The sequence below is a fragment of the Mesorhizobium sp. WSM4906 genome (genome assembly GCF_029674625.1).
Lineage (GTDB): Bacteria > Pseudomonadota > Alphaproteobacteria > Rhizobiales > Rhizobiaceae > Mesorhizobium.
Map to the genome: position 1 here is coordinate 6,494,557 of NZ_CP121355.1, position 186,577 is coordinate 6,681,133.

A 186,577-nucleotide genomic window follows, 5' to 3' on the forward strand; every position below is an offset into this window, starting at 1 on the left:
CAGCGGGTCGGTCATCGGACCAGGATCGTCGATCGTCAATGCCCCGATTCTCGGCGCAATGAGACCCTCGACGGTGAACTGTTCGACGACCTGCTGATATTTGACCTGGACATCCTGCCGATCCTGATCCCAGTCGATCAGTTCCTTCATCGGGCCGGGCAGATCCTTGTAGGCGCCGATCACGGCCACGAGCTGGCCGACGTCCAGCCGCCCCTGGATAACCAGATACCCGCCGACCATGTAGAACAGAAAGGGCGTGACCTGCGCGAGAAAATTGTTGAGGAACTTCACCATGAATTTCCATTGGTAAAGGTCGAAGCGTATCTTGAAGATGAGCCCGAGCCGGGCAGCAATGTCGGCGCGCTCGTAGTTTGATGTATCGTGGACGTGGACCGCGCCGATGCCGTCGACGATTTCGCCGACCCGGCCCGAAAGCGCGCGCGCCGTCAGCTGCCGTTTGCGCCCGAGTACGATCAGCCGGCGCCGCATTCGCGGGATGAGCACGATCTGGATCGCCACGATCACGGCCGCTATCATTCCGAGCCAGAAGTTCTGGACCAGGATGAACAGCATGGCCGTCAGCGCCTGGCCGCCGAGCAGTACCGGCTGCAGGAAGGCATCGCCGATGAAGCCGCCCAGCGGTTCGACCTCGTCCTTGACCATGGTCGCCACTTCGGCGGATTTCACGCGCTTGAAGTAACGGGGCGGGAACCGCAGCACACGATCGACCAGATCGAAGCGGATACGCCGCAGCATGCGTTCGCCGAGCCGGCCCTTGTAGGTGTTGATGTAGAGTTTGAACAGGCCGTTGATGATGACGAGCAGGAGGAACACGAGGCTCAGGGCGAACAGCGTCGCCGTCCGGTCGAGCTGAAAACCGGGGAAGAACTGGACCTCTCCGATGAACGGCAGGTTATAGTGCAGCTTCATGAAGGGCTGGGTCGCGCCCGGTTGTTCGAAGCCCCGGCCTTGGATCGGGCCGTTGACGATCAGCTTCGGCAGGTCGAAGGACATGAAATACGGGATCATCGAAAGCAAGACGATAATCAGTATCCAGAGCTGCTGCTTCTTGGTGTGCGTCCAGATATAGCGGGCTAGGCTGGGTTCCATATGCGACTGTGGACCTTCAGTTTAAGGAACAAAGTAAAAGCATCAGCTGGTGAGCGGCGCATCGGCTATCATCGCCGGCGATACCTTCGAAGCCTGCGAGGCGGCTTGGCGGGGCAAGATTGCGTTGTGTCGCCCGAAATCCCGAAATACAAGACGAATATGATGGATGTCACGCAACCACGCAATGCCGGCATGGACGGGCACGAGCAAGCCTTGGATCTCACGCGGGGAATTGCCGCCTATGTCAACCACCCTCTCGTGGCAGGGCTGGCGCGCGTTATCGCCAAGCATCCGACGGCCGACATCGCCAACGCCTTCAATCACAAGCAGGTCGCCTGCAAGATGTGGGCGCTCGACAGGCTGTTCGAAAGCTGTGGCGGCCGGTTCGGGCGCATATGGGTTTTGGGTGGATGGTACGGCGTATTGCCGGCGATGCTTTTCAACGATGCCCGCTTCGACATCGCGGCTGTCGATAGCATTGATATCGACCCCGAAGTCGCGCCGGTCGCCCGGACCCTCAATCGGGAAGCCGGCGACCGGTTCCGGGCGCTGACGGCAGATATGTACGCACTCGACTATGCAGCCGGGCGGTCCGACCTGATCGTCAATACGAGCTGCGAACACATAGCCGACCTGCGCGCCTGGCTTGCTCTCATTCCTCGGGGCACGAACGTATTGCTGCAATCCAACGATTATTTCAGCGAGCCGACGCACATCAACTGCGTTGCTTCACTTTCTGCCTTCGAAGCAATGGCGGCGCTACGGGAGGTGCGGTTCTCCGGCGAACTGCCGACAAAAAATTACACGCGCTTCATGCTGATTGGAACTGTTTGATGCATTTCGCCCAAAAACGCGCGGCGGTCTTGGGATAACGACATGCATAAAACAAGAACCTGAAGCGCTTCGCTCTAGGAACAATCGACAATCTGATCATGAACCTTACCGAAACCGGATCCCATTTTCAGGGACCATGTTCGGTGCCGCTCGCGCAGGATTTGCGCCGAATGATGCGCGCCTTCCAGATCGAGACGATGCGCGGATGGCCTCGGACCCACAAGCGCCTGCTCGATCGCTTGCGCCAAACCTTCAGGCGTTAGGTCCTTTTCCATCAGCACCGTTGCAAGACCGAGTTCCTCGAGCATCAGGGCGCGAACCGTTTGTTCGGTTTCCCCGCCGGCTGCAAATGGAACGAGCAGGGAGCGGCAACCCGCGCGCAGGACATCGCAGACCGTGTTGTAACCCGCTTGCGAGACTGACAGGCGGGCGGCGGTCAGCAGGCTGGCGAAATCCTCGCGGAACCGGAAGACGGACAGACCCGGGGTGGCATCGCGCGCGATCGCGTCAAACTCGTCTTTCGGCAGGTTCGGACCGGTGATCAAGCACCATTTCCAACCGTTGTTGGCATTCCGCGCCGCTGCGATGGTGGAGTTGACGAGACTCCGTCCGGCAGCCCCGCCACCGACCGACACCAGAACGTCGAAGCGCTCGGTGGTCGCGGGCGGTGGAGGCGCAGCAACGAGCCCAGTGTAGGTGACCTCGGCCCTGATCGCTCCGGCCAGTGGAAATGTCTTGTCGATGGTAGCGAAAGTCGGATCGCCGTGGACCATGACAAGGTCGAAATGCCTGTTGACGAGATCGACCGTTTCCTCGTTTCGGCCCGGTTTGACGCGCTCCTGAAGGATATCACGAACGGACGTCGCCAGCAGCGGCCTGGGCGACGTCGCGTCGATGGCATCGATCAGCGGCAAGAGTTCGAAGCGCATCTGCCGGCGTCCAAATGGAAACGCCTCGACAATGACGATATCAGGCCTGCAGTCCCGGAATGCCCGCAGCAGCATCTCGGAACGCTGTTTCTTGAAATCATCGTCGATGGGTTTGCCTTGCAGGTCGACAAGTCCGGAAAATCCTTCATCACCAGAGGTGACGGGTGGCAGGGTTACACATTTTACCCCCGGTCCCGGAAACCCGGCGATCGGCGCTCCGCCGGTCACGACGGTTACTTCGAAGCCGTCATCGACCAAGGCCGCCGCAATACGGCTGGAGCGCGCGAGATGGCCGATACCGAGCAGGTGTTGGACATAGAGGAAGGCGCGCAGCCGCTTCAACCGGCGGCCCCCCACTCGCGCTCGAACAGTTCCTTGAGCTGTCCAATGCTTGCCGTATGATCGAAATTGCCGCGCACGCGCTGCTCCGCGGCGTCGCCGAGGCGGGCGCGCAGCACGGGATCACGGATCAGGCGCTCCAGCGCCCGTGCCAGGGCCACCGGGTCTTCCGTCGGAACCAGCAGCCCGGTTTCATCCGCCAATAAAAGCTCCGGCACGCCGGAAACATCGGTCGACACGCAGGCAAGCCGCTGGCTAGCCGCCTCCACCAGAACATTCGGCAGGCCGTCCCGGTCGCCATTTGCGGTGATCCTGCAGGCCAGGGCGAAGATGTCGGCGCAGCGGTAGTGCTCAAGCACCTCCTTCTGCCCCAGCGCGCCTTTCCAAGTGACACGACCATCCAATCCGAGCTTTTGCGCCAGTGCCTTCAGCTTTTCCAGTTCCTCGCCGACGCCGATATGCTCGAAACGCCACGCCAAATCGCCCGGCAAGAGGGCAAGGGCCTTCAGCAAGATGTCGTAACCTTTCTTTTCGACGGCACGTCCGACACTTAGAATGATAACCGGTTGATCCGGCGCCGAGCCGTCGTGCTGCATTCGCGCCCCGCCGAAACTGCCGAAGCGATCAAGATCGAGCCCGTGATAGCTCAGATGCACGGACGAGTTGCCGTTGGCGAGTTCTTTCAGACGGTCGAAGCCTGTTTTCGTGCAAGTGACCGTCCAGCGCGCCGAGGAAAGCTTGCCCGCCAGATCCCAGTCCGCCGAAGTCCAGATGTCCTTGGCATGGGCCGAGCAACTCCAGGGCAGGCTACGAAGCTGGCTGGCATAGCGTGTCACCGATGCCGGCGTGTGCGCGAAATGCGCATGCAGCCATCCCGCGTCTTGCGGCCATTCGGCAGCCAGCACGAGCGCTTGCCCGAAGCGGCGCAAGCGATTGCGCGTAAAGTCGCGGGGGATATCGGCAGCCAGCGATCCGAGCGCCCGCCAGAAGCCCGGCCGCAGCAGATGAACAAACAGCGAGCGAACCACGCGCAGCGGCTCGTGATGCAGATATTCCGGCAGATAATGGACGGGCGCCTTGATCTCGTCATGCACGGGGTGGCGTTTTGCGTCGGTCGGCCGCCTGAGCGCGACGAGTACCAGGTCGAACCCGGCGCGCTCCAGACCGAGCAGTTCCTGCGCGATGAAGGTTTCCGACAGCCGCGGATAGCCCTTCAGAACCACGACGATCTTGCGACGCTGCAATTCAGTTCATTCCCTCGATGACCGAAAGGTGATGGCCGGCCCGCCGGTCGAGCAGTTCCGCGACGATTTCTGAAATATGAGGCAGCCCTTCCAGCGTCAGATGCGGATTGCTCTGTGATGGGCGGGGTCGCTCCGGCAGCGCCACCAGCGCATCGGCAAACCGCTGGGAATCCTTGGCTTCATCCGGCAACAGCATCTCGATGAGGCCGAGTTCGGCGGCGCGCCGAGCGCGGATCAGTTGTTCCTCGCGGGGCTCGACGCGCGGCACGATCAGCGCTGGTTTGTCGAAAGACAGTATCTCGCAATAGGTGTTGTAACCGCCCATCGCCACCACCGCCTTGGCGCCGGCAATCAGGTCTTCCATGCGATTGTCGAACTCGATGATCTTGATGTAGGGGATTTTGGCCCCCTTCCTGAGCAGCTTGTTGCGTTTGCGCGCCGGCATGTAAGGCCCAAGCACGATCAGCGCCCTGTGCTGCAATCGCGGATCCTGCTGATAGGCGTCGATGACGTCGTGGATCAGTTCGGCGCCGTCACCGCCGCCACCGGTGGTGACGAGGATGTACTCGCCCTCGGGGCGGTGGCCGGGCAACTCGTTCCGCGGCAGGCTCCGTTGCAGGAAACCGACGAACCTCATCTTTGCCCTGACAGCCGGCGGCACGTCCAGACCGGTCAACGGATCGTAGAAATCCGGCGGGCCATAGGCCCAGACCCTGTCATAGAACAGGCCTATCTTGCGCATCACATCCCTGCGTGCCCACTCTGCTTCGAGCAGATGCGGCGCATCCATCACCTCACGCAGGCCAAGCACGAGCGTGGTGCCCCGTGTCTTGAGATAGGACAGCGTGTCCTCGATCTCACCGCGCAGGCCAAGCGGTTCCTTGTCGACGATGAAAATATCCGGCCGGAAGGTCTCGGCTGTGTGGCGGATGATCGACTGGCGCATCCTTAGCGTCTCGTCCAGATCGATATCCTTTTCCAGCGAGTTGTATTCGCCGTTGCGCAACTTGATGACGCTGGGAATCTTCACGAAGTCGACGCGGGCGCGGTAGTCGAAGGCGCCGGCGATGGTCGCGCCTGAAATGATCAGCACCTGAAGTCCGCGGAAATCCTCGACCAGCGAATGCGCGATCGTCCGGCAGCGCTGCAAGTGGCCGAGCCCGAACGTGTCGTGGCTGTACATGAGAATTCGAGCGTCTGGTACGTGCTGGGTCATTTTTGAACGTCTTCTAGAATTCTCGTGTTGAGCACAGTGGGCGATCCCGCAGGCTTCGAAACCATCCCGGGTCTACCGGCCTGTCCGACTTGCTACAGGGGGTGTGGAGTCCCTCAGCCCTTTTATCGTCCCCTATAGAGCATCCAGAGCGGCATTGTTACGATAGCGAATACAATTAGAGCCAATTCGGCCCAACCAGGTCTATGGGTCATGGACCCGGTCTACGATGCGATTCGTAAAATTAATCCCGCCTGTCCAGCGGGAATTGGCAACGAGAACGATGCTGGCAAGCTCAAGCGCGATCAGAGCGCCCTTCATCGTTGGTCGGTCGGGTTTTCTCATCCGTCTTTCATATCAGCCCACCGAATTTCGGCAACGGTGTCGCCTCTATCGCATTTAACGATTCGAAATTTCAAACTGATGCAGCGGCCGCTCCGGTGCGCTACGCGCCGAGACTCTCGTACGCCAAAGGATTCAATCCATTCGCATCGTGCTGGTTTTTTAGTAGGCTGTCACGAGGCAAGGTTGAGGATCCGGCGTGACGGTAGTCGACGATCGCCTTCTCGAAAGCAAGATGACCAAGGTGGAGCAAGCGCGAGCCTGGAGCCCACGCGTCATCTCGAAATTCGAGACGCTGATCAGGAGCGCCGACGACCACTCGCTCTATCGCGTCAATCCGCTGGCCTTTGCTCGCGACCGCGCAATCGCCGAGCCTGAAGCAATCGACCTCTTCCTACATGCCGCTCGCTGCGGCTTGTTCGACATGAGCTGGGACGTGCTCTGTCCGCAGTCCGGGATGGTGCTCGACAGCTTCGGCGCCCTGCGCACGCTGAAGACCCACTACGTCTGTGGCCTGTGCGACGTATCCGGCGACACCGACCTCGACGATTTCATCGAGGTCACCTTCTCGGTATCGCCGAAGTTACGGCGCCTGCCGCACCATGATCCCGAAAACCTCTCTGTCGAGGACTTTCACTGGAAACTCCACTTCGGACCTGATGGGCGGCTACCGGGGCGAGACGTTCGCTTTCTTGACGTTCTGCGCGGCTTCGTTCGGGGCATGACGTTCCTGCCGCCCGGCACCACTACAGTGCTCCGCGCCGACCTCGGGCCGGGCGCCCTTTCGGGCGTCAACGTGCAGACACAGGCCGCATTCGCTCTCCCAATATCAGGTGATCCGGTGTTGGCGCCGACATTTCTGAAGATCGATTATGACGGCAAACGCTTCTTGCCGGCGTTGCCCGCTGTGCCGCCTGGTCCGGTTGTCGTCGAGGTGACGAATAGGGGGCCGGTGCGAGGTTCGTTGCTTGTCATCAACTGGCCGCCGGAACTTGTCGCGCTGACGACCAAGCCGGCGCTCGATTTCGACCCTTATGTTTCCGGTGGAGCGCTGCTTGCGCGGCAGACCTTCCGCCAGCTCTTCCGGTCCGAACGTGTCGACGAGAAGGAGGGGCTCGGCATCCGGCAGATCACCTTCCTGTTCACCGACCTCAAGGGTTCGACCGCCATGTATGAGCGCCTGGGTGACCTCAACGCCTATGCTTTGGTCCGCGAGCATTTCGCCCTGGTCAACGCGGCGGTTCGGCAACATTCCGGGGCGGTCGTCAAGACGATTGGGGATGCGGTGATGGCTGTATTCTCGCAGCCGTCGAATGCGATTTCGGCTGCACTCCACATTTTTGAAGAAATCGATCGCTTCAACGGCGATCATGACGGACCAGGGATCATCCTCAAGATCGGTGCACATTGTGGACCGTCGATCGCCGTGACGCTCAACGACAACCTCGACTATTTCGGCCAGACCGTGAATGTCGCCGCGCGCGTGCAGTCCTTGGCGGAAGCCGGACAGATCTGCATTTCCGAGGCACTCTATTCCGCGCCCGGGGTCAGCGACATGCTCGCCGGCCATCATGTCGTGGCCTTTGACGCGCCTCTTCGAGGCGTGGAGGGTGATGCAACCGTTTATCGCATTATGCGGGGATAGCCGCGATTGCGTGCCAACTCCCTTTCGCACGCCGCAATGCATGTCGCGCAAAAATGTGCAGCGGTTTTGCGAAAACGACACGCATAAGACAAATAATTAGGACAGGAGCTTGTGGCATCCGTCTGGTAAGCGCAGGTGGTTTGGGTTCCGCCCGCGAAGCACGGCAAATCAGCCGCGGAGCCGCCACATTCGCACACGACCTGTGCCACGCAATTCCGTTTCCCCGAGCGGGTCGCAAGCAAAATCCGGTCCGAGCAATTGGTAGGTTGCATCCGAAATACGGATTTCATCGGGCTCCGCGGCCTTTTGAATGCGCGCGGCGAGATTGACGGTGTCGCCCCACAGGTCATAGACAAACCGCCTTTTGCCTATGACGCCCGCCACGATCGGTCCAGAGTGAATTCCAATTCTCAGTCCTAGCGGTTCGCCCGCAAAGCGCTCGCGCCTGGCCGCCTCCCGCAGCTCGAGCGCATAGTTCGCAAGGGCCTGCGCATGATCGGATCGCGCGGTGGGCAGGCCAGCGACCGCCATGACGCAATCGCCGATGGTCTTGATCTTTTCGCAGCCATGTTGTTCCGAGAGCAGATCCGCCGCCTTGAAGAAGTAATTTAGAATAGCGAGCGTCGTCGTGGCTCCGACGCTTCGCGCTCTTTCGGTAAAGCCGACGATGTCGGCAAAAAGCACACTCACCTCCGCGTGGTTGTCTGCAATTTGCTCGTCCGCTTTCAACCGCTCCGCGATCGAGGCCGGAAGAATGTTGAGGAGCAGGGATTCGGCGCGCCGGTATTCGCGCGACAAGCCCTCCTGGCTCTCCCTCAGCGCCTCGTTCGTCGATTGCAGCTTCGCATTGAGTTGACGTTCCCTCTCCTGCAGGAGCGTCATTTCATAAGCCTTCTGTTGAAGCCGCTGCCGGTTGTCGCGTTCCGGAGTGGCATCGAGAAAGAGCAGCCACGTCGTGCCGCCGTCGCCAAAAAGATGAAGGTCCGCGACACGCCCACCGGGCAGTTCCATCATGGGCATATGATATGGAAGCTCCGGGCAAGGCAGCAACCCTTCCATGAATTCAAGCTGATCGGCGACGGGCTTGCCAACGCGAAGCGACGAGAGTCCGTAATGTTCAATGTTGCCGCCCATCGCGGCTATGCATTGCCGGGCGTCAATTTTCAGATATGCGGCAGAGCGCTCATTATAGAAGAAATCGTATATCCAGCTTCTGACTTCTTTCGGCACTTTGGGCATGGTCTATTTGGCGACCATCGAAGCAAGCTGACGAAACGCATCGTCAACGTGTTCGCCCGAAAGCGCGCTTGTCAGATAGATTTGCCATCCACGTTGCCTCAGCTCGTCAATCTCACCATCCGGTATTGCCCACTGATCGGCCAGATCGGATTTGTTGAACAGCAATACGAACGGCATGGCGCCGAATTCGGCCTCGGCCCGCTCGCGCAGCGTGAGCGCCACGGCAAGAGTGGCGGGCCGGGTTCCATCGACGACAAGCACGAGCCCGGTCGCACCTCGCACATAGCTGACGCGGAATGAACCGATATCGTCTTCGCCAGCCAAATCCCACAAAATCAGATCCACGGTTTTGTCCGGGAACGCGACACTCTTCTTGTCGATTTTCACGCCAACCGTGGTCAGGTAGGTTTCTGAAAAGATGCTTTGCACGAACCTGCGAACCAGACTCGTCTTCCCGACACCGAACCCGCCCAACATGCAGATCTTTTTTTGCAGCATTCTGGGCTCCCCGCTATTCCAGGTTCACCGTAATCGAAACCCGGCGATTGGTGGAGCTCCCGGTTTGACTATCAGGCACCACCGGCTCAAAGGTGCCCGCGCCCCGAACCAGCAGCAGCTCCGGAGCGACGCCGCGCTTGTTGAGAAGCGCACGAACTGTCTCGGCGCGGGCGGCGCTGATCGAAGCGTTGGCCGTCTCACGGCCCGTGGCGTCCGAATGTCCAGTCAACATGAACCTCGCTGTTACGCCTGACTTGCGGGCACTTTGGGCGAATTCCTTCAACTGATCCGCCAGTCTGTCTAGAACCGGCGTCTGCTCTGGTCCCGGGACAACTCTGCCGGAATAGAAGAAAATATCGGTCGCCTGGATGGCCTCTCGCAGACGACTAAGTTCTGGAAGGTTCAGCTCACGCAACTGTGAGACATCCATCACCACTCCGTCCGTGGAAAGTTGCTGCGCGGCGGCCCGCGCCCGGTTGATCCACGTGACGGTAGCCTCACCCGCGGCAACGATCCGGTCATCGATGATCGTAAGCTGTACCGTATCCGGCGGAGCCAGCGATGCCGTCAGCCGCTTCAACACGAACTCCGGCTCGAGGCTCTGATAGAATTGCCACTGTGAATGCACGCGAGCGGGATCGACCTCCGTTCCCGACAACAGCGACTGCGGGTCGGCGGCGAGCGGGTCTCTCAGACCAGAAATGTAGAAATGTCCGCCCCTCGCCGTTTGTTGGGCGACGATGATTCCCGGTTGGGCCTCAAGTCGCGACACATAATACTGCCAATGCTCCGCCGCGCGTGCATCGGGGCTCACATCACGAACCTTGGAGATGTCGAACTCCGGTCCTCCTACTGAGAGCTGTCTTGCCGCTGCGCGCGCCCGATCTATCCAGGTGTCGGGAGCCTCGCCCTCGGCAACGATGCGGCCATTGACGATCGAAAGGCGCACTGTATCCATCGGATACAGCGACGCCGTCAGCCGCTTCAGCACGAACTGCGGCTCAAGGCTCTGGTAGAATTGCCAGCTTGCATGAACGCGAGCGGGATCGACCTCCGTCCCGGACAGAAGCGACTGCGGGTCGACGGCAAGCGGGTCTCTCAGGCCGGTAATATAGAATTGGCCATCGCGCACATTCTGTTGGGCGACGATGATGCCGGGCTGCGTCTCCAGTCGCGACACATAGGCCTGCCAATGCTCCTCGGGGCTCGCATCACGGACCCCGGCGATGTCGAAGACCGGTCCGCCTGCTGAAAGCTGCTGGGCGGCCGCCCGCGCCCGGTTGATCCAAGCGGTGGTGGCCTCACCCTCGGCAACGATGCGATCATTGACCACCGAAAGCCGCACCGAACCCGGCGGCGCCAGCGACGCCGTCAACCGCTTCAGCACGAACTGTGGCTCAAGGCTCTGGTAGAATTGCCAACTTGCATGAACACGCGCGGGATCGACCTGCGTTCCGGCCAACAGCGACTGCGGATCGGCGGCAAGCGGGTCTCTCAGACCGGTAATATAGAATTGGCCGTCGCGTACATTCTGATCGGCGACGATGATGCCAGGCTGGGTTTCCAGTTGCGACACATAGGTCTGCCAGCGCTCCTCGGCGCTCACATCGCGGACCCCTGAGATGTCGAAGACCGGCCCGCCTGCCGAAAGCTGCTGGGCGGCGGCCCGCGCCCGGTTGATCCACGTGGTGGTCGCCTCACCCTCGGCGACGATGCGACCATCGACGACCGAGAGTCGTACCGAATCCGGCGGCGCCAGCGACGCCGTCAGCCGCTTCAGCACGAATTCCGGCTCGAGGCTTTGGTAGAACTGCCAGTTTGAATGAACGCGGGCGGGATCGACCTCCGTTCCCGACAACAGCGACTGCGGGTCGGCGGCGAGCGGGTCTCTCAGGCCGGCAATGTAGAACTGGCCGCCGCGAATTTTTTGTTCGGCAACAACGATCCCCGGCTGGGTCGCCAGCCGCGACAGATAGGTCTGCCAGCGCTGCCCGGCTTGCCAGGAAAGAAAGAACCAGGCGCCTGCCGCAGCCAGAATCAGCAGGGCTGCCGTCACCACCAGCCACGGGAATCCCTCTTTTGAATCCGTATGCTGCAGCTCGACGCAGGTTTGCAACTGGGTCTCTACGCCGGGCAACTGCGAGGTGTCCCCGTCGAAGCGCTCCAAAGCCTGCGAGGACTGATCATGGATGCGAAGCAATACGTCGCGGATTATTTCGTGCAGCTCCTCCGGCGGATTTCCCCTGATCACCGCAACCAACGTCGCAAACGGTCCGACTTCCGACCAGAGGCGAAGCTCTCCGAACCGGATGGTGTCCAGGCCGCTGTTTTCTTTCTCGTTGAACGAGTCCTTCACAAAATCCTGGATTGCGCTGAGCATCGAGGAAATCAGTTGTGGGTCTTCGCTGGTCGCGTTTTCGGCTGTTACATGCGCGATCAAAAGCCCGGAACTGCGGCTGATGAGAAAGACATGCTCCACGCGATAGACGAGAGAATGCTTGAGAACGACTTCGGAGAAGCTTGTTCCCGTCCTCCAGGCCTCAAATCTCCACTTGAGACCATGCCAGGTAAATATATGCCTTAAAGATTCATTCAGCGACTGGAAGGTCTGGTCAATCTTTTCGCCGATCGACTTGCGAATGGCCGGCAGAAACACCGGATACAATATATCGGTCAGCGCGCTGGGGTTCTTCTGGATGGACCTTTGCGCAGCCCTCTCGACAGCTGGCGCAAGGGCCTCGCCGAGCTGCACAAGAGACGCCCCTGCGGCTGCGGTAGGGAGAACGCTCCCCACCGCAGCCGCAAGCTGCTCAGGTTCGTCGAGCAGGTGCGTAACGCGTGAAAGCTCCGAGATTTCGTGGCCGACGAGCAGTTGGCGAAGCCTTTCCAGCCGATGATCGGCGGCTGGAACGCCTTCGTAAAGCGCATGGTTGTCCGGATCGACGTTTTTGGCAATTTCCACCAAAAGGCGGGCCAAAGCCTCGCGATCAATCCCGGTATCGTTCGAAGCTACTTTTTTAGGAAGGCTGATTGGTTCGACGCTCGACGTCAACTTCCGATCAACTCACTTTCCAACCACGCTCCGAATTGCCCTTGCTGCCGACGGGATCCTGATTGAGACATTTCGCGACCTCGACAAACAGGCCGGCCAAAAGATTTCGGTCGGTCTTGACGTTGCTGAGGTCGGAAAAGATCTTCTCCATCAGCATTTGAGCGCTTTCATTCTTTTGCTTGATTTCCTCGCGCAGCAAATGGTCGCTTCTGTTCATGCGATCCGCTATTTCGCGCTCGAGCTCGCTCAATTGATCAGACAAAGCGCGCACCTGCTTTTCAAGCGCCTGATTTTGATCGCGAAGATTGCGGTCGATCTCCTTGTCGGCCTCGGCTCGCGCATCTTTTTCGTTCCGCAACTGCGTCGCCAGCGAGTCAACCTGCTTCTTGGCATTCGACTCGTAGGTCTCAAGATTGCGCTTGGCCTCGGATTCGACATCCTTGAACCGCTGCAGGAACCGTTCCTCAAGTTTGGAGAAGCGGCGATCATAGTCCTGCATCTGATTGCCGAACAGCAGATCGCGTATCTTGTCGACACCTGGAGCGTCACCGCCGGGCCCGCCCTCGCGCGCTTGGGGGGCCATAAAGTTCAGCCCGTTTCCCTCTGCATTACCGATCAAATTTGCGTCCGCTTTATTTGCCGCAGAAGCGGCACTCGAAGATTCCTTCGCCATCACCGTGCCCCAATTACCCACTGCAACATTAGGAGACTGTAAATTATGTCAGACAAATACCAGGCCCGCAAGGCGAAATCCTCTTGGCTTGAAGCCGATTCGTCCGTCGCTTGTTCGTCTCTTGGACCAGCGACAAATGCACAAGTTCCGATTGGCGTCGCTCTGGTGCCGCTTGTGATGGCGGCGATAGCCGGCCGATCCATTTGATCATTCGCCAAGCCACGCATCACGAAGCGAAATTCGACCGCTCACCTTGCACCCTGCTATCAGTTCCACACGGTCGACAGTCGACCCCGCCCGTCAGTCGGCGCATAGCCCGATTGCAAGCCTCAATCACCACCCCAAAAAGCAAGCCGGGCTTACCTGTTCCCACCGTGGCGCAACAGTAGTGGCCTCACGAGGGGAACGAGCCTTATCTCGCGGTAACTGAACCTCCGAGAAATCCAGCTTCGAATTCGGCCCGCAGCTCATCTTCGCGTCCGAGATACCGAGGCGAAAGGTGTATCTGGTGGGCGGAGATCGCGCCGGCTTGCCTGGCGATCGCACCTGCCTGCGCGGCGGTCAGATGCTTCTTCGACGCCGCGAGATCTCGGTCTGCCTCCAGGAATCCGCCTTCGATGAAAAGCTCATCGGCGCCGCGCACCAAGTTGGATAGACGTGTGACATTGTCCGAGCAGAACGCCAAATCAGTCGCATAGGCGATGCGTTGACCCGGCGCACAGACCAGTGCCTTAGCCCGCAGCAGTTCCCCAAGCGTTACCTTCCTGCCAACATCCGGCGTGAACTCGGTAGCCGCGTCGGCGCCGCGTCGCGCCGCCCGCTTGGCGTTTGTGAGCCAAGGTCCGACGGTAAGATCGAGTTCATCCAGGCGCGACCTGTGCACGTCGACCCGTAGCTTTTCCTGGAAGGCGAAGGCTAAGCAAGGAATCCCGTGATCGAGCGTGACGGCTTCGATCGTGAACTCCGGATCGTCCAAAGGGAACTGAGTGTCTGCGTTCTGCCAATTCTCCCGCACGAAAGCCCTGCGCGCCCGGAAGACGGCTGCAGTGGCAAAGCCTTCTTCCGTCCAATCAGAGGCGAAGATCGTAAAGTCCTGCGACCGTTCGTTGAGGAGATTCCAAGTGTAGGCCCTCAGCTTCGCCTGGACGGCATCCGCCAGTCCGGGCGGGCCGATGATATGGACCTGCTTTTCACGATAGAGCGACACCCCGAGCAGACGATCGAACCCGCTGAAGTGGTCCATGTGCATGTGCGACACGAATATGTGCGAAACGCGCAGGATCTCACGCGGCGAAAGCGCCGACAGATCGCCAAGGTCAAAAAGGACTGCCTTACCGCCGAAGCGGAAATCGAGAAGCAGTACCGGGTCGGAAAACGGCTCATTTACCAAGCGCGGCTGGACGAGAAGCGTCATGATGGGGGAGGCAAGAGTTGCATCCTCCAAAACACGGGACGCGTGCCGTTCGTTCCGCCGGTCGGTCCGGATAGGCTACGGACACGGGCATTGCGTCCACGCGGTCGAACGTGTCGCCGGGACCTCGGCGCCAATGCAGGGATCGACCAAACGGTCCACGGCCTTCAAGGCGATCGGCGAGATTGGCGCGGCGTCTCTGCGGCTGGGCCCCACATGCCATTCTTCAAAAGTCGACGACGGCCGTGTCCGGCATCTGCTGCTCGAACAGGGTCCAAAAACCGGAGCCCCGGGCTTCGGAGTACCAGTGTTCGAAATCCGCGAGCGCGGCACGGATATTGGCGGATTGGTTCCCGTTCATGTCCCGGAACATGGCCAGCGCAACCGGCGCAAAATGCGAGATCACCTCCGAGCGCGCCTCACTGTCTGCATCCCAGCCGAGGCGCGTGCGCAAGGCGGCGAAGGCGTTCGCAACGGCGAAATCTTCACTTTCTGCCGCGGCCATCGCATCGGCGATCATCTGCATGAAATTGAGCCGCCGGAAAGCAAATGCGCGGTCCTGCTCCAGAACTGCGATCTGCCTTGCTGCCTCCTGCCGGAAGCTCGTCTCCACAGCTTTGGCGGATTCGGCGGCGGTCCTCAGTTCAAGCAGAAAAGGTGTTGGCATCGCGTCGTCTCCTCGAAAGATCCGCACATTTCCGGGGCCAACTCTAAGAGGATGGCGGAAGAGAGTGGGAGTCGAACCCACCAAGGACCGGCTCGCGGCCCCTCCCGGATTTGAAGTCCGGACGCCCCACCGGGGACGATGCTCCTCCAGAAGCTTTCGTGATTGGCGGCCCACTGTCGTCCTGACGGCGAAACAGGTCCAGGCGATGCTTGTTGGCACGCCGCAAATCACCGCGCCGCAAGGTGACGCCGTGCCGGTCGAGGAATTCGAGGATGTGGACGGCAATCTTGCGCCCGCTGCCCGCACTGTCGCGAAACTGTGCGACGCTGAACCGTCCGTCATGGTCGGCCGCCAGATCGCAGACGATCTCGACGATCTCACCCAGCACCGAATGAAGGAAGAAGTGATCGTGCGCAACCTCATGCACCATGCCGATGCGTCCGGCGAGCTTCAGGACCTTGCGAATTTCCGCTTCCGGCCGGGCAAGCTCGCTTGCGATATCGCGCACTCTTGGGGGATGGAATTTCACCCGGCCGGCTAATCGTGGCTCGATCTCGCGCCAGAGGGCCTCTTCCCTGGCCGCGAGACGGACCTGATGTCCCGGAAGCCGTATCCAGGCGCCGTCAAGCTCGATCTGACCGGCGCGGACCAGGCTTCGCGCCGCAGCAGCGAAGGCCGGCGCGGGAAGACAGGGATCGAGCTGAAGGCGCAGCTTTTCCATTCCGATGCCCGGCAAATCCGGGTTGCCGGCATGAAAGGCCTCCAGGATTGAGCCCAAGTCGTGCCTGAACCGAGCCCAACGCACCGACGAAACCACGAACTGCTTCTCCCCGACGGGAATCGTGACAAGGCCAAGACGATCGATCAGGCTTGTAATCTCGCCGGCGCCGAGCGCCCGATCACGTGCGAAGGCCGCGAGCTCCAGATAGTGGGGCGGCGTGTCGAGCAGGGCAGCGACGGCCTTTTCCGGAGCCGCGATGGCGAATGCTTCGAGCATGGCCAGCCGATCCGGTGAGCGGCGTTTCCGGCTTGGGCCCCTGAGGTCGATGAAGCGCCCGCCGCCTATGGTTCGCTGGGCGGAGGTGTCGCGCATCACATAGGCGTCGCCGGCGGCAGCGGCGATCGGACTCTCCAAAACGATCTGGACCTTGGCCGTGCCGCCCGGCGCTATAGGCTCGTCGCCGAGGAGCACAATCCTCGCCCCGACCTCGGCCGCGGCGTGATGGAGCCGCACCGGGAACCACTGCCCGATCGGCCTTGGCTCGCGTGGCAGCACGCGCAACTCCGCGTCGATCCTGTCCGCCGGCGCGTGAAGCGCGGGATCAAGGATCACGTCTCCCCGGCGGATCGCCTCCTTGCTGACGCCGTCGCCGGTCAGACAGAGCGCGCAGCGGTCTCCGGCTCGGCCGCGCTCTGCCATGCGGTTCTGAGCGTGGATCGAGCGAACGCGCGCAGCAAGCCCTGGCGGGCTTACCACCACGCTGTCGCCGACTCCGACGGAGCCTGAAAGGACGGTGCCGGTAACGACGGTGCCGATGCCGTGCAGGGTAAAGCAGCGGTCGACCGCCAGTCGAAAGCGGTCCGAGGCTGAGCGCCTGGCGAAGCGCGATGCCTCTTCGGAAAGCAGGCGTCGAAGGTCATTGATGCCTTCGCCGGTAACGATAGAGGCCGGGATGACCTCAGCCTCTTCCAAGCCGGTGCCGGCGAGGGCGGCGCTGACGTCCGCGCTGACGGCTGCGCGTCGTGCCGGGTCGGCCAGATCACACTTCGAGAGCACGACCAGCCCGCGCCTGACGCCAAGGAGATCGACGATCGCCAAGTGTTCACGCGTCTGCGGCATGACGCCGTCGTCGGCCGCCACGACCAACAGCACGAAATCGATGCCGCTGGCGCCGGCGACCATTGTGTGGACGAAGCGCTCGTGGCCGGGAACGTCTATGAACCCGACGACGTCCCCGCTCGGCGTCGGAAGATAGGCGAAGCCGAGATCGATCGTCATGCCGCGCGCCTTCTCTTCCTGGAGCCGGTCCGTGTCGACGCCGGTCAGTGCTTGCACCAGCGCCGTCTTGCCGTGATCGACATGCCCCGCAGTGCCGACGATCATGGCGCGAGCTCCTCGAACGGCAGCGCGGCGCGGCGCTCGGCCTCGGCGATATCGTCCGCGGTCAGCGCGGTGCGCGCCGCGTCCAGGTACCGGCCTGCCAGAGCACTCCCGCCTGCCCGTGCACGCAGCAGCCAGGCATAGGCTTCGACGGCGTCGGCGGGAACGCCGGCCCCGAGATGGCAAGCGGCGCCGAGCATGGCCTGACCATCCGCGTCGCCGCGCAATGCCGCCTTGCGCCACCAGCGGACCGCTTCCGCGGGATCGCGCGACACGCCGAGCGCATCGTGATAGAGCATGCCTACACGAGTCATTGCCGATGCGATCCCTCGCCCGGCGGCGGCCAGCGCCCAGCGCCGCGCCTCGGCAATGTCGGGCTCGATCACCTGACCCTCGAGCAGCATCCAGCTCAGCATGTCCTGTGCCGGTCCGTCGCCCTGCTCGGCCGCCGCCCGATAGAGCTGGGCCGCGCGGCGGTAGTTCTGTTCGACGCCTTCGCCACGGAAACAGAGCGAGGCGAGGTTCCGCTGCCCGACCGGATCGCCGGCTTCGGCGGCGAGCGCCAGCCAGCGGACGGCGAGACTGCGGTCACGCTCGACGCCGAGCCCCTCGGCGAAGCAGGCGCCGATATTGTTTTGGGCGCGAGCCGATCCGGACCGCGCCAGCGGCTCCCAAATCCCGAGAGCTGTGGCATAGTCGCCACGTTTGGCGGCGTCGAGGGCGGCCGCCAACTGGTCGGCCACAGGTGTCCGAGCGGGCTTGCGCGCGAGATGATCAAGCCACCGCATCACCATCTCCTTCCAGAACGAAGTTTGCGAGATTGGCTACAAAGCCGGCTTCGTCTTCAAGGCAACGCAGATCAAGCACGAGCGCCCGTTTTTCCACCCGACCGATCACCGGAACAGGCAGCGCCCGCAACGCGGCTGCAAGCGCTTCGAGGGCCTGACCGCTTCCTGAATGGGGGCTGAGGGCAAGCCCGGCGCTGGGCAAGGTATCGAGCGGCATTGCACCCGATCCGACCTGGCTGCGGCACTCCATCACTTGCACCGCAAATTGATCGCCCAGAGCGTTTGAAAGCACGGGAGCCAGGCGCTGGGCCTGGGCGGCAATATCGATGGCGAGGCGTGCGAGCAGCCTCAGAGTCGGCAAACGCTCGGCCAGGCGATCCGGGTTGCGATAGAGCTTCAGCGTCGCCTCCAGCGCGGCCAGCCGGAGCTTGTCGACGCGAAGCGCCCTCTTCATCGGATTTCGGTTGACCTCGGCAACAAGATCCTTCCTGCCGACGATGAAACCAGCCTGCGGCCCTCCGAGCAGCTTGTCGCCCGAGAATGTGACGAGATCGGCGCCGTCCGCGATCGCTTCGCCCACGGTCGGCTCGTGCCTGAGGCCATATTGGGTAAGATCGATGAGCGTGCCAGAGCCGAGGTCGTGGACGAGAGGCACGCCGCGCTCCCTGGCGATTGCCGAAAGCTCACGCGCCGAAACCTGCGCCGTGAACCCCTCGATCCGATAGTTGGACGTATGCACTTTGAACACCAGCCCAGTCGCCGGACTGATAGCCGACAGATAGTCCCGGGGATGCGTGCGGTTGGTGGTCCCGACCTCAACGAGCTTCGCGCCCGCACGAACCATGATGTCCGGCATGCGGAACGCGCCGCCTATCTCGATCAGCTCACCACGCGACACGATGGCTTCACGGCCGAGCGAGAGCGTGTTGAGGACGAGCAGGACCGCGGCCGCGTTGTTGTTGACGATTGTCGCATCCTCGGCCCCGGTGAGTTCGCATATGAGCATGCGCAGATGATCGTCACGTTCGCCGCGTCTGCCCGTCCCGATATCGAACTCGAGCGCCACTGGCTCGCGCATGGCGACGCGCATCGCCTCGGCGGCTTCGTCCGCGATCAACGCGCGGCCGAGATTGGTGTGCAGCACAGTGCCGGTGAGGTTGAAAACTGGACGCAACGATGGGTGCGAGGCGGTCTTGAGCCGGACAAGCGCGTCGACAGCGAGGTCGCACGGATCGGGCACTGCGGCCCCGGTGCGGCACGCCGCCCGCGCTTCTTCGAGCGCATCGCGGATGGCGCGCGTCGTGGACTGCTGCCCGAAGCGCTCGACCGCCGCAGCCGCGAGCGGCGTCTTCAGCACTCGATCGACCGAGGGAAGATCGCGCAGGCGAGTTGCGGGCAAACCGGACATCACACCCTCAATAGCCGATCAGGAACGGATTGAACGATCCGCGACGATAGCCGGCTTCACGCATGAGCATGTCGAGGCCAAGCGTCGCCACGTCGTCGGCGATTGGGTCGAGATGGGGGTCCTTGTGCTGATGCAGGATCTTCACATAGCAGCCGCAGGAATCGCAGGTTTCGGCCTTCACCGTGCCCGGCCCGCCCTCGACCTCCTGGTAGCCGATGCCCTTGGTCGAGCCGCACAACGTGCATTTGATGCGCACGTGGTTCCACAGCGTGCCGCATAGCGAGCATGCGCAGAAGCGCGACCCATGGGCCCCTTGCCAGCCGACAATGATCGAGGATGCCGGCGGGCCACCGCAGGCGGGGCATGCGCCTTCGCCTACCGGCACCAATGCAGGGGCGTCCAGTCGGGCGGCGAGACGGGCGAAGTGGACCTGCAGCGCGGCCGCGGCATAGACGTGCTCGGCGAGCGCCTCCATTGGAATCGCACCGGCGAGCACATTGCGCACCATGCCGAAGCGCTTCGCCGGAGTGGCCTGCCTCAAACGGTCCAGCGCATCGGCCGCGGCTCCTGGCTTCTCGATCTCCGATGCCGCGGCGACCAGGCGGTCGAGCGTCTCTGCGGCCATGTCGAGCGCGAGGCTGTTGCGGTCGAGCGGCGGCATTCCAAAACTGCGCGCGCGCTCGCGCGCTGCGCCATCAGGCATCTCCGGTTCCGCCAGGCCCTCCTGAATGCGGTGCTGCACATCGGCGAGAGCGGCAAGAAAGCGAAGATAGGGACGCAGCCCATGGCCTGCAGCCAGCGCGTTCCACCGCTGCGCGCGACGAGAAAACAGACTTGCGGGCTCTGGAAGGCGGGCAAAGGGAGGGGCGGAGACCTCGCCTATGGCGGTGGGGTCGGAACCGGCCGGAATGATCTGTCTTGGCATTCGAGCCTCACGAACCGCACGGGTCACGTGGTTGCCTGACCGGCACAAAAATCATGTGCAAACACAAAACTAGGGCGGAAAAGTCGTCCGACCAGCGCCCGCTCTATTCGGCGGGCTTCGATCCCGATGATCCTGTTTCCTTGCTCGATTTGGTGACGAGCTCCCGCAGCCATTTGCGGTGATGCCGCCAAGCCCAACCGCCGGTCACCCGCCCGCGCGTCATGGCCGGAATGGTACCGCGCACCCAGATGGCCGAGTAGAAATGGACGATCCAGACGCCGATGATCGCGACGGCCGCGATGGAGTGGACTAGTATGGCCAGCCGCTTCTGGTCGATTGTCGTATACTGGGAGAAATACTGATCCCATGCCACCAGTCCACTGGAGATGAGGATCACAATCAGCACCGACATCGACCAGAAGACGAGTTTTTGGCCGGCATTGTATTTGCCGACCTCGGGAACATTGTCCTCTTGATTGGCCAGCACGTCGCGGAAACGGCCGAGCCACGTCCCGTCCTCGCGTCTCCACAGATTGGCTTTCCAGAACCGAAGGAAAAGCCCAAGGAAGCTGAAGAAGAGCACGACGCCGATCCAAGGATGGATGAAGCGTGTGAACTGACCTCCGCCGAAAAGGCCGGACAGGAAGAACAGGCTCGGGTGGAACATCGCAAGGCCGGACAGAGCGAGCAGGACCAGGCTCGCCGCGGTGATCCAGTGGTTGATCCGCGCCCCTACCGTGTAGCGGTCCACGATCACCGGCTTGCCGGGATGGACCTGTTCGTTCGGCTTGAGGTCATCGGCGGCCATGGCTGTCGCCTCCCGTCAGCTCTTCGGCGTGCTCCTCATCCGCCTCGGTTACCCTGTTCGGTCCCATGATCAAATGGTGGAGCAAGCCGACGCCGGCCGCCACGCCCAACACCGTGAGGCCTGCATATTTGGTTACACCTTTCCACGCCTCGACCAACGGACTGATCTTCGGGTCCTTGGGCAGGCCGCCGTAGATCTCCGGCTTGTCGGCATGATGCAGCACATACATTACATGTGTGCCGCCAACGCCCGGTGGATCATAGAGGCCGGCATTGACGAAGCCGCGCGACTTCAAGTCCTCGACACGCTTGGCGGCCCAACCCGTCATCTCATCCTTGGTGCCGAAGACGATCGCCTGCGTTGGGCAAGCCTTGGCGCAGGCAGGGCCTTGGCCGACCGCGACGCGGTCTGAGCAGAGCGTGCATTTATAGGCCGTGTGGTCGACCTTGGAGATGCGCGGGATGTTGAACGGGCAGCCCTTGATACAATAGCCGCAGCCGATGCAGTTCTCGTGGACGAAATCGACGATGCCGTTCGAATATTGCACGATCGCGCCCGGCGCCGGACAGGCCTTGAGGCAGCCCGGATCGGCGCAGTGCATGCAGCCGTCCTTGCGGATCAGCCATTCGAGCTCATTGGTCTCGGGGTTGTCCCATTCGCTGTAGCGCATCAGCGTGAACATGTCCGGCGTCAGGTCGGGCGGATTCTCGAAGGCGCCGGCGAAGACACCGACTTCCGGATGCGTGTCGTTCCACTCGATGCAGGCCGTTTGGCAGGCCTTGCAGCCGATGCATTTCGAGACATCGATGAGCTTGGCGACTTCCGTCAGCTGCTTCTCAGGAGCAGGAACGGTCGACGCCGAGCGGCGGATGAGGTCCTTCTCGGAGAGACGCGGGGTCGTCTGCGTCGTCGATGGATTGGGAAGGGGAGGAAACATCGCTTGCCCCTCCTATGCCGCCGGGCCCGGTGCGGGCTCGATGTTGACCAGGAACGCCTTGTACTCCGGCGTCTCGATATTGGCGTCGCCGACAAAGGGCGTGAGCATATTCGGGCCGAAGCCTTTCTTTGCCGCTCCGGTGAAGCCCCAGTGCAGCGGAATGCCGACGATATGAATGGTCTTGCCGTCGCAGGTGAGCGGCCTGATCCGTTTGGTCACCATGGCTTTCGCCACCACCGAGCCGCGCTTCGACCAGACACGCACCCAGCCGCCCTTGGCGATGCCCTTCTCGGCCGCAAGCTGTTCGGAAATCTCCACGAAGAATTCCGGCTGGATCACCGCATTGACGATGACGTGCTTGGTCCAGAAGTGGAAATGCTCGGTCAGCCGGTAGGAGGTCGCCGCGTAGGGGAACTCCGGCGAGGCCGCTTCGGCGAACTGGGCCATGTCGCCTTGGAATACCCGCGCCGCGGGATTGCCGCGGACTTTGGGCGCCACCGGATTGACGATCGGCGACTCGAACGGCTCGTAGTGCGCCGGGAACGGTCCGTCGCGCATCATGGTTCGGGTAAAGAGACGCGAGACGCCTTCCGGGTTCATGATGAACGGGCCGACCTGATCAGGCTTCGCGGTCGGCGCGATATCAGGTACGTCGTAACCCGACCACTTCTGGCCGTCCCATGCGATCACTTTGCGGCTCGGATCCCAGGGCTTTCCGGTGAGATCAGCGGAGGCCCTGTTATAGAGAATGCGGCGGTTGGCGGGCCATGAGAACGCCCATTTCGAATAGAAGCCGGCATCGTCCGGATCGCTCGTATCCCGCCGGGCCATGTTGTTGCCGTTCTGGTTGAAGCAGCCGGAATAGATCCAGCAGCCGCAGGCGGTCGAGCCGTCGTCACGCAATGCGGCAAAGGCCGGCAGCAGCTTGCCGGCCTCGGCCAGCACCTTCGTCGGATCGGTCGTGTCGGTCACCTTGGCGAGCGCCCTGCCGTTGATCTCCTGCGCAAGTTCTTCGGCCTTCGGGTCGCCGGGATCGGCGTAAGGCCAGTTGAGCTTGACGATCGGATCGGGGAAGGCACCGCCTTCCTTGGTGTAGAGATCCTTCAGGCGCAGGTAGAGTTGCGCCATGATCCAGGTATCGCGCTTGGCCTCCCCGGGGGGCGTGCCGCCGGCCCAATGCCATTGCAGCCAGCGTCCCGAATTAACTAGAGAGCCATCATCCTCCGCGAAGCAGGTCGAGGGCAGCTGGTAGACTTCCGTCTGAATCTTCGACGGATCGACATCGTTGTACGGCCCGTGGTTCTCCCAAAACCGGCCCGTTTCCGTATCCAGCGGATCCATGATGACCAGGAATTTGAGCTTGGAGAGGGACTCGATCACCTTCTTCTTGTTCGGAGCCGCCTGCAGCGGGTTGAAGCCCTGGCAGAAATAGCCGTTCATCTTGCCCTGGTGCATCAGCTCGAAAGTTCGCAGCATGTCGTAGCCCGGCACGTCGAGCTTCGGCAGATAGTCATAGGCGAAGTCGTTCTGCGGCGTTGCCGCATCACCCCACATCGACTTCTGGAAGCTGACGAAGAACTTCTTGTAGTTCTGCCAATAGCTCATCTGGTTCGGCCGCAGCGGCTTGAAGCCGCGCGTCGACATGTAGGTCGCGAGGTCCGGCTCCTTCTGCGTCGGCACCGTGAGATAACCCGGAAGCAGGTTCGACATCAGCCCCAGGTCGGTCAGCCCCTGGATGTTCGAATGGCCGCGCAATGCATTCATGCCGCCGCCCCGAATGCCGATATTGCCGAGAACGAGCTGCAGCATGGCCATGGCGCGAATGTTTTGCGAGCCCTTAGAGTGCTGCGTCCAGCCGAGCGCATACATCGACGTCATTGCCTTGTTCGGCGCGGACGTTTCGGCAACCATCTTGGCTACCTGAAGGAATTTCTCCTTCGGCGTGCCGCAGATGCGTTCGACCATTTCCGGCGTATAGATCGCGACGTGGTTCTTGAGCAGGTTCCAGACGCAACGGGGATTGGCCAGGGTTTCGTCGACGACGGCGAAGCCATCGGGTCCGATATCGTAATCCCAACTGGACTTGTCATAGTCCCGCTTTGCCTCGTCATAGCCGGAGAACAAGCCGTCCTTGTAAGTGAAGCCCTGCTTGACGACATAGGGCGCGTTGGTGAACGCCTTCACATAGTCCCATTGCACCTTGTCATTCTGGATACAGTAGTTGATGAGGCCGAGCAGGAAGGCGATGTCGGTCCCCTGGCGGATCGGCGCATAGACGTCTGACACCGAGGCCGAGCGCGTGAAGCGCGGATCGATGACGATGAGCTTGGCGCCGCGGTTGGCCTTGGCTTCCGTAACCCATTTGAAGCCGCACGGATGGGCTTCGGCGGCATTGCCGCCCATGATCACAACAAGATCCGTGTTCCTGATGTCGGTCCAGGAATTGGTCATTGCGCCGCGGCCGAATGTTGGGGCGAGACTCGCCACCGTCGGGCCGTGTCAGACACGCGCCTGGTTGTCGAACGCCAGTATCCCTGTGCTGCGGACTACCTTGTAGGTCGCGAACGCGGTTTCATTGGTCGAAGCCGAGGCGGCGAGGAAGCCTGTGGTGAGCCACCGGTTGACCGTCACGCCGTCATTGTTCTTCGCGACGAAATTCTTGTCGCGATCGTCCTTCATCAGGCGCGCGATGCGATCCAGCGCGTCCTCCCAGCCTATCGGCTCGAACTTGTCGGACCCGGGCTTGCGGATCAATGGATGCTGCAGCCGGGTCGGAGATTTTACGAAGCCGAGCAGGGCCGATCCCTTGGGGCACAACGTGCCGCGATTGGTCGGATGGTCGGTATCGCCCTCGATATGGGTGATCTCGGCCTTTTCGCCCTTCCTGAGGTCGCCTTTCGAATACAGGATGATGCCACAGGCCACCGAGCAGTAGGGGCAGGTGTTGCGCGTCTCGACCGTGGTGGCGAGCTTGAAGGGCCGTATCGCCGCCGCATGCGCGGCCTCGATGTCGGCGAAGCCGAAAGCTCCCAACGTCGTGCCGGCGAGACCCGCGCCTGCGGTAAGCAGGAACGCGCGCCGTGAGAGTTCAACGTTCATCTGGATTTCCTCCCGAATTCCACGCCCATCGGGGCATCTAGAACCAAGGGATACGCACGCCATTTTGAGCCGAATTGGCGTAATGTCAAAAACTTAGAGCGCAAATCAGCGCCGGCAAATGTTTCACGCAGGAAAATGGAATTGACGCTCTTCGGAACGTGATCCTACAGTAGGGCGTGGTGTTGGAAACGGCTCCCGCGTTGCGGGGCGATATCACCGAAGCACATCCGCGCCTGACCAGCCTTGCCCATGGCGGCGGCTGCGGCTGCAAGCTGGCGCCCTCCGTCCTTCAGCAGCTTCTTGCCGAGCAGGCGGAACCGAGCCCCTTCAGGCAGCTCCTCGTCGGCACCGAAACCGGAGACGATGCTGCCGTCTGGCAGATCGACGACGCGACCTGCGTGATTACAACCACCGATTTTTTCATGCCGATGGTGGATGGTCCTTACGATTTCGGCCGGATCGCCGCGGCCAACGCACTCTCCGACGTCTACGCAATGGGCGGCCGCCCGATCATGGCCTTGGCCATCGTCGGAATGCCGATCGAGAAATTGCCGACGCATACGGTGCAGGAAATCCTCAAAGGCGGCTGCGACATCTGCGCCACAGCCGGGATACCTATCGCGGGCGGCCATTCGATCGACTCACCGGAGCCGATCTACGGGCTTGCCGTGACCGGCATCTGCCGACCGGAGGCAATCCGGCGCAATTCGGGAGCTAGGCCGGGAGATGCTCTGATCCTGACCAAGGGGCTCGGCGTCGGGATCTATTCAGCTGCCATCAAAAAGCAGGCGTTGTCGCCCAGCGGCTATAAAGAGATGATTGCTTCGACGACTCTTCTCAACCGGATCGGAGCGGAACTCGCCGAGGACGCAAGCGTGCATGCGATCACCGATGTGACCGGCTTTGGCCTGCTCGGACACGCCCTTGAGATGGCGCGAGGCTCAGCCTGTGAGCTCGTGATCCACAATCGCGAGCTTCCGGTCTTTGCGCAGGCCTCATCACTTGCACAACAAGGCTTCGTCACCGGCGCGTCACGGCGCAATTGGGCGAGTTACGGCGATGCGGTGCGACTGCCTAAGGGCATGCCGGAGTGGCGGCGCGATCTGCTTGCCGACCCGCAGACATCAGGTGGGCTGCTGATTGCCTGCGATCCCGGCAGGGCCACCGCCCTGGTCGAGAGAGTCGTCGCAAGCGGCTATCCGTCGACTAGAATGATCGGGTGTGTAAAAGCCGGCCGACCCGTAATTGCGATCAAGGACTGACCAGATTCTCACGTTTCCCAAGCACGCATTCTTGAAGGTCCTCCGTTGCCGGAACCATCGGGGGAGACGCGCGCGTTGCACAGTCCGATTATCTGAACGCCCTTTTAGCTTTCCTTGTTTGAGGTCGCCCGTACCGGGAGTAATAGTCGGCGCGAAGTTGCCAGGAGGAGACGATGACGCTGAACTTCGACCCGAGGGCGAAGGCCACGACGCTTTATCATGGCGAGTTCCGGCCGATGTTCATCGGCGGCAAGTGGGTCGCGGCGCAGTCCGGCCAGGAGATGCAGGCGTTGAACCCGGCGACGGGCGAAGTGCTGGCCACGGTGCCGCGCGGTTCGGCCGCCGATATCGACGCGGCGGTGGCTGCCGCGCGGGCGGCCTTCGAAGGCCCCTGGTCCAAATTCTCCCCTTATGAGCGTCAATGCGTGCTTCTGCGGATCGCGGACCTGTTCGAGAAGCATTGGGAGGAGCTCAGCGTCTCCGACACGCTCGACATGGGGCTGCCGATCACGCGCACGCTGGCCAACCGGCGCCGGGTCATCGGCATGCTGCGCTTCTACGGCGGCATGGCGACCGCGCTGCATGGCGAGGCGATCGACAATTCCATTCCGGGCGAGATCGTCACCTTCACCCGGCGCGAGCCCGTCGGCGTGGTCGGCGCGATCATTCCCTGGAACGCGCCGACCGCCGCTTCGATCTGGAAGATCGCGCCGGCTTTGGCCACCGGCTGCACCGTCGTCCTGAAGCCCTCGGAGGATGCGTCGCTGACGCCGCTATTGATCGCGCGGCTGATGCAGGAAGCGGGCGTGCCCGACGGTGTGGTCAACGTGGTCACCGGAACGGGCGCGGAGGCGGGTGCCCGACTGGCGGAGCATCCCGACGTCAACAAGATCGTTTTTACCGGCTCGACGCTGACCGGGCAGGCCATCGCGCGGGCGGGTGTCACCAACCTCAAGCGCGTCTCGCTCGAGCTCGGCGGCAAGTCGCCGATCATCGTCTGCCGCGACGCCGATATCGACAAGGCTGTTCCGGTCGCGGCGATGGCGGTGTTCGTGCATTCGGGCCAAATCTGCATCGCCGGTTCGCGGCTGTTCGTGGCGCGCGAGATCCACGACGAGTTCGTCCGCCGGATCGCCGAGTTTGCCGGCAAGCTGCGCATCGGCCACGGCATCGAGGCGGAAACCGAAATCGGCCCGCTCATCAATGCAAGGCAGGCGGGCAAGGTGGAGGGTTACATCAGGGCCGGCAGCGACGAGGGTGCTGAACTGGTCGCCGGTGGCTCACGGCTGACGGGCGCGCTCTATGATGGCGGCAACTTCATCGCGCCGACGGTCTTCGGCGCGGTGTCGGACGGGATGACAATCGCGCGGGAAGAAATCTTCGGACCGGTCATTTCGGCGATGCCTTTCGACACGCTAGATGAAGTCGTCGCGCGGGCCAACGCAACGCCTTACGGCCTCGCGGCCGGCATCTTCACCACCAATCTCGGCACCGCGCACAAGCTTGCCCGCCGCGTCAAGGCCGGTTCGGTCTGGGTCAACATGTACCACGCCATCGACCCGGCCGTGCCTTTCGGCGGCATGAAGACGTCCGGCTACGGTCGCGAAGGCGGCATCGAGCATCTGCACGAATATCTGGAGACAAAGGCGGTCTGGATCCAGACCGATTGATATTCAGGCGAGGCCGGCCTGACCTGGATCTCGACACGGCATGGCGCGTTCGGAAGGATTTGGGTGAGCGCTACCTGCGACGAGGTCTCGATGACCTCGACGATCGAGCGGATGGCGCAGCTTGAACGTCGCCAGTATGTCACCCCGCAGACCAGATTGAGGAGGCAGACATCCTCTAGACTGGCCAGCACGCCACCGTCAGCCCGATGATCGCCCCAATTGCGAGGTTCTTGATCACAAAGAGCAACCTGGACCTGATCGACATGGATGATCCGCAGCTGCAAGGCGGAGCGTCAACCGCACTACTTCTTAGCCGAGGGCGGCCAAGCCTATCATCGCTTGGCCGAGCGCCAGCCCCCCGTCATTGCCCGGGACATTCTTATGGGCAAGCACCTCGAACCCAGCGGCGGAGAGTTCCGAGGACACGCCCTCAAGCATGATCCGGTTCTGGAAGACGCCACCGGAAAGCGCGATCGTGTCGACCTCGTTCTCGCGGGCCAATCGGCGCGCGGTCCTGGACACGACCGCGATCAAGGTCCGATGAAAACGCGCGGCGATCAGGCCGGTCTCGACCGCCGCGGCCATGTCGCGCAGCAACGCCTCCCAGAGACTTCGCCAGCGAATGATCGATCCATTGTCGGAAGGCAGCGCCCAAGCCTCGGCCGCCTCGATAAACGGGTTTGCCAGCGCCTCCAACTCCATGCCTGCTTGCCCTTCATAGGACTGCAGCTCGAAACAGGTTCCCAGGATCGCCGCACAGGCGTCGAACAGCCGTCCCGCGGAGGACGCGAGCGGGGTGTTCACTCCCCGTTCAATCATTTTCGCGACAACATTCGGCTGCCTTTCGGCGAGCGCCCGCGCAAACGGCAAGCCACCCGCCGGACCGGCAAGAAAATCAGGGCCGAAGGCGGCGCGAAGATGCGCGTAGGCGTTGCGCCAGGGCTCCCGGCTCGCCCGGTCGCCGCCGGGCATCGCGACCGCGTCGAAATGGGCGAGGCGCTCGTAACGGCGGTAGTCTCCCAGCAGGAACTCGCCGCCCCAGATCGTATCGTCTTCACCGAAACCCGTACCGTCGAGGATCACGCCCAGAACCGAAGGCGCGTCGAGCGCGCGGCCGTGCTGAGCGATGCAAGAGGCGAGATGAGCGTGATGGTGCTGGATCTGGACCAGCCTCGCGCCGGTCTCGCGCGCGAATTCGAGGCCGATGCGCGTCGAGCGATAGCCCGGATGCAAGTCGGTAACGACGATGTCCGGCCTCGCGTCGAAGATACTCCGGTAGATGGCAGCGGCGTCTCGCCAGGCCTGCTCGCTCTTCCGTTCCTCGAGGTCGCCGAGATGCTGGGAAAGCAGCGCCTTGCCATTGCCGGCCAGGCAGAAGGCAGCCTTGAGATCGCCCCCGGCGGCAAACACCCGGCGCGAACCGTCGAAGCCGTCCGGCACGGCAACTTCCTCCGGCGCCAGCCCGCGGGCACGCCGCAGCACCGAAACGCCATGCCTGTCGCACCGCACGACGCTGTCATCCAGTCGGTTGACGATCGCGCGGTCGTGCATCAGCCAATGATCGGCAATGCCGCCGAGTTCGTTTTTCGCCTCGTCGTTGTCCGTGCATTGCGGCTCGCCCGAACGATTGGCCGAGGTCAGGACGATCGGCCTGTCGAACGCCCGCATCAGCAGGTGGTGGAGCGGGGTATAGGGCAGCATGAAGCCAAGCCGGTCATTACCGAGGGCAACCCCTGCCGCTACGCCGCGGTCCCCGCGGCTGCGCAGCAGCACGATCGGCGCGGCGCGCGAGGCGAGCGCTTCGCGCTCCGCGGCGGAAATGCCGGCGAATTCCCCGATCTGCCGCAGGTCGCGTGCCATCAACGCTAAAGGCTTCGCCTCGCGCCGCTTGCGGCCGCGCAGCCGTGCAACGGCATCGTCATCGGTGGCGTCACAGGCGAGGTGGAAGCCGCCGACACCTTTGACGGCCACGATGCGCCCCGACGCGATCAAGGCGGCCGCCCTCCGGATAACGGCCTGCGATGCTCCTTCGGCCGCAACGCCGGTCTGGTCTTCAAGCCATATGCGCGGGCCGCAGGCGGGGCAGGCGATCGGCTGGGCATGGAAGCGCCGATCCGCCGGGTTCTCGTACTCGGCCCGGCATTCCTCGCACATGATGAAGCTTTTCATCGAGGTCGAGGCGCGATCGTATGGAATCGCCTCGATGATCGAGAGACGCGGACCGCAATGCGTGCAGTTGGCGAACGGATAGAAGTAGCGGCGGTCGCCTGGATCGAGGATCTCGGCAAGGCATTGCGGACAGCATGCGGCATCCGGGACGGCGCTTGTCCTCACCTGCCCGCCCGCGCTCGCGGCGATGGCAAAGCCGTCTGCCGGAGGCACGCCTTCGAGATCGACTGCCTGGATCGCGTCGATGCGCGCCAATGGCGGGCATTCGGCGGTCAGCCTTTGCCTGAAGGCGGCCAGTTCCGCGTCGCTGCACCACAACGCAATCTCGACACCCGCCGCATCGTTGCGCACGTGACCGGTGAGTCCGAGGGCGGTGGCTATGCGCCAGACCGTCGGCCGGAAGCCGACCCCCTGCACGGCGCCGTTGACCCGGATCAGGCGACCCCGGACGGCTGGCGAAGCAGCGAGCGGCGTGCTCATCGCCCGACCTCAATGCACCGTGCAGACCATGCACGGATCGAACGAGCGCACGATGTGCTGGACTGCGACCGGTTCGGTCTCGCCTTGACGCACGGGCGCGCCTTCGAGCGCGAGCTCCAGCGGACCCGGCTTGCCGTCACGGTCGCGCGGCGAAAAATTCCAGGTCGTCGGAGCAATGATCTGGTAGTTGGCGATCCGGCCATTGCGCACCGCAAGCCAATGGCCGAGCGAGCCGCGAGCGGCCTCCGTCAGGCCCGTGCCCTGGCTGTCGGCCGCGGTGGCGCCGTGATCGCAAAAGCTTTCGCCGGGTCTGAGATCGTGTATCCAGCGCTCCATCGCGATCACCACGAGCGCGATCTCCAGCACGCGGGCGACGACGCGGGCATGCACATTGCCGCCGCCCGATCCGACCAGGTCGCTGATCAGCGGATGGCCGTTCACAAGCTGACGGGCGATTGCCCCCACTTCGACAGCCTCGCCGGCAAGGCGCGGCGCCTTGCACCAGCTATAGCCCTTGCCCGTGCCGTCGCCCGGCACGGTCTCTCCCAAGGCCGGCGGCAGCGGGCGCTCAGCCGGCGCGTACCAGGCATTCTCGGTATCCTCGGCAATGAGCGAGAGGTCGAGCGGCACCTGGCGGCCTGCCCTCCAGAGGCCGCGGCGAAACAAATGCCCGCCTGCGGCATGATAGGCGCCGTAGCTCATGAACAGGCTGCCGGCACGGCCGAGCCTGCCCAGGCCGAGAGCCTCCGAAATGGCCAGGAAATGGCGGAAGTCGCCGGTGGTCGCGGGTTTTTCCTCGCGCCAGGCCGCGAGCTCGTCGATGGTGGCCAGCGCCGCCACCCGCTCCAGCGCGTCGGAAAAAAGCGTCCGTTCGAGGAACCGGCGGAAGGCGCCGACGATGCCGGCCAGGCGCGCCTGTTCGTTGGCGGTGACGGCGCGGGTGGAGCCGCCGGGCCGAATGCCGAGCGTATGCGGCCAATGGCCGGCCAACAGGCCCATCACGTGCATCCACTGCGCGCGCGCCGGCAGGACCTCCTCGGCCGCGGTTCCCGAGAGCGCGCGGAAGCGCGTGGCGGCAGCCTGGTGCCATGGCTCGCCCGCATAGCTCTCGCGGGCGAAATCCGGCATGAAAAACAGATAGAAATGCGTCAGGTGATCGGCGACATTCTCGGCCGCGTGGATAAGATCGATGGCGATCCTCCCGTTCTCCGCGACGCTCAGGCCCTGCACTTCGGCGAGCGCGCGTGCGGCGGCGATGGACTGCGAGACCGAACAGATGCCGCAGATGCGTGGCGCATAGACGAGCGCGTCTTCGGGCGGCTTGCCGCGCAGGATCTGCTCGAAGCCGCGATAGAGCGGTGAAACAACCTCGGCCGAGCGGACGGCTCCGCCGCTCAGGTCGAGCTTGACCTCGAGATCGCCCTCGACGCGATTGAACGGTCCGACGACGAGCCGGCTCATGGTCGCCTCTTCTGCTTGTCGTGCGGCGGCACGGCGACGTGGTCGGCGGTGGCATTGGTTTTGAGACGGACGGGGGTCGCCGCCTTGGACAGCGCCGCCAGCGCGACGAACCATGCCTTGGGCATATCCGTCGGAAGCCCGACCGGGATGCCGGAAACCTTCGGCGTCGCGGTGAAGGAATGGCCGGGCTCCTCGAAGCCGGGCGAGGTGCAGTTGATGCAGGGATAGCCGCCGTCGATGCACGAGCCGGAGCCGTTCCACGGCCGTATGTTGCAATCGGCGCGCGCCTGCGTGCCCTTGCAGCCGAGATTCTCCATCATACAGCCAAGATCGCACAGGCGCTCGGCGCTCGCCTTGAACTCGTAGAATTCGTTGCGGGAGCAGCCGTGATGAACGAGATGGTTGGTGTAGCTGACAGGGCGCTCCCATTCGTCGACCTGGCCGCGATCGAACCGGCCCGCGGCGATCTGATGGAGCGTTTCCGTCAGCCAGTCGGGATGAATGGGACAGCCCGCGACATTGATGACCGGCAGGCCGGATTTCGACAGGAAACCGTGGCCGAGCAGCCCGCCGGGTTCCGTGCCCTCATAGGCGAGGCCGCAGGCATCGACGTGGTTGGCGCCGGCGGCCGTGATGCCGCCGAAGGCCGCGCACGAACCGACCGCGACCACGTGGCCGGCGACCGCCGCGAGCTCGCCGATCCAGTCCATCACCGGCCGGCCGGTCCCCGCCATCATGTGGAAGCGGCCGGTGCCGTTAGGCCCGCGCATGACGGCGCCTTCGAGGCAGAGGATGTCCAGTGGAACCTCGCCCGATGTCACGCGCTCCATGATCGCGATGACGCTGCGCCCGGTTTCGGCACTGAGCGAGGGATGCCACAGCACTTCGATGCCGGCCGTGGCGAGGCTCGTGATCAGGTCCGGCCCTTCCGCGCCGATCAAAGACAGCGTGCAGCCGCCGCAGCCGCCGGACTGCAGCCAGAGAAGATTGAGCGGCCGCGTCGTCATCGTTCCCTCAGCCCGGATTCGCCGGAAGGCGGACGGTGAACACGGCGCCGCCTTCGGGATGATTTGCCGCTGTCAGATCTCCGCCCTGCTCCTTCATGAGGCCGTAGCTCACATAGAGCCCCAGCCCCGTTCCCTGCCCGATCGGCTTGGTGGTGAAGAACGGTTCGAATATCTGGTCCATATGCGTTTGCGGAATGCCGGTCCCGTTGTCGCGAACCTTGATGACGACATCCTCCCCTTCCCGGCGGCAGGAGATTTCGATCCGGGGGTCCGGGCGGTTCTGAAGGACGTCCGCGGCGTTGTGGACGAGATTGACGATGACCTGATGCAGATGCCCCTTGCGCGCGCAGGCATCGAGCTCACCCGGCATGTCGAAGACGACGGCGGGTTTTACGCGCTCTGCCCTGACGACCCAGTCGACGGCAGTGCGGATGGTGCGGGTGACATCGAAGACCTCCAGCCCCTCGCGCTGGCTGCTGGAAAAGCGACGCAAATCCTGAACGATCGCGCGCACACGCTCCGCGCCTTCGAGCGTGCCGTCGATCAGCGGCTTCATGTCGGCTGCGATCGAATCGATCTTCAGCTTTCGGCGCAGCTCCTCGAGCGCCTGCGGGTCGGCGCGGCCATGCGCAGCATCGAGATAGGCGGAGATCGCCGCCCCGTAGCGCTTCAGGGCGTGCATGTTCCCGAAGACGAAGCTGATCGGGTTGTTGAGCTCATGGGCGACCCCGGCAACGACGCGGCCGAGCGCCGCCATCTTCTCGGAGACGACGAGCTGCTGCTGCGTCCTGGTCAGTCTCTGGTGCGCAAGATCGAGCTGGTGGTAAGCGCGACGAAGTTCACCGATCGGCCTTCCGACGATGACGATGCCGACGAGCCTGCCCCGATGGTCGAGCCGCGGCGAGCAGTTCAGCGCCAGCGGCGTCGCACCGCCGCCCTGCTGGCGCATGTGCACTTCGAGGTCAGAGATTGGGCGCGCCTGACGGAAACAACCGGCGAACCGGGCGGCAACCGCACCATCCTCATCCTCGAACAGATCGAGGATCGCCGATCCCATCAGGCTCTTCTCGGCGACACCCGACAACTGGACCATCGCCGGGTTGACCTGCTGGATGCGCCCCCTCGCATCGCAGGCCACAAGCACGTCGGTCATCGAGCCCAGTACCGAATCGATGAATTGCTGCGCTTCCTCGAGGGCGGCGTGCTGACGCTCCAGCAATGTCTGCGATTCGACCAGATCCTTGTAGACCGCGTCCATCTTGCGGATGACCTCGATCCAGGCTTCTTCGCCGGCCGGCGCCAGGCCAAGCGTGGGCACTTCTGCCTGCATCGGCAAGGACTCGTGGAATTTCCCTGACGCGGGCTTTGCCATCTGCGGTTTCGGTACCCTTATGAGCTCCATGGGCGCGCCTCACCGGACGGAGCCGGCCGCGCGCCGTGCCGGCAAGGGCTTCACATTCTCCAGCCCCAGTCGCTCGAGCTTGCCGCGCAATCCGACCCGAGACAATCCCAGCTCCTCCGCTGCCTTCGACTTGTTCCAGCGATGGCGGATGAGTGTCTCGCGGATGATGCGCAGCTCCATCTCGTTGATGCGGTCGCGCAACGTTCCGGTGAGCCCCGCAATGTCGTCTCTGTCTGCGTCCTCGACTTGCGGGACGGCCGTCAGGATGTGACGGGACACGAGTTCGGCGCCAAGCTCCTGGCCTTCCCGACCCATGACCAGCATGTGCTGGATCTCGTTCTGCAGCTCGCGCACGTTTCCAGGCCAGGAGTAATTCTCGAAACAGGCGATGGCTTCGGCCGAGATGCCCGGCACGTTCTTGCCGAGCTTGCGTCGCGCGCCCTCCAGGATCGCCGCCGACAGGATTTCGATATCCATCGGCCGATCGCGCAGGGCCGGCAACCTGATGACCGTGCCTGCCAGCCTGTAGAACAAGTCGGCACGGAAACGTCCGTGGCGCACCTCGTCCTCGAGGTCGCGGTTGGTCGCCGCCACGACCCGAACATCCACTTTGCGCGTCTTGCCGCTGCCGACCGGGCGGATTTCGCCTTCCTGCAGGACACGCAGCAATTTGACCTGAAAGGCCGGTGAAACCTCGCCGATCTCATCGAGAAAGACGGTGCCGCCGCTAGCGCGCTCGAACAGGCCGATATGGTCCTCGACAGCACCGGTGAAGGCACCGCGCTTGTGGCCGAAAAGCTCGCTTTCCAGGAGCTGGTCGGGCAGAGCGCCGCAGTTTTCGACGACGAAGGGCTTGTTCCAACGCAGCGAGCCATAGTGCAGCGCGCGGGCGGCGAGTTCCTTTCCGGTGCCGGAAGCGCCTATCAGAACGACCGGAATATCGAAGGGCGCGACCTGTTTCAGCGCGTCGCAGATCGTGTTTAGAGGGCTCGACGGGGAGCGGATGATGCCGTCGTCGAAATTGTAGTCCCGCCGGAGCACGCTGCGGCGGTCCGAAACGACCTTGGAGGCGGTTGACGGCGCCATTCGCATCTCGACGGCCAGAAGCTCGTTCTCGCGCTGCAGGACATAGAGTTTGACCGCGTTCTTCAGCGTCAGGACCAGGTTTTCAGGATGCCAGGGCTTGGTGATGTACTGATAGATGCCGGCCTCGTTGATGCCGTCGATGATGTCATGAGCGTCGGTATAGCCGGAGATGATCATACGCACCACGTCGGGCCAGCGGGTGCGCACCTGCTTGAGGAATTCGATGCCGGATGTGCCGGGCATGCGCTGATCACAAAGGATCAACTGGATCCACTCGCTCTCCAGGATCGACGTCGCCGTCTTGATGTCGCTTGCGATATGGACATCGAAATCCTCGCCCAGAATGCGGCGCAGCGACTCCAGCGAACGCACCTCGTCGTCGACGATCAGAATGGGGGGAAGCTCGGTCACGACGCCCTCCTCCTGCCCGGCGCGCTGGAAGCCCAGGCGAGGTCGCGGTGGCGGGCGATGGTGACCGGCGTGCGGGATTTCGGCACCTTGTGCACGAAATTGTGCCGGGCAACGTGATAGCTCGGATCGAACCCGTAGAAGTTTCGGCGCATCCTGGCCAATTCCTCCTCACGATATGCCGAGAGCGGCTTTGCCGCCTCGTCGGCGGCCCGGCGTGCCTGCTTTTCGGCAAGCAACCGCGGGAAGTCGGGCCTGTCCGCCAGCCCGGCGGCGAGTGCCTTGACCTCGGCCGTGAACCTGTCGCGCGAGCCGGGCAGAATGCGGTCGGCGAGCCCGAGACTCAGCGCTTCGCGCGCGCCCATTGGCAAGCGGGCAGCGGCGATCCTGCGGGCATTGTCGGCACCGCAATGGCGCGGCAGGAGATAGGTCCAGAATTCCGAGCCGTAGAGATTGCCCATGTCCTTGTAGTGCGGGTTGAGGATCACGCCCGAGCGCAACCAGACATGATCCGCGCCGCGTGCCAGGAAGACGCCCCCGGCACCGGCATTGCCGCCGAGCGCCGAAACGGTCAGGTGGCTCGTCGTCCTGATGATCGCCTCGGACAGGTCGTCGATGGCGCAGATGTTGGCGTAGGACTCGTCCGCCGGGCTCGCCGCCGCCTCGATGCGGTTGAGATCGAGACCGTTCGACCAGAACTCGGGCCCGCCGCAGAGCACGATCACCTTCGTCGGCCGTTCGGCCGCCTTGCGGTAGGCATCGAGCAGCCGCTCGCAAGCATCGGTGCCCATCGCGCCGTTGTGGAAGGGGAAATGCAGGAATCCGATCGCACCCTGCTCCTCATAGGCGATGTCCTGATAGCCGCCGCCGGAATTCAGGGGCCGTTCCGGCAATTGCGCGGCCTCGGGGGCGAACGCCAGGGTCGCTGGCAGCTTGAACGGATTGGCGGAACCTGGACGGCGCACATGGCCGATCCATACCGCGCCGTCCGTCGTGGCGCGGGCGATCGCGGGACCGCTTCTGGCGATCACGGCACCCGGTGCCGCGACAGGCAGCCCGAACGCCTGTCTGGCGTCGAAAAGGAAAGCCGGCTCCCCGAAGAGCTCGTCCCGGACGCCCGGTATCCCGTCGGCCGCCGCGATCTTGCCGATGACGGTTGCCGTCGTGTCGCGCATCCAGTCGATCTGCCGGTCAGCCTGCCTGATCGCGTCCTGCCAGCGCCCGCGATGCGGGACGCCAAGCTCCTCCGCAGGCACGGGCTTTCCACCCGTCCGTAAACGCTCCACGGCTTCCAGCACCGCCGTGACCGCCGCTTCCGTCGCCTCGTTGCGGTAAAGGCTCGATTTCGTTGCCCGTCGCATCGGAAAGGCCGCGCTCGCCCAGACCGGCCCGGCATCCATCTCCCGCACCGCCTCGAGAACCGTCACGCCCCATTCCGTCTCGCCATTCGTCATTGCCCAGTCGAGCGCCGACGGCCCACGGTCGCCGACGATACCGGGGTGCACGATCATGCAGGTGCGGTTCTCGTGGACCCGAGCGGGGATCGCACGCTTCAGGTAGGGCGCAACGACGAGGTCGGGTTCGAAAAGCGCGACCGCCTCGATCGTGCGAGCATCGTTGACGTCGATCTCGATCGACACCTCGTGGCCTTGCTCGCCAAGTTCGACGAAGAGCCTCTGGCTCAGCGCATTGAAGGCGGTGACGAGGAGCAAGATTCGCATCTCAGCATATCCTGGGAAGCTGTTCGCCGGCTATCCAATCGACGACGCGCATGCCGCCGAGCCGGGTGCGCATGGTGACCAGCGCGTGCTCGTCCGCGACGACCTCGCCAATGATCGCCGCGTCGAGCCCTTTCGGATGGCTGCGCATGGCGGCAAGCAGGGTTGCGGCGTCGTCCGACCCGCAAATCGCAATCAGCTTGCCTTCGTTGGCGACGTTGAGCGGATCGAGGCCTAGCAGTTCGCAGGCCGCCGCGACTTCCGGCTTCACCGGCACGGCCGTTTCCCCGATCACCATGCCGACCTTCGACTGATGCGCGATCTCGTTGAGCGTGGCCGACAGCCCGCCCCGGGTCGGATCGCGCAGCACGCGGATGCCGGGCACGGCCGCAAGCATCGCGGCAACCAGATCGTTGAGCGGCTGCGTGTCGGACAGAATCTCGGTCTCGAAATCGAGATGCTCGCGTTTGGAAAGTATCGCGATGCCGTGATCGCCCATCGTGCCCGAGACAATGATCGCGTCGCCCGGCCGCGCGTTGCTTCCACTGATATCGGTGGCTTCGGAAAGAACACCGACACCGGTCGTCGAGATGAACACGCCGTCGCCCTTGCCCTTTTCCACGACCTTGGTGTCGCCGGTGACCACCGGCACGCCCGCCTGGCGCGCGGCAAGCGCCATGGAGACGACGATCTTCTCCAGTTCCGCGAGGGGAAACCCTTCCTCCATGATGAAGGAAGCGGAGAGCCAGAGCGGCCTGGCGCCCATCATGGCGACATCGTTGACGGTACCATGCACGGAAAGCGCGCCGATGTCGCCGCCCGGGAAGAACAGCGGCGAAATGACATGGCTGTCGGCCGCCATCACCAGCCGGCCGGAGACGCTGCCCAGAAGCGCGCCGTCATTGCCTTGCGCCAGATAGTCGTTGGCGAGATGCTTGTGGAAGACGTCGCGGATGAGCTCGGCCATGGCGCGCCCGCCTGCGCCGTGAGTCATGTCGACCGAACCGCGGACGCGCGATAGGTCTGCGGCGAGCTTGGCATCGGCAGCAGTCATTCGGCTGCCTCCAGCTTGGCGGGCTGCTGGTCGCGGAAACGGCCGTAAGTCCAGTAAGCCGCGCAGGCGCCTTCCGATGAGACCATGCAGGAGCCGATCGGGCTCTGCGGCGTGCAGGTCGTGCCGAACAGCTTGCAGTCGGTCGGTTTCTTGACGCCGCGCAGGATCGACGGGCATTCGCAGGACTTCGCCTCGCGCGAAGCCTTGACCGACAGCTCGAACCGCTTCTCGGCGTCGAAATCGGCATAGGCGTCGCGGATGCGGAGCGCGCTGTATGGCACCGTGCCCAGTCCGCGCCAGGCGAAGCTCTTGCGCAGCTCGAAGACCTCGCTCACCAGCGCCTGCGCCTTGACGTTGCCTTCTTCGGTCACGACGCGGGTGTATTCGTTCTCGACCTCGTGCCGACCGTCGTTGACCTGGCGGATCAGCATCAGCACCGACTGCATCACGTCGAGCGGTTCGAAGCCGGCGATGACGACCGGCTTCTGGAACTCTTCCGCGAAGAATTGGTAGGGCTGCGAACCGATCACGGAAGAGACGTGCGAGGGTCCGAGAAAGCCGTCGATCTTGACGATGCCGAGGTCGCGCACCTCGGGCGATTCCAGGATGTGGCTGATCGCCGACGGGGTCAGCACATGGTTGCAGAAGACGCTGAAATTCCTGAGCCCTTCGGCCTCGGCCGCCTTGAGCGCGACCGCGGTCGGCGGCGTGGTGGTCTCGAAGCCGATGGCGAAGAAGACGACCTGCCGGCCCGGATTCTCGCGTGCGATCTTGAGCGCGTCGAGGGTCGAATAGACCATGCGCACGTCGGCCCCGTCGGCCTTCGCCCGGATAAGGCTCCGCTGCTTGGTGCCCGGCACGCGCATCATGTCGCCATAGGTGCAGAGGATCACGCCGTGCCGTTCGGCAAGCTCGACCGCATCATCGAGCCGGGAGACCGGCAGCACGCACACCGGACAGCCGGGGCCGTGCACGAAATGCACGTTTTCGGGCATCAGGTCCTGCACGCCGTAGCGGAAGATCGCGTGCGTGTGGCCGCCGCAGAACTCCATGAAATGATAGTTCCTATCCGGGTCGGCCTCGGCCGCGATCGCGGCCGCAACGGTGCGTGCGAGTTCCTGGTCGCGATATTCGTCGACAAATTTCATGCCGAAATCTCCTCCAGTTCCTCCTCCAGCACACCGGCTTCGGCCATCATCCTCAGCGTGCGCTCCGCCTCCTCGACGCTCACCTTGTGCAGCGCGTAGCCGACATGGACGAGCACGAAATCGCCGATCGCCACATCCTCGACAAGCGCGAGCGAGATGCGCTTCCTCACCGTGTCGAAGGCGACGACCGCCATGTCGTTGTCCAGGAGTTCCACCACGCGGGCGGGCATGGCGAGGCACATCAGGCAGCTCCCTTTAGTTCGGTCCGAAGTTCGCCAGCGAGCGGATGGCCGGCGAGCGCCATCGCGCGGGCGGCGACGATCCATGCCGTCCAGTCGGCCATTCCTTCACCGGTCCGCGCCGAAAGCTGCAAGACCTTGATCCTCGGATTGACCTTGCGCGCATTGGCGATGCAGGCTTCGAGATCGAAGTCGAGATGCGGCAGAAGATCCGTCTTGTTGAGAATCATCAGATCTGCCGCGTGGAACATGTCGGGATATTTGAGCGGCTTGTCCTCGCCTTCGGTGACCGAGAGGATCACCACCTTATGCGCCTCGCCGAGATCGAAGCCGGCCGGGCAGACGAGGTTGCCGACATTCTCGATGAAGAGCAGCGAGCCTTCGGCAAGATCGAGATGCTCGACGGCATGGCCGACCATGTGCGCGTCGAGATGGCAGCCCTTGCCGGTGTTGATCTGGATCGCCGGAGCGCCCGAGGCGCGGATGCGCTCGGCATCGTTCGAGGTCTGCTGATCGCCCTCGATGACGGCGGCCGGAAGCTTGCCCTTCAGCGCTTCGATGGTGCGGCACAGCAGCGTCGTCTTGCCCGAGCCGGGGCTCGACACGAGGTTGAGCGCGAGCACGCCGCGCGCAGCGAAAAGCTTGCGGTTCTCGGCGGCATATTGGCTGTTCTTGGACAGAATGTCCTTTTCGAGCCGGACCAGCCGCGCCTGGCTCATGCCGGGCGCATGGGCGCCGGCGGAGCCAGAACCATAATCGTGCAAATGATCGTCGTGATGATGACCGTGATCATGACCGGCATGATCGTGGTCATGCCCGTGGCCGTGACGGCCGCCTTCGTGGTGATGATGATGGCCGGCCTTGCCTTCGACCCGCACCTCGCCTTCGCCGCATCCGCATACGCTGCACATCAGCTCACCTCCAATTCCTTGATCCTCATCTCCTCACCCCCGGTCACCTGCAACTGATGGCTGCCGCAAACCGGGCACGGGTCGTAGCGCTGGGCGATTGCGACGCTGCGGCCGCAGGGCATGCACCATGCGCGCGCCTCCGTCTCCAGGATGTCGAGCCTCGCGCCCTCGGCAAGCGACCCGCGCATGACCACGTCGAAGCCGAATTTCAACGCCTCGACCTCGACGCCGGCGAGCCGTCCGATCTCCAGGCAGACGCGATCGACCCTGGCGAAGCTCTGCTTTGCGGCCTCTTCCTCGAGGATGCCGCGGATGCTTTCGCAGATCGCCATCTCGTGCATCAGTGGAACCTCACCTGATAGCCGACGCAGGGGTCGATGGCGCGCACGAGAAGGTCGGCCTGCAGCGCGAGTTCCGCGCGGCTCGGCGCAGCGAGCGCCGCGAGCGAGCGTTCCGCGATGCCGTTTTCGCCGAAATGGCTGCTTGTCGGAGCATCGATCGCGTAGCCGATCACACGTCCCTCGCTAAGCACGACACGGTGCTCGAGCCTGCCCCGCGCGGCCTCGGCATAGCCGATGCCGGAGAAAGCGTTCGGCTCACCGTGTGCAGGGAGGAGATGTCGGCGGGCGGGCGAGGAACTGTGCCAGGCTTCCGTATTTTCGCTCCCGCCCATCCGGTCCTTCGGGGCACCTTCTCTTCGCAAACCACGGGAATGGGTTCCGCTCCCCCGCAGCACCGCAAGGCCGGCGGAAATCTCGCCGGGAAGCTTTGCCACCTCGACGAACCGCGCCACCAGGCGCGCACCAAGTCCGCCCTCGCCCTCCACCGAGAGGAAGGCTCTCACTAGCGGCTCGCCAGCCTGCCGGGCGAGGCAAGTCGTGTCCGCGAGCGCCTGCAATTTTTCGCCTCCCCCTTTTGCTTTCGGGCAGCCTATCATGGCCCAGCCCCTTGCCAAGATCGGGTAGGCAAGCCGCGCGGCGGCGGTATCCCCTTCCAAGGCCCAGGCGGCGAAAGCGGCCGCGTTCATCTCGCAAAGGCGCCCCGCTTCCACATGGACCATGGCGCACGTCAATTCGGCGGCCTCCGCAGCGATGCGGTCGGCGTCGGAACCCGGCACTCCGGCCCGCGCACCGGGAGTGAAGGGGTCGCCATCAGGAAACAGTGCTTTTCTCAGCCGCACAGGCAACATCATGGCGCGGCGCAGAAGCGCAGCCTCCGGCACGGCATCCGCGAGGCGCTGAACGTCGAGGCCGATCCTGACCAGATGCTCGCGCAGCGTTTCGGCAAGCACGAGCAGCCGTCGCGCCGTTTCCGTCGGCGGATCCGTCTCGATGCCCAGCGCCGCTTCGACGGCTTCCACGCCGGCCGCCGCTTGCGCCATGCCGCAGACGCTGAACAGCGATGCGACCGCCGCGATGGCCTCTGCGGCTGATCTGTCCGTTACGAGCGGGCCGAGAGCGACGGCGCGCGCCGGCTGGACGCGCGCCAGAAAAACCGCGCCGCCGTCGCAAAAAGGTCGATCACGACCCGCCCGTCGAGGCTCATTGCCGTGCCTCCTCGTCCTGAAGTCCGAACAAGGCGCGGCGGGTCAGCGGCGGAGGCCTTGCCGCAGCCGGGGCGGCGCCCTCATCCGGCGTGGCATCGGGGTCCGGCAAGCGGCCCTCCCAGAGGCGGACCATGTCGCCGTCTTCATCGCCGTCCGTTTCGCCCTTGAAAAGCTCTGCGAGCACCTGCCGGGCCGTCTCTTCCGCACTCTCCTGATCGGCGAATTCGAGGACCGGCGAGAAGAGCGAGCACGTGAGGTAGGCACCAAGCTCTTCCTCATAGGCATGAATGAATTCGAACCTGCCTGCCGGAAATGCGACCTGCTCCTTCGTGCCTGGCCGCAGGCTGCAACGCGCCTCGACACCCGCGGCAGGCAACAGAACGAGATTCATGAACCAGGGCGTGATCAGGACCGCAAGCCACTCGCCCTGCCACATCCGCACGCCCAGCGCCCGGACGGACAGCGTGGGATTGAGGATCGGGATGCCCTCCATGGATGTCCGCTCTATCCTTTGAAAGACGGACTCTAGGCAGCGGGCGACGGCAAGCGATTGATCCACGTCAATCGTCCTTTATCACCATGAAATCTTTCCTGGAGCCGTCGCAATTGGGGCAGCTCCAATGTGGAGGCAATTCGGCGAAGGAGGTTCCGGGCGGTATCTGCCAGTAGTCGTCGCCCTCCGCCGGGTCGTAGACATGCCAACAGATCTTGCATTCGAGCCGCGTCGCCGAACCGATCTTGGCGTTGTCCCCGCCATAGGAGCCATCGAAGAAGGACGCCGTCATCGATAGACCTCCAGGATCTCGAGCAGCCGGCCATGGCTGTCGGCAATGTCTTCCGGCGCGGCGCTGACAACCTCCGGCAGGGCCGTCACTTCGATCGTGTTGAGGATCAGCGCTTCGGTGGAATTGTAAAAACGCACCCACCACACATCCCGCGTCGCGGTCGTCGTAACGCGGCAGTTGCCGTAGCCGCGCGAGAGGACCACGACGGGCCCCTGGCCAAGCAAGCTATCGAGGAGGGCAAAGTCCTCTTCCGTGTGCGGCAGGAGCGACAGGTTGATCACATGCGGTTCGACGCCCGGCGCCGTGCGGCGGATATGCTCGTTGATCTCGGCGATGAGCGGCGGCGCGTTGAAGATCCCCGCAGGGTAGGCCGCGGGGGCGGCGAGCACGTCACGGCTTTCGGCGAAGGCCCGTGCCATCACGGCGGACGGGAAAGTTCCTACCTCGATCGTATCGCTCGCGAGTTGGCCGTTGGCACCTGTGCGGCGCACGCGCCAGACGCCGGCAAGCACCGATTCCTGCGCCTGGACGTCGCCGCCGCAGATGACCGACACCTCGCCTTCGCCGAGCGCTTGGTCGATCAGCGCGAGGTTGGCGTGGTCGAGGCCGGCGAGATCATGGACCGCATTCGGGCGCCCCGGCGAGAAGGCGGCGAGGCTGTCGGCCACCGCCGAGAGGACGGCGAGTGCCGCTCGCAGCCCGGCGACGTTTTCCTTTTCCGGCAGGATCGGCCGGGCGAAGGTGAGCATGCCCTTCGGCATCTCCATATACTGCAACTCGCCGCCGTCCTCCTCGAGAGGCTGCGAGCCCGGCCCCAGGCCGCCAAAAGACGTGATCGCCATGTTCTAGCCCTCCCCGGCTCGGCTCAGTGGAAGTGGTCGTGATCGTGATGATTGCCGGTTGCGCAGCCCTCCGGCAGTTCGAAGGGCGGCGGCGCGGAAGGCTCGCGCGCCAGGATGGAGGAAATCTCGCCGAGATAGTCCTCCCAGTCGAGCACACGCTTGATGACGCCGAGATATTCGCCGTTTCTCAGGAAAACGAGCGCGGGAAACGCGTTGAACCGATAGCGGCTCTGCAGCTTGCGCTCGCTCTCCTTGGCGACGACCGCCGCCTTGAACACGCCCTGGAAGGCTGCGACCAGCTCCGGCAGGATCACCGCCACATCGTTGCTCTCGACGAGCCGCTGCCAGTCGCCGGGGAAGAAAAGCACCGTGAAATCGTGGTTTTCGGCGAACCCGTCCACCGTCATGTCGTCGACGACGGCCATGCCATGGCGTTCGATCATTGTGCTGAGAAGCGGCGAAAACATAGGCTCAGGCGTCCTTCGTGCTTTGTGTTGGAAGGGCCGCGCGCAGGTGCTCCGGCAATTGCGGTTCGCGGCCGGCGAGGTCGGCAAAGAGATGGTCGAGATCGGTCTCGCCGGCGAGCGCCCGCTCGGCGGCCTCGAGTGCGTCGGCGATCCGGCGCGCGGCCTCGGGCGCGATCACCTCGCGTGCCGCGTCGAGGAAGGTGATGATCCACGTGCCGGCCGGCTGGTCGCCGGTAAGCGTCATGTCGATCCGGCGCAGTCCGGACCGCCCCCGGCAGAGCGCAGAACCGTCACGCGATTCGAGCACTTCGAGGGGAACGCCGACGCACATCAGCCCTGTCCTCCCCGCGAATGGAGAAGCCGGTCGATCTCGCTCTCGTAATTCTCCGGCGCGCAAAAACCGCCGCCTTGCAGGATGCGCGCATCGCCGATGCGGCAGGCGTCCTCCGGCCGCGGCCTTCCGCTCTCGTAGAGGCCGATCCGCATCTCGCGCGACGCCAGCGTCTCGTCTTCCGCAAGCGGCTCGGCGCGCCGCTTCACCGCCACCCCCTGGCGGGCAAGCCAGTCGACGGCGATGCCGATTGCCGGAACGATGCGGTCCCTGACGGTGGGGCGCAGACTGCCGCCATAATCCTCCAACTCCTCGGGCTGCACGCCAATCAGGAGCAGACGCCGAGGGTAGTCGCCCATCATCGCCGCCATCGCCAGCACCTCCTGGAAGCCGGTCTGGTGCAGCGAAACCTTCTTCACGCCGAGGAAGGCTGGAACCTCGTCGCCCTCGACGACCTTGATGGTGGCGGCGGGCAGGCCGTAGTCGACCGCGTCGAAGACGACCAGAATGTCGGTCTCGCGGATGTGCTGGACGAGATAGATGCCCTGCGTGCCGCCGTCCATCACGCGCATGTTTTCGGGCGTCTCGTAGAGACGGTCGAATTCCTCCACGGCGCGGACACCGAAGCCCTCGTCGGCCCACAACAGATTGCCGATGCCGAGCACCAGCACCGAGGGTGCATCCTCCACAAGCGTTTCCTCCCGCCTCCTGTTTTCCTTCAGATCGCAGCAAGAAGCGGGCCAAGTTCACGGGTCACGGCCAACCCAGCAAAAACAAGGATCTGACGGCCGGCGGCGGGGTGAAGCTGAAAGGTCTTCAGCCGGTTCTGCGGCCAAAGTGGAAAGAAGCCTTCCACTGGACCGACAAGCCCGATGCCGCGGAAAGCAGACATTTCACGCCACTGGAAAGCCGCCTTTCAGCCAGCAGAAAAAAGCCGGCGCGGCTGCAGCCGCACCGGCCCAAATGCTCGCGGTCACGAGCGTCAGTGGGAGTCAGTCTTTGGGCACTCCATTGCCTCGGAAGGTCCGCCAGCCCGAGAACATGGAGGAGATGATCGACTGCCTCGACATGATGTCCTCACGCACCGCGGCGTAGATATGGACGATGATGAAGCAGATGATCACCCACATGCCGAGATGATGCCAGGTGTGGACGTCCTGGCTCTGGCCAAAGAACGGGATGACCCAGCTCGTGAACAGGCCGTATTGCCAGGAGCCCATACCCTCGCCTTCACCATAGAGTGCCAACCCGGTCACGATCATGAAGATCGTGAACCAGACGAACAGAATGTGCATGGCGAGCGTGGCGAGCGGATTATGCCCGGAATATTTCATCGGCTCCTTGACGAGCATCGCGTACCAGAGCACCTCGTGCCAGAGTTCGCGCCAGAACCGGCCGCTCAGGACCGGCGGCAGGAAGATCTGGCGGGCATGCTCGCTGCCGACGAACGCCCAGTAAACGCGGAAGGCGAAGCCGGCCACCAGGATGTATCCGGCGGAGAAGTGCAGATAGCGGATCCAGCCGAACAGGAAGCTGGCGCTCGCCTCTCCGCCGACCGCAGGCGGCGGCGACCCGATCAGATAGCCGGTTCCGGCCAGGGTGAAGATCGCGAAGGCGTTGACCCAGTGCCAGAGGCGCAGCGGCGCCTCATAGACATAGACGGCCTCCTCGCTGCGCGGTGTGTGGCTGACGCTCATGGCCGCCTCCTTAGCCGCCGAAGACCAGCGCCGCGCCGGAGCCGGCGACGAGGATGCCGAGCCCTGCACGCGCCAGGGGCGACCGGGCAAGCTTCAGTCCTATGCCGACGCCGAGCCCGTGCAGCGCCGCGGTCGAAAGCGTGAAGCCCGCAACATAGGCCAGAGCTGCACCGCTCGCTTCGCTCGCATGGGCGTGACCGTGGAAAACGGCGAAGATGCCGGCAAGGCCGACGCCGGCGACGGCGGGCAATCCTGCGCCGGCCACGATCATCAGTCCAACCGCGAGCACCGAGAGCGCGACCATGCCTTCCACCGCCGGCAGCCCTATGCCGGCGAAGGAGAGTGCCGCGCCGGCGATCATCATGCCGACGAAAGCCGCCGGCGCCGCCCATGGCCGGCACGGCGCGGCTGTCGCCGACCAGACGCCGACCGCGGCCATGGCGATCGGGTGGTCGAGCCCCAGAAAAGGATGCGCCAAGCCGGCGGCGAAGCCGTCGGCATGGCCGGCGCCGACATGGGCGAACGCCGGGCCGGCGAGAACCGCGAGCGAACTGGCGGCGGAAGCAAGTGTCAGAACCGTGCGTCTCATCTCAATTCCTCCCTAGCGCACCTTGACGTTGGCCAATTCCTGGCCGTGCGGACCCATGACATGGGTCGAGCAGGCCAGGCAGGGGTCGAAGCTGTGGATCGTTCTGAGGATCTCGACCGGCTCCTCCGGCCGCTCCACCTTCGTATCCATGAGCGAGGCCTCGAACGCGCCTATGTTGCCTTGATGATCGCGCGGCGAGCCGTTCCAGGTGGTCGGCACGACGCACTGGTAGTTCTCGATGCGGCCGTCCTTGATGCGCACCCAATGGCCGAGCGCCCCGCGGGGGGCCTCGGTGAAGCCGACACCCTTGACCTCGGAGGGCCAGGTCTTCGGATCCCATTTGTCGGTGCTCGCCGTCGCGCTGTCGCCCGCCTTGATGTTGGCGACCAGCTTGTCGAGGAAATAGGCCTGCTTGCGCGCGGCCCATTGCGCTTCGAGCGCGCGCGCCGCGGTGCGGCCGAGCGTCGAGAACAGCGCCTCGAGGGGGACGTTGAGCGCCCGCAGCGTCGAATCGACCTGCTCCTTGATGTCCTCGCGGCCCTGCGCATAGCCGACGACGTAGCGGGCGAGCGGCCCGACCTCCATGGCATTGCCTCGCCAGCGCGGCGCCTTGATCCAGGAATATTTCGCGCTCTCGTCGATCTCGACGATGTTGGTGCGCGTGCCCTTGGCGTTCGGCCCGAGTTCGTAATGCGCTTCGGTGACCCCGTCCCAGGGGTGAAGGCCCTTGGCCTCGTCCGGATATTTGTACCAGGAATGCGGCACGAATTCCTGGACCTGCTCGGGATCGCGCACGTCGACCGGCAGCACCTCCTTGAGATTGCCGTTGATGATCGCGCCCTGCGGCATCAGGAGATTGGCGGCCGAATAGTCGTTCGCCTTTTCGGGGATGTCGCCATAGGCAAGCACGCTCTTGCCCGACAGCCCTCCGCCGTAGAGCCAGCCCTTGTAGAAGCCGCCGATGGCGATGATGTCGGGGATGTAGACATTTTCGACGAACTCGATCGAGCGGTCGATGACGCTGCGAACATAGTTCAGCCGCTCCATGTTGATCGGCGCGCCGGCGGCGAGTTCCCCGTCGATGTTGATCGCGCATGGCACGCCGCCGACCAGCCAGTTCGGATGGATGTCCTTGCCGCCGAAGATCGTCCGCGTCGTCATGATCTCCTTCTGAAAGTCGAGCGCTTCGAGATAGTGCGTGACCGCCATCAGGTCGGCCTCGGGTGGCAGCAGGTAGGCGGGGTTGGTCCAGTAGCCGTTCTTGAACGGGCCGAGCTGGCCGCTTTCGACGAATTTCTTCAGCCGGTTCTGGACGTCGCGGAAATAGCCGGGCGACGACATCGGATGGCTCGGCGAAACCGTCTGCTGCAGCTCCGACGTCGCCTTGGGATCGGCCTTGAGCGCGTTGACGGGGTTCACCCAGTCGAGCGCGTGCAGGTGATAGAAATGCACGAGGTGATCATGCACCTGCAGCGAAAGCTGCATGATGTTGCGGATCGAGTTGGCGTTTTCGGGGATCGTGATGCCGAGCGCATCCTCGACCGCGCGCACCGAGGTGAGCGCATGCGTTCCGGTACATACGCCGCAGATGCGCTGGGTAAAGGCCCAGGCATCGCGCGGGTCCCGCCCCTTGAGGATGACTTCGAGCCCGCGCCACATGGTTCCGGTCGAAACCGCGTTGCGGATGACGTTGTTCTGGTCGACGTTGACCTCGCAGCGCATGTGGCCTTCGATGCGGGTCACCGGATCGACGACGACGCGCTGCCCCGAGGTGTCGAGATTGAACCCGTTCGGTGTCTGGATGCCCATCAGCTTTGTCCTCCCTTTTCGCGCATCCGCTTGACGACGCTCGCCGCCGCATGCGCGGCCGCCGCGGCGCCGACCACCGTCGCGGCAGTCGCCCCGATCCTGTCGGCGTTGGCCTCGACGCCGAAGCCGTTGATGTTGGTGAGGCGACTGTAGAAATCGCCCTTGTCCCAGAAGCCGTCTTCCGAGCAGCCGATGCAGGGGTGGCCGGCCTGGATCGGGAAGGAGAGGCCGCCGTTCCAGCGCACGGTGGAGCAGGCATTGTAGGTGGTCGGGCCCTTGCAGCCCATCTTGTAGAGGCAGTAGCCCTTGCGCGCGCCCTCGTCGTCGAAGGCCTCGACGAACTGGCCGGCGTCGAAATGCGGCCGCCGGTAGCATTTGTCGTGGATGCGCTGGCTGTAGAACATTTTCGGCCGGCCCTGCCGGTCGAGTTCGGGGAAGCGCTCGAAGGTGAGGATGTAGGTGATGACCGCGGTCATCACCTCGGCGATGGGCGGGCAGCCGGGCACCTTAATGATCGGTTTGTCGGGAAGGCCGGGAACCTTGTGGACGGGCGTCGCGCGCGTCGGGTTCGGCCGCGCGGCCTGCACGCAGCCCCATGACGCGCAGGACCCCCAGGATATGATGGCCTTGGCGTTCTGGGCGGCATATTTGAGCTGATCGACGAAGGGCTTGCCGCCGATGATGCAGAACATGCCGTCCTCGTTGAGGGGCGGATTGCCTTCGACGGCGAGAATATAGTTGCCCTTGTACTGTTCGACCGTCTCGGTGACGATCGCCTCGGCCTGGTGGCCGGCCGCCGCCATGATCGTATCGTCGTAGTCGAGCGACAGCATCGAGAGCACGACGTCCTTGGCGAGCGGATGAGCCGAGCGGATGAAGCTTTCCGAGCAGCAGGTGCATTCGAGCCCGTGCAGCCAGAGCACCGGAATGCGCGGCTTCGATTCCATCGCATAGGCGATCTTCGGCGCGAAGGCCGGGCCAAGGCCAAGCGACGCCGCCGTCAGGCTGCAGAATTTCAGGAAGCTTCGGCGGGTAATCCCCTGCCGCCGCATGACTTCATAGAAGGTCTCTTGCATCGGTGCTCCTCCACGGGCAGCGGCATTCTCCGGCGCCGCCGCCATGAAAGGAACGAAGCAAGTCCGATGCCAAAGCAGAAAAATTTAATGAATACAACTGTATGTGGCTGCACGACCGAATGTCATCGGCATGGGCCGCCACATGCCGCTGGCAGGCCGGCTTACAAATTGCAAGGAAAGCTGTCAGTGCCGGTCTTCTCGGCTGGTGATCATGATCCGCACTACGCGCGTATGCAGGACGATTGAACCACCCCGGGCGCTCCGCAACGTTTGCGATCTCGAACCTGGGCTGGCAGGGCCAACCCGCCTTTTGGTCGCTGCGGATGCTCAGAGAGGGTCAAGGCGCAGTTTGTTGCGGGCGATCCTCCAGGCGGATTCGACATGCCGGCGCGCCGCTGCCTCCGCTTCCTCCGGCTTGCGCGCCCTGATCGCATTCATGATCGCGTTCATTTCGGCGATCAGGAGCGGACGCATCGCGCAGATCGGCACCGGCGAGGACCTCTATCTGAGGCCCGCGAACGAGTTCGTCGCCGGCTTCATCGGCAACTCCAATTTCTTGGCCGTCGAGCATCTGGAAACCGAAAACGGCGCAGCCGTGGTGCGGCTCGCCGACGGCTCGATCGTCAAGGGCGTTAAGGCAACCCATAAGCTCGACCACGGCCAGAAGGCCAGGCTGATGGTGCGGCCGGAAGCCTTCCGCCTGACGCCTGTACCGGGAAACGCGTCACTCGCGGTGGAGATCGTGGACGCGGCCTTCTTTGGCGACCGCCAGCGCGTCGTGGCGCGCACGGCATCCGGCCAAGAGCTTGACGTGAGACCTGATGCGGTGGAGTCGCCTAGCGCCCTGTCGAGCACTCGGATTTCCTTCGATCCTGCGGCTGCTTTCCTGTTTCCGGACTAGAGCGGTTCACCGTTTCACGGAAACGCCGAACCGCTCTAACTCTTCGTTTTTACGCAATTCCGGGCGGAAAACCGCTCACACTTTTCCTGGAATTGCTCAAACGGCCGTCGCTTGCACCAGCAAGCTCCTGCGGCGGCGAGCAATGCCGAGCGCGGTCAGCGGAACATCGAACCACCGTCGGCATCGAGCGCCGATCCATAGACGAAGCTGGCCGCGTCGGAGCAGAGGAACAGGATTGCGGCCGCCATGTCTTGCGGACGGCCCATGCGGCGCAGCGGCAGGTTGGCGGCGATGCGGTCCTTGAGACCCTGGTCTATATGCGCATGCATGGGCGAATCGGTCGGTCCCGGATTGAGCGCATTGATCCGGACCCCCTTGCCCGCCAGCTCACGCGCGACCGATTTGACCAGCGAGAGCGTGCCGGCCTTCGAGGCAGCGTAAGCCGTATCGGCGATCAGGCCACCGCCGCCGTGAACGCCGGCATCCGAGGCGACGCAGACGATGTTTCCGCCGGACGGATTGCCGATCATGCGTTCCGCCGCGGCCTGTACGGTGAAGAAAGTGCCGAGCAAATTGACCGACAGGACCCGCTGCCAATGCGCCCAGTCCTGATCGAAGATGCGCTTGGCCGTGATGATGGCGGCACAGGTGACCACGTTGTCCAGGCGCGCAAGATTGCTGTCGCAATAATCGAACGCACGCCTGATGCTGCCGTGATCGCTGACGTCGACGGCGACCGTATGCACCTTCCCGCCGGCAGCCTTCAAGCCGGCGCTGTGGCGCGCAAGGCCCTGCTCGTCACGGTCGCACATGACGACCTCGGCGCCTTTGGACAGAAAGGCGCGTGCCGTTTCGAGGCCCATGCCGCTGGCCGCGCCGGTGACCAGAACCGTCCTGCCATCAAAGCTGTCGTTGGCGAATGCCGAATAGGGGTCGGTCATTGGGGGCTCCCGGATAATGAAAGAGGTGAGCGAAGTGGCCGGACGAGCGAGGGTGTGGGCAATCGGCTCAGGCCTTCAGGTGAAGAGTGACCAGGACGGTCGATTCGGCCCCATCCTCGAAGTGGGCCGCGAGGCGAAGCCAGTTGCCGAACATGGTGACTCGCGCCACGGCGATGCCGTCGGTTTCGGAGGGCATCGTGAATTCGGTTCCCTCACGCACCCAGCGCATACCGTCGGGCGAGATCTCCACCCGTGCCGTTGGCGACGGGCCGACCGGAGGCTTCAATGCGCGCACGAAGAACACGGCCTCACGCGCCCAGCCGGCCTCATAGGGCTCGCTGGCGGCATCGTCGCTCCAGCGCTCGTTGCGAGCGATCACCGCTGTCGTGTTCTCCGGCAGCATCAGAATTCCCCCGAAATGCAGACGGAATCGACGTAGAGAAAGGCGCGCTTGGCGACATCCGTCTCGGCGAAGAGGCCGAAATTCAGCATGCACCAAAGGTTCTTCATCGCCGGGATGCGGATCGAATCGAAACCCGACAGGTCGAAGGTTCGGTCGTTGCAGCGCAGCGCCAGCGCTTTCATCGAGGCGAGGTCGAAATCGAAACAGAGATAGGTCCAGTTCACCTTGGTCGGGATCTCGTTGTAGCAGAGGCGCTGCTCTCCATCCGGCAGGTCGAGCCAGCCTTCGGGCGCAAGGTGATCGTGGCTGACCGTCTTGTTGTCGGCGCCGATCGGCCTGAACCCGGTGGTCTCGCGCTTGTACTGCCATTTCTGCACATGCTTGCCGTCGAGCGCATTGAGGAAGCGCAGATGCGGCATGACCCGATCGTCGTCGGCATCGTGGTCGCCGCCCTGCAGGTCGAACAGGAAGCCGATCGAGCGCACGTCGGTTTCCGACAATTTCAGATCCGTCGCTTCCGGTTTGAAGGTGAAATAGAGCTCGAAGCGGATTGGCCCGCGATGACGGAAGGTATGGCGCTTGATGGCAACGTTGCGCGCCCCTGGCCTGGGGCGCGTGGCGATCTTCAGGGCGTAGGAGGAAGACATGCCGCCGTGCGAGCCCGCGTCCCAGTGCGCGAGCGTGGAGAGCATGGCGCTGGAATGCTGCGCATAGCCGGGCAGCATCGTGTCGAGATCGCCCTCGTAATTGCCCACCAGTTGCGACCAGCCGCAATGGCCGCGCGAAAAATCGTCGAAGGAAAGGATACGCGGCAGCGGATCGAAGCGGCTGAGCGCCGGGTCCGCGCGCAACAGGGCAAGACGCATGGCTTCGGTGGTCTCGGCGGACGGAAACGGGTTCGATGTCGTCATGTCTTTGGCGGACCTCATGCGGCGCGGAGCATCTCGACGGCATCCCAGTCGATCTCGATGCCGAGGCCGGGTCTGGTCGGAACGTCGAGTGTGCCGTTCTTCTGGCGGAGGCAGCCGGGCTCAATGTCCGCCAGGATCGTCTTGAACGGGCTTCGATCGCACTCGCATTCCATGACGCCGAAATTCGGCATGGCCGCCGCCAGATGAACGCTGGCGGTCTCGCAGACAATGCCGGACATGCCGATATGCGGCGCGTAGCGAATGTCATGCGCCGCCGCATAGTCGGCCATCCGCCGCGTCTCGGTTATGCCGCCGGCGCGCGCCACATCGGGCTGGAGCACGGAAAGCGTGCGGCCGGCGATCAGCCGCTGCGCCTGATCGAGCGTGAAGTTGCTTTCGCCGGCCGCGAGCGGGACATCGCAGCGCTTGCGCAGCTCCTCATAGCCTTGCTCGTTCTCCGGCGCGAGCGGCTCCTCGAACCAGAAATAGCCGTTGGCCGAGAGCGCGCGGCCGACCTCGACCGCCTCATCGAGATTGTAGGCCCAGTTGGCGTCGACGCAGAGCTCGACCCGGTCGCCCGCGCGCTTGCGCAGTTGCTCGATACGCCGGCAGGCATCGCGCACAGGCCGGGCGATCTTGACCTTGATGCGCGGAAATCCCTCGCCGACATAGCGCTCGAGCTCGGCATCCGCCTGCTCGTCGTCGACCCAATTCACCGCGGCCGCGTAAACATCGATCCTGTCGCGGCCGGCACCGCCGAGCAGTTTCGCCACGGGCTGGCCCGCGATCTTTCCCAGGATGTCCCAGAGCGCGATATCGACCCCTGAAATAGCTTCGATGAGCATGCCACCGGCGCGGCCCGACAGGGCGCGGCGCATGGACTGCCACAGGGCGCCGATGTCGCGCGCATCCCGGCCGATCAGGCGGGGCTTGAGAGACGTCTCGATCAGTTCGGCATAGGCCTTGGGCGAGAAGCGCGCCAGCGTTTCGCCGACGCCTGTGATGCCGGCATCGGTACGCACCTCGACGAGCACGATCGAGACCTCCTTGTAGGCGCCCCACGAGGTAACCGTCGGCTTCGGCAATGTCTGGCTAAGCGGATGGGCGATGACACCCGTTATGCGCACCACGGCACCGTGTTCCAATCCGTCGGCCATCTGTTCGTCTCTGCTCGCGTCCGGGCTCGATTGCCGAGCCGACGCTCTTGTACCGGTCACCTAAAAACTTAGCAACCCAAAAACTTAGTTGCTATGTTTGCGGAGGATATGCTAGTTGCGCCGAAAGGATCCGACATGAGCCCAGAACCCGATCGAAAGCCCTTCTTCGCCGGAAAGCGCCTCAGCCCGTCACGACTGGCCGACGGCGTCTCCGATGCCATCGCCGCTGCCCTGTTCGACGGGCGCATCGCGCCGGGGGAGCCGCTGCCAGCAGAAGGCGAGATCGCGCGGGAGTTCGGGGTGTCCAAGCCGATCGCGCGCGAAGCCCTGCGCCAGCTCACGGCGGCTGGACTGGTCTTCACGCAGCAGGGCAAGGTCGCGCGGGCAAAGGCCCTCAACGGCGAGCCGATGGACCGGATCTACGCCTATGCGGTCCGCTCCAGCCTCAAACGGCTCCGGGAAGCCAACGAGATGCGGCGGGTGATCGAGACCGGCATCGCCAGGCTGGCCGCGGAGCGCCGGGCGCCAGCCGGGCTGGAGGCCATGCGGCAGGCGCTTGCCGACATGCGGACTTCGTTGCGCGAGCCGGAAGGATTTACCGAGGCCGACATCCTCTTCCATCTCGGCATGGCAATGGCCACGGACAACTCCATGATCCGCATCCAGATGGAAGGATTGCGCTCGGTGCAGCGCGGGGTCTCGGAACTGTTTTCGCGCCGCGCCAACCGCACCGACGACGACTGGCGGGCAACCATCGCCCGGCACGAGGCGATCTACGAAGCGATAAAGGTCGGCGACGCGGCGCTGGCCGAGCGCTGCATGCTGGCCCATTTCGACGCCGCCGACATCGCCTCGCTCGAAGTCGCAGACAGGCTGGAGGAGCGGGAGCAGTGACCAGCGACCTGCTCTCGCTTCAAGGCAGACGCGCGCTGGTGACCGGCGCCAGTTCGGGTATAGGCCGTGCGGTGGCGCTCGCCCTGGCGCGCCATGGCGCAGGTGTCATCGTGCATCATTGCGGCGAGGCCGCGAGAGCTCGGGCGGTGGCGGAGGAAATCGGCGGCGCGATCTCGGTGATGGAAGCCGATTTCACCGACACGCGCGCCACATCGGCGTTTGCCGACGAGGTTGTTGCGCGCCATGGCCCCATCGACATCCTGATCTCGAACGCGGCAATCGAACGGCGCCTCGGCTGGGAAGACATAACGCCGGCGCATGTCGAAGCCCACGCGGCCGCGAACTTCACCGCCCTGCTGACGCTCGCCGGCAGGTTGGTGCCCTTGATGAGCGGACGCGGCTGGGGCCGTGTCGTGGCCACCGGCAGCGTCATGGCCTGCCGGCCACGGGCGGAGACAGCCGTATACGCCTCGCTCAAGGCGGCCCAGCTGACGGCCGTGCGCGCGATCGCGCGCGATGTCGCCCGCCACGGCGTGACGATGAACGTGGTGTCGCCGGGAGCGATCGAAACCGAAGCGACCGCGCAGCGATATAGCGACGCCGGCTTCCGGAAGGCTGTGGCGGCGAAGATTCCCGCCGGCCGGCACGGCCTGCCCGACGACCTGGTCGGTGCCTTCGTTTTCCTTTGCAGCGATGCCGCGGGCTACATCACCGGCGCCGACATTCCGGTCGACGGCGGCTGGACCATCGGCGATGCGCCGGGCGCCTTGCCGGAGGCATCGGCATGACCTTGGGCCGCGCTTTCCGTTTGATCGCGAATGCGTCTCCCGGCGGGCGCAACAGCTCTTAGGTTCGAACGCTGAATCACGGGAGGAAACAATGAGACTTTCAATCCAAATCGCGGCGTCGGCCTTCGCCCTGTGGGCAATGTCCGCACCGGCCCTCGCGCAGGAACTCCGCGTCACCGTCTGGACGGGAAACGCGGCGCAACTGAAGATGCTCGACGGTATCGCCGACGGCTTCAAGGCCAAGCATCCCGGCGTCAGCGTCAAGTTCGAGACCGTGCCCGTCGCCGACTACACGCAAAAACTGACGTTCCAGGTCGCCGGCGGCAACGCGCCCGACGTCGCCTGGATGATGGAGGATGCGGCCCCGGCCTTCGAGAGCGCCGGCCTGCTCATGGATATCGGACCGACGCTCAAGGCGACCGAAGGCTATGATTTCGGCGACTTCTCGCAGCCGGCAATGGCGCTTTGGCAAAAGGACGAGACCGTCTACGGCGTCCCCTTCTCGACGTCGCCATTCATGATCTATTTCAACAAGGACATGTTCGACAAAGCGGGTATCGAAGACCCGCTGCAGCTTGCCGCCAAAGGCGAATGGAACATGCAGAGATTCCAGGAAATCGCCAAGAAGCTGGCTGAAGCCAATCCGGGCAAGTGGGGCTTCGAGTTCAAGGACGGCGAAGGCTACGCTTCGCGCATGACGCATGCCCTGCTTCCGTCGATCCGCGCCTATGGCGGCGAATTCTGGAGCGACGGACAATGCGGCTTCGACAAGCCCAAGGCGGTCGCCGCGGTGCAGCAGTTGCACGACATGGTCTTCAAGGACAAGTCCATCGTCCCGCCCGGCGAGCAGGGCGACTACTTCTCCGGCAATTCGGCGATGACGGTGAACCAGATCTCGCGCGCATCGAAGATGCCGGAGGCGGGCTTCAAATGGGGGATCGCCCCGTTGCCGTCGGGTCCGGCCGGCGAGGCCCCGGTTATCGGCCAGGCGGCGCTCGTGGTGTTCGATGCCGGAAAGAACAAGGATCTGTCGGCGCAGCTCGTTGCCTATATGACCAGCAAGGAGAATGTCGCGACGATGGCGCAGTTCTTCCCGCCGGCGCGCAAAAGCGTGTTGGACAGCGACGCGTTCGTCAACTCCAACAAGCTCATTCCGGCCGAGCAGATGAAGAATGTCGCCGCCGCGATCCAGCATGGGCGCGTCCATCCCGCGCATGAGAAGATGCCGCAGATCCAGGCGGCGATGGCACCGCGCGTCGATGCGCTGTGGAAAGCCGATGCCGATGTCGGACAGGCGCTGAAAGGCGTTTGCGCCGCCATCCAGCCGTTCCTGTGACGGAGAACGCGGGTGGCTGGCATCGAATGGCGAACAGCCGCGCCGCACGCCCGGCGCGCGCCGTGGCTGACGCTGAAATACCGGGAGATGATGGAGGGCTGGCTGTTCGTCAGCCCGACCCTGATCGGCTTCCTGGTGTTCTTCCTGGGGCCGTTGCTCGCGGTGGTCTACTATTCGATGACCGAATGGAACCTGCTCACCCAGCAGGCGACGTACGTCGGACTGCGCAACTTCGAAAACGCGCTGCTGGAAAATCCCGATTTCTGGCTGGTGGTCCGCAATTCGGTGATTTTCGCCATCGGCCTGGTGCCTCTGAACATGGCCCTGGCGTTGCTGCTCGCGCTCGCCCTTTCCAGGCCGTTCCTTGGCGTCGTCTTCTTCCGCACGATCTTCTTCGCGCCAGTCGTCACGTCCGCGATCGCCTGGGCGATCGTGTGGAAATTCATGCTTCAGGGCGAAGGCGGAGCCGTCAACCAGATGCTCTCCTGGATCGGCATCGACGGTCCCAACTGGCTTCGGCAGCCCAGCTGGGCGATGGCCGCCGTGATCGTGACGCGCGTCATCAAGATGGTCGGGCTGAACATGATCATCTACATCGCCGCGCTGCAATCCATTCCCCGCGACTACGAGGAGGCGGCACTCCTGGAGGGCGCGTCGCGCTGGCAGATCTTTCGCATGATCACCTGGCCGATGCTGGCGCCGACGACCCTGATCATCATGGTGCTGACGACGATCGGGTCATTCAAGGTGTTCGACCACATCTACCAGATGACCGGCGGCGGTCCCGAGAACGGAACGCTCGTGCTCGCCTTCTACATCTACCAGCAGGCTTTCAAGTTCTTCAATGTCGGCTATGCGTCGGCACTGGCGCTGATCATGTTCGTCATCGTCATGATCCTCACCCTCGTGCAGGTCATGATTCGCCAGAGGGGAGCGGAATGAGCCGGCGGCAGATCCAGATCACCTACCGCCTCTGCTGGACGCTGGCGTTGCTGATCCTTGCCGTCCCCTTCGTCTTCCCGTTCCTGTGGATGATCTCGGGCGGGTTCAAGAGCACGACCGAAATCTTCGGTTCTCCGACGCTCATTCCGCGCGTGTGGCGCTTCGAGAATTTTGCGGAGGTCTTCACCTACCAGCCGTTCGCGAGGCAGTATTTCAACTCGCTCTACATCGCCGGCGCGGTCACGGTCCTGACCCTCTTCATCGCATCGCTCGCCGGATACGCCCTGGCGCGCATTCGTTTCGCCGGCGCCGGCCTGCTGATGCTGCTGCTCGTCACGGCGCTCATGGTGCCGGAGGAAGTCACGATCATCCCCAACTTCTTCATGGTCCGCTGGGCGGGACTGGTGGACACCCACTGGCCGCTGATCCTGCTTCCGACCTTCGGGCCTCAGGGCGTCATGGCGACCTTCCTGATGCGCCAGTTCTTCCTGACGCTGCCGAAGGAACTCGAGGATGCCGGCAAGATGGACGGCCTGTCGCGCTTCGGCGTTTGGTGGAAGATCGCCATCCCGATGTCGCGCCCCGCCTTGGCCGCGGTCGCCATCATCACGTTCCTCCACTCGTGGAACCTGTTCCTCGAGCCGCTGATCTTCCTCAGCTCGCTGGAGAAATTCACCCTGCCGCTGGCGCTGACCAACTTCAACGACAGCTACGGCCTGCCGCTCTGGAACCTGCAGCTTGCGGCGACGAGCCTTGCCGTCGTGCCCATTCTGGTCATCTACCTCATCGCACAGCGCCAGATCATGGAGAGTTTCGCGCTCTCGGGCGTCAAGGGATAGAAAGCAGCGCCATGACGAAGCTCCGGCTCAAAAACATCAAAAAGCGCTTCGGCGGCACGGAAGTGATCCGCGGCGTCGACCTCGAAGTCGACGACGGAGAATTCGTCGTCTTCGTCGGTCCGTCCGGGTGCGGAAAATCCACCCTGCTGCGCCTTATCTCCGGCCTGGAGCACATCAGCGACGGCGAGCTCCATATCGGTGACCGCCAGATGAACGAAGTGCAGGCCTCTCAGCGAGGCGTGGCAATGGTGTTCCAGTCCTACGCGCTCTATCCGCATCTCACTGTCCGCGAGAACATGGGCTTCGGGCTGAAGGTGCGAAAAGTGCCGGCGCCGGAGCGCCGCCGCCGCGTCGAGGAAGCGGCAGCCACGCTGAAGCTGGAAGCCTTGCTCGAGCGTTATCCACGCGAGCTTTCGGGCGGCCAGCGCCAGCGCGTGGCGATCGGCCGCGCGATCGTCGGCAACCCCGACGTCTTTCTTTTCGACGAACCGCTGTCCAACCTCGATGCCGAACTCCGCGTCCATATGCGATCCGAGATCGCGGCCCTGCACAACCGCCTGTCGACGACGATGATCTACGTCACCCACGACCAGGTCGAGGCGATGACGCTTGCCGACAAGATTGTCGTGCTGCGCGACGGGCTGATCGAGCAGGTCGGGTCGCCGCGCGCGCTTTACGACAGACCGGACAACATGTTCGTGGCCCAGTTCATCGGCAGCCCGAAGATGAACATCCTGCCGGTCGAAAACGTCCGCCGGCTATCGCGAACGGCAAAAGTTCCCGAGTCGGCCGAAAGCATCGGCATCCGTCCGGAACATCTCGATCTGGCGCCCCCGTCGGAGGGCGCGCTGAACGGCAAGGTGAGGCTGGCGGAATATACCGGCGCGGTGACCTTGCTTCATATCGAGTTGCCGGACGGGCAGACCTGTCTCGTCGTTCACGACGGGCGAAATGGGCCGGAAATCGGCACCGACGTCGGACTTCGGACCGGGACGGAGAGCCTTCACTTCTTCGATCGAAATGGTCGCGCCATCCGGGAGAAGGTTCATATGGCGCCGGCATGAACCTGGCCCGCGCTCACGAGGCGCATCGCACCGCCGATCAGTCGCCCTTGCTCAGTTGCGGCTTCGCGCCAACATCTTTTCGGCGAAGGCCTCCACCTCTCCCTCGCGGGGTTCCTTGCCGGTGTGCGTGAGCAGGTAGGCCGGTGTCAGGAAGAGACGGTTGCTAACCGGTTCGACGATCTCGAGCGAGTAATAGCCGATCTGCGTGAAGTAGAGCACGCGGGCCCGCACGAAGGCTTCCGTGTCCGCGTAGCCGTGCCGCGAAAACATCGCCCGGATGGCGTCGACGCGAGCATCGTCCTCCTCGGTCACGATCCGATGCACTTCGGCGGACTGGCGCGACCAGGCGCGCACGGCGAAATCCAACCGCGGATTGAACAGCGTTTCATCCAGCCAGCACTCGAAGACGTTGAGCACGGCCTGCGTTATCGACGCGGCGGGCCGGCCGGCCTGCTGGACGATGAAGCGGGTGTTGTTGTTGCGCCAATGGTCGAGAAGCTGATCCAGCAGATCCTGGCGGCTCTTGAAATACCAGTAGAAGCTGGAGCGGGAGACATTCAGCTTCTGGCCGAGCGCCAGCACGCGCACCGCCTCGACGCCTTCCGAGATCAGCGTCTCCAGCGCGAGTTTCATCCAGTCCTCGCGCGTCACCTTGGTGTTGCCGGTCAGACCGGATCGCCGCGCCACGTCTTCAGCACTGGAATCGGAGAGCATCGCGGCCCGACCAAAATTTAACCGCCGGCTAGAGCGTTTCACCGTTTCACGGAAACGGCGAACCGTTCTATCTCTTTGTTTTTACGCAATTCCGAACGGAAAGCCGCTTACACCTTTCCTGGAATTGCTTTAGATAGACCTGAAACCGCAGCCCTACAATCCTGATGATTGTTCGAGCCATTCCCACAGGTAAGGCGCGAAGCCGCGATCGACGTGGAGCCGGGCCCGGTCAGCGTGGCCGAACCGGTAGAACAAGACATTGACGCCGGCAAAAAGCACCGAAGCCGAACGGCTCGCCTGCTGCGGATCGAGTGTCGTGGCCCTGGCGACCAGACCAGCCAGACCCGGTCCCTCGACCTCAAGCACATGCAGTCCGGCCTCCATGATCGAAACCGCGAAACCGCCCTCGTGCCAGCCGGCCGCAATGGGCAATGGCTGTTCGCCGACGGCGAGAATGCGATCGCGCGCGATCCGCACCATGTACTTGCCGCCGCCGGCAACCGCGCCGGCTCCGACGCCCTCACCCGCGAGGCCCGAAGCCTTCGACCAGGCCGAAAGGTTGCCGCTGACCAAGAGTTGGGTCAGCCCGTTGAGCGTTCTCACGCCGAGGCCGTCCTTGTTCAGCACCGCGGTGACCCAGTCGGGCGCTGCCGGCCATTTTTCGGCGAGGTTACGCATGAAGCCGCCTCCCTTCCGGATCGAAGGCGCAGGGCGCGACAATGGTTGCCTGCCGCACGACGCCAAGATGTTGAACGTCGATCGTTTCGCCATGCCGCGCGGCACCGCGTTCGATGAGCGCCAGGGCGACCGGCCGCCCCAGGGTCGGACTTTGATAGCTGGAGGTGACGAAGCCTATGCTTCTCAAGCGGCCCCCGCTTTTCTCGACGCCATGCGCGCCGGTCGCCAGCGGCGCCTCGCCGTCGCGAACCGCGAGACCGACGAGCTGGTTGCGATCGGAGCGGTTCGCCGCTTCGGTGAAAAGCGAGCGCCGGCCGACGAATTCACCCGTACGTTTGGCGCGCGGCGCGGCCACACCCAGATCGTGCGGCATGATGTTGCCGTCGGTGTCCTTGCCAATGACGATATACCCCTTCTCGGCGCGCAGGATCATCAGGGATTCGAGCCCGAGCAGAACGGCCTCGAACGCGCGTCCCTCCTGACGCATGCGCTCCCACAGCGCCTCGGCCCGATCGGCGCGGATGGAGATTTCGTAGCTTCGGTCGCCGGTGAAGGAGACCCGGGTTATACGCACCTCGTCGCCGGCAAAACGGCCGACGGCGACTGCCATGTGCGGCAGGCTGGCATCGTCCAGCGCCGCACCCAGATCGAGCGCTTCCACCAACCCGCGCGCGTTCGGACCCGAAACGGTCAAGGTGGCGTATTGAGCGGTGGCGTTGTGGATATAGACAGCATCGCGGCCGAAACGATCCTGCCGCCACTCTTCCAGCCGGGCATGGACGGCGGCGACATGCGACGACGAGCAGGAGACGATGAAGCGGTGCTCGTCGAGACGAACAAGCACGCCGTCGTCGAAGACGACGCCGTTTTCCGACAGCATGAAACCATAGCGGCAATGGCCAGGCTTCAGGGTCGACATGGTGTTGTAATAGATGAAGTCGACGAATTCCGCCGCGCGCGGGCCGATGACTTCGATCTTGCCGAGCGTCGAGCCGTCAAAGAGTGCTGCGGATTGCCGGGCGCGGCGCGCTTCCTCCTGGATTGCGGCCCTGGCTTCGCCGCTTCCGTAATAGGCAGGCCTTAGCCAGCCGCCATATTCCTGGAAGACTCCGCCCGCGGCGCGATGGTTCGTCTCCAGCGGCAGGCGGCGGATTGGGGCATGCATGCTGCCCCGGCGCGCTCCCGCCAGGCTGGCAAACGGCACAGGCGTGAATGGCGGCCGGTAGGTCGTGGTGCCGACTTCCGGGATCGCGCGGCCGGTAACCTCGGCCAGCAGCGCCAGGCCGTTCAGGTTCGACGTCTTGCCCTGGTCGGTCGCCATGCCGAGCGTCGTGTAGCGCTTCAGATGCTCGACGGAGACGAAGTTCTCCCGCGCCGCGAGCTCGACATCCTTGGCGGTGACGTCGCTCTGATAGTCGATCCAGACGCGGCCCTTGGCCTTGGGTTTCGGCCACATGCTGACAACGCCCAGCGTTGCTTCCGCTCCCGTGCTGCGGGGCGCCGGCGACGATGCGCCGTACCCTTCGAGAGCCGCCACGCCGCTTGCCAGGGTTTCGGAAAGCGAGATCGTGCCGGCCACGGCCCCGGCCACGCCGATTCCGTCGACGGCCTCTCCGGGGACGAAAGCCGCGAGGTCGTCGCTCCAGGCGAGCTTGCCCTTTGCCTGCGAGAACAGGTGCACGGTGGGCGTCCAGCCGCCGGAGACGAGCACGCAGTCGGCAGCAAGCGTCGTGCCGTCGTCGAGCAGGACATCCTGGACAGCACCGCGCCCGCGCGCCGCCGCGATCGTACGCCCCGCCAGGATGCGAATCCCCGTCTTCGCCTGCACGCCGCCGTCGCGCCGGCAATCGACCACCGTCACCGAGGCGCCGGCCGCGGCAAACGCCGAGGCCGGCTCGTAGACGCTGTCGTTGTTGGTCGCGACGACGATTTGCCGACCCACAAGCACGCCATGCCGGCGCAGATAGGCAAGCGCGGCATCGGCGGAGAGTATGCCCGGAAGGTCATTGTTGGCGAACGGAACCGGCCGTTCGATCGCGCCCGTCGCCAGCACGATGCGGCGCGGCCGCACGCGCCACAGCGTGTCCGGCCGGCTGTCGCGGTGCCGCTGGTTGAGCGCGACCAGATTGTGATCGTAGAGGCCGAAGGCGGTCGTTTCCATGAGCACGATCTGACCGTCGCTCTTCAGCCTGGCCACCGTTGCCTCGGCCCACGCCGTCCCCTCGACGCCATCGACCTCGCCGGCGCGATGGCGCAGCGATCCACCGGGATGCGTCCTGTCGTCGACCAGGACGACCGAGTGCCCGGCCGCCGCCGCGCCGGCTGCCGCGGCGAGGCCGGCTGGTCCGGCGCCGACCACCAGAACGTCGCAATGATGGTTGATCTGGTCCGAGGCCTGACGCGGCTTCCAGTCGCGATCGACGACACCAAGTCCGGCCATGGCGCGGATGCGCGGCTCGAACAGGTGCCAGTCCGGCCAGATGAAGGTCTTGTAGTAGAAGGCTGCGGGCAGGAAACGGGCAAAGCGGTCCAGCACCGCGTTACGGTCGGCCAGGGCTGTCGGCGACGCGTTGACGCTCCTGACGACGATGCCGTCCGTCGCCGGCACGGTCGTCGCCCGCGCATTCGGCACGTGGCCGTAGGCGCTCTCCAAATCGACCAGTGCGTTGGGCTCCTCCACGCCGGAGCCCCAGATGCCGCGCGGCCGGTGATATTTGAAGCTGCGGCCGACAACAGCCTGGCCGCTGGCGAGCAAGGCAGAGGCGATGGTATCGCCGGCGAAGCCCTCCACGCGCCTGCCGTCGAAGGTGAAGGACAGCGGGCGGGTGCGATCGATGTCGCTGCCGCCCTTGGCGAGACGCGAAGCGCTCATGCACCGTGCTCCGTTTCGCCGAGCACGGAGGAACCCGACACCTTGTGATTGACGCTGTCACGGGTCATCGCGAAGAACTCGCCGCAGGTCAGGTGCATCCAGATCTCGCGGGTCGGTCCCTTCGGGTTGTCGCGCATATGGAGATAGCCGGCCCAGCGCTCGGCCGTCACGTCGCCGCCGTCGGGCCTGAGATTGCCGGCCTCGCCGCCATAGTGAAATTCGCTTTCTTCGCGCGGCCCGCAGAACGGGCAGGGAAAGAGCTGCATCTTTTCTACACCTTCAATGGGCAATGCCGGAGCCGGCGGCCTCGTCGATCAGTCGGCCGCGGGCGAAGCGGTCGAGATCGAAAGGCCGGCTGATGTCGTGATGCGTGCCGGTGGCAAGCAGATGGGCAAGCAGCGTGCCGCCGGCCGGGATCGCCTTGAAGCCGCCGGTGCCCCAGCCGCAATTGAGGAACAGGCCGGGCAACGGCGATTCACCGATGATGGGCGAGGAATCCGGGACCACGTCGACGATGCCTGCCCATTGCCGCATCATCTTCAGCTGGCCGAAGATCGGGAACATGTCGAGCATGCCGGCGATTACGCCCTCCAGCACCGGCAGGTTGCCGCGCTGACCATAGGACGGGATGCGGTCGAGCGCGCCGCCGATCACCAGTTCGCCCTTGTCGGACTGGCTGACATAGACGCCTGTGTCCGGCGAGATCACCACCGTGTCGAGGATCGGCTTCACCGGCTCGGACACGCAGGCCTGCAATGCGTAGGAGTTGACCGGCAGGCGAAACCCCGCCTTCGCCGCCAGCACCGACGAATGACCGGCCACCGCCATCCCCGTACGCTCGGCCCGGATCGCACCGCGCGACGTGACGACGCCGCGGCAACGCCCGTTCTCGATGATGAAGTCGGTGATCTCGCAGTTCTGGATGATGTCGACGCCGAGACGGCTTGCCGCACGCGCATAGCCCCAGGCGACGGCATCGTGGCGGGCAGTGCCGCCGCTCGGCTGCCAGGTGCCGCCATAGACCGGGTAGCGGGCATCCGGGCTGAAATTGTAGATCGGCACGACGCGCCGCACGTCGTCGAGCGAGAACAATTCGCAGTCGATGCCGTTGACCTGGATGGCGTTGACGGTGCGTGCAGCGGTTTCCATCCCCGCTTCGCTGTGCGCCAGCGTGAGGATGCCGCGCGCGGAAAACATCACATTATAGTTCAGATCCTTGGAGAGCGTCTTGTAGAGGCTGTGCGCCAGCCCATAGATCGCCGCGCTTTCGGGATAGAAATAGTTGGAGCGCACCACGGTGGTGTTGCGGCCGGTGTTGCCGCCGCCGATCCAGCCCTTCTCGAGCAGCGCCACGTTCGTGACGCCGTGGTTCTTTGCCAGATAGTACGCCGTGGCGAGGCCATGGCCGCCACCGCCGATGATGATGGCGTCATAGCGCGCTTTGGGCTCAGGCGAGCGCCAGGCCTTTTCCCAGCCGGTCTGGCCGGCGACGCCTTCCTTGAAGAGTGAAAGCGCTGAATAGTGTCTTGTCATGCACTCAAGCCCGCATCATCACGCGACTGGCATCGCATCGGCGCGAAGGGGTATCGAGCCGCCGCGTCGGTCGTGCAATGCCAAACCGGTGCAATCACCTCACCCCGCCCTCGAAGGTCCATGATCCATTCCGTCCCGCTCGGATCGACGAGGACCGTCGCCTTCGCGGGCGGGAACTTAGCTTGAATGTACACCTGTGTCCATTCGGTGATGCGAAATGCGTTTGCGCGTATCGGGCCGATGGCGGATTTCATTTGCTTGGTGATCCCCTATCGATAGGGCAAACTGCCTCCCGGGCTTTCAGGAGGAGAAATGAGAGCACGCGCAGCGACGGTCGGAGACCTCGAGGATGTTTTCCGCGACCTCTCCAAACGGATGTCGGACGAGTACCTGGCCGCCGGCAAGGACAGCAAGGCCGCCTACGACAATCTGATGATGAACCTGAAAGAGGGCCGGGCGCATGCGCTGGTCGAAGGCGACAAGGCCGTCGCCATCATCGCCTGGCACGAGCACGGCGACGCGGCCGACACGCTGTTTGCCGCACAGGAGGACTTCTTCAGAGCCGCAACCGTTCGCTTCTGCAAGCGTCACATCCGCCATATCCAGGCTCTTGCCGGCAACCTTCCCGTACACTCGCGCAGTTGGCTGCATGAGCCGGATGTCGCAAGATGGTTCCGGGTCATCGGCTATGTCGAGCAAGGACGGGAGAACGGCGCCACCCTGTTCGAGCTGCCACCCTCTCCTAACGGCTGAGACGTTCCGGCTATCTCCTGCAGCCGCAGCCGCTTGCACCGCGCACCAATTGGCGAGATGGTATGGAAGGCAGCCGGGGGCGCTGGCACGCCGGAAATGCATGGCTGCTGGAAATCGAGATGTTGCGCGCTTGCCTGGCCTTTGTCGCCCTTGTTGCCCTGGTGAGGCCGACGGACGCAGGCGGGCGACTGGCTCATCTCATCGACAACACCGGCCTGACGTCCGCCTATTTGGCCGAGTCCGACCTTGTGACTGCCTATGCGACGGGAATGGCCCGCTACCGTCTTCAGCTCATGGCGCGTACCGGCACGGCCAACCTCGCCACCCCTCTCGAACCATTGGCCTTGCGGCCGGAATTCCGCCAGCGGACGTGGCGCTCGGCCGACGGCAGCCTTCTGCAAGGCTTCGCCGGCAAGGGCGGTTTCCGGCTGACCTTGGGCAACTGCCTCGCGCGCATGTGCGCCGCAAGCGAATGCAGCGAGGCCGGCTGGCCGGTCTATGCATGCAGCGACGGGCGCAAGCGCAAGATGTCGGTCAGGAGCTTCGTGACGGCAACCTTCGACGGCATCCCTTACCGGCGATTGAGCGCACCGCCGGAACCATGACCCTTGCAACGCGCCGGCCGCCCCTGCCCGCTTCGACTTCACCGAAATGCCGCATGCATGGCGCGCACCTCCGCCGGCGAGAACGATCAGCGACGGCGCAACAGCCACATCAGCACCGGACCGCCGATGAGCGTGGCGACGAGGCCGGCCGGGATCTGGCGCGGGAAGATCGAGGTGCGGCCGATCCAATCGGCTGAGACCATGATCAGCGCCCCGGCAAACACGGCGCCGGCAGCCTGCGGCACGGCGCGGGCAAGCCCAAGACGCCGGGCCAGATGCGGCGCCATCAGGCCGATGAATGTCAGCGGGCCCACGATCAGGGTGGAGGTGGCGGTCAGCACGGCGACCATCAGCAACACCAGAAGCCGGGTGCTTGCCACATCGACGCCGAGCGAGCGCAGTGCCGCCGCGCCCAGCGGCAGCATGTCGAGCCAGCGGGCGAACAGCGGCGCCGTCAGCAACAGGCAAAGCGCGATCGACGCCGTCAGAACCGCGGAGTCTTGATCGACACCATAGGTCGAGCCGGTCAGCCAGTTGATGAGAAGCATGGCGCGCGGATCGCCGGTGGCGGTGAGCACCAGGATCAGCGCGTCGAAAAGGGCCGTCAGCGCAGCACCGGCAAGCAGCAGCCGCTCCGGCGCGTAGGCGGCGCGGCGGCCGATGGCAAGCACGGCGAGCAAAGTTGCGAAGGCGCCGATGGCGGCGGCCGCGGTCTGCAAAGGACGGCCCGGAACGGAGACGGAAAACATCGCCACCATCATGCCGAGCGCGGCACCGGCGCTGATGCCCAGCACTTCCGGGCTCGCCATCGGATTGCCGGTCAGCCGCTGCATCATCAGCCCGGCAAGCGCGAGCATGGCGCCGGCGGAAAGGGCGGCAAGCACGCGCGGCCAGCGCCAGGACAACAGAGGCTGCAGTTGATCCCCCGAGGCGAAGCTCCAGCCGTCCGGCCCGGGTCCGAAGAACAGCGCGAGACCCACAAGCACGAGCAAGGCCAGGCCGATCACCGCCAGAACGATGCCGGGGCGTCGTATTCTGGGCAGGCGCTCCGCGGCGAGCACCGGAAGTTCGGCGCCGAGGCTGAGGCGCGGCAGCAGCCAAAGCAGCAGCGGCGCGCCGAGCAGCGCTGTGACGGCGCCGGTCGGCAGCAGGTCGCCCTGCGGTCCGGTCGCCAGCTGCACCGCCTGGTCGGCGGCCCATAGCAACGCGGCGCCCAGCAGCGGCGCCATGACCAGCCGCTGGCCGAACCGGCGCGCTCCGCCGATACGGGCGAGTGCGGCGGCCGCGAGGCCGACGAAACCGATGACGCCGACGGCCGCGACGACGAAGGCAATGAGCATAACGGCGGCGGCCAGTCCCGCAAAACGATAGATACCAAGCGGCACGCCGAGGTTGCGGGCGCCTTCGCCGTCGAGGCCGAACAAAGTCAGCGGCCGCGTCATCAGGCCGATCGCCAGCGCGGCGGCGCCGAGACGCGGCAGCAGCCAGAGCGTCGTCACCCAATCCTGCTGGCCGAGCGAGCCGGCGCCCCAGATGAACAGGCCGGCCAGCCATTCGCGGTTGAGCACGACAAGTGCTGCGCCGATCGCGCCGGCATAAAGGCTGACGACGAGGCCGGCGAGCACGACGGAAAGCGGCGACAGGCCCTTGTGCCAGGAGAGCGCAAGCACGGCGGCCATGGCGGCGAAGGCGCCGGCAAGCGCCACCCATTCGCGCCCGAGGGCGAGCAGCGCGGGCGCGAAGAGCGTAGCCAGAATAAGCGCCAGATAGGCGCCGGCCGAAACGCCGACCGTTTCGGGGGAAGCCAGCGGATTGCGCAGCACCTGCTGCAGCACCGTGCCGGCCAAGCCAAGTGCCGCGCCGCAGAGCAGGCTGACGGCAAGCCTGGGCAGGAAGGCATAGTGGACCAGCACCTGCCGCATGTCGTCGATGTCGGGCGTGAACGCCGCGTCGAACCAGAGTGGCGATGGCAGTTGGACGGCCAGATTGAGAAGCGTTGCCACCACGGCCAGGGCAGCAAGCGTGACGCCCAGTAGCACGGCGACAAGCGGCCAACCGCTTGCGTTCGAGAGGGCCTTGCGGCCCCGCGCCACGCTGCCGAAGCCCTCAGCCATGGGCGGTCATCGCTTCGGCAAGCACGCGCGCGAAGCGGGAGGCGGCGGGAAGCGCGCCGAACATCAGCACGGGAGGCAGGCGCATGATCGAGCGATCGCGCACGAAGGGCATCGCGTTCCAGATCGGACTTTCGGTCAGCGTGCCGCCGGCGCCGGCCGGCAAGGGTTCGAGATAGGCGAGACGCGCGTCATCCGCCATCGCCAGGCCGTCGATGCCGACAGTCGAAAAGCCCCAATAGTTGGTCTCGGCTGTCCAGGCGTTGCGGATGCCGATGCGGTCGAGCACATCCTGGAACAGGCTCGCCCTGCCATAGACGCGCACATTGCGCTGATCCATGAAGGAGACGATATAGAGCGGCCTGGCGGCAAACGGCGCCAGCTTCTCTCTGACCTTCGCGAAGCTTGCTTCGGTCGCTTCGATCAACGCCTCGCCTTCGGCCTGCCTGCCGACCAGGCGAGCGAGCTTCCGCGTGGCTTCGACGGCGTTGCGATAGGGTTGGCCGTTCTCGACGTAGATGCCAATCGTCGTCACCGGCGCGACGCGCTGGAGCAGAGGCTTGATGCCGTCCAGATAGGGGGTGGCGAGGATGAGATCCGGCTCGAGCTGCTGAAGGAACTCGAGATTGGGCTCGAGCAGCGTGCCGATATCGGCGACCTGTGGCGGCAGCACTGGCTCGACCACCCACTCCTCCCAGACCTTGCGGTCGGCGATGGCGACCGGCCTGACGCCCAACGTCAGCAAGGTCTCGGCTAGGCCGTCATCGAGGCAGACGATCCCCGGCGGCCTCTTCATTGCAGCAGCCGGCTGAATGCCCGCGAAGGGCAGCGCGAAAAGTCCAAGCGCGGCGCGCCGGGTGATGAGAGAAGGCTGATGCCGAGGCACGCCCGTTCTTGTCCCCTGTGTTAACGGAAGGTCTGCCACAGCGCCGGCGAGCCATGACTGTCCGCCAGGTCTCCGCTCCTTCTCCCACATGCCGATCTTCCGGATTTCAGCTCCACGGCCGCTGATTATAAAACATGATTTCTATAGTCAACATTTAACCTGTCAGGTTGCGCGCGCATCGCGCTGCGTGGCATCTGTCGGCCGATGACACGCAAGCCAGCACGACAGCTTCCCGACCTCCCGCGACAACCGATCGCCGGCAAAGTCAGCCTCAACCGCGCGCTGTCGAAGCTCGGGTTCTGCTCGCGCAAGCAGGCCGAGCTGATGATCGCCGAGGGGCGCGTGCGCGTTGCCGGCAAGGTGGCGCGCGACCCGTCGCTGCGCGTCGATCCGGAGCATGACCGCATCACCGTCGACGGCACGCAGATCGCCGCGGAGCGAAAAGTCTATCTGATGCTCAACAAGCCACGCGGGCTGGTCACCACGCGCGACGATCCCGAAGGCCGCGGCACCGTCTATGACTGCCTTGCCGATCTCGACCTGCCCTTCGTGTCGCCGGTCGGTCGTCTCGACAAGGCAAGCGAAGGTCTGCTTTTGATGACCAACGACACGCGCTGGGCGAACGCACTGCTCGACCCGGCGTCGCATGTCGCCAAGACCTATCACGTGCAGATCGCTTCCGCCCCTGACGAGACGATGCTCGAGCGGTTCCGCCAAGGCGCTGTCGTCGATGGCGAGTTGCTGACGGCAAGCTCGATCGGGCTCTTGCGCAGCGGCGGGCGCACGGCTTGGCTGGAAATCGTGCTCGACGAAGGCCGCAACCGCCAGATCCGCCGCCTGCTCGGCGCCTTCGACATCGAGGTGCTCAGGCTGGTCAGGGTGGCGATCGGGCGACTGCAGCTCGGCGATCTCGCGAAAGGCAAGGCGCGGCATTTGACGGCCGAAGAGCTGGTGATGGTCAGAGTCTAGCCGAAACGTCTCAGCTTCGTCATCCACGGGCGGAGCGGGAGCGAAGCGGACGCGCAGACCCGAGAATCCATTCCGTAACCTCGCGCAAGGGGTAAGGACGGTGCAAGACAGGGGTCGTCCTGCATCGCTGCAACGCTCATAGGCAACGGAATGGATCCTCGGGTCTGCGCCGCGTCGCTTCGCTCCTTGCCCCGCCCGTGGATGACGAAAAGCGTTTCGGCCAACCGCCAACAAGGTCGATCTGCTACAAAGCCCGGACTATCTCTGGTTCCACCGCCGGATCACCGGCTCGGTCAGATCGTGCTCGTAGCCGAGAATGCTGAGGCTTGCGGTGTCGAGCACGAAATGGGCGCCGCCCTGAGGCAGCAGGCCGATCCAGCGCGCCGCAAGCACGCGCAGGAAATGCGAGCTCGAGAAGATGAGCACATTGCCGGCAACGGTGCGAGCCTCGGCGATGATCGCATCGGCCCTGGCGCCGACATCGGCGGCGGTCTCGCCGCCTGGGCAGCCGTCGCGAAACAGCTGCCAGCCGGAGCGTCCGGCAAGGATCTCCTTGGTCGTCACGCCTTCATAGGCGCCGTAGTCCCATTCCTGCAGGTCGGCCTTCTTCTCGGCACGCTCGCCGAAGCCGGCGAGCCGGCAGGTGTCGAGGGCGCGTTGCGACGGGCTCGACCAGACCACCGGGAAGGTCTGGTCCTTGAGACGATGGGCGACACCGCGTGCGGCCTCTTCGCCCTTCGCGGTCAGCGGAATGTCGGTGCGGCCGGTGTGCCTGCCAGACGCGCTCCATTCCGTCTCGCCATGGCGGATAAGGTAGATCTCGGGAAACGCGCTGCTCATCCGCCGCCCTCGCGGTTCAATCTCGTGCCGGCGGCACCGGCCCGCGCCACCCTATGCGGCACGCGGCAAAAAGAACAGGCCGCGGCGGAAGCCGCGGCCTGTTCTTGCGCAGGGAGGATGCCTCTTTGTTTGCGCAATTCCGGACGGAAAACCGTTGGACACTTTTCCTGGGATTGCTCCGGTTGGATCAGGCTGGCTGGAGACCGCCTGAGAGCGCAAGGTCTGCTTCTTCGGGCAGCTGGCCGGCCATGGCGGCAGCGAACTGCTTCTGGTCGAGCTCGCCTTCCCAGCGCGCCACGACGATGGTCGCAACCGCGTTGCCGACGAAGTTGGTCAGCGCGCGGCACTCCGACATGAAGCGGTCGACGCCGAGGATCAGCGCCATGCCGGCGACCGGCACCGAAGGCACGACCGACAGCGTGGCGGCCAAGGTGATGAAGCCGGCGCCGGTGATGCCGGCGGCGCCCTTGGAGCTCAGCATGGCGACCAGCAGCAGCAGGATCTGATCGCCGAAGGTGAGCGGCGTGTCGGTCGCCTGGGCGATGAAGAGCGCGGCCAGCGTCATGTAGATGTTGGTGCCGTCGAGGTTGAAGGAATAGCCGGTCGGGATGACAAGACCGACCACCGGGCGATTGCAGCCGGCCCGCTCCATCTTGGCCATCAGGCCGGGAAGCGCCGCCTCGGAAGACGAGGTGCCGAGCACCAGGAGAAGCTCTTCCTTGATGTAGCGGATCAGCGCCAGGATCGAGAAGCCGTTCCACCATGCGACGGCGCCGAGAACGACGAGCACGAAGAGCAGCGACGTCAGGTAGAAGGTGCCGATCAGGAAAGCGAGGTTGGCGATCGTGCCGATGCCGTATTTGCCGACGGTGAAGGCCATGGCGCCGAAGGCGCCGATGGGCGCGGCCTTCATCAGGATGGCGACGAGGCGGAAGATCGGCGCGGTGAGCGCCTGCAGGAAGTCGACGACCGGGCGGCCGCGCTCGCCGACGAGGGCCAGCGCCACGCCGAACAGCACCGAGAAGAACAGCACCTGCAGGATATCGCCCTGCGCGAAGGCGCCGGTGATGGTGTCGGGGATGATGTTCATCAGGAAGCCGACGATGGTGGTGTCATGCGCCTTCTCGGTGAAGGTCGCCACCTTCGAGGGGTCGAGCGTCGCCGGATTGATATGCATGCCGGCGCCGGGCTGGATGACGTTGGAGACGACCAGGCCGACGATGAGCGCCAGCGTCGAGAAGACGAGGAAATAGATCATCGCCTTGCCGGCGACGCGACCGACCTTGTGCAAGTCGGAGACGCCGGCGATGCCGGTCGCGACCGTGAGGAAGATCACCGGCGCGATCACCATCTTGACCAGCTTGATGAAGGCGTCGCCGAGCGGCTTCAGCGAGGCGCCGATGTCGGGATAGAAATGGCCGAGCAGGATGCCGGCGGCGATCGCCGCCAGGACCTGCACATAGAGATGCCGGTAAAAGGGAACCTTGCCGCGCGGCTCGGCGGCAGCGATAGCTGTCTGCATCGTATCCTCCGTTCAGCCCCGATCGAAACGCTCGACCTCCCTGGGGCAGTTGACCTCCACAGCCTCACGGCTGCTGCGGATGCAGCTGCAACAGGCGTGCCAAATTCCGTTTCGACGCGCCCGACATTGATTTTGTTCACCTTTTTCGACCGAACGACCCTCAATTCCGAGAGCCTGGTGCGACTATCCGCATAGGTTGAATTGTGCTTTGTGCGAAATCATGCACAAATGCGGCATGCTGCAACGCCCCGCCGCTGCCGTCGCCTCGACGCCCGAACTGCTCGCAAGGCGGGCGCGGCGCGCCTGGCTGCTGTTTGCAGCGGTGGCGCTTCTCATCGTGCTGGCGGCGCTCTACGGCGCCGGCCTCTACGGACGCTCGACCGAGATCGAGGCGCTGTCCACGCAAGGGCGTACCGACGCCAATCTCAAGGTCGCGCTGCTGCGCGCGGTCCTGGAAAATCCGCGCGCGCTGCCGCTGCTTTTGTCCGAAGACCAGCAGGTGCATGACGCGCTCACCGAGCGCAGCCCGGCCTCGATCGATGTGCTCAACCGCAAACTCGAAGGGCTGGTGTCCGGCACCAAGGCCTCGGTGCTCTATGTCACCGGCACGGACGGGCTGGCGATCGCCTCCAGCAACTGGCGCGAGCCGGTGAGCTTCGTCGGCAACGACTACGGTTTTCGTGCTTATTTCTCTGGTGCGATGCAATCCGGAACCGCCGAATATTTCGCGCTAGGCAATACCAGCAAGCGCCCGGGCCTCTATATTTCGCGCCGGGTCGGAAGCGCCGCCGCGCCGCTCGGCGTCGTCGTGGTCAAGATGGAGTTCGGCCAGCTCGAGGCCGACTGGCACGAGGCAAGCCGCCCCGCCTATGTCAGCGACGAGCACGGCGTGGTGCTGATCACCAGCGTGCCCTCCTGGCGCTTCATGACGACGGCGCCGCTCGGCCAGCCGGCGCTGGCCGATATCCGCGCCAGCCAGCAGTTCGGCGAGGCGCCGCTGGTGCCCTTGCCTATCACGAGGCCGCAACCGCTCAGCGCCGATGTCGCGCTGGTCCACGCCATCACGCCTGGCGGCAGCGACGCGGAGTATCTGCGGCTGTCCACGGCCGTGCCCTCGACGCCGTGGCGGCTCGACTATCTCGTTCCGGCGGAGGCGCCCGTCGCCTCGGCCCAGCGCGAAATGCGCTTGCTTGCGCTCGGCGTCCTCGTCCCGCTCCTCGCCTTGGGCGCCTATCTGCTGTGGCGCCGGCAATCCGCCCAGATGCGAATCGCCGCGGAACAGGCGGCACGCGCCGAGCTCGAGCGCCGCGTCGTCGAGCGCACGCAGGACCTCAGCCTTGCGCGCGACCGGCTGCAGGCCGAGATCGCCGATCATCGCAGCACCGAAGCCAAGCTGCAGGTGATGCAGCAGGAGCTGGTGCAGGCCAACCGGCTTGCGACCCTTGGCCAGGTTGCCGCGGGCGTCGCGCATGAGATCAACCAGCCGGTGGCGACGATCCGCGCCTATGCCGACAATGCGCGTGTCTTCCTGGAGCGCAGGCAGACGGCGCCGGCGGAAGAGAATCTCGGCGCCATCGCCGCGCTGACCGAGCGCATCGGAACCATCACCGAGGAGCTGAAAGCCTTCGCCCGCAAGGGCCGCACGGCGCCCGAGCCGGTCGAACTGCGCAGTGTCATCGAAGGCGCGGTCGTGCTGCTCAGGAGCCGTTTTGCCGGGCGGCTGGACGCGCTGGCGATCACGCTGCCGCCGCGGACGCTGAAAGTGATGGGCAATCGGCTGCGGCTGGAGCAAGTGTTGATCAACCTGTTCCAGAACGCTCTGGAAGCGCTCGAAGGCCGCGACGACGCGCGGGTTGAAGTGTCCGCTTCAGAAGCGTCCGGCGAGGTGGCGCTGGTGGTGTCGGACAACGGGCCGGGCATCCCGACGGCGATCCTGAAGTCGCTGTTCACGCCCTTCAACACCTCGAAGGAAAAGGGGATTGGCCTCGGCCTCGTCATCTCCAAGGATATCGTCGCCGACTATGGCGGACGCATCGAGGTGGCGAGCAGCGGCATCGGCACCCGCTTCACTATCCATCTCTCGAAGGCTGGCCCGACATGACAGACGGCAATCCGGTCATCCTGATCGATGACGACGGCGATCTCCTGAAGGCGACGAAGCAGACGCTGGAACTCGCCGGTTTTGCCGTCTCGGCCTTCTCCTCGGCAAGCGAGGCACTTGCCGGCCTCGATACCGGCTTTGCCGGCGTCGTGGTGTCAGATATCCGCATGCCCGAAATGGATGGCCTGCAGCTCTTCGACCGTGTGGTCGACCTCGATCCGGATATTCCCGTCATCCTCGTCACCGGCCATGGCGACATCGCCATGGCGGTCAAGGCGATCAAGGATGGCGCCTATGATTTCATCACCAAGCCCTTCGCCGCCGACCGGCTGGCGCAAAGTGTATGGCGCGCGGCGGAGAAGCGCCGCCTGGTGATGGAAAACCGCGCCTTGCGCGAGGCGGCCGAGCAGGCGCAGGAGGGATTGCCGCTGATCGGCCAGACGCCGGCGATGGAGCGGCTGCGCCGCACTCTGAGGCAGATCGCCGACACCGATGTCGACGTGCTGGTGACCGGCGAGACCGGCTCCGGCAAGGAGGTGGTGGCGAACCTGCTGCACCGCTGGAGCCGCCGCGCCAAAGGCAATTTCGTCGCGCTCAATTGCGGCACGCTGCCGGAGACCGTGATCGAAAGCGAATTGTTCGGCCACGAGGCGGGCGCCTTTACCGGCGCCCAGAAGAAGCGCGTCGGCCGCATCGAGCATTCGAGCGGCGGCACGCTGTTTCTCGACGAGATCGAGAGCATGCCGCCTTCGACGCAGGTGCAGATGCTGCGCGTGCTGGAAATGCGCGAGGTGACGCCGCTCGGCACCAACGAGGTCCGGCCGGTCGACCTGCGCGTCGTTGCCGCGGCCAAGGTCGATCTCGGCGATCCAGGCCAGCGCGGCGCCTTCCGCGAGGACCTCTACTATCGGCTCAATGTCGTGACGCTCTCGATCCCGCCACTGCGCGAGCGCCGGGACGACGTGCCGCTTCTGTTCGGCTATTTCGCGGAGCGCGCCGCGGCCCGCTTTCACCGCCCGGTGCCCGCGGCGCCGGCTGCCGTCCAGCATCATCTTAAGGAACATGATTGGCCGGGCAATGTCCGCGAGCTCGCCCATTTCGCCGAGCGCTTCGTGCTCGGATTGGAGGAGATCGACGGCAGCCCTTCCCCTCAGCCAAGCGATTCGGACGCCGCCATGCCCTTGCCGGAACGGCTCGAACGCTACGAGGCCGAGATCATCCGCGAGACACTTGGTCGCAACGACGGCGACGTCCGGCGCACGATCGAGGCGCTCGGCATCCCGCGCAAGACCTTCTACGACAAGCTGCAGCGGCACGGCATCGTGCGCAGCGATTTTTCCAGATAGATCAAGCTTGTGGAACCCGATCGAACCCCAGACCGTTGAGCCTGTCCAGGAAACCGTGGCACGTTGGCACCAGCCGTACGGCGAACGCATGACCGCGATGGCGTTGCCGGTTGCCATTGGCAAGCGTTGATGGTTTGTTGCCGCTCAGCGGAGAACGAATGATGCGCGAATCCCTCGGTCAAGACGAATACGGCTCGGCCAGCCCCTTCGATCCGGACGATCTGCCGAATCTCAACGCCATGGGGCCGGCGATGGGCAGCGGCAACGATTTCGAGAAATACGCCGTTGCCGTCATCATCGTGTTCGGCGCGCTGATCATCGGCGGGCTGATGGCCGCCTCCATGACCTTCGGCCACCGCAACGGCTTCCTGTTCGCGCTCGGCGGCGCCACTTCGGCCTGGATTTCGGGCAATGCGCTGCTGCTCGACCGGCCGCGCATCTATGCGCTGTTCGTCGGCATCGCCGCCGTGCTGCTGATCGCCTCGACCATCACGCTCGTGGCTTAAGACATCAGCCTAGAGCGGTTCAGCGTTCGATAGAATCGCCAAACCGCTCTAACTCTTTGTTTTTACGGAAAACCGCTGCGCACTTTTCCTGGAATTGCTCTAATAGCCCAGCGCCTCGCCGGAAGCGGCGCGGCTGTCGATGGCGCCGTTGTAGCGGGCGCCGCCGCCCTTCTCGATTTCGCCCAAGCTCTTGCCGCCAACCAATATGCCGGCCGCCTGCCCCCATGTCTGGTCGCTGAGATCGAGATGGTAACCCATGCCGGCAAGCAGCCTTTCGGTGTCGGGCGAAAGCCCGAAAGGCTCGACATAGACGGTGTCGGGCAGCCATTGATGGTGGATGCGCGGCGCGTCGATCGCCTCCTGGATGTTCATGCCGTGATCGATGACGTTGACGATCGCCTCCAGCGTGATGGTGATGATGCGCGAGCCGCCCGGGCTGCCGATGACCATGAACGGCTTGCCGTCCTTGGTCACGATCGTCGGGCTCATCGAGGATAAAGGCGTCTTCTTCGGCTGGATGGCGTTGGCCTCGCCCTGGACCAGGCCGTAGAGGTTGGGTACGCCGGGCTTCTGGGTGAAATCGTCCATCTCGTTGTTGAGCAGGATGCCGGTGCCGTCGGCGACGACGCCGGCGCCGAAGGAGCCGTTGAGCGTATAGGTGACCGCGACCGCGTTGCCGTCCTTGTCGATGATCGAATAATGCGTCGTTTCCTTGCTCTCGCCGAATCCCTTCGGCATCAGGTCCTTCGACACGCCGGCGCGGAAGGGATCGATCTTGCCGCGGATCTCCTTGGCGTAGCCCTTGTCGAGCAGCTTCGAGACCGGATTGTCGACGAAATCCGGATCGCCCAGCGCCGAGTTGCGGTCGACATAGGCATGGCGCATGGCCTCCACCATGACATGGACGGTCTCGGCCGACCCTGCCCCAAGATAGGAGAGCGGGTAACCTTCCAGGATGTTGAGTATCTCGCAGATGATGAGACCGCCGGAGCTCGGCGGCGGCGAGGAAATGATCTCGTAGCCGCGGTAGGAACAGGTCACGGGTTTCAGCTCGCGCACCGCATATTGCTCGAAATCGCCCTTGGCGAGGACGCCGCCCTTGGCGCCGCTCGCCTTGACGATCGCGTCGGCAATGGCGCCCTTGTAGAAGGCGTCTGGCCCTTTTTCCGAGATCGCCGAAAGCGAGGCGGCGAGGTCCGGCTGGGTGAGCCGCTCGCCGATCCCGTAGGGCTTGCCGTCGGGCTTGAGGAAGATTGCGGCCGCCGCCGGATCCTTGGCCAGCCGGGCGGCGCTGCCGGCGAAGGAAGCCGCGTCGCCCTGGTCGAGGACGAAGCCGTCCTTGGCGTAGGCAATCGCCGGCGCCATCAGATCCTGCCTGGGCAAGGTTCCGTATTTCCCGCGCGCCATCTCGAAGCCGGCGACCGAGCCCGGCACGCCGACAGCCAGATAGCCGTCGAGGCTGGCGCCTTTTATCGGCTTGCCGTCCTTGTCGAGATACATGGTCCTGGTTGCGGCAAGCGGGGCGCGCTCGCGGAAGTCGATGAAGGTCGAGCGGCCGTCCTTCAACCGGATGGTCATGAAACCGCCGCCGCCGATATTGCCGGCGCTGGGATAGACGACGGCCAAAGCATAGCCGACCGCGACAGCGGCATCGACGGCGTTGCCGCCCTTCTTCAGCACCTCGACACCGACTTCGGTGGCGAGGTGCTGGGCGGTCACCACCATGCCGTGCTCGCCCTTGGCCGGGGCGGGCGAGGCAGGGAAGAGGGTCGTTGTCGCGGTTAAGGTGAGAGTGAACGAGAGGCTGACGGCGATCAGCGTCCGGCGGGTGAGATGCATGGCGGGGCTCCGGAGGCGTGGGGACGTCTAGGAAAGACTTTCGGAGCGCGTTAGTCCAATAACAATTGAAGTAGTCTGAGAGGGACCCTCATTCGGCCCCTGCTTCGGTCGCTGTCCGAAGGATCGGAAAGTATCCGAGGTCGGCGCCGCCCCTCATCGCCCTGCCGGGCACTTCTCCCCGTATAGTGACGGGGAGAAGGGGCGCTCTCATCGGTGATTTCGCTAATCGTCGGCGCAGCAGAACAGGCGCCGAGGTCGCGGGCAGCCCCCTTCTCCCCGTGCACGGGGAGAAGGTGCCGGCAGGCGGATGAGGGGCAGCGCCGACGCCGACAGTTATCGAGGTCTAGTGAAGCGATCCTCGATTCGGTTTCACACAATCCCGCCGCCACCACTGGCAACCGCCGGTCGCTCCGCCGCCACCTTGGCCCGGTAGCCGGCCTCGCGATAGGCCGCGACCGGATCGACGGCGCCGCCGGTTCTGAGCCGCGCCATGGCAAGGATCGGCTCGACATCGGTGCGGTAGGCGGCTTTCAGAGTCTGTGTCGCCATCAGCGCGTCGTTCGCCTCCTGGAAGCCTTCGAGCGCGTTGCGGTCGACCAGCAGCGCCTGCGCATAGGCACGCTGCACCTCGACCGCAGACAGCATCAGGCTTTCGATCGGGTCGGTGACGTTGTGGCTCTGGTCGAGCATATGCGCGGGGTTGAACCCTTTGGCGCCGGACAGCTCGGCATCGACCAGCTCGTTGAAGACCAGGAACAGCCGGTAGGGATCGATCGAGCCGGCATCGAGATCGTCATCGCCATATTTGGAATCGTTGAAGTGGAAGCCGCCGAGCTTGCCGAACTGGATCAGCCGCGACACGATCATCTCGATGTTGACGTTGGGCGCGTGGTGGCCGAGGTCGACCAGGCAGAAGGCCTTTTCGCCGAGCTCCTTGGCGATGATGTAGTTGGTGCCCCAGTCCTGCACGACCGTCGAATAGAAGGCCGGCTCGTACATCTTGTGCTCGGTGAACAGCCGCCAGTCGTCAGGCAGACCGGCATAGATCTCGCGCATGGCGTCGAGATAGCGCTCGAAGGCTTTCGCGAAATTGACCTGGCCGGGGAAGTTCGAGCCGTCGCCGATCCACACCGTCAGCGCCTTCGAGCCAAGCGTCCTGCCGATCTCGATGCATTCAAGATTGTGCTCTACCGCCTGGCGGCGGGTGCCGGCATCGGCATGGGAGAGCGAGCCGAACTTGTAGGAGAGCTTCTGGTCCTTGGCATCGGAGAAGGTGTTGGAGTTCATGGCGTCGAAGCCGAGGCCGAAGCGGGAGGCGGCCTGCTTCAGCCGGTTCGGATCGGCCTTGTCCCACGGAATGTGCAGCGAGACCGTCGGCGTCGCCTGAGTAAGCTGGCGGATGACGGCGCAGTCCTCGATCTTGTCGAATATGTCGCGCGGCTCGCCGGCGCCGGGAAAGCGGGCAAAGCGCGTGCCGCCGGTGCCGACGCCCCAGGACGGGATCGCAACGCCGAATTTCTCGACCTTGTCGCGGATGGCGTCGATGGCGATGCCGTGCCGGTCGAGGCGCTCGCCGAGCGAGGCGTAGTCGCGCTCGAGGTCGGATTTGCGGGCGGCGTTGTGCTTGGCGACAAGGTCGGCGGAAATGATCTGTTCGGGCATTTTATCCTCCCCAATATTCGTCGGCGCCGCCCCTCATCCGCCTGCCGGCACCTTCTCCCCGTATAGTGACGGGGAGAAGGGACGCGCTCCAACGCCGGCGCCCCCTCTCCCCGTCCTTACGGGGAGAGGGTAAGGGTGAGGGGCGGCGCCAGCTTTGACAAGTTAGCGCGTAAAGCTCTGCGCGTTGCCGGCGTCGACATTGATGATGTTGCCGGTCGATTTGGCCGACATGTCGGAGGCGAAGAAATAGATCGCTTCGGCAATGTCTTCCGGGAACACCGAGCGCTTCAGCATCGAGCGCGAGCGGTAATGCTCCTCGAGGTCGTCGGTCGACATCTTGTAGGCGGCGGCGCGCTGCTCCTTCCACTCGCCGCTCCAGATCTTGGAGCCGCGCAGCACGGCGTCCGGATTGACGACGTTGACCCTGATCTGCGCTTCCGCCCCTTCCAGCGCCAGGCAGCGCGCGAGATGAATCTCGGCCGCCTTGGCGGTGCAATAAGCGGCGGCGTTGGGCGACGCGGCCAAGCCGTTCTTGGATGCGACGAAGACGACATTGCCGCCGATCTTCTGGGCGCGGAACAGTCGGAAAGCCTCGCGCGAGACGAGGAAATAGCCGGTCGACAGGATGTCCATATTCCTGTTCCACAGCGCCAGCGTCGTCCCCTCGATCGGCGCCGAGGAGGCGAGGCCGGCATTGGAGACCAGGATGTCGACGCCGCCGAATTCGACCGCGGTCTCGGCGAAGCCGGATGCAACCTGTTCCTCGGAGGTCACGTCGATCCGCACCGGACGGACGAAGTCTTTTCCGTAGGCCTTCGACAGCTCTTCGTTGGCACCGGCGAGCGCCGCTTCGTCGATATCGGCCAGCACTACGCAGGCGCCCTCGCGCAGCAGCCGGTTGGCGGTGGCGCGGCCGATGCCGCCGGCGCCGCCGGTGACCAGCGCGATCTGTCCCACCAGCGCCTTCGGCTTCGGCAGGCGCTGCAGCTTGGCTTCCTCCAGCTGCCAGTATTCGATGTCGAAGGCTTCCTGCGCCGGCAGGCCGACATAGGAGGAGACGGTCGAAGCGCCGCGCATGACGTTGATGGCGTTGACGTAGAACTCGCCCGAGATGCGGGCGGTCGCCTTGTCGCCAGCGAAGGTGAACATGCCGACGCCGGGCATCAGATAGACGACGGCATTGGGATCGCGAATGGCGGGCGAGTCTGCATGCTTGCAGGCGTCGTAGTAAGCCTGGTAGCCGATGCGATATTCGGCAATGTCGTCGGCGAGGCGCGCTATGACGGCATCGACATCCGGCTTTGCCGGATCGAACTCGATCACCAGCGGGCGGATCTTGGTGCGCAGGAAATGGTCCGGGCAGGAGGTGCCGAGGGCCGCCAGCGGCCGCAGGTCCTTGGAATTGACGAATTCGAGCACCGCCGGCTGATCGTCGAAATGGCCGAGCTTGTGGCTCTTTTCCGAGATCAGGCCGCGGATCCGCGGCATCAGCTTCGCGGCGATGGCCCGGCGCGCCGGTGCGTCGAGCGACTTCACCGCCTCGCCGCCGAAGACGGCCACCCCTTCCGACCGACGCTCGAACCACTCGATCGCCTGGTTGATCACCGAGATCGTCGTCTCGTAGCACTCCTTCGGCGTGTCACCCCAGGTGAACAGTCCGTGGCTTTCCAGAACCACGCCTTTGGCATCCGGGTTTTCAAGGCAAAATTTCTCCAGCCAGAGGCCGAGCTCGAAGCCCGGCCGCTTCCACGGCAGCCAGCCGATGACATCGCCGAAGATTTCTTGCGTGATCGCCTTGGAATCCTTCGCCGCGGCAATGGCGATGATGGCGTCGGGATGCATGTGGTCGACATGAGGCTTTGGCACGAAGGCGTGCAGCGGCGTGTCGATCGAGGCCGCGCGCGGATTGAGGTTGAAGGTGCAGTGGGGCAGATAGCCCACCATCTTGTCCTCGTGCTCGACGCCGCGGTAGAGCCCCTTAATGGCGCGCAGCTTGTCCATGTAGAGGGTGGCGAAGCCGTCGAGCTTGATCGAGGCGCTGTCGCCGCCCGAGCCCTTGACCCACAGAACCTCGACGTCCTCGCCGGTGAGCGGATCCTTCTGCCAGACCTTGGACGAGGTGTTGCCGCCGCCGTAATTGGTGACGCGCTTGTCTGAGCCCAGCGTGTTCGAGCGATAGACCAGAAGCTCGGGACCGCTCATCCCTTCGGCCGTTGCATCGTCCCACAGATTGGCGAGGCGCGAGCCGGAGCGCTTGTCGAGCATAGGTAACCTCCCTTTGGAGCACGAACGGCGCGCTCCTCTTTTCGTCGGGAATGTCTACGCAAGCGGGCTGCTTGTCAATCACAAACGATCAAGTTCGATCATATTGCACTGCACAATGAAAATATATGATCGGAAATGATTGACACTGCGCGTTTTGAGTGCCTAGATGCACATGCAGGGAGGAACCATGCACGAAAAAGAACGCCACAGGATCATTCTGTCCGCCGTCCAGGAAAAGCCCGTGGTGACGGTGCAGGAAATGGTCGAGCTGACGGACTCCTCCGAGGCGACGATCCGCCGCGACATCGCGGCCCTGCATGTGCAAAAGCGGCTGCGCCGGGTGCGCGGCGGCGCCGAGGCGATCTCGCCGCCGCAGTTCATCGGCCTGGCCGGCCGACCCTTCTCGGTCAACGAGACGCTGAACGCCGCGCAGAAGCGGGCGATCGCGCGGGAAGCGGTGAACCTGTGCAAGGACGGCGAGCCGATCATCATCAATGGCGGCACCACCACCTTCCAGATGGTGCATTTCCTGACCGGGCGCCGCATGCCGATCTTCACCAACTCCTTCCCGATCGCCGAGCACCTGCTTAAGCACTCGAAGAACACGGTGATGCTGTCGGGCGGTACGATCTACCGCGAGCAGAACATCATCCTGTCGCCCTTCGACAACGACGTGACGCGCAATTTCTACGCGCGCCGCATGTTCATGGGCGCTCAAGGCTTAGGACCGCTCGGGCTGATGGAAGGCGACCCGCTGCTGATCCAAGCCGAGCAGAAGCTGATAGACCAGGCCGACGAGCTGGTGGTGCTGGTCGACTCCTCGAAGTTCCGCAAGCGCTCCAGCCTGATCCTGTGCGGGCTGTCGCGCATCGCGACCGTAATCACCGACGACGGCATCGAAGACCGAGAAGCCAAGATGCTGGAGACAGCAGGCGTGGCGCTGATCGTCGCCAGCAAACAGTCAAGCGACAAGGAAGAATCTTCACTGCAGGCCTGAGGGAAACTTGCGCCCGCAGCGGCGATGGAATGCAACGCTCAAGGGAGGATATTCGATGAGCTTTTTGAAGAAACTGCTGGTAACGGCGGCCTTTTCCGCCGCCATGTTCGTGAATGCCGCCTATGCCGAGAACGTCAAGATCGCGCTGGTGGTGAAGTCGCTCGGCAACGGCTTTTTCGACGCCGCCAACAAGGGCGCCGAGGAAGCGGCCAAGGAACTGGGCGATGTTACCGTCATCTACACCGGCCCGACCAAGGCGACGGCGGAAGCGCAGATCGAGGTGATCAACTCGCTGATCGCGCAGAAGGTCAACGCGATCGCGGTTTCGGCCAATGACGCCGACGCGCTGGTGCCGGTGCTGAAGAAGGCGATGGATCGCGGCATCACCGTGATCTCGTGGGATTCGGGCGTCGCCAAGGAAGGCCGCCAGCTCCACCTCAACCCGTCCGACACCAACCTGATCGGCGAGACGATCATCAAGCTCGCCGCCGACTATCTGCCGGAAGGCGGCGATGTCGCCATCCTGTCGGCCTCCTCGACTGCTACCAACCAGAACTCCTGGATCGAGGCGGCCAAGAAGGTGCTGCCGGAGAAGTTCCCGAAGATCAAGCTGGTCGCCACCGTCTACGGCGATGACGACTCGGCCAAGAGCACCGACGAAGCCAAGGGACTGCTGAAGTCCTATCCGAACCTCAAGGCGATCATCGCGCCGACCACGGTGGGTGTCGTTGCGGCTGCGCAGGTGGTGACCGACGAAGGCCTGATCGGCAAGATCAACGTCACCGGTCTCGCCCTGCCGTCGGAGTTCAAGAAGTTCATCGACAACGGCGCATCCCAAGCGGTGGCGCTGTGGAACCCGATCGATCTCGGCTACTCGGCGATCTATCTCGCGCATGACCTGGCGGTGAAGAAGGAAGAGGCCAAGCCCGGCGCCACGCTGTCGATCGGCCGCGTCGGCAAGGTGACGCTCGACGACACCAACTCGGCTGCGATGGCTCCGCCCTTCCAGTTCGACAAGACCAACATCGAGAAGTTCTCCAAGATCTATTGATCTCGGACTGACGGCGCTGCCCCCTCATCCGGCCGCTTCGCGGCCACCTTCTCCCCGGTGGGGAGAAGAGCCTGGAGCCAAGCTCGCAAACCTCCTCTCCCCTCGGGGAGAGGTCGACCGAGCGAAGCGGAGGTCGGATGAGGGGGAGTCGATACGGAACATAGACGGGCTTGATACGACTATGGATACGACGGCCCATCACGGCACGATAAAGGAGCGCCCCCCGGCCGCCTCTCCCCGCCTGACGCTCTCCGGCATCTCAAAGAGCTTCCCGGGCGTGCGCGCGCTACACAATGTCAGCCTGTCGCTCTATCCGGGCCAGGTGACGGCGCTGATCGGCGAGAACGGCGCCGGCAAGTCGACGCTGGTCAAGATCATGACCGGCATCTACCAGCCCGATTCAGGCGAAATCAGCATAGACGGCCAAGCCACGACGCTGCCCAGCGCGCATGCCGCCTTCGGCCATGGCATCACCGCCATCCATCAGGAGACGGTGCTGTTCGACGACCTGTCGGTCGCCGAGAATATCTTCCTCGGTCACGCGCCGCGCACCCGCTTCGGCACCATCGACTGGCGCACCATGCGCAAAGATGCCCGCGAGGTGCTGGAGACAATGCGCGCCGGCCATATCGACGCCGACGTGCGCCTGAAGGACCTCGGCATCGCCAACAAGCACCTCGTAGCCGTTGCTCGCGCGATGTCGATCGACGCGCGCATCGTCATCATGGACGAGCCGACCGCGGCGCTCTCGATGAAGGAGATCGAGGAGCTTTTTCTCTTGATCGAATTCCTGAAGAGCGAAGGCAAGGCCGTGCTCTTCATCAGCCACAAGTTCGACGAGATCTACCGCATCGCCGACCGCTACACCGTCTTCCGCGACGGCGAGATGGTCGGCGAAGGCCTGCTCAAGGACACCGGCCAGAACGAGATCGTGCGCATGATGGTCGGACGCAACGTCGACCATATTTTCCCGCAGCGCGAACCGAAGATCGGCGCGCCGGTGCTTGCCGTCTCCGGTCTGTCGCACCCGACCGAGTTCGACGACATCGGCTTCGAATTGCGCAAGGGCGAGATCCTCGGCTTCTACGGCCTGGTCGGCGCCGGACGCAGCGAGGTGATGCAGGCGATTGCCGGTATTACCCGCACTAGCAAAGGCACTATTTCGCTGGACGGCCAGTCGATCGCGCCTAAATCGGCGGCGGATTCGATCGAGGCCGGCATCGTCTATGTGCCCGAAGAGCGCGGCAAGCAGGGCGTGGTGATCGGCCTGCCGATCTTCCAGAACGTTTCGCTGCCTTCGCTTGCGCGTACCTCCAAATCCGGCGTGCTCAGGCTCGCGGAAGAGTTCTCGCTCGCCCGCTCCTACACCGAGCGGCTCGACCTTCGCGCCTCCTCGCTCAGCCAGGATGTCGGCACGCTTTCCGGCGGCAACCAGCAAAAAGTCGTCATCGCCAAATGGCTGGCGACGACGCCGAAGGTGATCATCCTCGACGAGCCGACCAAAGGCATCGACATCGGCTCGAAGGCCGCCGTGCACGGCTTCATGGCCGAGCTCGTCGCGCAGGGGCTATCGGTGATCATGGTGTCGTCCGAACTGCCGGAAATTCTCGGCATGTCGGACCGGGTGGTGGTGATGCGCGAGGGCCGCATCGCGGCGACCTACGACAACAAGGGGCTCGACGCCGAAACGCTGGTTCGGACGGCGGCGGGGATCGCGGCATGAAGAATTTCCTCAAATATCGCGAGATCTGGCTGCTCGCCGGCATCGTCCTGCTGATCGGCCTGATTTCCGCGCGCTTCCCCGGCTTTGCCGATCCGGCCAATCTGCGCCAGGTGTTCAACGACACCTCGATCCTGATGATCCTGGCGCTCGGCCAGATGGTGGTGATCCTGACGCGCTCGATCGATCTGTCGATGGCATCCAACCTCTGCTTCACCGGCATGGTGGTGGCGATGCTGAACGCCGCGCATCCGGCGATCCCGATCCCGGCACTGATCGTCATTGCACTTCTGGTCGGGCTGGTGCTCGGCGCCATCAACGGCTTCCTGGTGTGGCGGCTGAACATCCCGTCAATCGTGGTGACGCTCGGCACGCTCACCATCTATCGGGGTGCCACCTTCGTCGTTTCCGGCGGCGCCTGGGTCAATGCGGACCAGATGAGCCCCGACTTCATCAATTTCCAGCGCGCCGCCTTCCTCGGCCTGCCGGTGCTGTCCTGGATCGCGCTTCTGGTCATCGCGCTGTTCTTCCTGGTGATGACGCGTACCGCGCTCGGCCGCTCGATCCACGCCATCGGCGTCAATCCGACCGCGTCGGTCTATGCCGGCATCGATGTCGGCCGCACCAAGTTCATCGTCTTCTGCATCTCCGGCATGATCGGCGGGCTGGCCGGCTATCTATGGATCTCGCGCTATGTGATCGCCTCGGTCGAGGTCGCCAACGGCTACGAGCTCAACATCATCGCCGCCTGCGTCATCGGCGGCATCTCTATCGCCGGCGGCATCGGCTCGGTCGGCGGCGCCGTGCTCGGCGCGCTGTTCCTCGGCATCATCTCCAACGCGCTGCCGGTCATCAACATCTCGCCCTTCTGGCAGATGGCGATCTCGGGCAGCGCCATCATCCTGGCCGTGGTGCTCAACGCGCGCGGCGAGCGCCGGCAGGGCCGCATAATCCTCAGAAAGGCGGAAGCGGCATGACCGACACCCCTGCCCCGCGCCATATTCCCGACCGGCTCGACAAGCCGCTCTCTTCCGCGATCTTTTCCTGGGAGGCGCTGCTTGTCGTCATCGCGGTTCTCATCTTCGCGGTGAACAGCTTTGCCTCGCCCTATTTCCTCGATCCGTGGTCGCTGTCGGACCTCACCTTCAACTTCACCGAAAAGGGCCTGATCGCGCTCGCCATGGCGCCGCTGATCATCTCGGGCGAGATCGACCTGTCGGTCGCGGCGATCGTGGCGCTCGCCTCGACGATGATGGGCATGGCCGTGCAGGCCGGCGCCGGCACGCCTATGCTGGTCGCGATCGGCATCGCGGTCGGGCTCGGCTGCGGCGCCTTCAACGGGCTGCTCGTCACCCGGCTCGGCCTGCCCTCGATCGTCGTCACCATCGGCACGATGAGCCTGTTTCGCGGCATCGCCTTCATCATCCTCGGCGACCAGGCCTACAAGGGCTATCCTGCAAGCTTCGCCTTCTTCGGCCAGGGCTATGTCTGGTGGGTCTTCTCGTTCGAGCTGGCGCTGTTCCTCTTGGCGGCGCTGATCTATTGGTTCGTGCTGCATCGCACGAGTTTTGGGCGGAAGGTCTTCGCCGTCGGCAACAATCCGGTCGCCTGCCAGTTCTCAGGCGTGCGCGTCGGCCGCATCAAGTTCATCCTGTTCTGCTTGACCGGGCTGATGTCGGGCATCGCCGCGGTGCTGATCACCTCGCGGCTGGGCTCGACGCGGCCGTCGATCGCGCAGGGCTATGAGCTGGAAGCGATCACCATGGTGGTGCTGGGCGGCGTGTCGATCCTCGGCGGCGCCGGCAGCATCCTCGGCGTCGTGCTCGCCGCCTTCATCATGGGGCTGGTGACCTTCGGCCTCGGCCTGCTCAACGTGCCTGGCATCGTCATGTCGATCTTCATCGGCCTGCTGCTGATTATCGTCATCGCGCTGCCGATCGTCTGGCGCCGGCTGCGCGAAGGACGCTTCGCCTGATGGAAAAATATGCCTTCAAGATGAAGCTCAATCCCGGCATGAAGGCAGAGTACAAGCGCCGCCATGACGAGATCTGGCCGTCGCTGGTGGCGCTGCTGAAAGACGCCGGCATTTCCGACTATTCGATCCATCTCGACGAGGAGACCAACATCCTGTTCGGAGTGCTGTGGCGGCGGGATGACCACGGCATGGCCGAGCTGCCCAAGCATCCGGCGATGCAGCGCTGGTGGGAGCATATGGCCGACGTCATGGAGACAAAGGCCGACAACGAGCCGGTGGCGGTGCCGCTGGAAACGTTGTTCCATATGGCATGAGCGCGCCTCGTACCATTGCCGTCATCGATATCGGCAAGACCAACGCCAAGGTGGCGCTGGTCGACCTTGAAAGCATGACCGAGACGGCGCTGCGCCGCACGGCCAATGCCGTCATCGCGGACGGCCTATACCCGCATTACGACGTCGAGCGCCTCTGGACTTTCATCCTGGACAGCCTGGCGGACATCAGCCGCGAGCAGCGCATCGATGCCGTCTCGATCACCACCCATGGCGCGACGGCGGTGCTGGTCGATGCCGAAGGCGGGCTTGCGCTGCCGGTGATCGACTATGAATTTGCCGACATCGACGAACTGGCGCAGGACTATGACGCGATCCGCCCGCTCTTCGCCGAGACGGGTACGCCGCGCCTGCCGGCCGGACTGAACATCGGCGCCCAGCTATTCTTTCAGCAGAAGCGCTTTCCGGCCGAATTCGCCAAGGTGACCGCTATCCTGATGTACCCGCAATATTGGGCGCTGCGACTGACCGGCGTCTCGGCCAATGAAGTGACCTCGCTCGGCTGCCATACCGACCTGTGGAACCCGTGGCGGGCCGACTACTCGTCGATGGTCGACAGAATGGACTGGCGCCGGCTGATGGCGCCGGTGCGGCCGGCGAAGGATCGATTGGGACCGATCCTGCCGCTGATCGCGCAACGGGCCGGGCTCGACCCGCAAACGCCGGTGTTCTGCGGCGTGCATGATTCCAACGCATCGCTGCTGCCGCATCTGTTATCCGATCGGCCACCCTTCTCCGTCGTCTCGACCGGGACCTGGGTGGTGTCGATGGCGGTCAGCGGCCGCAAGGTCGAGCTCGACCCGGTGCGCGACACGCTGGTCAACGTCAACGCGCTCGGCGACCCCGTGCCGTCGGCGCGCTTCATGGGCGGGCGCGAATTCTCGCTGCTCACCGATGGCCAGCCGGTCGACTGGACAGAGGACGACGTCGGCGCCGTGCTGACGCGACAGGTCTTGCTGCTGCCTTCCACCCAGCAGGGTTCCGGACCGTTCCCGCATCGGATCGCGCAGTGGCGCAATGGAGAGAATTCGAGCTCCGGCCAGCGCTTCGCCGCCATCTCGTTCTATCTGGCGCTGATGACCGCGACCTGCCTCGAGCTGATCGGCGGCGACGGGCCGACGACGGTCGAGGGACCGTTCGCGCAGAACCGGCTTTTCATCCGCATGCTGGCGGCGGCGACAGGCAGGCCGGTCACTGCGTCGGAAACATCGACCGGGACCAGCATCGGCGCGGCGCTGCTGGCGTCGAGCGGCGCTACCGTGGCGAGCAAGGGCGAGCGGACCGACCCGCCGGCCGAAGGCGCCTGGGGCGACTACGCGCGGACGTGGCGGCAGGCCATCGGGACTTGATAGGAGCCGTGATGCTCGCGACTGCCTGAGAGGGCGGCGCTGCCCCTCACCTGCCTGCCGGCATCCTCTCCCCGTAGAACGAGGAGAGGGACGCTGTCGCCGTCGATTTCGACAATCGCCGGCGTTGCAAGAAATGCGCCGAGGGTTGCGGTCAGCCACCTTCTCCCCGTTCTACGGGGAGAAGGTGCCGGCAGGCGGATGAGGGGCAGCGCCGGCATAAGCGACTAGACGCATTTCAGCCCGCCGTCCCGTAAAGCAGTCCGCTCGGGTCGATCTCCGGCTTGCGGCCGGCGACAAGGTCGGACAGGAATTTTCCCGAGCCGCAGGCCATGGTCCACCCGAGATGGCCGTGGCCGGTATCCAGATAGAGGTTGCGGTATTTCGCCTGGCCGAAGATAGGAACCGAATTCGGCATCATCGGCCTTAAGCCGGCCCACAACAAAGCCTTCTTCTCGTCGAAGGCGCCCGGGAACAGGTCCTTGCCGGTGTCCAGGATGGTTTTGAAATCGCGCGGCTTGAACGAACGGTCGAAGCCGGTGAATTCCGCCGTCGAGGACATCCGCAAGCGATTGCCCAGCCTCGAATAGCCGATCAGCCGGTCCTCGTCCGCGCCGCCCATGGTCGGCCCTTTGCTCTCATCGTCCAGCGGAATGGTCGCGGTATAGCCTTTCACCGGATAGACCGGCAGGTCGATACCGTAGCGGCGGCCGATGAGGCCGCTTTCCGGCCCCATGCAGATGACTATGGCGTCGCCCGTGACCGGACCGGCGGAGGTCATGACAGCGCGCACCCGGTCGCCCTCGATATCGAGACCTTCGACCGTCGTGCCGAACATGAATTTGACGCCGAGTTTCTCGGCCGCATAGGCGGAGAGCTTGTCGACGAACTGCTTGGAATCGCCGGTCTGGTCGATCGGGGAATAGACCCCGCCGGCGATCTTGTCCTTCACGCCGGCGAGGCCAGGCTCCAGCTCGACCAGCCGGTCGCGGCCGACAATCTCGATCGGCAGGCCATGCTCGCCGAGGTACCGGTAGTTGTCGGTGCCGGTGTCCAGGCTTTTCTGCGAACGAAAGAAGTAGAGGATGCCTTTCTTGCGCTCGTCGTAACGGATGCCGGTCGCGTCCGAGAGGGCATTGATGCACTGGCGCGAATAGAGCGCGAGCCGGAGCTTGACGTTGGTATTGGCGCGCAGCCGCGCAACCGTGCATTCGCGCAGGAAGCGCAGGCTCCAGGCATAGAAATAAGGATCAAGGCGCAGCCTGACCTTGATGCCGAGATCATGGTTCCAGAGCCCGCGCAGGAAGGTCTTCAGCGCCGCCGGCGAGGCCCAGGCGGTGGCATCGCCAGGCGAGACAAGGCCGGCATTGGACTGACTGGTGCCGCGCGCCGCCGCCTCATGGCGCTCGATCACCGTCACCTCGTGACCGTCTTCAGCCAGATAGTAGGCAGCCGCCGTGCCCACGACGCCGGCTCCGAGCACCAGGACCTTCATACCGCCCCTCGAGGATCATGCCAGCGGTGCATATCGGCGCACCGCCCTGAACGAGCCTCAATACCGCGTATGAAGGCGCTCTGCGAGCCCTTGGCCCAACAGCTTGCCGTGGCTAGAGCATTTCACCGTTTCACGGAAACGGCGAACCGCTCTATCTCTTTGTTTTGACGCAATTCCGGACGGAAAACCGCTACGCATTTTTCCTGGAATTGCTCTAGCTCCGCGCCGAGTTCTTGCCGGTCAAAATACGCTCCCAGGCCAGCGCATCCCTGACGATCTGGTCGAGATCGTCGCGCTGCGGCGTCCAGCCGAATTCCTTGCGGGCAAGGTCGGAATTGGCGACCACCGCGGCGGCGTCACCCGGGCGTCGATCACCCATGCGGACATCGAAATCATGGCCGAAGGCGCGGCGCACGCTGTCGATCACCTCCAGCACCGAATAGCCATGGCTGTAGCCGCAATTGGCGACGAGGCTCTCTCCGCCTTCGCGCAGCCGCTGCAGCGCCAGCCGGTGCGCCGCCGCCAGATCGCTGACATGGATGTAGTCGCGGATGCAGGTGCCGTCCGGCGTCGGGTAGTCCTTGCCGAAGACCTGCATGAAGGGCCGCTTGCCGAGCGCGGTTTCGCAGGCGACCTTGATCAGATGCGTGGCGCCGGGCGTCGACTGTCCAGTGCGGCCCTTGGGATCGGCGCCGGCGACGTTGAAATAGCGCAGCGCCGTGTAGCGGATGTCATGCGCGAGCCCCGCGTCGCGCAGCATCCATTCGCTCATCAGCTTGGAGAGACCGTAGGGCGATTCCGGCGCCAGACGCGCATCCTCGCGCACCGGCTCCAGCCCGGCGCCGCCATAGACGGCGGCGGTGGAGGAAAAGATGAAATGCGGCACGCCCTCATGCACTGCGGTTTCGATCAGAGTGCGGGTCTTGCAGGTGTTGTTCTCGTAATAGCCGAGCGGATCGGCGACCGATTCCGGCACCACGATCGAGCCGGCGAAGTGGATGATGGCGTCGACCTTGTTTTCGCGGATGATCTGCCCGACCAGTTCGCGATCGGCGACGTCGCCGACGACGAGCTTCGCCTCGGGCGCCACCGCCCATTCGAAGCCGGTGGAAAGCCGGTCGAGCACGACGACGCTTTCGCCGGCGTCGAGAAGCTCCCAGACCATGTGGCTGCCGATATAGCCGGCACCGCCCGTCACCAAAACCGTCATCTTATACCTCGCTGATCAAGATTTATCGGAAACTGTCTCAACAGCCACCGTGCTGGAAACCCCGCCGCAAGCCCATTAAAGCGCGTCGAAATGGATACAGTCGACGCGCTTTACGTTTTGTTTCGATGCATGTCGTTCCCCAAAGCCGCTGTGCACTTTTGGGCGATATGCATTAGCCTCCCTGAATGTTAAGTCCGTAACAGTTCCTCCCGTCCGAGGCATCGTACTGAAACAAAACTGCATCAGACAGTCGGGAATAGGCCACGATCCGACATCGTTAGGAACAGGCCTTGGGCGTGGCATTTTGACCGGTTGGGTCCGGTGGACGCGGCATGGGGCAGTGACTATGATCCGCCGCAAAATTGGGAAGCCGACATGAATTACCAGCGGTTCTTCGAAGATGCGATCGAGCAGCTCCATGCGGAGCGGCGCTACCGCGTCTTCGCCGACCTCGAGCGCATGGTGGGCAAGTTTCCGCGCGCCATCTGGCGTTGCAACGGCCGCGCCCAGGAAATCACCGTCTGGTGCTCCAACGACTATCTCGGCATGGGCCAGAACCCGGATGTGATCGCCGCCTTCCAGATCGCGGCGGGCAAGATGGGCTCGGGCGCCGGCGGCACCCGCAACATTTCCGGCACCTCCAACCCGCTGGTCGAGCTCGAGCATGAGCTGGCCGACCTGCACGACAAGGAGGCGGCGCTGGTCTTCACCTCCGGCTTCGTCTCCAACGAGGCCTCGATCTCGACCATTGCCAGGCTCTTGCCCAACTGCCTGATCTTCTCCGACGAATTGAACCACGCCTCGATGATCGAGGGCGTGCGCCGCTCCGGCGCCGAAAAGAAGATCTTTCGCCACAACGACGTCGCGCATCTGGAAAGCCTGCTGCAGGCGGCAGGGCGCGAGCGCGCCAAGCTGATCGTGTTCGAAAGCGTCTATTCGATGGACGGCGACATCGCTCCGATCCGGCAGATCGTCGAGCTCGCCGAGCGCTACAACGCCATGACCTATATCGACGAGGTGCATGCGGTGGGCATGTACGGGCCGCGCGGCGGCGGCATCACCGAGCGCGAGGGGCTTGCCGACCGCATCGACATCATCGAGGGCACCTTGGCCAAGGCCTTCGGCACGCTCGGCGGCTACATCACCGGCGCGAGCGCGGTGATCGACGCGGTGCGCTCCTATGCGCCGGGCTTCATCTTCACCACCGCGCTGCCGCCGGCGATCGCGGCGGCGGCCACCACCTCGATCAGGCATCTGAAGCGCTCGCAGGCCGAGCGCGACGCGCAGCAGCGCCAGGCGGCCAGAACCAAGCAGGTGCTTGCCGCGGCCGGGCTGCCGGTGATGGAATCGGCCACCCACATCGTGCCGGTGCTGGTCGGCGATCCCGAGCTGTGCAAGATGGCCAGCGACCGGCTGCTCGGCGTCCATGGCATCTACATCCAGCCGATCAACTACCCGACGGTGCCGCGCGGCACCGAGCGGCTGCGCATCACGCCCACACCCTTCCATTCGGACGCGCTGATCGCCGAATTGCAGGACGCGCTGGTCGAGACCTGGGACGCGCTCGGCATCCCCTACGGCGCCGCCGGCCGCCCCGCCGTCGCCGAGAGCGACCGCATCATTCCGCTCCTGGTGCCGAAGTCAGGCGGCTGACTTGCAACTGTCGGGGCGCTGGCCGCGCTCCGCTTGTCGCTGTTCCTCGTTCTCCAACGTTGCGACGCTGCTAAGTCACGGCATGGATCCTAGGGTCTCCGCGACGTCGCTTCGCGACTGCTTCGCCCTAGCATGACGACGTCCATTTCGTCAGCCGATAATCGCAAACGTTGGAGATTGTCCGAGGCCGTCCTTCGGTCGTCATTCTAGGGCGTAGCAAGGAGCGAAGCGACGCGCGCAGACCCTAGAATCCATGCCGTTACGTCTGCCTAGGAACGAAGCGGTGCAGAAAACGGGTCCGCAAACAAACACTTCCCGCCCGATTGCGACCTCACACCGTCTTCATCCACTTCGCCAGGCGATGCGCCGCTTCCTCGAGCTGATCGAGGCGGCGGTGGAAGCATAGCCTGAGGAAGGCCTCGCCGCCCGGGCCGAAGGCAGTTCCGGGCGCCAGACCGACATTGGCGTTGTCGACGATGTCGAAGGCGGCGGCGCGGGAATCGGTAATGCCATCGACCCTGAAGAACAGATAGAACGCACCTTCCGGCACGGTGAAGCGCGCCTTGCCGGTGGCACCCAATATATCGCAGACGAGGTCGCGGGCGGCGCGTGCACGCTCGACCTGCTCGACGATAAATGCGTCGCCCTCGTCGAGGGCCGCCACCGCGCCGCGTTGCATGAACTGCGCGACGCCCGAGGTCGAATACTGGATCAGGTTCTCGAACACCTGTTGCAGCGCCGGATGGGTCTTGATCCAGCCGACGCGCCAGCCGGTCATCGCCCAGTTCTTGGAGAAGCTGTTGACGAACAGGATACGGTCTTCGCTCGTGGCGACGTCGAGGAAGGACGGCGCGCGGCCGTGCCCATAGTGAAACAGCGAATAGATCTCGTCGGCGATGATCCAAAGGCCCTTTTGACGGGCGAGATCGAGGATCGCCTTCAGCGTTTCCTTGTCTGCGGTCCAGCCGGTCGGGTTCGATGGCGTGTTGATGAACAGAGCCTTCGTCCGCGGCGTGACGGCGGACGCGATCCGGTCGACGTCGCAGGACCAGCCATTGCCGGACTGGTCGAGCGTGACCGCAACCGGGACGGCGCCGGCAACGCCGGCGGCGGCGGCGAAATTCGGCCAAGCCGGCGACAGATAGACGACCTCGTCGCCGCTGCCCGCAATCGCGTCGATGGCGAGTTGAATGGCATGCATGCCGGAAGCGGTGACAATGAACTCTTCCTCGGCGAAGCGCTTGCCGAAATGCCTGGCGTAATAGCGGGCGAGCGCCTGCCTGAGCTCGGGAATGCCCTTCTGCCAGGTGTAGAAGGTCTCGCCATTGGCCAGCCCGCGGGCGGCGGCATCGCTGATGAAGGAAGGCGTCGGCAGGTCGCCCTCGCCGGCCCACAGCGGGATCAGGCCTTCACGCAAACGGCCGTGGTTGACGACGGCGACAATGCCGCTTTCGGGCGCGGCGCGGGCCTCGGTGCGCAAGGTCTGGATCAGGGTCATGGAGGAATCCGTCCGGTTTTCCACGACTGCTAACGTCTTTTACGACAGCCGCAAACAGAAAACCCCGGCCGCGAGCGGCCGGGGTTTTGGTCCAGAGTGTTCTGTCTTGAGATTACTTCCTAGCGAGCAGGTCGCGGATTTCGGTCAGAAGCTGGACATCCGCCGGCGGGGCTGCGGCAGCGGCCGGTTTTTGGCCTTCAAGGCGCTTGCGCAGGTTGTTCACCATCTTGACCATCAGGAAGATGATGAAGGCAAGGATCAGGAAGTTCAGCACCACTGTGATGAAGCTGCCATAGGCGAAAACGGCGCCCTCTTTCTTGGCATCGGCCAGCGTGGCCGAGTGGACGTTCGAGGACAGTCCAAAGAAATAGTTGTTGAAGTCCAGCCCGCCGAAGATCGCGCCGACGATCGGCATGATGATGTCGTTGACCAGCGAATCGACGATCTTGGAGAAGGCCGCGCCGATGATGACGCCGACGGCCAGGTCCATCACATTTCCCCTGGAAATGAATTCCTGGAATTCCTTCAGCATTCGACCCTCCTTGCCATGACCGGTCGTGCTGCCGCCCCGGCTCTCCGGCGCCGACCCAAATCACAATAACAAAAACTCCCAGTTGCAAAACCGGAAAAAGGGCGAAGCCACCGGTTTGTATTTATCCGGTTCGTATTTCTGCAGGCGTCACCAACCACATATGCGTCGAAAGCCGCGATGGACTTGGGCTCCAAGCTGTGGTTGCGTCTAAAGTGGGCGAGGAGCCCGTCAGGGAGGAAGTTCGAACCATGCAAGGCTGGTTCGTCGTCATCATCGCTATCGCCTATGTGACGCTGCTCTTTGCGATCGCCAGCGTCGGCGACAGGCGCTCGGTGGCAGCCGGGCTCGGCCGTGCGCGACCCTTCATCTATGCGCTCAGCCTCGCCATCTACTGCACCTCCTGGACTTTCTTCGGCTCGGTCGGCCTCTCCTCCGAGCGCGGCCTCGAATTCCTCGGCATCTATACCGGCCCGGTGCTGGTCTTCGTATTCGGCTTCCCGCTGCTGAACCGCATCGTCCGGCTGGCGAAAAGCGAGAAGATCACCTCGATCGCCGACTTCCTCGGCGCCCGCTACGGCAAGAGTTTTGCCGTAGCGGCGATCGCGACGCTGATCGCCACGATCGGAGCGGTGCCCTATATCGCGCTGCAGCTGAAGGCGATCTCGGGCTCGGTCAGCCTGATGATCGAGCACTATACGGGATCGCCGCCTTCCTTCGATCCATTCGTCAGCGACATCTCGCTGGTGGTCGCGATGCTGCTCGCGCTGTTTGCGGTGCTGTTCGGCACGCGCCACGCCGATGCCACCGAGCACCAGGACGGGCTGGTGCTGGCGGTGGCGGTCGAAACCGTGGTCAAGCTCGCCGCTTTCCTCGCCATCGGCCTGATGGTGACTTTCCTGATCTTCGGCGGCCCCGGCGACATGCTGGCGACGCTCGCCACGAATGCCGCGGTGCGCCAGGCCATGGGCTACAATACCTCCCTGGCCACCTGGCTGGTGCTGACGACCTTGAGCGGCTTCGCCATCCTGATGCTGCCGCGCCAGTTCTACGTCACCATCGTCGAGAACCGCAGCGAGGCCGAGCTGCGCACCGCGACCTGGGTGTTCCCGCTCTATCTCGTGGCGATCAACTTGTTCGTGCTGCCGATCGCCTTTGCCGGCCTGTCGCTGGTCGGCACCAGGACCAGCAGCGACCTCTATGTGCTGTCATTGCCGCTGTTCAGCGGCCATGACGTGCTCGCCATGGCCGCCTTCATCGGCGGGTTGTCGGCGGCGACCGCCATGGTCATCGTCGAGAGCGTGGCGCTGTCGATCATGATCTCCAACGACCTGGTCATCCCGCTGTTCGTGCGCCGGCTGCTCAAAACCACGTCCTCGCAGAACGAGGACTGGTCGACACTGATCCTGAACGTCAGGCGGGCGTCGATCTTCATCATGCTGTTCATCGCCTTCCTCTACTACCGCGAGAGCACCAACAGCGCGCGGCTGTCTTCGATCGGGCTGATGTCGTTTGCCGCGATCGCCCAATTCGCGCCGGCGCTGATCGGCGGGCTGATCTGGCGCCGCGCCAACGGCCGGGGCGCCGCGCTCGGCATGGTCGCCGGCATTCTGGCGTGGAGCTACACGCTGCTGCTCCCTTCGCTCGTCGGTCCCGGCTCCGAGATCGTCGTCCATGGTCTGTTCGGCTTCGAGGCGCTGAGGCCCCAGGCGCTGTTCGGCACCGTTGGCGAGCCGCTGAACCACGGCGTTCTGTGGAGCCTGTCGATCAACACGCTGTTCTTCGTGCTCGGATCGCTATCTCGAGCATCCGTGCCGCTGGAGCGCATCCAGGCGGCGATCTTCGTGCCGCGCGAGGCGGGCCCGATGCCAAGCCTGCGCCGCTTCCGCACCGCCGTCACCGTCAACGACCTCAAAGACACGATTTCCCGCTATCTCGGCGTCGAGCGCACCGAGCGTTCCTTCCAGTCCTTCGAGAAGAACGCCAACGTCTCCCTGCACGGCAAGGAACAGGCCAGCATGGATGTCATCCGCTTCTCGGAGCAATTGCTGGCGAGCGCGGTCGGTTCGTCCTCGGCGCGGCTGATCCTGTCGCTGCTCTTTCGCCGCAACGACCGCGATTCCAAGGATGCCTTCCGGCTGCTCGACGACGCCACCGAGGCGCTGCAGCACAATCGCGACCTGCTGCAGATCGCGCTCGACCAGATGGAGCAAGGCATCACCGTCTTCGACCGCGATTTCCGGCTAATCTGCTGGAACCGGCAATACCGGGCGTTGTTCGACCTGCCGGACGAGATGGGCCAGGTCGGCGTGTCGCTCGACCAGATCCTGCGCCACCTCGCCGAGCGCGGCGACATCCCCGCCGACCTGCGGGTGACGATGCTCAACCGGCTGACCAGCTTCGTCAGCCCCTGGCAGATGGAGCTCAGGACCAGCGGCCGTATCCTGGAGCTGCGCTCCAACCCGATGCCGGACGGCGGCATCGTCGCCACCTATGCCGACATTTCCGGCCGCGTCGAACAGGACCTGGCGCTGAAGCGGGCAAACGAGTCGCTCGAGCAGCGGGTCCGGAGCCGCACCGCCGAGCTCACCCGCGTCAACGAGGAGCTGGCGCAGGCGCAGATGCTGGCCGAGGAAGCCAACCTCAGCAAGACGCGCTTCCTCGCCGCCGCCGGCCACGACATCCTGCAGCCGCTCAACGCCGCCAGGCTCTATTGCTCTTCACTGATCGAGAAGGCCGGCAAGGGTCCGGCCGGCAAGGCCGCCATCAACATCGAATCCTCGCTGGAGTCGGTCGAGACCATTCTCGGCGCGGTGCTCGACATCTCGCGGCTCGATGCGGGGGCCTTGAAGCCCGAAGACACTGCCTTCAGCCTCGGCGGGCTGCTTGGCCAGATCGGCAATGATTTTCGCCCGCTCGCCGCCGAAAAGAAGCTCGGCCTGAAAATCATGCCGTCTTCCCTCGGTGTCATGACCGACCGCAACCTGCTTCGCCGGCTGATCCAGAACCTGGTCTCCAACGCCATCAAATACACGCGAGACGGCCGCATCCTCGTCGGTGTCAGACGGCGTGGGGAACTGGCCGAGATCCAAGTGATCGACACCGGCATCGGCATCGCCGGCGACAAGCTCAACACCGTCTTCCACGAATTCACCCGGCTGGACGAAGGCGCGCGCGAGGCCGAAGGCCTCGGCCTCGGCCTTTCCATCGTCGACCGCATCGCCAGGGTGCTGAGGCTCGAAATCCGTATCTTCTCCAATCCGGGCAAGGGCACGCGCTTCTCCGTCATCCTGCCGGTGGCAGCGGTCGTGACGCCGCCGCGCGAGATATCCAAGACGCCCGCGCGCGCGGCATCCTCGCTTGCCGGGCTCAACGTGCTGTGCATCGACAATGACGCGCGCATCCTCGATGGCATGCGGCTGCTGCTCGAAGGCTGGGGCTGCAGCGTCGATACGGCTTCGGGATCGGGAGACCTCGTACGGCCGGGCGCGCGAAGGCCCGATATCGTGCTTGCCGACTACCATCTCGACGGCAGCACCGGACTCGACGCCATCCACAGGCTGCGCGCCGCTTACGGCCAGGACCTGCCTTGCGTATTGGTCACCGCCGACCGTTCCAGCGAGGTGCGCACCGCCGCAGGCAAGCTCGACATTGCCGTGGTCAACAAGCCGCTGAAGCCGGCCGTGCTGCGCTCGATGATGGCGCGTGTCAGGGCGCTGGCGCCAGCGGCGGAGTGACGTCGCTGGTGGGACTTATCTCAGTCTTGATGTCCGAGGCTTTTGAGATAGGCGCAGAACATGTCGGCGAGTGCGTCCGAATACGCTTCGATCTCAGCTGACGTTCGCCGGCTTGCCGAGAAATCCGGTCCTACTGCCGCCAGTGTCGTGATGATGAGCTCGCCAGCCCTGGTGCGAACAGCGTCCGAGGCGGCGGGCAATGCCGCGCGCATGAAGTCCTCGACCGTGCGATCCGCCGAAGCTTTTGCCTCCTGCACTTCCGGCGCGTCCCGATAGAGCGGCGCGGCGTCGTTCAGCGCCACGCGCAGCGGAGCCTCCTCGCATTCCGAGCGGATGAAGGCGTGCACCAGAACGCGTATCCGTTCGAGCGGCGGCTTTTCGACATCCTCGAGAATGCCGCACAGAAGGTCGGTCGTCTGCCGCCATTCGTCGCTCTGCAGGCGGAACAGCAGCGCGGCCTTGTTGGGGAAGTACTGGTAGAGCGAGCCGACGCTGACGCCGGCTTTCTCGGCGACGCGCGTGGTGGTGAAACGCTGCGCGCCCTCGCTCGCCAAAACCTGAGCGGCTGCCTGCAAAATCGCCGCGACGAGCTCCGTCGCCCGGGCCTGTTTGGGCTGTTTTCGAGTGGAAATTGAAGGATTTGGGCGTTGGACCACGGCAGCGCTCGGGAATGCGAATTGGAAACCTGAAGGATTATTCGTATTTTCCAGGCAACACAAGAACGCATTCGACTGGAGCCCGACCATGACCACCCTGACCGCAACCCCGCTCGCGCCGTTGCTCGCCCGCCTGTTCAAGGAAGCCGCCTCGGCGACCAGCCCCGCCATGGCCCGGTACTCGCAGGAGGAACGGGCGCGCCTGCTCGGCAGCAAGACCGAATATCTCGATTTCTACGGCAGCCTGAAGGACCTTTGGCTCGCGGTTTCGCCGGAGACCGGCACGCTGCTCTACATGCTGGCGCGCAGCACCGGCGCGCGCATCATCGTCGAGTTCGGCACCTCGTTCGGCATCTCGACGCTCTACCTTGCCGCGGCGCTGCGCGACAATGGCGGCGGCCGCCTGATCACGACGGAGTTCGAGCCGTCCAAGGTGACGCGCGCCAAGGCCAATCTGGCGGAAGGCGGCCTTCTCGACCTGGTCGAGATCCGCGAAGGCGACGCGCTGGAGACGCTGAGCAGGGACTTGCCGGACCGAATAGACCTTCTGCTGCTCGACGGCGCCAAGGCGCTCTATCCGGAGATCCTCAGCCTTGTCGAGAGCCGGCTCAGGCCCGGCGCGCTGGTCATCGCCGACAATGCCGACTTCTTGCCCGAATATCTGCAGCGGGTGCGCTCGCCGGCAGGCGGGTACATGTCGACCCCGTTCGGTGACGACGTCGAACTGTCGATGCGGCTCGGCTGAACCAGCTCCGCCACAAGCAGACCAACCAACTCACGCTGCTCGTTGAGTGGCCGTAGGCGTTCACGTCAGCCAACGCGCCATCCCGGCCTTCGGGCCCCGTGCCCCGGGTCCTTGACGCATAGGTGACATCATGACCACATTTTCGTCCTCCTGGCGCGGGCTGCCGCGCCCGGCGCTGCTCGGCTTGTTCCTGTTCTTCTGCGCCGGCTTCGCCGACGGCGCGCTGGTGCCCTTCTTTCCGCTTTGGGCCAGCAGCGAAGCTGACATCCCTCTCGGCGCGATCGGCCTGCTGTTCGGCTGCTATGCCGGCGGAGAGCTCATCGCAGCGCCGCTGATTGGTGGCGTTGCCGATCGGATTGGCCGGCGGCCGGTTCTGATCCTCTCGTCGTTCGGCGTGGGGTGCGGCTTCGTCGCCCTGTTCCTCGTCCACGGCGCTGCGGCCACCGCGGTCGTGCTCATTTTGACCGGCATGTGCGAGTCGGTGCTGCATCCGACCATCCTCGCCGCGATCGCCGATGTCACCGAGCCGTCGGCGCATCCGCGCTGGTTCGGCATGGCGCGTGTCAGCTCGAGCGCAGGGCAGATCCTCGGACCGGCCTGCGGCGCCCTGCTGGCGCTCATGTCGCTCAGCACCGTGTTCCTCGCGGCCGGCGGCATGCTCGTTCTGGGCGGGGTCGTGATGCTGGCGGCGCTTGGCGAGACGGTCGGCAGCGGATCTTGCACAGCCGGCGATCAGGACGACGAAGAGGAAGGCCTGTCGGCGCTGCTGCCGGCCTTCCGCGACGGCCGCCTGGCAAAGCTGCTCCTCTGGGTCGTGCTGTTCGAGATCTCCGGCAACTGGATCGAGGCCGTCATCCCACTCTATGCGCAGGACGCCGGCACGCTTTCCCCATCCGGCGTCGGTGCGCTGTTTGCCTATGCGGCCGCGCTGACGGTCGGCTTGCAGATGCTGGTGAGCCGCTTTGCCGAGGCGCGATCCGCGCTCTGGCTGACCATCGGCGCGGGGCTCTCGACGATCGCCGCCTTTATCCTGCTCATTGCCTCGCCGGCGATGCTCTCGCTGCTTGCCGCGGTGAGCCTCTGCTCGGTGGCGCAGATGCTGGTCGGGCCGCTCGTCCCGACTGCAGTCAACGCGCTTGCACCGGCGTCAAGGCGAGCCTCCTATATGGCGGCATCGTCTGTGGCGGTCGACCTCAAGGACTCGCTCGGGCCCTCGATCGGCACCGCGCTCTATGCACTCGCGCCACGCCTGCCATGGGCAACCGGCATTCCGTTGGTGGCGATTGCGTCGCTCGGCCTCGGCGTGGCGATCGGACGGGCGCGGCATGTCCGTGGCGGGGCGACGTCGGGGGCAGGTTTCGACGCAGAGACCGCCAGGCCGGAGAATGGCGCGGCCTGGTCAACAGACCCGGCGATGGAGGAATATACTTGAAGCAAGAGGGGAGGCTTTAGCCCACCGGCTGCAGCGGGTCGCCGCCGATCTTGGAAAGCTGGATGACCGCCTGGGTGCGGCTGTCGACGCCGAGCTTTTGCAATATGGCGGAGACATGCGCCTTGATGGTGGCTTCGGAGACGCCGAGCTCATAGGCGATCTGCTTGTTCAGCAAGCCTTCCGCCAGCATGCCGAGCACGCGCGTCTGCTGCGGCGTCAGCGCCTGCAGGCGCTTGATCAGATCGGAGATCTCGGGATCGCGCTCGATGCCGAGCTCGACGCCGGCGGGCGCGGCGATGTCGCCGGCAAGCACGGCCTGCACGGCGGCGCGGATTTCCTCCATGCTCGCCGACTTGGAGATGAAGCCGGATGCGCCGAGATCGAGCGCGCGGCGGATGGTGACGGGATCGTCATGGGCCGACACCACCACCAGCGGCACCGAGGAATGGATGCCGCGCAACGAGATGAGGCCGGACAGGCCGCTGGCGCCAGGCATCGAAAGGTCGAGCAGCACCATGTCGATGTCTTCATTGGCAAGGACCAGCGCCTTGGCGCTTTCGAAATCGCCGGCCTCGTGGATGGCGGCGACATCGCCGACGCCGGAAAGCGCCTCCTTCAGCGCACCGCGAAACAACGGATGGTCGTCGGCAATGACGAAGGTGTGGCCCGGCGGCAAATATTCCTCCCCGGATCCCATCGTTGGTTATGTGCTTCTTGCGGGATCGCAATAATTATGCGGCGGCGCGGCGCGTTTTCAAGCAGCAAAGGCCGCGCGCAGGCTTTTCCCCAGCCAGATCAGGTCTTTTGCGGAGCCGGCTTCGCGCCACCGTCGCCGTTTTCCTTGTCCATGTCCTTGACGATGTCCATGAAGCTGCGGAAGAAGCGCTCCATGTAGCTCATCGTCTTGTTGAAGTCCTCTTCGCTGGGCAGGTTGGATTCGAGCCGGGCGGAGGGCGTATTCTCGAGCTTGGCGACGCGCTCGTCCAGCGCCTTGACCGAACTCTGCAGCCGGTCGATCTCCTCCTGGAAGGCGGCGCGCTCGTCGGCCGCCATCTTGCAGACGAGCTGGCCGGAGCGCTCCTCGCAGATCGACATCGCGCCGGTCTGGGTGTCCATGCGGACATAGCCGTTGGCCGACTTTTCGAGCCGATAGCGGTCGGTCTCCTCGGAATAGGCCGACGCGGCAACCAGCGAGCAAAGCGCCGCCGGGATCAGGATGTGCTGCAGACGCATGTTGTTCGTCCTCCATGAGCCGTTGAGCAAAGAATATCACAGGTTTGCGCCTGAAATGGGGAAGAGTGCGCAAGTACCCTTTCCCCCATGGTTGGTTCGGACTATAGCGCGACAATGTCTCAGATTATCTACAAGATCGCGCCCGAGGCGCTATGGCGCGAAGCGGAGCGCAACGGACGCTTTGCCGGAGCGCCGATCGATATCGCCGACGGCTTCATCCACTTCTCGACGGCGGCGCAGGTCAGCGAGACGGCAGCCAAGCATTTCGCCGGCCAGACGGACCTGCTTCTGATCGCAGTCGACGGTGCGCGGCTGGGCGAGGCGCTGAAATACGAAGTCTCGCGCGGCGGCGCCTTGTTCCCGCATCTCTACGCTCCACTCGACCTCGACGCCGTTCTTTGGGTCAAGCCGCTGCCGCTCGGCGCGGACGGCTCGCATCGGTTTCCGACGCTGGAGGACGAATGAGCGTGCTCGACCGGATCGGCCAAAGACTGCTTTTCTCTTTCGATCCGGAAACCGCGCACGGCATGTCGATCGCGGCGCTGAGATGCGGCCTGCCGGTTGCCTCGCCTCCCAGCCAAGACGCACGACTCAAGGCCAGGCTTTGCGGGCTCGATTTCCCGAACCCGCTCGGCATGGCGGCCGGCTATGACAAGAATGCCGAGGTGCCGGACGCGCTGCTCAAGCTCGGCTTCGGCTTCGCCGAGGTCGGCACGATCACGCCGCTGCCGCAGCCGGGAAACCCGAAGCCGCGCATCTTCCGGCTGACGGCCGACGAGGCGGTGATCAACCGGCTGGGCTTCAACAATGAGGGCCAGGCTGTCGCCGAAAAGCGGCTCGCGGCGCGCAAGGGCCGCGGCGGCATCGTCGGCGTCAACATCGGCGCCAACAAGGACAGCGCCGACCGCATCGGCGACTATGAGCGCGGCGTGACCCGCTTCGCGCCCTACGCCTCCTATCTCACCGTCAACATCTCCTCGCCCAACACGCCCGGCCTGCGCAACATGCAGGCGCGCGAGCAGCTCGGCGAGCTGCTGTCGCGCGTGACTGCGGCGCGCGCGACAGCGTCGGCGCAGCCGCCGATCTTCCTCAAGATCGCGCCGGACCTCGTCGAAGCGGAATTGGAAGACATCGCCGCCGAGGTCGTCGAGAAAACTATCGACGGGGTCATCGTTTCCAATACGACGCTCTCGCGGACGGGGTTGCGGAGCGCAAGCCTCGCGAGCGAAGCCGGCGGGCTGTCGGGCAAGCCGCTTTTCGAGCGCTCGACCGCGGTGCTCGCCCGGATGCGCGAGCTGCTCGGTCCGCAGATGGCCATCATCGGCGTCGGCGGCGTCGACTCGGCGGAAACCGCGCTTGAGAAGATCCGCGCCGGCGCCGACCTGGTCCAACTCTACACCGGCATGATCTATGCCGGCCCGGCGCTGCCAGGCCGCATCGTCGCCGGCATGGCGCGCTTCGCGGATCGCGAGCGGCTCAAATCGATCCGAGAGCTGCGCGATACAGGCTGCGCAAACTGGTCCAGACGACTCTGACGAATTCCCACGAACCAGGAGACAGGTGATGGCCGAGGTTCTGAACTCCGTCGTAGACTCGATCGGTCGAACCCCATTGGTCCGGCTCGACAGGCTGACGGCGCAGGCGGGCGTCAAGGGCGGAATCCTCGCCAAGCTGGAATACCTCAACCCGGGCTTTTCAAAAAAGGATCGCGCGGCGCTTGGAATAATCGAGGAAGCCGAAAGATCCGGTGCCATCAAACCGGGACAAACGGTGGTCGAGCTGACCTCCGGAAACATGGGCACTGGCCTCGCGATCATCTGTGCGGTCAGGGGCTACCCTTTCGTCGCAGTGATGTCGAAGGGCAACTCCGAAGAGCGCGCGCGGATGATGACGGCGCTTGGCGCGGAAGTGATTCTGGTGGACCAACTGCCAGGGTCGATGCCGGGGCAGGTATCAGGTGGCGATCTGGCGCTTGTCGAGCAGACCGCCAGGGCGGTGACGGCTGAACGGGGCGCGTATCGCGCCGATCAGTTCCATCGCGACGGGAACTGGCTTGCGCACTATCACGGGACCGGGCCGGAAATCTGGGACGCCAGTGATGGCGCCGTCGATGCATTCGTCGACTTCGTCGGCTCGGGCGGAACATATGCGGGGGTAGCGAGGGCGCTCAAGGAACGCAATCCCCTGATCAAGTGCTTCATCGTCGAGCCTGAGGGCGCCGCAGCCGCCGCGGGAGAGACGGTCACCCGCCCCGAACACCCCATTCAAGGCGGCGGCTATGCCATGCCGGATCTGGCGTTCCTGAACAACGCGCCGATCGACGGCTATCTTCAGGTTTCCGGTGACGAGGCACGTCAGGCCACGCGCTTGCTCGCGCGCAGCGAAGGCATCTTCGGCGGTTTCTCTTCCGGAGCGAATGTGGCCGCTGCGCTGCGTCTTCTAAACGGCGATCAATCAGGCAAGACGATAGCCATCGTCGTTTGCGACTCCGGGCTGAAATACCTATCGACCGACCTCTGGAGCTAAAAAGCAACACTGCCCCCCGCTGCCCTCGGCGACATAGGCGATGCCAAGACATGGCCGACGCTAAAATGCCGTGCATACCCTGAGCCGCAGCACCGCCAGCAGGCTCAATCCGCGCACCAAAAGGAAGACGTGAAGTGCTGCCCACAGGCCGCTGTTGCCGAAGGCCGGCGCCAGCGTGATGAGGGCGGCGCTGAAGGTGAGGAACGACAGCAGCATCATGTTGCGCATGTCGCGCGACCAGGTGGCGCCAATGAAGACGCCATCCATCTGGAAGGCCAGCACGCCGCTCAGCGCGGTGAAGGCGGCCCAGGGCAGATAGGCGTCGGCCGCAGCGCGCACATCCGCCGAGGTCGTCACCAGCGCCACCAGATTGGCGCCGGCCGTCAGCAGAACAAGACTGGCGACGGCCGCCAGGCCAAAACCCCAGATCAGTGTCAGCCGCACGGCCTGCCGGAAAGGGGTGGCCGCCTGCGCGCCGATGGCGCGGCCGGCCAACTGCTCCGCGGCGGTGGCAAAACCGTCGAGGAAATAGCCAGCGACGAGGAAGAAGTTCATCAGCACGGCGTTGGCGGCGAGCGTCACCGTGCCGAACTGCGCGCCCTGCCTGGTGAACAGCGCGAAGGCGGCGAGCAGCGAGAAGGAGCGGATCATGATGTCGCGGTTGAGCGACAGCATGCGCCTGTAGGCCGGCAGGTCGAGGATGCGCCGGCGCGACGGCCGCTCCAGCCTGCGGAAGCGGCTGAGCACGATGGCTAGGCCAAGCAGCATCGCCAGGAACTCGCCGGTGACCGTCGCCCAGGCAACGCCGGCAACGCCCCAGCCGAGCTCGAGGCCGAGCAGGAAACAGAGCAGGATGTTGATGCCGTTGAGCACGGCCTGCAGCATAAGGCCAAGCCCACCCTCGCCGCGCCCCAGCACGTAGCCCAATATGGCGTAGTTGACGAGCGAGAAGGGAGCGGCGAGCAGCCTGATGCGGATATAGACTGACATCGCCGCGCTGACGCGCGGCTCGGCGCCCATGAACCACTGTCCGGCCACCGCAAAGAGCGGCGCAAGGGCGGCAAGCACGACGCCGGCGACGACCGCAATCAGCACGGCGCGCCAGAGAACGGCCTGTTCCTCCAATTGATCGCCGCGCCCGAACGCCTGTGCGACGAGGCCGGTGGTGCCGGAGCGCAGGAAGTTGAATGTGGTGAAGACGACGTCGAACACCAGCGCGCCCGCGGCCAGGCCGCCGAGCAGGGCGGCGTCGCCGAACTGGCCGATCACCGCGGTATCGACGATGCCGAGCAGCGGCGTCGTCAGATAGGCAAGCGTCATCGGCACCGCAATCGCCAGCACCGAGCGATTGGTGACGTTGAAGGATCCGGCGTTGATCTCGGTCGCACCCTTGTCCAAGGACTGCTGCCTTAATTGTTGCGGCTTGATCGAAGAGCCGATGTGCCCCAGTTTGCCGCTGCCGCGCAATCGCTAACCGGTGACGGCCAACCGAATTCCAGCTCTGGCGCAGGCTGCCCATCATGGCTTTGCAGATCGTCCACCACCCCGACTACGACGCCGGCTTTGCCGTCAACCATCGCTTTCCGATGAGCAAGTATCCGTTGCTGATGGCGGCCTTGCGCGCCCGCGGCCTGGCCGTTCCGGAAGCGCTTTCGATGCCGGAACCGGCGCCGGCGGCGTGGCTGAAGCTCGCGCATGCGGGCGACTATGTCGACCAGGTGCTGGCCTGCGAGGTGCCGGCGAGGATCGAGCGCGAGATCGGCTTTCCGGTCGGCCAGCGCGTATCGCTCAGGGCTCAACTTGCCACCGCCGGCACGGTGTTGGCGGCGCGGCTGGCGCTGAAACACGGCATTGCCTGCAACGCCGCCGGCGGCAGCCATCATGCCAGGCGCGCGCAAGGCGCGGGCTTCTGCACCTTCAACGACGTGGCCGTCGCATCGCTGGCACTGCTTGCGGAGCACGCAGTCGGAAACATCCTGATCGTCGATCTCGACGTGCATCAGGGCGACGGCACGGCGGACATCCTGAAGGATGAACCCCGCGCCTTCACCTTCTCCATGCATGGCGAACGCAATTATCCGGCGCGCAAGATCGCCTCCGATCTCGATGTCGCCTTGCCCGACGGCACCGGCGATGCCGCCTATCTCGACCGGCTCGGCGCCATCCTGCCGGAACTATCGGCAAGCAGGCGATGGGATATCGCCTTCTACAATGCCGGCGTCGATGTCCATGCCGAGGACCGGCTTGGCCGGCTGTCGTTGACGGATAACGGCCTACGCGCCCGCGATAAGGCGGTGATCGGCCATTTCCGCGCTCGCGGCATCCCGCTGTGCGGCGTCATCGGCGGCGGCTATTCGACGGACGTGCCGGCGCTTGCCCAGCGCCATGCCATCCTGTTCGAGGTCGCGGCCGGCTTCGCCTAGGTCACTTCCTGTAGCTGGCGAGCCTGAGCAGGATGAAGGCCGGCACGACGATCGCGGCGCCGAACAGGATATAGCCCAGGAAGCGGTCGATGGCGTGGAAGCCGACATTCCACAAATCGACGAAGAACTGGCGGATGCCATAGAACACATCCATCGGGCTCCAGCCGAAGGCGTGCATGACGAGGCCGACGAGGAAGGAAACCACCAGCAGCTTCACGAGCACCCTGAGTGGCGTATCGCCGAGGAAGCGTGTCAGTGCGGACAAGGCCGTTCTCCGGTTCGAGCTGCTCCGATTCGGAAGCGCGACTTCAGAAATACGCACTTGGTTGTCCGGCATCAAGCAGGGCCGCGCCATTGTCGGCCCGCGTATGACCCTGACGGGCGTCGAAACATATCCGAGGTCTCGCGACGAGAGCCGATTGCTTGAGGCCCCGCCATCATGGTAACGAGGCTGCTGCGCGGGTATGATGTAATGGTAGCCTGTCAGCTTCCCAAGCTGAACGCGCGGGTTCGATTCCCGCTACCCGCTCCACCTTGCAGCGCAAGGGTTTGAGCCAGACTCCACGAGCGGCCAAATTGCGCAGTTTTACGCCGGTTTTTACACGACCGAATCCCCGGGGCTGCAGAGACCGCGGCGCGGAATTGCATTGGATCGACCTCAGACCGACCAGCATGCGCAAGCGTGGAGTCGGCGGCGGTCTGCAAGCGAGCCATTGGACCTTGCACACACCGGCGCAAGACCCAGTCAGCAATTCACCCGGCAGGCGCAGGGGTACGCGGTTGCTGTTGCCTCAGAGGTAGAAGCCGATCCAGACGCGGCGGCGCCAGCAGCGGACGTGACGCCGGCCATAGCGCCAGTAGCGGCGGCAGACCCGTCTCCAAACGCGCCGCCGGCGGCGGCGATAGTATCGATCGCGGTAATATCGACGGCGGTAGTAATACTGAGCCGGCTGCAGCAGATCGGTCTGGTCATCCTCCTCGTAGATGGCCGGATCCGGCTTGTCCAATTCATCGAGAATTCCGTTGCCCTTGGGGATGCCCGCAACCGCCTTGGCTGGTCCGGCCAGGCTTGCAAGCGCTGCCGCCCCCGCAACGCCAAGCATTCCAGTCAGAAACAACCGACGTTCCATCGAAACCTCCCGAGCTGTTGAGCATCGGCGGCTCGTCCCTCACCGCATCAAGCTCCAGCGAGCCGCCGATCGGTTTGAACGTGCAAGTAGCATTCTCGTTCCATTACCCCACTTCACGCAAAATGAAGTCGTGCAGCATCTTGGCGGCGGGCGAGAGCACGCGGTTCTTGACCGTGATCAGGCTGTAGGGCCTGACCTCGATGTCGAATTCGGTCTGCACGACGTCGATCGCCCCCGACAGCCCGTCGGCGCTCTGGATGAACTTGGCCACCTGGACCGAAACGGGGGCGATAGCGTCGGATTGCGCCACCATCACCAGCGTCAAGAGCAGCGAAGAGGTGTTGAGGATGCGGTCGGGAAGCGGGATGTTGCGATTCAGGAAATTGCTTTCCATCGCCTGGCGCAGCGGCGACCCGCCGGACTGGAAGACCCAGTCATAGGCGGCCGTCTCCTCCAGACCGACCATCTTGCCGCTGGCGAGCGGATGGCCGCGGCGCACGATCAGGCAAGCCTTCTCGATGCCGATGACGCGCGATTCGAACAGCCGCGGGTTGAGGTCGTCAGGAATGCGGGCGATGATGAAATCGTGGCGCGATGCGATCAGTTCGCGGGCGAGCACGTTCGAGGTCTCGACCTGCATGGTGATCTCGATGCGCGGGTAGATGCGGCGGATCTCGCGAATCGCCGGCACGGCCAATTCGATCGCCGGCGCGGTCACGGCACCGAGGAACACCAAGCCACCCTTGCCGGCCTTGAGCTCCGAAATCTCGCGGTCGGCCTCGCGCATCTCGAGCAGAATCGAGCGGGCGCGCCTGGCGAGCGCCTGGCCGTAAGGGGTCAGCGTCACGCCGCGCGGCAGGCGCTCGCACAACTTAACGTCGAGCACCGCCTCCATCTCGGCGATCATGCGCGAGGCGGCCGGCTGGGAGATGTTCATGACCTGGGCGGCGGCGCTCACCCGTCCGTGATCGTCGAGCGCGGCGATCATGCGCATATGGCGCAGGCTCAAGCCGCTGCGCAGAAGCGTCTCCCCGTCTCCCGGGAGCTTCTCGTAACTTACTGAAATCGCATCGGGATCGCGCAGCGCCGCCATGATTTACCAGCCTCTCCGCCAGTTCTTACCGCATGCTAAATCATACCAGTTTCGGTATAGCAACCACCAAAGATCGCATTTGACAGTTATGTCAAAGGAACCCACCCTTCGCGCGTTCCGAGGCGCAACGATCGGCAACGAGCAAAATCGTATCGATTGAAACTGCGCCGCGGGGCCGATTGGGAGGATACCGGAGATCGATAAAGCCGACAGTGGCGCGCCAGCGCTCCTGTTCGACTGCGCGGCCCGCGAAGCCCCGAGGTGTCGCGTCCATCAACCAGGGAGAGTAATGTGAAGATCATCAAGACGCTGGCCGCCATCGCGGCCCTTGGCATTGCCGCCACGACCTATTCGGCGCATGCAGCCGACAAGGGTCTTGTCGGCGTGCTGATGCCGACCAAGACCTCGCAGCGCTGGATCAACGACGGCGACGCCGTCAAGTCCCAGCTCGAAGCGCTCGGCTACACGGTCGACCTGCAGTATGCGCAGGACGATATCCCGAACCAGCTCAGCCAGCTGGAAAACGAAATCACCAAGGGTCCGAAGGCGCTGATCATCGCTTCGATCGACGGCACCACGATGGCCGATGCGCTGCAGAAGGCCAACGACGCCGGCGTGGTCACCATCGCCTATGACCGCCTGATCAAGAAGACCCCGAATGTCGACTACTACACCACCTTCGACAATTTCGGCGTCGGCGTCATCCAGGCGAATTCCCTGGTCAAGGGCCTCAAGGAGCGCTTCCCGAACACCAAGCCGTGGAACGTCGAGCTGTTCGGCGGCTCGCCCGACGACAACAACGCCTTCTTCTTCTACAACGGCGCGATGTCGGTCCTGCAGCCGCTGATCGACGACGGCTCGATCAAGATCAAATCCGGCCAGATGGGCATGGACAAGGTCGGTACGCTGCGCTGGCTCGCCGCCACCGCGCAGGCTCGCATGGACAACCTGCTCTCGGCCAACTACTCGGACGGCAGCCGCGTCGATGGCGTTCTGTCGCCCTATGACGGCCTGTCGCGCGGCATCACCGCCTCGCTGCGCGCCGTCGGTTACGGCACCGACGCGCAGCCCTGGCCGATCGTGACCGGCCAGGATGCCGAGACCGCCTCGGTCAAGCTGATCATCTCGGGCGAGCAGTATTCGACGGTGTTCAAGGACACCCGCGAGCTGGCCAAGTCGACCGTGGAGCTGGTCGACAAGGTGCTGTCGGGCGGCAAGCCTGAGGGCCTCGACACCAAGACTTACAACAACGATGTCAAGGTCGTTCCCTCGATCCTCCTGACGCCGGTTGAGGTCGACAAGTCGAACTACGAGAAGCTGGTCGTCGACTCCGGCTACATCAAGGCCGAAGAGCTGAAGTAATCCGGCTTGAAAACGAGGGGTCCTGCGCGACGCAGGGCCCCTTTTCGTTCAACGGCGAGCCCGGTATTGTTTTTGCCGGCTCTGCAGCGCCATGCGCCGTCGCGGCGCGGACCAGACTGCAGTATGTTGATTTCGCGCATGACCCATTCCGGAAACGGAAAGCATGCGCCAGGGAGTGGAATTCCTGATGACCTCGACGATTTTGGAGATGCGCGACATCACCAAGACGTTCCCCGGCGTCAAGGCGCTGTCGAACGTCAACCTCAGCGTCGAGGAAGGAGAAATCCATGCCATCGTCGGCGAGAACGGCGCCGGCAAGTCGACGCTGATGAAGGTGCTTTCGGGCGTCTATCCGTCCGGCACCTATGAAGGCGAGATCGTCTTCCGCGGCCAGGAGTGCCACTTCAAGGGCATCCACGACAGCGAGCATATCGGCATCGTCATCATCCACCAGGAGCTTGCCCTGGTGCCGATGCTGTCGATCGCGGAAAACATCTTCCTCGGCAACGAGCACGCCACCTACGGCGTCATCGACTGGAACGCCAACGAGAAGCGCACCGGCGCGCTGCTCAAAAAGGTCGGCCTCAAGGAAGATCCCAAGACGCTGATCACCAATATCGGCGTCGGCAAGCAGCAGTTGGTCGAGATCGCCAAGGCGCTGAGCAAGGAAGTGAAGCTCCTGATCCTCGACGAGCCGACCGCTTCGCTCAGCGAGAAGGACAGCCAGGCGCTGCTCGATCTGCTGCTCGAGTTCAAGCGCCAGGGCATGACGTCGATCCTGATCTCGCACAAGCTCAACGAGGTGAACCGCGTCGCCGACAAGGTGACGGTGATCCGCGACGGACGCACGATCGAAACCCTGCCCAGGAAGGAGATCAGCGAGGACCGCATCATCACCTCGATGGTCGGCCGTTCGCTCGACGACCGCTATCCGCCACGCGAGCCGCAGATCGGCGACGTCATTTTCGAAGTGAAGAACTGGTCGGTCTACCATCCGATCCACGCCGAACGGCAGGTCATCAAGAACATCAACCTCAATGTGCGCAAGGGCGAGGTGGTCGGCATCGCCGGGCTGATGGGCGCCGGCCGCACCGAATTCGCGATGAGCCTGTTCGGCCGCTCTTACGGCCGGCACATCACCGGGGAGGTGTCGCTCCACGGCAAGCCGATCGACCTCTCGTCGGTGAGCAAGGCGGTGGAGAACCGCATCGCCTATGTCACCGAGGACCGCAAGACCTACGGCCTCAACCTCATCGACCACATCAAGCACAATGTGACTTTGGCCAACCTGGGCGGCGTCTCCAGCCGCGGCGTCATCGACGACATGCGCGAGATGAGCGTCGCCAACGACTACCGCAAGAAGACCAACATCCGCGCCTCCAGCGTCTATCAGCTGACCGGCAACCTTTCGGGCGGCAACCAGCAGAAGGTGGTGCTGTCGAAATGGCTGTTCGCCGACCCGGAAGTGCTGATCCTCGACGAACCGACGCGCGGCATCGACGTCGGCGCCAAGTACGAAATCTATACGATCATCGCCCGCCTCGCCGCCGAGGGTAAGGCAATCATCGTCATCTCGTCGGAAATGCCGGAGCTGCTCGGCATCAGCGACCGTATCTATGTCATGAACGAAGGGCGTATCGTCGGCGAAATGGCGGCAAGCGACGCCAGCCAGGAAAAAATCATGCGCGCCATCGTTCGCGGAGAAGGAAAAGCATCATGAGCACAGACAGCGCTCCCGCGCCGCAGAGCGGCGTCGCCGAGGACGTCAAGCAGGGTCCGCGCATCGCCGTCTCGGCGCTGACGACGAATTTGCGCGAATACGGCCTGATCATCGCGCTGATCGTCATCATGCTGTTCTTCCAGTACACGACGTCGGGAACGCTGTTCAAACCGGTCAACCTCAGCAACCTGGTGCAGCAGAACTCGTTCATCATCGTGATGGCGCTCGGCATGCTGCTGGTGATCGTCGCCGGCTATATCGATCTCAGCGTCGGCTCCGTCGCCGGCTTCATCGGCGCGCTCGCGGCGATGATGATGGTCATCTGGCCGCTCGGCATATTCAGCAATCCGCTGGTGGTCTCGATCGTCTGCCTGATCGTCGGCGCGCTTATCGGCGCGGCGCAAGGCTATTGGATCGCCTATCACAGGATACCGAGCTTCATCGTGACGCTGGCGGGCATGCTGATCTTCCGCGGCATCTGCCAGGCGCTGCTCGGCGGCGGCTCCTCCGTCGGCCCGCTCCCCGACAGCTTCAAGGCGCTGAGCTCCGGCTTCATCCCGGACGTCATCGGCCCGCTGACGCTGATCCCACCGACGGTGAATGCTGCCGGCAAGACCATCGTCGGCAGCGGCCTTACGCTGCATATGACGACGGTTGTGCTGGGCGTGGTCGCGGTGCTCGCCTATGCCTATTTCGGGCTGAGGGCCCGCCGCAAGCGCGAGCGCCACGGCTACGAGGCCGAGCCCTTCCCGCTGTTTGTCATCAAGACGCTGGTGGGCAGCGCGCTGGCGCTCTTCCTGGTCTTCCAGTTCGCGAGCTACAAAGGCCTGCCGGTCGTGCTTATGGTGATGGGCGTGCTGATCTCGCTGTTCGTCTTCGTCACCAAGCGCATGACCATCGGCCGCCGCATCTATGCCATGGGCGGCAACGCCAAGGCGGCGCAGCTGTCGGGCATCAACACCGAAAGGCTGACGCTGCTCGTCTTCATCAACATGGGCGTGCTGTCGGCGCTCGGCGGCCTGATCATCGCGGCGCGCCTCGGCCAGGCCGTGCCGGCCGCGGGTCTCGGCAGCGAGCTCGACGTGATCGCGGCCGTCTTCATCGGGGGCGCCTCGGCGATGGGCGGCGTCGGACAGGTCATCGGCGCCGTGGTCGGCGGCTTCATCATGGGCGTGATGAACAACGGCATGTCGATCATGGGCGTCAATGTCGACTGGCAGCAGGTGGTCAAGGGCCTAGTGCTGCTCGGCGCCGTCATCTTCGACGTCTACAACAAGAACAAGGCCTGACAGGGCGAGGGCAATTCCGGAAAGTGCATGGCGGTTTTCCATCCGGAATTGCGCAAAAACAAATATTTGGAGCGGGCCAGCTACTAGGCTGAACCGCTCCGGCGAGGAAGCAGGAGGCATACGGGTCCAGATCGCGGAGCTGCCGGCAACCCGTCGGCGCCAAGAAGTCCCCTGAAGGACCGGGCTCGCGAGCGCAATCCGGACGAAGAGTTTCAACCGTGGCACGGATCGGTTCCGGGCCGCGCTGGTCAGGGCTTTGCTGTCGGCAGCCCGGCCAAGGCAAAAGAGAGAGGGTTCACCATGCTGATTTCCCAGATCCTCGACGACGCCGAGACGATCCGCGTCGTTGCCCGCAGCGGCGGCAAGACCCGGATCATCAACGGCGCGCGCAGCGTCTATTCGCTGGCGATGGAGGCGGCGCGCACCGGCACCGGTCTCGAAGCGCTGATCGAGCGCAAGGGCTATGGCGAGACGGTCGACCTCGACGCCGCCTACAAGAAGGGGCGGCTGGTATCGCCGATCAACCATCCGGACCCCGCGCATCTGCACCTCACCGGTACCGGACTGACGCATCTCGGCTCCGCCGCGACGCGCGATTCCATGCACAAGAAGCTCAGCGACGGCGAAGAGCAGCTCACCGATTCCATGAAGATGTTCCGCATGGGGCTGGAAGGCGGCAAGCCGGCCAAGGGCCAGATCGGCGTTCAGCCGGAGTGGTTCTACAAGGGCAACGGCACCATGGCGGTGGCACCGGGCGCGGCGCTGATGTCGCCGGCCTTCGCGCAGGACGCCGGCGAGGAGCCGGAGATCGCCGGCATCTATGTCATCGGCGATGACGGCGCGCCGTTCCGGGTCGGCTTCACGCTGTCGAACGAATTCTCCGACCATGTGACCGAGCGGGTGAACTACCTTTTCCTCGCCCATTCCAAGCTGCGCAACGCCTCGTTCGGACCGGAAATCCTGATCGGCGACCTGCCCGCCGACATCAGAGGCTCATCGCGCATCTGGCGCGACGGCAAGGTGCTTTGGGAAAAGCCGTTCCTGTCGGGCGAAGCGAACATGTCGCACACCATCGCCAATCTCGAGCATCATCACTTCAAATATTCAGCCTTCCGCCAGCCAGGCGACGTGCATGTGCACATGTTCGGCACCGCGACGCTCTCCTTCGCCGACGGCGTCAGGACCGAGGCCGGCGACGTGTTCGAGATCGAGGCCAAGGATTTCGGCCTGCCGCTGCGCAACCCGCTGGAGATCGAAAAGCCGGTGAAGGTGGCGGTGAAGGCGCTTTGATCTCGCGAACAACTTGGAACCGGGTCAATGGGCCATATTCCGCCAAGCGCCAGAAATCTGGGCATCGCTCTGTTGATCGCTTGCTGGTCATCCGCGGCCTATGGCGCCGCACAATGCAGCAAGACCTCCTATGGCGAGGCGCGCGCCCTGATGACCAACCGACTGCTGGGCACCGGATATTCACGAAATCAAACCAGCTTCCTGATGCGAAATGCCGATCTACGGATTTCAAAACTTCGTGGCGCCACATTGAACGACAGAGCCAAGCCTTGCCGCATTGACTCCGCTCGTGCCTATGTTCTTGGGTGCGTGAACGATCAGCTATTCCCGTTGAAGGGATCAAAGGCATCGCTTGATGCCACGCGACAGGCTTCATTCTGGGGTAAAACGCATCTAGCTGGACGCGAGCTGCTTTTTATCGGCAGCTTCAACGCGTGCCTCGGCGCCGCGAAACAGGCGCTGTTTCGCGGCTGACCGAAGGCAGCTCCGGCTTCAATAGATGTCGAAGTCGAAATATTTCGCCTGGATCTTCTTGTAGGTGCCGTCGGCGACGATGGCGTCAATGGCGGCGTTCAGCCTGTCGCGTAGCGCGGTGTCCTCCAGGCGCACGGCGATGCCGGCCTCGGTCTCGGTGCCCTTGACGTCGCCGACCAGCTTGCAGCAGCCGTCGCTCGCCTTCTTCATCCAGTCGACCAGCACGAACTTGTCCGAGATGACGGCGTCGAGGCGGCCGTTGAGGAGATCGGTGACCGCCTCTTCCTGGGTCGGGTAGAGCTTCGCCTCGGCCCCGGCCTTGCCGTAGACGTCCTGGGCATAGTTGGCCTGGGTGGTCGAGGCCTGGGCGCCGACCGTCTTGCCGGCGAGAGCGGCAGGCTCGGTCGAGGCGATGTCGCTATCTTTCAAGGCGACCAGCGAAAGCGGCGTGGTGTAGTATTTGTGGGTGAAGGCGACCTGCTTCTTGCGTTCCTCTGTGATGCTCATCGAGGCGATGATGGCGTCGAATTTCTTGGCCTGCAGCGCCGGAATGATGCCGTCCCAGTCCTGGGTGACGATCTCGCATTCGACCTTCATCTGCGCGCAGAGCGCATTGGCGATGTCGATGTCGAAGCCCTCGACCTTGCCGTCCGGCGTGATGGTGTTGAAGGGCGGATAGGCGCCCTCGGTGCCGATCTTGATCTTTTCCGCTGCGCCTGCCGAACCGGCGCCGAGCACCAGCATGGCTGCGGCCGCTGCCGATATGATCCATCTGGATATCCGCATTTTCGTCTCCCTCGATCAGGTTCAATGCCAGTTACGCGCAGCCAAGCATGGTGCGGTTGGCCAGGCAAGCACAGTCTGGCCGCCGCGTAGCTCAGCGCGCGGCGCGGAAATGCTTGGAGAGCTTGAGCCCCTGCGCCTGATAGTTGGAGCCGAGATCGGTGCCGTAAAGCGCCCGTGGGCGCTTGAGCATATGCTCGTAGACCAGGCGGCCGACGATCTGGCCGTGGTCGAGGATGAACGGCACCTCGTGGCTGCGCACTTCGAGCACGGCGCGGCTGCCGCTGCCGCCGGCGGCGGAATGGCCGAAGCCCGGGTCGAAGAAGCCGGCATAGTGGACGCGAAACTCGCCGACTAGCGGATCGAAGGGCGTCATCTCGGCGGCATAGAGCGGCGGCACGTGCACGGCTTCGCGAGAGACCAGGATGTAGAACTCGTCCGGGTCGAGGACCAGCTCGCCGGCGCCGCTCTTGTAGAGCGGCTCCCAGAAGTCGACGACGTCCTGCGCGGCGCGCTTGTCGACGTCGACGAGGCCGGTGTGGTGCTTGCCGCGATAGCCGACAAGGCCGTCCTTGTCGCCGTCGAGATCGATGGAGAGCGCGATGCCGCCGCCGGAGATGTTGGGCGGCTCGGTGGCGACCAGCATCTCGGCGCGGTGGAGGTCGCGCAGTTCGCTCTCCGAGAGCACCGCGTTGCCGACACGGAAGCGTATCTGCGATAGCCGCGAGCCGGCACGCACGACGATCGGGAAGGTGCGCGGGCTGACCTCGAGGTAGAGCGGGCCACGGTAGCCGGCGGCGATCTTGTCGAACTCGTGGCCGCGGTCGGTCATGACACGCGTGAAGATGTCCAGCCGCCCGGTCGAGCTCTTCGGGTTGGCGGAAGCCGACACTTCCGCCGGCAGCGCCAGGCTCTCGAGCAACGGCACGATGTAGACGCAGCCCGTCTCCAGCACCGCACCTTCGGCAAGGCTGATCTCGTGCAGCTTCAGCCGGTCGAGCTTGTCGGCCACCAGATGATCGGGACCGGGCAGGAAGGAGGCGCGCACGCGAAAGGCCGTGTCGCCGAGCCTGAGATCGAGGCTGGCCGGCTGGATCTGGTCGCTGTCGAGCGCGCGCGGCGACGTCAGCGCATTCGCCGCAAACAGCGCCGCGATGTCCTGATCCGGAAGAATGCCTGTCTGCCGCAAGGTCTGGCTCCGATCGAAGGCCGGGCAAGCGCGTGGTTCTTTTGCAGGCGCCTGCCGAAAAACCGTAGACGGCTTGCGCTAGCTGCCTGGTACAAACCTCTTAATCAAGCCGGCAATTGACGCAAGCGCGGCGCGGGTCTAAAGGGTCGTTATCCCGTGGTGATTTGGCCGGTCGGCTTGCAGCCACGTTAAACAAGTCGCTAAAGGACCGCTGGCCGCAAGGCCATATGGACCGGTTGCGACATCGCGGCCGGTTTTTTTGTGTTTGGACTGTTCTTTGCGAGTGGAAGTAGGGCGATGACCAAGACGCGCAACTGGAAGCCTCAGACGGCACTCGTGCATGGCGGCACGCTGCGTTCCGGCTTCGGCGAGACCGCCGAGGCGATGTACCTCACCCAGGGCTATGTCTACGAAACGGCGCAAGCTGCGGAAGCCCGCTTCAAAGGCGAGGAGCCGGGCTTCATCTATTCGCGCTACGCCAACCCGACCGTCGACATGTTCGAGAAGCGCATGTGCGCGCTGGAAGGCGCGGAAGACGCCCGCGCCACTGCTTCCGGCATGGCAGCCGTGTCCGCCGCCCTGCTCTGCAGCGTGAAGGCGGGCGACCACATCGTTGCGGCGCGGGCGCTGTTCGGCTCCTGCCGCTGGGTGGTCGAGACGCTGGCGCCGCGCTACGGCATCGAGGCGACGCTGGTCGACGGCACCGACATCGCCAACTGGGAAAAAGCGGTCAGGCCGAACACCAAGCTGTTCTTCCTGGAAAGCCCGACCAACCCGACGCTGGAAGTGGTCGACATCGCCGCCGTCGCCGCTTTAGCCAATTCGATCGGCGCGAGGCTGATTGTCGACAACGTATTCGCCACGCCGCTGCAGCAGAAGCCGTTGCAGCTCGGCGCCCATGTCGTGGTCTATTCGGCGACCAAGCATATCGACGGACAGGGCCGCTGCCTCGGCGGCGTCATCCTGTCGGACAAGAAATGGATCGACGAGAACCTGCACGACTATTTCCGGCACACCGGCCCGAGCCTGTCGCCCTTCAACGCCTGGACGTTGCTGAAAGGCCTGGAGACTCTGCCGCTGCGCGTGCGCCAGCAGACGGAAAGCGCCGGCAGGATCGCGGACTTCCTGGCCGGCCGGCCGGAGATCGCCCGCGTCATCTATCCGGGGCGGGCCGACCATCCGCAGGCGGACGTCGTCAGGAAGCAGATGTCTGGCGGCTCGACGCTGATCTGTATCGACGTCAAGGGCGGCAAGCAGGCGGCCTTCGCCCTCCAGAACGCGCTCGACATCGTGCTGATCTCCAACAATCTCGGTGACGCCAAGAGCCTGATCACCCATCCGGCCACGACGACGCACAAGAACCTGAGCGACGAGGCGCGCGCCGAACTCGGCATCGGGCCCGGCACGCTCAGGCTCTCCGTCGGTCTGGAGGATACAGACGATCTGCTCAACGACGTCGAACAGGCGCTGAGGGCAGCGCGGTAACGGTGGCCGCAAAGAGATTGCTTGAGCCGCAGCCGGCTCAGGCAATCTCTTCGAGTTCGGTCATCTCCCCGGTGCGGATCGTCATGGCGTTGCCGCGCCATTCGACGACGCCGCCCAGCCAGCCGCGCGACCAGACGATGGGAAGCATGGCGTCGCGCACGATCATCGCGGTGACGCTGCGCGGCGACAGGTACCAGCCCTTGGACCATGCAAGCAGGCACTCCGGCACATAGGCGACCGCCAGCACGCAAAGCGCCGTGGTGGGGAGGCTGACGCCGGCGCTTGCCGCCGCAATCAGCGCGAAAATCAGCGGCACAACCACGCCGGTCAGGATCTCGGGCGCGAAGAACTGCGGGAAGGTGACGCGGCGCAGCCGCGCCCAGCGCGCCTGGCGCGACCAGACTTCGACGAGCGTGCGCTGGCCGAGCGGCTGTTCGAAGGGCGAGGCCACGAGATTGACCCGGAGGCCCAGGCTGTTGACCAGTTTGGTGGCTGCGGCATCCTCGGCGGGCTCGGCGGCCAGCGCCTGGATGCCGCCGTTTGCGTCGAGCATCGACTTGTTCCACAACATGCTCTTGCCCTGAGCGAAGCCAAGGCCGACCGCCTCGCCGGCATATTGCCAGCGCGCCTGCAGCGTGTTGAGGAAGGCGCATTCGACCTCGGCCCAGAAGCCGTCCGGCCGCGAGCCGACCGGCGTCGAGCAGACGAGGCCGGTATCCCTTCGCCAGGCCGCCATCAGATGCTGGACATAGTCCTTGGGCATCAGCACGTTGGAATCGGCGAGAATCACCCAGTCGTGCCGGGCCGCTTGCCAGCCCTTGACGCAGTTGTTGAGCTTGGGATTGGCGCTGATCCTGTCCTCGCCGATCAAGAGCCGCGCCGGCACGTTCGGGAAGCGCACGATCGCGGCATTGATCAACTTGACCACCGGGTCCTCCGGTTGGGTGACGCAGAAGATCAGCTCATAACGCGGCCAGTCGAGCGAGAAGGCGCGCTTGAGCGTCTCCTCGGCGAATGGCTCGACGCCGCGCGACGGCACGATGATGGAGACCGGCGGCTGCTTGCCGGCGAACGGGGGAATGAGGCGCCTGGGCTTCAATCGCGACGAGGCGAGCAGGATGCTGGCAAAATTGGAAAGAAGAAGGGCTGACGAAGCAAAGGCGGCTGCAAAGGTCAGTTCCATCGAGTTCTGGTCACTCCGGAAGGGCCGCCCGCGGCCGTTTCATCAGTCGACAGAGCGCCCGAGTCGCCCGCATAGTTTCTGCACACCAACATTGTCATGTGTCACTTAAATGACATTGTTTTTAGGCAACTGCGCTAGAATCTGGCAGGATGGACGGCGCTTCGTGTAACAACCGCGGAGCGCGGTAAATGTTCCCTAGCCGGCAAACCGGAGTGGCCCATGTATCGCGCCGTGACGCGCAACATCGAAGTGCAGGTCAGGCCGTTCTATCTGGAGGATCGTTCCGATCCGTCGGAGGACCGCTATGTGTGGGGCTATCAGGTGACGATCGACAACCGGTCGGACGAGTTCGTGCAGCTTCTGTCGCGCTATTGGCACATCACCGACGGACGCGGCCGCGTCGAGGAGGTGCGTGGCGCCGGCGTCGTCGGCGACCAGCCGGAACTCAACCCGGGCGACAGCTACCAGTACACGTCGGGGTGCCCACTCTCGACGCCGTCCGGCATCATGGTCGGCCACTACACGATGCGCAACGGACGCGGCGAGACGTTCGATGTCGCCATCCCGGCCTTCTCCCTCGATATGCCGGGGACGAGGCGCACGGTGAATTAGCGAGTTTGGCGGTTGGCGAAAATGCCCGCGACAGCCTCTCTCCCCGTTTTACGCTACGCTATGCACACATCTTCTGTGATTGGCGTGACTGATGAGGCCGAGGCTTGATTGCCACGTGGTTCCCCCAATCCGTCGCTGCTTCGCAGCGCCACCTTTCCCCCTCCGGAGGGAAAGGAAGGGAGCCTTGCTGGACGAGCGTTGACGGCAAAAGGCTTGGCGCCTTTCCTCTACCCCGTCGATCGGGGGAGAGGTGGCTCGGCGAAGCCGAGACGGAGTGGGGGTCGACCAGCGCTACATAAGACAATGCATGCGCCAAGCTGCCATGCACGCTATCGCCAAAGACCAGCGCTTGGAAATGTGTGCACGCCGTAGCCGTTTTACGGGGAGAAATGCCCGGCAGTGCAATGTGGGGCGGCGCCAAGGTTTCGATTTCTTTCGGACGGAGCGAGGGGTTCCGACATCGCCGACGTTGGCACTGCCCCTCATCCGCCCTTCGGGCACCTTCTCCCCGTGGAACGGGGAGAAGGAAAGAATTTCACTCGCCCGCGAATTCCGCCGGATCGAAGTCGTATTGCGTCGAGCAGAACTCGCAAGCGACATGGATGCCGCCGTCCTCGGTGCTGTCCTCGATCTCCTCGGCCGAAAAGCCTTCGAGGATGCCGCGAATCTTCTCGCGCGAGCAGGAGCACTGGTCGGCGACGGGAACGCTGCGGAAGACGCGCACGCCGTGCTCGTGGAACAGCCGGTAGAGCAGCCGCTCGGCGCCCACCGTGGGGTCGATCAGCTCCGTCGGCTCGATGGTGCCGAGCAGCGCCAGCAATTCCCGCCATGAATTGTCGGCCGGTTCGTGCGCCACGTCTCGCGGATCGCCGTCGCCACCCGAAATATCGGGCACGCGCATGCGCTCCGGCGCCTGCGGCAGGAACTGCGCCAGGATGCCGCCCGCGCGCCATTGCTCGCGGGCGCCGCCCGGACCCGGCGTCACCAGCTTGGCAACCGACATCCTCAGATCGGTCGGGATCTGCTCGGACTGGCGGAAGTAGGTGCGCGCGGCGTCCTCCAGCGACGTGCCGTCGAGTTGGACGATGCCCTGATAACGCTGCGTGTGGGCGCCCTGGTCGATGGTCAGCGCCAGAACGCCGGTGCCGAGCAGCTTCTCCTGCGAAGTCTCGCCCGAGGCCACCAGCGCCTGCAGCCGGTCGGCGTCGAAGCGCGCATAGGCGCGCAGCGCATGCGGTGTGGTGAAATCGGCCACCAGCATGTCGACCGGCCCGTCGGTGCGGGTCTGCAGGATGAACTTGCCCTCGAACTTCAGCGACGTGCCGAGCAGCACGGTGAGCACGCAGGCTTCCGCCAGCAGCCGCGCGACCGGTTCGGGATAGTCGTGACGGCTGAGAATGGCGTCGAGCATCGGCCCGAGCTGCACGGTGCGACCGCGCACGTCGAGGGGCGCCACTTCGTAAGGCACGACATGGTCGTCGCCGGCGAAGCCGAATTCACCGAGTTTGAGTTGATGATCAGCCAATGGACGGGTTTCCAACATGACAAAGCTCCGGGGCGCGTCCATCCCGCTTTGCAGGCGGCATGGGTCGAAGCGCGTTCGATTTGCGTGATGGCCCGCAAATAGGCATCACACATCGCCAGATCAAGTTGGTCCGGATCAAGACAACCCGGTTCAAGTCGGGCCTTCTCAAGCGCCCAGGCACCAGGCCAGCACCGCTTTCTGGGCGTGCAGCCGGTTTTCGGCCTCGTCGAACACCACCGAATGCGGCCCGTCGATCACCTCGTCGGTGACCTCCTCGCCGCGGTGCGCCGGCAGGCAGTGCATGAAGAGCGCGTCGGACTTCGCCTTGGCCATCAGCGCGGCGTTGACCTGGTAAGGCAGGAAGACGTTGTGGCCGCGGGCGCGATGCTCCTGGCCCATCGACACCCAGCTGTCGGTGACGACGCAATCCGCCTGGTCGACTGCCTCCTCGGCCGAGTGGGCAAACCTGACCTTGCCGCCATTGGCCTTCGCCCAGTCGACGTATTTCTCGAACGGCTCGCTGCCTTCCGGCACCGCGACGTTAAGGTTGAAGCGGAACCGCGCCGAGGCTTCGAGCAGCGAGTGCAGCACATTGTTGCCGTCGCCGGTCCAGGCGAAGGTCCTGCCGGCGACCGGACCGCGATGCTCCTCGTAGGTCATGATGTCGGCCATCAGCTGGCACGGGTGGGTGTCGTCGGTGAGCCCGTTGATGACCGGAACGGTGGCGTTTTCGGTGAGCTCCAGCAGCCGTTCATGCGAGGTGGTGCGGATCATGATGGCGTCGACGTAGCGCGACAGCACCTTGGCGGTGTCGGCGATGGTTTCGGAACGGCCGAGCTGCATTTCGGTGCCGGTCAGCATGATCGTCTCGCCGCCAAGCTGGCGCATGCCGACATCAAAGGAAACGCGCGTGCGCGTCGACGGCTTGTCGAAGATCATGGCCAACACCTTACCTTCGAGCGGCTTCGAACGCTCGCCGGCCTTGAGCCTGGTCTTTCGCGCCACCGCATCGTCCAGCATCGAGCGCAGGTCGCCGGCGGAAACGGCTGACAGGTCGGTGAAGTGGCGAACACTCATCGGCAAATTCCAGAATTACTTCGCGGCTTCGGCCGCAATGGCGTCGGTCAAGCCCTTGGCGCCGGCGCGGATGCGCTTCAGCGCCTCGCCGATCTCTTCGTCGGTGACGGTGAGCGGCGGCAAGAGACGAATGACGTTGTCGCCGGCCGGCACGGCGAGCAAGTGCTGGTCGCGCAGCGCCATGTTCACCTTGGTGTTGGGCATGGCGCATTTCAGCCCAAGCATCAGGCCGGTTCCCCTGATGCCTTCGATGACGTCGGGATATTCGTCGACGACCGCGGCAAGGCCCTGCTTGAGCAGCAGCGCCTTGCGCTGGACATCCTCGAGGAAGCCGTCGGCCAGCACGACGTCGAGCACGGCATTGCCCACCGCCATCGCCAGCGGATTGCCGCCGAAGGTGGTGCCGTGCACACCGGCCGTCATGCCGGCCGCGGCCTCGTCGGTGGCGAGGCAGGCCCCCATCGGGAAGCCGCCGCCGATACCCTTGGCAATCGCCATCAAGTCGGGGGTCACGCCGCTCCATTCATGTGCGAACAGCTTGCCGGTGCGGCCGATGCCGCACTGGACCTCGTCGAAAATCAGAAGCAGGCCGTGCTGGTCGCAGAGCTGGCGCAGGCGCTTCAGCGACTGCGTCGGCACCGGGCGGATGCCGCCCTCGCCCTGCACCGGCTCGATCAGGATCGCCGCGGTCTCCGGCGTGATCGCCTTTTCGGCGGCGTCGATGTCATCGAACGCTACCTGGTCGAAACCCTCGACCTTCGGTCCGAAGCCTTCGAGATATTTGTACTGGCCGCCGGCGGCGATGGTCGCCAGGGTGCGGCCATGGAAGGCGCCCTCGAAGGTGATAATGCGGAAACGCTCCGGATGGCCCTTGACGAAATGGTAACGCCGCGCCGTCTTGATGGCGCATTCCAGCGCCTCGGCGCCGGAATTGGTGAAGAACACCTTGTCGGCAAAGGTCGCCTCGACCAGCCGTTCGCCCAGCCGGCGCTGCTCCGGTATCTCGTAAAGGTTCGAGACGTGCCACAGCTTGGCGGCCTGCTCGGTGAGCGCCGCGACCAGGTGCGGATGGCTGTGGCCCAGCGAGTTCACGGCGATGCCGCCGGCGAAATCGAGATATCGCTCGCCCTTGTCGGTGACCAGCCAGGTCCCCTCCCCGCGGTCGAAAGCCAGGGGTGCGCGAGCAAAAGTCTCGTAAAGCGCCGAACCGCTCATTATATGCGTCTCCGGAACCGGAAATCAAAAAAGCCGCCAATGCGGCGGCCTTTGCGGCTTATCATGTTTTTCGGCCATGAAGTCAACGAAAACGTCGCGCAGAAGCGCGCGGCAAGTCCCCGACGGCACGCCGGCTCATCAGCGGTCAGGCAAGTTGGGGAAAACCGAAAAAACCGAATCGTGTTGCCCTGGGGACTCTTGTCACCGAGTCAGCGCATAAGGTAATTGTAGTTGAGAAATAGCTAGATTTCGTGCGGCGGATCTAATCACCCGGTATATGTGGTGTTGTTTGCCCGGCGGGAGCCGGGGCGGGAAGGGATTCTGACTGCCGTACGCCTCAGCAGGAGCGCGGTCTCATGAACTGGACTGACGAGCGGGTCGAACTTCTCAGGAAATTGTGGTCGGAGGGTCTGAGCGCCAGCCAGATCGCCGCACAGCTCGGCGGCGTGAGCCGCAACGCCGTCATCGGCAAGGTGCATCGCCTGAAACTGTCGGGCCGCGGCCGCGCGACCGCCGCGCCGGCGCGCCAGAAGAAGGCGACGCAAGGGGCCTCGATGCAGAAATCGGTGGCTCGAGCCGCAAGTGCTGCACGTCACGTGACGGCCTCCATCGGCGCGACCGCGCTGCAGGTGCAGTTCGACGCGGAGCCGGTGGCGCGCCACTACATCCGCCCGGTCGAAAACGTCGTGGTGCCGATCTCGCGCAACCTGCAGCTCGTCGAGCTGACCGAGCGCACCTGCAAGTGGCCGAACGGCGATCCGCTGTCGGAAGACTTCAGCTTCTGCGGCAACGACGCCGCAGAAACCGGCCCGTACTGCAAATATCACGCCCGGGTCGCCTTCCAGCCGGCGGCGGAGCGGCGCAGAAGCCGCTGAGCGAATAGCGAATAGCGAATAGCGAATAGCGAATAGCGAATAGCGAATAGCGAATAAAACGGCTTAGCTTCTGACAGGGAGCAAGCCGTTTTTTGCGTTGTTCCCTATTCGCTATTCGCTATTCGCTCTCTCTCACAGCCATCCATTCTTCCTGAACCGCCAGTACAGAAACGCGCAGATCAGCGCGATCGCCACCAGCACGCTCGGGTAGCCATATTCCATCTTGAGTTCCGGCATGTCCGTAAAGTTCATGCCGTAGATGCCGGCGAAGGCCGTCGGCACTGCCAGGATGGCTGCCCATGAGGCAAGCTTCTTGGAGATCGCCGTTTCCTGGCTCTGTCCGACCAGAAGGCTGGCTTCGAAGGCGAAGGCCAGAACCTCTCGCAGGCTGTCTACCTTCTCCTGCACGGTACGGATGTGGTCGGTCACGTCGCGGAACAGCGGATGCATGGCGGCGTGGATCTGCGGCAGCTCGGCGCTGGTGAGCCGCCGGCAGACCTCGACCAGCGGCAGCGCCGCGTTGCGCAGCCTGAGCAGGTCGCGGCGCAACATGTAGAGCCGTTCGATATCAGTGCCGCTCATCGGCTTCAGCAGCACCTTGTCCTCGATCGCCTCGACCTCGTCCTCGATCTGCTCGAGCACCGGCATGTAGTTGTCGACGATGAAATCGAGGATGGCATAGAGGACGAAATCCTCGCCCTTGGCCAACGAGGATGGGCAGCTTTCCCAGTGCTGGCGCACCGGGGCGTAGGAGGTCGACGGACCGTGCCTGACGCTGACGATATAGCCGGTGCCGACGAAGAGATGGGTCTCGCCGAAGGTGACGCGGCCTTCGATCAGCTGGGCGGTGCGGGCAACGATGAACAAGGCGTCGCCATATTGCTCGAGCTTCGGCCGCTGATGCGGGTGCTCGGCGTCCTCGATCGCCAGATCGTGCAGATGGAACTGCGCCTGCACCCTGAGCAACAGGTTGCGGTCCGGCTCGAGCAGGCCGATCCAGACGACATGGCCGGGCCTTGCCGCCCATACACCAGCCTCTTCGATCGGAATGTCGGCGATGCGCTTGCCGGCGGAATACACGCTGGACGCAATGATGCCGGATGGCGGCTGGCGGGCCGGGGTCAGGTTTCGAACTTGTTCCATCGCAACCTCCCGAGACAGCGACTGACAAAATCGCTGTACCTGGAGGAGCTTAGCCTAAATTAGAAAGCCGTTCGAGAGGCCGCCTGTTCACTTAGCCGATACCGTCCCCGGGGACACCACCTGGTCGGTCTTGTCGCCCTTCGGTCGATCGGCCGGCATCTGGTCGCCGGTGACGATGTAGTAGATGGTTTCGGCGATGTTGGTGGCGTGATCGCCGATGCGCTCGATGTTCTTGGCGCAGAAGAGCAGATGCGTGCAGGGCGTGATATTGCGCGGATCCTCCATCATGTAGGTCAGGAGCTCGCGAAACAACGAGGTGTACATGGCGTCGATCTGGTCGTCGCGGTCGCGCACGAAGCCGATCTTGTCGACCGAGCGCGACGCATAGACGTCGAGCACTTCCTTGAGCTGCGTCAGGGCGAGGTCGGCCAGCGCTTCGAGGCCGCGGAACAGGCTGTTCGGCTGGCGGCCGTCGATGACGGCCGCGACGCGCTTGGCGACGTTCTTGCCCAGATCGCCGACGCGCTCGATGTCGGCCGAGATGCGGATGGCGCCGACGATCTCGCGCAGATCGGTCGCCATCGGCTGGCGCTTGGCGATGATGATGATCGCCTTGTCGTCGATCTCGCGCTGGCCCTCGTCGAGGACGAGATCGTCCTGAATGACCTTCTGGGCAAGGCCCGGATCGGCGTTGACCAGGGCCGCGATCGCCTGCTCGACCATGCGCTCGGCATGCCCGCCCATGGCGGCGATGCGCTTCGACAGGAATTTCAGCTCTTCGTCATAGGCACTGACAATGTGAACGGATTGCATGGATATGCCTTCCCGGTGTCTGCCGGCTGCGTTCCCTCAATCTGTCGCTGATACGCGAACCGGATGACAGAAAGACGAAATTGCCGGTTAGCAACCAATACACAATCAGCGAGCCGGCAAATGAACAGTGAACGCCGCGCCCTTGCCGACTTCCGACTTGATCGACAGTCTAGCATTATGACGTGTCAATATATGCTTGACGATGGAAAGGCCAAGGCCGGTGCCTTTCTGGGTCCGGCTGTTTTCGACATCGACGCGGTAGAAGCGCTCCGTGATGCGGGGAATATGTTCCTCGGCAATGCCGGGACCGTAGTCTCTTATGGTGACGTCGATGCCGGCATCCGGGCCATCCTCGCTGGCGGCGATGGATACGGTAACGCGCCCGCCCGACTGGCCGTATTTACAGGCATTTTCCAGGAGGTTCTCGAAAACCTGGAAGAGCTCGTCGCGGTCGCCGGGCACGGAAATCGGGCCAGCGATGAAATCCCGTTCGATGACGAGACCGTTCTCGCTGGCCAGCGGACCGAGAGAATCGATGACGCTGTCGATGGTCTGGCGGAGATCGACCTCCGTTCCCGGCCTCAGATAGGGTTTCATCTCCAGCCGCGATAGCGACAACAGGTCGTCGATCAGGCGCGCCATGCGGCCCGTCTGGTTCTGCATGATCTGCAGGAACTGGTCGCGCGCCGCCGGATCGCTGCGCGCCGGGCCGCGCAAGGTCTCGATGAAGCCGGCGATCGAAGCGAGCGGAGTGCGTAGCTCATGGCTGGCATTGGCGATGAAGTCGGCGCGCATCCGATCGATGCGGCGCGTCTCGCTCTGGTCCTTGAACACCAGCACGTAGAGATCGGTGGCATGGCCGACCGAGGACGCGCTCACCCGATATGTCCGCTCGACCGGCAGCTTTTCAGTGTAGTCGACGACATCGGACGCCACGGCTCCCGAGACGATACCGTCCAGCAAGGCCTGCATTTCCGGCGCACGGAATTTGAGCGACAGCGACATGCCGGGCGCCAGTCCGCCGAAGGCGGCGAAGGCGGCCGCGTTGGCGTGGACGATGGTGGCGGCATGGTCGAAGATGATCAGCGGATCGGCGACGGCCGCCGCAAGATATTCGCCGGAGAGCCGCTGCAGGCCGCCGGCCTCGATCGCCGCCGCGTCGTCTGCGGCTTGCCGCTCCACGTGGGCGGGCAGCACCGCGGCTGCGACCAGCAGCGCCATGGCCAGCAGCGGCACATAGATCGAAACGCCGCCGAAGCCGTAGACCATGAGAACAGCGACGACGGCCGCGGCCAGCAACCAGCGGCTGCGCCGCAGCCGGGCGACGATGGCTTGCGTCGCGCCTTTCCGCTCTGCGCCTGTATCGACCATGCGCTGCCCCGTATCCCTCCGCCGGTGAGACCTCACCGGACCGGCGCATGACCCCGGAAAAATCGGAATCGATTTTCTGGAATGTTCATGCGCAAAATCAAAGTGCTACGAGGCGCTGCGCCCGGACGGACGCAACGCCGTGGAGGCTCCCATAGCATGAGTCCGCAAGCTGGAAAGGTTCGTCTCGATGAAAAAAGCCAAGGAAGAAACCGAAGCGGCGCCTGCCACGGGGCCGATCAAGATCAAGATCGGCGGCAAGGAACGCGAGTTCGACATCGACAATCCCGTGCTTCCGGACTGGATCGAGGACAACAAGCTCACCGCCGGCGGCTATCCTTACGACAAGAAGATGAACAGCGAGGACTACGAGAAGGAGCTCGAGCGCCTGCAGATCGAGCTGGTCAAGGCGCAGGCCTGGCTGCAGGCGACCGGCAAGCGGGTGATGGCACTGTTCGAGGGACGCGACGCGGCCGGCAAGGGCGGCACGATCTTCGTGCTGCGGCAGTACATGAACCCGCGCACGGCGCGCAACGTGGCGCTGACCAAGCCAACGTCGCCGGAGCTTGGGCAATGGTATTATCAGCGCTATGTCGACCATTTCCCGACCTCGGGCGAGTTCGTCACCTTCGACCGCTCCTGGTACAACCGCGCCGGCGTCGAGCCGGTCATGGGATTCTGCACACCGGAACAGCACGAGAAATTCCTCGACGAGACGCCGCATTTCGAGCGCATGATCTCAAACGAGGGCATCCACTTCTTCAAATTCTGGCTGAATATCGGCCGGGAAACGCAGCTCGAACGGTTCCACGACCGGCGTTGGTCGCCGCTGAAGAACTGGAAGTTCTCGCCCATCGACATCGCCGGCATCAACAAATGGGACGACTACACCAAGGCGCGCGATCTCATGGTCGAGCGCACCCACAAGGAGTTCGCGCCGTGGATCATCGTGCGCGCCAACGACAAGCGCCGCGCACGGCTCGCCGTCATCCAGCGGATCCTGTTGTCGCTGCCTTATGCTGGGCGCGATCTCGACGTCATCTGGAAGGAAGACAAGAAAATCGTCGGCGAAGGGCCGTCGTTCCTGGATAAATAGCTTTCCGAGACGTGACATTCGGGGGCGCCCGCCGACTTTCGTCCGACTTACAGCGCCGCGCATCTTTCGGATGCGCGGCGCTGAGGTTTTACGAGAGTGCTCAGGCGGCCAGGCGGGCGATCCGCTGCAGCCGCTTCAGCGTGGCGTCGTCCTGGAGCGCCTGCTGGAACAGCGATATCTCATGATCGATGCGGTCGCACAGAACGTCCGTATCGCCCTTGAGCAGACCGCGTGTCTGCAACAGCGCGGCAACCGGCTTCTTGGCGAGCTGCCTTGCCCGCGCCAAGGCCGTCTCCTCGGCGCTGCCTTCAACGACCTCCCCGACCAGGCCGAGCGCCTTGGCGTCGTCGACGCCCAGCGTGTCGCCGAGGCAGAAGAAGCGGAAGGCGCCGGCATAGCCGAGCTTCTGGGGCGCCAGGATGCTGGTCGCTGCGTCCGGCACGAGGCCGAAATCGACGAACGGCACCCTGAAAGTGCTCCCCTTGGAAGCAATGACCATGTCGCAGTGGAACAGGATGGTGCAGCCGACACCGACGGCATCCCCGTCCACGCAGGCAAGGACCGGCTTGGGGAAGGTCGCAAGCATGCGGAACATGTCGGTGACGGCGGCGATCAACTGCTGGTGCTTGGTGGCGTCGAGGAACTCCGAGAAGTCGCCGCCGAGGCAGAAGCAGCCGGCAAGGCCGCGCAGCACGACCACGCGAACGTCGTCATTGACGGCGGCTTCGTGGAAAGTCCTGGCGAGGCTCGCATAAGCGTGCCGGTCCAGCACCGGCCGACCGTCATGCGAGGAGACCGTGACGACCAGCGTGTGGCCGCGCAGTTCAGGTTCGGGATGGAAGCTCATGACCGCCTCCATCACGAAGCCTGCCTCAGGCCGAGCTGGCCGGGATAGCCCCTGGTCAGCACCGGCAGGAAGTGGTTGCGGCGAGCACGGACCACCTCCAGCGTATGGTCAGTAAAGGTGAGCAGCGTCGCCACGACCTGCTGGTTGCCGTAAGTGCGCTGGTAGCCAAGCGGCGTCGCCAGGAAGTGCAGCTGCAGCGCCCGCAGCACCCACATCGGTTCGAACTCGATGATGACCTGGTTGACGTTGCGCTTGAGGCCCCATTCGACGAAGCCGGCGATCAATTCGGTGCCGACCGTCGAGACGCCGCGCTTGCCGTCACGAAAGCCCGGCGCCACCGCGTAGCGGGTGAGCTCCCAGACATTCGGCCCCGAGGGGGACGTCCCCTCGCAGAGGTCCGACAGCACGTCCGTCAGGAGATGCGGCCGGGTCGTCGGCAGCATGCGCTGGTAGCCGGCGAGCTCGCCGTTGCGGATGACGAGGTGGTGTTCGGCCTCGTCATGGTCGAACTGATCGATCTCGAGCTGGTCCGGACGATCGAGATCGGTCCATCCCATCTCCTCGACGAAGATCCTGTAGCGCAGACGATGGACCGCTTCCCAAAGGTCGGGGCGTTCCATCAATTCCTGGGTGGTGAGGGAAAAAAGCATTAGCCGTCTCCTAGGCTTAAGAGGAAGATACGGCCGGGCTTTCCCGAAAATATTACGCGATCGCGTAGGCAAGAATTTCTAGGTCGGCACCGACCGACTTCGCTAATATAGCCGTGCCTAATCGCGTCCGCGACTGGCTGCGCGCGGTTGGCGGCACCGAGTTTGCTTTGGCGTTAAGAAAGTATTAGCCGTCTCTTAAGAGGAAGACACGACCAGCTTTTCGCGAAAATATTACGCGAATGCGTAGGCGACAATTTCCAGGCCGGCACCGGCCGACCTAGCTAATATAGCCGCGCCTAATCGCTTCGGCGACTGCCTGGACACGGTTGGCGGCGCCCAGTTTGCTCTTGGCGTTGAGAAGGTGTTTCTCGGAGGTGTGCTCCGAGATGCCGAGAATCTGCGAAATCTCCCACTCGGACTTGCCGACGGCCGCCCATTGCAGGCATTCGCGCTCACGCGGCGTCAACTCAATGTGATCGATGACCTTGCCGGCCATCGTGTGAAGCTGCATGGCGCGGCCGATGGCGTAGGTGGATACCAGCGAGACCATTCCGAATTCGACGTCCGACAGTTCGACGGACTCGCCGCCCAGCGAAACCATGACGATCTGGCCGTCGAGCGTGACCAGCGGGAAGGCGAGGCCGTCGCGCAGCTTGAACTCACGGGCGTCGCCCATGACCTCGTCGCTGCTCTTGTCGATGACGATGGCCCGCGAGGCCTCCCGCCACTGGAACGGGGCCTGCAATTGCTTCATGTGGGTGACGACCGGATCGTGGTCGACATAGTTGCGCGCCACATAGCGCTCCAGCCACTCGCCCGGCCAGTCGCAGAGCAGCACATGGTCCTTCTGCTGGCCGCGCGGCGTGCCGGGCTGCGGCACGGTTCCGGCCATCAGCGCCGTCAGCCCGAAATTCGAGGTGACGCCGAGCAAGCGCTCGCACACCGCCGCGACCGTGTTGGCATGCTGCAGCTGATCTATGTATTCCAGAGTTCTATCGAATAGACCCATCGCAACATCTACCCCATGTTGCTTCTGTTTTCGTTTACCCACGGTAGATGCCCGAACTGCCCTTTTCCATCAACCCCGGGGCCGCAAGCTTCTTCGCGTCGCCGGTCATCTCCCCCAAGCTCGGCGTGCGGCCACTTGCAACAATGCTAAACCATACGCCTAATTTGAACGGTTGAAATCAAAAACAATTGTGCCTGCGTCATTTTCGTACGAAAAGCCAAGGAAACATGACCGGGCGGAGCCTCATCGTGACATTCCGGTGGATATTTCTGGCCCTGACGGCGGCACTGACCGGGGCGCCGGCGCTCGCCGGCACGACTCAGGCTGCGGAGCCGCAGGTCCCGGTGCTATGGGACGCCAAGGAGCGGCTGCCCAAGCCCGATCTTTCCGCGGTGCCGCGGTTGAGGTTCCTCACCACCACCGATTTTCCGCCCTTCAATTTCCTCGACGGCTCAGGCCGGCTGTCGGGTTTCCATATCGACCTAGCGCGGGCGATATGCGCGGAACTCGGCATCGTCGAGAAGTGCCAAATCCAGGCGCTGCCCTGGAACGAGCTCGACGGCGCGTTGCAGAAAGGCGAAGGCGAGGCGATCATCGCCGGCATCGCTGCGACGCCGGAAACCCGCGAGAAATACGCCTTCTCGCGTTCCTACCTGCAGTTCCCGGCGCGCTTCATCATGCCGAAGACCAAGGCTTTCATCGAACCGATCCTCGACAAGCTGCGCAGCAAGCGGGTGGGCGTCATCGCCGGCTCGGCGCATGAGAAAATGCTGCGCGACTATTTCAGCACCGTGCAGGTCGTGCCTTTCGGCAAGCCCGAAGACCTCTACGCCGATCTCAAGGCCGGGAAGATCGACGCCGCTTTCGGCGACGGCATGCGCTTTGCCTTCTGGCTCGGCGGCTCGGACGCCGCCGGCTGCTGCCGCTTCGCCGGCGGCCCGTATCTGGCGCCCGAATATCTGGGTTCGGGCATGGCGATCGCCACCAGGGCGGGCGATCCGGCGCTGGCCGCCGCCTTCGACTATGCGCTGCAGGAAATTTCGATCAAGGGAACCTTCGCCGAGTTCTACCTGCGCTATTTCCCGGTGAGTTTTTTCTGAGGGCCGCTGAGATTCACGTCAGCGTGCGCAGGCGGGCCTTGGCCGCGCGGGCGATCGCGGCGACGGTCAGCGTGTCAAGGTCGAGCTTGAGGCGGATGAGTTGCAGGACCCGCACCTCCTCCATGCGCATTTCGAGGTCGACGGCCGCGACCTCGAAAGCAGCCGCGTAAGCCGTGTCGCGCAATCGCTCCGGCAACGCACCAGCGACGCGAGTGAGCACGCCCTCCAGCCCGTCCTTGCCGTGCAGCGCCTTCTGGCACTCCTGAGCGACCGCAACCAGCCTGTCCTGGTTGAAATCGACGAACACCGGCCATGAGCGGACGACGTCGCCGATCCGCGCCAACTCGACATCGGTCATGTTGCGGTCGGAAGCCGAAGTGATGACCATCAGGTAGATCAAGGCTTCGTGCGGCGTCAGTGAAGGCATTCAAAAACTCCTTAAAGAGCGGGCAGGTCGTCGTGCCAAAACCGCGGCATACTTTGGGCTAGTGCAGCGGAAATGGCGCTCCAACGTAGGAACACCTTTGCGGCACCGCAAGGAAAACCGCCGCAAATCGTTGACGCTCCGGCCAGTCGCGCCTAGAGACCGATTGAAAAATCTTACCCTACCGCCAAGCCGGCACATGAGTTGGCCGGCACATGACCTGGAAAGTGACATGACGGGATCAAACATCATCGATCTCAATCCCGAGGTGCTTGCGGCCGCCGCCGAAAGCAAGGCATGGCCGTTCGAGGAAGCCAAGAAGATCATCGCCCGCTACAAGAACAAGGATTTTCCCGAGACCGTCCTGTTCGAGACCGGTTATGGCCCGTCCGGCCTGCCGCATATCGGCACCTTCGGCGAGGTGGCGCGCACCACGATGGTGCGGCACGCTTTCCGGGTGCTGACCGGAGACAAGGTCAAGACCAAGCTCTTATGCTTCTCCGACGACATGGACGGCATGCGCAAGATCCCGGACAACGTGCCGGATCGCGCGGCGCTCGAGCCCTATCTGCACAAGCCGCTGACGGCCGTGCCCAATCCGTTCGGCGGCGACTATGCGAGCTTCGCCGACCACAACAACGCGATGCTCTGCCGCTTCCTCGACACGTTCGGCTTCGACTATGAGTTCGCCAGCGCGACACAGTACTACAAGTCCGGCCGCTTCGACGAGGTGCTGCTGCGCGCGGCCGAGCGCTACGACGAGATCATGGCGGTGATGCTGCCGACACTCGGCGAGGAGCGCCAGGCGACCTACAGCCCGTTTCTGCCGATCTCGCCGAAGAGCGGCCGCGTGCTCTACGTGCCGATGAAGCATGTCGACGCCAAGGCCGGCACCATCACCTTCGACGACGAAGGCACCGAGACCACGCTGCCGGTCACCGGCGGCAAGGTGAAGCTGCAGTGGAAGCCGGATTTCGGCATGCGCTGGGCAGCGCTCGGCGTCGATTTCGAGATGTTCGGCAAGGACCACCAGACCAACGCGGCAATCTACGACCGCATCTGCAACATTCTCGGCGGCCGCGCGCCGGAGCATTTCGTCTACGAATTGTTCCTCGACGAGAACGGCCAGAAGATCTCCAAGTCCAAGGGCAACGGCCTCACCATCGACGAGTGGCTGACCTATGCGCCGACCGAGAGCCTCGGCCTCTATATGTACCAGCGGCCGCGGCAGGCCAAGAAGCTCTATTTCGACGTCATCCCGAAGGCGGTCGACGAATATTATGCTTTCCTCTCCGCCTATCCCCGGCAGGACTGGAAGGAGCGGCTCGGCAACCCCGTCTGGCACATGCATGACGGCAATCCGCCGGCGATCGACCTGCCGGTGCCGTTCGCGCTGCTGCTCAATCTGGTCAGCGCCTCCAACGCGCATGACAAGGCGGTGCTGTGGGGCTTCATCTCGCGGCACGCGCCGGGCGTGACACCGAAGACGCATCCCGAGCTCGACCGGCTGACCGGCTATGCCATCCGCTATTTCGACGACTTCGTGAAGCCGACCAAGGTTTACCGCGCCGCCGACGACGTGGAGCGCGAGGCGCTGGCGAAGCTTTCGGAAGCGCTCGGCGCCTTGCCGCAAGGCGCGGACGGGGAAGCGATCCAGAACGCCGCGCTCAACGTGGCGCGGCGGATCGAGCGCTATCAGGACCATTCCAAGCAGAGCCCCGAAGGCGGGCCTGGCGTGTCGGTCGCCTTCTTCCAGATGATCTACCAGGTGCTGATCGGGCAGGAACGCGGGCCGCGCTTCGGCTCCTTCGCGGCGCTCTACGGCGTCACGGAAACGCGCACGCTCATTGAGCGGGCGCTGGCTGGTCAGTTGGCGGCGTAACGGCGCTGTCTTCCGCCGGCAGGATCGAAGCCGGCGCGGCAGGCGCGGGCGCACTGGCGGCTGGCAATGTCGGCAAGCCGCCAAGGTTCGGCGCCGCGCCGAAGATGCCTTTCTTCGCCGCGCGCGCTTTGTTGCCCGCCTCGACATAGGGGCCGCCTTGCGCGGCGCGCGCCCAGCCATTTTCGACCAGCCACTCGCCGACATCCTTGTTGCCGACCCAGCATTCGGTGGAATTGGTGGCCCGCCCACTTTGCGGGGGCACCGCGCAGACAGCCGTCCGGCCGCGCAGGAAGGCACGAAACGCGGTCCGGGCCCGCGCCCCGCAGGCCCAGGACTTCCCCTCGTCGCTACAGGTTTCATCGGCTCTCACTATGTCGATGCCCGAGATGGTGACAGAATAGTCCTTAGCCTGGATAACACCTGCGGCGGGCGCGACAGCCTGGAACAGTTTGGTGCCGTCGCGGCCATCCGGCATCTTCGATTTTGGGGGCTTGGGCGGACCTGCAAGCGCCAGATCGCTCAGCGGCGCACGCGGCTCGACCCGTTCCAGTTCCCCGGTGGGCAGCTCAGGCAGCGCCACGATATCTGGATCTATTGCCCTTGAGTGCACAACCGGTTTGGGCGGCGGCGGCGCGGCCGGCGCCATAATGGCGGAGGTTGCGGGCTCCTGCGGCGCCGGGCCGGTGTCTTGGCCCGGAATCATGTCGGCGGCCGGATCGATCTGGTCGACCGTGAGGGTGCTTTCGCTGCCTTTCAGCGAGCGGCCTCCGGCAACGACTAGCGCCGCCATTGCCGGAACCGCCGCGAGCGCGAGCGCCATATGGAGGATCCGCACCAGCCCGGACCTATTGGCTGGCCCACACGATCCGCGCCACCCATTCGACATCGCGCATCGGAATGTCGCGGTCCGGGTGAGCGGGATTGAGCGAGACCAGCACGATCGACGCCGCGGTCTGCCGGTCGAGCACCTTGGCCATGACCTCGCCGGCAGTGGTCTTGACGACGACGCGGTCGCCCTTGCGCGTCGGCGCGCCCGGCTCGACGATCAGCACGTCGCCGTTGCGGTAGAGCGGCAGCATGGAATCGCCCTGGACCTTGAGCGCGTAGGAGCTTTCCGCCGCGCGCGTCGGAAGCTCCACCAGGTCCCAGCCCTGCCCCGACGGATAGCCGGCGTCGTCGAAGAAGCCGCCGGCGCCGGCCTGGGCAAAGCCGAGCAGCGGCACGGCCGTGCGCTGCGGCTCGACGGGGCCGCTGCGACCCTCGACCAGCACGGTGAATTCTTCGAGCGAAGCGCCGGTGGCCTCGATGATCTTGGCCAGGGATTCGGTCGAGGGCCAGCGCGGGCGGCCGTCGGAAGAGAGACGTTTCGATTTATTGAAAGCGGTCGAATCGAGGCCAGCGCGCCTGGCGAGGCCGGAGGCCGAGAGCGAATAGCGCTCGGCAAGAGCATCGATTGCGGCCCAGACGCGATCGTGTGAGAGCAAGTCCGCTCTCCTTCGAAAACAGGAAAAAATGCCTCAGAATTGTCTAGCGCGCGACCATCCGATTGTCCACTGGCGAAGCGTCGGATCGGCGACAATCAGACCTGCTTGGCCTGCTCGCGCAGGTTCTTGTGCGAAATCATGAACGCCCGTTCGGTTTCGGTCAGCGGGCGCGGCCGGGTGGAATGGCCGAGCGCCGCGACGACCTCGTCGATCTCGAGAAAACGGCGGCCGCGACGGTCATAGACGCCGCCGGTGGTCAGGATCAGTGCGGCCGTCTCGCCATTGTCGAGGACGAAGCGGTGCTTGCCGACGACCGAGGTGCCTTCCCAGGTCTCGATCGACGACACTACCTCGAAGCGCCGCCACAGCCTGATCTCGCGCACATAGGCCGACTGCAGCCCGCCGATCATCGGCGCCCAGCCGTTGCGGCGGGCCAGCGCGACGAGACCGACGCGAAGAAAAAGATCGATGCGGCCGAGGTCGGCCAGCATCATGTAGCGCGCATTGTTGAGATGGCTGTTGAAATCGATGTCGGTCGGCAGGCAGCGGAAGGTCAGCCGACTCTGATCGCCGACCATGTAAGGGCCACGGCTTCCCGCCGTGGCCATCATGCGCGCGAGGCGCCCCCAGACATACATGATCGGGCGTCAGGCGGCCTTCCTGACTTCGCCCTTCTGGTAGGGGTCGAAGCGCTGGTAGAAGGTCTCGCCCTTTTCGGCCATGTCGAGCAAAAGCTTCGGCGCCTTGAATTCGGCCCCGTATTTCTTCTGCAGGCCCTTGGCGATCTTGACGAAACGCTTGGCGCCGATACCGTCGATGTAGGAGAGCGCGCCGCCGGTGAAGGGGGCGAAGCCGAAGGCCAGGATCGAGCCGACATCCGCCTCGCGCGGGTCGGTGACGATGCCCTCCTCCATCACGCGCACGGCTTCGAGCGCGATGGTGACCAGCAGGCGCTCTTTCAGCTCCTCATAGTCGACCTTCTCCGGCTTCAGTTGCGGATAGAGATCCTTGAGGCCCGGCCACAGCTTCTTCTTCGCGGGCTTCGCCGGATAGTCGTAAAAACCCTTGCCGTTCTTGCGACCGAAGCGGCCGTGCATGTCGACCATGGTGTTGATCAGCGCCATCTGCTTCGGATCGACGGCCTTCTCGCCGAGATCCTTGATGGTCTGCTTCATGATCTTCTGGGCAAGGTCGATCGCCGTCTCATCGGTGAGTGCCAGCGGGCCAACGGGCATTCCAGCGGCCTTGGCGGCGTTCTCGATCATCGCGGCCGGCACGCCTTCGATCAGCATCTTGTAGGCTTCCGACATGTAACGGAGAACGCAGCGGTTGACGTAGAAGCCGCGCGTATCGTTGACGACGATCGGCGTCTTCTTGATGGCGCGCACGAAATCGATGGCGACGGCGAGCGCCTTGTCGCCGGTCTTCTTGCCGAGGATGATCTCGACCAGCATCATCTTGTCGACCGGCGAGAAGAAGTGGATGCCGACAAAATTCTTCGGCCGCGCCGAATTCTTCGCCAGCGAGGTGATCGGGATGGTCGAGGTGTTGGAGGCGAAGATCGCAGAGGACTTCAGCACCGCTTCCGCCTTCTCGGTGGCCAGCTTCTTGACGGCCGAATCCTCGAAGACGGCCTCGACGACGAGGTCGCAGCCGGCAAGATCGGCGTAGTCGGCCGTCGGCGTGATCAGCGAGAGCAGCTTGTCCTTCTCCTCGGGCTTGGCGCGGCCCTTCTTCACCTGATCGGCCATCAGGCTGTCGGAATGCGCCTTGCCCTTCTCGGCCGACTCCATGTCGCGGTCGAGGAGCACGACCGGAATGCCGGCCTTGGCGGTGACATAGGCGATGCCCGCGCCCATGAAGCCGGCGCCAAGGATGCCGATCTTCTTGAACTTGGTGTCCGGCACTCCGGCGGGGCGGCGGGCGCCCTTGTTCAATTCCTGCAGCGACACGAACAGCGATCGGATCATCGCCGCCGCTTCCTTGGTCCGCATGATCTCGGTGAAATAGCGCTGCTCGATCCTGAGCGCCGTGTCGAAGGGAACGAGCAGGCCTTCGTAGACGCATTTCAGGATCGCGGCCGCGGCCGGATAGTTGCCGTAGGTTTCGCGGCGCAGGATGGCGATGGCCGGCGGCCAGAGATTGGCGCCGGCCGCCGAATAGATCGGGCCGCCGGGCAGCTTGAAGCCCTTCTCGTCCCAGGGCGCGACCGGCTTCAGGCCGTTTTTGATCATCGCCTTGGCGGTCTCGACGAGCTTCTGGGGCGGGGCGATCTCGTGGATCAGACCCATCGACTTCGCCTTTTGCGGGGTGAGAGTCTGGCCGGTGGTCAGCATCTGCAGCGCCTGCTGCTGGTCGGTCAGCCGCGGCACGCGCTGGGTGCCGCCGGCGCCGGGGAAGATACCGATCTTCACCTCGGGAAGCGCCATCTTCACCTTATCGGAATCGGCGGCGACGCGGCCGTGGCAGGCGAGCGACATCTCGAAGGCGCCGCCCATGCAGGTGCCGTTGATGGCGGAAACCCACGGCTTGCCGCAGGTCTCGATCTTGCGGAACAGGCCGGTCATGTAGCCGGCATTGTCGAACAGCGCCTTGGTCGCCTTTTCGAGATCCTTCTCCTTTTCCACGGCGAAGGTGGCGAGCATCCTCTGCAGCATGGTGATGTCGGCGCCGCCGGAGAAGCTGTCCTTGCCGGAGGTGATGACCACGCCTTTGATGGCCGCATCGCTGGCCACGTGATCGACGATGGAATTGAGCTCGCGCATCGCCTCTTCGGTAAAGACGTTCATCGAGCGTCCGGGCATGTCCCAGGTGACCAGCGCGATGCCGTCGGCGTCGATGTCGAGGGTGAAATTGGTGTAGCTCATCTCTTCTCTCCCCGTCAGACGCGTTCGATGATGGTGGCGGTGCCCATGCCGGCGCCGATGCAGAGCGTGACCAGCGCGGTGTTCAAGTCGCGGCGCTCCAGCTCATCCAGCACCGTACCCAGGATCATCGCGCCGGTGGCGCCGAGCGGATGGCCCATGGCGATCGCGCCGCCGTTGACGTTGATCTGGTCGTGCGGGATGTCGAAGGCCTGCATGTAGCGCAGCACAACGGAGGCGAAGGCCTCGTTGAGCTCGAACAGGTCGATGTCCGACAGTTTCATTTTGGCGCGCTTCAAGAGCTTCTCGGTGACGTCGACCGGGCCGGTCAGCATCAGCACCGGCTCCGAGCCGATATTGGCGAAAGCGCGGATGCGCGCGCGGGGTTTGATGCCCATGGTTTTCCCGGCCTTCTTCGAGCCGAGCAGCACGGCGGCCGCGCCATCGACGATGCCGGACGAATTGCCGGCGTGATGGACGTGGCTCACTTCCTCGACTTCCGGATGCTTCTGCACGGCGACCGCATCGAAGCCGCCCATCTCGCCCGGCATGACGAAGGACGGATTGAGCGAGGCGAGCGACTGCATGTCGGTCGACGGCCGCATGTGCTCGTCACGGTCGAGGATGGTGAGGCCGTTCTGGTCCTTGATCGGGATCACCGAGTTCTTGAAGCGGCCCTCTTCCCAGGCCTTGGCGGCGCGCTTTTGGCTCTCGACCGCATAGGCGTCGACGTCGTCGCGGCTGAAGCCGTATTTGGTGGCGATCAGGTCGGCCGAAATGCCCTGCGGCACGAACCAGCCAGGAAGGCCGACGGACGGATCCATGAACCAGGAACCGCCAGACATCCCCATCCCGACGCGCGACATGGATTCGACGCCGCCGGCAATGACGATCTCGTCCGCGCCTTGCGCGATCTTGGCGGCGCCGAAATTGATGGCGTCGAGGCCCGAGGCGCAAAAGCGCGAGATCTGCATGCCCGGCGCCTTGGTGTCGTAGCCGGCCTCGAAGGCGGCCGCACGCGGAATGACCGAGCCCGCCTCGCCGACAGGATCGACGCAGCCGAAGATGATGTCGTCGACATTGCCGGTGTCGAGCTCGTTGCGGTCGCGCAACGCTTCAAGCGTCTTTGCCGCCAGCCGCACCGCCGGCACCTCGTGCAGCGAGCCATCCTTCTTGCCCCTGCCGCGCGGCGTGCGCACGGCGTCATAGACGTAAGCTTCGGCCATTTTCATGCTCCTTGGATTTGCCGGCCGCCGCGCTCAGAGAGAGCGCCCGATCAGCAATTTCATGATCTCGTTGGTGCCGCCGTAGATGCGCTGGACGCGGGCGTCGCGGTACATGCGGGCGATCGGATATTCGTTCATGTAGCCATAGCCCCCATGCAGTTGAAGGCATTCGTCGACGACTTTGCCCTGCAGGTCGGACAGCCAGTATTTGGCCATCGAGGCGGTGACCGGGTCGAGGCCGCCGTCGATGTGGCGGGCGACGCAATCATTGTAGAAGACGCGGCCGATGGTCGCCTCGGTCTTGAGCTCGGCCAGCTTGAACTGGGTGTTCTGGAAATCGATGATCGCCTTGCCGAAGGCCTTGCGCTCCTTGACATAGTCGATGGTGATCGCCAGCGCCCGCTCGACCATGGCGATCGCGCCGGTGCCGATCTGCAGCCGCTCCTGCGGCAATTGCTCCATGAGATGGACGAAGCCCTTGCCCTCCTCGTGGCCGAGCAGATTGGAGGTCGGCACGCGCACGTCGTTGAAGAACAGCTCGGATGTGTCGTTGGCCTTCAGCCCGATCTTGTCGAGGTTGCGGCCGCGCTCAAAACCTTCGACCTCGTCGGTCTCCACGACGATCAGCGAGGTGCCCTTGGCGCCCTTGTCCGGATCGGTCTTGGTGACGACGATGATCAGGTTGGCGAGCTGGCCATTGGTGATGAAGGTCTTGGAACCGTTAATCTTGTAGTGGTTGCCGTCCTTCTCGGCGCGGGTCTTGACGCCCTGCAGGTCCGAACCCGCGCCCGGCTCGGTCATGGCGATGGCGCCGATCAGCTCGCCGGTCGCCAGTTTCGGCAGCCATTTCTCTTTCTGCTCCTCGGAGCCGTAATGCAGGATGTATGGCGCGACGATCGAATTGTGCAGGCCGATGCCGAAGCCGTCGACGCCGACATGGCCGATCGCCTCGATGATGGCGCTCTCATGCGCGAAGGTGCCGCCGGAGCCGCCGTATTTCTCCGGCATCGAAGCGCAAAGCAGGCCGGCGGCGCCCGCCTTCAGCCAACTCTCGCGGTCGACCATCTCGTTCTTCTCGAACTCGTCGTAGCGCGGCGCGATCTCTTCCGCCATGAAGCGGGTCGCCATGTCGTAGAGCATGCCGACCTCGTCCGCCGCCCAGGCGGGCTTCGGCAGGCCAAGAACTTCGGCTGGGTTTGTCGCCACGATTTCCTCCGCGTTCCGACAATTGTGGGCCGGCTCTGCCGGCCCGCCAAACCTAGAACGCTTCCACCGGCAGCGCCATTAGCGTATCCGCGCCACTGGAAATGCGCGCGAGACGCGTCGCGGTCTCCGGCATGATCCGCTCCATGAAGAAGCGCGCCGTCACCAGCTTGCTGTCGTAGAAGGACGTAGCGCCGTTGGCGCCTTCCGCCAGCTTGGCCTGAGCGGACTTGGCCATCTGCCCCCACATGTAGCCCAGCGCGACCAGGCCGAAGAGATGCATGTAGTCGGTCGAGGCCGCACCCGCATTGTCGGGCTTGGCTATGGCGTTCTGCACCAGCCACATGGTCGCCGCCTGCAGGTCGTTCAGGCCTTTCTTCAGCGCCTTGGTGAAGGGCGCCATCTTCTCGTCGGCGCGGTTTTCCTCGCAGAACTCGCCGACTTCCTTGAAGAAGGCCTGCACGGCGCGGCCGCCATTCTGCGCCAGCTTGCGACCGACGAGGTCGAGCGCCTGGATGCCGTTGGCGCCCTCGTAGATCATGGCGATGCGGGCATCGCGCACGAACTGGCTCATGCCATGCTCCTCGATATAGCCATGACCGCCGAAGACCTGCTGCGCCATCACGGCGTGGTCGAAGCCCTTGTCGGTCAGCACGCCCTTGACCACCGGCGTCATCAGGCCGGTGTAGTCATCGGCCGCCTGGCGGTCCTTGTCGTCGCCGGAGCGGTGCGCGACGTCCGACTTGATCGCCGTCCACAGCGCCAGCGCGCGGCCGCCCTCGTTGAACGCCTTCATGGTCATCAGCGAGCGGCGGATGTCGGGATGGACGATGATCGGATCGGCCTTCTTGTCCGGCGCCTTGACGCCGGAGAGCGACCGGCCCTGGAGGCGATCCTTGGCGTAGGCGGCGGCGTTCTGATAGGCGATCTCGGAGACCGAAAGCCCTTGCAGGCCGACGCCCAAGCGGGCCTCGTTCATCATCGTGAACATGGCCTTCAGGCCGCCGTTCAGCTCGCCGAGCAGAGTGCCCTCCGCCTCGTCATAGTTCATGACGCAGGTCGAATTGCCGTGGATGCCCATCTTCTCCTCGATCGAGCCGCAGGAGAGCGCATTGCGCTCGCCGACATTGCCGGAACCATCGAGCTTGAACTTCGGCACGATGAACAACGAGATGCCTTTGACCCCTTCCGGCGCGCCCTCGACGCGGGCCAGCACCAGATGCACGATGTTGTCCGCCATGTCGTGCTCGCCGGCGGAGATGAAGATCTTCTGGCCGGAAATCCTGTAGCTGCCGTCGCCGTTGGGCACCGCCTTGGTGCGCAGCAGGCCAAGGTCGGTGCCGCAATGCGGCTCGGTAAGGTTCATGGTGCCGGTCCAGGCGCCTTCGATCAACCTGGGCAGCCAGGTGGCCTTCTGCTCGTCCGTGCCATGGGTGACGATGGCCGCGATCGCGCCCTGCGTCAGGCCGGGATACATCATCAGCGCCATATTGGCCGAGACCATGTATTCGGAGACCGCGGTGTGGACGGTGTAAGGCAGACCTTGGCCGCCGAACTCGGCGGGAGCCGCGAGCCCCATCCAGCCGCCCTCGCGATACTGGTCGAAGGCCTCCTTGAAGCCCTTGGGCGTGGTCACCGAGCCGTCGTCACGGCGCTCGCAGCCTTCCATGTCGCCGACCCGGTTCAGCGGATGCATGACGTTTTCGGCAAGCTTCGCGCCTTCGGCGAGGATCGCCTCGACGACGTCGGGCGTGGCGTCCGAAAAGCCCGGAAGATTGGAATAGCGCTGATAGCCGAGCACGTCGTTGAGCACGAACAGCGTGTCCTGGACGGGCGCCCTGTAGATCGTCATGCCTTCCTCCACCTTGCGGTCCTGGCCAGCCAGCAAGCTCCCGATCCAGCTCCGGATGGGAGGCCGAGCCAATGTCGCGGTCCCGATACCAAATATTGACGTTTGCGTAAACGTCAACTTCGTCGCAGCCGAAAAATTTTTGGTGAACGCAGGACCGAAGACAGCAAAAAAGCCGCGCAGCCAGAGGCCACGCGGCTTTTCTATCTTGGACTTGCCGTTGAGCGCGAGGGCGATCAGCCGGCGACGCTTGCCTGCGGCGCGGCGCGCTCGGTCAGCATCTGGCGAACGATCGCCATCGAATTGCTGAGCTCGCCGATGGCGTCCTCGATCAGCGTCCGCTGCTTCTGCAGGCGGGCAAGCTGCTTCTCCGACTTGTCGAGCGCCAGCCGCAACTGCTTGGTGTTGGAGCCGGTCGGATCGTAGAGATCCATCATCTGCTTGACGTCGCGCAGCGAGAACCCGACCTTGCGGCCGAGCAGGATAAGCTTCAGCCGGGCCTTGTCGCGGCGCGTGTAGAGACGGGTCGAGCCGTCGCGCTTCGGATTGAGGAGACCCTTGTCCTCATAGAAACGCAGCGTGCGCAAGGTCACGCCGTATTTCTTGGCCATCTCGCCGATGCGGACGAATTCCTCACCGGCCTCGGCCGGAATGTCATTGCTATTGGCCGCGGCTTCGCCGGGCGAAACAAGTTTCATGGTCACTGGCTTTCCCCTGATGGCGTCGCGGTCGCGGACCGAGCGTCGCCTGAGTGGAAGCGGGGGCGTGCTTCCAATCGTGGTTTCGACAAATCAATCGCAAGAGGCACGGCTTCGCACCTTTTACGTTTACGTCAATTCTATACCGACAGCCGGCAGGTGACGCAAGGGCGTTGTCGGTACGGAACTTTATGCCGCACCCGGAGGCCGATTGAGCAGGGCGGCTCAGGATTTATGCGCAACTTCTTAAGCTTGGTTAACGCCTTGTTTACCACGTTGGGCGAAATGTGCGCATGTCGGTCACCCGTGTTTATCCTGTAGCGAATTTTTCACGGTCTTCGAAGCGTGGGTGAAAACCCGGGAAGCCCGTCTTCCTCCGCGGCAGAACCGCGCGGCCACCTTCGTTCCCGGCAGGACTTTAGGAAACCGGCCATGGCCGGTCATTCTGAACACGGGCGCATCGATGAACAGCAAGCGGTCCTATCTCGATACACTCAATGCCGGCAGGCAACGCCGGCCGCACACCTCGCTGGAGGAGCTGAACCGCTCGCTCGAAACGCTGGAACAGCGGCTGGAGCGGACCCGCACCGACATGCCCGAGCGCCCCGATCCGCGTCGGCCGGCCGCCGAGCCGCGCTATGCCGCCGCGCAACCTTATGACCAGCCGCGCTGGTACGAGGACCCCTACTCGTCGCAAAGATCGCAAAGCCAAGGATCGCAGGGTTTGGCATCGCAAAATCGGGGACCGCAAAATCCGACGCCCGCCGCCTCTGGCTTCGGCCCCAACTATCAGGCCATCGCCCGCGACATCGACCGGGTACGCGGCCAGGAGGACAGTGTCGCGATGGTCGGCAAGATCGCGGTCGAATTGCGCGGCCTGCGCGAGGAACTGCGCCACCAGATGACCGCAGGCTTGCAGCGCGAATTCGATGCGCTGCGCCAGGACATCGATCGCGCCTTGCAGGCGGCGAGCCAGCATGGCGCCCCCGCGGACAAGAGCAGCGCCGAACTCGGCCTCGAGTTCGAACGGCTTTCCGGCGCCATCCACACGCTTGCCGAAAAGAGCGACGACCGCAGCGTCAACCTGCTGCGGCTGGAGTTGGAGCAGGTCAAGGCGGCGCTCGACACGCTGGCGCGCGAGGAAAGCGTGCGGGCCGTCGATCGCCGCTGGGACGATTTCGACCGCCGCTGGAGTGCCTTCGAGGATCGCGTCGACGCCGACCAGCGCCAGCGCGCCGAAGGTCCCAATCTTTCGAGCCTCACCGACCGGCTCGAACAGATCAGCAGCGCCGTCAACAACCTGCCGCAGTCGCTGTCGCTCGCCTCGCTGGAGGAAAAGGTCCGCATTCTTGCCGGCGCGGTCGACCGTTTCGCCAGCCAGCAGACGATGCGCGGCGGCGAAACGCTTGCGATGATCGACGAGCGGTTGGACGAGATCTCCCGCGCCATCGTCGCCTCGACAGTGGCGGCGCAGGCCAATGCCTTCGATCCGGAAACCTTTGGCCGCATCGAGAAGCGGATCGCCTCGCTGGCGCAGCAGATCGAGGAAGTCGCGCAGTCGCGCCCAGGCGCCGAGGTCATCGACCGCCTCAATTTTCTGTCCAGCCGGGTGGACGAGATCGCCGGACGCGCCAACCTGCCGGAGCAGGCGATGGAACGTCTGGGCAAGCAGATCGCGCTCATTACCGACAAGATCGACCGCGCGCCGGCAATGCCCGACGCCGACCATATCTTCCGGGGCCTGGAGCAGCGCTTCGACGCGCTGTCCTCGCTGCTCGAGCGCCGCCAGGGCGACGCGATCGAGCAGGGCAACATGCTGTTCCGCGACCTCGAGCGGCGGCTGGACGAAGTCGCCGACAGGCTCGACCAGCGCATGCAGCAGGACGACAGCGCCGGTATCATGGAGGCGATCGACGCCCGCTTCACCGCGCTTGCCAAGCGTATAGAGACGCGCACGCCAGATCCCGCCAACGACTTGGCGATCCGCGGCCTGGAAAGCCGGCTCGAGGACATTTCCAGCCGGCTGGAATCGTCCGCCGCGCAGGTCGCCGGCATCGATCCGGCACTGATCCGCAGCCTGGAGTCGCAGGTGACCGCCCTTTCGGCGCATCTTTCGAAGCCGAGCATGCCGCTGCCCGATTTCGAGGACATCAGCCCGCGCCTCAACGAGATCGAGAAGTCGCTGGCCGGCACCCGCGATTCCATCCTCAGCGTCGCGCGCGAAGCGGCGGAGAACGCCGTCCGCTCGCTGGCCGAATCGGGCTCCAGCAGCGCTGCTGCCAACGCGGTCGCCGTGGGCGGGCTCGCGCAGGACCTGAAGACGCTGGAAGCGCTCACCCGCCGTTCCGACGAGCGCAATTCACGGACTTTCGAGGCAATCCACGACACGCTGCTCAAGATCGTCGACCGGCTGGGCTCCCTGGAGGCCGGAGAGCCAAGCGAAGCGGTCAGCGAACTCGTCGACCCGCAGCCCGGCGCCAAGCGGACCGCTCGCGCCGGCAAGATCGCCGTCCAGGACGCGCCGTCGATGGATATCGACCAGCCGCTGCCGCTGGCCGGAGACATTGACGATCTCGACACGCACGCCGCCTCGATCCTGCGCAACGAGCCGGTTATGCGAAGCGAAACTGTTGCACGCGGCGAACCTGGCCCGCGCACGCCCGCCGAGGCTGCGGCGGCGGCCGCCATGGCCGCGCTCGGATCGGACGCGATTGGCGAGAAGGCCGAGAAGACCGGCCGCAAGAAGTCGATGTTCAGCGGGCTGGCGCGTGCCTTCAGGGGCAAGAAGGACGAGGGCGCGCCACCGCTTGCCGGCTCGGCGTCGGCTGGCGACGTTCCGACCGTCGACATCGACGAACCGCTCGATCCCAAAGCGGCTAACCGGCCGCTGGAGCCGGGCTCCGGCGCGCCGGACCTCAACGCCATCATGAAGCGTGTGCGCGACGAGCGCGGCGGCCAGCCGGCCAAGCGCAGCGAAACCGACGCCGCCAAATCCGATTTCATCGCCGCCGCCCGCCGCGCGGCGCAGGCCGCCGCCGCGGAGGCCGACGCGCTGAAGCGACAGTCGACGATGACCGGTCCGGTGAAGGCGCTCAGAATCGGCGACCTGCTCAAGGCGCGGCGCAAGCCGATCCTGATGGCGGCCGCCGCGATCATGATGGCACTGGCCGGACTGCAGCTCGGCAAGGCCTTCTTCGCCGATCCGGCGCCTGTCGCCAGCAACAACGCCGCGCCGACCGTCTCCACACAGACGGTCGATACCGCGTCGCTCAATACCGCAAGCGCGCCGAAGGCCGACGCGGACGCCGCAAAGCCTCAGAGCGCACCGGAGCGTGTCGTCAGGCAGGCCGAGCCGTCGAAGGACGATCCAACGCCACAGGCCGCCGCTCAGCCATCCGGACCCGAGATGCCCGCGGCCGCGGCGCCAGTCGAACCGGCTCCTGGCCCGGCGGCGCTCTCTGCGCCGATACCGTCGGCGTCCGCGACGCCGCCCGAGCCGGTTGTCCCGGCCATGAACACACCGGCCATGGACACGGACGCGGATGCACAGCCGATGACCAGCGCGCCAACGACCGGTATCCCGGCGGCCGGCGCGCCGGCGGCAAGCACGTCAGTGCCCGGTGCTCCGGCAGCCGGCGCTTCTTCGGCCAGCGCGCCGGCTGGCACGGCCGCGGAGACGACGGGCACGGTCCCGCCGGCCGACAGCCAGACGGCAATTTCGGCCGCCAAGATCGACATCCCGACCGAGATCGGCCCGGCGGCGCTGCGCGACGCGGCCGCAGGCGGCGACGCCAAGGCGCTGTTCGAGATCGGCTCGCGCTACGCGGAATCGCGCGGCGTGAAGGAAGACATGGCGGCGGCCGCCAAATGGTACGAGAAAGCCGCCGAACTGGGCTTCGCGCCGGCCGAATACCGCATCGGCAATTTCTACGAGAAGGGCATCGGCGTCGCACGCGACATCAAGAAGGCCAAGACCTACTACCAGCTCGCGGCGGAACAGGGCAACGCCAGCGCCATGCACAATCTGGCGGTGCTGTTCGCCATGGCGGCGGACGGTGTGACCGACAATGAATCGGCGGCGCACTGGTTCCAGGAGGCGGCCGACCTCGGCGTCAAGGACAGCCAGTTCAACCTCGGCATCCTTTCGGCCAAGGGCGTCGGCATGAAGCAGAACCTGGAGGAATCCTACAAATGGTTCGCCCTCGTCGCCAAGACCGGCGACAAGGACGCCGCGTCCAAGCGCGACGAGATCGCCAATGCGTTGAGACCCGAGCAGCTCGAACGGGCCCGCGCCGCGACGGAACTGTGGAAGGCAAAGCCGCTCAACGCGGCCACCAACTCGGCCGACATTCCGGAATCCTGGCAGGACAGCACGCCGCAGACCACCGCCGGCATCGACATGAAGAAGGCGGTGAAGAACATCCAGCTTATCCTCAACAAGAACGGCTATGATGCCGGCGGCGCCGACGGCGTGATGGGCGGCAAGACCAAGAACGCCATCATGGCCTTCCAGACCGACAACAAGATGAAACCGACCGGTGAGATCGACGCGCCGCTCGTCAAGGCACTGCTGGCGCGCAAATAGCGGCAGGCGCGTCGCTTCCGCGACGGCTTGCCACAGATTTGCCTGTTAACTGATTGAGATGGTTTTTGTTTCGACGCGATGGCGGGGTCAACCCCCGCCATCGCGTCGGCGCAAGAAAAAATTGGCTTTTCGGTGCGAAACTGCTGGGGACGGCGGCATGCGCCGATTGGCAAACTGATCGAGACAGACGGGTGGGCATCTATCTCCCGATCGCGGAAATTTCCGTCAACGTCTTCGTGCTGCTGGCGATGGGCGCGGCGGTGGGTTTCCTGTCGGGCATGTTCGGGGTGGGCGGTGGCTTCCTCATCACGCCGCTGTTGATCTTCTACAACATCCCGCCGGCGATCGCGGTCGCCACCGGCGCCAACCAGGTCATCGCCTCCTCCTTCTCCGGCGCGCTTTCGCACATGAAGCGCGGCACGCTCGACTTCAAGCTCGGCGGCGTGCTGCTTGCCGGCGGCATCGTCGGCTCGACCGCCGGCATCTATGTCTTCGCGCTGCTGCGCCGGCTCGGCCAGTTGGACCTGTTCATCTCGTTGCTCTATGTCGCGCTGCTCGGCACCGTCGGCGGACTGATGCTGGTCGAGAGCGTCAACGCGCTGCGCGCCACCCGCAGCGGCGCGGCACCGGTGCTGAAGAAATCAGGCCAGCACAATTGGATCCACCGGCTGCCGTTCAAGATGCGCTTCCGCGCCTCGAAGCTGTTCGTCAGCGTCATCCCGGTGCTTGGGCTCGGCGCGGCGATCGGCTTCCTGTCCTCGATCATGGGCGTCGGCGGCGGCTTCATCATGGTGCCGGCGCTGATCTACCTGCTCAAGGTGCCTACCAACGTCGTCATCGGCACCTCGCTGTTCCAGATCATCTTCACCTCGGCCTATACCACGCTGGTGCATTCCACCACCAACCAGACAGTCGACGTGATCCTCGCCTTCCTCTTGATGGCCGGCGGCGTCGCCGGCGCCCAATATGGCGCCAAGGCGGGCCAGAGGCTGCGCGGCGAGCAGCTGCGGGCCCTGCTTGCGCTGCTGGTGCTGGCGGTTGCCATCCGCCTGGCCATCGACCTCTTCGCGACGCCGCCCAATCCCTACTCGCTCTCCGCCGCAGGCCTGAGCTGATGGCGGGATCGAGAGCGTTCGCAGCAACCGTTTCGCTTCTGCTGTTCCTCGCCCTGTCGCCGGCGACGGCGCAAACGCCGCCGCCCGCCGAGGGCATCCAGATCGGCCTGTCGACCGACGCGATCTCCATCACCGCCGGCTTCTCGGGCGCCGATCTCACCATCTTCGGGTCGCTGGAAAATCCCGACCCGCTGGTGTCGCGGCAGGGGCGCTACGATGTCATCGTCGTGCTCGAAGGGCCGCCACGGCCGGTGGTCGTGCGCCGCAAGGACAGGGTGCTCGGCGTCTGGATCAACCTGGAATCGGAAACGTTCGAGAACGTGCCGGTGTCCTATTCGGTCGCCACGACGCGACCCTTGCAGGACATCGCCGACCCGACCAAGTACAGGCAGCTCTCGCTGGGCTCCCAGAACCTCTATATGAAGCCCGCCGACGAGACCGAGAGCCCGGCGACGATCGAGGAATTCACCGCAGCGTTGCGCGAGCGCAAGACTGCGACCGGCCTCTACAGCGAGAATGTCGGCGGCGTGCAGTTCTTGTCGCAAAGCCTGTTCCGCGCCACGGTGCGTCTGGCGCCCAACATTCCGGTCGGCACGCACAAGGCGCGCGCCTTCCTGTTCAAGAGCGGCATGTTCGTGAAGGAAAGCTCCGCCCAACTCGAAATCCGCAAATCCGGTTTCGAACAGTCGGTCTTCCGCGTCGCGCATGACTATTCCTTCCTCTATGGCGTCTTCGCCGTGTCGCTCGCCATGCTCACCGGCTGGCTCGGACGCATCGTCTTCCGCAAAGATTGACATCACGGGAAATGGGAAGACCCATTTTCCCGTGAAAAGAGGGGTTCCCCTTTTCCTTGTCATGCGATAAACCGCCGCCTCCCAGCCCAGGGGGTAACCACACAATTCGGCAGAGCGGTCCGGCCATCCGGATGACGGCGCGTCTTTTGACGCCGGCAATGCGCTGCGATGAACCAATGACAGGAGGCTGCGATGCAATCAGCATTCGGCGGCATCGATTTCGGCACGTCCAATTCCACGGTGGGCGTGATCCGAAACGGCCGGGCACGACTGGTGGCGCTCGAGGGCGAACAGCCCACCCTGCCGAGCGCCGTCTTCTTCAACTTCGAGGACGGCCATACCTATTTCGGCCGCCGCGCGATCGCCGACTACACCGACAGTGTCGAGGGCCGGCTGATGCGCTCGCTGAAAAGCGTTCTCGGCAGCTCGCTCGCCAACGAGAAGACGCGCATCAAGGCGCGGCTGATCGGCTTCACCGACATCATCGGCTTCTTCATCAGCCATTTGAAAAAGCGCCTGGAAGAAGATGCCGGCGGCCCGGTCGAACGCGTCGTGCTCGGCCGCCCCGTGCAATTCGTCGACGACGATGCCGAGGCCGATGCGAAGGCGCAAAGCGAGCTCGAGAAGGCGGCGCGCGCGCAAGGCTTCAAGCACATAGCCTTCCAGTTCGAGCCGATCGCGGCGGCGCTGGACTACGAGCAGAACGTCGCCCGCGAAGAGCTGGCGCTGATCGTCGACATGGGCGGCGGCACCTCCGACTTCTCGGTCGTGCGCGTCTCGCCGGAGCGCGCCCGCTCGGACGACCGCAAGGGCGACATCCTCGCCAATCGCGGCATCCATATCGGCGGCACGGATTTCGACCGGCTGCTCAGCATCGCCCATGTCATGCCCGAGCTCGGCTATCTGACGCCGACCAAGGACGGCAAGCGCAATCTGCCGGCGAGCTATTTCATCGACCTCGCGACCTGGCAGCGCATCAACCTGGTGTATACCGCCAAGGCCATGTCCGACCTGAAGCAGATTCGCTTCGAGGCGGAGCGCGCCGACCTCGTCGGCCGCTTCATCCACATCGTCGAGCATCGTTACGGGCATGCGATGGCCGGGCTGGTCGAACGGGCCAAGATCGCGCTGACCGACCAGCCCTCGGCGGAGGTGAAGGTGTCTCTGCCCGGCGCGCGCTTCGCGGCCGAGATCACGCGTATCGGTCTGGAGGAGACGATCGGCGGCGACATCGATCGGGTGACCGCGACGGTCAGGCAGACAATCGCCGACGCCGGCGTTCCCGCTTCCGCCATCACCGCCGTGTTCCTCACCGGCGGCTCGACCGCAATCCCGCTGGCAAAACGGCGGATCCTTTCGCTGGTGCCGCAGGCCTCCGTCATCGAAGGCGACATGTTCGGCTCGGTCGGGCTCGGCCTGGCGCTGGATGCGCGGCGGAAGTTTGCCTGAGCGGCAGTATTGCCGCAAGTTAGCTGGGTGCATCCGGTAGCGGCGGCATACCCAGGAGATTGGCCAAAACGCCCGTCTCTTCGTCATCCACGGGCGGAGCAAGGAGCGAAGCGACGCGGCGCAGACCCGAGGATCCATGCCGTGACTTCAGAGCGCTGCCACGGTGCAGAATTCTGCTCCGCCGCGCCCCTCGCCCGGGGTAACGGCATGGATCCTCGGGTCTGCGCTCCGCTTCGCGTCGCTCCGCCCGTGGAAGACGACGTTCGGAGGCTTCAGCCAATCTCGAACGTTTGTGATGAGCATCCCAACAATGCAGCCCTGATGCTGCCCGGGCTCAGCCAACCTTCCCGCCCAAATGCGCCTTCAGCGCCATCTGGGCGAGGCTCGCCTGCCGGTCGCGGTGGGTGATCATGGCGAAGTCGCGCTTCGGCAATTCTACCGGCACAGACCTCAGGCTGCCCTCCGTCAGGGAGCGTGCGACGACGAGCTCCGAGATGATAGTGGCGCCGGCGCCGGCCTCCACGGCCTGACGCACCGCCTCGTTGCTGGGTAGGACGAGGAATATCTGCAGCTCCGCCGGCGAAACGCCTTCGCCGCGCGCGAAATCCTCCAGCGCCTCGCGCGTGCCCGACCCGCCTTCTCTGATGATCCAGCGCAATGCCCTGATGTCGAGGTTTCCCGCCGGGGTCGTCGGAATTTCGGGGTGCGAGCGCGCCACGACCAGCATCATGCGGTCCTCGTCGACCGTGGCGCGCCGCAGGATGTCGGATTCGGTGCGGCCTTCGACCAGGCCGAAATCGGCCCTGCCGTCCAGCACATTGGCCTCCACCTGCCTCGTGTTGCCGATGGTGACGCTGAGGCGCACCGCCGGATAGGCTTCGTGGAACGCGGCCAGGCGCCTCGGCAGCCAATAGCTGGCGATGGTCTGGCTGGCCGATATCGACAGGCTGCCGGTGATGGTTTGCGAGACGTGTTCCAGCACATTGTGGGCGGCGGCCGCGCGCTCAAGGACGGCCTTGGCCTCGGGCAGAAAGCGGTGGCCGGTCTGCGCAAGCTCGATGTTGCGCCCAACCCGGTTGAACAGGCGCACGCCATGCTGGCTTTCGAGCGCGCGGATGGCGGCAGAGGCGGCGGACTGCGAGATGCCGAGCAACTCGGCCGCCTTGGTCATGTGGCCATGCTCGGCGACGGCGACGAATATGCGCAGCTGATCGAGTGTCATGGGCCAACTAAGAAGCAAAATCGATCGGAATTACAAGAGCTGCTTGTTAGACAGATCAATTGCTTTGTTCTAACTTTTCGCCCAGGCTTGGAAAAAATTGGCCGTTCTGACGCCAAGGTTGGAAATGATCGGGCGCTTCAAATCCCTTTTCGCGCATTGGAGCCGTCGGCTGAGGCGGCAGTTGGCCGGCGAGCGCTATCATCCCGAGCTGCACTATATGCGCGGACCGGGGCCAAAGACGAAGGCCAAGTTGGCGAGTAACGAGAGCATCCGCGGATCATGAGCAGCGGTGCGCCACGCGGCGCCAACTCCGCACCCTCCCAGCAGCCGCTGTCCGACACGCGCGCACCGAAGGAGGGCGACGGCGTCGACACCTCGCCGAACGTCTCCGACCGCATCGCCAAGACCACCTGCTACATGTGCGCCTGCCGCTGCGGCATCGACGTCCACATCAAGGACGGCAAGGTGCGCTACATCAACGGCAACAAGGACCACCCGGTGAACCGCGGCGTGATCTGCGGCAAGGGCAGCGCCGGCATCATGCAGCATTACAGCCCGGCGCGGCTGAGGAAGCCCTTGCTGCGCGCCGGCCCGCGCGGCTACGGTGAGTTCCGCGAGATCGAGTGGGAGGAGGCGCTCACCATAGCCTCCGAGCGGCTGTCGGCGATCCGCCGCGCCGATCCGAAAAAGCTCGCCTTCTTCACCGGGCGCGACCAGTCGCAATCGCTGACGGGCTGGTGGGCGAGCCAATTCGGCACGCCGAATTTCGCCGCCCATGGCGGCTTCTGCTCGGTCAATATGGCGGCCGGCGGCCTCTACACAATCGGCGGCTCGTTCTGGGAGTTCGGCGAGCCCGACTGGGACAATACGAAATACTTCATGCTGTTCGGCGTCGCCGAGGACCATGATTCCAACCCGATCAAGATCGGCCTCGGCAAGCTCAAGGCTCGCGGCGCCAAGGTCGTCTCGATCAATCCGTGCCGCACTGGCTACAACGCCATCGCCGACGATTGGATCGGCATCAGGCCGGGCACGGACGGCTTATTCGTGCTCGCCCTCGTCCACGAACTGCTCAAGGCCGGCCGCATCGATCTCGACTATCTGCTGCGCTACACCAACGCTGCCGTACTCGTGATCCAGGATCCAGGTGCAGCAGATGACGGCTTGTTCGTTCGCGACGACGCCGGCGATCTACTCGCCCTGGACAGGGTGACCAAGCAACCGGTCAAGGCTACCGACCCCGAAACAAAACCGGCGTTGACTGGAGACTATACGGTCAACGGACGCCGCTGCACGCCGGTGTTCCAGCTCATCGCCGACCGCTACCTGCACGAAAACTATTCGCCGGATGTCGTTGCGGGGCGCTGCGGGGTCGGCGCCGATACGATCCGCCGGATCGCGGCGGAACTGGCGCATGTCGCCTTCGAGCAAACGATCGAGCTGCCGGTCGCCTGGACCGACTGGGCGGGCCGGCGCCACGAGACGATCAAGGGACGGCCTGTATCGATGCATGCCATGCGCGGCATCTCGGCCCATTCCAACGGTTTTCATAGCTGCCGCGCCATCCACCTGCTGCAGGTTCTGCTCGGCACCGTGGATGTGCCCGGCGGCTTCCGCTTCAAGCCGCCCTATCCCCGTTGCGCGCCTCCGGGGCCCAAGCCCGCCGGCAAAAACGTCCGACCGATGACGCCGCTCGAGGGCATGCCGCTCGGCTTCGTTTGCGGCCCCGACGATCTGCTCGTCGATGGGGCCGGCCGGCCTACCCGCATCGACAAGGCCTATTCCTGGGAGGCGCCTTTGGCGGCGCACGGCCTGATGCATAGCGTCATCCGCAACGCCTGGGCCGGCGATCCCTATCCGATCGACACTCTGATGATGTACATGTCGAACATGGCGTGGAACTCCTCGATGAACACCGTCGAGACGATTCGTATGCTGACCGACAGGGACGAGGACGGCGCCTACAAAATCCCCTTCATCATCTATTCCGACGCCTATTACTCCGAGACCGTGCCGTTCGCCGATCTGGTTCTGCCCGACACCACCTATCTCGAGCGGCATGACTGCATCAGCCTGCTCGATCGGCCGATCAGCCATGCCGACGGGCCGGGCGACGCCATCCGCCATCCGGTGGTGCAGCCGGACCGCGACGTGCGGCCGTTCCAGTCGGTGCTGATCGAGCTCGGCGCGCGGCTCGGACTGCCCGGCTTCGTCACCGACGACGGCTCGGCGAGATACCGCGACTATGCCGATTACATCGTCAACCACGAGCGCGCGCCCGGCATCGGCCCGCTCGCCGGGTGGCGCGGCAAAAACGGCGGCGCGATCGGCAAGGGCGAGGTCAATCCGGACCAGTTGCAGCGCTACATCGACAATGGCGGCTTCTGGCACCACGATTTTTCCAACGACCAGCGCTACTACAAGATGGGCAATCGCGCCTATCTCGACTTCGCGGTGCAGATGGGATTCATCCCTAAGGCCGAACGAACCGTCTTCCAGCTTTACTCCGAGCCGATGCAGCGCTTTCGCCTCGCCGCACGCGGCCATGGACAGCTGCAGCCGCCGGAGGCCGAGCGCGGCCGCATCGAAGCCTACATGGATCCGCTGCCCTTCTGGTACGCGCCCTTCGAGGACGAGGCCGTCGATCTGCAAAGATATCCATTGCATGCACTGACGCAGCGGCCGATGCACATGTACCATTCCTGGGGTTCGCAGAATGCGTGGCTGCGGCAGATCACCAGCCAGAACCGGCTGTTCGTGCATCGGGAAACGGCCGGCAGACTTGGCCTTGCCGACGACGACTGGGTGTGGATCGAGAGCATCAACGGCCGGGTGAAAGGCCAGATCAAGCTCATCGACGGCGTGAACCCGGACACGGTTTGGACCTGGAACGCGATCGGCAAGCGGCGCGGCAGCTGGGGCCTGCAGGACGATGCCGCCGAGAGCAATCGCGGCTTCCTGCTCAACCACATCATCGGCGACCAGACCGCGGCCGACGCCAACGGCAAGCGCTACTCGAACTCCGATCCCGTCACCGGACAGGCGGCATGGTTCGACGTGCGTGTGCGCCTCGTCAAATGCATGCCCGAGGAAGCCGGCTTCACCGAGCCGCAGTTCGAGCGTTTTGCCCAACTGCCAAACGTCGAGCCGTCACCGGATGTGCTTCGCTACGGCGCCGCATTCCGCATGAAAAGGGAGGCCGCCGAATGACCTGCCTACCCGCCCGGACCGACAAAAAGCTTGGCCTGGTCATCGACCTCGACACCTGCGTCGGCTGCCAGGCCTGCGTCACCGCCTGCAAGGAATGGAACACTGGCGGCCACATGGCGCCGCTGACCGACACCGATCCTTATGGCGGGCATGCCGACGGCGTATGGTTCAATCGCGTTCACGCCTACGAGCACACGACCGAGACGGGCGGCCGCACGGTGAATTTTCCGCGCTCTTGTCTCCACTGCGAGCAGCCGGCCTGCGTCACCGTCTGCCCGACGGGCGCCTCCTACAAGCGCACCTCGGACGGCATCGTGCTGGTCGACGAGGACAAATGCATCGGCTGCAAGCTGTGCAGTTGGGCCTGCCCTTATGGCGCGCGCGAGTTCGATACGGATGTCGGCGTGATGAAGAAATGCACGCTCTGCGTCGACCGCATCTACAACGACAATCTGGCGACCGAAGATCGCGTGCCGGCATGTGTCGCCGCCTGCCCGACCAGCGCCCGGCATTTCGGCGATCTCGGCGATCCGGCCTCGGCGATCTCGCGGCTTGTGGAGGAGCGGGGCGGCGTCGACCTGATGCCGGAACTTGGCTACAAGCCGACCAACAAATATCTGCCGCCGCGCGCCCTCAGCGAACACGCGGCGAAGGTCGATGCGCCGGCGCTGGAGCCGATCCGGGCGGAGGGCGGCTTCCTCGGCTGGATCGACCGCATGCTTTCGAATTAGCTTCGCCCCATCATGCATCCCGCTTTCTCGGTCGTCTTCTTCACCACCGCTACCGGGGCCGGCTACGGCCTGCTGGCGCTGCTCGGCGGGCTCGGCGGGCTGGGTTTCATCCAGCCCGAGTTGTGGCTTGGCTTTGTCGGCATGGCGCTTGCGCTTGGCCTGATCATAGCCGGCCTGCTCTCCTCCACCGGACATCTCGGCCGGCCCGAACGCGCCTGGCGCGCCTTCTCGCAATGGCGCAGCTCCTGGCTGTCGCGCGAAGGCGTGGCGTCGGTCGCGACCTTCATCCCTGCCGGGTTGTTCGGCATCGGCTGGGTGTTCTTCGGCCGAAGCGGCGGCTGGGTTGCGGTTGCTGGCCTGCTGACTTCAGCCGGCGCGATCACCACGGTCGGTACGACGGGCATGATCTACGCCTCGCTGAAGCCGGTCGCGCAGTGGCACGGTCCCTTTACGCTGCCGGCCTATTTCATCTTCGCGGGCATGACAGGCGGCGTGCTGCTCAACGCCCTTCTCCAGGGTTTCGCCATGGATTCGACGGCGGTGCTGACCGGCGCGCTGCTTGCCTCGCTTGCCGGCTGGGCCTGGAAGCTCGCGACCTGGCGGCATAACGACCGGCTGGAAATCCCGACCACCGCCAACACGGCGACGGGGCTGGCGGGCGGCACGGTGCGGTCGATCGAATGGCCGCACACCGAAGAAAACTACTTGCTCAAGGAGATGGGTTTCCGCATCGCGCGCAAGCACAGCGCCAAGCTGAGGCGGATCACGCAGGCGCTGGCCTTCGCGGTGCCGGCCATCTTGCTCGTTATCGCCCTTGTGTCTCCGCGGCCAGTCGCGGCCATAGCGTCGGTCCTCGCCGCCATTTGCCAACTCGCCGGTATGCTGGTCGAGCGCTGGCTGTTCTTCGCCGAGGCGAAGCACACGGTCACGCTTTACTATGGCAGATAGAGGCGGCTTTCAGCCGGGCCGCAGCATAGAGCCGGAGATCGCAAAGATGCGCTCGGTGCCGAGCATATAGGCAACAAGCGTTTCCAGGCGGAACAGGCCGGCATAGGCGCGGTCGAGCACGTTGAGCGAGCCGGTGTAGGCGCCGAAGGCCGGCATGATCATACGGCCGCCGTCGCCGGCAAAGCAGCGCCGCCTGACCGAGCGGCCGCGCTGTACGATGCGGGCGCAAGGATGAAGATGGCCGGCGATCTCGCCTTCCACCCGCAGCTTCGAGGGCTCGTGGCGGAAGAGCAGCGAGCCGATGGCGAGTTCCCTCACCGTTTCGCCCGGCAGGTCGGCGGGCGCCTCGGGATCGTGGTTGCCGGCAACCCAGAACCAGTCGCGGCCGGCCATCATTGCCTCCAGCCGCTCACGGAAGCTCAGATGCATGCGCTCAGCGCCGCCGCCGTCGTGGAAGGAGTCGCCAAGGCTGACGACGATCCGCGGCTGATAGTCGGCGATCACCGCCTGCAGCTTGAGCAAGGTGGCGCCGGTGTCGTAGGGCGGGATGAGCGCGCCGCGCCTGGCGAAGGATGAGCCCTTTTCGAGATGCAGGTCGGAGACCGCGAGCAGCCGCAGATCGGGGAAATAGAGCACGCCGCGCCGGTCGCAGACCGCGCGCTCGCCGGCGATGCCGACAAGGTCGGCCTCGGCGATCAGCGTTGCGCGCGACAGCGAAAAATTCATCCCCTCTTGGCCCTCTCTCAGCCCGTCACGCTCGGCCGCCCATGGCTTCCTCGACCAGATCGGCGGCTTCCATCAACAGCGTGTCGTTGGCGCCGCCATTAACCGATTCCTTGCCGATCTCCAGCATCACCGGCACCGCCAGCGGCGAGATCTGATCGAGATGCTTATGCATGATTCGACCGCGCACGCGCGAGAGCATCTCCCCAAGTCTGCTGACATCGAGCAATCCGGCCGAAGCGTCGGTGCGCGTCGCCTGCAGCAAGATATGGTCCGGCTCGTGGCTGCGCAGCACGTCGTAGATGAGGTCCGCCGAGACCGTCACCTGGCGCCCGCTCTTTTCCTGGCCGGGATAACGCTTCTCGATCAAGCCAGCGATGACCGCGCAGGTGCGGAAAGTGCGCTTCAGCATCCAGCTGTCGTTCAGCCAGGCCTCCAGATCGTCGCCCAGCATGTCCTCGTCGAAAAGCGCGGCCAGCGACGGCTTCTTCGCCTTGAACAACGCCGCCATGTCGTCCAGCGCCCAGACGGCCAGTGAATAATCGGTGGCGACGAAGCCGAGCGGCCTGGCATGCGCGCGCTCCAGCCGGCGCGTCAAAAGCATGCCGAGCGTCTGGTGCGCCAGCCGGCCCTCGAAAGGATAGGCGACCATGTAGTGTCGGTTGCCGCGCGGAAAGGTCTCGACCAGAAGGTCGCCGCGCTTCGGCAGCACGGACTTTTCCTTCTGCAGCCGCAGCCAGTCCGCGACCTGCTCCGGCAAAGCCCGCCAGCGGTCGCTGTTCGCCAGCATGCCGCGCACCTGCTCGGCGAGATAGGTCGACAGCGGGAATTTGCCGCCGGCGTAGGACGGCACGATGATGTTGGCGCCGGCGCCATTGGAGACGACGCATTCGTTTTCGCGGATGCCCTCGAAGCGCAGCACCTTGCCTGCGAACAGGAAATTGTCGCCGGGCCGCAGCGTCTCGGCGAAATATTCCTCGATCTTGCCGAGCACCGGCCCGCCGCGACCGGCCATGCCGCGGCCCTGCCGGACATAGCGGATATTGAGCTCCGGCATCTCGACGATGGTGCCGACGTTCAGCCGGTATTGCTGGGCGACGCTCGGGTGCGAGATGCGCCAGAGCCCGTCCTTGTTCCGGCGGATGCGGGCGTAGCGCTCATAGTTCTTCAGCGCGTAGCCGCCGGTGGCGACGAAGTCGACGACGCGGTCGAAGGTCTCGCGCTCAAGCGCTGCGTAAGGCGCGGCGCCGCGCACTTCCTCGAACAGAAGATCGGCATCGAACGGCCCGCCACAGGCGACGCCCAACACATGCTGAGACAGCACGTCGAGCGCGCCCTTGACCAGCGGCGGCGTGTCCTGCGCGCCGAGATAATTGGCGTCGAGCGCGGCGCGGCATTCCAGCACCTCGAAGCGATTGGCCGGGATCAGGATCGCCTTCGACGGCTCGTCCATGCGGTGGTTGGCGCGGCCGATGCGCTGCGCCAGCCGGCTGGCGCCTTTCGGCGCGCCGACATGCACGACCAGATCGACATCGCCCCAGTCGATGCCGAGGTCGAGCGTCGAGGTGGCGACGATGGCGCGCAGCGCATTGTCGGCCATCGCCTTCTCGACGCGGCGGCGCTGGCCGACATCGAGCGAACCGTGATGCAACGCTATCGGAAGAGAATCCTCGTTCGCCCGCCAAAGCTCCTGGAACAAAAGCTCAGCCTGGCTGCGCGTGTTGACGAAGAGCAGCGTCGTGCGATGCTCTTTGATCGCCTCGTAGATTTCGGGGATGGCATAGCGGGCCGAGTGCCCCGACCACGGCACGCGCTCGCGCGAGTCGAGGATGGAGATGTCGGGCTTGGCGCCGCCAGCGACAGTGATCAGCCCGGCCATGTCGCCTGCAGGATTTTGGCCAACCAGCCAGCGCCGCAATTCGTCCGGCTCGGCGACCGTCGCCGACAGGCCGATGGTCTGCAGCTTGGGAACGAAGCTGCGCAATCGGGCCAGGCCCAGCGCCAAAAGGTGCCCGCGCTTCGAGGTGACGAGCGAATGCAGCTCGTCGAGAACGACATAGCGCAAGTCTTCGAAGAAGCGCTTGGCGTCGTTCGAGGCGATCAGCAAGGCGAGCTGCTCGGGCGTGGTGAGCAGGATGTCGGGCGGTACGAGCTTCTGCCGCTGGCGCTTGTGCGAGGGCGTGTCGCCGGTGCGCGTCTCGATGGTGACGGGCAGCCCGATCTCCTCCACCGGCTTGCCGAGATTGCGCTCGATGTCGACCGCCAGCGCCTTGAGCGGCGAGATGTAGAGCGTGTGGATGCCGCGATGCGCTTCGCCGGGCTTGCGGCGCGGACGCTTCGCGAGTTCGGTGAGCGAAGGCAGGAAGCCGGCCAGCGTCTTGCCGGCGCCGGTCGGCGCGATCAGCAGCACCGATTGCCCGCTTTCGGCCTTGGCCAGCAGCTCGAGCTGATGGACGCGCGGCGACCAGCCCTTTGCGGCGAACCATCTGACGAATGGCTCGGGCAGCAGGACGGCGGCATTCTGTTCGGCGAGGCGCGGCTGCTCTGTCACGTGCCAGAGGTAGCGCGACGCAGCGCGCTCGCCAAGAAAAATCGGAACAAAAGGGGATCGCTCTTCCTTCTCCCCTTGTGGGAGAAGGTGGATCGGCGCGCAGCGCCGAGACGGTTGAGGGGTGTTCCAGCGAAGTGAGACGCTGGCTTTCCCTGGAGCACCCCTCATCCGACCTCGCTTCGCGAGGCCACCTTCTCCCACAAGGGGAGAAGGAGAAGCTGGCGCTACGGCCTCCTGAACCCCGTGGGGCCGCCATAAAGATAGCCGATGCGCTCGACCGCTTCCTTCAGCCCCTCGCGCGAGACCAGCATGGTGTGGCCGTTGGCGTGGATCATGTCCTTCGCGTCCGTCATGATCGCGACGTGACCTTTCCAGAAGACGAGGTCGCCGCGCTGGAGCCCGGAGAAGTCGACGCCCGGTTCGAGCGGCGTGCCGATCGATACCGCCTGCATGTCGGAATCGCGCAGCACATCCTTGCCGGTCATGCGCATCGCCAGTTGCACGAGGCCGGAACAGTCGATGCCGAAGCCGGAAACACCGCCCCAGAGATAGGGCGTGCCGATGAAGCTTTCCGCCACCGTGACATAGTCGTCTGCCAGCTCCGCGATCGGTCTTAGATGGCGAGCGATGATCGCTTGGCCGGAAGGCAGCAGCGCGTAGTGCGTGCCGCGCGTTTCGGCCGAGCCTGCCACCGTCACCGTAGAGCCCATCGACAGTTGCCCGCCGATCGGAAAGCGCAGGTCGGGGCCTGGATAGAGAAAGGTGCGGGGTACGCAGACGATATGGGTCGGGGTTTGCTCACGCGTACCGACCACGTTGTCGGCGACATAGCCGACATAGCCGTCACGCTCGGCCTGCACCCAGGCCCAGCCTTCCGCGTCCTCGAAGACAAGCACATCGTCACCGAACAGCGCCTGCGTGTTGACGCCGGCATCGGGGCGCGGCGCCTTGCGCAGGTCGGCGACGGAAGCCGTGATCCGCGCCGGGCGGCCGGCGACGAAGCGGTCGGCGGCGATCTCGCCTTTCAGCCTGGCATCGGCAAGGTCGGAACGGAAAGCGTGAAGGCGGGCATCCCTGGCAGTCAAATCGGCAATCCAGTCAACTTTGGTGATCGGTCAGATCGGCAGTTCTTGCGCTTTGGCGACGATACCATCGCCGAAGCGCTCGACAAAGAGCGCGCCTTCGACCGTGCGCCGGATCAGCACGTTGCGCTTGTCGGCCTCGTCGCGGTGGCGCGAGACCAGCTTCAGCGCGCCCATCGTGTCGAGCGCCCTGGTGATGACCGGCTTGGTGACGTTGAGCCTGGCGGCCAGGCCGCGCACCGTGTGCGGCGGTGGATCGAGGTAGATGGTGAGCAGGATCGCCGTCTGCCGCATGGTGAGATCGGGCGCGCCGTCGCGCACCTGCGACAGCAAAACCTGCTGCCACAGTCGCAAGGCCTGGCTCGGGCGCATCGAGATCGACATCCGCCCAGCATGACGGCAAATTGTTTCGCGTCCGTTTCAGTCCAGGCGTTTTGCCGGCTTTTTTGCCAGGCGCTCATCCGAACCGTGTCGCGATGATGCGCTCCAGCGCGCGAATACCTTGCGCTTCGCCGCCCGTCAGTCCGTGCGGACGATCGGCGGGGTTCCAGGCAAAAATGTCGAAATGCGCCCAGACGGGCGTTTTTTCCACGAAGCGCTTGAGGAAGAGAGCCGCGGTGATCGATCCGGCAAAGCCGTCCGTGGTGACGTTGTTGATGTCGGCGACCTTCGAGGAAAGCTTCGCGTCGTAGGGACGCCACAGGGGCATGCGCCACAGCGGATCCTCGGCTGCAAGCGAAGCCGCCGCCAGATCGGACGCCAGCGCCTCGTCGCCGGTGTAGAAGGGCGGCAGGTCAGGGCCAAGCGCGACGCGCGCCGCTCCGGTCAGCGTCGCCATGTCGATCAGCAGGGACGGCTTCTCCTCGTCGGCGAGCGCCAGCGCGTCGGCCAGGACCAGCCGGCCTTCCGCATCGGTGTTGCCGATCTCGACCGTGATGCCCTTGCGGCTCCTCAGAACGTCGCCCGGCCGGAAGGCGTTGCCGGCGATCGAATTCTCGACCGCGGGGATCAGCACGCGCAGCCGGACATTCACTTTCGCCGCCATGACCATGGAAGCGAGACCCAGCACGTTTGCGGCACCGCCCATATCCTTCTTCATCAACAGCATGCCCGACGACGGCTTGATGTCGAGGCCACCGGTATCGAAGCAGACACCCTTGCCGACCAGTGTCACCTTGGGCGCATCGCCCGGTCCCCAGCTCATGTCGATCAGCCGCGGCGCGCCGGCCGAGGCGCGGCCGACGGCATGGATCATCGGGAAATTCCGCGCCAGGAGATCGTCGCCCTTGACGACGGAGACGTCGGCGCCATGCGCGGCGGCCAAGGTCTGGACGGCCTCCTCCAGCTCACCCGGTCCCATGTCGCTGGTCGGCGTGTTGACGAGGTCGCGCGTCAGGAACACGCCGTCGGCGATGCGGGGGACAAGCGCGGCGTCGGCGCCCGGCGGCAGCGCGAAGCGCAATGCCTTGCCGGGCTTCTTGCCGTAACGGGTGAAGACGTAGCCGCCGAGGACGAGCGCAAGCGCCGCAAGATCGGGCGCAGGCAGGTCCTGGGCAAAATACCATTCGCCCTCGGGCAGCGACCGCGCCAAGGCGCCGACGGCAAGCTGGCTCTCGCCGTCGCCGGTGCCGAACAGCGCACCGGCGAGAGCGCCACCCTCACCGGGCAGGATCAGCGTCCGGCCCGCCTCGCCGGAAAAGCCATTGGCTCGCGCCCAAGCGATGACGGACGGCGGAAGGCCCGCGCCGTCGAGACCGTCCTTTCCCAGCAGATAGACTGGCAGGGCGGCTTCCGGCTTCTGGTCAACGAGTTCGACAGGCATTCGATGGTCTCCGAATAGGTAAAGCGCGTCGCGCAGAAACGGATTTCAGGCGACGCGCTTTAAGTTTTTGTTTTGATGCATGTCGTTGTCCCAGAACCGCTGCACACTTGTGGGCGACATGCAATGGCGAGTCAGCTTCTTAACGGTCCGTTAGGGTTAACAGAATATTTCTGCGGGAGGGAAGACCGGCCAGCCAACGGCCGCACAGGATGGAGACCAGGTGCAAATGCCGATCAATGCGCCGAACGTGAAAGACAAGCGTCTGGTGACCACGGCATTGGTGGTGGCGCTGGCGGCCGGCATCGCGGGCTGCAGCAGCACCAGCAAGTTCACCACCGGCTCCATTTCCCGCTCCGACGGCAGGCCGCTGGAAACGATGTCGGCCGGCGAATTGCACAGTGCCACGACCAGGCTTGGCGAATCCTACGCCAGGAACCCGAACGACAAACGCATCGCCACGAATTACGCGGCGGCGCTGCAGATGGATGGCGACGCCGACCAGTCGCTGGCGGTGATGCGCAAGCTCGCAATCGCCTATCCCAAGGACCGGGACGTGCTCGCCGCCTACGGCAAGGCGCTTGCCGCCAACGGGCAGTTCGAGCCGGCGCTCGATGCTGTACGCCGCGCGCAGACGCCGGAATATCCGGACTGGCGCCTGGTGTCGGCGGAAGCCGCCATCCTCGACCAGATGGGACAGCGGGACGAGGCGCGTCAGGACTACCGAAAGGCGCTCGACCTCAAGCCGAACGAACCTTCCATCCTCTCCAATCTCGGCATGTCCTACGTGCTCGAGGGCGATCTGCGCACAGCCGAAACCTATATGCGCTCGGCAGCGCAGCAGCCGAACGCCGACAGCCGCGTGCGGCAGAACCTGGCGCTGGTCGTCGGCCTGCAAGGCCGCTTCGACGAAGCCGAGAAGATTGCCTCGCAGGAGCTTTCGCCGGAACAGGCGCAGGCCAATATTGCTTATCTGCGCCAGATGCTCGCCCAGCAGAATGCCTGGAGCCAGCTCAAGGATCAGGACAAGGACAAGGCGAAGGTCGCGACCAACTGACCGCGGCTGCGCCGCGTCAAGCGCCGCGCCAGACAAGGGAAAAGCCGCGCGGCGCCGGCCACGCGGCTTTTGTCATGACCTAAAGCGCGTCGCGATCTTTCAGATTCGCTCCATGCACTTTAGGTTTTTGATTTTACGCATGTCTGGGTCCCGAAACCGGTTCCCACTTTCGGGGAGACATGCTTTAGACAGCTTCGCCTATTGACTGCTGGAGCTGTGCTGGTCGCCGAAGATGCCGCGCTGGCTGACCTGGATGCCGGCCGGACCCAGGATGATGGCGAACAGAACCGGCAGGAAGAACAGGATCATCGGCACGGTGAGCTTCGGCGGCAGCGCGGCGGCCTTCTTCTCTGCCGCGTTCATGCGCATGTCGCGGCTTTCCGAGGCCAGCACGCGCAGCGCATGCGCCACGGGCGTGCCGTAGCGTTCCGCTTGAACCAGGGCCTGGGACACCGACTTCACCGATTCCAGGCCGGTGCGGCTCGCCAGGTTCTCGTAGGCTACCTTGCGGTCCTGCAGATAGGAGAGTTCGGCATTGGTAAGCACGAACTCCTCCGCGAGCGCCACGGACTGGGCGCCGATCTCGTCGGCGACCTTGCGAAGCGCCGCCTCCACCGACATGCCGGACTCCACGCAGATCAGCAACAGGTCGAGCGCGTCCGGCCATGCCAGCTGGATCGACTGCTTGCGCTTGGTCGCGCGGTTGTTGACGTAGAGGATCGGCGCATAGAAGCCGCCATAGGCGACAAGAACGCAGACGAACAGCTTGATGAAAGCCGGCTGCTGCGCCAGACCGCCGAGCAGGAACAGGTAGATCGCCGCGAGCGCAAATCCGATGAACGGCAGGATCAGGCGGAAGAACAGGAAGCGCGTCAGCGGATTCTGGCCGCGGAAGCCCGCCACCTTGAGCTTCTGCAGCGTGCCTTCGTCGGCAAGCGCGCGCTTGAGATCCAGCCGCTCGACGATGTTGCGCATGCCGATCGACTGCTCCTCGCGCAACCCCTTGCGGCGGCGGTCGGCCTCGTTGGCAAGGCGCGCACGCTGCTTCGAGCGCAGCTCGTCGCGTTCGAGCGCCACGGTTTTCATGCGCGCCTTGAGCTGATCGCCGCCGAGCGCGGGCATGAGCGTGAAGACGGTCGCAAAAACCGCGATGCCGACCAGGAGCGCGATAAGGAAGGAAGGATCGGTTAGCGTCTTGACGACCTGGTCTGTCATTGGATCCGCGTCCCTATACTTCGAAATTCATCATCTTGCGCATCACCACGATGCCGATCGACATCCAGACGCCGGAACAGCCGAGGATCAGATTGCCGACACTGGTCGTGAACAGCGGCATGATGTAGTTCGGGCTCGAAAGATAGACGAGAAAGGCGACGACGAAGGGCAAGGCGCCGATGATGACGGCGGACGCTTTCGCTTCCATCGACAGCGCCTGCACCTTGGCCTTCATCTTCTTGCGGTCGCGCAGCACGCGCGAAAGGTTGCCAAGCGCCTCGGAGAGATTGCCGCCGGCCTGAGACTGGATCTGGATGACGATGCCGAAGAAGCCGGCCTCGGTGCATGGCATGGTCTCGGACATGCGCAGCGTGGCATCCGGGATCGACAGACCCATCTGTTGGGAATCGACGATGCGGCGGAACTCGGAGCGGACCGGCTCCGGAGATTCGTTGGCGATCAGGCGGATCGCATCGTTCAGCGGCAGACCGGATTTCACCGCGCGCACGATGATGTCGAGTGCGTTCGGGAACTCCTCCAGGAAAGCCTTCACCCGGCGCGTGCGGCGAAACGAGACGAACCAGCGCGGCAGGCCGAGGGCCCCGGCCAAGAGCGCGCCGGGCAGGACCAGCAACGGCGCTCCGGCGAGATAGGCAAGGAAGGTCAGCGCGATGCCGCAGATCACCGAGTACATGTAGAAGCGCTCGATGGGAACCGTCATGCCGGCCTGGCGGATCTGGGCCTTCAGCGGCGGCTTCTTGATGTTGCGGTCGCTGGTTTTCTGCTTCTCGTCGAGCTGCTTGAGCGAATCCTGAAGGGTCTTGCGCCGCCTGACCGCTTCCGCGGCCCGGTCGCGCGTAGCCTTTACCACCGACCGGTCGGTCTCTGCCGTCTTGATTGCTTCAAGCCGCTTGCCGGCCTGCTTTTCGTTGTCGATGCGCGTGAACAGGAAAGCATAGGCCATCGCGCCGGCGCTGAGGCCGGCTAGCACGACGAAAGCCAGAACCGTGGTGTCAATCCCGAACATCGACCTGGGCCCCTACGCCTCCAGATGCACTAGAGCGGTTCAGCAGTCGCTGACCCGCTCTAAATATTTGTTTTTACGCAATTCCGGACGGAAAACCGCTATGCACTTTTCCTGGAATTGCTCTAGTCAGCACGTTTCTCCATGGCCTCGAGCGCATTGGCGAGACGCTGCTCCTCGCCGTAGTAGCGGGCACGATCCCAGAAATGCGGCCGGCCGATGCCGGTGGAGACATGTTCGCCGATCAGGCGGCCGTTCGAGTCTTCGCCCTTGATGTTGTAGAGGACGAGATCCTGGGTGATGATGACGTCGCCTTCCATGCCGATCACCTCTGTGATGTGGGTGATGCGGCGCGAGCCATCGCGCAGGCGAGCCGCCTGGATGATGACGTCGACCGAGCCGACGACGATCTCGCGAACCGTTCTCTGCGGCAGCGAATAGCCGCCCATGGCGATCATCGATTCAATACGGTTCAAGCATTCGCGCGGACTGTTGGAGTGGATGGTTCCCATCGAACCGTCATGGCCGGTGTTCATCGCCTGCAGCAGGTCGAACACTTCCGGCCCGCGCACCTCGCCGACGATGATCCGTTCGGGCCGCATGCGCAGGCAGTTCTTGACGAGGTCGCGCATGGTCACCTCGCCCTCGCCTTCGAGATTGGGCGGCCTGGTTTCGAGACGAACCACGTGCGGCTGCTGCAGCTGCAGCTCGGCCGAGTCCTCGCAGGTGATGACCCGCTCCTCGCGATCGATGTAGTTGGTCAGGCAGTTGAGCAGCGTCGTCTTGCCCGAGCCGGTGCCGCCCGAGATGACGACATTGCAACGGACGCGGCCGATGATCTTGAGGATCTCGGCGCCTTGCGGCGAGATGGCGCCGAACTTGACCAACTGGTCGAGCGTCAGCTTGTCCTTCTTGAACTTGCGGATGGTGAGCGCGGTGCCGTCGAGGGAGAGCGGCGGCGCGATCACGTTGACGCGCGAGCCGTCGGGAAGGCGCGCGTCGCAGATCGGGCTCGATTCGTCGACGCGGCGGCCGACCTGACTGACGATGCGCTGGCAGATGTTGAGCAGCTGCTGGTTGTCGCGGAAGCGGATGCTGGTCGGCTCGACCTTGCCGTTGACCTCGATGTAGACGTTCTTGGAGCCGTTGACCATGATGTCGGCGATGTCGTCGCGGGCGAGCAGCGGCTCCAGCGGTCCATAGCCGAGCACGTCGTTGCAGATGTCCTCGAGCAGCTCTTCCTGCTCGGAGATCGACATCACGAAATTCTTGATCGCGATGATGTCGTTGACGATGTCGCGGATTTCCTCGCGCGCGCTTTCCGGATCGAGCTTGGCGAGCTGCGACAGGTCGATCGTGTCGATGAGCGCGGAAAACACCTGGCTCTTGGTGTCGTAGTAGGTTTCGCTGCGCTCGCGCTGGACCCTTCTCGGCGGCTCTGGCGCCATCGGCGGCGCCTCCACCGGACGGCGGGCGGGCGCCGGGGCAGGCATGCCGGGCACCGACGCGGGCGACCGATCGAGAGCCATCGTCCCGGTCGGACCGGGAGCGGCGGGAGGAGGTGCTGGCGGACGGAATTCGGGAGCTGCCCGGCTGCCGTCGTCTGTGCCTCGTTTACCAAACATGATCGACTACCCGATGCCGCTCTGCGAGCGTCACTTCTTGTTGCGCGAGAGCTTGCCGAGGATGGAGCCCAGGCCTGCCCTCTTCTTCGCCTTGATCTCGCTGCGCCCGGTCAGCACATGCGCGATTTCATTGATCGTGCCCACGACCGGACTCTTGGCGTCCATCTCGCCAAGCATGCGGCCGTTGTTGGCCGCGTTGCCGAACAGCAGCGGCTCGAAATTGATCACCGCCATCGGCGTGATGCCGAGCGGTTCGGAAAAATCCGATGCGGCGATCTCCGGCCGTTTCGGAACGCCTGCCTGGTTGATGATCAGCTTCGGCGGCGGGTCGTTCGGACGCAGCCGCTTCAGCATGTCCACCATATTCTTGGTGTTGCGAAGATTTGCCAGCTCGGGTGTGGCCGTGATGACGATCTCGTCGGCCTTGATCAGCGTGCTCTTCGTCCAACCGCTCCAGATATGAGGAACGTCGAGCACGAGCAAAGGTGCGCTGCGCTGCGCCGTTTCGATGACCTGGGAGAAGGCGTCCGGATCGAAATCGTAGACGCGCTCGAGCGTGGAGGGTGCCGCCAGCAGCGACAAATGCTCGGCGCACTGCGCGAGCAGGCGGTCGAGATAGACTTCGTCGACGCGCTCGGGCGAAAACACTGCCTCGGCGATACCCTGCGCGGGGTCCTGGTCGAAATTGATGTTGGCGGTGCCGAAGGCGAGGTCGAGATCGGCGACCACGACCTCCGATTTGAACAATGACGATATCGCCCAGGCGACATTGTGGGCGATCGTCGAGGAGCCGACGCCGCCCTTGGCGCCGATGAAGGCGATGGAGCGGCCGATCGGATCGGACTCGGGATCGACGAAGATCGACGACACGACGCTGACGATGTCGGTCATCGATACAGGCGCGATGACATATTCGGAAATGCCGGAGCGGATAAGCTCACGGTAGAGGCCGACATCGTTGTAATGGCCGATGACCACGACCTTCGAGGACGGATCGCAATACTCCGCGAGCTGAGTGAGCTGCTCGAGCAGCTGTTTCGGCTCGCTGCGCGATTCCAGCATGATCAGGTTGGGTGTCGGCGCCGACTGGTAGAATTCGATCGCGGTGGCGATGCCGCCCATGTGGACCTTGAGATGGGCCTTGGCCATGCGGCGATCCTCGCCGGCGCGCTCGATGGGATTGGCGACACCGTCGGTCTCGCAGAAGGCCTGGATCGAAATGCGCGGCACCGGGCGCAGCGCCTGCATGGCGGCGATGTCCTGTTGCGAGAGATCGCCGGTATCCGAGGGCGTGTCGTAGGCAAGATTGCTCATCGTCATGCTCTTTCCGCCATCCGGCGCGGCTCAGTACGTCACTTCCGAATTGCCGAGGAACTCGTCCGAAATGCCTCTGGCGCGATAGACATCGATCACATTGCTGCGATTTTCGGCGTCGATGTCGGACTGCTTGCGCGGCCCCAGCAGATCGTTGGGATTGGCCATCTGGGCGGCAAGGTTGTTCTGATAGGAGCAGCCGAAATCGGCGTAATGCTTGTTCTCCGACGTTTCCGTAAGGTCGTTCGGCCAACGCCCGCATTTGTCGGTCTGAGCTTGCACGGCGACGAAGGCGACGCGGACAGGCGCCGAGGCTTCAGGCACGGCGGACTGGTAAGACGTCATGACGATCCGGTTACGCTTCACACCGGCAGCCATGGCAAGCCGGGCAAAGTCGCGGCTGGCCGCCTGGGCGGCAAGCTGGTTGGCAGATCCGACCGGAACCGCAATCGTCAGTGCCGGGGCGGCGCTCCTGTCGTAACCGTCGAGGAAGCCGAGCAGCGCGTCGCGTTGCGAACCGGTCATGCCGCGATCGCCGGCGCCGACCGGAAGGTCGATCTTCTGGTTCTTCTCGGCGATGACGATCGGATGATTGGTGCGGTAGTCGTCGGGAATGGAGCCCACCGTAATGCTGTCGCGATGGAAGTTGGCGCATCCGGCGAGCGATGCCGCAAGGGCGATCGCCAGGACAGGAGCCGCCCGACGGAAACGTCCGCGGCCGGATGTTGCCGCCGCGATCGTCATGGCCTTCGATGCTGACTGAGACATGTCCGCTTTCCCGCTCATTTGTAGATGAAACCGACGACGCCGTGGTAACGGCCGGCCGGCCTGTCGGTCTGCATGGTGCCGTAGACGCGATTGACGCGGCCGAGGAACATGCCGGCGCCGTCGCTCGGCGGGTTGAAATTGTCATCGGGCTTGGCCAATTCATTGCGTGCCACCGGCCGCGCCAGATAGGGCGTGATGATGATGACGAGCTCGCTCTCGTTGCGCACGAAGTCGCGGCTGCGGAACAGCGCGCCGAGCACGGGAATCTTGGTGAGCCCAGGCAGTCCGTTGACGGCCTGCCTGACGTCGTCGCGCACGAGACCTGCGATCATCATCGAACCGCCGGAAGGCAATTCCACCGTCGTGTCGGCCAGACGCTTGCGCAGCGACAAGGCGTTCATGCCGATACTTCTATTGTCCGTGGATGCCGACACGGAACCCTCGGTTGTCGGTTCGGAAACCGACGTCCTCACCTTCAGACTGATACGGCCGGGTGACAATACCACCGGCTGGAACTCCAATCCGATGCCGTATTCAATCTTCTCGACACTATACGTCTTCAGACCTGTCTGGTTGTCGTTGGAGACGTTGGCGGAAACGTTGGTCACCATGTTGTATTCGCCGCCGACCTTGAAGGTCGCTTTCTCCCCAGACACGGCGGTCAAGGTAGGCTCGGCCAAGGTCTTCATGACGCCCGACTGCTCCATTGCGTTGATATAGGACTGCAGCCCGGACGCACTGATATTGAGGCCCGCGTTCGACAGCGGCTTGCCGAGACCAGTGAAAGGGTCGCTGAGCGCGCCCCAGGAAATGCCGTTGCTGCCGCCGGTGGCCATCATGTTGACGCCAAGCTGCTTCATCACCGAGCGACTTACTTCGGCCACCGTCACCTTCAGCGTGACCTGATCGTCGCCGATGATCTGCAGCAGATTGACGATCTTGGAGACGCGACGTTCGGCGTCGGGATTGTTGATATCGACGCCGCCATTGGCCGATCCGCCGGCGGCCGTCTGCGAATATTGGCCGGTCGTGGCTTCACCGCCCGAGACGAAGATGGTCGCCAGGTCGACGGCGCGCTTGGCATCGAGCGGCGTGTCCACCGTACCGGTGAGGATCACGTTGTCGTTCAGCAGCTCAACCTTGATCTCCGATGTCGGCAGGAAGCGCTTGAGATAGTCTTCCAGTCCGGCGACGTCGCGCTCGACCGCCAGGTCGAGGCTGGCGATTTGCTCGCCATTGGGGCCGAAGACGAAGATGTTGGTCTCGCCGACCGCCTTGCCGAACAGATATATGCGGCGCGCCGTGCGCGTCACCGCGTCGGCGACCGCCGGATTGGCGACGAGGATGTCGTAGGCGTCGTTCGGCAGATCGATGACCACCGACTTGTTGAGACCGAGCTTGACGCGCTGCGTGGCGACGGAGGCCGTCACGCCCGCCGACCTGTTCGCGGCCTTGGCCTCGTCGAGGCCTGGCGCATTGGTGCCGAGCAGGAACAGGCCGATTGCCGCTGCTGCCATGACGGGCAGTTTGCCGTTTAGCCTCATTTCCTTGCTCCCACTTCGGAAACTTCGCCCGACTTGATCAGCCGTACCGTGCCGCGCCGGCCGTTGCCGTTCACCAGATAGTCGGACTCGCCCAGGTTCTTCTCATTCGTGTCCACGATCGGACGCAGCGCCAATGTCAGGCGGTCCGCCATCTGCTGCGCCACCGTGATGATCTCCGCCTGCTGCGGCGTCAGTTCCAGCGTCGCGGTCTGGCCGACCCTGGTCTTCTTGCCTTCTTCGTCTTCCTGGATGGTCTGGTCGATGGCCAGGACGCGGATGTTCTTGAGGATGGTCTCGGTGTTGAAGCCGCTGCCGCCGTTACCGGTGTCGGCGCGCCGGGTCATGATGACGTCGACGAAATCATTGGGCAGGATGAAGCCGCCCGCCGACGTGTCGGCCGATATGGCGGTCGCGACGGCGCGCATGCCGGACGGCAGGATCGACGACATGAAGCTCTGCCCTTCGCCGACCAGCTTGGAGCGCCGCAACGGCTCGCCGGTATACATGGCCACGCGCGCCACCGAGCCCTTGAGCTTTTCGGCCGCGTCAGGTTCGGCGGCACGGGTGATGAAATTGGCGTTGACGCCGCTGGCCGGCCACTGCTCCCAGTTGATGTTGTCGCCGAGCTGGCTGCCCATCGCGACATCGCCGGAAAGCACCAAGACATCCTGCAACGCGATCGCCGGTTGCTTGGGAGCGTCGACAACGACCCGAGGCGGCGGCGCCACCACCATGTTCTTTGCGACATAACCCGCGCCGCCCGCCGCGGCCACTGCCACGCCCAGAATAATCAGTCGGGATGCTGGCATTCGTCCGAACCCTTCGCCTCAAGGCAAACCACCTAGCCAGGCCGGACTTTGCAGCCGCAATCGTCAAAACAAGGTTAATGCAATGCTTACGATCGTGATTAATTTAAGGTTTACTCAAATTAGACGGAACCGCTTGCCGTTAACGAAAAAAGGCGGCCAAGCCGCCCCGAGAAGCCTGCTGCGAACCAGTTAGGCGGTGAGCCTATCCAGCGCCCAGACCATCAGCGGAGAATCCGGGAAGGTGAGAAGCCCGCCGAGACCAAGTGCCACGCCATAGGGAATGCCTGCGCGCTCGTCTGCGAAATGGCGCAGGAAACGGTTATGGCCGGTGTAGGCCGCGAGCGGCGATTTCCGGTAAGCCAGAATGGCAATCGTCAGCAGGCCGCCGATCAACGTCGAGGTTACCAGATAGCCGATGAGATTGATGTTGAGCCCCATCCATACCGCGGTCGCCGCCAGCAGCTTGGCGTCGCCGCCGCCCATGCCGCCGAGCGCGAACAGGCCGAAAGTCACCGCCAGCACCAGGGCACCGGCCGCGAAATGCCCGCCATAGGTTGCCCAGTCCATCCCGGTCAACGGAGCCACCAGAGCGAATGTCGCCAGAAGCAGCACAGGCACGCGGTTGGCGATCGTCATGGACAGCGTGTCTGAGATCGCCGCAAACAGCATGCAGAAAGGAAAGACGACGAAGATCGCGGCTTCAAGCATGATAGTGCCTGTGCGTGCGGTTTACCAGCTGCAACTTAGGTATTCTGGATTAACGATTGATGATATGGATATTCGAAATCGCCTACCAAATGATAGAAGGGCCGCGAGCGGCCCTTCTATACGAAAAGCAACTGATTCCGCAGCTTATCACGGAGCTTTGCCAGTCGAGACCGCGTTGGCAATCGCAACAAACTTGGCATTCAGTGCGGTGCCGAGCTGGCCGGCGCCGACCATGATGGCGAGCGCGATGAGAGCGGCGATCAGACCGTATTCGATGGCGGTCGCGCCGGATTCGTCTTTCACGAAACGTGCGATGAGGTTAGACATTCGAGAGCTCCTACTCCACGTGTTACAGCACTTCCGTCAACTTCTCTTGCCGGTTGATCGGATGTTGCGAATTTAGGGAGAAGCCCTTTCAATCGGCTTAATAAATACCCTTACCGATTCCTTTCCGGGGGCGAACCCGTTGCTTGGTTAACCGTGACCTAAGCGTCGAAAGGCGGACCGACGGGAAGGAAAAGCGCGGAGATCCAGCCACGCGCTGCTTTGCTAAAACAGCATATGCTGCTGGCTCATGGCTCTCGAGTCGACCAATCCTTATCGCAGCCATGCAGCGTTTAACCGTCGGTTCACCAATTTCGTTCATGTTCCGTTGAACAGTCTGCCGCTCCGGAGCGCCTCAATGACCTTGTCGAGATCGCCATTTCCAGTCGTCGCGCTGCTGGCAGTTGCCGCTTTCGTCGTGCCGGCCAGGGCCGGCGCCGGCATCGAGGTCACCATGAATCAGGCAAAGATCGTCAAGTTGTCGCGTGCCGCCGACACGATCGTCATAGGCAATCCGGCAATCGCCGACGCCGCCGTGCAAGACGCCTCGACGGTCGTCCTCACCGGCAAGGGTTTCGGCGTCACCAATCTGGTCGTGCTCGACTCCGATGGCAGCCCGATCATCGACGAGCAGGTGACGGTCGTGCGGCAAGCCGCGTCATCGGTGCGCATCTACAGGCGTGCCGAAGTCCAGACAATGTCCTGCACTCCCTATTGCGAAAGCTCGTACAAGAGCGAAGCTGAGAAAACGTCCGAGACCGAAATGAACGCCGGCCATTGAAGGCCGACGCCGGCAAGCGCCGCGACGTTAATGGCGGGTTAAAGGTCGTCCGTCGAATTTAACGCTCATCCAAACCGGGCCTCAATGGGTTTTTCGCTATGTTGCCGCCGGCATTGCAAGGGATCGGCAGGAACGGGACATGAGCAAGGATCCGACACCCGAGGGCGGCATGGACGGCAAGGCAAGGGCAAAGTCTCGCCATGGCTTCTTCAGCGACAGGCGCGGCAGCACAGTCATAGAGTTCGCGCTGCTTGCCATGCCCTTCGCCCTATTAGTCTTCGCCATCCTCGAAAGCTGCATCTCGTTCGCCGGCCAGGAGGTGATGGCCAACATCACCGATGACGTCGCGCGCCAGCTCAGGACCGGGCAGCTCAAGAAGGCGAATGTGACCGAAGCCTCGATCAAGCAGCAGATCTGCGACGGGATGGCCATCATCGTCACCGGCAACTGTCTTGAACGCCTGCAGGTGGACCTGCGCGAATATCCGACCTTTGCCGACGCCGCCACGGCGAGCTTCAAGATCGTGGACGGCCAGATCGTGCTGACGCAAGGCACGAACTCAATGCCTTTCGGGGTATCACCCGGGCTGGCGGAAACGAAGAACATGCTGCGTGTCTTCTACAAATGGCCGGTCATGACCGATTTTCTGGCCAAGCAGATGGCCAATATAGACGGCGACACGCTGCATTTCGCGTCCGTGACCTGGCAGAACGAACCATTCGACAATTGAGACTGCTCGGCGGCTGAGACTGCGGCGGGTGGAGGTAAAATGTACCGTGCGGGGGCACACAGGGGAATTTCGGCCATTGCGGCGCGGCTTTTCCGCGATCGCCGCGGCGTCGCGGCAATCGAGTTCGCATTCATCGCGCCGGTGCTGCTCATCATGTATTTCATCACGATGGAAGCCTCGCAGGCGATCGAGACCAGCAAGAAGGTCAGCCGCATCGGCAGCATGGTGGCGGACCTCGTCACGCAGCAGACAACGGTCACGAAAGCGGATCTCGATGCGATCATGAAGATCGGCACCTCGACGCTGCAGCCCTACAACCGCTCCACGCCGACGATCATCATCACCGGCATCCAGATCAGCGACCAGGCGTCGCCCCAGGCAAAGGTGGCCTGGTCGCGCAAGCTCGCAGGCACCACCTATAGCGCCGACGCAAAGAAGGACGATCCCACCCCCGTTCCGTCGACGCTGAATATCCGCAACACCTTCCTCGTGCGGGTGGAAAGCGACCTCGGCTACGAGGCGATGATCACCTGGTCGGCCGACGAATCGAAGGCGCTTGGATTGACCTCGGTCTTCAACAACATACCGATGGGCGAGACATACTATCTGCGACCGCGCCGCGGCCCCACTGTCCCCTGCACCGACTGCTGAGGGATTATTCCCGACCGCCCGCTTCCCGTCGCACGATGGCCAGCGCCGTTGCATAGTCCTTCGACACGGCCAGCTCGAATCCGCCGGAATGCGTCGATTCCAAAAGATCGTAGACGTCCGGCGTCAGCGACTTGAGATTGGTCAGAAACACGGCGAGCCGGCGCTTGGCTTCGGCATCGAGATCGCTGCGCACGGCGTGAGGTCCGTATCGCAGCGGAGCCGAGGTCCATAGCAACCGAAGCGATGTCTTCGGGACGCCGGCGGCCTCGAGCCGTACGATCGTGCCGCCCGTGTTGGTAGGCTGGCCGTCGGCACTGACAGGCTCCCAGCCGAACAGGCCGTCGGCTTCACCGTCGCCGAGCATCGCCTCGGCCGCGGTTGCCGAAGGAGCGCGCGCCAGGAAGGGTGAGTCCTCCGCAATCTTCGCACCTTCGCCTGAGAGCCCGGTCAGCGGCAGCAGGGAACCGCCGACATTGTCGGCGGGCGCGATCGCGATCCGGTGCGAGGCCATCGCCGCGAGGTCCGGCACTTTGCCGTCGCGCGTCAGCAGCACGGAACGAATGCCGACGGCACCATCGGTGTCGACCGGCGCCACCAGCGGCTCGACACAACCGCAGCGCTCCGAGGCCGCGGCATAGGCAAGCGCCGAATAGACCGCATATTGCACGCGGCCACTCGCCTGCGCCTGGATCAGCGCCGCATAGTCGCGGGCAACCACGAACTCCACCTTCATGCCGAGAGCGTTCGTATAGGCATCCGTCAAGCGCGCCAGACCGGGAACTGTGTTGCCGCCTCCGGGCTCGGCGACGATGCCGATGCGGAACGTGCCGATGTCGTCGCGCCAGTCGGCGCGCGCCGGCAAGGTCCCCGAGAGCACCGCGAGAGCCGCCGCGCACGTCCTCAACGCCCGGCTTGCCGCGGATTTTCCAGCCTTGCCCATGCTTGCCGCTCTCCCGCCGGCGTTTTCGCCCGATTTGCACGACTATGGCGCCAAGCCGTTGCGGTTTGGTTTCCGATTTGCCAACGCCGCCGCGGAAGCTTATGTCTGGCTGCCCGGAGCATGATCCCGAAAAGTTGCAGACTTTTCGGAGACGATCATGCTTCAAAAGCAAAATCCTAGGGCGAGATGGCACTTCATGGCGCGGGCTTTCCTGTTCGTTCTCGATTCCTTCGGCATCGGCGGAGCGGCCGATGCCGAGCGCTATGGCGATGCCGGCGCCGACACGTTCGGGCATATCGCGCAGGCCTGCGCCGACGGCCGCGCGGATCGTGAAGGCTTGCGCAGCGGGCCGCTCGCGGTGCCCAACATGGCCTCGCTTGGGCTTGCCCGCGCGGCGCATACAGCAACCGGACTGAGGCTCGACGCCGACACGCCGCTGCTGGCCTCGTCCTTCCACGGCGCTGCCCAGGAGGTCTCGAGCGGCAAGGACACGCCGTCGGGCCACTGGGAGATTGCCGGCCTGCCCGTGCGTTTCGACTGGGGCTATTTTCCCGACACCGTGCCGGCCTTCCCTGCCGGGCTGACCGACGCGATCATCCGCGAAGGCAAGGTGCCGGGCATCCTCGGCAACTGTCACGCGCCCGGAACCGAGATCATCGAGCGCTTCGGCGAGGAGCATATCCGCACCGGCAAGCCGATCTGCTACACCTCGGTGGATTCCGTGTTGCAGATCGCTGCGCACGAGACGCATTTCGGCCTGGAGCGGCTCTACGAGCTTTGCCTGACGGTGCGCCGGCTGGTCGATCCGCTCAAGATCGGGCGGGTGATCGCGCGGCCCTTCGTCGGCGAGACGAGAGCCACCTTCCAGCGTACCCACAACCGCCGCGACTATGCCGTGCCGCCGCCGGAGCCGACCTTGCTCGACCGGCTGACGGAGTGCGGCAGCAAGATCATCGCCGTCGGCAAGATCGGCGACATCTTCGCCCATCGCGGCATCTCGGAGGTCCGCAAGGCTGGTGGCAACATGGCGATGTTCGACCAGGCGCTGGGTGCCATGGACGACGCCGGCGAAGGCGACCTGGTGTTTGCCAATTTCGTCGATTTCGACACCGAGTTCGGCCACCGACGCGATGTCGCCGGCTATGCCTGGGCGCTCGAGGCCTTCGACCGCCGGCTGCCGGAAGCGCTGTCCCGCATCAAGCCGGGCGACCTGCTCATCCTCACCGCCGACCACGGCAATGATCCGACCTGGCGCGGCACCGATCACACGCGCGAACGCGTTCCGGTGATCGGCATCGGGCCCGGGCTGAAGGGTGGCGACATCGGGCTCAGGCCGACCTTCGCCGATATAGGCGAAACCGTCGCGGATCACCTCGGCCTTGCGCCCGGCCGCCACGGCACCTCTTTCCTTGCAACGATAGGCGGCCATGCCAGAACTGCCTGAAGTCGAGACGGTCCGGCGCGGCCTGCAACCGGTTCTGGAAGGGGCGCGGCTCGTCAACGTCGAGGCGCGACGGCCCGACCTTCGCTTTCCTTTTCCAGAGCGGTTTTCGGAGAGGCTTGCCGGCAAGACCGTGACGGCGCTTGGCAGGCGCGCCAAATATCTGACGATGCATATCGAGGACGGACCGGTCCTGATCTGCCATCTCGGCATGTCGGGATCGTTCCGCGTCGAAACCGCCGAGGGCAGCGGCACCCCCGGCACCTTCCATCACGAGCGCTCGAAGAACGGCGCGCACGACCATGTCGTGTTCGATGTCCAGTCGCCGAAGGGCGAGCGGTCGCGCATCATCTTCAACGACCCGCGCCGTTTCGGCTTCATGCTGTTTGCCGAAGGGGCGCCGGACACGCATCCGATGCTGGCGGGGCTGGGCATCGAGCCGACCGGCAATGCGCTCGACGGCCCGCTGCTCGCCTCGCTGCTCAAGGGCCGCAGGTCGCCGCTCAAGGCGGCACTGCTCGACCAGCGGCTGATCGCCGGGCTCGGCAACATATATGTGTCGGAGGCGCTGTGGCGCGCCGGCCTGTCGCCGTTGCGCGAAGCCGGTACCATCGCCGGCTCTGGCAAGAAAGCGAAAGAGCAATGCGGACGCCTGGCCGAGGCGATCCGCTCAGTCATCGCCGACGCGATCGCCGCCGGCGGATCCTCGCTGCGCGACTATGTCCAGACAGACGGGTCGCTTGGCTATTTCCAGCATTCCTTCGCCGTCTATGACCGAGAAGGCGAGCCATGTCCGAAACCACGCTGCAGCGGCCATATCGAGCGCATCGTGCAAAGCGGCCGCTCGACCTTCTATTGCCGGACCTGTCAGCGGTGAGCTAGACCGGTCTCCGCAACCGAAGCGAGGAGACGATGCCATGGCCTACGAAACCATTCTCGTGGAAACACGCGGCAAGGTCGGGCTGATCACGCTGAACCGGCCGAAGGCGCTCAACGCGCTGAATTCGCAGGTGCTGGCGGAGATCGTGGCCGCGGTGAACGCGTTCGGCGCCGATGCCGGCATCGGCGCGATGGTCCTTACGGGTTCGGAGAAGGCCTTCGCGGCCGGTGCCGACATCAAGGAAATGCAGGCGATCTCCTTCGTCGACGCTTATACGCAGGATTTCTTCGTCGGCTGGGAGGAACTCACGCGTGCGCGCAAGCCGATCATCGCGGCGGTGGCCGGCTATGCGCTTGGCGGCGGCTGCGAGCTGGCGATGATGTGCGACTTCATCATCGCCGCCGACAATGCAAAGTTCGGCCAGCCCGAAATTACGCTCGGCGTCATGCCGGGCATGGGCGGATCGCAGCGGCTGACCCGCTTCGTCGGCAAGTCGAAGGCGATGGACATGTGCCTGACCGGGCGCATGATGGACGCCGCCGAAGCCGAGCGCTGCGGACTGGTTTCACGGGTGGTGCCGGCCGCCGAGCTCGTCGAGGAAGCGCTAAAGGCGGCGGCGAAGATCGCCGAGTTTTCACTGCCATCCGTGATGATGACAAAGGAAGCCGTCAATCGGGCCTATGAAACGACGCTCGCCGAAGGACTGCGCTTCGAACGCCGACTGTTCCATTCGCTGTTTGCGCTCGACGACCAGAAGGAAGGCATGGCCGCCTTCGTCGAGAAGCGGAAGCCGAATTTCACCAACCGCTGATGCGTGTCTCCCCAAGATGCACGGCGGTTGGGAAACGACATGTATAAGACAAGGCCCCGGAGAGCGTCGTGCGTTTCGACGCGACGCGCTCCAGGCTGCCAAAAAGACCGCCAAGCAGCGTTGACGCGCCGGAAAAGCTGAACTATAAGCCGCATCAACCGAGGCGGCCTGTGGCTGCCCGTTTGTTTTTTGCGCCCTGCGGCACCCCGCTGGCGCCCACCAGATCAGAAGAGAGGCATCATGGCCAATACGTCTTCGGCCAAAAAGGCAACGCGCAAGATCGCCCGCCGCGCGGCGATCAACAAGAACCGCCGGTCGCGCGTCCGCACCTATGTCCGCCAGGTCGAAGAGGCGCTTGCCGCCGGCGACAAGGCCGCGGCGCTGGAGGCCTTCAAGGCCGCGGAGCCGGAATTGATGCGCGCCGCAACCAAGGGCGTCATCCATAAGAACACGGCTTCCCGCAAGGTTTCGCGGCTGGCCCAGCGGGTCAAGGTGCTGTCGGCCTGACCGACTTCCATTTAGAACCGTTATCCTTGAACCCGGCCGCACAGGCCGGGTTTTTTCGTTTGCCGGCAAGTACTTAAAAAGAACGCGTGCATAACGACGCTCAGGCCGAATTTCGAAGTTGCGAATGTTTTGCCGGCATATACATAATCGCAGATATCGACGCCCGCTGAATGCGGCTATGGCCGTAAGTTAGCCTGTCACAAATTCCAGATATTTTTCAATAAGTTACAGACGGTCGTCCACAGCTTGTTCAACCTGCGGAGGGGCGGCGGGGGACAAGTAGCTGTCAAGAGAATTATTTCAGAAAATTTCCGAAGGTGTGGCCTTTTTCACATTCGCCGGAAAAGGGTTTGAATCACAATGGCTTTATCAAAATGTGCCGCGACGGCACCTGCTTCGAACACGTCTCCGGTAACCAGATTCGTTAAAAATCAGTTAGACGTGGCCTTGCCCTATCCACAGCGATTTCGGTAATGTCCATTCATCGAAGGGACGGGCACTTGCCCTTGACCCAGCCTGAATCGGCCAGCAAAAAATGGCGGAATTCATGACGCGGAGCAATTCCGCGTGCGGCTTGGTTTGTCTCTTCGATGGGTAGGGGACTGGCGTAATTGTACATGGCAGTCGACGTTGGGCCGGCGTATTCGCCGGACGGTGTCGTATTGTCTTGGCATGATCAGCCGGCTTGCAAGAGCCGGCACAGGTCCCTTGCGCAACGTTGCGACTATATCGCCGGCGGCGGCGATGAAGACGCTGCGGAAAACGTCGCCGGACCCAGGGTGCAGGAGGCGCACTCCCGGCGGAAAAGGGTACGAGAAGACAAGGAACTTGATCATGCAGAGCGGCATCGAAAGGGAGATAGCGGGCGAACTCCCATTCCCAGCAACTATCGTCGGAGGGGACGGC

At 64.2% G+C, this 186,577-nt stretch carries 163 protein-coding genes, 2 tRNA genes, 3 pseudogenes and 1 riboswitch (1 of these 169 cut by a window edge); of the genes and pseudogenes, 60 read left to right on the forward strand and 108 right to left on the reverse strand.

Annotated features, from left to right (window positions below; genetic code table 11):
• A protein-coding gene (locus QAZ22_RS31345; RefSeq protein ID WP_278204766.1) for an ABC transporter ATP-binding protein crosses the window boundary here: on the reverse strand, window positions 1-1,110 show its start. The gene continues 1,605 nt to the left of window position 1, outside the view; 1,110 of the gene's 2,715 nt are visible here — the first part of the coding sequence; the start codon lies at window positions 1,108-1,110; its stop codon lies off the left edge, out of view.
• A gap of 162 nt (window positions 1,111-1,272) precedes the next feature.
• On the opposite strand from QAZ22_RS31345, the gene QAZ22_RS31350 reads away from it, so the two are divergent.
• A complete protein-coding gene (locus QAZ22_RS31350; protein ID WP_278208003.1) occupies window positions 1,273-1,944 on the forward strand; it encodes a class I SAM-dependent methyltransferase in 672 nt (223 codons plus the stop codon).
• Between the two features lie 74 nt (window positions 1,945-2,018).
• On the opposite strand, the gene QAZ22_RS31355 is transcribed toward QAZ22_RS31350, so the two are convergent.
• Genes QAZ22_RS31355 through QAZ22_RS31365 form a run of 3 tightly spaced genes read right to left on the reverse strand, consistent with a single transcriptional unit; the run spans window position 2,019 to window position 5,672 of the window.
• On the reverse strand, window positions 2,019-3,215 hold the full coding sequence (locus QAZ22_RS31355) for a glycosyltransferase family protein (RefSeq protein ID WP_278204767.1): 1,197 nt from the start codon (window positions 3,213-3,215) through the stop codon (window positions 2,019-2,021).
• Window positions 3,212-4,456, reverse strand: coding sequence for a glycosyltransferase (locus QAZ22_RS31360; RefSeq protein ID WP_278204768.1), 1,245 nt, complete (start codon window positions 4,454-4,456; stop codon window positions 3,212-3,214). Before QAZ22_RS31360 ends, QAZ22_RS31355 begins: the two co-directional genes overlap by 4 nt.
• Window position 4,457: 1 nt before the next feature.
• Window positions 4,458-5,672, reverse strand: coding sequence for a glycosyltransferase family protein (locus QAZ22_RS31365; protein ID WP_278204769.1), 1,215 nt, complete (start codon window positions 5,670-5,672; stop codon window positions 4,458-4,460).
• Window positions 5,673-6,210: 538 nt separating this feature from the next.
• Between QAZ22_RS31365 and QAZ22_RS31370 the strand changes: the two genes are divergently transcribed.
• Window positions 6,211-7,656: an adenylate/guanylate cyclase domain-containing protein gene (locus tag QAZ22_RS31370; RefSeq protein ID WP_278204770.1), complete on the forward strand. Its 1,446-nt coding sequence runs from the start codon at window positions 6,211-6,213 to the stop codon at window positions 7,654-7,656.
• A 168-nt stretch (window positions 7,657-7,824) separates the two neighbouring features.
• Here the strand turns inward: QAZ22_RS31370 and QAZ22_RS31375 are convergent, their stop codons facing one another.
• From QAZ22_RS31375 to QAZ22_RS31410, 8 genes and pseudogenes are all read right to left on the reverse strand, one after another.
• Window positions 7,825-8,895 carry an adenylate/guanylate cyclase domain-containing protein gene (locus QAZ22_RS31375; RefSeq protein WP_278204771.1) on the reverse strand — a complete coding sequence of 357 codons (1,071 nt, stop codon included), beginning with the start codon at window positions 8,893-8,895 and terminating at the stop codon, window positions 7,825-7,827.
• A 3-nt stretch (window positions 8,896-8,898) separates the two neighbouring features.
• Entirely contained in the window at window positions 8,899-9,393 is a 495-nt protein-coding gene (locus QAZ22_RS31380) for a Rab family GTPase (protein ID WP_278204772.1), read from the reverse strand.
• Between the two features lie 13 nt (window positions 9,394-9,406).
• The gene (locus QAZ22_RS31385; RefSeq protein WP_278204773.1) at window positions 9,407-12,445 is read right to left on the reverse strand and encodes an OmpA family protein; all 3,039 of its coding nucleotides are present in this window, start codon (window positions 12,443-12,445) and stop codon (window positions 9,407-9,409) included.
• Between the two features lie 7 nt (window positions 12,446-12,452).
• A complete protein-coding gene (locus QAZ22_RS31390; protein WP_278204774.1) occupies window positions 12,453-13,118 on the reverse strand; it encodes a hypothetical protein in 666 nt (221 codons plus the stop codon).
• 412 nt (window positions 13,119-13,530) lie between these two features.
• Window positions 13,531-14,532, reverse strand: coding sequence for an MBL fold metallo-hydrolase (locus QAZ22_RS31395; protein ID WP_278204775.1), 1,002 nt, complete (start codon window positions 14,530-14,532; stop codon window positions 13,531-13,533).
• A 223-nt stretch (window positions 14,533-14,755) separates the two neighbouring features.
• Complete coding sequence (locus tag QAZ22_RS31400; protein WP_278204776.1) at window positions 14,756-15,196, reverse strand: hypothetical protein; 441 nt, start codon at window positions 15,194-15,196, stop codon at window positions 14,756-14,758.
• Between the two features lie 52 nt (window positions 15,197-15,248).
• A tRNA-Sec gene (locus QAZ22_RS31405) sits at window positions 15,249-15,344 on the reverse strand.
• Between the two features lie 129 nt (window positions 15,345-15,473).
• Window positions 15,474-15,917: pseudogene (locus QAZ22_RS31410) on the reverse strand (DNA/RNA-binding winged helix domain-containing protein); the annotation flags it as partial.
• Between the two features lie 60 nt (window positions 15,918-15,977).
• Here QAZ22_RS31410 and QAZ22_RS31415 point away from each other — a divergent pair.
• Window positions 15,978-16,211 carry a hypothetical protein gene (locus QAZ22_RS31415; protein WP_278204777.1) on the forward strand — a complete coding sequence of 78 codons (234 nt, stop codon included), beginning with the start codon at window positions 15,978-15,980 and terminating at the stop codon, window positions 16,209-16,211.
• A 42-nt stretch (window positions 16,212-16,253) separates the two neighbouring features.
• On the opposite strand, the pseudogene selB reads toward QAZ22_RS31415, so the two are convergent.
• From selB to fdnG, 7 genes and pseudogenes are all read right to left on the reverse strand, one after another.
• A pseudogene (selB, locus tag QAZ22_RS31420) lies at window positions 16,254-17,300 on the reverse strand (selenocysteine-specific translation elongation factor); the annotation flags it as partial.
• Window positions 17,297-18,085, reverse strand: coding sequence for a tetratricopeptide repeat protein (locus QAZ22_RS31425; RefSeq protein WP_278204779.1), 789 nt, complete (start codon window positions 18,083-18,085; stop codon window positions 17,297-17,299). The gene QAZ22_RS31425 and the pseudogene selB, both read right to left, overlap by 4 nt.
• The gene (selA, locus tag QAZ22_RS31430; RefSeq protein ID WP_278204780.1) at window positions 18,072-19,493 is read right to left on the reverse strand and encodes an L-seryl-tRNA(Sec) selenium transferase; all 1,422 of its coding nucleotides are present in this window, start codon (window positions 19,491-19,493) and stop codon (window positions 18,072-18,074) included. The genes QAZ22_RS31425 and selA overlap by 14 nt, the downstream gene beginning before the upstream one ends.
• A 7-nt stretch (window positions 19,494-19,500) precedes the next feature.
• Window positions 19,501-20,418, reverse strand: coding sequence for a formate dehydrogenase accessory protein FdhE (fdhE, locus tag QAZ22_RS31435; RefSeq protein WP_278204781.1), 918 nt, complete (start codon window positions 20,416-20,418; stop codon window positions 19,501-19,503).
• Between the two features lie 103 nt (window positions 20,419-20,521).
• Window positions 20,522-21,226, reverse strand: a complete 705-nt coding sequence (locus QAZ22_RS31440; RefSeq protein ID WP_278204782.1) for a formate dehydrogenase subunit gamma — start codon at window positions 21,224-21,226, stop codon at window positions 20,522-20,524.
• Window positions 21,213-22,163, reverse strand: a complete 951-nt coding sequence (fdxH, locus tag QAZ22_RS31445; RefSeq protein WP_278204783.1) for a formate dehydrogenase subunit beta — start codon at window positions 22,161-22,163, stop codon at window positions 21,213-21,215. Before fdxH ends, QAZ22_RS31440 begins: the two co-directional genes overlap by 14 nt.
• Before the next feature lie 12 nt (window positions 22,164-22,175).
• Window positions 22,176-25,262 carry a formate dehydrogenase-N subunit alpha gene (gene fdnG, locus QAZ22_RS31450; RefSeq protein WP_278204784.1) on the reverse strand — a complete coding sequence of 1,029 codons (3,087 nt, stop codon included), beginning with the start codon at window positions 25,260-25,262 and terminating at the stop codon, window positions 22,176-22,178.
• 212 nt (window positions 25,263-25,474) lie between these two features.
• On the opposite strand from fdnG, the gene selD reads away from it, so the two are divergent.
• Window positions 25,475-26,524 carry a selenide, water dikinase SelD gene (gene selD, locus QAZ22_RS31455; RefSeq protein WP_278208004.1) on the forward strand — a complete coding sequence of 350 codons (1,050 nt, stop codon included), beginning with the start codon at window positions 25,475-25,477 and terminating at the stop codon, window positions 26,522-26,524.
• Window positions 26,525-26,697: 173 nt separating this feature from the next.
• Window positions 26,698-28,194 carry an aldehyde dehydrogenase family protein gene (locus tag QAZ22_RS31460; protein WP_278204785.1) on the forward strand — a complete coding sequence of 499 codons (1,497 nt, stop codon included), beginning with the start codon at window positions 26,698-26,700 and terminating at the stop codon, window positions 28,192-28,194.
• Between the two features lie 309 nt (window positions 28,195-28,503).
• Here QAZ22_RS31460 and hypF read toward each other — a convergent pair whose 3' ends face one another.
• From hypF to QAZ22_RS31580, 24 genes and pseudogenes are all read right to left on the reverse strand, one after another.
• On the reverse strand, window positions 28,504-30,843 hold the full coding sequence (gene hypF / locus QAZ22_RS31465) for a carbamoyltransferase HypF (protein ID WP_278204787.1): 2,340 nt from the start codon (window positions 30,841-30,843) through the stop codon (window positions 28,504-28,506).
• A gap of 9 nt (window positions 30,844-30,852) precedes the next feature.
• Complete coding sequence (locus QAZ22_RS31470) at window positions 30,853-32,304, reverse strand: nickel-dependent hydrogenase large subunit (protein WP_278204788.1); 1,452 nt, start codon at window positions 32,302-32,304, stop codon at window positions 30,853-30,855.
• On the reverse strand, window positions 32,301-33,311 hold the full coding sequence (locus QAZ22_RS31475) for a HupU protein (protein ID WP_278204790.1): 1,011 nt from the start codon (window positions 33,309-33,311) through the stop codon (window positions 32,301-32,303). Before QAZ22_RS31475 ends, QAZ22_RS31470 begins: the two co-directional genes overlap by 4 nt.
• A 7-nt stretch (window positions 33,312-33,318) precedes the next feature.
• A complete protein-coding gene (locus QAZ22_RS31480; protein WP_278204791.1) occupies window positions 33,319-34,641 on the reverse strand; it encodes an ATP-binding protein in 1,323 nt (440 codons plus the stop codon).
• Between the two features lie 81 nt (window positions 34,642-34,722).
• The gene (locus tag QAZ22_RS31485) at window positions 34,723-36,210 is read right to left on the reverse strand and encodes a sigma-54 dependent transcriptional regulator (protein ID WP_278204792.1); all 1,488 of its coding nucleotides are present in this window, start codon (window positions 36,208-36,210) and stop codon (window positions 34,723-34,725) included.
• Window positions 36,207-37,928 (reverse strand): hydrogenase maturation protein, encoded by a 1,722-nt coding sequence (locus tag QAZ22_RS31490; protein ID WP_278204793.1) that lies wholly within the window; start codon window positions 37,926-37,928, stop codon window positions 36,207-36,209. The genes QAZ22_RS31485 and QAZ22_RS31490 overlap by 4 nt, the downstream gene beginning before the upstream one ends.
• Before the next feature lies 1 nt (window position 37,929).
• Complete coding sequence (gene hypE / locus QAZ22_RS31495) at window positions 37,930-38,979, reverse strand: hydrogenase expression/formation protein HypE (protein WP_278204794.1); 1,050 nt, start codon at window positions 38,977-38,979, stop codon at window positions 37,930-37,932.
• Complete coding sequence (gene hypD / locus QAZ22_RS31500; protein ID WP_278204795.1) at window positions 38,976-40,127, reverse strand: hydrogenase formation protein HypD; 1,152 nt, start codon at window positions 40,125-40,127, stop codon at window positions 38,976-38,978. Before hypD ends, hypE begins: the two co-directional genes overlap by 4 nt.
• Window positions 40,124-40,369 (reverse strand): HypC/HybG/HupF family hydrogenase formation chaperone, encoded by a 246-nt coding sequence (locus QAZ22_RS31505; protein WP_278204796.1) that lies wholly within the window; start codon window positions 40,367-40,369, stop codon window positions 40,124-40,126. The genes hypD and QAZ22_RS31505 overlap by 4 nt, the downstream gene beginning before the upstream one ends.
• Window positions 40,369-41,277, reverse strand: a complete 909-nt coding sequence (gene hypB / locus QAZ22_RS31510) for a hydrogenase nickel incorporation protein HypB (RefSeq protein WP_278204797.1) — start codon at window positions 41,275-41,277, stop codon at window positions 40,369-40,371. The genes QAZ22_RS31505 and hypB overlap by 1 nt, the downstream gene beginning before the upstream one ends.
• A complete protein-coding gene (hypA, locus tag QAZ22_RS31515; protein WP_278204798.1) occupies window positions 41,277-41,618 on the reverse strand; it encodes a hydrogenase maturation nickel metallochaperone HypA in 342 nt (113 codons plus the stop codon). Before hypA ends, hypB begins: the two co-directional genes overlap by 1 nt.
• Window positions 41,618-42,637 (reverse strand): hypothetical protein, encoded by a 1,020-nt coding sequence (locus tag QAZ22_RS31520; protein ID WP_278204799.1) that lies wholly within the window; start codon window positions 42,635-42,637, stop codon window positions 41,618-41,620. The genes hypA and QAZ22_RS31520 overlap by 1 nt, the downstream gene beginning before the upstream one ends.
• Before the next feature lie 181 nt (window positions 42,638-42,818).
• On the reverse strand, window positions 42,819-43,316 hold the full coding sequence (gene hybE, locus QAZ22_RS31525) for a [NiFe]-hydrogenase assembly chaperone HybE (RefSeq protein WP_278204800.1): 498 nt from the start codon (window positions 43,314-43,316) through the stop codon (window positions 42,819-42,821).
• A gap of 67 nt (window positions 43,317-43,383) precedes the next feature.
• Entirely contained in the window at window positions 43,384-43,608 is a 225-nt protein-coding gene (locus QAZ22_RS31530) for a rubredoxin (protein WP_278075542.1), read from the reverse strand.
• Complete coding sequence (locus QAZ22_RS31535) at window positions 43,605-44,450, reverse strand: hydrogenase expression/formation protein (protein ID WP_278204801.1); 846 nt, start codon at window positions 44,448-44,450, stop codon at window positions 43,605-43,607. The genes QAZ22_RS31530 and QAZ22_RS31535 overlap by 4 nt, the downstream gene beginning before the upstream one ends.
• Before the next feature lie 23 nt (window positions 44,451-44,473).
• Entirely contained in the window at window positions 44,474-44,917 is a 444-nt protein-coding gene (locus tag QAZ22_RS31540) for a hydrogenase-1 expression HyaE (RefSeq protein WP_278075544.1), read from the reverse strand.
• Between the two features lie 4 nt (window positions 44,918-44,921).
• On the reverse strand, window positions 44,922-45,248 hold the full coding sequence (locus QAZ22_RS31545) for a HypC/HybG/HupF family hydrogenase formation chaperone (protein WP_278075545.1): 327 nt from the start codon (window positions 45,246-45,248) through the stop codon (window positions 44,922-44,924).
• Entirely contained in the window at window positions 45,248-45,937 is a 690-nt protein-coding gene (locus QAZ22_RS31550) for a HyaD/HybD family hydrogenase maturation endopeptidase (protein WP_278204802.1), read from the reverse strand. Before QAZ22_RS31550 ends, QAZ22_RS31545 begins: the two co-directional genes overlap by 1 nt.
• 29 nt (window positions 45,938-45,966) lie before the next feature.
• Window positions 45,967-46,140, reverse strand: coding sequence for a hypothetical protein (locus QAZ22_RS31555; protein ID WP_278204803.1), 174 nt, complete (start codon window positions 46,138-46,140; stop codon window positions 45,967-45,969).
• 100 nt (window positions 46,141-46,240) lie between these two features.
• Complete coding sequence (gene cybH, locus QAZ22_RS31560) at window positions 46,241-46,945, reverse strand: Ni/Fe-hydrogenase, b-type cytochrome subunit (protein WP_278204804.1); 705 nt, start codon at window positions 46,943-46,945, stop codon at window positions 46,241-46,243.
• A 10-nt stretch (window positions 46,946-46,955) separates the two neighbouring features.
• Window positions 46,956-47,534, reverse strand: coding sequence for a HupE/UreJ family protein (locus QAZ22_RS31565; protein WP_278204805.1), 579 nt, complete (start codon window positions 47,532-47,534; stop codon window positions 46,956-46,958).
• A 12-nt stretch (window positions 47,535-47,546) separates the two neighbouring features.
• Window positions 47,547-49,343, reverse strand: a complete 1,797-nt coding sequence (locus tag QAZ22_RS31570; RefSeq protein WP_278204806.1) for a nickel-dependent hydrogenase large subunit — start codon at window positions 49,341-49,343, stop codon at window positions 47,547-47,549.
• Window positions 49,343-50,419 (reverse strand): hydrogenase small subunit, encoded by a 1,077-nt coding sequence (locus tag QAZ22_RS31575; protein ID WP_278075550.1) that lies wholly within the window; start codon window positions 50,417-50,419, stop codon window positions 49,343-49,345. The genes QAZ22_RS31570 and QAZ22_RS31575 overlap by 1 nt, the downstream gene beginning before the upstream one ends.
• Window positions 50,420-50,746: 327 nt before the next feature.
• A pseudogene (locus QAZ22_RS31580) lies at window positions 50,747-50,878 on the reverse strand (GntR family transcriptional regulator); the annotation flags it as partial.
• A 217-nt stretch (window positions 50,879-51,095) separates the two neighbouring features.
• Here QAZ22_RS31580 and QAZ22_RS31585 point away from each other — a divergent pair.
• Entirely contained in the window at window positions 51,096-51,320 is a 225-nt protein-coding gene (locus QAZ22_RS31585) for a TOBE domain-containing protein (RefSeq protein ID WP_278208005.1), read from the forward strand.
• A 155-nt stretch (window positions 51,321-51,475) separates the two neighbouring features.
• Here the strand turns inward: QAZ22_RS31585 and QAZ22_RS31590 are convergent, their stop codons facing one another.
• The 4 genes from QAZ22_RS31590 to QAZ22_RS31605 form a co-directional block, all read right to left on the reverse strand.
• Window positions 51,476-52,183 carry an SDR family oxidoreductase gene (locus QAZ22_RS31590; protein ID WP_278208006.1) on the reverse strand — a complete coding sequence of 236 codons (708 nt, stop codon included), beginning with the start codon at window positions 52,181-52,183 and terminating at the stop codon, window positions 51,476-51,478.
• Between the two features lie 145 nt (window positions 52,184-52,328).
• Window positions 52,329-52,664, reverse strand: a complete 336-nt coding sequence (locus QAZ22_RS31595; RefSeq protein WP_278204807.1) for a hypothetical protein — start codon at window positions 52,662-52,664, stop codon at window positions 52,329-52,331.
• Complete coding sequence (locus QAZ22_RS31600) at window positions 52,664-53,530, reverse strand: DUF6772 family protein (protein WP_278208007.1); 867 nt, start codon at window positions 53,528-53,530, stop codon at window positions 52,664-52,666. The genes QAZ22_RS31595 and QAZ22_RS31600 overlap by 1 nt, the downstream gene beginning before the upstream one ends.
• Before the next feature lie 59 nt (window positions 53,531-53,589).
• The gene (locus tag QAZ22_RS31605; RefSeq protein ID WP_278204808.1) at window positions 53,590-54,732 is read right to left on the reverse strand and encodes a mandelate racemase/muconate lactonizing enzyme family protein; all 1,143 of its coding nucleotides are present in this window, start codon (window positions 54,730-54,732) and stop codon (window positions 53,590-53,592) included.
• Between the two features lie 135 nt (window positions 54,733-54,867).
• Here QAZ22_RS31605 and QAZ22_RS31610 point away from each other — a divergent pair, with 135 nt between their 5' ends.
• From QAZ22_RS31610 to QAZ22_RS31635, 6 genes are all read left to right on the forward strand, one after another.
• The gene (locus QAZ22_RS31610) at window positions 54,868-55,626 is read left to right on the forward strand and encodes a FadR/GntR family transcriptional regulator (protein ID WP_278204809.1); all 759 of its coding nucleotides are present in this window, start codon (window positions 54,868-54,870) and stop codon (window positions 55,624-55,626) included.
• Window positions 55,623-56,414, forward strand: coding sequence for an SDR family oxidoreductase (locus tag QAZ22_RS31615; RefSeq protein ID WP_278204810.1), 792 nt, complete (start codon window positions 55,623-55,625; stop codon window positions 56,412-56,414). Before QAZ22_RS31610 ends, QAZ22_RS31615 begins: the two co-directional genes overlap by 4 nt.
• Before the next feature lie 91 nt (window positions 56,415-56,505).
• The gene (locus tag QAZ22_RS31620; protein ID WP_278204811.1) at window positions 56,506-57,750 is read left to right on the forward strand and encodes a sugar ABC transporter substrate-binding protein; all 1,245 of its coding nucleotides are present in this window, start codon (window positions 56,506-56,508) and stop codon (window positions 57,748-57,750) included.
• An 87-nt stretch (window positions 57,751-57,837) separates the two neighbouring features.
• Window positions 57,838-58,692, forward strand: coding sequence for a sugar ABC transporter permease (locus QAZ22_RS31625; RefSeq protein WP_347566959.1), 855 nt, complete (start codon window positions 57,838-57,840; stop codon window positions 58,690-58,692).
• The gene (locus QAZ22_RS31630; protein ID WP_278204813.1) at window positions 58,689-59,531 is read left to right on the forward strand and encodes a carbohydrate ABC transporter permease; all 843 of its coding nucleotides are present in this window, start codon (window positions 58,689-58,691) and stop codon (window positions 59,529-59,531) included. Before QAZ22_RS31625 ends, QAZ22_RS31630 begins: the two co-directional genes overlap by 4 nt.
• 11 nt (window positions 59,532-59,542) lie before the next feature.
• Window positions 59,543-60,595, forward strand: coding sequence for an ABC transporter ATP-binding protein (locus QAZ22_RS31635; RefSeq protein ID WP_278204814.1), 1,053 nt, complete (start codon window positions 59,543-59,545; stop codon window positions 60,593-60,595).
• A gap of 51 nt (window positions 60,596-60,646) precedes the next feature.
• Here QAZ22_RS31635 and QAZ22_RS31640 read toward each other — a convergent pair whose 3' ends face one another.
• From QAZ22_RS31640 to QAZ22_RS31665, 6 genes are all read right to left on the reverse strand, one after another.
• Window positions 60,647-61,309 (reverse strand): TetR/AcrR family transcriptional regulator, encoded by a 663-nt coding sequence (locus tag QAZ22_RS31640; protein WP_278204815.1) that lies wholly within the window; start codon window positions 61,307-61,309, stop codon window positions 60,647-60,649.
• A gap of 153 nt (window positions 61,310-61,462) precedes the next feature.
• A complete protein-coding gene (locus QAZ22_RS31645; RefSeq protein WP_278204816.1) occupies window positions 61,463-61,987 on the reverse strand; it encodes a hypothetical protein in 525 nt (174 codons plus the stop codon).
• Window positions 61,980-64,859, reverse strand: coding sequence for a sarcosine oxidase subunit alpha family protein (locus QAZ22_RS31650; RefSeq protein WP_278204817.1), 2,880 nt, complete (start codon window positions 64,857-64,859; stop codon window positions 61,980-61,982). The genes QAZ22_RS31645 and QAZ22_RS31650 overlap by 8 nt, the downstream gene beginning before the upstream one ends.
• Entirely contained in the window at window positions 64,856-65,125 is a 270-nt protein-coding gene (locus QAZ22_RS31655) for a sarcosine oxidase subunit delta (protein WP_278204818.1), read from the reverse strand. Before QAZ22_RS31655 ends, QAZ22_RS31650 begins: the two co-directional genes overlap by 4 nt.
• A 13-nt stretch (window positions 65,126-65,138) precedes the next feature.
• On the reverse strand, window positions 65,139-66,392 hold the full coding sequence (locus tag QAZ22_RS31660; RefSeq protein ID WP_278204819.1) for a sarcosine oxidase subunit beta family protein: 1,254 nt from the start codon (window positions 66,390-66,392) through the stop codon (window positions 65,139-65,141).
• Window positions 66,389-66,646, reverse strand: coding sequence for a hypothetical protein (locus QAZ22_RS31665; RefSeq protein ID WP_278204820.1), 258 nt, complete (start codon window positions 66,644-66,646; stop codon window positions 66,389-66,391). The genes QAZ22_RS31660 and QAZ22_RS31665 overlap by 4 nt, the downstream gene beginning before the upstream one ends.
• Window positions 66,647-66,704: 58 nt before the next feature.
• Here QAZ22_RS31665 and QAZ22_RS31670 point away from each other — a divergent pair, with 58 nt between their 5' ends.
• Window positions 66,705-67,145: a hypothetical protein gene (locus QAZ22_RS31670; RefSeq protein WP_278204821.1), complete on the forward strand. Its 441-nt coding sequence runs from the start codon at window positions 66,705-66,707 to the stop codon at window positions 67,143-67,145.
• A gap of 119 nt (window positions 67,146-67,264) precedes the next feature.
• Complete coding sequence (locus tag QAZ22_RS31675; RefSeq protein ID WP_278204822.1) at window positions 67,265-67,750, forward strand: hypothetical protein; 486 nt, start codon at window positions 67,265-67,267, stop codon at window positions 67,748-67,750.
• An 86-nt stretch (window positions 67,751-67,836) separates the two neighbouring features.
• On the opposite strand, the gene fhuB is transcribed toward QAZ22_RS31675, so the two are convergent.
• Entirely contained in the window at window positions 67,837-69,864 is a 2,028-nt protein-coding gene (gene fhuB, locus QAZ22_RS31680; RefSeq protein WP_278204823.1) for a Fe(3+)-hydroxamate ABC transporter permease FhuB, read from the reverse strand.
• A complete protein-coding gene (locus QAZ22_RS31685; protein ID WP_278204824.1) occupies window positions 69,857-70,657 on the reverse strand; it encodes an ABC transporter substrate-binding protein in 801 nt (266 codons plus the stop codon). The genes fhuB and QAZ22_RS31685 overlap by 8 nt, the downstream gene beginning before the upstream one ends.
• 294 nt (window positions 70,658-70,951) lie before the next feature.
• On the opposite strand from QAZ22_RS31685, the gene QAZ22_RS31690 reads away from it, so the two are divergent.
• Window positions 70,952-71,716 carry a pseudouridine synthase gene (locus QAZ22_RS31690; protein ID WP_278204825.1) on the forward strand — a complete coding sequence of 255 codons (765 nt, stop codon included), beginning with the start codon at window positions 70,952-70,954 and terminating at the stop codon, window positions 71,714-71,716.
• 258 nt (window positions 71,717-71,974) lie between these two features.
• Here QAZ22_RS31690 and QAZ22_RS31695 read toward each other — a convergent pair whose 3' ends face one another.
• Entirely contained in the window at window positions 71,975-72,556 is a 582-nt protein-coding gene (locus QAZ22_RS31695) for a histidine phosphatase family protein (RefSeq protein WP_278204827.1), read from the reverse strand.
• 187 nt (window positions 72,557-72,743) lie between these two features.
• Complete coding sequence (locus tag QAZ22_RS31700) at window positions 72,744-74,078, reverse strand: dicarboxylate/amino acid:cation symporter (protein WP_278204828.1); 1,335 nt, start codon at window positions 74,076-74,078, stop codon at window positions 72,744-72,746.
• Window positions 74,079-74,313: 235 nt separating this feature from the next.
• On the opposite strand from QAZ22_RS31700, the gene QAZ22_RS31705 reads away from it, so the two are divergent.
• The 3 genes from QAZ22_RS31705 (at window position 74,314) to QAZ22_RS31715 (ending at window position 78,031) form a co-directional block, all read left to right on the forward strand.
• Window positions 74,314-76,179, forward strand: coding sequence for a sensor histidine kinase (locus QAZ22_RS31705; protein WP_278204829.1), 1,866 nt, complete (start codon window positions 74,314-74,316; stop codon window positions 76,177-76,179).
• Window positions 76,176-77,525 carry a sigma-54 dependent transcriptional regulator gene (locus tag QAZ22_RS31710; RefSeq protein WP_278204830.1) on the forward strand — a complete coding sequence of 450 codons (1,350 nt, stop codon included), beginning with the start codon at window positions 76,176-76,178 and terminating at the stop codon, window positions 77,523-77,525. Before QAZ22_RS31705 ends, QAZ22_RS31710 begins: the two co-directional genes overlap by 4 nt.
• Window positions 77,526-77,683: 158 nt before the next feature.
• A complete protein-coding gene (locus tag QAZ22_RS31715; protein ID WP_278075571.1) occupies window positions 77,684-78,031 on the forward strand; it encodes a hypothetical protein in 348 nt (115 codons plus the stop codon).
• A 99-nt stretch (window positions 78,032-78,130) separates the two neighbouring features.
• On the opposite strand, the gene ggt is transcribed toward QAZ22_RS31715, so the two are convergent.
• The 3 genes from ggt to QAZ22_RS31730 form a co-directional block, all read right to left on the reverse strand.
• Complete coding sequence (gene ggt, locus QAZ22_RS31720) at window positions 78,131-79,870, reverse strand: gamma-glutamyltransferase (protein ID WP_278204832.1); 1,740 nt, start codon at window positions 79,868-79,870, stop codon at window positions 78,131-78,133.
• A gap of 369 nt (window positions 79,871-80,239) precedes the next feature.
• The gene (rhaI, locus tag QAZ22_RS31725; RefSeq protein ID WP_278204833.1) at window positions 80,240-81,532 is read right to left on the reverse strand and encodes an L-rhamnose catabolism isomerase; all 1,293 of its coding nucleotides are present in this window, start codon (window positions 81,530-81,532) and stop codon (window positions 80,240-80,242) included.
• A gap of 162 nt (window positions 81,533-81,694) precedes the next feature.
• The gene (locus tag QAZ22_RS31730; RefSeq protein WP_278204834.1) at window positions 81,695-83,797 is read right to left on the reverse strand and encodes a bifunctional rhamnulose-1-phosphate aldolase/short-chain dehydrogenase; all 2,103 of its coding nucleotides are present in this window, start codon (window positions 83,795-83,797) and stop codon (window positions 81,695-81,697) included.
• Between the two features lie 187 nt (window positions 83,798-83,984).
• Here QAZ22_RS31730 and QAZ22_RS31735 point away from each other — a divergent pair, with 187 nt between their 5' ends.
• From QAZ22_RS31735 to QAZ22_RS31765, 7 genes are all read left to right on the forward strand, one after another.
• The gene (locus QAZ22_RS31735) at window positions 83,985-84,794 is read left to right on the forward strand and encodes a DeoR/GlpR family DNA-binding transcription regulator (protein WP_278075575.1); all 810 of its coding nucleotides are present in this window, start codon (window positions 83,985-83,987) and stop codon (window positions 84,792-84,794) included.
• A 55-nt stretch (window positions 84,795-84,849) separates the two neighbouring features.
• A complete protein-coding gene (rhaS, locus tag QAZ22_RS31740) occupies window positions 84,850-85,845 on the forward strand; it encodes a rhamnose ABC transporter substrate-binding protein (protein ID WP_278204835.1) in 996 nt (331 codons plus the stop codon).
• Window positions 85,846-86,026: 181 nt separating this feature from the next.
• Window positions 86,027-87,568: a sugar ABC transporter ATP-binding protein gene (locus tag QAZ22_RS31745; protein WP_278204836.1), complete on the forward strand. Its 1,542-nt coding sequence runs from the start codon at window positions 86,027-86,029 to the stop codon at window positions 87,566-87,568.
• Complete coding sequence (locus QAZ22_RS31750; protein ID WP_278204837.1) at window positions 87,565-88,542, forward strand: ABC transporter permease; 978 nt, start codon at window positions 87,565-87,567, stop codon at window positions 88,540-88,542. Before QAZ22_RS31745 ends, QAZ22_RS31750 begins: the two co-directional genes overlap by 4 nt.
• A complete protein-coding gene (locus QAZ22_RS31755; RefSeq protein ID WP_278204838.1) occupies window positions 88,539-89,540 on the forward strand; it encodes an ABC transporter permease in 1,002 nt (333 codons plus the stop codon). The genes QAZ22_RS31750 and QAZ22_RS31755 overlap by 4 nt, the downstream gene beginning before the upstream one ends.
• Window positions 89,540-89,854 (forward strand): L-rhamnose mutarotase, encoded by a 315-nt coding sequence (gene rhaM, locus QAZ22_RS31760; protein WP_278204839.1) that lies wholly within the window; start codon window positions 89,540-89,542, stop codon window positions 89,852-89,854. Before QAZ22_RS31755 ends, rhaM begins: the two co-directional genes overlap by 1 nt.
• Window positions 89,851-91,221, forward strand: coding sequence for an FGGY-family carbohydrate kinase (locus QAZ22_RS31765; protein ID WP_278204840.1), 1,371 nt, complete (start codon window positions 89,851-89,853; stop codon window positions 91,219-91,221). The genes rhaM and QAZ22_RS31765 overlap by 4 nt, the downstream gene beginning before the upstream one ends.
• Window positions 91,222-91,456: 235 nt before the next feature.
• Here the strand turns inward: QAZ22_RS31765 and QAZ22_RS31770 are convergent, their stop codons facing one another.
• Complete coding sequence (locus tag QAZ22_RS31770) at window positions 91,457-92,713, reverse strand: D-amino acid dehydrogenase (RefSeq protein WP_278204841.1); 1,257 nt, start codon at window positions 92,711-92,713, stop codon at window positions 91,457-91,459.
• Window positions 92,714-92,927: 214 nt separating this feature from the next.
• Window positions 92,928-93,923: a UDP-glucose 4-epimerase GalE gene (gene galE / locus QAZ22_RS31775; protein ID WP_278204842.1), complete on the reverse strand. Its 996-nt coding sequence runs from the start codon at window positions 93,921-93,923 to the stop codon at window positions 92,928-92,930.
• 375 nt (window positions 93,924-94,298) lie between these two features.
• On the opposite strand from galE, the gene hemA reads away from it, so the two are divergent.
• Window positions 94,299-95,576, forward strand: a complete 1,278-nt coding sequence (hemA, locus tag QAZ22_RS31780) for a 5-aminolevulinate synthase (protein ID WP_278204843.1) — start codon at window positions 94,299-94,301, stop codon at window positions 95,574-95,576.
• Window positions 95,577-95,907: 331 nt separating this feature from the next.
• Here hemA and QAZ22_RS31785 read toward each other — a convergent pair whose 3' ends face one another.
• Together QAZ22_RS31785 and mscL are read right to left on the reverse strand one after the other, a co-directional pair.
• Window positions 95,908-97,074 carry a pyridoxal phosphate-dependent aminotransferase gene (locus tag QAZ22_RS31785; RefSeq protein WP_278204844.1) on the reverse strand — a complete coding sequence of 389 codons (1,167 nt, stop codon included), beginning with the start codon at window positions 97,072-97,074 and terminating at the stop codon, window positions 95,908-95,910.
• Window positions 97,075-97,186: 112 nt separating this feature from the next.
• The gene (gene mscL / locus QAZ22_RS31790) at window positions 97,187-97,606 is read right to left on the reverse strand and encodes a large conductance mechanosensitive channel protein MscL (RefSeq protein ID WP_278204845.1); all 420 of its coding nucleotides are present in this window, start codon (window positions 97,604-97,606) and stop codon (window positions 97,187-97,189) included.
• A 248-nt stretch (window positions 97,607-97,854) separates the two neighbouring features.
• Between mscL and QAZ22_RS31795 the strand changes: the two genes are divergently transcribed.
• Window positions 97,855-101,340 carry a PAS domain-containing hybrid sensor histidine kinase/response regulator gene (locus tag QAZ22_RS31795; protein ID WP_278204846.1) on the forward strand — a complete coding sequence of 1,162 codons (3,486 nt, stop codon included), beginning with the start codon at window positions 97,855-97,857 and terminating at the stop codon, window positions 101,338-101,340.
• 20 nt (window positions 101,341-101,360) lie between these two features.
• Here QAZ22_RS31795 and QAZ22_RS31800 read toward each other — a convergent pair whose 3' ends face one another.
• Window positions 101,361-101,996 carry a TetR family transcriptional regulator gene (locus tag QAZ22_RS31800; RefSeq protein WP_278208008.1) on the reverse strand — a complete coding sequence of 212 codons (636 nt, stop codon included), beginning with the start codon at window positions 101,994-101,996 and terminating at the stop codon, window positions 101,361-101,363.
• 88 nt (window positions 101,997-102,084) lie between these two features.
• Between QAZ22_RS31800 and QAZ22_RS31805 the strand changes: the two genes are divergently transcribed.
• Both QAZ22_RS31805 and QAZ22_RS31810 read left to right on the forward strand, forming a co-directional pair.
• On the forward strand, window positions 102,085-102,741 hold the full coding sequence (locus QAZ22_RS31805) for an O-methyltransferase (RefSeq protein ID WP_278204847.1): 657 nt from the start codon (window positions 102,085-102,087) through the stop codon (window positions 102,739-102,741).
• A 130-nt stretch (window positions 102,742-102,871) separates the two neighbouring features.
• A complete protein-coding gene (locus QAZ22_RS31810; protein WP_278204848.1) occupies window positions 102,872-104,173 on the forward strand; it encodes an MFS transporter in 1,302 nt (433 codons plus the stop codon).
• A gap of 16 nt (window positions 104,174-104,189) precedes the next feature.
• On the opposite strand, the gene QAZ22_RS31815 is transcribed toward QAZ22_RS31810, so the two are convergent.
• Complete coding sequence (locus QAZ22_RS31815) at window positions 104,190-104,849, reverse strand: response regulator transcription factor (protein ID WP_278204849.1); 660 nt, start codon at window positions 104,847-104,849, stop codon at window positions 104,190-104,192.
• Between the two features lie 119 nt (window positions 104,850-104,968).
• Entirely contained in the window at window positions 104,969-105,406 is a 438-nt protein-coding gene (locus QAZ22_RS31820) for a hypothetical protein (protein WP_278204850.1), read from the reverse strand.
• Between the two features lie 114 nt (window positions 105,407-105,520).
• Here QAZ22_RS31820 and QAZ22_RS31825 point away from each other — a divergent pair, with 114 nt between their 5' ends.
• From QAZ22_RS31825 to QAZ22_RS31835, 3 genes are read left to right on the forward strand one after another with little or no spacing between them, the layout of a single operon-like run.
• Complete coding sequence (locus tag QAZ22_RS31825; protein ID WP_278204851.1) at window positions 105,521-105,871, forward strand: DUF952 domain-containing protein; 351 nt, start codon at window positions 105,521-105,523, stop codon at window positions 105,869-105,871.
• Window positions 105,868-106,941, forward strand: coding sequence for a quinone-dependent dihydroorotate dehydrogenase (locus QAZ22_RS31830; protein ID WP_278204852.1), 1,074 nt, complete (start codon window positions 105,868-105,870; stop codon window positions 106,939-106,941). The genes QAZ22_RS31825 and QAZ22_RS31830 overlap by 4 nt, the downstream gene beginning before the upstream one ends.
• Window positions 106,942-106,969: 28 nt before the next feature.
• On the forward strand, window positions 106,970-107,932 hold the full coding sequence (locus QAZ22_RS31835; RefSeq protein WP_278204853.1) for a cysteine synthase family protein: 963 nt from the start codon (window positions 106,970-106,972) through the stop codon (window positions 107,930-107,932).
• Window positions 107,933-107,992: 60 nt separating this feature from the next.
• On the opposite strand, the gene QAZ22_RS31840 is transcribed toward QAZ22_RS31835, so the two are convergent.
• Window positions 107,993-109,330 carry an MATE family efflux transporter gene (locus tag QAZ22_RS31840; RefSeq protein ID WP_278204854.1) on the reverse strand — a complete coding sequence of 446 codons (1,338 nt, stop codon included), beginning with the start codon at window positions 109,328-109,330 and terminating at the stop codon, window positions 107,993-107,995.
• Between the two features lie 122 nt (window positions 109,331-109,452).
• Here QAZ22_RS31840 and QAZ22_RS31845 point away from each other — a divergent pair, with 122 nt between their 5' ends.
• The gene (locus QAZ22_RS31845; protein ID WP_278204855.1) at window positions 109,453-110,355 is read left to right on the forward strand and encodes a histone deacetylase; all 903 of its coding nucleotides are present in this window, start codon (window positions 109,453-109,455) and stop codon (window positions 110,353-110,355) included.
• A 1-nt stretch (window position 110,356) separates the two neighbouring features.
• On the opposite strand, the gene QAZ22_RS31850 is transcribed toward QAZ22_RS31845, so the two are convergent.
• Complete coding sequence (locus tag QAZ22_RS31850) at window positions 110,357-110,620, reverse strand: DUF6460 domain-containing protein (protein WP_278204856.1); 264 nt, start codon at window positions 110,618-110,620, stop codon at window positions 110,357-110,359.
• 193 nt (window positions 110,621-110,813) lie between these two features.
• Here QAZ22_RS31850 and QAZ22_RS31855 point away from each other — a divergent pair.
• A tRNA-Gly gene (locus tag QAZ22_RS31855) sits at window positions 110,814-110,887 on the forward strand.
• A 259-nt stretch (window positions 110,888-111,146) separates the two neighbouring features.
• On the opposite strand, the gene QAZ22_RS31860 is transcribed toward QAZ22_RS31855, so the two are convergent.
• Window positions 111,147-111,485, reverse strand: coding sequence for a protamine-2 (modular protein) (locus QAZ22_RS31860; protein ID WP_278204857.1), 339 nt, complete (start codon window positions 111,483-111,485; stop codon window positions 111,147-111,149).
• A gap of 103 nt (window positions 111,486-111,588) precedes the next feature.
• Entirely contained in the window at window positions 111,589-112,578 is a 990-nt protein-coding gene (locus QAZ22_RS31865) for a LysR family transcriptional regulator (RefSeq protein WP_278204858.1), read from the reverse strand.
• A 291-nt stretch (window positions 112,579-112,869) separates the two neighbouring features.
• On the opposite strand from QAZ22_RS31865, the gene chvE reads away from it, so the two are divergent.
• The 5 genes from chvE to QAZ22_RS31890 all read left to right on the forward strand — a co-directional run bounded on the left by chvE (window position 112,870) and on the right by QAZ22_RS31890 (window position 118,713).
• The gene (gene chvE / locus QAZ22_RS31870) at window positions 112,870-113,940 is read left to right on the forward strand and encodes a multiple monosaccharide ABC transporter substrate-binding protein (RefSeq protein WP_278076177.1); all 1,071 of its coding nucleotides are present in this window, start codon (window positions 112,870-112,872) and stop codon (window positions 113,938-113,940) included.
• Window positions 113,941-114,127: 187 nt separating this feature from the next.
• Window positions 114,128-115,660 (forward strand): multiple monosaccharide ABC transporter ATP-binding protein, encoded by a 1,533-nt coding sequence (gene mmsA, locus QAZ22_RS31875; RefSeq protein WP_278208009.1) that lies wholly within the window; start codon window positions 114,128-114,130, stop codon window positions 115,658-115,660.
• Window positions 115,657-116,949: a multiple monosaccharide ABC transporter permease gene (mmsB, locus tag QAZ22_RS31880; protein WP_278204859.1), complete on the forward strand. Its 1,293-nt coding sequence runs from the start codon at window positions 115,657-115,659 to the stop codon at window positions 116,947-116,949. Before mmsA ends, mmsB begins: the two co-directional genes overlap by 4 nt.
• A 300-nt stretch (window positions 116,950-117,249) precedes the next feature.
• Window positions 117,250-118,239, forward strand: coding sequence for an AraD1 family protein (gene araD1 / locus QAZ22_RS31885; RefSeq protein WP_278204860.1), 990 nt, complete (start codon window positions 117,250-117,252; stop codon window positions 118,237-118,239).
• Window positions 118,240-118,266: 27 nt separating this feature from the next.
• Window positions 118,267-118,713 (forward strand): hypothetical protein, encoded by a 447-nt coding sequence (locus tag QAZ22_RS31890; RefSeq protein WP_278204862.1) that lies wholly within the window; start codon window positions 118,267-118,269, stop codon window positions 118,711-118,713.
• A gap of 18 nt (window positions 118,714-118,731) precedes the next feature.
• Here QAZ22_RS31890 and QAZ22_RS31895 read toward each other — a convergent pair whose 3' ends face one another.
• Entirely contained in the window at window positions 118,732-119,457 is a 726-nt protein-coding gene (locus tag QAZ22_RS31895; RefSeq protein ID WP_347566960.1) for an ABC transporter substrate-binding protein, read from the reverse strand.
• A 133-nt stretch (window positions 119,458-119,590) separates the two neighbouring features.
• Window positions 119,591-120,685 (reverse strand): 2'-deoxycytidine 5'-triphosphate deaminase, encoded by a 1,095-nt coding sequence (locus tag QAZ22_RS31900; protein ID WP_278204864.1) that lies wholly within the window; start codon window positions 120,683-120,685, stop codon window positions 119,591-119,593.
• 146 nt (window positions 120,686-120,831) lie between these two features.
• A riboswitch (SAM riboswitch) is annotated at window positions 120,832-120,909 on the forward strand.
• Between the two features lie 73 nt (window positions 120,910-120,982).
• On the opposite strand from QAZ22_RS31900, the gene QAZ22_RS31905 reads away from it, so the two are divergent.
• Window positions 120,983-122,170, forward strand: a complete 1,188-nt coding sequence (locus QAZ22_RS31905) for an O-succinylhomoserine sulfhydrylase (protein WP_278204865.1) — start codon at window positions 120,983-120,985, stop codon at window positions 122,168-122,170.
• Window positions 122,171-122,207: 37 nt separating this feature from the next.
• Here QAZ22_RS31905 and QAZ22_RS31910 read toward each other — a convergent pair whose 3' ends face one another.
• Window positions 122,208-123,353, reverse strand: coding sequence for a ceramide glucosyltransferase (locus tag QAZ22_RS31910; RefSeq protein ID WP_278204867.1), 1,146 nt, complete (start codon window positions 123,351-123,353; stop codon window positions 122,208-122,210).
• Window positions 123,354-123,572: 219 nt separating this feature from the next.
• On the opposite strand from QAZ22_RS31910, the gene apaG reads away from it, so the two are divergent.
• Complete coding sequence (apaG, locus tag QAZ22_RS31915) at window positions 123,573-123,965, forward strand: Co2+/Mg2+ efflux protein ApaG (protein ID WP_278076170.1); 393 nt, start codon at window positions 123,573-123,575, stop codon at window positions 123,963-123,965.
• A gap of 535 nt (window positions 123,966-124,500) precedes the next feature.
• On the opposite strand, the gene QAZ22_RS31920 is transcribed toward apaG, so the two are convergent.
• From QAZ22_RS31920 to QAZ22_RS31930, 3 genes are all read right to left on the reverse strand, one after another.
• Window positions 124,501-125,532: an Hsp33 family molecular chaperone gene (locus QAZ22_RS31920; protein ID WP_278204868.1), complete on the reverse strand. Its 1,032-nt coding sequence runs from the start codon at window positions 125,530-125,532 to the stop codon at window positions 124,501-124,503.
• Between the two features lie 123 nt (window positions 125,533-125,655).
• Entirely contained in the window at window positions 125,656-126,567 is a 912-nt protein-coding gene (gene argF / locus QAZ22_RS31925; RefSeq protein WP_278204869.1) for an ornithine carbamoyltransferase, read from the reverse strand.
• A gap of 15 nt (window positions 126,568-126,582) precedes the next feature.
• Window positions 126,583-127,782 carry an aspartate aminotransferase family protein gene (locus tag QAZ22_RS31930; RefSeq protein WP_278204870.1) on the reverse strand — a complete coding sequence of 400 codons (1,200 nt, stop codon included), beginning with the start codon at window positions 127,780-127,782 and terminating at the stop codon, window positions 126,583-126,585.
• 356 nt (window positions 127,783-128,138) lie between these two features.
• Between QAZ22_RS31930 and QAZ22_RS31935 the strand changes: the two genes are divergently transcribed.
• Window positions 128,139-128,657: a GcrA family cell cycle regulator gene (locus QAZ22_RS31935; protein ID WP_278204871.1), complete on the forward strand. Its 519-nt coding sequence runs from the start codon at window positions 128,139-128,141 to the stop codon at window positions 128,655-128,657.
• Between the two features lie 132 nt (window positions 128,658-128,789).
• On the opposite strand, the gene QAZ22_RS31940 is transcribed toward QAZ22_RS31935, so the two are convergent.
• The 3 genes from QAZ22_RS31940 to QAZ22_RS31950 form a co-directional block, all read right to left on the reverse strand.
• Window positions 128,790-129,800 (reverse strand): magnesium and cobalt transport protein CorA, encoded by a 1,011-nt coding sequence (locus QAZ22_RS31940; protein WP_278204872.1) that lies wholly within the window; start codon window positions 129,798-129,800, stop codon window positions 128,790-128,792.
• 87 nt (window positions 129,801-129,887) lie between these two features.
• A complete protein-coding gene (phoU, locus tag QAZ22_RS31945; RefSeq protein WP_278204873.1) occupies window positions 129,888-130,613 on the reverse strand; it encodes a phosphate signaling complex protein PhoU in 726 nt (241 codons plus the stop codon).
• A gap of 105 nt (window positions 130,614-130,718) precedes the next feature.
• On the reverse strand, window positions 130,719-131,984 hold the full coding sequence (locus QAZ22_RS31950) for an ATP-binding protein (RefSeq protein WP_278204874.1): 1,266 nt from the start codon (window positions 131,982-131,984) through the stop codon (window positions 130,719-130,721).
• A gap of 187 nt (window positions 131,985-132,171) precedes the next feature.
• On the opposite strand from QAZ22_RS31950, the gene ppk2 reads away from it, so the two are divergent.
• Window positions 132,172-133,077, forward strand: a complete 906-nt coding sequence (gene ppk2, locus QAZ22_RS31955; RefSeq protein WP_278204875.1) for a polyphosphate kinase 2 — start codon at window positions 132,172-132,174, stop codon at window positions 133,075-133,077.
• 100 nt (window positions 133,078-133,177) lie between these two features.
• Here ppk2 and QAZ22_RS31960 read toward each other — a convergent pair whose 3' ends face one another.
• The 3 genes from QAZ22_RS31960 to QAZ22_RS31970 all read right to left on the reverse strand — a co-directional run bounded on the left by QAZ22_RS31960 (window position 133,178) and on the right by QAZ22_RS31970 (window position 135,583).
• Window positions 133,178-133,924 (reverse strand): enoyl-CoA hydratase-related protein, encoded by a 747-nt coding sequence (locus QAZ22_RS31960; RefSeq protein ID WP_278076161.1) that lies wholly within the window; start codon window positions 133,922-133,924, stop codon window positions 133,178-133,180.
• A gap of 11 nt (window positions 133,925-133,935) precedes the next feature.
• A complete protein-coding gene (locus QAZ22_RS31965) occupies window positions 133,936-134,574 on the reverse strand; it encodes an acyl-homoserine-lactone synthase (RefSeq protein ID WP_278204876.1) in 639 nt (212 codons plus the stop codon).
• 277 nt (window positions 134,575-134,851) lie between these two features.
• Window positions 134,852-135,583: a LuxR family transcriptional regulator gene (locus QAZ22_RS31970; RefSeq protein WP_278204877.1), complete on the reverse strand. Its 732-nt coding sequence runs from the start codon at window positions 135,581-135,583 to the stop codon at window positions 134,852-134,854.
• A gap of 227 nt (window positions 135,584-135,810) precedes the next feature.
• Between QAZ22_RS31970 and QAZ22_RS31975 the strand changes: the two genes are divergently transcribed.
• Window positions 135,811-136,683: a transporter substrate-binding domain-containing protein gene (locus QAZ22_RS31975; protein ID WP_278204878.1), complete on the forward strand. Its 873-nt coding sequence runs from the start codon at window positions 135,811-135,813 to the stop codon at window positions 136,681-136,683.
• Window positions 136,684-136,696: 13 nt separating this feature from the next.
• Here QAZ22_RS31975 and QAZ22_RS31980 read toward each other — a convergent pair whose 3' ends face one another.
• Window positions 136,697-137,110 carry a tellurite resistance TerB family protein gene (locus tag QAZ22_RS31980; protein ID WP_278204879.1) on the reverse strand — a complete coding sequence of 138 codons (414 nt, stop codon included), beginning with the start codon at window positions 137,108-137,110 and terminating at the stop codon, window positions 136,697-136,699.
• Window positions 137,111-137,339: 229 nt separating this feature from the next.
• Here QAZ22_RS31980 and QAZ22_RS31985 point away from each other — a divergent pair, with 229 nt between their 5' ends.
• Window positions 137,340-138,989 carry a lysine--tRNA ligase gene (locus QAZ22_RS31985; protein ID WP_278204880.1) on the forward strand — a complete coding sequence of 550 codons (1,650 nt, stop codon included), beginning with the start codon at window positions 137,340-137,342 and terminating at the stop codon, window positions 138,987-138,989.
• Here the strand turns inward: QAZ22_RS31985 and QAZ22_RS31990 are convergent.
• The 8 genes from QAZ22_RS31990 to QAZ22_RS32025 all read right to left on the reverse strand — a co-directional run bounded on the left by QAZ22_RS31990 (window position 138,952) and on the right by QAZ22_RS32025 (window position 148,313).
• On the reverse strand, window positions 138,952-139,809 hold the full coding sequence (locus tag QAZ22_RS31990; protein WP_278204881.1) for a thermonuclease family protein: 858 nt from the start codon (window positions 139,807-139,809) through the stop codon (window positions 138,952-138,954). The genes QAZ22_RS31985 and QAZ22_RS31990 overlap by 38 nt on opposite strands.
• Window positions 139,810-139,834: 25 nt before the next feature.
• Window positions 139,835-140,473: a helix-turn-helix transcriptional regulator gene (locus QAZ22_RS31995; protein ID WP_278204882.1), complete on the reverse strand. Its 639-nt coding sequence runs from the start codon at window positions 140,471-140,473 to the stop codon at window positions 139,835-139,837.
• 95 nt (window positions 140,474-140,568) lie between these two features.
• Window positions 140,569-141,111, reverse strand: a complete 543-nt coding sequence (locus tag QAZ22_RS32000; RefSeq protein ID WP_278204883.1) for a thioesterase family protein — start codon at window positions 141,109-141,111, stop codon at window positions 140,569-140,571.
• A 9-nt stretch (window positions 141,112-141,120) separates the two neighbouring features.
• Window positions 141,121-143,340 (reverse strand): 3-hydroxyacyl-CoA dehydrogenase NAD-binding domain-containing protein, encoded by a 2,220-nt coding sequence (locus QAZ22_RS32005; protein WP_278204884.1) that lies wholly within the window; start codon window positions 143,338-143,340, stop codon window positions 141,121-141,123.
• Window positions 143,341-143,354: 14 nt separating this feature from the next.
• On the reverse strand, window positions 143,355-144,563 hold the full coding sequence (locus tag QAZ22_RS32010; protein ID WP_278204885.1) for an acetyl-CoA C-acetyltransferase: 1,209 nt from the start codon (window positions 144,561-144,563) through the stop codon (window positions 143,355-143,357).
• 33 nt (window positions 144,564-144,596) lie between these two features.
• Window positions 144,597-145,769, reverse strand: coding sequence for an acyl-CoA dehydrogenase family protein (locus QAZ22_RS32015; protein ID WP_278204886.1), 1,173 nt, complete (start codon window positions 145,767-145,769; stop codon window positions 144,597-144,599).
• Window positions 145,770-145,821: 52 nt separating this feature from the next.
• Window positions 145,822-147,618: an acyl-CoA dehydrogenase gene (locus tag QAZ22_RS32020; RefSeq protein ID WP_278204887.1), complete on the reverse strand. Its 1,797-nt coding sequence runs from the start codon at window positions 147,616-147,618 to the stop codon at window positions 145,822-145,824.
• A gap of 233 nt (window positions 147,619-147,851) precedes the next feature.
• A complete protein-coding gene (locus QAZ22_RS32025; protein ID WP_278208010.1) occupies window positions 147,852-148,313 on the reverse strand; it encodes a MerR family DNA-binding transcriptional regulator in 462 nt (153 codons plus the stop codon).
• A gap of 463 nt (window positions 148,314-148,776) precedes the next feature.
• Here QAZ22_RS32025 and QAZ22_RS32030 point away from each other — a divergent pair, with 463 nt between their 5' ends.
• The 4 genes from QAZ22_RS32030 to QAZ22_RS32045 all read left to right on the forward strand — a co-directional run bounded on the left by QAZ22_RS32030 (window position 148,777) and on the right by QAZ22_RS32045 (window position 156,256).
• Complete coding sequence (locus QAZ22_RS32030) at window positions 148,777-152,898, forward strand: peptidoglycan-binding protein (protein ID WP_278204889.1); 4,122 nt, start codon at window positions 148,777-148,779, stop codon at window positions 152,896-152,898.
• Window positions 152,899-153,089: 191 nt separating this feature from the next.
• Window positions 153,090-154,013, forward strand: a complete 924-nt coding sequence (locus QAZ22_RS32035; RefSeq protein ID WP_278076148.1) for a sulfite exporter TauE/SafE family protein — start codon at window positions 153,090-153,092, stop codon at window positions 154,011-154,013.
• Window positions 154,013-154,807, forward strand: coding sequence for a TIGR02186 family protein (locus QAZ22_RS32040; protein ID WP_278204890.1), 795 nt, complete (start codon window positions 154,013-154,015; stop codon window positions 154,805-154,807). The genes QAZ22_RS32035 and QAZ22_RS32040 overlap by 1 nt, the downstream gene beginning before the upstream one ends.
• A 192-nt stretch (window positions 154,808-154,999) precedes the next feature.
• Complete coding sequence (locus QAZ22_RS32045) at window positions 155,000-156,256, forward strand: Hsp70 family protein (RefSeq protein WP_278204891.1); 1,257 nt, start codon at window positions 155,000-155,002, stop codon at window positions 156,254-156,256.
• Between the two features lie 334 nt (window positions 156,257-156,590).
• Here the strand turns inward: QAZ22_RS32045 and QAZ22_RS32050 are convergent, their stop codons facing one another.
• On the reverse strand, window positions 156,591-157,478 hold the full coding sequence (locus QAZ22_RS32050) for a LysR family transcriptional regulator (RefSeq protein WP_278204892.1): 888 nt from the start codon (window positions 157,476-157,478) through the stop codon (window positions 156,591-156,593).
• Window positions 157,479-157,757: 279 nt separating this feature from the next.
• Between QAZ22_RS32050 and QAZ22_RS32055 the strand changes: the two genes are divergently transcribed.
• From QAZ22_RS32055 to QAZ22_RS32065, 3 genes are read left to right on the forward strand one after another with little or no spacing between them, the layout of a single operon-like run.
• Window positions 157,758-160,688, forward strand: a complete 2,931-nt coding sequence (locus QAZ22_RS32055; protein WP_278204893.1) for a molybdopterin oxidoreductase family protein — start codon at window positions 157,758-157,760, stop codon at window positions 160,686-160,688.
• Complete coding sequence (locus QAZ22_RS32060; RefSeq protein ID WP_278204894.1) at window positions 160,685-161,419, forward strand: 4Fe-4S dicluster domain-containing protein; 735 nt, start codon at window positions 160,685-160,687, stop codon at window positions 161,417-161,419. The genes QAZ22_RS32055 and QAZ22_RS32060 overlap by 4 nt, the downstream gene beginning before the upstream one ends.
• 12 nt (window positions 161,420-161,431) lie before the next feature.
• Complete coding sequence (locus tag QAZ22_RS32065; RefSeq protein WP_278204895.1) at window positions 161,432-162,367, forward strand: DmsC/YnfH family molybdoenzyme membrane anchor subunit; 936 nt, start codon at window positions 161,432-161,434, stop codon at window positions 162,365-162,367.
• Between the two features lie 9 nt (window positions 162,368-162,376).
• Here the strand turns inward: QAZ22_RS32065 and pdeM are convergent, their stop codons facing one another.
• The 5 genes from pdeM to QAZ22_RS32090 all read right to left on the reverse strand — a co-directional run bounded on the left by pdeM (window position 162,377) and on the right by QAZ22_RS32090 (window position 168,545).
• Complete coding sequence (pdeM, locus tag QAZ22_RS32070) at window positions 162,377-163,093, reverse strand: ligase-associated DNA damage response endonuclease PdeM (protein WP_278204896.1); 717 nt, start codon at window positions 163,091-163,093, stop codon at window positions 162,377-162,379.
• A 25-nt stretch (window positions 163,094-163,118) separates the two neighbouring features.
• Window positions 163,119-165,641 carry a ligase-associated DNA damage response DEXH box helicase gene (locus QAZ22_RS32075; RefSeq protein ID WP_278204898.1) on the reverse strand — a complete coding sequence of 841 codons (2,523 nt, stop codon included), beginning with the start codon at window positions 165,639-165,641 and terminating at the stop codon, window positions 163,119-163,121.
• Between the two features lie 224 nt (window positions 165,642-165,865).
• Window positions 165,866-166,726 (reverse strand): NlpC/P60 family protein, encoded by an 861-nt coding sequence (locus tag QAZ22_RS32080; protein ID WP_278204899.1) that lies wholly within the window; start codon window positions 166,724-166,726, stop codon window positions 165,866-165,868.
• A 30-nt stretch (window positions 166,727-166,756) separates the two neighbouring features.
• Complete coding sequence (locus QAZ22_RS32085) at window positions 166,757-167,107, reverse strand: MarR family winged helix-turn-helix transcriptional regulator (RefSeq protein WP_278076138.1); 351 nt, start codon at window positions 167,105-167,107, stop codon at window positions 166,757-166,759.
• A 73-nt stretch (window positions 167,108-167,180) separates the two neighbouring features.
• The gene (locus tag QAZ22_RS32090) at window positions 167,181-168,545 is read right to left on the reverse strand and encodes a leucyl aminopeptidase family protein (RefSeq protein ID WP_278204900.1); all 1,365 of its coding nucleotides are present in this window, start codon (window positions 168,543-168,545) and stop codon (window positions 167,181-167,183) included.
• Between the two features lie 226 nt (window positions 168,546-168,771).
• Here QAZ22_RS32090 and QAZ22_RS32095 point away from each other — a divergent pair, with 226 nt between their 5' ends.
• Window positions 168,772-169,599 (forward strand): tetratricopeptide repeat protein, encoded by an 828-nt coding sequence (locus QAZ22_RS32095; protein ID WP_278204901.1) that lies wholly within the window; start codon window positions 168,772-168,774, stop codon window positions 169,597-169,599.
• Window positions 169,600-169,797: 198 nt separating this feature from the next.
• On the opposite strand, the gene QAZ22_RS32100 is transcribed toward QAZ22_RS32095, so the two are convergent.
• The 9 genes from QAZ22_RS32100 to QAZ22_RS32140 all read right to left on the reverse strand — a co-directional run bounded on the left by QAZ22_RS32100 (window position 169,798) and on the right by QAZ22_RS32140 (window position 178,933).
• The gene (locus QAZ22_RS32100; RefSeq protein WP_278204902.1) at window positions 169,798-170,814 is read right to left on the reverse strand and encodes a type II secretion system F family protein; all 1,017 of its coding nucleotides are present in this window, start codon (window positions 170,812-170,814) and stop codon (window positions 169,798-169,800) included.
• Between the two features lie 13 nt (window positions 170,815-170,827).
• The gene (locus QAZ22_RS32105; protein ID WP_278204903.1) at window positions 170,828-171,841 is read right to left on the reverse strand and encodes a type II secretion system F family protein; all 1,014 of its coding nucleotides are present in this window, start codon (window positions 171,839-171,841) and stop codon (window positions 170,828-170,830) included.
• Window positions 171,842-171,963: 122 nt separating this feature from the next.
• Entirely contained in the window at window positions 171,964-173,463 is a 1,500-nt protein-coding gene (locus QAZ22_RS32110) for a CpaF family protein (RefSeq protein ID WP_278204904.1), read from the reverse strand.
• 30 nt (window positions 173,464-173,493) lie between these two features.
• Complete coding sequence (locus tag QAZ22_RS32115) at window positions 173,494-174,777, reverse strand: CpaE family protein (protein WP_278204905.1); 1,284 nt, start codon at window positions 174,775-174,777, stop codon at window positions 173,494-173,496.
• A gap of 30 nt (window positions 174,778-174,807) precedes the next feature.
• Entirely contained in the window at window positions 174,808-175,545 is a 738-nt protein-coding gene (locus QAZ22_RS32120; protein ID WP_278076131.1) for a CpaD family pilus assembly protein, read from the reverse strand.
• Between the two features lie 14 nt (window positions 175,546-175,559).
• Window positions 175,560-177,089 carry a type II and III secretion system protein family protein gene (locus tag QAZ22_RS32125; RefSeq protein WP_278204907.1) on the reverse strand — a complete coding sequence of 510 codons (1,530 nt, stop codon included), beginning with the start codon at window positions 177,087-177,089 and terminating at the stop codon, window positions 175,560-175,562.
• On the reverse strand, window positions 177,086-177,898 hold the full coding sequence (gene cpaB, locus QAZ22_RS32130) for a Flp pilus assembly protein CpaB (RefSeq protein ID WP_278204908.1): 813 nt from the start codon (window positions 177,896-177,898) through the stop codon (window positions 177,086-177,088). The genes QAZ22_RS32125 and cpaB overlap by 4 nt, the downstream gene beginning before the upstream one ends.
• A 189-nt stretch (window positions 177,899-178,087) precedes the next feature.
• Complete coding sequence (locus QAZ22_RS32135; protein WP_278204909.1) at window positions 178,088-178,606, reverse strand: prepilin peptidase; 519 nt, start codon at window positions 178,604-178,606, stop codon at window positions 178,088-178,090.
• A 147-nt stretch (window positions 178,607-178,753) separates the two neighbouring features.
• On the reverse strand, window positions 178,754-178,933 hold the full coding sequence (locus QAZ22_RS32140; protein ID WP_278204910.1) for a Flp family type IVb pilin: 180 nt from the start codon (window positions 178,931-178,933) through the stop codon (window positions 178,754-178,756).
• A 355-nt stretch (window positions 178,934-179,288) separates the two neighbouring features.
• On the opposite strand from QAZ22_RS32140, the gene QAZ22_RS32145 reads away from it, so the two are divergent.
• From QAZ22_RS32145 to QAZ22_RS32155, 3 genes are all read left to right on the forward strand, one after another.
• Window positions 179,289-179,711 (forward strand): pilus assembly protein N-terminal domain-containing protein, encoded by a 423-nt coding sequence (locus tag QAZ22_RS32145; protein ID WP_278204911.1) that lies wholly within the window; start codon window positions 179,289-179,291, stop codon window positions 179,709-179,711.
• Window positions 179,712-179,880: 169 nt separating this feature from the next.
• On the forward strand, window positions 179,881-180,441 hold the full coding sequence (locus QAZ22_RS32150) for a TadE/TadG family type IV pilus assembly protein (RefSeq protein WP_278208011.1): 561 nt from the start codon (window positions 179,881-179,883) through the stop codon (window positions 180,439-180,441).
• 39 nt (window positions 180,442-180,480) lie between these two features.
• On the forward strand, window positions 180,481-181,092 hold the full coding sequence (locus tag QAZ22_RS32155) for a TadE/TadG family type IV pilus assembly protein (RefSeq protein ID WP_278204912.1): 612 nt from the start codon (window positions 180,481-180,483) through the stop codon (window positions 181,090-181,092).
• Window positions 181,093-181,096: 4 nt separating this feature from the next.
• Here the strand turns inward: QAZ22_RS32155 and QAZ22_RS32160 are convergent, their stop codons facing one another.
• On the reverse strand, window positions 181,097-182,032 hold the full coding sequence (locus QAZ22_RS32160; protein WP_278204913.1) for a PhnD/SsuA/transferrin family substrate-binding protein: 936 nt from the start codon (window positions 182,030-182,032) through the stop codon (window positions 181,097-181,099).
• Between the two features lie 196 nt (window positions 182,033-182,228).
• On the opposite strand from QAZ22_RS32160, the gene QAZ22_RS32165 reads away from it, so the two are divergent.
• The 4 genes from QAZ22_RS32165 (at window position 182,229) to rpsT (ending at window position 185,671) form a co-directional block, all read left to right on the forward strand.
• The gene (locus QAZ22_RS32165; RefSeq protein WP_278204914.1) at window positions 182,229-183,476 is read left to right on the forward strand and encodes a phosphopentomutase; all 1,248 of its coding nucleotides are present in this window, start codon (window positions 182,229-182,231) and stop codon (window positions 183,474-183,476) included.
• Window positions 183,460-184,350, forward strand: a complete 891-nt coding sequence (mutM, locus tag QAZ22_RS32170) for a bifunctional DNA-formamidopyrimidine glycosylase/DNA-(apurinic or apyrimidinic site) lyase (protein WP_278204915.1) — start codon at window positions 183,460-183,462, stop codon at window positions 184,348-184,350. The genes QAZ22_RS32165 and mutM overlap by 17 nt, the downstream gene beginning before the upstream one ends.
• A 40-nt stretch (window positions 184,351-184,390) precedes the next feature.
• Window positions 184,391-185,164: an enoyl-CoA hydratase gene (locus tag QAZ22_RS32175; RefSeq protein ID WP_278204916.1), complete on the forward strand. Its 774-nt coding sequence runs from the start codon at window positions 184,391-184,393 to the stop codon at window positions 185,162-185,164.
• A gap of 240 nt (window positions 185,165-185,404) precedes the next feature.
• A complete protein-coding gene (gene rpsT, locus QAZ22_RS32180; protein ID WP_124996039.1) occupies window positions 185,405-185,671 on the forward strand; it encodes a 30S ribosomal protein S20 in 267 nt (88 codons plus the stop codon).
• Window positions 185,672-186,577: the final 906 nt, after the last annotated feature.

Excerpts from the sequence above, each read along its gene's own strand:
- rhaI (WP_278204833.1), bottom strand. The coding sequence starts at position 81,532 with ATGCCCGAACAGATCATTTCCGCCGACCTTGTCGCCAAGCACAACGCC.
- QAZ22_RS31475 (WP_278204790.1), bottom strand. The coding sequence starts at position 33,311 with ATGACGACGCGGCCGCTCAATCTTCTCTGGCTGCAGTCCGGCGGCTGC.
- QAZ22_RS31980 (WP_278204879.1), bottom strand. The coding sequence starts at position 137,110 with ATGCCTTCACTGACGCCGCACGAAGCCTTGATCTACCTGATGGTCATC.
- QAZ22_RS31505 (WP_278204796.1), bottom strand. The coding sequence starts at position 40,369 with ATGTGCCTCGCCATGCCCGCCCGCGTGGTGGAACTCCTGGACAACGAC.
- rpsT (WP_124996039.1), top strand. The coding sequence starts at position 185,405 with ATGGCCAATACGTCTTCGGCCAAAAAGGCAACGCGCAAGATCGCCCGC.
- QAZ22_RS31735 (WP_278075575.1), top strand. The coding sequence starts at position 83,985 with ATGCACGAAAAAGAACGCCACAGGATCATTCTGTCCGCCGTCCAGGAA.
- QAZ22_RS31765 (WP_278204840.1), top strand. The coding sequence starts at position 89,851 with ATGAGCGCGCCTCGTACCATTGCCGTCATCGATATCGGCAAGACCAAC.
- QAZ22_RS31920 (WP_278204868.1), bottom strand. The coding sequence starts at position 125,532 with ATGGACGCGCCCCGGAGCTTTGTCATGTTGGAAACCCGTCCATTGGCT.
- QAZ22_RS31675 (WP_278204822.1), top strand. The coding sequence starts at position 67,265 with ATGTTGCGCGCTTGCCTGGCCTTTGTCGCCCTTGTTGCCCTGGTGAGG.
- QAZ22_RS31545 (WP_278075545.1), bottom strand. The coding sequence starts at position 45,248 with ATGTGCGTCGGCGTTCCCCTCGAAGTGCTCGAATCGCGTGACGGTTCT.
- QAZ22_RS31650 (WP_278204817.1), bottom strand. The coding sequence starts at position 64,859 with ATGAGCGCTTCGCGTCTCGCCAAGGGCGGCAGCGACATCGATCGCACC.
- fdxH (WP_278204783.1), bottom strand. The coding sequence starts at position 22,163 with ATGTTTCCTCCCCTTCCCAATCCATCGACGACGCAGACGACCCCGCGT.
- QAZ22_RS32100 (WP_278204902.1), bottom strand. The coding sequence starts at position 170,814 with ATGACAGACCAGGTCGTCAAGACGCTAACCGATCCTTCCTTCCTTATC.
- QAZ22_RS32050 (WP_278204892.1), bottom strand. The coding sequence starts at position 157,478 with ATGACACTCGATCAGCTGCGCATATTCGTCGCCGTCGCCGAGCATGGC.
- araD1 (WP_278204860.1), top strand. The coding sequence starts at position 117,250 with ATGCTGATTTCCCAGATCCTCGACGACGCCGAGACGATCCGCGTCGTT.
- QAZ22_RS31530 (WP_278075542.1), bottom strand. The coding sequence starts at position 43,608 with ATGACGGCGTCCTTCTTCGATGGCTCCTATGGCGGGGACAACGCCAAG.
- galE (WP_278204842.1), bottom strand. The coding sequence starts at position 93,923 with ATGACGGTTTTGGTGACGGGCGGTGCCGGCTATATCGGCAGCCACATG.
- fdhE (WP_278204781.1), bottom strand. The coding sequence starts at position 20,418 with ATGCCAAGACAGATCATTCCGGCCGGTTCCGACCCCACCGCCATAGGC.
- QAZ22_RS31710 (WP_278204830.1), top strand. The coding sequence starts at position 76,176 with ATGACAGACGGCAATCCGGTCATCCTGATCGATGACGACGGCGATCTC.
- QAZ22_RS31700 (WP_278204828.1), bottom strand. The coding sequence starts at position 74,078 with ATGCAGACAGCTATCGCTGCCGCCGAGCCGCGCGGCAAGGTTCCCTTT.
- argF (WP_278204869.1), bottom strand. The coding sequence starts at position 126,567 with ATGAGTGTTCGCCACTTCACCGACCTGTCAGCCGTTTCCGCCGGCGAC.
- QAZ22_RS32055 (WP_278204893.1), top strand. The coding sequence starts at position 157,758 with ATGAGCAGCGGTGCGCCACGCGGCGCCAACTCCGCACCCTCCCAGCAG.
- QAZ22_RS31825 (WP_278204851.1), top strand. The coding sequence starts at position 105,521 with ATGTCTCAGATTATCTACAAGATCGCGCCCGAGGCGCTATGGCGCGAA.
- QAZ22_RS31380 (WP_278204772.1), bottom strand. The coding sequence starts at position 9,393 with ATGCTGCAAAAAAAGATCTGCATGTTGGGCGGGTTCGGTGTCGGGAAG.
- QAZ22_RS31910 (WP_278204867.1), bottom strand. The coding sequence starts at position 123,353 with ATGGAACTGACCTTTGCAGCCGCCTTTGCTTCGTCAGCCCTTCTTCTT.
- QAZ22_RS31425 (WP_278204779.1), bottom strand. The coding sequence starts at position 18,085 with ATGCGGTGGCTTGATCATCTCGCGCGCAAGCCCGCTCGGACACCTGTG.
- QAZ22_RS32140 (WP_278204910.1), bottom strand. The coding sequence starts at position 178,933 with ATGTCTAACCTCATCGCACGTTTCGTGAAAGACGAATCCGGCGCGACC.
- QAZ22_RS32025 (WP_278208010.1), bottom strand. The coding sequence starts at position 148,313 with ATGAAACTTGTTTCGCCCGGCGAAGCCGCGGCCAATAGCAATGACATT.
- hypB (WP_278204797.1), bottom strand. The coding sequence starts at position 41,277 with ATGTGCAGCGTATGCGGATGCGGCGAAGGCGAGGTGCGGGTCGAAGGC.
- QAZ22_RS31860 (WP_278204857.1), bottom strand. The coding sequence starts at position 111,485 with ATGGAACGTCGGTTGTTTCTGACTGGAATGCTTGGCGTTGCGGGGGCG.
- QAZ22_RS31395 (WP_278204775.1), bottom strand. The coding sequence starts at position 14,532 with ATGACGCTTCTCGTCCAGCCGCGCTTGGTAAATGAGCCGTTTTCCGAC.
- mmsA (WP_278208009.1), top strand. The coding sequence starts at position 114,128 with ATGACCTCGACGATTTTGGAGATGCGCGACATCACCAAGACGTTCCCC.
- QAZ22_RS31895 (WP_347566960.1), bottom strand. The coding sequence starts at position 119,457 with ATGCTGGTGCTCGGCGCCGGTTCGGCAGGCGCAGCGGAAAAGATCAAG.
- QAZ22_RS32115 (WP_278204905.1), bottom strand. The coding sequence starts at position 174,777 with ATGAGCAATCTTGCCTACGACACGCCCTCGGATACCGGCGATCTCTCG.
- mutM (WP_278204915.1), top strand. The coding sequence starts at position 183,460 with ATGCCAGAACTGCCTGAAGTCGAGACGGTCCGGCGCGGCCTGCAACCG.
- selA (WP_278204780.1), bottom strand. The coding sequence starts at position 19,493 with ATGTCCGGTTTGCCCGCAACTCGCCTGCGCGATCTTCCCTCGGTCGAT.
- QAZ22_RS31570 (WP_278204806.1), bottom strand. The coding sequence starts at position 49,343 with ATGGGCATCCAGACACCGAACGGGTTCAATCTCGACACCTCGGGGCAG.
- QAZ22_RS31620 (WP_278204811.1), top strand. The coding sequence starts at position 56,506 with ATGAGACTTTCAATCCAAATCGCGGCGTCGGCCTTCGCCCTGTGGGCA.
- QAZ22_RS32090 (WP_278204900.1), bottom strand. The coding sequence starts at position 168,545 with ATGCCTGTCGAACTCGTTGACCAGAAGCCGGAAGCCGCCCTGCCAGTC.
- QAZ22_RS31630 (WP_278204813.1), top strand. The coding sequence starts at position 58,689 with ATGAGCCGGCGGCAGATCCAGATCACCTACCGCCTCTGCTGGACGCTG.
- QAZ22_RS31645 (WP_278204816.1), bottom strand. The coding sequence starts at position 61,987 with ATGCGTAACCTCGCCGAAAAATGGCCGGCAGCGCCCGACTGGGTCACC.
- QAZ22_RS32005 (WP_278204884.1), bottom strand. The coding sequence starts at position 143,340 with ATGAGCTACACCAATTTCACCCTCGACATCGACGCCGACGGCATCGCG.
- QAZ22_RS31460 (WP_278204785.1), top strand. The coding sequence starts at position 26,698 with ATGACGCTGAACTTCGACCCGAGGGCGAAGGCCACGACGCTTTATCAT.
- QAZ22_RS31730 (WP_278204834.1), bottom strand. The coding sequence starts at position 83,797 with ATGCTCGACAAGCGCTCCGGCTCGCGCCTCGCCAATCTGTGGGACGAT.
- hypD (WP_278204795.1), bottom strand. The coding sequence starts at position 40,127 with ATGAAATTTGTCGACGAATATCGCGACCAGGAACTCGCACGCACCGTT.
- pdeM (WP_278204896.1), bottom strand. The coding sequence starts at position 163,093 with ATGAATTTTTCGCTGTCGCGCGCAACGCTGATCGCCGAGGCCGACCTT.
- QAZ22_RS32045 (WP_278204891.1), top strand. The coding sequence starts at position 155,000 with ATGCAATCAGCATTCGGCGGCATCGATTTCGGCACGTCCAATTCCACG.
- phoU (WP_278204873.1), bottom strand. The coding sequence starts at position 130,613 with ATGCAATCCGTTCACATTGTCAGTGCCTATGACGAAGAGCTGAAATTC.
- QAZ22_RS31640 (WP_278204815.1), bottom strand. The coding sequence starts at position 61,309 with ATGCTCTCCGATTCCAGTGCTGAAGACGTGGCGCGGCGATCCGGTCTG.
- QAZ22_RS31670 (WP_278204821.1), top strand. The coding sequence starts at position 66,705 with ATGAGAGCACGCGCAGCGACGGTCGGAGACCTCGAGGATGTTTTCCGC.
- QAZ22_RS31715 (WP_278075571.1), top strand. The coding sequence starts at position 77,684 with ATGATGCGCGAATCCCTCGGTCAAGACGAATACGGCTCGGCCAGCCCC.
- QAZ22_RS32040 (WP_278204890.1), top strand. The coding sequence starts at position 154,013 with ATGGCGGGATCGAGAGCGTTCGCAGCAACCGTTTCGCTTCTGCTGTTC.
- QAZ22_RS31960 (WP_278076161.1), bottom strand. The coding sequence starts at position 133,924 with ATGAGCTTCCATCCCGAACCTGAACTGCGCGGCCACACGCTGGTCGTC.
- QAZ22_RS31845 (WP_278204855.1), top strand. The coding sequence starts at position 109,453 with ATGGCTTTGCAGATCGTCCACCACCCCGACTACGACGCCGGCTTTGCC.
- QAZ22_RS31830 (WP_278204852.1), top strand. The coding sequence starts at position 105,868 with ATGAGCGTGCTCGACCGGATCGGCCAAAGACTGCTTTTCTCTTTCGAT.
- QAZ22_RS32165 (WP_278204914.1), top strand. The coding sequence starts at position 182,229 with ATGGCGCGGGCTTTCCTGTTCGTTCTCGATTCCTTCGGCATCGGCGGA.
- mmsB (WP_278204859.1), top strand. The coding sequence starts at position 115,657 with ATGAGCACAGACAGCGCTCCCGCGCCGCAGAGCGGCGTCGCCGAGGAC.
- QAZ22_RS31365 (WP_278204769.1), bottom strand. The coding sequence starts at position 5,672 with ATGACCCAGCACGTACCAGACGCTCGAATTCTCATGTACAGCCACGAC.
- hemA (WP_278204843.1), top strand. The coding sequence starts at position 94,299 with ATGAATTACCAGCGGTTCTTCGAAGATGCGATCGAGCAGCTCCATGCG.
- QAZ22_RS31610 (WP_278204809.1), top strand. The coding sequence starts at position 54,868 with ATGAGCCCAGAACCCGATCGAAAGCCCTTCTTCGCCGGAAAGCGCCTC.
- rhaS (WP_278204835.1), top strand. The coding sequence starts at position 84,850 with ATGAGCTTTTTGAAGAAACTGCTGGTAACGGCGGCCTTTTCCGCCGCC.
- QAZ22_RS31470 (WP_278204788.1), bottom strand. The coding sequence starts at position 32,304 with ATGAGCCGGCTCGTCGTCGGACCGTTCAATCGCGTCGAGGGCGATCTC.
- QAZ22_RS32160 (WP_278204913.1), bottom strand. The coding sequence starts at position 182,032 with ATGGGCAAGGCTGGAAAATCCGCGGCAAGCCGGGCGTTGAGGACGTGC.
- rhaM (WP_278204839.1), top strand. The coding sequence starts at position 89,540 with ATGGAAAAATATGCCTTCAAGATGAAGCTCAATCCCGGCATGAAGGCA.
- QAZ22_RS32155 (WP_278204912.1), top strand. The coding sequence starts at position 180,481 with ATGTACCGTGCGGGGGCACACAGGGGAATTTCGGCCATTGCGGCGCGG.
- QAZ22_RS31695 (WP_278204827.1), bottom strand. The coding sequence starts at position 72,556 with ATGAGCAGCGCGTTTCCCGAGATCTACCTTATCCGCCATGGCGAGACG.
- QAZ22_RS31690 (WP_278204825.1), top strand. The coding sequence starts at position 70,952 with ATGACACGCAAGCCAGCACGACAGCTTCCCGACCTCCCGCGACAACCG.
- ppk2 (WP_278204875.1), top strand. The coding sequence starts at position 132,172 with ATGAAAAAAGCCAAGGAAGAAACCGAAGCGGCGCCTGCCACGGGGCCG.
- QAZ22_RS31935 (WP_278204871.1), top strand. The coding sequence starts at position 128,139 with ATGAACTGGACTGACGAGCGGGTCGAACTTCTCAGGAAATTGTGGTCG.
- QAZ22_RS31375 (WP_278204771.1), bottom strand. The coding sequence starts at position 8,895 with ATGCCCAAAGTGCCGAAAGAAGTCAGAAGCTGGATATACGATTTCTTC.
- QAZ22_RS31565 (WP_278204805.1), bottom strand. The coding sequence starts at position 47,534 with ATGAGACGCACGGTTCTGACACTTGCTTCCGCCGCCAGTTCGCTCGCG.
- QAZ22_RS31785 (WP_278204844.1), bottom strand. The coding sequence starts at position 97,074 with ATGACCCTGATCCAGACCTTGCGCACCGAGGCCCGCGCCGCGCCCGAA.
- QAZ22_RS31600 (WP_278208007.1), bottom strand. The coding sequence starts at position 53,530 with ATGCGTCTTGCCCTGTTGCGCGCGGACCCGGCGCTCAGCCGCTTCGAT.
- QAZ22_RS31555 (WP_278204803.1), bottom strand. The coding sequence starts at position 46,140 with ATGTCTGCTTTCCGCGGCATCGGGCTTGTCGGTCCAGTGGAAGGCTTC.
- QAZ22_RS31540 (WP_278075544.1), bottom strand. The coding sequence starts at position 44,917 with ATGTTTTCGCCGCTTCTCAGCACAATGATCGAACGCCATGGCATGGCC.
- QAZ22_RS31685 (WP_278204824.1), bottom strand. The coding sequence starts at position 70,657 with ATGAAGAGGCCGCCGGGGATCGTCTGCCTCGATGACGGCCTAGCCGAG.
- QAZ22_RS32105 (WP_278204903.1), bottom strand. The coding sequence starts at position 171,841 with ATGTTCGGGATTGACACCACGGTTCTGGCTTTCGTCGTGCTAGCCGGC.
- ggt (WP_278204832.1), bottom strand. The coding sequence starts at position 79,870 with ATGCATCTCACCCGCCGGACGCTGATCGCCGTCAGCCTCTCGTTCACT.
- QAZ22_RS31595 (WP_278204807.1), bottom strand. The coding sequence starts at position 52,664 with ATGCTGCCGGAGAACACGACAGCGGTGATCGCTCGCAACGAGCGCTGG.
- QAZ22_RS32145 (WP_278204911.1), top strand. The coding sequence starts at position 179,289 with ATGACCTTGTCGAGATCGCCATTTCCAGTCGTCGCGCTGCTGGCAGTT.
- hybE (WP_278204800.1), bottom strand. The coding sequence starts at position 43,316 with ATGGAGGGCATCCCGATCCTCAATCCCACGCTGTCCGTCCGGGCGCTG.
- QAZ22_RS31805 (WP_278204847.1), top strand. The coding sequence starts at position 102,085 with ATGACCACCCTGACCGCAACCCCGCTCGCGCCGTTGCTCGCCCGCCTG.
- QAZ22_RS31535 (WP_278204801.1), bottom strand. The coding sequence starts at position 44,450 with ATGGCGATCACGTCTTTTGGCGGCCTGGGGCCGGGCTCGCAGCCTCTC.
- QAZ22_RS32085 (WP_278076138.1), bottom strand. The coding sequence starts at position 167,107 with ATGTCGATCTCGATGCGCCCGAGCCAGGCCTTGCGACTGTGGCAGCAG.
- cybH (WP_278204804.1), bottom strand. The coding sequence starts at position 46,945 with ATGAGCGTCAGCCACACACCGCGCAGCGAGGAGGCCGTCTATGTCTAT.
- QAZ22_RS32065 (WP_278204895.1), top strand. The coding sequence starts at position 161,432 with ATGCATCCCGCTTTCTCGGTCGTCTTCTTCACCACCGCTACCGGGGCC.
- QAZ22_RS31655 (WP_278204818.1), bottom strand. The coding sequence starts at position 65,125 with ATGCAGCTCTTTCCCTGCCCGTTCTGCGGGCCGCGCGAAGAAAGCGAA.
- QAZ22_RS31820 (WP_278204850.1), bottom strand. The coding sequence starts at position 105,406 with ATGCGTCTGCAGCACATCCTGATCCCGGCGGCGCTTTGCTCGCTGGTT.
- QAZ22_RS32175 (WP_278204916.1), top strand. The coding sequence starts at position 184,391 with ATGGCCTACGAAACCATTCTCGTGGAAACACGCGGCAAGGTCGGGCTG.
- QAZ22_RS31835 (WP_278204853.1), top strand. The coding sequence starts at position 106,970 with ATGGCCGAGGTTCTGAACTCCGTCGTAGACTCGATCGGTCGAACCCCA.
- QAZ22_RS32095 (WP_278204901.1), top strand. The coding sequence starts at position 168,772 with ATGCCGATCAATGCGCCGAACGTGAAAGACAAGCGTCTGGTGACCACG.
- QAZ22_RS31950 (WP_278204874.1), bottom strand. The coding sequence starts at position 131,984 with ATGGTCGATACAGGCGCAGAGCGGAAAGGCGCGACGCAAGCCATCGTC.
- QAZ22_RS31480 (WP_278204791.1), bottom strand. The coding sequence starts at position 34,641 with ATGCAGGCAGAAGTGCCCACGCTTGGCCTGGCGCCGGCCGGCGAAGAA.
- QAZ22_RS31590 (WP_278208006.1), bottom strand. The coding sequence starts at position 52,183 with ATGGGCCTCGAAACGGCACGCGCCTTTCTGTCCAAAGGCGCCGAGGTC.
- QAZ22_RS31985 (WP_278204880.1), top strand. The coding sequence starts at position 137,340 with ATGACGGGATCAAACATCATCGATCTCAATCCCGAGGTGCTTGCGGCC.
- QAZ22_RS31400 (WP_278204776.1), bottom strand. The coding sequence starts at position 15,196 with ATGCCAACACCTTTTCTGCTTGAACTGAGGACCGCCGCCGAATCCGCC.
- QAZ22_RS31975 (WP_278204878.1), top strand. The coding sequence starts at position 135,811 with ATGACCGGGCGGAGCCTCATCGTGACATTCCGGTGGATATTTCTGGCC.
- hypA (WP_278204798.1), bottom strand. The coding sequence starts at position 41,618 with ATGCACGAGATGGCGATCTGCGAAAGCATCCGCGGCATCCTCGAGGAA.
- apaG (WP_278076170.1), top strand. The coding sequence starts at position 123,573 with ATGTATCGCGCCGTGACGCGCAACATCGAAGTGCAGGTCAGGCCGTTC.
- QAZ22_RS31575 (WP_278075550.1), bottom strand. The coding sequence starts at position 50,419 with ATGCAAGAGACCTTCTATGAAGTCATGCGGCGGCAGGGGATTACCCGC.
- QAZ22_RS31770 (WP_278204841.1), bottom strand. The coding sequence starts at position 92,713 with ATGAAGGTCCTGGTGCTCGGAGCCGGCGTCGTGGGCACGGCGGCTGCC.
- QAZ22_RS32020 (WP_278204887.1), bottom strand. The coding sequence starts at position 147,618 with ATGACGATCTACAGGGCGCCCGTCCAGGACACGCTGTTCGTGCTCAAC.
- mscL (WP_278204845.1), bottom strand. The coding sequence starts at position 97,606 with ATGCTGAAGGAATTCCAGGAATTCATTTCCAGGGGAAATGTGATGGAC.
- QAZ22_RS32135 (WP_278204909.1), bottom strand. The coding sequence starts at position 178,606 with ATGCTTGAAGCCGCGATCTTCGTCGTCTTTCCTTTCTGCATGCTGTTT.
- QAZ22_RS31750 (WP_278204837.1), top strand. The coding sequence starts at position 87,565 with ATGAAGAATTTCCTCAAATATCGCGAGATCTGGCTGCTCGCCGGCATC.
- QAZ22_RS31890 (WP_278204862.1), top strand. The coding sequence starts at position 118,267 with ATGGGCCATATTCCGCCAAGCGCCAGAAATCTGGGCATCGCTCTGTTG.
- cpaB (WP_278204908.1), bottom strand. The coding sequence starts at position 177,898 with ATGCCAGCATCCCGACTGATTATTCTGGGCGTGGCAGTGGCCGCGGCG.
- QAZ22_RS31585 (WP_278208005.1), top strand. The coding sequence starts at position 51,096 with ATGGTGCGGCCGGAAGCCTTCCGCCTGACGCCTGTACCGGGAAACGCG.
- QAZ22_RS31490 (WP_278204793.1), bottom strand. The coding sequence starts at position 37,928 with ATGCGAATCTTGCTCCTCGTCACCGCCTTCAATGCGCTGAGCCAGAGG.
- QAZ22_RS32000 (WP_278204883.1), bottom strand. The coding sequence starts at position 141,111 with ATGTATGTCTGGGGGCGCCTCGCGCGCATGATGGCCACGGCGGGAAGC.
- QAZ22_RS31990 (WP_278204881.1), bottom strand. The coding sequence starts at position 139,809 with ATGGCGCTCGCGCTCGCGGCGGTTCCGGCAATGGCGGCGCTAGTCGTT.
- QAZ22_RS32030 (WP_278204889.1), top strand. The coding sequence starts at position 148,777 with ATGAACAGCAAGCGGTCCTATCTCGATACACTCAATGCCGGCAGGCAA.
- QAZ22_RS31970 (WP_278204877.1), bottom strand. The coding sequence starts at position 135,583 with ATGGGTCTATTCGATAGAACTCTGGAATACATAGATCAGCTGCAGCAT.
- QAZ22_RS32110 (WP_278204904.1), bottom strand. The coding sequence starts at position 173,463 with ATGTTTGGTAAACGAGGCACAGACGACGGCAGCCGGGCAGCTCCCGAA.
- QAZ22_RS31930 (WP_278204870.1), bottom strand. The coding sequence starts at position 127,782 with ATGAGCGGTTCGGCGCTTTACGAGACTTTTGCTCGCGCACCCCTGGCT.
- hypE (WP_278204794.1), bottom strand. The coding sequence starts at position 38,979 with ATGACTGCTGCCGATGCCAAGCTCGCCGCAGACCTATCGCGCGTCCGC.
- QAZ22_RS31795 (WP_278204846.1), top strand. The coding sequence starts at position 97,855 with ATGCAAGGCTGGTTCGTCGTCATCATCGCTATCGCCTATGTGACGCTG.
- QAZ22_RS32150 (WP_278208011.1), top strand. The coding sequence starts at position 179,881 with ATGGACGGCAAGGCAAGGGCAAAGTCTCGCCATGGCTTCTTCAGCGAC.
- QAZ22_RS31440 (WP_278204782.1), bottom strand. The coding sequence starts at position 21,226 with ATGGCCGCCGATGACCTCAAGCCGAACGAACAGGTCCATCCCGGCAAG.
- QAZ22_RS32010 (WP_278204885.1), bottom strand. The coding sequence starts at position 144,563 with ATGGCCGAAGCTTACGTCTATGACGCCGTGCGCACGCCGCGCGGCAGG.
- QAZ22_RS32125 (WP_278204907.1), bottom strand. The coding sequence starts at position 177,089 with ATGAGGCTAAACGGCAAACTGCCCGTCATGGCAGCAGCGGCAATCGGC.
- QAZ22_RS32120 (WP_278076131.1), bottom strand. The coding sequence starts at position 175,545 with ATGTCTCAGTCAGCATCGAAGGCCATGACGATCGCGGCGGCAACATCC.
- QAZ22_RS31865 (WP_278204858.1), bottom strand. The coding sequence starts at position 112,578 with ATGGCGGCGCTGCGCGATCCCGATGCGATTTCAGTAAGTTACGAGAAG.
- QAZ22_RS32060 (WP_278204894.1), top strand. The coding sequence starts at position 160,685 with ATGACCTGCCTACCCGCCCGGACCGACAAAAAGCTTGGCCTGGTCATC.
- QAZ22_RS31705 (WP_278204829.1), top strand. The coding sequence starts at position 74,314 with ATGCTGCAACGCCCCGCCGCTGCCGTCGCCTCGACGCCCGAACTGCTC.
- QAZ22_RS31625 (WP_347566959.1), top strand. The coding sequence starts at position 57,838 with ATGATGGAGGGCTGGCTGTTCGTCAGCCCGACCCTGATCGGCTTCCTG.
- QAZ22_RS31660 (WP_278204819.1), bottom strand. The coding sequence starts at position 66,392 with ATGACAAGACACTATTCAGCGCTTTCACTCTTCAAGGAAGGCGTCGCC.
- QAZ22_RS31745 (WP_278204836.1), top strand. The coding sequence starts at position 86,027 with ATGGATACGACGGCCCATCACGGCACGATAAAGGAGCGCCCCCCGGCC.
- QAZ22_RS31755 (WP_278204838.1), top strand. The coding sequence starts at position 88,539 with ATGACCGACACCCCTGCCCCGCGCCATATTCCCGACCGGCTCGACAAG.
- hypF (WP_278204787.1), bottom strand. The coding sequence starts at position 30,843 with ATGAGCACGCCGCTCGCTGCTTCGCCAGCCGTCCGGGGTCGCCTGATC.
- QAZ22_RS31635 (WP_278204814.1), top strand. The coding sequence starts at position 59,543 with ATGACGAAGCTCCGGCTCAAAAACATCAAAAAGCGCTTCGGCGGCACG.
- QAZ22_RS31350 (WP_278208003.1), top strand. The coding sequence starts at position 1,273 with ATGGATGTCACGCAACCACGCAATGCCGGCATGGACGGGCACGAGCAA.
- fhuB (WP_278204823.1), bottom strand. The coding sequence starts at position 69,864 with ATGGCTGAGGGCTTCGGCAGCGTGGCGCGGGGCCGCAAGGCCCTCTCG.
- QAZ22_RS31940 (WP_278204872.1), bottom strand. The coding sequence starts at position 129,800 with ATGGAACAAGTTCGAAACCTGACCCCGGCCCGCCAGCCGCCATCCGGC.
- QAZ22_RS31605 (WP_278204808.1), bottom strand. The coding sequence starts at position 54,732 with ATGGCCGACGGATTGGAACACGGTGCCGTGGTGCGCATAACGGGTGTC.
- QAZ22_RS31965 (WP_278204876.1), bottom strand. The coding sequence starts at position 134,574 with ATGCTTTTTTCCCTCACCACCCAGGAATTGATGGAACGCCCCGACCTT.
- QAZ22_RS31390 (WP_278204774.1), bottom strand. The coding sequence starts at position 13,118 with ATGGCGAAGGAATCTTCGAGTGCCGCTTCTGCGGCAAATAAAGCGGAC.
- QAZ22_RS31905 (WP_278204865.1), top strand. The coding sequence starts at position 120,983 with ATGACCAAGACGCGCAACTGGAAGCCTCAGACGGCACTCGTGCATGGC.
- QAZ22_RS31665 (WP_278204820.1), bottom strand. The coding sequence starts at position 66,646 with ATGAAATCCGCCATCGGCCCGATACGCGCAAACGCATTTCGCATCACC.
- QAZ22_RS31810 (WP_278204848.1), top strand. The coding sequence starts at position 102,872 with ATGACCACATTTTCGTCCTCCTGGCGCGGGCTGCCGCGCCCGGCGCTG.